The organism is Serratia sp. GW822-FHT06E05 (assembly GCF_058799445.1).
Window position 1 is genome coordinate 57,672 of record NZ_JBXALM010000008.1, and the last position, 170,895, is coordinate 228,566.

General features: G+C 56.3%; 146 protein-coding genes, 2 tRNA genes and 1 pseudogene (1 of these 149 cut by a window edge). 89 read left to right on the plus strand and 60 right to left on the minus strand.

The genetic code is table 11. From position 1 onward, the window contains the following. The 3 genes in view from lspA to ispH are tightly spaced (at most 1 nt apart) and all read left to right on the plus strand, a layout consistent with a single transcriptional unit that may run on beyond the window. A protein-coding gene (lspA, locus tag AC1RKC_RS17770; protein WP_490649766.1) for a signal peptidase II crosses the window boundary here: on the plus strand, positions 1–489 show its 3' portion. The gene continues 21 nt to the left of window position 1, outside the view; 489 of the gene's 510 nt are visible here — the last part of the coding sequence; the start codon falls outside the window, past its left edge; the stop codon is at positions 487–489. 1 nt (position 490) lies between these two features. Beyond that, a complete protein-coding gene (gene fkpB, locus AC1RKC_RS17775; RefSeq protein WP_020825153.1) occupies positions 491–961 on the plus strand; it encodes an FKBP-type peptidyl-prolyl cis-trans isomerase in 471 nt (156 codons plus the stop codon). Next, on the plus strand, positions 942–1,895 hold the full coding sequence (ispH, locus tag AC1RKC_RS17780; protein ID WP_020825154.1) for a 4-hydroxy-3-methylbut-2-enyl diphosphate reductase: 954 nt from the start codon (positions 942–944) through the stop codon (positions 1,893–1,895). The genes fkpB and ispH overlap by 20 nt, the downstream gene beginning before the upstream one ends. Before the next feature lie 306 nt (positions 1,896–2,201). Here ispH and AC1RKC_RS17785 read toward each other — a convergent pair whose 3' ends face one another. Further along, on the minus strand, positions 2,202–3,125 hold the full coding sequence (locus AC1RKC_RS17785) for a LysR family transcriptional regulator (protein ID WP_041414183.1): 924 nt from the start codon (positions 3,123–3,125) through the stop codon (positions 2,202–2,204). A 192-nt stretch (positions 3,126–3,317) separates the two neighbouring features. Here AC1RKC_RS17785 and pvcA point away from each other — a divergent pair, with 192 nt between their 5' ends. The 3 genes from pvcA (at position 3,318) to AC1RKC_RS17800 (ending at position 6,517) form a co-directional block, all read left to right on the plus strand. Next, positions 3,318–4,283 (plus strand): L-tyrosine isonitrile synthase, encoded by a 966-nt coding sequence (gene pvcA / locus AC1RKC_RS17790; protein ID WP_041414184.1) that lies wholly within the window; start codon positions 3,318–3,320, stop codon positions 4,281–4,283. A gap of 90 nt (positions 4,284–4,373) precedes the next feature. Beyond that, positions 4,374–5,237: a TauD/TfdA dioxygenase family protein gene (locus AC1RKC_RS17795; protein ID WP_020825157.1), complete on the plus strand. Its 864-nt coding sequence runs from the start codon at positions 4,374–4,376 to the stop codon at positions 5,235–5,237. Positions 5,238–5,257: 20 nt separating this feature from the next. Beyond that, positions 5,258–6,517, plus strand: a complete 1,260-nt coding sequence (locus AC1RKC_RS17800) for a glycosyltransferase (RefSeq protein WP_493092678.1) — start codon at positions 5,258–5,260, stop codon at positions 6,515–6,517. 80 nt (positions 6,518–6,597) lie between these two features. On the opposite strand, the gene AC1RKC_RS17805 is transcribed toward AC1RKC_RS17800, so the two are convergent. The 6 genes from AC1RKC_RS17805 to AC1RKC_RS17830 form a co-directional block, all read right to left on the minus strand. Next, positions 6,598–7,500: a dihydrodipicolinate synthase family protein gene (locus tag AC1RKC_RS17805; RefSeq protein WP_261139419.1), complete on the minus strand. Its 903-nt coding sequence runs from the start codon at positions 7,498–7,500 to the stop codon at positions 6,598–6,600. Next, on the minus strand, positions 7,500–9,212 hold the full coding sequence (gene ilvD, locus AC1RKC_RS17810; RefSeq protein ID WP_493092652.1) for a dihydroxy-acid dehydratase: 1,713 nt from the start codon (positions 9,210–9,212) through the stop codon (positions 7,500–7,502). The genes AC1RKC_RS17805 and ilvD overlap by 1 nt, the downstream gene beginning before the upstream one ends. Positions 9,213–9,214: 2 nt before the next feature. Further along, positions 9,215–10,615, minus strand: coding sequence for an MFS transporter (locus AC1RKC_RS17815; RefSeq protein WP_493092653.1), 1,401 nt, complete (start codon positions 10,613–10,615; stop codon positions 9,215–9,217). Between the two features lie 104 nt (positions 10,616–10,719). Then, entirely contained in the window at positions 10,720–11,367 is a 648-nt protein-coding gene (locus AC1RKC_RS17820; RefSeq protein ID WP_020825162.1) for a 2-dehydro-3-deoxy-6-phosphogalactonate aldolase, read from the minus strand. After that, positions 11,364–12,266, minus strand: a complete 903-nt coding sequence (locus AC1RKC_RS17825; RefSeq protein WP_493092654.1) for a 2-dehydro-3-deoxygalactonokinase — start codon at positions 12,264–12,266, stop codon at positions 11,364–11,366. The genes AC1RKC_RS17820 and AC1RKC_RS17825 overlap by 4 nt, the downstream gene beginning before the upstream one ends. Before the next feature lie 100 nt (positions 12,267–12,366). Next, complete coding sequence (locus tag AC1RKC_RS17830) at positions 12,367–13,098, minus strand: FadR/GntR family transcriptional regulator (protein WP_493092655.1); 732 nt, start codon at positions 13,096–13,098, stop codon at positions 12,367–12,369. A 433-nt stretch (positions 13,099–13,531) separates the two neighbouring features. On the opposite strand from AC1RKC_RS17830, the gene dapB reads away from it, so the two are divergent. The 5 genes from dapB to kefC all read left to right on the plus strand — a co-directional run bounded on the left by dapB (position 13,532) and on the right by kefC (position 21,801). After that, on the plus strand, positions 13,532–14,353 hold the full coding sequence (gene dapB, locus AC1RKC_RS17835) for a 4-hydroxy-tetrahydrodipicolinate reductase (protein WP_493092656.1): 822 nt from the start codon (positions 13,532–13,534) through the stop codon (positions 14,351–14,353). Between the two features lie 470 nt (positions 14,354–14,823). Next, positions 14,824–15,972 (plus strand): glutamine-hydrolyzing carbamoyl-phosphate synthase small subunit, encoded by a 1,149-nt coding sequence (gene carA, locus AC1RKC_RS17840; RefSeq protein WP_071844605.1) that lies wholly within the window; start codon positions 14,824–14,826, stop codon positions 15,970–15,972. Positions 15,973–15,988: 16 nt separating this feature from the next. After that, complete coding sequence (gene carB, locus AC1RKC_RS17845) at positions 15,989–19,213, plus strand: carbamoyl-phosphate synthase large subunit (protein WP_115060124.1); 3,225 nt, start codon at positions 15,989–15,991, stop codon at positions 19,211–19,213. A gap of 184 nt (positions 19,214–19,397) precedes the next feature. Next, positions 19,398–19,955: a glutathione-regulated potassium-efflux system oxidoreductase KefF gene (kefF, locus tag AC1RKC_RS17850; RefSeq protein WP_020825168.1), complete on the plus strand. Its 558-nt coding sequence runs from the start codon at positions 19,398–19,400 to the stop codon at positions 19,953–19,955. Continuing rightward, on the plus strand, positions 19,948–21,801 hold the full coding sequence (kefC, locus tag AC1RKC_RS17855) for a glutathione-regulated potassium-efflux system protein KefC (RefSeq protein ID WP_493092657.1): 1,854 nt from the start codon (positions 19,948–19,950) through the stop codon (positions 21,799–21,801). The genes kefF and kefC overlap by 8 nt, the downstream gene beginning before the upstream one ends. 43 nt (positions 21,802–21,844) lie before the next feature. Here the strand turns inward: kefC and AC1RKC_RS17860 are convergent, their stop codons facing one another. After that, positions 21,845–22,459 (minus strand): LysE family translocator, encoded by a 615-nt coding sequence (locus tag AC1RKC_RS17860; RefSeq protein WP_493092658.1) that lies wholly within the window; start codon positions 22,457–22,459, stop codon positions 21,845–21,847. A 129-nt stretch (positions 22,460–22,588) separates the two neighbouring features. Between AC1RKC_RS17860 and AC1RKC_RS17865 the strand changes: the two genes are divergently transcribed. From AC1RKC_RS17865 to AC1RKC_RS17880, 4 genes are all read left to right on the plus strand, one after another. Further along, positions 22,589–23,389, plus strand: a complete 801-nt coding sequence (locus AC1RKC_RS17865) for a threonine/serine exporter family protein (RefSeq protein WP_020825171.1) — start codon at positions 22,589–22,591, stop codon at positions 23,387–23,389. After that, entirely contained in the window at positions 23,386–23,850 is a 465-nt protein-coding gene (locus AC1RKC_RS17870; protein ID WP_020825172.1) for a threonine/serine exporter, read from the plus strand. The genes AC1RKC_RS17865 and AC1RKC_RS17870 overlap by 4 nt, the downstream gene beginning before the upstream one ends. 142 nt (positions 23,851–23,992) lie before the next feature. Continuing rightward, entirely contained in the window at positions 23,993–24,475 is a 483-nt protein-coding gene (gene folA, locus AC1RKC_RS17875) for a type 3 dihydrofolate reductase (RefSeq protein ID WP_020825173.1), read from the plus strand. 194 nt (positions 24,476–24,669) lie between these two features. Further along, complete coding sequence (locus tag AC1RKC_RS17880; protein ID WP_493092659.1) at positions 24,670–26,559, plus strand: PhoX family protein; 1,890 nt, start codon at positions 24,670–24,672, stop codon at positions 26,557–26,559. Between the two features lie 39 nt (positions 26,560–26,598). Here AC1RKC_RS17880 and apaH read toward each other — a convergent pair whose 3' ends face one another. The 6 genes from apaH to lptD all read right to left on the minus strand — a co-directional run bounded on the left by apaH (position 26,599) and on the right by lptD (position 33,360). After that, on the minus strand, positions 26,599–27,450 hold the full coding sequence (gene apaH / locus AC1RKC_RS17885; protein ID WP_493092660.1) for a bis(5'-nucleosyl)-tetraphosphatase (symmetrical) ApaH: 852 nt from the start codon (positions 27,448–27,450) through the stop codon (positions 26,599–26,601). 2 nt (positions 27,451–27,452) lie between these two features. Further along, the gene (gene apaG, locus AC1RKC_RS17890; protein ID WP_012005174.1) at positions 27,453–27,830 is read right to left on the minus strand and encodes a Co2+/Mg2+ efflux protein ApaG; all 378 of its coding nucleotides are present in this window, start codon (positions 27,828–27,830) and stop codon (positions 27,453–27,455) included. Positions 27,831–27,842: 12 nt separating this feature from the next. Beyond that, positions 27,843–28,661 carry a 16S rRNA (adenine(1518)-N(6)/adenine(1519)-N(6))-dimethyltransferase RsmA gene (gene rsmA / locus AC1RKC_RS17895; RefSeq protein ID WP_493092661.1) on the minus strand — a complete coding sequence of 273 codons (819 nt, stop codon included), beginning with the start codon at positions 28,659–28,661 and terminating at the stop codon, positions 27,843–27,845. After that, entirely contained in the window at positions 28,654–29,646 is a 993-nt protein-coding gene (pdxA, locus tag AC1RKC_RS17900) for a 4-hydroxythreonine-4-phosphate dehydrogenase PdxA (RefSeq protein ID WP_046374537.1), read from the minus strand. Before pdxA ends, rsmA begins: the two co-directional genes overlap by 8 nt. Continuing rightward, complete coding sequence (gene surA, locus AC1RKC_RS17905) at positions 29,633–30,931, minus strand: peptidylprolyl isomerase SurA (RefSeq protein ID WP_041414190.1); 1,299 nt, start codon at positions 30,929–30,931, stop codon at positions 29,633–29,635. Before surA ends, pdxA begins: the two co-directional genes overlap by 14 nt. 65 nt (positions 30,932–30,996) lie before the next feature. Next, positions 30,997–33,360, minus strand: a complete 2,364-nt coding sequence (gene lptD / locus AC1RKC_RS17910; RefSeq protein ID WP_493092662.1) for an LPS assembly protein LptD — start codon at positions 33,358–33,360, stop codon at positions 30,997–30,999. Positions 33,361–33,588: 228 nt separating this feature from the next. Between lptD and djlA the strand changes: the two genes are divergently transcribed. Then, on the plus strand, positions 33,589–34,410 hold the full coding sequence (djlA, locus tag AC1RKC_RS17915) for a co-chaperone DjlA (protein ID WP_020825180.1): 822 nt from the start codon (positions 33,589–33,591) through the stop codon (positions 34,408–34,410). A gap of 45 nt (positions 34,411–34,455) precedes the next feature. On the opposite strand, the gene rluA is transcribed toward djlA, so the two are convergent. The 3 genes from rluA to AC1RKC_RS17930 all read right to left on the minus strand — a co-directional run bounded on the left by rluA (position 34,456) and on the right by AC1RKC_RS17930 (position 40,701). After that, a complete protein-coding gene (gene rluA / locus AC1RKC_RS17920) occupies positions 34,456–35,106 on the minus strand; it encodes a bifunctional tRNA pseudouridine(32) synthase/23S rRNA pseudouridine(746) synthase RluA (protein WP_046374535.1) in 651 nt (216 codons plus the stop codon). A gap of 56 nt (positions 35,107–35,162) precedes the next feature. Next, positions 35,163–38,069 (minus strand): RNA polymerase-associated protein RapA, encoded by a 2,907-nt coding sequence (gene rapA, locus AC1RKC_RS17925; protein ID WP_129941542.1) that lies wholly within the window; start codon positions 38,067–38,069, stop codon positions 35,163–35,165. Between the two features lie 268 nt (positions 38,070–38,337). After that, positions 38,338–40,701 (minus strand): DNA polymerase II, encoded by a 2,364-nt coding sequence (locus tag AC1RKC_RS17930; RefSeq protein WP_493092679.1) that lies wholly within the window; start codon positions 40,699–40,701, stop codon positions 38,338–38,340. Between the two features lie 332 nt (positions 40,702–41,033). Here AC1RKC_RS17930 and AC1RKC_RS17935 point away from each other — a divergent pair, with 332 nt between their 5' ends. Then, complete coding sequence (locus AC1RKC_RS17935) at positions 41,034–41,804, plus strand: DedA family protein (RefSeq protein ID WP_020825184.1); 771 nt, start codon at positions 41,034–41,036, stop codon at positions 41,802–41,804. A gap of 27 nt (positions 41,805–41,831) precedes the next feature. Here AC1RKC_RS17935 and ilvN (AC1RKC_RS17940) read toward each other — a convergent pair whose 3' ends face one another. The 7 genes from ilvN (AC1RKC_RS17940) to sgrR form a co-directional block, all read right to left on the minus strand. Beyond that, entirely contained in the window at positions 41,832–42,125 is a 294-nt protein-coding gene (gene ilvN, locus AC1RKC_RS17940) for an acetolactate synthase small subunit (protein WP_020825185.1), read from the minus strand. A gap of 3 nt (positions 42,126–42,128) precedes the next feature. Next, positions 42,129–43,823 (minus strand): acetolactate synthase large subunit, encoded by a 1,695-nt coding sequence (gene ilvB / locus AC1RKC_RS17945; RefSeq protein ID WP_020825186.1) that lies wholly within the window; start codon positions 43,821–43,823, stop codon positions 42,129–42,131. Between the two features lie 111 nt (positions 43,824–43,934). Beyond that, the gene (ivbL, locus tag AC1RKC_RS17950; RefSeq protein WP_218167600.1) at positions 43,935–44,048 is read right to left on the minus strand and encodes an ilvB operon leader peptide IvbL; all 114 of its coding nucleotides are present in this window, start codon (positions 44,046–44,048) and stop codon (positions 43,935–43,937) included. An 88-nt stretch (positions 44,049–44,136) separates the two neighbouring features. After that, a complete protein-coding gene (gene thiQ / locus AC1RKC_RS17955) occupies positions 44,137–44,841 on the minus strand; it encodes a thiamine ABC transporter ATP-binding protein ThiQ (protein WP_174573728.1) in 705 nt (234 codons plus the stop codon). Between the two features lie 114 nt (positions 44,842–44,955). Next, positions 44,956–46,560, minus strand: a complete 1,605-nt coding sequence (gene thiP / locus AC1RKC_RS17960; RefSeq protein WP_261135795.1) for a thiamine/thiamine pyrophosphate ABC transporter permease ThiP — start codon at positions 46,558–46,560, stop codon at positions 44,956–44,958. Further along, positions 46,536–47,522, minus strand: coding sequence for a thiamine ABC transporter substrate binding subunit (gene thiB, locus AC1RKC_RS17965; protein WP_261109670.1), 987 nt, complete (start codon positions 47,520–47,522; stop codon positions 46,536–46,538). Before thiB ends, thiP begins: the two co-directional genes overlap by 25 nt. A gap of 394 nt (positions 47,523–47,916) precedes the next feature. After that, positions 47,917–49,578: an HTH-type transcriptional regulator SgrR gene (sgrR, locus tag AC1RKC_RS17970; RefSeq protein ID WP_493092663.1), complete on the minus strand. Its 1,662-nt coding sequence runs from the start codon at positions 49,576–49,578 to the stop codon at positions 47,917–47,919. 90 nt (positions 49,579–49,668) lie between these two features. Between sgrR and sgrT the strand changes: the two genes are divergently transcribed. The 3 genes from sgrT (at position 49,669) to AC1RKC_RS17985 (ending at position 52,821) form a co-directional block, all read left to right on the plus strand. Next, complete coding sequence (sgrT, locus tag AC1RKC_RS17975) at positions 49,669–49,842, plus strand: glucose uptake inhibitor SgrT (protein ID WP_020825191.1); 174 nt, start codon at positions 49,669–49,671, stop codon at positions 49,840–49,842. Positions 49,843–50,001: 159 nt separating this feature from the next. Beyond that, complete coding sequence (locus tag AC1RKC_RS17980; protein ID WP_020825192.1) at positions 50,002–51,207, plus strand: sugar efflux transporter; 1,206 nt, start codon at positions 50,002–50,004, stop codon at positions 51,205–51,207. Between the two features lie 141 nt (positions 51,208–51,348). Beyond that, positions 51,349–52,821, plus strand: a complete 1,473-nt coding sequence (locus AC1RKC_RS17985; RefSeq protein ID WP_020825193.1) for a DASS family sodium-coupled anion symporter — start codon at positions 51,349–51,351, stop codon at positions 52,819–52,821. Between the two features lie 134 nt (positions 52,822–52,955). Here AC1RKC_RS17985 and leuD read toward each other — a convergent pair whose 3' ends face one another. The 5 genes from leuD to leuL all read right to left on the minus strand — a co-directional run bounded on the left by leuD (position 52,956) and on the right by leuL (position 57,811). Then, positions 52,956–53,558: a 3-isopropylmalate dehydratase small subunit gene (gene leuD / locus AC1RKC_RS17990; protein ID WP_020825194.1), complete on the minus strand. Its 603-nt coding sequence runs from the start codon at positions 53,556–53,558 to the stop codon at positions 52,956–52,958. Between the two features lie 9 nt (positions 53,559–53,567). Beyond that, positions 53,568–54,968 carry a 3-isopropylmalate dehydratase large subunit gene (gene leuC, locus AC1RKC_RS17995; protein ID WP_261139401.1) on the minus strand — a complete coding sequence of 467 codons (1,401 nt, stop codon included), beginning with the start codon at positions 54,966–54,968 and terminating at the stop codon, positions 53,568–53,570. A gap of 1 nt (position 54,969) precedes the next feature. Further along, the gene (gene leuB, locus AC1RKC_RS18000; protein WP_041414192.1) at positions 54,970–56,061 is read right to left on the minus strand and encodes a 3-isopropylmalate dehydrogenase; all 1,092 of its coding nucleotides are present in this window, start codon (positions 56,059–56,061) and stop codon (positions 54,970–54,972) included. A gap of 2 nt (positions 56,062–56,063) precedes the next feature. After that, positions 56,064–57,638 carry a 2-isopropylmalate synthase gene (leuA, locus tag AC1RKC_RS18005; protein WP_020825197.1) on the minus strand — a complete coding sequence of 525 codons (1,575 nt, stop codon included), beginning with the start codon at positions 57,636–57,638 and terminating at the stop codon, positions 56,064–56,066. Positions 57,639–57,727: 89 nt separating this feature from the next. Further along, positions 57,728–57,811: a leu operon leader peptide gene (gene leuL / locus AC1RKC_RS18010; protein ID WP_104410921.1), complete on the minus strand. Its 84-nt coding sequence runs from the start codon at positions 57,809–57,811 to the stop codon at positions 57,728–57,730. A 681-nt stretch (positions 57,812–58,492) separates the two neighbouring features. Here leuL and leuO point away from each other — a divergent pair. The 5 genes from leuO (at position 58,493) to cra (ending at position 65,463) form a co-directional block, all read left to right on the plus strand. Continuing rightward, positions 58,493–59,440 (plus strand): transcriptional regulator LeuO, encoded by a 948-nt coding sequence (gene leuO / locus AC1RKC_RS18015; protein ID WP_046374525.1) that lies wholly within the window; start codon positions 58,493–58,495, stop codon positions 59,438–59,440. Between the two features lie 464 nt (positions 59,441–59,904). Beyond that, positions 59,905–61,707 carry an AMP-dependent synthetase/ligase gene (locus AC1RKC_RS18020; protein ID WP_493092664.1) on the plus strand — a complete coding sequence of 601 codons (1,803 nt, stop codon included), beginning with the start codon at positions 59,905–59,907 and terminating at the stop codon, positions 61,705–61,707. Positions 61,708–62,029: 322 nt separating this feature from the next. Beyond that, positions 62,030–63,748 (plus strand): acetolactate synthase 3 large subunit, encoded by a 1,719-nt coding sequence (ilvI, locus tag AC1RKC_RS18025; RefSeq protein WP_041414196.1) that lies wholly within the window; start codon positions 62,030–62,032, stop codon positions 63,746–63,748. Between the two features lie 2 nt (positions 63,749–63,750). Beyond that, positions 63,751–64,242 (plus strand): acetolactate synthase small subunit, encoded by a 492-nt coding sequence (gene ilvN, locus AC1RKC_RS18030; RefSeq protein WP_004932806.1) that lies wholly within the window; start codon positions 63,751–63,753, stop codon positions 64,240–64,242. Between the two features lie 216 nt (positions 64,243–64,458). Further along, entirely contained in the window at positions 64,459–65,463 is a 1,005-nt protein-coding gene (cra, locus tag AC1RKC_RS18035; protein WP_020825201.1) for a catabolite repressor/activator, read from the plus strand. 46 nt (positions 65,464–65,509) lie between these two features. Here the strand turns inward: cra and AC1RKC_RS18040 are convergent, their stop codons facing one another. Then, positions 65,510–65,950, minus strand: coding sequence for an L-alanine exporter AlaE (locus AC1RKC_RS18040; RefSeq protein WP_046374522.1), 441 nt, complete (start codon positions 65,948–65,950; stop codon positions 65,510–65,512). 869 nt (positions 65,951–66,819) lie between these two features. On the opposite strand from AC1RKC_RS18040, the gene mraZ reads away from it, so the two are divergent. From mraZ to lpxC, 16 genes are all read left to right on the plus strand, one after another. After that, positions 66,820–67,278 (plus strand): division/cell wall cluster transcriptional repressor MraZ, encoded by a 459-nt coding sequence (gene mraZ / locus AC1RKC_RS18045; protein WP_041414198.1) that lies wholly within the window; start codon positions 66,820–66,822, stop codon positions 67,276–67,278. Between the two features lie 2 nt (positions 67,279–67,280). Beyond that, a complete protein-coding gene (gene rsmH / locus AC1RKC_RS18050) occupies positions 67,281–68,222 on the plus strand; it encodes a 16S rRNA (cytosine(1402)-N(4))-methyltransferase RsmH (protein ID WP_020825204.1) in 942 nt (313 codons plus the stop codon). Continuing rightward, positions 68,219–68,539: a cell division protein FtsL gene (ftsL, locus tag AC1RKC_RS18055; protein WP_012005204.1), complete on the plus strand. Its 321-nt coding sequence runs from the start codon at positions 68,219–68,221 to the stop codon at positions 68,537–68,539. Before rsmH ends, ftsL begins: the two co-directional genes overlap by 4 nt. A gap of 42 nt (positions 68,540–68,581) precedes the next feature. Then, positions 68,582–70,345 (plus strand): peptidoglycan glycosyltransferase FtsI, encoded by a 1,764-nt coding sequence (locus tag AC1RKC_RS18060; RefSeq protein WP_020825205.1) that lies wholly within the window; start codon positions 68,582–68,584, stop codon positions 70,343–70,345. After that, complete coding sequence (murE, locus tag AC1RKC_RS18065; protein ID WP_020825206.1) at positions 70,332–71,819, plus strand: UDP-N-acetylmuramoyl-L-alanyl-D-glutamate--2,6-diaminopimelate ligase; 1,488 nt, start codon at positions 70,332–70,334, stop codon at positions 71,817–71,819. The genes AC1RKC_RS18060 and murE overlap by 14 nt, the downstream gene beginning before the upstream one ends. Continuing rightward, entirely contained in the window at positions 71,816–73,177 is a 1,362-nt protein-coding gene (gene murF / locus AC1RKC_RS18070) for a UDP-N-acetylmuramoyl-tripeptide--D-alanyl-D-alanine ligase (protein WP_129941536.1), read from the plus strand. The genes murE and murF overlap by 4 nt, the downstream gene beginning before the upstream one ends. Then, positions 73,171–74,253 carry a phospho-N-acetylmuramoyl-pentapeptide-transferase gene (gene mraY / locus AC1RKC_RS18075; protein ID WP_012005208.1) on the plus strand — a complete coding sequence of 361 codons (1,083 nt, stop codon included), beginning with the start codon at positions 73,171–73,173 and terminating at the stop codon, positions 74,251–74,253. The genes murF and mraY overlap by 7 nt, the downstream gene beginning before the upstream one ends. A 2-nt stretch (positions 74,254–74,255) precedes the next feature. Then, positions 74,256–75,575, plus strand: a complete 1,320-nt coding sequence (gene murD, locus AC1RKC_RS18080; RefSeq protein WP_046374520.1) for a UDP-N-acetylmuramoyl-L-alanine--D-glutamate ligase — start codon at positions 74,256–74,258, stop codon at positions 75,573–75,575. Between the two features lie 2 nt (positions 75,576–75,577). Continuing rightward, positions 75,578–76,774, plus strand: coding sequence for a cell division protein FtsW (gene ftsW, locus AC1RKC_RS18085; RefSeq protein WP_104410976.1), 1,197 nt, complete (start codon positions 75,578–75,580; stop codon positions 76,772–76,774). Between the two features lie 3 nt (positions 76,775–76,777). Beyond that, positions 76,778–77,842, plus strand: a complete 1,065-nt coding sequence (gene murG / locus AC1RKC_RS18090) for an undecaprenyldiphospho-muramoylpentapeptide beta-N-acetylglucosaminyltransferase (RefSeq protein WP_046374518.1) — start codon at positions 76,778–76,780, stop codon at positions 77,840–77,842. An 83-nt stretch (positions 77,843–77,925) separates the two neighbouring features. Next, entirely contained in the window at positions 77,926–79,404 is a 1,479-nt protein-coding gene (murC, locus tag AC1RKC_RS18095) for a UDP-N-acetylmuramate--L-alanine ligase (protein WP_020825211.1), read from the plus strand. Beyond that, entirely contained in the window at positions 79,394–80,314 is a 921-nt protein-coding gene (locus AC1RKC_RS18100) for a D-alanine--D-alanine ligase (protein WP_122077185.1), read from the plus strand. The genes murC and AC1RKC_RS18100 overlap by 11 nt, the downstream gene beginning before the upstream one ends. 1 nt (position 80,315) lies before the next feature. Continuing rightward, positions 80,316–81,167 carry a cell division protein FtsQ gene (gene ftsQ, locus AC1RKC_RS18105; RefSeq protein WP_020825213.1) on the plus strand — a complete coding sequence of 284 codons (852 nt, stop codon included), beginning with the start codon at positions 80,316–80,318 and terminating at the stop codon, positions 81,165–81,167. Further along, positions 81,164–82,420, plus strand: a complete 1,257-nt coding sequence (gene ftsA / locus AC1RKC_RS18110; protein WP_004950148.1) for a cell division protein FtsA — start codon at positions 81,164–81,166, stop codon at positions 82,418–82,420. Before ftsQ ends, ftsA begins: the two co-directional genes overlap by 4 nt. A gap of 74 nt (positions 82,421–82,494) precedes the next feature. Then, a complete protein-coding gene (gene ftsZ, locus AC1RKC_RS18115) occupies positions 82,495–83,649 on the plus strand; it encodes a cell division protein FtsZ (RefSeq protein ID WP_004950150.1) in 1,155 nt (384 codons plus the stop codon). A gap of 103 nt (positions 83,650–83,752) precedes the next feature. Next, complete coding sequence (gene lpxC / locus AC1RKC_RS18120) at positions 83,753–84,670, plus strand: UDP-3-O-acyl-N-acetylglucosamine deacetylase (RefSeq protein ID WP_037426060.1); 918 nt, start codon at positions 83,753–83,755, stop codon at positions 84,668–84,670. Between the two features lie 14 nt (positions 84,671–84,684). Here lpxC and AC1RKC_RS18125 read toward each other — a convergent pair whose 3' ends face one another. Then, positions 84,685–85,209, minus strand: a complete 525-nt coding sequence (locus AC1RKC_RS18125; protein ID WP_020825215.1) for a DUF721 domain-containing protein — start codon at positions 85,207–85,209, stop codon at positions 84,685–84,687. A gap of 26 nt (positions 85,210–85,235) precedes the next feature. Between AC1RKC_RS18125 and secM the strand changes: the two genes are divergently transcribed. The 3 genes from secM to mutT all read left to right on the plus strand — a co-directional run bounded on the left by secM (position 85,236) and on the right by mutT (position 89,076). Continuing rightward, positions 85,236–85,769 carry a secA translation cis-regulator SecM gene (secM, locus tag AC1RKC_RS18130; protein ID WP_046374516.1) on the plus strand — a complete coding sequence of 178 codons (534 nt, stop codon included), beginning with the start codon at positions 85,236–85,238 and terminating at the stop codon, positions 85,767–85,769. An 89-nt stretch (positions 85,770–85,858) separates the two neighbouring features. Further along, a complete protein-coding gene (gene secA / locus AC1RKC_RS18135) occupies positions 85,859–88,570 on the plus strand; it encodes a preprotein translocase subunit SecA (RefSeq protein WP_414618526.1) in 2,712 nt (903 codons plus the stop codon). Between the two features lie 101 nt (positions 88,571–88,671). Continuing rightward, positions 88,672–89,076: an 8-oxo-dGTP diphosphatase MutT gene (gene mutT / locus AC1RKC_RS18140; protein ID WP_020825218.1), complete on the plus strand. Its 405-nt coding sequence runs from the start codon at positions 88,672–88,674 to the stop codon at positions 89,074–89,076. Positions 89,077–89,117: 41 nt separating this feature from the next. Here mutT and yacG read toward each other — a convergent pair whose 3' ends face one another. The 3 genes from yacG to coaE are packed head-to-tail and all read right to left on the minus strand — an operon-like array spanning position 89,118 to position 90,732. After that, positions 89,118–89,309, minus strand: coding sequence for a DNA gyrase inhibitor YacG (gene yacG / locus AC1RKC_RS18145; protein ID WP_020825219.1), 192 nt, complete (start codon positions 89,307–89,309; stop codon positions 89,118–89,120). A 50-nt stretch (positions 89,310–89,359) separates the two neighbouring features. Then, complete coding sequence (gene zapD / locus AC1RKC_RS18150; protein WP_020825220.1) at positions 89,360–90,112, minus strand: cell division protein ZapD; 753 nt, start codon at positions 90,110–90,112, stop codon at positions 89,360–89,362. A 5-nt stretch (positions 90,113–90,117) separates the two neighbouring features. Beyond that, the gene (coaE, locus tag AC1RKC_RS18155) at positions 90,118–90,732 is read right to left on the minus strand and encodes a dephospho-CoA kinase (RefSeq protein ID WP_493092666.1); all 615 of its coding nucleotides are present in this window, start codon (positions 90,730–90,732) and stop codon (positions 90,118–90,120) included. A gap of 446 nt (positions 90,733–91,178) precedes the next feature. Between coaE and AC1RKC_RS18160 the strand changes: the two genes are divergently transcribed. Then, complete coding sequence (locus AC1RKC_RS18160) at positions 91,179–92,222, plus strand: GMP reductase (RefSeq protein ID WP_020825222.1); 1,044 nt, start codon at positions 91,179–91,181, stop codon at positions 92,220–92,222. Positions 92,223–92,287: 65 nt separating this feature from the next. Here the strand turns inward: AC1RKC_RS18160 and hofC are convergent, their stop codons facing one another. The 4 genes from hofC to nadC all read right to left on the minus strand — a co-directional run bounded on the left by hofC (position 92,288) and on the right by nadC (position 96,469). Beyond that, positions 92,288–93,487, minus strand: a complete 1,200-nt coding sequence (gene hofC / locus AC1RKC_RS18165; RefSeq protein ID WP_493092667.1) for a protein transport protein HofC — start codon at positions 93,485–93,487, stop codon at positions 92,288–92,290. Further along, entirely contained in the window at positions 93,484–94,932 is a 1,449-nt protein-coding gene (gene gspE, locus AC1RKC_RS18170) for a type II secretion system protein GspE (RefSeq protein ID WP_493092668.1), read from the minus strand. The genes hofC and gspE overlap by 4 nt, the downstream gene beginning before the upstream one ends. Further along, positions 94,929–95,378: a prepilin peptidase-dependent pilin gene (gene ppdD, locus AC1RKC_RS18175; protein WP_261139387.1), complete on the minus strand. Its 450-nt coding sequence runs from the start codon at positions 95,376–95,378 to the stop codon at positions 94,929–94,931. Before ppdD ends, gspE begins: the two co-directional genes overlap by 4 nt. Positions 95,379–95,578: 200 nt before the next feature. Beyond that, complete coding sequence (gene nadC, locus AC1RKC_RS18180; RefSeq protein ID WP_020825226.1) at positions 95,579–96,469, minus strand: carboxylating nicotinate-nucleotide diphosphorylase; 891 nt, start codon at positions 96,467–96,469, stop codon at positions 95,579–95,581. Between the two features lie 85 nt (positions 96,470–96,554). Between nadC and ampD the strand changes: the two genes are divergently transcribed. Both ampD and ampE read left to right on the plus strand, forming a co-directional pair. After that, positions 96,555–97,151 carry a 1,6-anhydro-N-acetylmuramyl-L-alanine amidase AmpD gene (gene ampD, locus AC1RKC_RS18185; RefSeq protein WP_261287277.1) on the plus strand — a complete coding sequence of 199 codons (597 nt, stop codon included), beginning with the start codon at positions 96,555–96,557 and terminating at the stop codon, positions 97,149–97,151. Then, complete coding sequence (gene ampE / locus AC1RKC_RS18190) at positions 97,151–98,005, plus strand: beta-lactamase regulator AmpE (RefSeq protein ID WP_020825228.1); 855 nt, start codon at positions 97,151–97,153, stop codon at positions 98,003–98,005. The genes ampD and ampE overlap by 1 nt, the downstream gene beginning before the upstream one ends. Before the next feature lie 70 nt (positions 98,006–98,075). Here ampE and hemL read toward each other — a convergent pair whose 3' ends face one another. Beyond that, positions 98,076–99,365 (minus strand): glutamate-1-semialdehyde 2,1-aminomutase, encoded by a 1,290-nt coding sequence (gene hemL, locus AC1RKC_RS18195; RefSeq protein WP_116691284.1) that lies wholly within the window; start codon positions 99,363–99,365, stop codon positions 98,076–98,078. 179 nt (positions 99,366–99,544) lie between these two features. On the opposite strand from hemL, the gene clcA reads away from it, so the two are divergent. Both clcA and erpA read left to right on the plus strand, forming a co-directional pair. Further along, the gene (clcA, locus tag AC1RKC_RS18200; protein ID WP_493092669.1) at positions 99,545–100,984 is read left to right on the plus strand and encodes a H(+)/Cl(-) exchange transporter ClcA; all 1,440 of its coding nucleotides are present in this window, start codon (positions 99,545–99,547) and stop codon (positions 100,982–100,984) included. A gap of 89 nt (positions 100,985–101,073) precedes the next feature. After that, positions 101,074–101,418, plus strand: a complete 345-nt coding sequence (gene erpA, locus AC1RKC_RS18205; RefSeq protein WP_004950184.1) for an iron-sulfur cluster insertion protein ErpA — start codon at positions 101,074–101,076, stop codon at positions 101,416–101,418. 58 nt (positions 101,419–101,476) lie between these two features. Here the strand turns inward: erpA and AC1RKC_RS18210 are convergent, their stop codons facing one another. The 4 genes from AC1RKC_RS18210 to mtnN form a co-directional block, all read right to left on the minus strand. Continuing rightward, entirely contained in the window at positions 101,477–101,725 is a 249-nt protein-coding gene (locus AC1RKC_RS18210) for a hypothetical protein (RefSeq protein WP_048762938.1), read from the minus strand. A 226-nt stretch (positions 101,726–101,951) separates the two neighbouring features. Beyond that, positions 101,952–102,566 carry a TRIC cation channel family protein gene (locus AC1RKC_RS18215; protein ID WP_020825232.1) on the minus strand — a complete coding sequence of 205 codons (615 nt, stop codon included), beginning with the start codon at positions 102,564–102,566 and terminating at the stop codon, positions 101,952–101,954. Continuing rightward, a complete protein-coding gene (gene btuF, locus AC1RKC_RS18220) occupies positions 102,566–103,372 on the minus strand; it encodes a vitamin B12 ABC transporter substrate-binding protein BtuF (RefSeq protein WP_176984200.1) in 807 nt (268 codons plus the stop codon). Before btuF ends, AC1RKC_RS18215 begins: the two co-directional genes overlap by 1 nt. Before the next feature lies 1 nt (position 103,373). Beyond that, positions 103,374–104,075: a 5'-methylthioadenosine/S-adenosylhomocysteine nucleosidase gene (gene mtnN / locus AC1RKC_RS18225; RefSeq protein ID WP_020825234.1), complete on the minus strand. Its 702-nt coding sequence runs from the start codon at positions 104,073–104,075 to the stop codon at positions 103,374–103,376. 129 nt (positions 104,076–104,204) lie between these two features. On the opposite strand from mtnN, the gene dgt reads away from it, so the two are divergent. Continuing rightward, positions 104,205–105,722: a dGTPase gene (dgt, locus tag AC1RKC_RS18230; protein WP_020825235.1), complete on the plus strand. Its 1,518-nt coding sequence runs from the start codon at positions 104,205–104,207 to the stop codon at positions 105,720–105,722. A gap of 190 nt (positions 105,723–105,912) precedes the next feature. Next, on the plus strand, positions 105,913–107,352 hold the full coding sequence (gene degP, locus AC1RKC_RS18235) for a serine endoprotease DegP (protein ID WP_020825236.1): 1,440 nt from the start codon (positions 105,913–105,915) through the stop codon (positions 107,350–107,352). A 221-nt stretch (positions 107,353–107,573) separates the two neighbouring features. Here the strand turns inward: degP and barA are convergent, their stop codons facing one another. Continuing rightward, positions 107,574–110,306, minus strand: a complete 2,733-nt coding sequence (barA, locus tag AC1RKC_RS18240; RefSeq protein ID WP_493092670.1) for a two-component sensor histidine kinase BarA — start codon at positions 110,304–110,306, stop codon at positions 107,574–107,576. Between the two features lie 68 nt (positions 110,307–110,374). Between barA and rlmD the strand changes: the two genes are divergently transcribed. The 8 genes from rlmD to AC1RKC_RS18280 all read left to right on the plus strand — a co-directional run bounded on the left by rlmD (position 110,375) and on the right by AC1RKC_RS18280 (position 121,413). Continuing rightward, a complete protein-coding gene (rlmD, locus tag AC1RKC_RS18245; RefSeq protein WP_122077214.1) occupies positions 110,375–111,724 on the plus strand; it encodes a 23S rRNA (uracil(1939)-C(5))-methyltransferase RlmD in 1,350 nt (449 codons plus the stop codon). A gap of 9 nt (positions 111,725–111,733) precedes the next feature. After that, positions 111,734–113,965, plus strand: coding sequence for a GTP diphosphokinase (relA, locus tag AC1RKC_RS18250; protein ID WP_020825239.1), 2,232 nt, complete (start codon positions 111,734–111,736; stop codon positions 113,963–113,965). Between the two features lie 155 nt (positions 113,966–114,120). Then, positions 114,121–114,915, plus strand: coding sequence for a nucleoside triphosphate pyrophosphohydrolase (mazG, locus tag AC1RKC_RS18255; protein ID WP_128864996.1), 795 nt, complete (start codon positions 114,121–114,123; stop codon positions 114,913–114,915). Positions 114,916–115,290: 375 nt separating this feature from the next. Continuing rightward, positions 115,291–116,928: a glutamine hydrolyzing CTP synthase gene (gene pyrG / locus AC1RKC_RS18260; RefSeq protein WP_020825241.1), complete on the plus strand. Its 1,638-nt coding sequence runs from the start codon at positions 115,291–115,293 to the stop codon at positions 116,926–116,928. Positions 116,929–117,009: 81 nt separating this feature from the next. Beyond that, on the plus strand, positions 117,010–118,305 hold the full coding sequence (eno, locus tag AC1RKC_RS18265) for a phosphopyruvate hydratase (RefSeq protein ID WP_020825242.1): 1,296 nt from the start codon (positions 117,010–117,012) through the stop codon (positions 118,303–118,305). A gap of 298 nt (positions 118,306–118,603) precedes the next feature. Continuing rightward, the gene (locus AC1RKC_RS18270; RefSeq protein WP_048762943.1) at positions 118,604–119,794 is read left to right on the plus strand and encodes an NAD(P)/FAD-dependent oxidoreductase; all 1,191 of its coding nucleotides are present in this window, start codon (positions 118,604–118,606) and stop codon (positions 119,792–119,794) included. A 10-nt stretch (positions 119,795–119,804) separates the two neighbouring features. Continuing rightward, entirely contained in the window at positions 119,805–120,176 is a 372-nt protein-coding gene (locus AC1RKC_RS18275; protein ID WP_020825244.1) for a hypothetical protein, read from the plus strand. A gap of 46 nt (positions 120,177–120,222) precedes the next feature. Continuing rightward, a complete protein-coding gene (locus AC1RKC_RS18280) occupies positions 120,223–121,413 on the plus strand; it encodes a methionine gamma-lyase (protein ID WP_493092672.1) in 1,191 nt (396 codons plus the stop codon). 35 nt (positions 121,414–121,448) lie between these two features. On the opposite strand, the pseudogene AC1RKC_RS18285 reads toward AC1RKC_RS18280, so the two are convergent. The 6 genes and pseudogenes from AC1RKC_RS18285 to AC1RKC_RS18310 form a co-directional block, all read right to left on the minus strand. Next, positions 121,449–122,346, minus strand: a pseudogene (locus AC1RKC_RS18285) (aromatic amino acid lyase). After that, positions 122,347–122,820: an ABC transporter permease subunit gene (locus AC1RKC_RS18290; protein WP_235437182.1), complete on the minus strand. Its 474-nt coding sequence runs from the start codon at positions 122,818–122,820 to the stop codon at positions 122,347–122,349. 222 nt (positions 122,821–123,042) lie between these two features. Then, positions 123,043–124,434: an amino acid permease gene (locus AC1RKC_RS18295; RefSeq protein ID WP_048762947.1), complete on the minus strand. Its 1,392-nt coding sequence runs from the start codon at positions 124,432–124,434 to the stop codon at positions 123,043–123,045. A 100-nt stretch (positions 124,435–124,534) separates the two neighbouring features. After that, entirely contained in the window at positions 124,535–126,070 is a 1,536-nt protein-coding gene (gene hutH, locus AC1RKC_RS18300) for a histidine ammonia-lyase (protein ID WP_116691277.1), read from the minus strand. Further along, positions 126,067–127,758 (minus strand): urocanate hydratase, encoded by a 1,692-nt coding sequence (gene hutU / locus AC1RKC_RS18305; protein ID WP_493092673.1) that lies wholly within the window; start codon positions 127,756–127,758, stop codon positions 126,067–126,069. Before hutU ends, hutH begins: the two co-directional genes overlap by 4 nt. Positions 127,759–128,221: 463 nt before the next feature. Continuing rightward, entirely contained in the window at positions 128,222–129,568 is a 1,347-nt protein-coding gene (locus tag AC1RKC_RS18310; RefSeq protein ID WP_046374496.1) for an MFS transporter, read from the minus strand. A gap of 321 nt (positions 129,569–129,889) precedes the next feature. Here AC1RKC_RS18310 and queE point away from each other — a divergent pair, with 321 nt between their 5' ends. Continuing rightward, on the plus strand, positions 129,890–130,561 hold the full coding sequence (gene queE, locus AC1RKC_RS18315) for a 7-carboxy-7-deazaguanine synthase QueE (protein WP_115060067.1): 672 nt from the start codon (positions 129,890–129,892) through the stop codon (positions 130,559–130,561). A gap of 29 nt (positions 130,562–130,590) precedes the next feature. On the opposite strand, the gene queD is transcribed toward queE, so the two are convergent. Next, positions 130,591–130,950, minus strand: coding sequence for a 6-carboxytetrahydropterin synthase QueD (gene queD / locus AC1RKC_RS18320; protein WP_020825254.1), 360 nt, complete (start codon positions 130,948–130,950; stop codon positions 130,591–130,593). Between the two features lie 437 nt (positions 130,951–131,387). Between queD and cysJ the strand changes: the two genes are divergently transcribed. From cysJ to AC1RKC_RS18335, 3 genes are all read left to right on the plus strand, one after another. Beyond that, positions 131,388–133,187, plus strand: a complete 1,800-nt coding sequence (gene cysJ, locus AC1RKC_RS18325) for an NADPH-dependent assimilatory sulfite reductase flavoprotein subunit (RefSeq protein ID WP_493092674.1) — start codon at positions 131,388–131,390, stop codon at positions 133,185–133,187. Beyond that, positions 133,187–134,902, plus strand: a complete 1,716-nt coding sequence (gene cysI / locus AC1RKC_RS18330; RefSeq protein WP_046374493.1) for an assimilatory sulfite reductase (NADPH) hemoprotein subunit — start codon at positions 133,187–133,189, stop codon at positions 134,900–134,902. Before cysJ ends, cysI begins: the two co-directional genes overlap by 1 nt. Before the next feature lie 70 nt (positions 134,903–134,972). Next, positions 134,973–135,707, plus strand: a complete 735-nt coding sequence (locus AC1RKC_RS18335) for a phosphoadenylyl-sulfate reductase (RefSeq protein WP_020825257.1) — start codon at positions 134,973–134,975, stop codon at positions 135,705–135,707. Positions 135,708–135,768: 61 nt separating this feature from the next. Here the strand turns inward: AC1RKC_RS18335 and AC1RKC_RS18340 are convergent, their stop codons facing one another. Then, the gene (locus AC1RKC_RS18340) at positions 135,769–136,845 is read right to left on the minus strand and encodes an aminopeptidase (RefSeq protein WP_493092675.1); all 1,077 of its coding nucleotides are present in this window, start codon (positions 136,843–136,845) and stop codon (positions 135,769–135,771) included. 260 nt (positions 136,846–137,105) lie between these two features. On the opposite strand from AC1RKC_RS18340, the gene cysG reads away from it, so the two are divergent. The 5 genes from cysG to AC1RKC_RS18365 all read left to right on the plus strand — a co-directional run bounded on the left by cysG (position 137,106) and on the right by AC1RKC_RS18365 (position 141,927). Continuing rightward, positions 137,106–138,536, plus strand: coding sequence for a siroheme synthase CysG (gene cysG, locus AC1RKC_RS18345; RefSeq protein ID WP_493092676.1), 1,431 nt, complete (start codon positions 137,106–137,108; stop codon positions 138,534–138,536). A 9-nt stretch (positions 138,537–138,545) separates the two neighbouring features. After that, positions 138,546–139,454 (plus strand): sulfate adenylyltransferase subunit CysD, encoded by a 909-nt coding sequence (gene cysD / locus AC1RKC_RS18350; protein WP_020825260.1) that lies wholly within the window; start codon positions 138,546–138,548, stop codon positions 139,452–139,454. An 11-nt stretch (positions 139,455–139,465) separates the two neighbouring features. Next, positions 139,466–140,893: a sulfate adenylyltransferase subunit CysN gene (gene cysN / locus AC1RKC_RS18355; protein ID WP_392455291.1), complete on the plus strand. Its 1,428-nt coding sequence runs from the start codon at positions 139,466–139,468 to the stop codon at positions 140,891–140,893. Next, positions 140,832–141,524: an adenylyl-sulfate kinase gene (cysC, locus tag AC1RKC_RS18360; protein ID WP_261159022.1), complete on the plus strand. Its 693-nt coding sequence runs from the start codon at positions 140,832–140,834 to the stop codon at positions 141,522–141,524. Before cysN ends, cysC begins: the two co-directional genes overlap by 62 nt. An 85-nt stretch (positions 141,525–141,609) precedes the next feature. Beyond that, positions 141,610–141,927, plus strand: a complete 318-nt coding sequence (locus tag AC1RKC_RS18365; RefSeq protein ID WP_020825263.1) for a DUF3561 family protein — start codon at positions 141,610–141,612, stop codon at positions 141,925–141,927. 52 nt (positions 141,928–141,979) lie between these two features. On the opposite strand, the gene AC1RKC_RS18370 is transcribed toward AC1RKC_RS18365, so the two are convergent. The 3 genes from AC1RKC_RS18370 to AC1RKC_RS18380 all read right to left on the minus strand — a co-directional run bounded on the left by AC1RKC_RS18370 (position 141,980) and on the right by AC1RKC_RS18380 (position 144,275). Next, complete coding sequence (locus AC1RKC_RS18370) at positions 141,980–142,702, minus strand: amino acid ABC transporter ATP-binding protein (protein WP_020825264.1); 723 nt, start codon at positions 142,700–142,702, stop codon at positions 141,980–141,982. After that, positions 142,686–143,405 (minus strand): amino acid ABC transporter permease, encoded by a 720-nt coding sequence (locus AC1RKC_RS18375; protein WP_044554269.1) that lies wholly within the window; start codon positions 143,403–143,405, stop codon positions 142,686–142,688. The genes AC1RKC_RS18370 and AC1RKC_RS18375 overlap by 17 nt, the downstream gene beginning before the upstream one ends. Positions 143,406–143,504: 99 nt before the next feature. Then, positions 143,505–144,275: a basic amino acid ABC transporter substrate-binding protein gene (locus AC1RKC_RS18380; protein WP_048762527.1), complete on the minus strand. Its 771-nt coding sequence runs from the start codon at positions 144,273–144,275 to the stop codon at positions 143,505–143,507. A 405-nt stretch (positions 144,276–144,680) separates the two neighbouring features. Here AC1RKC_RS18380 and ftsB point away from each other — a divergent pair, with 405 nt between their 5' ends. The 8 genes from ftsB (at position 144,681) to rpoS (ending at position 151,224) form a co-directional block, all read left to right on the plus strand. Next, positions 144,681–145,001 (plus strand): cell division protein FtsB, encoded by a 321-nt coding sequence (gene ftsB, locus AC1RKC_RS18385; RefSeq protein ID WP_020825266.1) that lies wholly within the window; start codon positions 144,681–144,683, stop codon positions 144,999–145,001. A 3-nt stretch (positions 145,002–145,004) separates the two neighbouring features. After that, positions 145,005–145,712 (plus strand): 2-C-methyl-D-erythritol 4-phosphate cytidylyltransferase, encoded by a 708-nt coding sequence (gene ispD, locus AC1RKC_RS18390; RefSeq protein ID WP_046374487.1) that lies wholly within the window; start codon positions 145,005–145,007, stop codon positions 145,710–145,712. A 10-nt stretch (positions 145,713–145,722) separates the two neighbouring features. Continuing rightward, positions 145,723–146,196 (plus strand): 2-C-methyl-D-erythritol 2,4-cyclodiphosphate synthase, encoded by a 474-nt coding sequence (ispF, locus tag AC1RKC_RS18395; RefSeq protein WP_261139376.1) that lies wholly within the window; start codon positions 145,723–145,725, stop codon positions 146,194–146,196. A gap of 4 nt (positions 146,197–146,200) precedes the next feature. Beyond that, positions 146,201–147,247, plus strand: a complete 1,047-nt coding sequence (gene truD / locus AC1RKC_RS18400) for a tRNA pseudouridine(13) synthase TruD (RefSeq protein ID WP_261139375.1) — start codon at positions 146,201–146,203, stop codon at positions 147,245–147,247. A 225-nt stretch (positions 147,248–147,472) separates the two neighbouring features. Continuing rightward, on the plus strand, positions 147,473–148,234 hold the full coding sequence (gene surE / locus AC1RKC_RS18405; RefSeq protein ID WP_046374485.1) for a 5'/3'-nucleotidase SurE: 762 nt from the start codon (positions 147,473–147,475) through the stop codon (positions 148,232–148,234). Continuing rightward, positions 148,228–148,854, plus strand: coding sequence for a protein-L-isoaspartate(D-aspartate) O-methyltransferase (locus tag AC1RKC_RS18410; protein WP_020825270.1), 627 nt, complete (start codon positions 148,228–148,230; stop codon positions 148,852–148,854). Before surE ends, AC1RKC_RS18410 begins: the two co-directional genes overlap by 7 nt. Positions 148,855–149,178: 324 nt before the next feature. Further along, on the plus strand, positions 149,179–150,171 hold the full coding sequence (gene nlpD, locus AC1RKC_RS18415) for a murein hydrolase activator NlpD (protein ID WP_262033189.1): 993 nt from the start codon (positions 149,179–149,181) through the stop codon (positions 150,169–150,171). Between the two features lie 54 nt (positions 150,172–150,225). Further along, entirely contained in the window at positions 150,226–151,224 is a 999-nt protein-coding gene (rpoS, locus tag AC1RKC_RS18420; RefSeq protein WP_044554227.1) for an RNA polymerase sigma factor RpoS, read from the plus strand. Between the two features lie 82 nt (positions 151,225–151,306). Here rpoS and mutS read toward each other — a convergent pair whose 3' ends face one another. The 4 genes from mutS to AC1RKC_RS18440 all read right to left on the minus strand — a co-directional run bounded on the left by mutS (position 151,307) and on the right by AC1RKC_RS18440 (position 156,980). Beyond that, a complete protein-coding gene (gene mutS, locus AC1RKC_RS18425) occupies positions 151,307–153,862 on the minus strand; it encodes a DNA mismatch repair protein MutS (protein WP_020825273.1) in 2,556 nt (851 codons plus the stop codon). 311 nt (positions 153,863–154,173) lie between these two features. Further along, positions 154,174–155,166: a Vgb family protein gene (locus tag AC1RKC_RS18430; RefSeq protein ID WP_046374483.1), complete on the minus strand. Its 993-nt coding sequence runs from the start codon at positions 155,164–155,166 to the stop codon at positions 154,174–154,176. Positions 155,167–155,195: 29 nt separating this feature from the next. Continuing rightward, positions 155,196–156,167 carry an aldo/keto reductase gene (locus AC1RKC_RS18435; RefSeq protein WP_046374482.1) on the minus strand — a complete coding sequence of 324 codons (972 nt, stop codon included), beginning with the start codon at positions 156,165–156,167 and terminating at the stop codon, positions 155,196–155,198. Positions 156,168–156,179: 12 nt separating this feature from the next. Then, positions 156,180–156,980, minus strand: a complete 801-nt coding sequence (locus tag AC1RKC_RS18440) for an SDR family NAD(P)-dependent oxidoreductase (RefSeq protein ID WP_046374481.1) — start codon at positions 156,978–156,980, stop codon at positions 156,180–156,182. A 106-nt stretch (positions 156,981–157,086) separates the two neighbouring features. On the opposite strand from AC1RKC_RS18440, the gene AC1RKC_RS18445 reads away from it, so the two are divergent. The 6 genes from AC1RKC_RS18445 to chbG all read left to right on the plus strand — a co-directional run bounded on the left by AC1RKC_RS18445 (position 157,087) and on the right by chbG (position 163,301). After that, positions 157,087–157,980 carry a LysR family transcriptional regulator gene (locus tag AC1RKC_RS18445; protein WP_046374480.1) on the plus strand — a complete coding sequence of 298 codons (894 nt, stop codon included), beginning with the start codon at positions 157,087–157,089 and terminating at the stop codon, positions 157,978–157,980. Positions 157,981–158,398: 418 nt separating this feature from the next. Next, a complete protein-coding gene (locus tag AC1RKC_RS18450; protein ID WP_129983331.1) occupies positions 158,399–158,716 on the plus strand; it encodes a PTS sugar transporter subunit IIB in 318 nt (105 codons plus the stop codon). A gap of 11 nt (positions 158,717–158,727) precedes the next feature. Then, positions 158,728–160,089 (plus strand): PTS N,N'-diacetylchitobiose transporter subunit IIC, encoded by a 1,362-nt coding sequence (gene chbC, locus AC1RKC_RS18455; protein ID WP_048762531.1) that lies wholly within the window; start codon positions 158,728–158,730, stop codon positions 160,087–160,089. A 48-nt stretch (positions 160,090–160,137) separates the two neighbouring features. Next, positions 160,138–161,523: a glycoside hydrolase family 1 protein gene (locus tag AC1RKC_RS18460; RefSeq protein WP_261139374.1), complete on the plus strand. Its 1,386-nt coding sequence runs from the start codon at positions 160,138–160,140 to the stop codon at positions 161,521–161,523. 14 nt (positions 161,524–161,537) lie between these two features. Continuing rightward, positions 161,538–162,386 (plus strand): transcriptional regulator ChbR, encoded by an 849-nt coding sequence (gene chbR / locus AC1RKC_RS18465; protein WP_046374478.1) that lies wholly within the window; start codon positions 161,538–161,540, stop codon positions 162,384–162,386. A 153-nt stretch (positions 162,387–162,539) separates the two neighbouring features. After that, positions 162,540–163,301 (plus strand): chitin disaccharide deacetylase, encoded by a 762-nt coding sequence (chbG, locus tag AC1RKC_RS18470; protein WP_128864982.1) that lies wholly within the window; start codon positions 162,540–162,542, stop codon positions 163,299–163,301. A 28-nt stretch (positions 163,302–163,329) separates the two neighbouring features. Here chbG and AC1RKC_RS18475 read toward each other — a convergent pair whose 3' ends face one another. Next, positions 163,330–164,724 carry an MFS transporter gene (locus AC1RKC_RS18475; RefSeq protein WP_046374476.1) on the minus strand — a complete coding sequence of 465 codons (1,395 nt, stop codon included), beginning with the start codon at positions 164,722–164,724 and terminating at the stop codon, positions 163,330–163,332. A 250-nt stretch (positions 164,725–164,974) separates the two neighbouring features. Here AC1RKC_RS18475 and pncC point away from each other — a divergent pair, with 250 nt between their 5' ends. The 7 genes from pncC to AC1RKC_RS18510 all read left to right on the plus strand — a co-directional run bounded on the left by pncC (position 164,975) and on the right by AC1RKC_RS18510 (position 170,893). Continuing rightward, positions 164,975–165,463: a nicotinamide-nucleotide amidase gene (pncC, locus tag AC1RKC_RS18480; protein WP_020825280.1), complete on the plus strand. Its 489-nt coding sequence runs from the start codon at positions 164,975–164,977 to the stop codon at positions 165,461–165,463. A 112-nt stretch (positions 165,464–165,575) separates the two neighbouring features. Continuing rightward, positions 165,576–166,637 (plus strand): recombinase RecA, encoded by a 1,062-nt coding sequence (gene recA / locus AC1RKC_RS18485; protein ID WP_020825281.1) that lies wholly within the window; start codon positions 165,576–165,578, stop codon positions 166,635–166,637. 64 nt (positions 166,638–166,701) lie between these two features. Then, the gene (recX, locus tag AC1RKC_RS18490; RefSeq protein ID WP_020825282.1) at positions 166,702–167,214 is read left to right on the plus strand and encodes a recombination regulator RecX; all 513 of its coding nucleotides are present in this window, start codon (positions 166,702–166,704) and stop codon (positions 167,212–167,214) included. A 133-nt stretch (positions 167,215–167,347) separates the two neighbouring features. Continuing rightward, positions 167,348–169,975 carry an alanine--tRNA ligase gene (alaS, locus tag AC1RKC_RS18495; protein WP_020825283.1) on the plus strand — a complete coding sequence of 876 codons (2,628 nt, stop codon included), beginning with the start codon at positions 167,348–167,350 and terminating at the stop codon, positions 169,973–169,975. A 252-nt stretch (positions 169,976–170,227) separates the two neighbouring features. Next, positions 170,228–170,413 carry a carbon storage regulator CsrA gene (gene csrA, locus AC1RKC_RS18500; RefSeq protein ID WP_004091602.1) on the plus strand — a complete coding sequence of 62 codons (186 nt, stop codon included), beginning with the start codon at positions 170,228–170,230 and terminating at the stop codon, positions 170,411–170,413. Between the two features lie 310 nt (positions 170,414–170,723). Then, positions 170,724–170,816, plus strand: a tRNA-Ser gene (locus tag AC1RKC_RS18505). Between the two features lie 3 nt (positions 170,817–170,819). Further along, a tRNA-Arg gene (locus tag AC1RKC_RS18510) sits at positions 170,820–170,893 on the plus strand. The last annotated feature ends 2 nt before the right edge of the window (positions 170,894–170,895 follow it).

A 170,895-nucleotide genomic window follows, 5' to 3' on the forward strand; every position in this document is an offset into this window, starting at 1 on the left:
ACCGGTCTGCGCTGGCTGTGGCTGGTGGTGGTGGTGGTGGTACTGGATTTCGCCAGCAAACAGTGGATCCTCGGTAACTTTGTGCTGGGCCAGTCCCAGCCGCTGATCCCGTCGTTCAATCTGTTTTATGCGCGCAATTACGGCGCCGCCTTCAGCTTCCTCGCCGATCACGGCGGCTGGCAGCGCTGGTTCTTTGCCGGCATCGCCGTCGCTATCGTTGCGGTGCTGTTGGTGATGATGTACCGCAGTCAGGCGCAGCAAAAGCTGAATAATATTGCCTATGCTTTTATCATCGGCGGGGCGCTCGGCAACCTGTTCGATCGCCTGTGGCACGGTTTCGTGGTCGATTTCATCGACTTCTACGTAGGCGACTGGCACTACCCGACCTTCAATCTGGCGGATAGCTTTATCTGCGTGGGGGCGGCGATGATCGTGCTTGAAGGCTTCTTGTCGCCGGCGAGCAAAAGCGCAAAGAGTAAAGGTGAGTAATATGACGGTTCAGGTTAACGGTAGCAGCGCAGTGCTGGTTCACTTTACGCTGAAACTGGAAGACGGTTCGACCGCAGAATCTACCCGTAGCAGCGGCAAACCGGCGCTGTTCCGTCTGGGTGACGGCAGCCTCTCAGCACCGCTGGAAGCGGAGTTGATTGGCCTGCGTGCGGGCGACAAGTGCGCCTTTACCTTGCAGCCGGAAGCCGCATTCGGTGCAGAGAACCCGGACCTGGTCCAGTACTTCTCACGTCGCGATTTCGCGGAGACTGGGGTACCGGATGTGGGCACCATCATGCTGTTTACCGCCGTCGACGGCAGTGAAATGCCGGGCGTGGTGCGTGAAGTTGCGGAAGATTCGATTACCGTTGATTTCAACCATCCGCTGGCGGGCCATCCGGTGAGCTTCGATATTGAAGTGCTGGAGATTGATCCCGTGCAGGAGGAGACGCATGCAAATATTGCTGGCTAACCCACGTGGCTTCTGCGCCGGGGTTGATCGTGCGATCAGCATAGTAGAGCGCGCACTGGAAATTTACGGTGCGCCTATCTATGTACGCCACGAAGTGGTGCATAACCGCTATGTGGTGGACAGCCTGCGCGAGCGCGGGGCGGTGTTTATTGAGGAGATCGGTGAAGTGCCGGATGGGTCGATTCTGATCTTTTCGGCGCACGGGGTTTCCCAAGCGGTACGGGCGGAAGCCAAGGCGCGCGATCTGACCATGCTGTTTGACGCAACTTGTCCGCTGGTAACCAAAGTGCATATGGAGGTGGCGCGCGCCAGCCGTCGTGGCACTGAGGCTATCCTGATTGGCCATGCTGGCCATCCGGAGGTGGAAGGCACCATGGGCCAGTACAGCAACCCGAAGGGGGGCATGTATCTGGTTGAGTCGCCGGACGACGTGTGGAAGCTGCAGGTGAAGGATGAAAGCAACCTGTGCTTTATGACGCAAACCACGCTGTCGGTGGATGACACTTCTGACGTGATCGACGCCTTGCGCAAGCGCTTCCCGAGCATCATCGGGCCACGTAAGGACGACATCTGCTATGCCACGACCAACCGCCAGGAAGCGGTACGGAACCTGGCCGGGGATGCGGACGTGGTGTTAGTGGTGGGCTCGAAGAACTCATCCAACTCCAACCGTCTGGCTGAATTGGCTCAGCGCGTTGGCAAGCCGGCCTACCTGATCGATTCCGCCGCGGATATTCAGGAAGCCTGGTTGAAGAACGCGAGTAACATCGGCGTTACCGCCGGTGCTTCCGCCCCTGACGTGCTGGTACAGGACGTGATCGCCCGTCTGAAAGCCTTGGGCGGCCTTAACGTCCATGAAGTCAGCGGCCGTGAAGAGAATATCGTGTTTGAAGTGCCAAAAGAGCTGCGGGTCGATATCCGGCAGGTTGACTAGGCCACAGTGGTAAATAAATGAACGGGGAGCTTAGGCTCCCCGTTTTGCATTTGTGGATCGGGGGACGGGGGGCAATATTAGATCGAGAGGAAGTAATAGGATGTAATTCAAATTTTCTGTTATTTAAAGTCAAATTTGTTCTGACAATTTGAATTAATGAAAAATGAAGCGCTTATATAGGCAATAATAAAGTTATTAAGACTAATATCATTAGTCTGCAATCTAAATAAAGTCTGGTGTTGGTCAGCAAAGGGCTGAGAGGTTAAATAACTAAATTAATTGTCGTTGCAGACACTGTTTATTTAATTAAGTTCGCAACTGGTTTAAAGAATTTTTCTCCTTTTGCTGCAGATGGATTTTCATATGCTCAAGCAAACGGCGAACTTTTAAAGGTTGGCTGTCCCGTCGCGGCATAATTGCATAGCAATTAATCTCTGGTAATCGCCATTCAGGCAGGATTTCCACCAAATCGCCATTGTGTAATTCACGCTCAACATTGACAAAGAAATTACGGATGATCCCTTTGCCCGCCAGCGCCAGTTCTTTCATGGCCATACCGTTATTGGTAAATAGACGCCCGGTCATTCGTAGCCGATGTTCATCGCCGTTGTGGTGGAGCAGGCGAACAAATTGCGGGTTGCCCAAGGGGGTAAAAGTCACCCATTGATGCCGGGTTAACGCTTGTGGGCTCTCGGGAATACCATGTCCCGCAAGGTAGGCTGGTGATGCACATAATACCTCACGAAAGCGCGCAAGGCGGGTTGAAACGTAACTGGAATCAGCCAATACACCGCCACGGATCGCCAGATCAATACGCTGTCCTATCAGGTCGATTTTCTCGTCGTGGATCTCCAGCCTCAGCGTGATGCGCGGGTGTTCATCAAGGAAGCTTTGCAGTGCAGGCACCAAATAGTGAGTGGCGAACTCGGTAGAGGTCGCGACGCGCAATTCACCGCTCAGTTCGCCGCGCAGGGCGGCGATACGTTGTTGCCCCCGCTCGGCGGCATGCAGCATTAAAACGCAATCTTCATAAAAACAGAGCCCGGCTTCGGTCAGGCTCAGTGAGCGAGTAGAACGCAGAAGTAATTGAATGCCGAGCTCGTTTTCCAACAGGCGGATATGCTGGCTGACGGCAGAGGTGGTAATGCCTAATTCCTTGGCTGCCATGCTGAACGCGCCGCAATCGACAACTTTAGAAAAAATGGCCATGCGTTTTAGAATATTACTCATAGTTTGTTAAGTTCAACTTAACCAAGATTGTTAATTATACGGGCTAATAATATAGCACCATCTCTTCTATATTGCCTGAAGCAGATAAATATCAGCAGTGAGTATTATTCCCTGGTGATGCCTCTTTTTTCGAAAAGTCTTATTGCGTTTGTGAATAAATCACCTGCGCCATAATCTGAACAGGAGTTAATTGTGGACAGTGCCCGTATTGAAAAAATATCGTTAAAGATCCTTCATGAGCTATTGCAATATCGGCGCCGATTCCCAGGGATAGAAACATCAAATTCCGACGAGGAGCGACTGGTCACTCAGGTGCAATTGCCGCGCATCCGGGCATTCATTGAACAACAACGGCGGATTGAGTTTGTACTGCCGGCCTTTCCGACAAAATCACCCAATACTAATAAGGTGATCGGTGCGGTACCCGATATGGCGGAACGCTTATCGTTGATATTCCTTAATTCCCTCTGCCAGCGTATTCAGCTTTATTATCCGCCGGGTGCGCATATTGTCATCTGTTCGGATGGTCATGTCTTCGGCGATTTAATCCGCGTCAGTGACGATGCCATCAACCACTATCAGCGCGAAATTGAAACTCTGCTGCATGAGGTTGGGGCCACGCATCTGAGCGTGTTCAACCTGGGGGACGTGGAAGGGCTGGCGGAACACACTGACGACTACGACTTGCTGCGCCAGTTGCTGGTCGACGGTTATGCCGAATCGGAGTCGGCAATCAAACAACAGCTGATGGAAAGCGAGCAGGGGCTGCAACTGTACCGCGCCATTACCCGCTTCCTGTATGAAGACAGTCAACTGCCCGGCTACAGCGGCTCGAATGCCGCGTTGCAGAAAGACGCCAAGCTGCGGGCCTGCGGCGTGATTCAACGCAGCTGGGCCTGGGGTAATCTGCTGGCTCAGCATTTTCCGGCGGCGATCCGCTTGTCGATCCACCCGCAGCCTGCCGACAGTCTGAAAATAGGCATTCATATGATGCCAACCAAGGACGACTGGTTGACACCGTGGCACGGGGTCGCGGCTAACGTCAACGGACAGTTCGTACTGATGAAACGCAAAGACGCTCAGGAGTTAGAGGGCGAATTGGTGGCGATCCGCGGTACGCCAAGCCATTACCTGATTGAACAACCTCAAGTGGTGTAACGCGCCACCTTACGCCCGCTATCTTGGCGAGCGTCTTTTAACGGCACGGTTGCCGTGTGAGCAGCAAATTTGCTTCAAGGAGAGTCACCGATGGACAATCAACAATTGAACTGCCGTATTGAACTCAATAGCCCCTTTGGCGCCGTATTGACCCCTGAACGCCCGGGGCAATCCATCAGCGAGCTGCCGGTAGCGGCGCTGCGGACGCTGGCACAGCAGCATCACCTGTTGGTGCTGCGCGGCTTCGATTCCGGTTTTACCGATCCGCGGGTATTGACCCGTTATGCCGGCAATTGGGGTGAGATCATGATGTGGCCCTTCGGCGCGGTGCTGGATGTGAAAGAACATCCAGACGCCAAGGACCATATTTTCGACAGCAGCTATGTGCCGCTGCACTGGGACGGCATGTATAAACCGACCATCCCGGAATTTCAGCTGTTTCACTGTGTAGCCGCGCCCTCGCAGGATGAAGGGGGTTGCACTACCTTTGTCGATACCACGCGCCTGCTGGCCAATGCCGATGAGTCGCAGCTGGCTCAGTGGCTGACGGTGTCTATCTCATACCGCATCAAGCAGGTGGTGCACTACGGTGGTGAGGTGTGTTCGCCGCTGGTGGTGACGCACCCGAGCGGTAGTGGGCTGATCATGCGCTACAACGAACCGCCGACAGAAGGGAAGAAATTCCTCAACCAGCATGCGCTGGAATATCACGGGGTGCCGGAAGATCAGCAGGAAGCGTTCCATCAGACTCTGCAGCAGCATCTCTACGATCCGCGCCACTATTACGCCCACCAGTGGCAGCAGGGTGATGTGGTGATCGCAGATAACTTCTCGCTGCTGCACGGGCGTGAAGGCTTTACCGCCCGCTCGGCCCGCCATTTACAACGGGTTCATATACAGAGCAACCCGGTGTGCGCCAATCTGGCGCTGAAACCGGCCAACGCAGAGGCTTAAGAGTTATGGCACGTATTCTGATGACCGCCGTGGCAACGCCCGGTCACGTCTACCCGATGCTGGGCATTGCCCGGCACCTGATTGCGCAAGGGCACCAGGTTCGGGTGATGACCGGCGCGTTGTTCCGTGAACGTGCGGAGGCGATAGGGGCGAAGTTTGTTGCCTTCGATCCCAAGGTCGATTTCGACTATCGCTATCTCGAGGAACACTTTCCTGAACGCGCTGCACTGCCGCCGGGCAATGTGCAGATGGCGCTGGCGTTGAAAGACTTTTTCGCCGCTCCAATCCCGTTGCTGAATCAACAGTTGCGTACGGTGATCGCCGCCGAGGCTACCGATCTGCTGATGGTGGAAAACTGTTTCTACGGGGTATTGCCGCTGCTGCAGGCGGAAGATCGCCCTCCGGTTATCGGTATTGGCGTAACGCCGCTGTCATTCTCGTCTGAAGATTCCATCTTCTACGGGCCGCGCATTCCTCCGGCGCTGTTGCCGCGGGAGCTACGTCGCGAACAGCTGGTGGATGACGCCACGCGTGCCTTGATTGATGAGGTGCAGCAGAGTTTTGACGCCGCGATGACGCAATCCGGTGGCAGGCCGCTGCACCAACCCTTTAGCGATGCCTTGATTGGCGGTTGCGATCGTTTCTTGCAACTGGCGACCCCTGCGCTGGAATATCGGCGTGACGATTTGCCGGCCGGCGTGCGATTTATTGGCCCGTTGCGCAGCGCCCCGATGCAACTGCCGAGCGAAGCCCTCTGGGATGAGACGGACCAACGGCCGCTGGTGATTGTCAGCCAGGGCACGTTGGCGAATGTCGATCTGCATCAGTTGATTGTTCCGACGCTGAAGGCGCTGGCACAGTTACCGGTACGGGTGCTGGCGACCACCGGGGGGCGTTCGGTCGACGGGCTGTTGGAGCGGCTGCCGGACAATGCCAGAGTGCGGGAGTTTATCTCTTTCGAACGCTGGCTGCCGCAGGCCGCAGTGCTGATCACCAACGGCGGTTACGGCTCAATCAACTACGCGTTGGATCAGGGCGTGCCGTTGATTATCGCCGGTACCGGCGAGGACAAGCTAGAGGCGGCTGCTCGGGTGGTGGCAGCTGGCTGCGGCATTAATCTGCACACCAGCAATCCGGACGAATCGCAGCTGCGCCATGCCGTGCAGCAGATCCTGACGCAACCAGCCTACCGACAGCATGCGGCATGGGTTCAGGCCGATTATGCTCGCCATGATGCGCTGGCGGCGATTGCCGAAGAGGTGGCGGCGTTAACCGCTTAAGTCGCTTTTATCACGGGGGCTTCGGCCCCCATTTTTTGTATTCGGCAGTCCATCACAATCGCGATGGACTGCCACTGTGGTCACAGGGAAAATTGACTTAAAAATCGGTCGATCATCAGCCGATCTTCTGCAGTCAGTTGCCAACCGGGGTGGCGACAGTAATCGGTGGCGATGATATTGCGTCGTTGCAGGACGGTCTTTTCGATCTGAATGATGTATTCGCAGTGACTCATCCAGCGTTGGATGTAAGGCAACAATGCCTGATGCAGCCTATTCGCTTGTTCCACTTCACCGGCCTGCCAATGGCGATAAATACGCAGGTAAATCTCGCTGAACGAGCAACCCGGCATCACGCCTTTGCCGCCCGCCGCCAACATCTGCAACATATAAAGCCCGGCATAGCCGTTCAGCACGTTGGCTTCAGGGGCCAGTTGCAGAAATTCTTTGGTGTATTCCACCGGCGGATTACATTCAATTTTGAACACCGCATGGGGATAGCGGGCTGCCACGTCGGCCAATTGTTGCGGGGTGATCGGCATACCGGTTTCACTCGGCGCGTATTGCACCATTACCGGGATGTCTACGGCCTCCAGAACGGCGAAAATATGCTGCTGGATCGCCTGTGGGCTGGGTTGAAGGAAAAAGGGGGGCAGCAGCATCAAAGCGTCGGCGCCCAGAGCTTGATAATGACGAGCGCGTTTGACGGCGACTTCGCTGCTGTGATCGGTGACCGAGATAGCGCGATACAGCGGGGCTCCTGCCAGTTCGCTGATAAATATCTCCGCCAGGCGTTCACGCTCAGGCTCCTCGAGCTTCGGGAATTCGCTGGCGATGCCAAACAGCGTCATTCCCTGAACGCCGGTTGCTGCCAGATGCTCCAGCAACTGGGTAAAACTCAGCGGGTCGATTTCGCCATTGGCCTTGAACGGCATGGCGACGATAGGGTTGACCCCTTCAATGTCGATAGCTTGGTAACGGCCCATTATTCCTCCTCCCGATCGGCCAGTACGGCACCCTGCGCAGCAGGTAAAGCCCAGCGACGATATAAACGCAGGAAGCCGCGCGGCACTTCTTTGTCCACGGGGTGCCAGTTTTGGCGCCGCTGCGCCAACATCGTCTCGTCAACGTGCAGTGTAAGAGTACGCGCGGGAATATCGATGGATATTTCGTCACCGTCTTGCACTAATGCCAGCTCGCCGCCGTCCACCGCTTCAGGCGAGATATGGCCGACAAACAGCCCGCGGTTGGAGCCGGAGAAACGGCCGTCGGTGATCAGAGCGCAACTGTCAGCCAGGCCCATGCCTTCCAGCGATTTCATCGGCTTATACATTTCCGGCATGCCGGGGCCACCTTTAGGCCCTTCATAGCGCAAGACCAGGGCGCTACCCGGCTTAATCTGGCCGGACATAATCGCCTCGACGGACTCCTGCTCGCTGTTGAACACCACGGCGGGCCCCCGGAAGCGCATCAAATTTTCCGGCACTGCCGCAGGTTTCACCACGCAGCCCAACGGTGACAAATTACCGTGCAGCACGGCAACGCCAGCTTCATTCCGCACCGGAATGGCCAGGGTATGGATGACTTCCGGGCGGCGGCTTGGCCGGGTTTCCACCAGCAGTTCAGCTTTGGTTTTGCCGGTGACGGTTAACGCATTGAGATCGAGCAGTTTGGCAATCTCAAGCTCTACTGCCGGTACGCCACCCGCTTCCCAAAAATCAATCATGTCATGTTCACTGGCCGGATAGAGCGAGGCAACCAGCGGTACCTGGTGGCTCAACTCATCGAAGACGGACAGCGGCAGATGGCCTAATTCCGCTTCGTAATGAATGGCTTGCAGATGCAGAATGGCATTGGTGGAGCCGCCGGTGGCCAGCAGGTAGATCACCGCATTGCGGATCGACTCGGCGGTGATAATTTGGCGGGCATTGACGCCATTCAATACCAGTTCCACCGCGGTGCGCCCGGTTTCGATAGCGCACTCGCGGCGTTCGGCCGAAACCGCCGGCAGCGTGCTGCTGCCAGGCAGGCTCATACCCAACACTTCACCGATGCAGCACATAGTGTTGGCGGTGCCGTACATGGTGCAGGAACCCGGGCCGGGTTCGGCGATATTTTCGATATGGGCAAATTCCGCCTCATCGATTTCGCCGCGCATCTTCCAACCGATGGCCTCGGTGACGATGTTGCCGTCCCAGTGTTTGCCTTTATATTCAGCCGGGTACATCGGCCCGCCGTTAACCATGATGGCCGGAATATCCAGCCGTGCCGCCGCCATCAGCATGGCGGGGACAATTTTGTCGCAGGAGCCAAGTAACACCATGCCGTCGAAACGATGGGCACGCATCATCACTTCGATGGAGGCGGTGATCACTTCACGAGCGGCCAGAATGTAGCGCATGCCGAGATGCCCTTCGGCGATACCGTCACAGGGAGCGATGGTGCCGAACACCATGCCGACCCCACCGGCTTCTTCAATGCCCTGCAATACCTTGGCCGTCAGCTCATTCAGATTGGCGTGGCCGGCTGTCGCGTTGGTATAGCTGTTGACCACGGCGATCACCGGACGGCGCAGTTGCTCGTCACTGTGCCCCATGGATTTGTATAGCGCACGCTTCAGCGCGCCATCATCGCCTTCCAGAATGGGGTTGAAATGCGAGCCGCAACCGCCGCTGCTACAGGTTCCACATCCGCTCATAATCAAGATCTCTCAGTGATATTTAAAGGATTGTCAGCGTCAGACTGAGCAATATGTTGGTGTTGCAAGTCATGGTTTTTTTTAGGGGAGACCAGTTTGGCCGGCAGCATGAAAATCAACGGGGCGCAGAGCAACAGGAAGCCCGCCAGAATGTACAGGCCGCTGTCGGTTTGTCCGGTTTGATCTTTCAGCCAGCCGAGCACCGTGGGGCCGAAGAAACCCGCGAGGTTGCCGACAGAATTCACCAGAGCAATACCGGCAGCGGCGGCGGTGCCGGAAAGCAGGGTGCCGGGCAGGCTGATGTAGGTAGGGATCAGCGCCAGGGTGCCGGACATTGCTACGCATATCCACGTCATCATCCAGAAGGTGGAGCCGCTGCAGTAAGCGCTCAACGTCAGGCCGATGCAGCCAATCACCGCCGGGATGGCGATATGCCAGCGACGTTCCTGCTTAAGATCGGAATGGCGACTGTTCCAGATCATAAAGACGGCGCCAAACACGTAAGGCAACGCAGCCAGCAGGCCGATTTGGAAATCGTCGCTGATGCCTGAGGTTTTGATAATGGAAGGTAACCAGAAACTGACGCCGTAATAACCGACGTTGAAACTGAAAAAAATCAACGCCAACAGCCAGACATAGCGGTTAGCCAGCATCTCTTTCAGGCTATGGGCTGCTTTGCCATTTGCTGCGCGATCCCGGTTGGCGCGATCCTTGGCCAGATCGGTTTGCACGATCTGTTTTTCTTCGGCGGTGAGCCATTTGGCTTCAGCCGCGTTGTTATCCAGGTAACGCAGCACCACAAAGGCCAGCAAGAAAGAGGGAATGGCCTCGACCAGGAACAACCACTGCCAGTTGTGTAAACCGCCGACATTTTCGAACAGTTTGAGGATCAAACCTGAAAGCGGGCTGCCGATAATCACCGACAGCGGTGTAACCAGAATGAACAGCCCCAGCGTGCGGGCGGAACGCCATGAAGGGAACCACAGCGTTAAATAGAACACGATGCCGGGGAAAAAGCCGGCCTCGGCCACGCCAAGCAGAAAACGCAATACATAGAAGGTGGTTGGCGTGGTGACAAACATCATGGCCGCGGACAGGATCGCCCAGGTGGCCATGATGCGGGCAATCCAAAAGCGCGGCCCGAAGCGTTGCATCAGCAGGTTGCTTGGCAGCTCAAAAATAAAATAGCCGATGAAGAAAATGCCGGCACCGAGACCATAGACGGTATCGCTGAAGCTCAGGGCGTCTTGCATATGCAGCTTGGCGAACCCGACGTTAACGCGGTCCAGATAGGCGAAGAAATAGCACAAAATCAGGAAAGGGATCAGACGGCGAGTAATTTTACCGTACACCCGCGTTTCAGCGGCCTGTTCCGCCGTTGGATTTTCCGTGGTCAGCTTCATGATGGTTTCCTCTGATTTATTTTTATTAGCCGGGTTATGCCGGCGTATTCAAGGAGCGATCGGCAGCCTTGGGCTGCGGCAGTACGGTACTGAGGCGTGAGGTGTTACCCCACCGATTGACGCCAGGCGGCCTGATAGGCCAGCGCGCGTTGACGTAATGCCGCCAGGCTGATGCCGGGTTGATAGAGTCCGCCTCCCAGCCCAAACCCGTTGCTGCCCGCCTGGATATAGGCGCGCATCTGCAGGGGATCCGGTTGGATCCCTCCTACCGGCAAGCAAACCAGTCTTTGGGGAAGCACGACACGCAGCGCCTTGGTTACCGCTGGGGTAATACTTTCTGCCGGGAACAGCTTCAATCCGCTGGCTCCGGCGGCAAGGGCGCAGAAGGCTTCGGAAGGGGTGGCCACGGCGGGCATGCTAATCAGATTCAAATAACGGGAATGGCCGATCACCGCGGCGTCGGTATTGGGGGAAATAATCAGTTGTCCCCCGGCTTTGGCCACCTCTTCAACCTGCTGGACGTTCAGGACGGTGCCGGCGCCGACAAAACCCCTGTCGCCGACGGTTTTCCTGATCACGCGAATAGAGTCGTACGGGGTGGGGCTATTAAGCGGTACCTCCAGAAAACGGAAGCCGCAGTCCAGCAGAATTTCGGCGACGGGCTCAGCCTCCTCAGGCGTGATGCCACGCAAAATAGCGACCAGGGGGAGCGGCTGTTGCTGCCACTGTTGGAGGAAGATCTCTGGGCTCATTGGGCGGTTCCTTGTAGTAGGGGATACAGTTGACTTAATCCGTTGATAAAGCAGCTATCGCCATCCGTGGCGCGCAATGACAGGCCCAGGGGTTCCGCCGCCATTTGGTAGCGCGCAACCAGCGGGGGGCTGGCGACAACCCAGATGGGCTGGTGCGCGGGCAGCGCCTGAAGCTCATTACCGATCAACAAGCCGGAAAGGTAGCTGTGTATATTTTCCGCGGCGATTTCACCGCTGAGGCGGCGGGTACGTGCCGAGAAAATCAGGTGGCTGAGGGGGGCACCGCTGCGTGCCGTATCGGCCCCGAGGATGAACGCCTGCGCGTCCTCCTGTTGTTCCGGCAGGGCGTTGCCCAAAATGGAGTGCCGGCTGAGCAACGAGAACAGTTCGCCGGTCATAAAGGTTGAGAAGTGGCCGATTTCTCCCTGATTCAACTGAACATGCTTGCTGTGGGTTCCGGGTAAAATTGCCAGGCATTGCGCCGCTGGATGTCGTCTGGCCAAACCGAGCAGCTGCACTTCTTCTCCTCGCATCACTTCGGGCTGCTGAGCCAGCCCCAGCCCCTGAACGCCGGGAATGATCCACGCTGGGCTACCCCAGTCAGTGGTGAATTTCATGGCCCCAGCCGCCAAACTTTTCAGGCCGCACGGCTGGGTTATGTAGGCAACCTCATGCCACCCCTGTTGTGATCCCACCATGCCGGCCATGACCACCGGCAAAGCGCCATGTTCGACTAACCAGGGCTGCAATAAGGTATGCAGGGTGTCGGCAAACCGGTTTTTTTCCACGGCCAGCAACCCGCAGGGATGGCTGAGGTTACTTAGGCATTGCTCCCCACACATTAAAAAAGCGCGGAAGTTAGTGGTGCCCCAATCGATACCAATCCAGTTGTTATTCATTAAAGTAATACAAACCATGCAGTCTTGTCATACAAGAATGCTAGAGCGAAAATTGCTCAGGATCTGTGAGGGCGATCGAAATTACAGCAAAGAGGGATTTTTAGAGGATGTGGGCGAACATTTCCGGTTGCTGCTGCCAGTGATTCTTTTTGGCCGCATTGAGCAGAATGACACGCATGCGCTGGCGTGCGGTTTCTACCTGTTTGAAGCGAATGGCCTCCAGCAATTGTTGGTGCTCTTCAACCGCACTTTTGGTCAGCCGGATATCTTCTTCCAGCGTTTGCTGGAAAGAGAGCGCCATGGCCGCAGAAAGTGCGCTCCCCAATGAATACAAAAAAGGATTGTGGCTGGCGCCCAGCAAGGCAAGGTGAAATGCCATATCGCCCTGCTCGAAGAGTTGGCGACAGGCCTGCTGTTGCCCTTGTGACATGAGTTTGCAAGCATCTTCCAGCGCGGCCAGGTCATGACCGGTGGCGTTAACGGCCGCTAATGCCGCGATATTCGGTTCAAAGATCAGACGGGTAACCATCAATTGTTCGACCAGTTGTTGGTCGAGACTGCCTTCCGCCAACCAGCTCAGTACGTCAGGATCCAAAAAGCTCCATTGCTCGCGGGCATTGACGGTGCTGCGCTTCTTGGCCTGAATGGAGACCAACCCCTTCGCCGCCAGCACCTGCAACGCGTTACGTACCGAAGTGCGTGAAACCGAATACTGCAAGGCCAATTCATTCTCCCCCGGCAGCGACAGCCCAGGCGGCAGATCGCCACTGATGATGCGGCGGGCCAAATCTTGCGTCAGGGTTTCCGATATGGTGGTTTGCGCGGTTTTCATCCGTGGTTCTCAGGTAATTAAAGCGGCAGTTGCGCCCTATACTAAGCTAAGCGGCGTGCTGGTGGTACCTGTGCCGGTTTGAATGAAGAAAACGAGCGTTTTTTCATGCAAATTTCACCGGTTCAAATTGCATGTTTATGTACAATCGTCAATGGGCGTTGATCGGCCTGATTGTTAACCCATTGACAGCATTACTGATGAAAAGTGGGGGATATCATAATTTTCTAATTATGAAATGAATCCTCTGGCGATGATAGGACGAGGCAGTTACCCTGAACCGATATACCCGTCATACTTGAAGCTGTATCTGTGTTGACTGCGCTCACTTACCCGAATCACTTACTGAAGTAAGCTCATTGGGATAAGCTCGCTTGCCGCCTTGATACAGCTCCAATTATTTAGGGTAATGAAATCAATCAACAAGAGAGCAAGTATGACTGATTCACCCATCCGCATTGCGATTGCGGGTTCCGGCGGCCGTATGGGCCGCCAATTGATCCAGGCGGTACATCAGGCGCAGGGCGTGGTTTTGGGGGCGGCAGTATCGCGCCCAGGTTCAAGCCTGATTGGGACCGACGCCGGTGAACTGGCGGGCATTGGTGCGCTGGGCATAACCGTCAGCGACAGCCTGGAAAAAGTGGCCGACGATTTCGATATCCTGATCGACTTCACCCGTCCGGAAAGCACCCTGGCGTACCTGGCTTTCTGCGTCGAGCACAAAAAAGCCGTGGTGATTGGCACCACCGGTTTCGATGATGTGGGTAAAGAAGCCATCCGTGCCGCGGCTGGGCAGATTGGCATCGTCTTCGCCGCCAACTTCAGCGTGGGCGTGAACCTGGTGTTAAAGCTGCTGGAAAAAGCTGCGCAGGTGATGGGCGACTATACCGATATTGAGATTGTTGAAGCGCATCATCGTCATAAGGTAGACGCTCCTTCGGGGACGGCTTTGGCGATGGGCGAGGCGATTGCCGGCGCATTGGGGCGCGATCTGAAAGAGTGCGCGGTGTATGCGCGTGAAGGTTATACCGGTGAACGCGATCCGAAGAGCATTGGCTTTGCCACTATTCGCGCTGGCGATATCGTCGGTGAACACACCGCCATGTTCGCCGACATCGGTGAGCGGGTAGAAATCACCCATAAGGCCTCCAGCCGCATGACTTTTGCCAGTGGTGCGGTTAAGGCTGCGATATGGCTTAAAGGCCATGATAAAGGTCTGTTTGATATGCGTGATGTGCTCGGTTTGGACCAGTTATAATTGATTTGTATGCCATCGTGATGTGGCTGTATTAATCATAGTGCTATGATTAACGGGCAATAATTTTATTGTCCTTTTTTTTAACATGATAAATTTGTGTTTGAGGTTGTTTTTATTGTTTGGTTGCTATTTTTTGTAATTAACTTTTAATTTATGATGATTTTTCCCCTCCCAACGTATCTCCTGCCTGGAAAAGTGCCCAGGGAATTGTGATTTTCTGTCTTTAGAGCTCGCAACCGTTTACTCACCCGAGTTTAGACGTGTTTTTATGGCTACTGACCCCATTAAACGCCGAGAAGTGCAAAAATAAGAGAAAAAATGGCGCTTTGGGTAGACAAGCGGAGCACTCATCATTAAAATGCGCCCAATTTGCCAAAAATTGACCTTGAGGGCGGTTTTTGCATTGATTTAGATCGTGATATCTGAATTAATATGCAAATATTGTGATTGATTATTCCTTGGAGGGTGTTTTGATTAAGTCAGCGCTATTGGTTCTCGAAGACGGAACCCAATTCCACGGTCGGGCCATCGGGGCAGAGGGTACGGCAGTGGGGGAAGTGGTCTTCAATACGTCGATGACCGGTTATCAAGAAATCCTCACTGATCCTTCCTACTCCCGCCAGATCGTTACTCTTACTTATCCTCATATCGGCAATGTCGGCACCAATGCTTCCGACGAAGAATCCTCCGCTGTACACGCCCAAGGCCTCGTCATTCGCGACCTCCCACTGATTGCCAGCAACTATCGCAACGAAGAAGGCCTGTCTGACTACCTGAAGCGTCACAACATCGTGGCGATTGCCGATATCGATACCCGCAAGCTGACCCGCCTGCTGCGCGAGAAAGGGGCACAGAACGGCTGCATCATCGCCGCCGACACGCCGGATGCCGCCTTGGCGTTAGCGAAGGCCAAAGCCTTCCCGGGCCTGAAAGGCATGGATCTGGCGAAAGAAGTTACCACCCAGGAAGCCTACAGCTGGCAGCAGGGCAGTTGGACGCTTGAAGGCGACCTGCCGGAAGCCAAACCGGCCTCTGAGCTGCCGTTCCACGTGGTGGCCTATGACTACGGCGCCAAGCGCAACATTCTGCGTATGCTGGTGGATCGCGGCTGCCGCCTGACGGTGGTGCCGGCACAGACCCCGGCGGATGAAGTCTTGAAGATGGATCCGGACGGTATTTTCCTGTCCAACGGCCCGGGTGACCCGGAGCCATGCGATTACGCCATCGCCGCCATCAAGCAGTTCCTGACAACCGATATCCCGGTGTTTGGCATCTGCCTCGGCCATCAGTTGCTGGCTCTGGCCAGCGGTGCAAAAACCGTGAAGATGAAGCTTGGCCACCACGGCGGCAACCACCCGGTAAAAGATCTGGATAACGACTGCGTCATGATCACCGCGCAGAACCATGGTTTTGCGGTAGACGAAAACAACCTGCCGGCCGAACTGCGCGTCACGCACAAATCCTTGTTTGACCACACGGTGCAGGGCATTCACCGCACCGATAAAGCAGCGTTCAGCTTCCAGGGCCACCCTGAAGCCAGCCCGGGCCCACACGACGCCGCGCCGCTGTTCGATCACTTTATCGAACTGATTGAGACTTACCGTTCTAACGCCAAATAATCAGGAGCAGTAAAAAATGCCAAAACGTACAGACATAAAAAGCATCCTGATCCTCGGCGCTGGCCCGATTGTTATCGGCCAGGCGTGTGAGTTCGACTACTCGGGTGCCCAGGCGTGTAAAGCGCTGCGCGAAGAGGGTTACCGCGTTATTCTGGTCAACTCCAACCCGGCCACCATCATGACCGACCCGGAAATGGCGGATGCGACCTACATCGAGCCAATCCACTGGGAAGTGGTGCGTAAAATCATCGAAAAAGAGCGTCCGGATGCCGTGCTGCCGACCATGGGCGGCCAGACCGCACTGAACTGCGCGCTGGAGCTGGAACGTCAGGGCGTGCTGGCCGAGTTCGGCGTGACCATGATTGGCGCTACCGCTGACGCGATCGACAAAGCAGAAGACCGTCGTCGCTTCGACGTGGCGATGAAAAAAATCGGCCTGGACACCGCGCGCTCCGGTATTGCGCACAATATGGAAGAAGCGCTGGCGGTGGCCGCTGACGTCGGCTTCCCGTGCATTATCCGTCCTTCCTTTACCATGGGTGGCACCGGTGGCGGCATCGCTTACAATCGCGAAGAGTTCGAAGAGATCTGCGAGCGTGGTCTGGACCTGTCTCCAACCAAAGAGCTGTTGATTGACGAGTCGCTGATCGGCTGGAAAGAGTACGAGATGGAGGTGGTGCGCGATAAGAACGATAACTGCATCATCGTCTGTTCGATCGAAAACTTCGATGCCATGGGTATCCATACCGGCGACTCCATCACCGTAGCACCGGCGCAAACCCTGACCGACAAAGAATACCAAATCATGCGTAACGCCTCGATGGCGGTACTGCGTGAAATCGGCGTGGAAACCGGTGGTTCCAACGTGCAGTTCTCGGTTAACCCGAAAACCGGCCGTTTGATCGTCATCGAAATGAACCCGCGCGTATCCCGCTCTTCGGCGCTGGCATCTAAAGCCACTGGCTTCCCGATTGCCAAAATCGCCGCCAAACTGGCGGTGGGTTACACCCTCGATGAGCTGATGAACGACATCACCGGTGGCCGTACGCCGGCGTCGTTTGAACCGTCCATCGACTACGTCGTGACCAAGATCCCTCGATTCAACTTCGAGAAATTTGCTGGTGCCAATGACCGTCTGACTACCCAGATGAAATCCGTCGGCGAAGTGATGGCGATTGGCCGTACCCAGCAAGAGTCACTGCAGAAAGCATTGCGCGGGCTGGAAGTGGGCGCCACCGGTTTTGACCCTAAAGTGAGCCTGGATGACCCGGAAGCACTGACCAAAATCCGTCGTGAGCTGAAAGACGCCGGTTCTGACCGCATCTGGTACATCGCTGACGCCTTCCGCGCCGGCCTGTCCGTTGACGGCGTCTTCAACCTGACCAACGTAGACCGCTGGTTCCTGGTGCAGATTGAAGAGCTGGTGCGTCTGGAAGAGCAGGTTGCCGCTACCGGCATCAACGGCCTGACGAAAGAGTTCCTGCGCACCCTGAAGCGCAAAGGCTTCGCCGATGCGCGTCTGGCCACCTTGGCCGGCGTCGCCGAAAGCGAAATCCGCAAGCTGCGTCATGGCTATGGCCTGCACCCGGTTTACAAGCGTGTGGATACCTGCGCGGCGGAATTCGCCACCGACACCGCTTACATGTACTCCACCTATGAGGAAGAGTGCGAGTCCAACCCGACCAACGACCGTCCGAAAGTGATGGTGCTGGGCGGCGGGCCAAACCGTATCGGCCAGGGTATCGAATTCGACTACTGTTGCGTGCACGCCTCGCTGGCGCTGCGCGAAGACGGTTACGAGACCATCATGGTCAACTGTAACCCAGAAACCGTGTCTACTGACTACGACACCTCCGACCGTCTGTACTTCGAGCCGGTAACGTTGGAAGACGTGCTGGAAATCGTGCGCATCGAGAAGCCGAAAGGCGTTATCGTGCAATACGGTGGCCAGACGCCGCTGAAATTGGCGCGCGAGCTGGAAGCCGCAGGCGTACCTATTATCGGCACCAGCCCGGACGCGATTGACCGCGCCGAGGACCGTGAGCGTTTCCAGCAGGCGGTACACCGTCTGGGCCTGAAACAGCCGGCCAACGCCACCGTGGCAACCATTGAGCAGGCGGTAGAGAAAGCGGCCGGGATCGGTTACCCGCTGGTGGTACGTCCTTCTTATGTGCTGGGCGGTCGGGCGATGGAAATCGTTTACGACGAAATCGACCTGCGCCGTTACTTCCAAAACGCAGTCAGCGTCTCCAACGACGCCCCGGTGCTGCTGGACCGCTTCCTGGATGACGCGGTAGAAGTCGACGTCGACGCCATCTGCGACGGCGAACGAGTGCTGATCGGTGGCATCATGGAACACATCGAACAGGCGGGCGTGCACTCCGGTGACTCGGCTTGTTCACTGCCGGCCTACACCCTGAGCAAGGAAATTCAGGACGTGATGCGTCAGCAGGTTGAGAAACTGGCGTTTGAGCTGCAGGTGCGCGGTTTGATGAACGTGCAGTTTGCCGTGAAGAACAATGAAGTTTACCTGATTGAAGTCAACCCACGCGCCGCGCGTACCGTGCCGTTTGTTTCCAAGGCCACCGGCGTCCCGTTGGCCAAAGTGGCTGCGCGCGTGATGGCAGGCAAAACCCTGGCTGAGCAGGGCGTGACGGAAGAAGTCATCCCGCCTTACTACTCGGTAAAAGAAGTGGTGCTGCCGTTCAACAAGTTCCCAGGCGTCGACCCGATTTTAGGGCCGGAAATGCGCTCTACCGGGGAAGTGATGGGCGTGGGCCGTACCTTCGCCGAGGCCTTCTCCAAGGCGATGCTCGGCAGCCAGTCAGGCATGAAAAAACAGGGCCGTGCGCTGCTGTCGGTGCGTGAAGGCGATAAAGCCCGGGTAGTAGATCTGGCGGCAAGCCTGCTGAAACAGGGCTTCGAGCTGGATGCCACTCACGGTACCGCCGTGGTGCTGGGCGAAGCGGGGATTAACCCACGCCTGGTCAACAAGGTGCATGAAGGCCGTCCGCACATTCAGGACCGTATCAAGAATGGCGAATACACCTACATCGTCAACACCACCGCCGGTCGCCAGGCGATTGAGGACTCCAAGCTGATCCGTCGTAGCGCATTGCAGTACAAGGTGCATTACGATACGACCCTGAACGGCGGCTTTGCCACCGCGATGGCGCTAAAAGCGGATCCGACCGAACAGGTGACTTCGGTGCAGGAGTTGCACGCGCGTATCACCAAGTAATTCGATGATGCCGTAAAAGCCAGGGCGCTGCAGTTCATTGCAGCGCCCTTATTTTTTTAACTTGTTCAGTGAATTTGTTGTCGTGAATTAGAAATTTCCGCTATCAATCATTCAGCAAACTGTCACCCTGTGTGATTGGTATATGCTTGATGTATTGGCATGGAACGAAGGAACGACGACAACAATGATTCTGATTATTTACGCCCATCCCTATCCCCGGCATTCGCATGCCAATCACCGCCTGCTGCAGGCCGTGAAGGATATTCCCGAGGTGGAGGTACGCTCGCTGTATGAGCTGTATCCCGACTTCAATATCGATATCAATGCCGAACAGCGGGCACTGGAGCGCGCCGATCTGGTGGTGCTGCAACATCCGATGCAATGGTACAGCCAACCGCCGCTGCTGAAATTGTGGATCGATAAGGTGCTGGAGCACGGCTGGGCCTATGGTCATGAAGGCAATGCCCTGGTGGGCAAAGATGTGCTGTGGGCAGTGACCAGCGGTGGCGATGAACACCATTTCGAGCTGGGCGATTACCCGAACTTCGCGGCTCTCGGGCAGCCGCTGCAAGCGACGGCGCTGTACTGCGGTATGCATTGGCAACCGTATTTTGCCGTGCATAACACCTTTACCTGTAATGAACCGGCGCTGATTGCTGCAGGGGAAGCCTACCGTCAACGGCTGGTAGCCTATCTGATGGAACACGGTGAACCCGCCGAGCAGGGAGTTGAGCATGGATAATCACCAGATGATGATTGAGGGGCTGATCTATTTGGGATCGGCCGCGTTGTTTGTGCCGATTGCGGTGCGGCTCGGGCTGGGCTCGGTGTTGGGCTACCTGATTGCCGGCTGCATTATTGGCCCCTGGGGGCTGAAGCTGGTCTCCGATGCCGAATCGATCCTCACCTTTGCCGAAATCGGCGTGGTGCTGATGCTGTTTATCATCGGCCTGGAGTTGGATCCGAAACGGCTGTGGACGCTGCGCGCCTCGGTATTTGGCGGTGGCATTATTCAGATGGCAGCATGCGGATTGGCGCTGAGCGCCTTTTGCTACTTCCTCGGATTGAACTGGAAGGTGGCGCTGCTGATTGGCCTGACGCTGGCGTTGTCATCCACCGCCATCGCCATGCAGGCCATGAGCGAACGTAACCTGACGCCGTCGCCGATTGGTCGCAGTGCGTTTGCGGCACTGCTGTTCCAGGATATCGCAGCGATCCCCCTGGTAGCGATGATCCCACTGCTGGCCAGCAGCGGTGCTACTACTACGTTAGCGGCGTTTTCCCTGTCAGCGGCCAAAGTGGTGGGTGCGCTGGCAATAGTGGTACTGCTGGGACGCTATGTGACCCGGCCGCTGCTGCATTTTGTCGCGCGATCGGGCATGCGTGAGGTTTTCAGCGCCGTGGCGCTGTTCCTGGTGTTCGGCTTTGGCATTCTGCTGGAAATGGCCGGGCTGTCGATGGCGATGGGCGCCTTCCTCGCCGGGGTGCTGCTGGCGAGCTCTGAATACCGCCATGCGCTGGAAAGCGATATTCAGCCGTTCAAGGGGCTGCTGCTCGGGCTGTTCTTTATCGGCGTTGGCATGTCGATCGACTTCGGTACCTTGTTTCATCACCCGCTGCTGATCGTCTCACTGCTGCTGGGCTTTATGCTGATCAAGGCGGCGCTGCTGTGGCTGATTGGCCCCTGGCTTGGGGTACCGAAGCGTCAACGCGGCATGTTCGCGATCCTGCTGGGTCAGGGCAGTGAGTTTGCCTTCGTGATCTTCGGCGCCGCTCAACTGGCCGGAGTATTGCCGCCAGACTGGGCCAAATCGTTGACGCTGGCGGTTGCCCTGTCGATGGCGGCGACGCCGCTGCTGCTGGTAGTGGCAACACGGCTCGAGAAAAATACGCCGAAAGACGAACGCCCGGCGGATGTGATTGATGAAGAGAACGCCAGCGTGATCATCGCCGGGTTTGGTCGTTTCGGTCAGATAGCCGGCCGTTTACTGCTGGCCAATGGCGTACATACCGTGGTGTTGGATCACGATCCTGACCATATTGAAACGCTGCGCAAGTTCGATACCAAGGTGTTTTATGGTGATGCCACCCGCGCCGATCTGCTGGAGGCCGCTGGTGCCGAGCACGCCAAGGTGTTGATCAACGCCATCGACGACGTGGAGGCTAACCTGCAACTGACCGAGTTGGCCAAACGGCACTTCCCGCACCTAAAAGTGGTAGCACGCGCGCGTGATGTCGATCACTGGTATCAGCTGCGTCAGTTAGGCGTGGAAAAGCCGGAGCGTGAAACTTTTGAAAGTTCGTTGCGCATTGGTCGTGAGACGCTGGAGTTGCTGGGGCTGGACGCCTACGAGGCGCGGGAAAAAGCGGATACTTTCCGCCGCTATAACCTGAAAATGCTGGAAGACACGCTGGATAATTATCAGGATACCGAATTCCGCGTTGCCAGCCTGCAGCGGGCGAAAGAAATGCTCAGCGCGGCCATCGAACAGGATCAGGATCGGTTGGCGCGAGTACCGCAGAGTGGGTGGCGTGGCAGTATTGATGGCAAAGCGCCGGAAGATGAGGTGGTGGAAGCCAAGGGATAAGCCTAATGGGCGCAGCCGTCGGGCTGCGCCCACGATGGCCGAATTAACTCAGCGCCACCTTGATACCCAGAGCAATCAGCATCCCGCCCAGCAGCTTATCCACCACCTTTTGCGTTTTCTCCAGGCCACGACGCACCGGTCCGCTTTGGATCAGGAACACCAGAACCGGCCACCAGAGAGCAGACAGGCCAAGGATAATCCCCGCATACCACAGTTTTTCGCCCAACCCTGAGTCGATTTGCAGCACCTGGGTGAATACCGCCAGGAAGAACAGCGTAGCTTTTGGGTTGAGCAAATTGCACAGATAGCCCTGTACAAAGGCACTTTTCAGGCTTGTTTGCTGTGGCGGCAGGTTACTGACGTTCATCTTGCTGCCGCTGCGCGACAGCAGTGCCTGAATGCCGACCCAAATCAGGTAGACCGCACCGGCGTATTTCAGCACGTTGAACAGCCATGGCGTGGTGGTGATCACGACCGCCAGCCCGGCGACGCAGTAAGACATGTGAGTGGCGACGCCGCAGATCACGCCGAAAGCCGTCATCATCGCGCCCAGACGCGGGTAGCGGGCGGCGTTCTTGATCACCAGGAAAAAGTCCGGGCCGGGTGACAGCATGCCCAAGGTGGCGATACCAGCAACGAACAGCGAAGTTTCAAGCATGATTTGACTCTCTGCACAAAAGGCGTAATGGAGGCGATAATAACGCCACGTCCCCTGATACGCATCAACCAAATGAGGTAATGTTTGGCAATATGATGAATATTCACTCAGGGATCTCGACGGGGCCTCATGTATCAGACAACCCATATAGACCAGCCGGAAGCGCAGCGACAGCAGCGTGAAATTACCCGCCTGTGCATTCAGTGCGCTTTACTGTTGCTGCAGCACGGTGCAGAGAGCACGGTGGTGGAGCAGTTATCAACCCGATTGGGGATAGCGCTGGGGATGGACAGCGTTGAAAGTTCGATCTCGGCCAATGCGGTGGTATTGACCACCATCAGCCACGGTGAGTGTCTGACCACCACTCGCAAGAACGTCGATCGCGGCATCAATATGCAGATGGTGACGGAGGTGCAGCACATCGTTATTTTGGCGGAGCATCGGCTGGCGGATGTGCATGACGTTGCCCGGCGCTTCGACAAGATCCGCCCTTTGCGTTATCCACGCTGGCTGGTGGTATTGATGGTGGCGCTGTCATGCGGTTGTTTCAGCGTGCTGAACGGCGGCGATCAAAAGGCCTTTGCCGTTACCTTTATTGCCAGCGGCCTGGCTATGTCGGTGCGTCAGGTGCTGACCGCGCGCCACATGAATCCCTTGATTAACTTTTGCCTGACGGCCTTTGTCGCGACCTCGGTTTCCGGGCTGTTGCTGCGGCTGCCGCTGTTTAACGAAACCTCCACCGTGGCGATGGCCGCCAGCGTATTGCTGCTGGTGCCCGGTTTCCCGCTGATTAACGCGGTGGCCGACATGTTCAAGGGCCACGTCAATACCGGTTTGGCGCGCTGGGCGATGGCCAGTCTGCTGACGCTGGCTACCTGTATCGGCGTGGTGATGGCGATGTCGCTGTGGGATCTGCGGGGGTGGTCATGAGTCTGCTCTGGGCCTTATTGCAGGATATGCTGCTGGCGGCGGTGCCGGCGTTGGGTTTCGCCATGGTGTTCAACGTGCCGCTGCGCGCATTGCGCTATTGTGCGCTGTTGGGGGCGATTGGCCACGGCTCCCGCATGCTGATGATGCATGTGGGGATGAATATTGAATGGTCATCGCTGCTGGCGGCGATCCTGATTGGCATCATCGGTATTTATTGGTCGCGCTGGCTGCTGGCGCATCCGAAGGTGTTTACCGTGGCGGCAGTGATCCCGATGTTCCCCGGTATCTCGGCCTATACCGCGATGATCAGCGTGGTGGAGATTTCGCATCTGGGTTACAGCGAGGCGCTGATGGCCACCATGATGACTAACTTCCTCAAGGCCTGCTTTATCGTGGGGGCATTATCTATTGGGCTGTCATTGCCTGGGCTGTGGTTATACCGCAAACGTCCCGGCGTTTAAGGATCATGGGCCAAAATTGTTGGGCATTAGATATACTGATAAGAGCTATCTTATATATTCATATTGCTTGATTAGCCTATCGACGACCGTTGGGGCTTTACGTATAGTGTGAGCAATTTTGCTGCCTACACAGGGTTTAACAATGATTATCAGCCTGATCGCTGCCTTGGCGGCGGATCGCGTTATTGGCATGGAAAACGCCATGCCTTGGCACCTGCCGGCGGACCTCGCGTGGTTTAAACGTAACACGCTGAATAAACCGGTTATTATGGGCCGTAAAACTTTCGAGTCTATTGGTCGTCCGTTACCGGGCCGCCATAACATCGTGTTGAGCAGCCGTCCTGGCACTGACGCCGGGGTGACCTGGGCGACTTCGCTGGACGAAGCGCTGGCCGCTGCCGGTGATGTGGAAGAAGTGATGGTGATGGGCGGCGGGCGTATTTATACCCAGTTCCTGGCACGCGCTAACCGTATGTACCTGACGCATATCGATGCCGAAGTCGGCGGTGACACCCATTTCCCAGACTATGAGCCGGACGAATGGGAAACCTCGTTCAGCGAGTTCCACGATGCCGATGAGTTGAATTCTCACAGCTATTGTTTCGAGATCCTGGAACGCCGTTAATGACCGGCGATTAACCCTATCCTTCTGAGGGCGCAAGTGATTGCGCCCTTTGTCTTTTTACCACCCACCTCTCCTTGACTTTTCGTTGTAACATTTTCGTCACACTTCCTGATTAGTATGAAGCCCAACTCTGAGCGCCCCGGCAACTCTGGTGAATCTCGATCGCGGCGCCATATTAAAAAGGAAATAAACCTATGACGACCAAAATTGAGCAATTAGATGCCGATCGCCTGACCGATCCCACTCGCCGTAAACTGTTGCTGGGCAGCGCCGGTGCCGTTGGCCTGGCTGGTTTCCTCGGCGGCGGTATTTGGACGGTTTCCGCTCAGGCTCTGGCGGAAGATTTGCCACCGAACAAGCTGCTGGGCTTTAAAGGGATTGCCGCTTCCACCGCTGATGAGGTGGCGATTGCGCCAGGCTATCGCGCCGAGGTGCTGATCTCCTGGGGTGATCCGCTGGTTGAGGGGGCTGCCGCTTTCGACCCACAGGGCAACAACAGCGCTGCCGATCAGGAAAAGCAGTTCGGCGATAATAATGACGGTATGAGCTTCTTCCCGATTGATGACAATCACGGCGTGATGGCCATCAACAACGAATACGTCAACGAGCAATACCTGTTTGCTCACGGCGGTACCAAAGCCACCAGTCTTGAAGACGTGCGCAAGTCACAGGCTGCCCATGGTGTTTCTATCGTGGCGGTCCGCCGAGTGGGTGATAGCCAACGCTGGGAAGTCGAGCGGCCATCGCGTTATAACCGCCGGATCACCGCCAACACCGAGATGCAATTCAGCGGCCCGGCGGCCGGGCATGTGCTGCTGCAAACGGCGGCGGATCCTGGCGGCCGCAAGGTATTGGGTACCTTCGGTAACTGCGCCAACGGGAAAACCCCTTGGGGCACTTACCTGACCTGCGAAGAGAATTTCGATACCTATTTCGGCACTCACCAGGCCGACTACAAGACCACGGCGGACCAAAAGCGCTATACGTTGAAAGTCAGCGAACCTGAACGTAACTGGCCGGATTACGATGAACGCTTTGACGTGGCGAAGAACCCTAATGAATTCAATCGTCATGGCTGGATCGTCGAAATCGACCCGATGAACCCTGGCTCAACGCCAATCAAACATACCGCGCTGGGCCGTTTCAAACATGAAAATGCGGCGGTGACCGTCGCCAAGGATGGTCGCCTGGTGGTCTACATGGGTGACGATGAGCGTGGTGAGCACATCTATAAATACGTATCCAAAGGCGTGGTTGACGTGGCTAACCCGGCCAACAACCGCAGCCTGCTGGACGAAGGCACTTTATATGTGGCGCAGTTTGACGGGGACGCCAACGGCACACCGCTGAAAGGTACCGGGCGCTGGATAGCGCTGGAGTTCGGTAAAAATGGCCTGACGCCGGAAAATGGTTTCCGCGATGAGGCGGAAGTGTTGATCTTCGCCCGCAAGGCTGCGGCGCAGGTGGGGGCTACCAAAATGGACCGGCCGGAATGGATCGCCGTCAATCCACATGATGGGCGCGCCTATTGCACGCTGACCAACAACAGCAAACGTGGTGAAGAAGGTATGCCGTTGAATGCCGCTAACCCGCGACCGAACAATGTCTACGGCCAAATTATCCGTTGGGATGAAGGCGGTGATGCCACTGCTGCGTCATTCAATTGGGATATTTACGCGCTGTGCGGTAACCCGATTGCCCATCCGGAAGGCGTGAATCGCGGCACACCCAATATCACGGCCGAGAATACTTTCAACAGTCCGGACGGACTGGGCTTTGATAAGACCGGTCGCCTGTGGATCCTCACCGACGGCAAATACAGCAACAAGGGCGACTATGCCGGACAGGGCAACAACCAAATGCTGGTGGGCGATCCGCAAAGTGGCGAAATCCGCCGCTTTATGGTTGGGCCAAAGTCATGCGAACTGACCGGCATTACCTTTACCCCCGATTACAAGACGATGTTCGTCAACGTACAGCACCCGGGTGAAGAAGGTGACTCTCATTTCCCGAACAATAGCCCGCGTCCGCGTTCATCGGTATTGATGATTACGCGTGAAGACGGTGGAGTGATTGGGGCTTAAGAAGAAAACAGCGGGGCGGCATTGGCCGCCCCGACGGGATTATGACGCGGCCTGCTGGTGTACGCTGTCGGACAGATCGCTGCGATGGGCCGGTTGGGTAAAGTACTGCCGGTCTTCCCAACGCAACATGGTCAAATCGCCCCCCCAGCAACAGCCGGTATCCAGGCCAATAATGCCTTCCGGCGTGCCTTTGCCTTCCAGTGATGCCCAGTGACCGAAAACAATGGTGTAATCGGCGTCGACCAATCGTGGCAAATCAAACCAGGGTTTCAGCGGAGCAGGCGCAGTGCCTGGCGCATCTTTGCAGATCATATCGAGTTGGCCGTTCGGGAAGCAGTAACGCATGCGCGTCAGGGCATTGGTGCTGAAACGCAAGCGCGCCAGCCCGCTCAGTTCCGGACTCCAGTTGTTCGGCATGTCACCGTACATGGCGTCGAGGAACAGCGGATAGCTGTCGCTGCTCAGTACGGCTTCCACTTCACGGGCACAGGTTTGCGCAGTTTCAATGTCCCACTGCGGCGTGATGCCGGCATGCGCCATCACCAGCTTGAGTTGCTCATCGACCTGCAGCACCGGTTGGCGGCGCAGCCAGTTGATCAGCTCATCGGCGTCTGGCGCTTCCAGCAACGACGTAATGCGATCTTTGGGTTTATTGCGGCTGATGCCGGCATAAACGGCCAGCAGATGCAGATCGTGATTGCCCAGCACCATGCGTACTGCCGGTCCGAGTGAGCGCACGTAGCGCAGCACGTCTAGTGAACCGGGGCCACGTGCGACCAGATCGCCGGTCAGCCACAGCTGGTCATGTTGGGGATCGAAGGTAACCTGGGCCAATAGCGACTTGAGTTCATCAAAACAGCCATGAACGTCGCCGATAAGATATGTCGACATAATCAGTGAATCAGCGTTGGAATGGCTAAGCGGAACACGGGAATAGCGGTCTGGAACGGCTGACCCTGATGATCAACCATTTCGTAATGGCCTTCCATGGTACCCAGCGGCGTTTCAAGAATGGCGCCACTGGTGTATTGGAATTCGCCCCCGGGCGGAATGAGCGGCTGCTCGCCGACCACGCCTTCGCCCTGAACTTCGGTTTGACGGCCATTGCTGTTGGTGATCAACCAGTAACGGCCGAGCAGCTGCACGTTGAAACGCCCCAAATTGCGAATGGTGATGGTATAAGCGAAGACGTAACGTTCTTCCTCAGGTATCGACTGTGATTCCACATAGACACTTTGTACCTGAATACATACGCGAGGCGAATCAATCATGATCACTACTCCTTATTGCTGCGGCGCGGGATTGGCTGAAAGCCAGTTAGCCAGCTTACAGTATTGCGCCACAGAAATATTTTCTGCTCTAAGTACCGGATCGATACCCAATTCCGTCAGTTGCTCCGGAGTGAACAAATCCCCCAGGCTATTGCGGACAGTTTTCCGGCGCTGGTTGAACGCCTGAGTCGTGATGCGGCTCAGCATGCGCACGTCACCCACCGGATTTGGATTCACCTTGTGCGGTACCAGACGTACCACTGCGGAATCCACTTTCGGCGCCGGAGTGAACGAAGTTGGTGGCACTTCCAGCACCGGAATAACGTTGCAGTAGTACTGCGCCATCACGGTTAAACGCCCGTAGGCTTTGCTGTTAGGGCCAGCAACCAGGCGGTTGACCACCTCTTTTTGCAACATAAAGTGCATGTCACGAATGGCCTGAGTATAGCTGAAAAGGTGGAACATCAGCGGCGTCGAGATGTTGTACGGCAGGTTACCAAATACGCGCAGCGGTTGGCCAGCCTGCTCGGCCATTTCGGCGAAGTTCACCGTCATGGCATCTTGCTGGTGAATGGTCAGCTTGTCTTTCAACTGCGGGTGGTTTGCCAGACGGGCCGCCAGATCGCGGTCCAGCTCAATCACCGTCATGCGGTCCATGCGCGAGCCGACCGGCTCGGTCAGTGCGCCCAGGCCGGGACCGATTTCAACGACCGCTTCGCCCGGCATTGGGTGAATGGCGGAAACAATGCTATCGATGACAAACTGATCGGTTAAAAAGTTCTGTCCAAAGCGTTTGCGGGCAAAGTGCCCTTGGTGGACTTTATTATTCATTACAATTAATTATCATTTTAATGGCGAGATTCAAGGCCGTTTTGAAACTGCCCGCATCGGCGGTGCCGGTGCCGGCCAGTTCCAGAGCGGTACCGTGGTCGACCGAGGTACGGATAAAAGGCAAACCGAGGGTAATGTTTACCGCCCGGCCGAACCCTTGGTATTTTAGCACCGGCAGGCCCTGATCGTGATACATCGCCAGCACCGCATCCGCATGTTGCAGATACTTGGGCTGGAACAGGGTGTCCGCCGGCAGCGGGCCGATCAGATGAATACCTTCAGTCCGCAGCGCGTCTAGCGCCGGGATGATGGTATCTATCTCTTCGCGTCCCATATGGCCGCCTTCTCCCGCATGCGGGTTTAGTCCGCAGACATATATCTGCGGCTGGGCGATGCCAAATTTGGTTTTCAGATCGTTGTCGAGAATGCGGATGACTTCGAACAGGCTTTGGCGAGTGATGGCACCGGGCACTGCCAGCAAAGGCAGGTGGGTGGTTGCCAGCGCTACGCGCAGCTCTTCGGTCGCCAGCATCATTACCACGCGGTCGCAACCGCTGCGATCGGCAAAGAATTCGGTATGGCCGATAAAGGGCACACCGGCGTCGTTGATCACGCCCTTGTTCACCGGACCGGTGATCAGCGCAGCAAACTCGCCGTTCAGGCAACCGTCACAGGCGCGCGCCAGCGTTTCCACCACATAAGCGCTGTTACCGACATTCAGCTCACCAGCCACTACTGGATGAGCAGTCGCAACCGGCAATACCGTCAACGTACCCGCACGCTGTGGCTGAGCGGGGTGCTGTGGCTGATAGGTGCGCAGCTGTAGCGGCAGGTTCAACTGTCGGGCGCGTTCAAGCAACAAGGCCGGATCCGCGCACACCACCAGTTCAACAGGCCAATCCTGTTGCGCCAGCGCTGCCACTAAATCCGGCCCAACCCCGGCAGGCTCGCCGGGGGTGATTACGATACGATTATTGTTGTGCATTACCGTCAAGGATCTTCACGTAAGCCTGAGCACGTTGTTCCTGCATCCAGGTCTGCGCTTCTTCAGCAAACTTGCGGTTGAACAGCATGCGGTAAGCGCGATCTTTTTGCGCCGCATCGGTTTTGTCCACCTGACGCGTATCCAGCAGCTGGATCAGGTGCCAGCCGAAGGAAGAGTGTACCGGTTGGCTGACCTCGCCTTTGCTCAGCTTCATCAACGCGTCGCGGAAGGCCGGATCGTAAATGTCTGGAGAAGCCCAGCCCAGATCGCCGCCCTGCAGTGCAGAACCCGGATCCTGAGAAAGCTGTTTGGCTTCGTCAGCAAACTTGGCGCGACCGCTCTTGATAGCTTCGGCTACCGCCTGCAGCTTGGCACGTGCCTGATCGTCGGTCAGCACCACGGAAGGTTTCAGCAGAATGTGACGAGCATGAACCTCGGTGACAGATACCGACTGGTTGGCGCCACGGATATCATTCACTTTCAGGATGTGGAAGCCGACGCCGGAACGGATTGGCCCAACCACGTCGCCTTTTTTGGCATTAACCAGTCTTTCGGCGAACAGGGTAGGGATCTCCTGCAGCTTGCCCCAGCCCATGTTGCCGCCTTTCAGCGCCTGGGAATCGGCAGAGTAGGAGATGGCCAGCTTGCCGAAGTCGGCGCCGCCGTTGATTTCACCCATCAGCTGTTTAGCCAGGGCTTCAGCATCGTCAACCTGCGCCTGTGTCGGGTTCTCCGGCAGCGGGATCAGGATGTGGCTGATGTTCATTTCGGTATCGCTGCCGTTCTGAGCGCCAACCTGAGTCGCCAGTGAGTCCACTTCCTGAGGCAGGATGGTGACGCGGCGGCGAACTTCGTTGTTACGCACTTCGCTGATCAGCATTTCTTTGCGGATCTGTGAACGGTAAGTGTTGTAGTTCAGACCTTCATACGCCAGACGACTGCGCATCTGATCGATGCTCATTTTGTTCTGTGCGGCGATGTTGCCGATGGCTTTGTCCAGATCGGCATCGGAGACGTTAATCCCCATTTTCTTGGCCATCTGCAGTTGGATGTTATCCATAATCAGACGTTCAAGGATCTGGTGACGCAGGGTCTTGTCATCCGGCAATTGCTGACCGGCCTGCTGCGCATTGAGCTTCACCGACTGCAACAGGGTGTTTACGTCGCTCTCAAGTACCACGCCGTTATCCACGACGGCGGCGACTTTATCCACTTCTTGGGGTGCTGCGAACGCGGTATTGGCACAAACCACCAATCCGAGAATAAGCGTTCTCCAGTTCTTCATACTTTTCCCATTCTGTAATCCGCAAATGCGGGTGAAAGTTCTCGTTTTCAAAGTGTTACAAAGTATCAAAATGCACGCTGGTAAGGCAGTATGCCGGAACGCAACATTTCCGCGGAGCCCAGACTGTGATCGCTGCTCAGGCCACGCAGTTCGATGTTGAATGAAACTTTGTTGTCATAAACGCTGGTATTGTTGCTGTTGTTCCAGTCGGTGATCTTGCGCTCGTAGCCCAAGGTCACTGCCCAGCAGCAGGTGTTGTACTTCAGACCGAGCAACTGATCGGCGGACTGTTGGGCACGGGTGTCGTAGTAATAAGCCCCCACGACGGCCCAGCGATCGGCGATTGGCCAACTGCCGGTGACGCCCACCTGCGAAATACCGTCCTGATAAGCCGGCACCTGTCTGGTGTTCAGTGCCGTCTCAATATACTCCGGCGTAGCGTAACGGTAGTTCAACTGCAATACGCGTTCGGAATCCTGACGGTATTCCACCACGGCGTTACCCAATGAGACGCTATTGAGACGCGTATCATACTGCAGGCCGCCACGCAGGCCCCAATTATCGTCAATCTTCCAATAGGTGTCGCCGGCCCAGGCCAGGCTGCCGGTGTCGTCATTGTTGTCGTAATTCGTCGTTTTGTCGCCGGTACGGGAACGGCTGAAGTAGTAGATTTGACCCACGGAAACGTTAAAACGTTCAACCAGCGCGTCATCATAAATACGCGAGGTCAAACCGGTCGATACGCGGTTCTGTGAGGCAATGCGATCCAGGCCGCTATAGGTGCGGTCGCGGAACAAACCGGAGTAGTCGGTTTGCAGCAGCGTGGTGTCGTAGGTGTAGATGTTACTTTGGTCGCGATAGGGTACATACAGGTACTGTACGCGTGGCTCGAGGGTCTGGGTATAGCCCTCGGACCAGTTCATAGGACGATCGAACACCATCTTGCCGTCAACCTTGAACTGCGGCAACACGCGGTTGGCCGAATCATCAAGATTGGGTGCGTCGCTGCCGGTACGGTTCTTGTAGTTGTTGGCGAAACCGTCAGGAATATCCTGCTGGTAATGGGTCGCCATCAGCTTGGCTTCGGTATTGATACTGCCCCAGCCGTTAGTCAACGGCAGGCTCAGCGTCGGTTCCATATGCAGACGAGTGGCGTCCGGGCTATAGGGGTTGACGCTGATAAACTTGGCGGCCTGACCATAAATGCGGAAATCGAACGGGCCGAGATCCTCTTTATAGTAGTTCAGGTCGAGCTGCGGCTGAACTTTGTAGGAGTCTGAGCTGCTGCGATCGGTATCGTCATAAATCTGGAACTGTTTGGAGCTTAAAGTCGCGTCCCAGTTATCAATGGCGTAGCCGACGCTGAATTTCTGCGTTGCATAACCGTCGGTGGTCGAACCGTATTTGGAATCCAGATCGGTAAAGTATTTGGAGTCGCTGACCTTGGTGTAGTCGACATTGAAACGCCACACCTGATCCATCACGCCGTTGTGGTTCCAGTAGAACAACCAACGCTTACTGTCGTCAGGATTGTCCTTGCTGTATTCCTTGTCGTCCGGCAACCAGTCCAATTCCATCAGGCCCAGACCCGGCTGCACCAGGTAGCGGAATTCGTTCTGTAACTGCAGGCCACGTTTGGACATGTAATGCGGGGTGATAGTGGCGTCGAAGTTCGGCGCAATGTTCCAGTAATACGGCAGCATGAACTCAAAGCCATTGTTGCTGCCATATTTTGCGTTCGGGATCAGGAAGCCGGAACGACGCTTATCACCGACCGGCAATTGCAGGTACGGGCTGTAAAAGACCGGCACGCCGCCAATTTTGAAGCGCGCATTCCAGATTTCAGCGACTTGCTCTTCGCGGTCGTGGATCACTTCGGAACCGACTACGCTCCAGCTGTTATCACCCGGCAAACAGGAGGTAAAGGTCCCGTTTTCCAAAATGGTGTAACGGTTGGCGCCGCGCATCTTCATTTTGTCGGCGTCGCCACGTCCCTGACGACCCACCATTTGGTAGTCGCCTTGATAGACGTCGGTATCTTTATTATTCAGGTTCGACCAGGCTTTCGGGCCTTTCAGCTTGATCTGGTTGTCGCTGTAGTGCACGTCACCCGTAGCGGTCACGGTGCGAACCGGTTCGGCTTGCCCCGCGTCTTGCGTCTGGTTCAGTTCAACCTGTTTGGCGGTCAGGGTGCTGTTACCTTGTTCAATATTCACGTTGCCGGTGAACAGCGCGCTTTTCGGATAGTCCGCGCGTGAATCATCGGCGTGAATGGTGACAGGCAGGCTGTTAGGATCGCCGCTGACCAGCGGTTTGTCATAAACAGGAACGCCAAGCATACATTGCTCGGCCAGGTCAGCCAGCGCGTGCTGACTGTAGAGTGCCGTCCAAATCAGTGTGGCCAGCAGTGTTGGGAAACTTTTTTTCATACGCGGTTTTGGTGTTCCGTCATCAGAGGCGTCATGTCCGGCAAACGGTCAGAGACTATATCACTCATCTGCGTTGCGCTAGTGTTAAATCCGGCCGTTTACTTGCGTCGTCGATAGGCGCAAAGATAAATGACAGGTATGATAATCCAAATCCTGAGAAAAATCGCCTTAACCCTTACCTAAGACGGAAGGGAGCAGTCGGCTTTCGGCATGATAATTGAGGAGTATATGCAGTATTGGGGAAAACTGCTCGGGGTCATCGTGGCCATTTGGGCTGGCGCGGGATTCTGGGGTGTAGTTTTGGGGCTGATTGTCGGTCATATGATCGACTCTGCGCGTAGCAACAAGCGCAGCCGGGGCTTTTTTACCGACCAGCAAACGCGGCAAACGCTGTTTTTCCGCACCACTTTTCAGGTGATGGGTCACCTGACCAAATCAAAAGGGCGCGTTACCGAGGCGGATATTCAGATCGCCAGCCTGTTTATGGATCGTCTGCAACTGCACGGGGAAGCCCGTACCGCGGCGCAGCAGGCGTTTCGTGAAGGCAAACAGAGCCAGTTCCCGCTGAGAGAAACGCTGCAGCAGTTCCGCAGCATCTGCTTTGGCCGTTTTGACCTGATTAGGATGTTTCTGGAAATTCAGATCCAGGCGGCGTTTGCCGACGGGTCACTGCATCCTAACGAACGGCAGGTACTGTATGTGATCGCCGAAGAGCTGGGCATTTCACGTGCGCAGTTCGACCAGTTCCTCAGCATGATGGAGGGCGGACGCCAGTTTGGCGGCGGTCAGCAGGGCGGTTATTCGCAAGGCGGTTACCAACAGGCGCAACGCGGTCCAACGCTGGAGGATGCCTGCAAGGTATTGGGTGTCAGCAGCAGCGACGACGCGACCACCATCAAGCGCGCCTACCGCAAGCTGATGAGCGAGCACCATCCGGATAAGCTGGTAGCGAAAGGTTTGCCGCCGCAAATGATGGAAATGGCCAAGCAGAAAGCGCAGGAAATTCAGGCGGCCTACGACCTGATCAAACGCGAGAAAGGCTTTAAGTAAAAAGAGGTGAGGGCTCGGTATTCTCTGAGCCCCTCTTTATATCGGTCAGAAGTCGGGTTCGACGCGAAAGTGCATCGGCGTCTGGAAAGCCGGATGGGTAATGCGCAACTCCTGTGCATGCAGCTGTAAACGCGGCGCCATGGCTTTGGCTTCTGGCGTGGCGTAGAAACCGTCGCCGAGGATAGGATGCCCCAGCGCCAGCATATGCACGCGCAGCTGGTGCGAGCGGCCAGTGATCGGCATGAGTTTGACCCGCGTGCTGCCGTCGGCGTCGCGTGACAACACCAGATATTCGGTTTGCGCCGCTTTGCCGGTCTCGAAACACACTTTCTGCAGCGGCCGATTCGGCCAGTCGCAAATCAGCGGTAAATCCACCAGACCTTCATCCTGCGCCAGATGCCCCCACACGCGGGCGATGTAGGACTTCTTCGGCTCGCGCTCACGGAACTGGCGCTTGAGTTCACGCTCGGCCGCCTTGTTCAGCGCCACCACAATCACCCCGCTGGTGGCCATATCCAGACGATGCACCGATTCGGCAGCCGGAAAATCCGCCTGAATGCGCGTCATCAGGCTGTCTTTATTTTCCGGCGCGCGGCCCGGGACCGACAGCAGGCCACTTGGCTTGTTGACCACGATAATGTGCTCATCCTGATACAGGATATGCATCGGGCCCTGCGGGGGATTGTAGGGTTCCATTTTGTTGGCTCCGCTGAGAGTAACGGCCAGGGGAACTGCAGTTCCCCTGGTGCGGGTTACTGGTGAGTAACGACCACCAGACGGATTGCATCCAGACGCCATCCTGCTTCATTCAGGTTGAGCAGCACCTGCTTGCGGTTGAACTCCAGCGCTTCTACCTCGTCATCACGAATGTTCGGGTTGACCGCCTTCAGGGCTTCCAGACGTGCTAGCTCGGTGCTCAGCTTGTCATCCGCTTCCTGTTTGGCCTGCTCGATCAGGGCGCGAGCCTGTTCTTCAACCAGGCTTTCCGCCTGTTGCAACATGGCATGCACATCCTGTTGCACCGCATTGACCAGCTTGCTGGAGGTGTGGCGGTTGACCGCGTTCAACTGACGGTTGAAACTTTCGAATTCAACCTGCGCTGCCAGATTGGTACCTTTGCGATCCATCAACATGCGGATTGGCGTTGGCGGCAGGAAGCGAGTCAGCTGCAGATGTTTCGGCGCCTGCGCTTCGACCACATACACCAGCTCGACCAGCAGGGTACCGACCGGCAGAGCCTTGTTTTTCAACAGGGAAACTGCACAGCTGCCGGTGTCGCCGGACAGGATCAAATCCAGGCCGTTGCGGATAATCGGGTGTTCCCAACTGACGAACTGGGCATCCTCACGCGACAGGGCCTGTTCACGATCGAAGGTGACGGTACAGCCGTCCTGCGGCAGACCCGGGAAGTCGGGCACCAGCATGTGGTCGGACGGCGTCAGAACAATCAGGTTGTCGCTGCGATCGTCCTGGTTGATGCCGACGATATCGAACAGGTTCAGCGCGAAGCCCACCAGATTGACGTCGTTGTCCTGATTGGCAATGGCTTCCGCCAGCGCCTGCGCTTTCTCGCCGCCGTTGGAGTGCATTTCCAGCAGGCGGTCACGGCCCTGCTCGAGCTGCATTTTCAGGTGGTCGTGCTGCTGGCGGCAGGCGTGAATGAACTCGTCCAGCCCTTCCTGCTCGGTCGGCGAAGCCAGGAAAGCGATCAGCTGCTCGTAGCCGCTGTCGTAAATGGTACGGCCGGTCGGGCAGGTATGCTCGAAGGCATCGAGCCCTTCGTGGAACCAGCGGCCCAGAACTGCCTGCGCGGTGTTCTCCAGGTACGGCACCATGATTTGAATGTCATGCATCTGGCCGATACGGTCCAGACGGCCAATACGCTGTTCCAGCAGGTCCGGGTTGAACGGCAGGTCGAACATCACCAGGTGGCTGGCGAACTGGAAGTTACGGCCTTCGGAGCCGATCTCGGAACACAACAGCACCTGGGCACCGTCTTCTTCGGAGGCGAAGTAAGCGGCGGCGCGGTCGCGTTCGATAATCGACAGGCCTTCGTGGAACACGGCGGCGCGGATAGCTTCACGTTCCCGTAGCACTTGCTCCAATTGCAGCGCGGTGGCTGCCTTGGCGCAGATCACCAGCACTTTCTCGTGGCGATTGGTCACCAGATAGTTCAGTAACCATTCAACGCGAGGATCGAAGTTCCACCAGGTGGCGTTCTCGCCTTCGAATTCCTGATAGATTTGCTCTGGATAGAGCATGTCGCGTGCGCGCGCCTCAACGGTTTTCTTCGCGCCCATGATGCCGGACACTTTAATGGCGGTCTGGTACTGGGTCGGCAACGGCAGTTTGATCTGGTGCAGGTTGCGGTGTGGGAAGCCTTTGACACCGTTGCGCGTGTTACGGAACAGCACGCGGCTGGTGCCGTGGCGGTCCATCAGCATGGTGACCAGTTCCTGACGCGCCTGCTCGCTGTTTTCACCGTCGCTGTTGGCGGCTTTCAGCAGCGGTTCAATGTCTTGTTCGTCGATCAGCTCGCCGAGCAGGTTCAGCTTGTCGTCGGCCAGGCGCTCACCGCTGAGCAGCAAGGTAACGGCATCGGCCACCGGGCGATATTTTTGCTGTTCGGCAACAAAATCGTGGTAGTCGTGGAAACGGTTCGGATCCAGCAGGCGCAGACGGGCGAAGTGGCTTTGTTGGCCAAGTTGCTCTGGCGTTGCGGTCAGCAGCAGCACGCCGGGAATGTGTTCTGCCAGTTGTTCGATCACCTGGTATTCACGGCTCGGCGCATCTTCGCTCCAGGCCAGATGGTGCGCTTCATCCACCACCAACAGATCCCACTGGGCATCGGCCAGTTCTTCCAGGCGCTGCTTGTTGCGGCGTACGAAGTCCAGCGAGCAGATCACCAGCTGTTCGGTTTCAAACGGGTTGCTGCTGTCGAGTTTGGCCTCTGAGTAACGGCTGTCGTCAAACAGAGAGAAATACAGGTTGAAGCGGCGCATCATTTCGACCAGCCACTGGTGCTGCAGGGTTTCCGGCACCACGATCAATACGCGCTCGGCGCGGCCTGCCAGCAACTGCTGGTGGATAATCATCCCGGCTTCGATGGTTTTACCCAATCCAACTTCGTCCGCCAACAAAACGCGCGGCGCATGACGCTGGCCGACTTCATAGGCGATATGCAACTGGTGCGGGATCAGGCTGGCACGCATGCCACGCAGGCCGGCGAACGGCAGGCGATACTGCTCGCTCTGGTATTTACGCGCGCGGAAACGCAGGGCGAAACGGTCCATACGGTCGATCTGGCCGGCAAACAGGCGGTCCTGCGGCTTGCTGAAGGTCAATTTGCTGTCCAGCAGCACTTCGCGCATCGCCACACCGCTTTCCTGGGTATCCAGGCGGGTGCCGATATAGGTCAGCAGACCGTTATCCTCTTTGACCTCTTCGACCTGCAGCTCCCACCCTTCGTGGTTACTGATGGTGTCGCCCGGGTTGAACATCACGCGGGTGATTGGCGAGTCATTTCTGGCGTAGAGGCGGTTTTCACCGGTTGCGGGGAAAAGCAGGGTAATCATGCGCGCATCCAGCGCCACGACGGTTCCCAGTCCTAATTCGCTTTCCGTATCGCTGATCCAGCGTTGACCAAGTGTAAAAGGCATATATTGTCGGCTCGATTCTTTTAAGTAAGTCTTGTTACCGGGCGGAAAGGGCCGCGGCACCCGTATCAAACGTCTGCTAATCCCGATTTATTTTAATATGGCGGGCAATAGCTATTCATCCCATGCATACATCGTCAGACGACATGGGGGGTGTGTGGGTCCAGAATTTGGGAAGGGCGCTATGGTAATGGAAGGCGGCGCGTTCGTCACCTGCAAAACCCGATGATTTTTCTTAACCCTTCACCAAACCCTGCTGGCGGGCGGAATGTTAAAACAGTCCCATCTGCCCGGTCACCAGCGTGGTAAAATCGTCATGCAAAAATGGCAGTATAGCGTCTGCTACCGGCTGCAGCTGGCGCTCCAGATAATGGGGATAATCAATCGCCGACTGCTGGGTCTCCAGCGGCTCCGGCCCGGCCACGGTCATGACATAGCTGATCCAGCCGCCGTTTTGGTATTGCAACGGTCGTCCCTGCTGACGATTATAGTCGTCGGCGATACGTGCCGCGCGCACATGCGGCGGAACGTTGCGCTGATAGTCGTCCAGCTTCCTGCGCAGACGCTTACGGTAGACCAGCCGATCGTCGAAATCGCCGTTAAGCGTTTGACTAACGTATTCACGCACAAAATCCTGGTAGGGCTGGCGTTTAAAAATGCGTTGATACAGCAGGCGCTGAAACTGCTGTGCCAGCGGTGTCCAGTCGGTGCGCACCGTTTCCAATCCCTTGTAGACCATCTCTTCGCTGCCGTCCGGCTGGGCGATCAGCCCGGCGTAACGTTTTTTACTGCCCTGCTCGGCGCCGCGAATGGTCGGCATCAGGAAACGTGAATAATGGGTTTCAAACTCCAGTTCCAGCGCATTTTCCAGCCCGTACTCTTGCTGCAAATGCTGTTGCCACCATTGGTTCACCTGTTGCACCAGCTTTCGGCCTATTTGCGCCGCTTGCTGCTCGTCATGCGGTTGTTTGAGCCAAACGAAGGTCGAGTCGGTATCGCCGTAGATCACCTGATACCCCTGCGCCTCGATCAGCTCGCGCGTTTGCCGCATGATCTCATGGCCGCGCAGGGTGATCGACGAGGCTAATCGGGGATCGAAAAAACGACAGCCGCTCGATCCTAATACGCCATACAGCGCGTTCATGATGATCTTTAAGGCCTGCGACAAGGCTTTGTTCTGCTGACGTTTCGCCGCTTCACGGCCTTGCCAGATCTGCTCGACGATTGCCGGCAAACAGTGCTTGCTGCGTGAAAAACGCGCGTGGCGAAAACCGGGCACCGAGTCCGCATCGCCTGGGTTTCGCATGCCTTCGACCAAGCCGACCGGGTCGATCAGGAAGGTGCGGATGATTGAGGGATACAGGCTCTTGTAATCCAGCACCAGCACCGAGTCATACAGGCCGGGTTGCGAATCCATCACAAAGCCGCCGGGGCTGTGTTCCTCGGGCTGTTCACCCAGGTTGGGGGCCACAAAGCCCAGCCGGTGCATGCGCGGCATATACAGATTGCTGAAGGCGGCTACCGAACCGCCGCTGCGGTCGGCTGCCAGCCCGGTAACCGTGGCGCGTTCCAGCAGGAAGGTCAGCAATTCGGTTTTGGCAAAAATTCGCGTAACCAGTTCGCAGTCTTTCAGGTTGTAACGCGCCAGCGCGGGCTTGTCTTCGGCAAAGCGCCGGTCGATTTCTGCCATGCGCTGGTAAGGGTTATCGATAGACTTGCCTTCTCCCAGCAGCGTTTGCGACACGTGTTCCAGGCTGAACGAAGGGAAGTTCCAGGTGGCGGATTTCAGCGCTTCAATGCCGTCGATAATCAGGCGACCGGCAGCGGAAGCGAAAAAGTGATTCTGTTTGAAACCGTGTTCGCGCCACTCCAGCAGGTTGCCGCCACGGCCCAGTCGCAGCGGGATCTCATAGCGTTCGGCGTGTTTTTGCAGCACGCGCAAATCGAACTGCACCAGGTTCCAGCCAATAATGGCGTCGGGATCGTGCCGCTCAAGCCATTGGTTCAGCCGTTCCAGCATTTGCGGACGGCTGACGCAATACTCCAACTCAAAATCCAGTGGTTCATTGCCGCCGTTGGCGGGCCCAAGCATGTAAACCTGGCGCTGGCCGCAGCCTTCCAGGGCAATCGAGTACAGCTCGCCGTGGGCGGTGGTTTCAATGTCCAGGGAGACCAGCTTCAAGGTTGGGCGGTATTCCGGCGCCGGTTTCATTTGGCCGCCCTGCAGCGGGCCGTTGCCGTTGGCCTGGCCGCTGAACCACACCGGTGCGGTGATGAAACGCTCCATCAGGTAGCGTTCCGGTGGACGGATATCGGCCTCGTAGACATTGACGCCGCCGTCTTTCAGTAACTTTTCCAGCTTGATCAATTGGCGATGCTGACGGCAGTAAAGCCCCACCACCGGGCGATGGTGAAAGTCAGTCAACGGCAGGGGTTTCAGCTCCAGTTGCCGCTCCTCACGCAGCAGCAGTTCAGCGCGCTGGCGCTGTTCGGCCGGGATAAAGGCTACGGAGATCTGCGGCGCCAGACGAAGTTGCTGCGGCCCATTGTCGGTCGCCAGCCAAAACTCCACCTCGGTGCCGGCAGGCGTATCACGCCAGTGGCGGGTGAGCAGAAAGCCCTGTTGGAGTGACATCATATACCCTTCGTATTTCAAGCTGCGGCGTTGTTGGCTGCGTGCGTTCACCCCAGTCACTTACTTGAGTAAGCTCCTGGGGACTCTCGCTCTTGCCGCCTAGCCGCAACTTGAAATCCATTGGGTATTCCCCTGATGCTCAAGGCGTGGTGTCGTTGGCTGTTTGCGAAAGCTTTGGTTCTGGTAGATAAATTATAGTATGGGTTTTTATACAGTAATTGTCCATGGCCGCACAGTTCTGCCAAAAAAGCATACAATTCACAGGTTGACTCGCTCCCGGCCGCACCGGACAATCCCACGCCCACGCGCTTTGGATAACGAACAGAGGTTTAATGGAAGCCTATTTACAGCACTTGATCACCCAGTCATTGGCTTTCACTCTGATGGTGGTCATGTTTGTCGCGTTTCTGGAATCGCTGGCGCTAGTGGGGCTGTTGCTACCCGGCACGGTCATGATGGCCAGTATCGGTGCGTTGATCGGCAGCGGTCAGGTAGATTTCTATTATGCCTGGGCTGCAGGCATCGTGGGTTGCCTGTTGGGTGACTGGATTTCTTACTTTATCGGCCGCGCCTTCAAGGGGCCGCTGCACCGCTGGTCATTCTTGAAGAAGAACAAAGCGATGCTGGACAAGACCGAGCACGCGTTGCATCAACACAGTATGGCGACCATCCTGATTGGGCGCTTTGTTGGCCCAACGCGCCCGCTGGTGCCGATGGTGGCCGGCATGCTCGATTTGCCGCCGTATAAATTCGCGTTGCCTAACATCATCGGCTGTATTGCCTGGCCACCAGTCTATTTCTTCCCCGGTATTTTGGCCGGCGTAGCCATCGATATCCCTGCCAGCGCCAACAGTGCGTTATTTAAGTGGTTGCTGTTTGCGGTAGTGGTATTGATTTGGCTGGCCGCCTGGCTGAGCTGGCGATGGTGGCGCGAAGGCAAACGCAGCGCCGACCGGCTTGGCAAGTGGCTGTCACCGGTACGTCTGCGGATGGCCTGCGTCCTGAGCTGGGGATTGGCGATCGGCACCTTTTATTATCTGCACCAGCAACCGCTGATGCCAGTTTATCGTCACCTGCTTTGGAAGGTGCTGGCCGGTCAATGACAAGGGGGCGTGACGCCCCTTTGCGCCTTACTGGAAGAAGGCTTCCAGCTGTTCAAACACCCGCACGTCTTCGCTGTGGCGTTTTACCTGCAGCACATCTTCGAGTTTTTCTACCTGGCTGATCATCTGCACCAGCCGCTGATCGTCCGCCACCAATAGCCAGATGCGGCTTTGTTTACCGTCTTTCAGCGGCAGGCACAGAATGCCCTCCACGTTAAAGGCGCGGCGGGCAAACAGGCCGCAGACGTGCGACATCACGCCAGGGTGGTTACGTACCGCCAGTTCCAGGATCACCTGTGGGTTATTGCGTTGTTCTGACATGGCTTATTCTCCAATCATGTCGATGTTGGCAGCGCCCGGCGGCACCATCGGGAAAACTTTTTCATTAATATCAATCAGCGCATGGATCAGGCAAGGCCCTGGACGTTGGATCGCTTCGGCCAGTGCCGCCTGCGGATCTTCTGCGGCATTCAAATCGCAGGTGTCCATCCCGAAACCGGCGGCAATCTTGATAAAGTCGGTGCGCTTGGGATAGGCGGCGGCGAAAATGCGCTGCTGGTAGAACAGCGTTTGCTGCTGGTGCACCAGCCCCAACGCCTGGTTGTTCATCAGGATAATTTTCACGTCCAGGTCATGTTCGACGGCGGTCGCCATTTCCTGAATGTTCATCATCAGGCTGCCGTCACCGGAGAAACACAGCACCTTGCGCTGCGGCTCGGCCAGGGCAGCGCCGATCGCCGCCGGCAGGCCGAAGCCCATGGTGCCCAGCCCGCCGGAGGTCAGCCACTGGCGCGGTCGGCTCAGCGGATAGGCTTGTGCTACCCACATCTGATGCTGGCCAACGTCGGTGGTAATGATGGCGTTTTCGTCCACGCAGCGCGCGGCAGCCAGCACCAGCCCGTAGTGGCTCAGCGGATCTTCGGCGTTAGGCATGCTGAACGGGAACTCGCGCTTGAGATCATTGACGGTACTCAGCCATTCGCTGCGTGGCTGCGCTTCGATTTGAGGCAGCAGTTGTTGCAATACCTGGCCTACGTCGGCGTGAATGGCAATATTGGCCTGCTTTACCTTGCCCAGTTCGGCGCGATCGATATCCACGTGAATGATGCTGGCGTTTGGACAGAATTGCTCGGTCTTGCCAATCGCCCGATCGTCAAAGCGCGCGCCCAGCACGATCAGTAAATCAGCCTCTTGCAGAATAAAGTTGGTACTGCGCGCCGCATGCATACCCAGCATGCCCAGCGACAACGGATGCTGCACCGGCATGGCGCCCAATGCCATCAGCGTCATGGTGGTGGGCAGGTTGGCGCGTTCAGCGAGCTCAATCGCCTGCTGATAGGCGTTGGCGCAGATGATGCCGCCGCCCAGATACAACACCGGGCGTTTGGCCTGATTGATCATCGCGGCGGCCTGCGCCACGGCGGTAGCTTCAAAGGTTGGTGCCGCATCGGGAACGGCGATCGGCGGCAGTTCGTCCAGGCTGATAACCGCCGTTTGAACATCTTTCGGTACGTCGATCCACACTGGGCCAGGGCGGCCGGATTCAGCGATGCGGAATGCGTCACAAATCACCTGTGGCAGTTCGCGGATATCGCGGACCAAATGGTTGTGCTTGGTGATTGGAATCGAGATGCCGTAGGTGTCCACTTCCTGGAAGGCATCGGTGCCAATCATCGAAGAGGGAACCTGGCCGGTGATGCACACCAGCGGGATAGAATCGAGTTTGGCGTCGGCGATGGCGGTGACCAGATTGGTCGCGCCCGGGCCGCTCGAGGCGATACAAACCGCCGCCTTGCCGTTAGCGCGTGCCATACCTTGCGCCATAAAACCCGCCCCCTGTTCGTGGCGAGCCAGTACGTGATGAATACGGGTGCTTTGGCTCAGCGCGTCATACAGCGGCAGTGCCGCACCGCCGGGAATGCCGGCGACGGTGGTGATGCCCTGACGCTCCAGCAGATGAACGATCAACTCAGCGCCGGTGAAGCGGTTACCTTGATGTGGCGTGCCCGAAATTGCCATGTTCCTATCCTTTCTCAAGGCCGGTTTGCTTTTCTGGGCAGGGGGCTAAAACTAAAAACCCCGCCCGGTTTGCGCCGGCGGGGTTTGGGAATCGATGCGTTGATTCGGACCCTACGGCGCATTGCCGACGACCACCACCACACGCACGACGACCACCGCGGCTGGTAGCGCGGTAATTAGTAGGGTCGAAGTCAGCGAGGATGCGATCACAGGGAACCTTATCATCAGTAAAAAAAGTCAGGTTTTTATAAAACCACAGGCGAAAAATTCGCACAACTGGTTTATTTGCACAGCATAAAAAACGGGCGGAAGATCACGGTTTGTGTGAAATGCCCAGCACCTTGGCTTCCGGCGCGCTGCCGTCCAGCAGCGCCTGCGTCGGGCCGTCGTAAAAAATACGGCCGTCCACCACCAGCAGGGTCCGTGGCGCGATGCGTGCGGCGTCATCCAGGTTGTGCGATACCATCAATAGCGTCAGGTTTCGCTGGTCGCAAACTTCCTGCAGCAGTTGCAGCATCTCGTTGCGTAAAGCCGGATCGAGCGCTGAAAAAGGTTCGTCGAGTAACAGGATGGGCCGCTGGCGGATCAGGCAACGCGCCAGGGCGGCACGCTGGCGTTGGCCACCGGAAAGCTGCGACGGCAGGCGAGGCAGATGTTCTTCCAGCCCTACTTGCCGGGCAATTTGCGCCAATTGCCGCTTCTGCTCTTCATTCAGCCGCAGGCCGGGATCCAGGCCTAAACCGATGTTCTGCGCTACCGTCAGGTGGGCGAACAGGTTATTTTCCTGAAACAGCATCGAGACCGGGCGCTTGGCTGGCGGCGTGCCGGTGTGGTTGCTACCGTTGAGCAGCAACCTGCCGCTGGCGGACGGCAGAAAACCGGCGATCAGGCTGAGCAGAGTGCTCTTCCCCGCCCCGCTGGGGCCCAGCACCGCGACGCGTTCGCCCGGTTGAATATGCAGGTCGAAGCGCATTGGCAGGTGTTCATACAGGTAGGTCAGTTTTTCAAGCTTTAGCATATGTCCTTCATCTTTCACGTTGCCGCTGTGTTGGCTTTCTTCACTTATCCCAGTCACTTAGGGAACTAAGCTCCTGGGAATGCGCTCAGTCGCCGCCTTGCTGCAGCTTGAAATCTATCGGTCAGAGCGGCCCGGTAAGCGTTCGATCAGGGTAAACAGCAGGAAGCACAGCAACAGCAACAGCAGCGCGGTGACCGCACCGTCATTGCTGCGGTAGGCGCCGATCTGCTGGTACAGGTAAAAAGGCAGGGTGCGGAAATGTTCGTTGCCAAACAGTGCCACCACGCCGAAATCGCCGATCGACAGTACGCAGGCGAAGGCCAGCGCCTGGGCCAACGGGCGGCGCAGCGCTTTCAGCTCAATCCAGCGTAGCCGCTGCCAGCCCTGAATATCCAGCGACAGGCACAGCGGATTATAACGTTCGGCCAGGTCGCGCATGGGGTTTTCCAACACTTTTAGCGCATAGGGCACGGCCATCAACGCATTGGTGAGGATCACCAGCGCGTACGGCGACTGCGGCAGCCCCACGGTGTCGCTCAACAGCAGGAAGAAACCGGTGGCCAGCACAATGCCCGGCATCGCCAGGATCACCATACCGCTCAACTCCAGCGCGTGCCCCCAACGCAGTCTCTGTTGCAGCTTCAGCTCACGGCTGCTCCACAGCAGCATCATGGTCAGCACGACACAAAGTACGCCCGCCCCCAGAGCGATGCGCAACGAAGTGAACAATGCCTGCCACAACACCTGTTGCTGCAGGACGCTAACCATCGTTTGATTGGCGCCGTCGGCGATCACCGCCAGCAGTGGGGGCAACAGCAGCAGCAACGCGGCGGCAATCAGCAAAAAGTCACTGATGCGTCGCCACAGGCTGTCTTCCGGATTACGCCAGATAGTGGCATGGGTATTGCCGACCGGCAGCGCCTGGCTCAGGCGCTGGCTGAAGATCACCAGCCCCAGGCAGCATGCCAGTTGGATCAGCGCCAGCAGCGCGGCGCGGCTGAGATCGTAGTCGTAACTGAGCGCCTGATAGATGGCCAGTTCGATGGTGGTTGCCTGCGGCCCACCTCCCAGCGACAGTACGGTGGCGAAGCTGGCGAAGCACAGCATAAAGATCAGCGCGCCGCTCGGCAGGATTTGACGGCGCAGCGCCGGCCACTCGACAAAGCGAAACTGCTGCCAACCGCTCATGCCGAGCTGGGCTGCCAATTGGCGCTGTTCAACCGGAATGTTTTCCAGCGCCTGCAGCAACAGACGTGTCGCCAACGGCAGGTTGAAGAACATGTGCGCCAGCAGGATGCCCTGCAGACCATAAGGCGTGAAACTGTAGTTAATGCCCAGCCAGCCACACAGCATTGCCAACCAGCCCTGGCGGCCATATATGCTGAGCAGGCCGAATACCGCCACCAGCACCGGCAGCACCAGCGTCATGGCGCAGAGCCGCAGCAGTAACTGACGACCGGGGAAACGGCGGCGATAGAGCGCCCGAGCCAGCAGGATCGCGGGTAGCACCGAGATCAGCGCGGACAGCAGGGCCTGCCAAAACGTGAAGCGCACTACGTGCCACAGGTAGCTGTCTTGCCATATACCACGCCAGTCGCTGTCCGGCGCGTGCCGCCACAGCGACCCCATCGCCAGCACGGCGATGGTCAGGATCAGGCCGGCGGCCAGCAGCCCGGGCCATAGCCAACGCGGGATCAGTGGCTGACGGCGGTTTGCCATGCCCGGATCCAGTTGCTGCGTTGTTTGGCCACGTCTTCTGCGCTGTACTGCAGCGCGGTCTGCGGGACGGTCATTTGGTCAAATCCGGCCGGCAGTGAGGTCTTGATCACCGGATACATCCAGTTGCCGGTAGGAATGGCGTTTTGGAACGCCGGGGATACCATAAATTGCATAAAGCGTTCCGCCAACTCAGGTTGCTTGCTGGCCTTGAGTTTGCCCGCCACTTCCACCTGCAGATAATGGCCTTCACTGAAGTTGGCAGCGGCATAGCTGTCTTTTTTTTCTTCAATCAGATGGTAGGCCGGGGAGGTGGTGTAGCTAAGCACCAAATCGCCTTCGCCTTTCAGGAACAGGCCATAGGCTTCGCTCCAGCCCTTGGTTACGGTGACGGTTTTCTTTGCCAGCTTCTGCCAGGCTGCCGGTGCCTGATCGCCATACACTTTCTGCATCCATAGCAGCAGACCCAAACCTGGGGTACTGGTACGCGGATCCTCATAGATCACTTTCCAGTTCTGGCTGCTCTCGACCAGCTCATGCAGGCTTTTGGGCGGGTTCTTCAGCTTTTCTTTGTTGTAAACGAAGGCAAAGTAGCCGTAGTCATAGGGGACGAAGGTTTTGTCTTGCCAGCCGCCCGGTACGTTCAATTTGCTGCTGTCGACGTCGCTTGGCGCGAATAGCCCAGTTTGCTGCGCCGCCTGCAGCAGGTTGTTGTCCAGCCCCAGCACCACGTCGGCGGCGCTGTTTTTGCCTTCCATGCGCAGGCGATTAAGCAGTGAGACACCGTCTTCCAGCGCGACAAATTTCAGCTCGCAATCGCACTGGGCCTCAAAGGCTTTTTTGACCGCCGGGCCAGGGCCCCAGTCAGCGGCGAAGGAATCGTAGGTGTAGACCGTCAGCGTGGGCTTGGCGAACACCGGTGCGGCGCACAACAACAGTAACAAGGGCAGGCTTTTTTTGACCACTTTGCACTCCTGAAAATTTAGGGGGGCAAGGGTATCTGAGGGGGCAAGCGGCTGATGCCGGATCGCTGGGCTCAAATCCCTCCGCCGGTATTGACCGGATCAGGTTCGACGGGTTTATCCCCTTCATACTTGAAGTTGCAGCGGTGTTGGCTTCTCTCTCTCACCCCAGTCACATAGGAATTCTATGTTCTTGGGGATTTATGAGCCTCGTCCATGAGGCTCGCCCTTCGGGCCAACGCAAGCGCTGTTCAAATCGGTTCCCGACCGATTTGTCGCTCGGTTGCCGCCTACCTGCAACGTCAATTATTTTGGGTATATCTCAGCAATAAATCGTTTTTCGCACCCCGTTGAGACGGCGCCATTGTAAAGACTAACGGGCGCCGGTGAAAGGTGCTTATGCTTCCGGCGGCGCAAACCAGGCGGATTTGAAATCAAACCAACCCAGAGTGTTCATTCGCACGCCGCGCATGCTGCGCTGGCCATGCAGTTGCAGCCAGTGGTGGAACAGAGGATGCAATTGATGGCCGCTGACCAGACGTTGGCAAAAGTCCGCCAGCGGCAGGGCATTGGCGCGCCACAGCGCCGCATCTTCGGACAAGTCCTCACTCATGCAGTGCTGCATCAGCGGCAGTTCATACAGGGTGGCGAACAGTGAGAACTCCAGCGGCAGGTAAAAGTTGGCGCTGCCGAGCCACAAATCGGTGCTCGCGTCGCCTTTATGCCAGGTAGCGTAATCGACAATCTGAATATTCAGCTTAATGCCGTGCTGCGCCAGCAGCGGCTCGATGGCCTGCTGAATGGCGTGGAACTCCGAGTGTTCGCTGTAGTAGGTCAGGGTCAGTTCGGTCAATCCGGCCGGTTTGGGCTGCAATGCCAGCGCGCGATTGTGGTGCCAGCGCGGCAGAATGCCGTAGGCCGGTGACCAATAGCGTTGATAAACAGGGCCGGCGTTGCTCAGGAGCGAAATAGGGTTGATCAGTTCGCATAACCAGCTGCGGATGACCGGATCGGCCGCCAGCGGAGAGCGCTGATCGAATAGCAGAAAATAGCAGCCTTCTTCCAGTCGGCTTTCCAGCTCGTTTTTCCCGGTATCGTCCGCCTGGAGCTGTACGCCGGAGTGTACCAGTTCTTCGGTTACCTCTGGCAGCACCCAGATATTGACCTCGTCGATCAGTGCGCGATAGCCAAAGTAATCATCAAAGGCGTGAATTTTCATCTGGCTGAGGTGATTGCGCACCACGCTATAGGGGCCGGTACCGACCGGATGGCGCGAGAACTCCGGCAGGCTCTGCCACTCGCGCGGCAATATCATGGCGTGCACGCTGCCCAGCAGCCACGGCAACCAGTAATCGGGGCTGTGCAGATGCACGTCAATCACGTAGGGCGTCGGCGACGTCACGCGTTCGATATGGGAGAACAGCGGTTGTGGCATCAACCGGCTGAGCGAACTGATGACATCTTCCATTTCCAGCTCGCGCCCATGGTGGAAATGAATGGCCGGGCGTAAATAAAAGCGCCAATGCAACGGCGTTAAAGCTTGCCAGTGATGAGAAAGATCGGATTCCAGTTCCCCGTTTTCCTCATTTATCCGCGTCAGGCCGCTGAAAATTTGTCTCGCCAAATGGGTTTCCGAGCGGCGCAGCGCCGAGCCCGGCAACAAATTGTACAGTTGCCGGTAATAGAGCACGCGCAGGATGTGTTTACCCTGACGAAAGCTGCGGCCCAGTTGGGACAGCAGCATCTGCCGCACCACATTTTTATCGCCAACCAGTTGCACCAGCTGATCGATACGATCCTGCTCCAGCAACTCCTCGGCACGCTGTTGCTGCAACGCCAGACCGGTATAGTGAAAGGTCAGTTGCGAACGCTTGCCGCGCCCCGATTCTGCCTGCCAGGTCAGCCAGCCCTGCTGCTGCATGGCGCCCAGTAGTGAACGCACGTGGCGACGCGAGCAACTGAGCACTTCGGCCAGCTCCTGTAACGTGGTTTCGGTCGGTTCGCCATGGCAGCGCTGCCACAGGCGAATGAACTGCTGTTGCAATCTGGAAGTGGACATAAAAGAGGAAGGCTCCGGCGGTAACCCATCAATTTATCTTTCCCTATATTACGCCGATAATTTTCCACAATGAAAGGGGGAGGGCGACGGATGAAAGTTTTCTTGTCAAAACAGTTCTATCAGCGCTACTTCAGCGCAGTACGCCGGCAGCACGCTGACTGGTTGGGACTGGTACCTGAACAGGCGCGGCTGGAGATGTTGGCCCACCTGACCCAATGGGATATCGCGTCAATGACGGACAAGCAATACCGCGAGCACCTCTGAGGCTTCGGTAGCGAAAGTGTTTCTGAGTAATGGTGCTGTTCACCAGCCAGTGGGGTCATACCCACTGGTTTTTTTATTGTGGGCTGCGGGGATATTCTTGCAATTTTTTCCCCTTGGCCTAAGGTTCTGTCTTCCGCATTAAGGGCCTGAGACGAAGATATGAAACGACTGCATTGGCTGCCACGCCGCTTTAATCCCGTCTTTGCCGCTTTCCTGCTGATTGCTTTCCTTTCCGGTATTGCCGGAGCGCTATTGGCGCCGACCCTGAGCCTGTTTTTAACCACCGAGGTTAAGGTCCGGCCGCTGTGGGTGGGTCTGTTCTATACCGTTAACGCCATTGTCGGCATTGCGGTCAGTTTTCTGCTGGCCAAACGTTCGGACACGCGCGGCGATCGACGCAAGCTGATCCTGGTGTGCTGCCTGATGGCGGTCGGCAATTGCCTGCTTTTTGCCTTCAACCGCGACTATTTGACGCTGATTACGGCCGGGGTGCTGCTGTCGGCAATTGCCAACACCGCCATGCCACAGATTTTCGCACTGGCGCGGGAATATGCTGACAGCTCGGCACGTGAAGTGGTGATGTTCAGCTCGGTCATGCGTGCGCAGCTGTCGTTGGCCTGGGTGATTGGCCCGCCGCTTTCGTTTACGCTGGCGTTGAATTACGGCTTTACGGTGATGTTCGTTATTGCCGCGGCGACCTTTGCAATTTGTGCATTACTGGTGTGGTTTACGCTGCCTTCGGTGCCGCGTGTCGCGCCGGTAGAACCTGCCGATACGCTAATCGCAGCGCCTTCGGCACCGATTGCCCCAGTCAGCGCCTGGCGGAACCCGGATGTCAGGCGGTTGTTTATCGCCTCGGTGCTGATGTGGACCTGCAATACCATGTACATCATCGACATGCCGCTGTATATCACCGCCGATCTGGGCCTGCCGGAGAACCTGGCGGGACTGCTGATGGGCACGGCGGCCGGGCTGGAGATCCCGGCGATGCTGCTGGCCGGTTATTACGTCAAGCGCTTCGGCAAACGCAATATGATGCTGTTCGCCGTGGTGGCAGGCATCCTGTTTTATGCCGGGCTGGTGGTGTTTAAATTCAAGCTGGCGCTGATGGTATTACAGCTGTTCAATGCCATCTTTATCGGCATTATCGCCGGTATTGGCATGCTCTATTTCCAGGACCTGATGCCAGGGCGGCCCGGTGCGGCGACAACGCTGTTTACCAACAGTATTTCTACCGGGGTGATCCTGGCCGGGGTGCTGCAGGGCGCGTTGGTGGAAAACCTGGGTCATTACGCGGTGTATTGGCTGGCGGCACTGCTGGCGGTGGCGGCGTTATGGATGAGCGTTCGCGTGCGAGAAGTGTGAGTGTAAACGTCGTCAACATTGACGCATGTCATTGAGAACATTACGCCAACGGCCCAAGCTAAACGAAACCGGAGCCCGATCGCTGTGCTCCCGCCCATCTTGCTGCTGAGATGCCGATCCGTTTAGAAAAGTGGGTATGTTATGGATAAACTAACACCGCTCAAACCTGTCCCTTCCCTGTGTGCCGTCGTCGTCGCTCTGCTTATCTGGTTTGTGATCCCGGTTCCCGAAGGGGTTGCGCCCAATGCCTGGCATCTGCTGGCGCTGTTTATCGGCACTATCATCGCCATCATCGGCAAGGCAATGCCGATTGGTGCGGTTTCGATAGTGGCCATCGCACTGGTGGCCGTAACCGGTGTCACTAACCCCGGCAAACCGGGCGCGGCGCTCAATGATGCACTCAGCGGGTTCTCCAACCAGTTGATTTGGTTGATCGGTTTTTCGATCATGATCTCCCTTAGCCTGAACAAAACCGGGCTGGGCGCGCGCATTGGCTACTACTTTATTTCGTTGTTCGGTAAGAAGACGCTGGGGATCGCCTATGCATTGACGCTGGCGGAAACCACCCTGGCGCCAGTCACCCCAAGCAATACCGCCCGAGGCGGCGGGATTATCCATCCGATCATGAAGTCAATCGCCGACAGCTTCGGCTCGCGGCCCGATCTGAATACCTCAGGCAAAATTGGCCGCTATCTGTCGCTGGTGAATTACAACATCAACCCTATCACGTCGGCGATGTTTATCACCGCGACTGCGCCTAACCCGCTGATCGTCAGCCTGATCGCCAAGGGGACGCACGGCAACTTCGAACTCTCCTGGTCAATGTGGGCAATTGCTGCTCTGGTGCCGGGCGTGTGTTCGTTGATCGTTATGCCGCTGGTCATTTATCTGTTGTATCCGCCGGAGGTGAAAAGTACCCCGGACGCGCCGCGCTTCGCCCGCGACAAGCTACAGGCTTTGGGGCCAATCACCTTGCCGGAGAAAATCACCCTGGCAGTGTTTGCTCTGTTGCTCGTGCTATGGGCCGGCATTCCGGCGATGATCTTCGGCCCGGCGCTGGCGGTTAACCCCACCACGGCCGCGCTGATTGGCCTGGCGGTGCTGTTGGCGACCGGCGTGCTGAGTTGGGAAGACGTTTTGAAGCACAAAGGGGCCTGGGATACGGTGGTGTGGTTCTCTGCGCTGGTGATGATGGCCAGTTTCCTCGGCAAGTTGGGGTTGATTAGTTGGCTGTCGCAGACCGTGGGCAGCGGTATTGATCATATGGGGATGAGCTGGGTGGGCGGCACCGTGCTGTTAACCATCATCTATCTGTATTCGCACTACTTCTTTGCCAGCACCACCGCACACGTCACCGCCATGTTTGCCGCCTTCTTTGCCGCCGGCGTTGCGCTCGGGGCGCCACCGGCGCTGTTGGGCCTGATCCTGGCGTTTTCGTCTTCTCTGATGATGTCACTGACCCACTATGGTACCGGGACGGCGCCGATCATTTTCGGTTCCGGCTATGTGACGCTGGGCGAATGGTGGAAAGCCGGTTTTGTGATGAGCGTGATTAACCTGCTGATTTGGATGTTAATTGGCGGGGCCTGGTGGAAGTGGCTGGGTTATTGGTGATACCCGTCATACTTGAAGCTGCCGCTGTGTTGGCTGCGTAAGCGCACCCCTGTCACTTAGTTCACTAAGCTCCAGGGGATTTACTTACTTGCCGCCTTGCCGCAGCTCCAATTATTTAGGGTATTAGCCGCTGATCAGTTCAGAAACGCGGGCTGCTGCGCCTCGTAGCGTGAAATATCCGCTTCGTGTTGCAGCGTCAGGCCGATGCTGTCCAATCCGTTAATCATGCAGTGGCGGCGGAAGCTGTCGATCTCAAACGGGTAGCTTTTGCCGCCGGCATTGACCGTCTGGTTCTCCAAATCGACCACGAATTCGACCCCTTCGTTGTCTGCGACCAGTTTGAACAGTTCATCAACCTGCTGTTCGCTCAAAGTAACCGGCAGCAGCTGGTTGTTGAACGAGTTGCCGTAGAAGATATCGGCGAAGCTGGGCGCAATCACCACTTTAAAACCGTAATCGGTCAGTGCCCACGGAGCGTGCTCGCGTGAGGAGCCACAGCCAAAGTTTTCGCGCGCCAGCAGGATGCTGGCACCCTTGTAGCGCGGCTTGTTCAGCACGAACTCAGGGTTTGGCTGCTGGCCGGCGTCATCGAGGAAGCGCCAGTCGTTAAACAGGTGCTGGCCGAAGCCGGTACGCGTCACTTTCTGTAAAAACTGTTTTGGAATGATGGCGTCGGTGTCGACGTTAGCCGCGTCCAGAGGCACGACCAAACCAATATGTTGAGTAAATTTAGACACGTTAGCCCCTTAGTGAATATCACGGATATCGGCGAAATGACCGGCAACGGCCGCCGCCGCCGCCATCGCCGGGCTGACCAGGTGAGTACGTCCACCGCGGCCCTGACGCCCTTCGAAGTTACGGTTGCTGGTGGATGCGCAGCGCTCGCCGGGGTTCAGACGATCGTTGTTCATCGCCAGGCACATTGAGCAGCCCGGCAGACGCCATTCGAAACCGGCTTCAATAAAGATTTGATCCAGGCCTTCCGCTTCCGCTTGAGCTTTCACCGGGCCGGAGCCCGGCACCACGATCGCCTGTACGCCATTGGCAACCTTGCGACCTTTGGCGATTGCCGCAGCCGCACGCAAATCTTCGATACGTGAGTTGGTACAAGAGCCGATAAACACTTTGTCGATCGGCACTTCGGTCAGCTTGATGCCCGGTTTGAGGTCCATATAGGCCAACGCTTTTTCTGCCGAGGCACGTTCAACCGGATCGCTGAACGATTCCGGCGCCGGGATTGCCTGATTAACGGCAATAACCTGGCCTGGGTTGGTACCCCAGGTAACCTGTGGCGCGATGTCTTCGGCGCGCAAGGTTACTACGGTATCAAATTTGGCGTCGTCATCTGACTTCATGGTGCGCCAGTAGGCGACGGCCTGCTCCCAGTTGTTGCCGGTTGGGGCAAACTGACGGCCTTTCAGGTATTCAAAGGTGGTGTCGTCCGGAGCCACTAACCCGGCTTTGGCGCCCATCTCGATCGCCATGTTGCACAGGGTCATGCGGCCTTCCATGCTCAGCGTTTCAATCGCTTTGCCACAGAATTCCACGACGTGACCGGTACCGCCGGCGCTGCCGGTTTTGCCGATGATCGCCAGCACGATGTCCTTGGCAGTAATGCCTTCGGCGGCATCACCGGTGACTTCAATCTTCATGGTTTTGGCGCGACCCTGTTTCAGGGTTTGGGTAGCCAGCACATGTTCCACTTCCGAGGTACCGATACCGAAGGCCAGCGAGCCGAAGGCTCCATGCGTCGCGGTATGAGAGTCGCCGCAGACGATGGTCATGCCCGGCAGCGTCATGCCCTGCTCAGGGCCGATGACGTGTACGATGCCCTGGAAAGGGTGGTTCAGGTCATACAGCGAGACGCCGAATTCAGCACAGTTCTTGATCAGCTCCTGCATTTGAATACGCGCCATCTCGCCGCTGGCGTTGATGTCTTTGGTTTGGGTCGAGACGTTGTGGTCCATAGTGGCGAAGGTTTTGCCAGGTTGGCGCACCTTGCGGCCCATGGCGCGCAGACCATCAAATGCCTGTGGCGAAGTGACTTCGTGCACCAGATGGCGGTCGATATACAACAGCGGCGTTTCGTTCGGCGCTTCGTACACCACGTGGGCATCGTACAGCTTCTGATATAAGGTCTTGGCCATGTTATGCCCCCTGAGCTACAAAGCGGGCGATGATGTCACCCATTTCATCGGTGCTGATGGCTTTACCGGTACCTGCCAGATCGGCGGTGCGGTAACCTTGTTCCAGCGCCTGGTTGATTGCGCGTTCTACGGCATCCGCTGCTTCAGTGGCACCCAGGCTGTAACGCAGCAGCAGGGTGGCGGACAGGATCTGGGCGATTGGGTTGGCGATGCCTTTACCCGCGATGTCCGGTGCAGAACCGCCTGCGGGCTCGTATAAACCGAAGCCTTGCTCGTTCAGGCTGGCGGACGGCAGCATGCCCATCGACCCGGTGATCATTGCGCACTCGTCGGACAGGATATCGCCGAACAGGTTGGAACACAGCAGCACGTCGAACTGCGACGGGTCTTTGATCAACTGCATGGTGGCGTTGTCGATATACATATGCGACAGCGACACATCTGGGTAATCCTTGGCGACCTGATTGACCACTTCGCGCCACAGAATCGAGCTCTGCAATACGTTGGCTTTATCAATCGAGGTTACTTTATTGCGGCGCTTGCGGGCAGATTCGAAGGCGATGCGCGCAATGCGTTCGATCTCGAAGCGATGATAGACCTCGGTGTCGAAAGCGCGCTCCTGCATGCCCTGGCCTTCACGACCTTTCGGCTGGCCGAAGTAGATGCCACCGGTCAGTTCACGCACACACAGAATATCGAAACCGCGGGCGGCGATGTCGGCCCGCAGCGGGCAGAACTCTTCCAACCCCTGATACAGGCGAGCAGGGCGCAGGTTGCTGAACAGTTTGAAGTGCTTGCGCAAGGGCAGCAAGGCACCGCGTTCAGGTTGTTCTGCTGGCGGCAAGTGTTCCCATTTCGGGCCACCTACTGAACCGAACAGGATGGCGTCGGCTTGCTCGCAACCGGCGAGGGTTGCCTGTGGCAGCGGACTGCCATGACGATCGATGGCAATACCACCGACGTCGTACTCGGCTTCGGTGATGCGGATATCAAAGCGCTGACGCACTGCGTTCAACACTTTACGCGCTTGGGCCATTACTTCCGGGCCGATTCCGTCTCCGGGCAAGACGGCAATGTGGTAGGTCTTCGTCATGTTCACACCGTTTCCTGATTATTTTGATGTTTGTTTTGCTGCAGACGCTGCTTTTCTTTTTCTACCTGCTGGGAGCGCCAAATATTATTCAGTACGTGAACCATCGCCTTGGCGGAGGATTCCACGATGTCGGTCGCCAGACCTACGCCATGGAAGCGGCGGCCGTTGTAGGACACCACGATATCAACCTGGCCCAGCGCATCGCGCCCCTGACCCTTGGCGGTTAATTGATATTTCACCAGTTCGATCGGGTAACCGGTAATACGGTTGATTGCCTGATAAACCGCATCAACCGGGCCATTGCCGGTGGCCGCTTCGGCTTTCTCTTCTTCGCCGCAGACCAGTTTCACTGAGGCGGTGGCCATAATGCTGCTGCCTGACTGCACGCTGAAGTAATCCAGGCTGAAGTGCTCTGGTTCTTCCTGCTGCTTATTAATGAAGGCCAGCGCTTCCAGGTCGTAATCGAACACCTGGCCTTTTTTGTCGGCCAGCTTCAGGAAGGCGGCGTACAGATTGTCCAGGTTGTAGTCCTGTTCCTTATAGCCCATCTCTTCCATACGGTGTTTCACCGCAGCGCGACCGGAACGGGAAGTCAGGTTCAACTGTACATCCTTCAGACCTATGGTCTGCGGGGACATGATTTCGTAGTTTTCGCGATTTTTCAGCACGCCGTCTTGGTGAATACCGGAGGAGTGGGCGAAAGCATTGGAACCGACGATCGCTTTGTTGGCCGGGATCGGCATGTTGCACAGCTGGCTGACAATCTGGCTGGTACGGAAGATTTCCTGATGATTGATGTTGGTGTGCACGTTCATGATGTCCTGGCGCACTTTGATCGCCATGATCACTTCTTCCAGCGAGGTGTTGCCTGCGCGTTCACCGATACCGTTCAAGGTCCCTTCAACCTGGCGGGCGCCAGCCTGTACTGCGGCGATGGAGTTGCCGACCGCCATGCCCAGATCGTCGTGGCAGTGGACGGAGATAATGGCTTTATCGATATTCGGTACGCGGTCATACAGGGTGGTGATAATACCGCCAAACTGGTTCGGGGTGGTGTAGCCCACGGTGTCCGGGATATTGATGGTGGTCGCGCCGGCATTGATAGCGGCTTCCACCACGCGACACAGGTTATCGATTGGCGTACGGCCGGCGTCTTCACAGGAGAATTCTACGTCGTCAGTGTAGTTACGGGCGCGTTTCACTGAGCGTATTGCCATCTCCAGCACTTCGTCGAACGAGCGCTTCAGTTTTGATTCAATATGCAGGGTCGAGGTGGCCAGGAACACGTGAATGCGGAACGCTTCGGCGACGCGCAATGCTTCGGCCGCGACGTCGATGTCTTTATCTACGCAACGAGCCAGGCCACAGACACGGCTGTTTTTAATCTGGCGAGCGATGGTTTGCACGGATTCGAAATCACCCGGTGAGGAGACAGGGAAGCCTACTTCCATAACGTCGACACCCATTCTCTCCAGCGCCATCGCTATCTGAATCTTCTCTTTCACGCTCAGGCTGGCCTGCAGCGCTTGCTCGCCATCACGCAAAGTTGTATCGAAAATAATGACTTGTTGGCTCATCGGGTGGTTCCTTATCGTGTTTATTTCACGCTAAGCGGGTAAAAAAAAACCCGCGCAGTAGCGCGGGTTTGTTATGAGGGTGGGCTGAATCAGCTCTGAACTCCGTCCACCGGCATACCGCGCAAACAAGATGCGTTAAGTAGTAGGCCTAGTAGACGGTAAGTGTGGTTCATGGCGGTTCAACTCTCTAAAATAATGTCGTTGCCTAATTTGATACGTTATTGGCTTAACTATGTCAACATCTGATTGAAAATGAGGGTACTCCTTTAGAGCTCGATTAGCGCACCCTGAGAAACAGACGATAGTTCGGAGAAAAATGACATTGTCAGAGAAAAGTTGAGGGCGGGTTTGCGGCCCAGTTAGCATAAACGAAATGAATATATATCCTCGCAATTGCTTCTGAGGGACAGTGCGTTAAAATTAAAGATGCAAAACAACGGGAGCCGTGCTAGCCAGAATTGAAGGTGGTGTTTTTGTATTGCTGGTATCAATGCTTTGCAGTGGTTTATGTTTTTTGTGAATTAGCCATAAGACTAAAGTGGCCGGTAAGTAACGGTTGTTTGATTGGGTGATGTGTTTTTAATGCGGTTTATCAGAGGAAGATGGATAATGATTTGTTACTGTAGGTTATTAAAAATAACAATTGCCGGATTTCTACCGGGAGGTGAATGATAAAGCTGTTGCAAACCGGATTTTGGCTTTTAACCATGCTTATAAACAGGACGATGCTTTAGCCCGATTTTAAATGAATGGGGCGAGAGATAACTAATTCTTCTCGGTGTGATTAATACCACAATTTTGTTGTTTTAATTATGCCTGGTGAATTATCTACACAGGACTTAGTGGAGTGGGATATGTCGGAATGTAATTCAGAAATTATTATTGATAAGGATGCCGCTGATATTCATTTGCGCAGTGTCGACCTGAACTTGCTCACCGTATTCGATGCCGTGATGCAGATGCAAAACATTACCCGGGCGGCGGCCTTTTTGGGAATGTCACAACCGGCAGTCAGCAATGCGGTCGCGCGGTTGAAATTGATGTTTAACGACGAGCTGTTCGTGCGCTGTGGACGCGGTATTCAACCGACGGCGCGAGCTCGTCAGCTGTTTGGGCCCGTCAGACAGGCTTTGCAGTTGGTGCAAAATGAGCTGCCGGGCGCGGAGTTCGAACCCTTCACCAGTGAACGCGTTTTCTCCATCGCCATCTCCAGCCCGCTTGATCTGCGACTGGGTGCCGGAATAATCAATCATTTGAAGAAAATTGCCCCGCAAACTCACTTAAAAATCAAATCCTATATAAGCAATAATATCGACAATCAATTACGCTATCAGGAAGTCGAATTTGTGATTGGTTATGCCCGCTTTGATCCAACAGAGTTTAAAAGTGTGGCTATTTTTGACGATGAGTTAGTGTTGGTTACCGCAAGAAAACATCCCAGAATTGAAAAAGATATTACGCCTGAACAGATTATGGCTGAGCAGCATGCTGTAGTTTCGCTGGAGAGTTTTTACTCTTTTAGCCAACCTTACTATATGGAAGAGGCAATGCAGCGCCTCGTGGCTCAGCAATGTACAGATTTATACAGCGTATTGAACATGGTTTCCAATACTCACATGATTGCTATTGTTCCGGCATGGTTGGCACGGCAACAGTCGGAAGCATTACAATTGCAGTTTGTCCCATTGCCATGGAATGAAAACAAAGTTACCTGCTACCTCTCTTGGCATGAATCGGCAGAGCGCGACAAGGGGCATCAATGGATGAAAGCCCAGCTTGGCCAGTCTGATATGCCGGAGTAAATCAGTCTATTATTACCCCCATGGTGGTAATGTCCCATTGGGGGGTAATATGTACTGGCGATTTATTAAGAATTATCTTGGTGTTCTCTAAGGGGTTTCTTTATTTAAGCGTTCTGGATTGGTTCATTTAGAATAAGTTAGATAGTTTCATTAAAAAATATCGATATAAAATTATATACTGAAATGTTATTTATATTTGGTTTTTATCTCTGTTCCAGGGTCGGGCCTTTCGGTCTAGCATTTTGTGGCCTGGATAAAACCTTTTCCTCCCCTTTTTGTCCAACGGTGAGACGCGGTGAAATCAACCTGAGTTTTGGCTCACACTTCTACGCTGAAATCTCTTTTCCCGCCGCTATAGACTAGGTAGACTGCGCGAAAAAAAGTAAACACGTGTAAGCTGAGTTGTGAGGAGAGGTTATCCCACACTACGCTAACTGTTTGATTCATTTCAGGCTTAGAGCGCTATGATCAATAATCTGCTGCAATACCATTTGACTCACCGTATACAGCACCAAATTACTCACCGTGCCGATCGCACTGCTTTTCGCCAATGGTCTCCCCAGGGGGAGACCCAAATGACCTGGAAGCAGGTCGATACGCATATCAATCTCATCGCCAGTGCGCTGTTGGCATTGGGTGCCGACGTGCAGGAACGTATCGCGATTTTTGCCAATAACTGCATGGCCTGGTCGCTGGCGGATTTGGCCATTCTGCAATTACGGGGTGTGAGCGTGCCGCTGTATGCCACCAACACGCCGGCCCAGGCGGCCTTTATCATCAATGACGCCGATATCCGTATTCTGTTTGTCGGCGAGCAGGCTCAATTGGATGCCGCCATCGCGCTGCGTGGTGTATGTCCGCAGTTGAGACACATTATTGTATTTGATGACAGCGTCGACCTGCATGGCTGTGAGATTGCCCAACACCTGAGCACCTTTGAACGTGAAGTCGACGTAGCGGCGTTCTCATCCCAATTGCAGCAACGCATAGCCGATTGCGATCTGCGGGATCTCTTCACGCTGATCTATACCTCCGGTACCACCGGCGAACCCAAGGGTGTGATGCTGGATTATCGCAACCTGGCTGCGCAGCTTTATCTGCATGATGAGCGGTTGACGGTGAATGAAGAGGATGTGTCTCTCAGCTTCCTGCCGATGTCACACGTGTTTGAACGGGCCTGGAGCTTCTTCATCATGCACTCTGGCGCGCAAAACGTGTTCTTGCCGAATACCGATTGGGTGCGCGAAGCCATGGCGGCGGTGCGTCCGACGCTGATGTGCGCGGTGCCGCGCTTTTACGAAAAAATCTTCAGCGCAGTGCATGAAAAGGTCGCGCGTGCGCCTTGGCTGCGTCGGGCATTGTTCCATTGGGCGATTGTCTGCGGTGAGCGCAAGTTCCTGCAGGAGCGCGCCGGTAAGCCATTGGGCAAGCTATTCGATCTTTCTCATCGCTGGGCCGATAAACTGGTGCTGAGCAAGCTGCGCGGTATCCTCGGCGGGCGTGTACGCTTCTTGCCGGCCGCGGGCGCCAAACTGGACGACAATGTCATCCTGTTTTTCCAGGCGATGGGCGTTAACATCAAATACGGTTATGGCATGACCGAAACCTGCGCCACCGTCTCCTGTTGGGAAGAGGGCAATTTCCGCTTTGGCTCGATTGGCAAGCCCTTGCCGGGGGTTGAAGTGCGTATCGGCGAGGAGAATGAAATTCAGGTGCGTGGGCCGGTGGTGATGCGCGGCTATTTCAATAAACCGCTGGAAACCGCCGCCTCCTTTACCGAGGATGGCTGGTTGAAGACCGGCGATGCCGGCGCCATGGATGAAGGCGGCAACCTGTTTATCACCGAACGCCTGAAGGATTTGATGAAAACTTCTGGCGGCAAGTACATAGCTCCGCAGATGTTGGAAGGCACGCTGGCGCAGGATCGCTTTATCGAGCAGGTGGCGATCATCGCCGATGCGCGTAAATTCGTTTCCGCCCTGATCGTGCCCAGCTTTGAATCTCTGGAGGAGTATGCGAAATCCATCAATCTGAAGTATCAGGATCGGATCGAGCTGTTGCGTCACAGCCATATTCTGGAAATGTTTGAAAGCCGCCTGCGTGAGATGCAAAAAGAGCTGGCGCGCTTTGAACAGGTAAAAAGATTTACCTTGTTGCCTGCCGCCTTCTCGATGGAGTTGGGCGAGCTGACGCCAACGTTGAAGCTACGTCGTAAGGTCATTTCACAGCGCTATCAGCGTGAAATTGACTCCATGTACCAGGATTAGATCAGCGATTGTCGCCGGACGGATTGTTCGGCTAAAAAAACAGCATAATTCTTGCCTGATATAGTTCTGTAATTCCTCGCCTGATTGAAACAATGCCTAGCCCGAGCCGCTGGCGGCTAGTGCATTGTTTCTGTAAACCCCAGATCTCCAGCCGCTTGGCAATAACCATTCCATTACCAAGCCTTTTTGCTGTTTGCCTGCCCAATATTCTGACGTTATGTTAATCAGTTAGAACCAATCCACAAAAACTTTGGGGCAATGCCCCACAGCAGGCGCTACGTTCCGGCGCCAGACAAGAATAAGTAAGCCTGGAGGCAAACCCATGGAGATGTTGTCAGGAGCCGAGATGGTCGTCCGATCGTTGATCGATCAGGGCGTTAAGCACGTATTCGGATATCCGGGCGGGGCGGTACTCGATATTTACGATGCCCTGCATACGGTCGGAGGCATCGATCACATATTGGTGCGCCATGAGCAGGGCGCAGTGCATATGGCCGATGGCTATGCGCGCGCCACCGGTGAAGTCGGGGTGGTTCTGGTGACCTCAGGGCCGGGAGCGACCAACGCGATCACCGGCATTGCGACAGCCTATATGGACTCCATCCCGATGGTGGTGCTTTCCGGGCAGGTTCCCAGCTCGCTGATTGGTTACGATGCCTTCCAGGAGTGCGACATGGTCGGGATTTCTCGCCCGGTGGTCAAACACAGTTTCCTGGTGAAGCGCACCGAAGATATTCCCGGTATTTTGAAGAAAGCCTTCTACCTGGCTTCTACCGGCCGCCCAGGCCCGGTGGTGATTGATCTACCGAAAGACATCGTTGGCCCGGCAGTAAGAATGCCTTATGCCTACCCGCAGGAAGTGAGCATGCGCTCTTATAACCCGACGGTGCAGGGCCACCGCGGGCAGATTAAACGCGCATTGCAAACTATCCTTTCGGCCAAGAAGCCCGTTATGTACGTCGGCGGCGGCGCGATTAATTCGGCCTGTGACGGTGAACTGCTGGAGCTGGCGGAAAAACTGAATTTACCGGTTACCTGCACCCTGATGGGATTGGGCGCGTTTCCCGGCACGCACCGCCAGAGCGTCGGCATGCTCGGTATGCACGGGACTTACGAAGCCAACAAAACCATGCATCACTCTGACGTGATCTTTGCCGTCGGCGTGCGCTTTGACGACCGTACCACCAACAACCTGGCGAAATATTGCCCGGATGCCACCGTACTGCATATCGATATCGACCCTACCTCAATCTCCAAGACGGTTGATGCCGATATCCCGATCGTCGGTGATGCCAAGCAGGTGTTGACCCAGATGCTGGAATTGTTGGCGCAGGAAGACAAAACGCAGGATCACGATGCGCTGCGCGATTGGTGGCAGTCTATTGAACAGTGGCGTGCGCGCGACTGCCTGGGCTACGACAAGAACAGCGGCACTATCAAGCCGCAGGCCGTGATTGAAACCCTGCATCGGCTGACCAAGGGCGACGCTTACGTTACCTCCGATGTTGGCCAGCACCAGATGTTCGCTGCACTCTACTACCCGTTCGACAAGCCACGCCGTTGGATCAACTCTGGCGGGCTGGGCACCATGGGCTTTGGTTTGCCTGCCGCGCTGGGCGTCAAGCTGGCATTGCCTGATGAAACCGTGGTGTGCGTGACCGGCGACGGCAGTATCCAGATGAATATCCAGGAGCTTTCCACCGCATTGCAGTACAACCTGCCGGTGATCGTAGTGAACCTTAATAACCGCTATCTGGGGATGGTGAAGCAGTGGCAGGACATGATCTACTCTGGTCGTCACTCCCAGTCTTATATGGATTCCCTACCGGACTTCGTCAAGCTGGCGGAGGCTTACGGTCATGTGGGTATCGCCATTCGTACGCCGGATGAACTGGAAAGCAAACTGGCGCAGGCGCTGGCCGAAAAAGAGCGCCTGGTATTTGTCGATGTGACCGTCGATGAGACCGAACATGTTTACCCAATGCAGATCCGCGGTGGAAGCATGGACGAAATGTGGTTAAGCAAAACGGAGAGGACCTGATCATGCGCCGAATTTTATCTGTCTTGCTGGAAAACGAATCCGGTGCGTTATCGCGTGTGGTGGGTTTGTTCTCTCAGCGCGGTTACAACATCGAAAGCCTGACGGTCGCGCCGACCGACGACCCTACGCTGTCGCGTATGACGATCCAAACCGTCGGCGATGAGAAGGTGCTGGAGCAGATCGAAAAGCAATTGCATAAGCTGGTGGACGTGCTCCGCGTCAGCGAATTGGTGCAGGGCGCACACGTCGAGCGCGAAATTATGTTGGTGAAGCTGCAGGCCAGCGGTTACGGGCGTGAGGAAGTGAAGCGTTGTGCCGATATTTTCCGCGGTCAGATCGTTGACGTTACCGCTACGCTGTACACCGTTCAACTGGCCGGCACCAGCGATAAGCTGGATGCGTTCCTGAGTGCGGTGCGTGAAGTGGCCGAAATTGTTGAAGTGGCGCGTTCCGGCGTGGTCGGCGTATCGCGCGGCGATAAAATCATGCGCTGAGGGGTGAGATTGGCGTAATCTGAGGGCGCGGCCAGGCTGCGCCCTTTGTTTTTCGGCGTTTTTTGCCCGTTTGCTGGCACCTTTCGGCAAAAGCGGTTGCTAGGCAGAGTTTTCTGCTGTTAGATCGCAGAGGCTGGATTGAATAACCGCACAGGATGCGATGGTTAATCCGGGCATGGTTTTCACTTCTATTTTCAGCGTCATTAAGGGGTTAACGTGAAACTGGATGAAATCGCGCGTCTCGCGGGCGTTTCGCGCACTACGGCCAGTTATGTCATCAACGGCAAGGCGAAGCAGTATCGTGTCAGCGATAAAACCGTCGAGAAAGTGATGGCCGTGGTCAGGGAGCACAACTATCACCCAAATGCCGTCGCGGCAGGGCTGCGCGCCGGGCGAACGCGCTCTATCGGTCTGGTGATCCCGGATCTGGAAAACACCAGCTACACCCGGATTGCCAACTATCTGGAGCGTCAGGCGCGCCAACGCGGCTACCAGCTGTTGATTGCCTGTTCGGAAGATCAGCCTGATAACGAAATGCGCTGCATCGAACATCTGCTGCAACGTCAGGTCGATGCGCTGATCGTTTCCACCGCTTTGCCGCCGGAGCATCCGTTCTATCAGCGTTGGGCCAACGATCCGCTGCCGATTATTGCCCTGGACCGTGCGCTGGATCGTGAGCATTTCATCAGCGTGGTGGGTGCCGACCAGGAGGATTCTTTCGCGCTGGCGCAGGAACTGCGTACCTTCCCGGCTGAGTCTGTGCTGTATCTGGGCGCGTTGCCGGAGCTTTCCGTCAGCTTCCTGCGTGAACAGGGCTTCCGTCAGGCCTGGCAGGATGACGAGCGTCATGTCGATTATCTGTATGCCAATAGCTATGAGCGAGAGGCTGCGGGCGTGCTGTTTGCCGAATGGCTGAAAACCCATCCGATGCCACAGGCATTGTTCACTACCTCATTCTCTTTGCTGCAAGGGGTGATGGACGTGACCTTGAAGCAGCGTGGCCGCTTGCCGACCGATCTGGCGATCGCCACCTTCGGCGATCATGAGCTGCTGGACTTCCTTGAGTGCCCGGTGCTGGCGGTTGCGCAGCGTCACCGTGACGTGGCCGAACGCGTATTGGAGCTGGTGCTGGCCAGTCTGGATGAGCCGCGTAAACCTAAACCGGGTCTGACGCGCATTCGCCGCAATCTGTTCCGCCGCGGCAGTCTGAGCCGAAAATAATCCTATAGCAGGGGCGCTTAGCTGCGCTCCTGTTTCAAACTCCCCGTTATACGTAGCCTGTTACCCTGAACAGCCTTCTGCAGTATTCGAGAAAATATCCGTACACCACACCCATCGCCATCGATACCACAGCATTGCTGGCCACGGCCGTTATGATCTGCTGCCCGTTGGCACCGACGCTCCACAGGATCGCGGCATAAACCGGCGATTGGAAACTGACATAGGCCAGCAGATCGGCAAGGTTACGCAATAAAAAGGGGTATCGATCGGCACGCCTGGCGATGCGGATGAACAGGTCCCGATAGCGCCCATAGGGCCAGGCGATCAGGATATTCACCGGAATCGACAGCAAGCGGGACGAGAGCGACTGTTGAAAGCTCATGCCGGAGACCAGAATTTCTATCGCCATACCGGCGATAAAGCAATACACCACCAGAGCAAAGGTATCGGCGGCGGCACTGCGCCAGTGAGTGGCAGGCGAGAGCATGGTGCAATCTCCGGAATATTGGTTAATGTTCTGTTAAGTTTATTTTTTATGGTTGTTAATTCTGGTTTTTTCTTTCATTTGTAGTTTACATTGCCAGTTGGTGTTGGATAAGTAGCTTAATATTTTTATTTGGCGGCGTTGGGTGGTTTTTGTGCTGAGGACAGACGGCAGAATGTGGCGCGAAGGGATTAAAAATGGACTATTCCTAACTATTCAATTAAAACAATGAGTTGCATAATTTTTGGCGATAAAGCTGTTTTCCACAGTAAAAATTGTGGTCATTAAACATGTAAGGAAATGAAACCATAATTGTAAACAGGTATTTTGGGAGTAATCTTACTAAATTGATTTGAATCGAAATTAACTCGCCTCGTAATATCCGAGTAATTTATTTTTCCATCTGGCTTATCAGCGGCACTTTAATTGAAGTAAAATAGCGGCCGACTTGAGGATGAATAACCGTTGTACGTTATTAACTCAATGGCTTACGCCGTATTTCGTTTGTAGGGCGAGTTAACGCCGAGCCTTGTCTGGCGCGGCTCGCGCTCGGTTACTGCGATGTGATTGCCGAGCTGAAAAATGAGACATCGATTGCAGAAGGAAGTATTGACTTAATTAATCGCCAATTTGTCAGGTTTTTAATCAGGTTCTTTCCGCTTAGAAAATTCTCCCCGTTTATCATGATGTTAATTTTTAATCATCTAATAAATAGCGTTCCTTTCGCGAGTCAGCTCCCAAAATGACCGAAGAAATATTGCCAAAGCGCTGGCGCTCTGGCTTGACAAGGTTTTCATACCCTCCGTAAACTCCATTATGTGGGAATTTGTGGGGTAAAGTGGTGAAAACGGTCGTGAAGGGGTAACTCAGGTATGTTCCGTGGAGCAACGATGGTTAACCTCGACAGCAAAGGGCGGCTTGCCGTACCCACCCGATATCGGGATTTGCTGAACGAGCAATCGCAAGGCCAAATGGTTTGCACCATTGACCTCCACCAGCCCTGCCTGCTGCTCTACCCACTGCCCGAATGGGAAGTTATTGAACAAAAGTTATCCCGTCTGTCGAGTATGAATCCCGCCGAGCGTCGCGTTCAGCGCCTGCTGTTGGGTCATGCCAGTGAGTGTCAGATGGACAGCGCCGGCCGTTTGCTGTTAGCCACTACGCTACGTCAACACGCCGGGCTTACCAAAGAAGTGATGCTGGTCGGGCAGTTCAACAAGTTTGAACTGTGGGATGAACAGACCTGGTATCAACAAGTCAAGGATGATATTGACGCAGAACAGTCGACTCAGGAACCGTTGTCTGAGCGGCTACAGGACTTGTCGCTATAAGCATGTTGGAAAACTATAAACACACTACCGTACTGTTGGATGAGGCGGTTAACGGCCTCAACATTCGCAGTAACGGCATCTATATCGACGGTACTTTTGGCCGCGGTGGCCATTCGCGTCTGATTCTGTCCCAGCTTGGGCCGGAAGGACGTTTGTTGGCAATTGACCGCGACCCACAGGCGATTGCAGCCGCCAAGTCTATTGATGACCCTCGTTTTAGCATCGTACACGGCCCATTTTCAGAGTTGTCGCACTATGTGCGGGAACGCGAATTAGTAGGGAAGATTGATGGCATCTTGCTCGATCTGGGGGTTTCTTCACCGCAGTTGGATGACGCGGAACGCGGTTTCTCCTTCATGCGGGACGGTCCACTGGACATGCGCATGGACTCCTCAAGCGGTCAGTCAGCCTCCGAGTGGCTGATGAAAGCGGAAGCAGACGATATCGCCTGGGTGCTGAAAACCTTCGGCGAAGAGCGTTTTGCCAAGCGTATCGCTCGCGCCATCGTAGAAAGAAATCTCGTCGAGCCGATGACCCGTACCAAAGAGCTGGCGGACTTGATCGCTAACGCCAGTCCGTTCCGGGATAAGCACAAGCACCCGGCAACCCGCAGCTTCCAGGCGATCCGTATCTACATCAACAGCGAATTGGAAGAGATCGAACGTGCGCTGGACGGCGCGCTGGAAGTGCTGGCCCCGCAGGGCCGTCTGTCGATCATCAGTTTCCACTCGCTGGAAGACCGCATTGTTAAACGCTTCATGCGTCACCATAGCCGCGGCGCTCAGGTGCCCGCCGGTATCCCGCTGACGGAAGAGCAACTGCGCAGTATGGGCGGACGCACGCTGAAAGCGCTGGGCAAGATGATGCCTGGGGATGCTGAGGTGGCGGAAAACCCACGTGCACGTAGCTCAGTGTTGCGTATTGCCGAGAGGATGCCGGTGTGATTGGCAACGAACGCCACGGTCTGGTCGGCGTGATTGGCGGCGATTTGCTGCGTAACGCCAAGATCCCACTGATTTTGCTGATTGCTTCGTTGGTGTCTGCGGTTTTCGTCGTGACCACCGCGCACCGCACCCGCTTGCTGACTGCCGAGCGCGAGCAGTTGGTTCTTGAGAGAGACGCCCTGGACATTGAGTGGCGCAACCTGATTCTTGAAGAGAATGCCCTTGGGGATCACAGTCGGGTAGAACGCATCGCAACGGAAAAACTGCAGATGCAACATGTTGATCCATCTCAGGAAAATATCATCGTTAAACAATGAATGGTTTAACTGAAATCATTACACGGAGTAGAAAGGGAACGCATGAAAGCAGCACGCCCCGGTAAGTTGAAACGCCAGGAAGATCAGGCCAGCTTTGTAAGCTGGCGTTTTGCGTTGCTGTGCGGCTGTATTTTGCTGGCGTTGGTAGGGTTGATGCTGCGGGTGGCTTATCTGCAGGTGATTAACCCCGACCGGCTGGTGAAAGAAGGCGACATGCGTTCACTGCGCGTGCAGGAAGTACCGACTGCGCGCGGCATGATCAGCGATCGTTCAGGTCGGCCGCTGGCGGTAAGTGTGCCGGTGAATGCAATCTGGGCGGATCCGAAAGAGCTGAATGAGCGCGGTGGTATCACGCTGGATAGCCGCTGGAAAGCGTTATCCGATGCGCTGAATGTTCCGCTGGATCAGCTTTCTACCCGCATCAACGCCAACCCTAAAGGGCGCTTTGTCTATCTGGCGCGCCAGGTGAATCCGGCGATCGGCGACTACATTCGCAAGTTGAAACTGCCGGGTATTTACCTGCGTCAGGAATCCCGTCGCTACTATCCTTCCGGCCAGGTGACTTCGCACATCATTGGCGTGACCAACATTGACGGTCAGGGGATTGAAGGCGTCGAGAAGAGCTTTGACCGCTGGCTGACCGGGCAACCGGGCGAGAGAACCGTGCGTAAAGACCGCTTTGGCCGGGTCATCGAGGATATTTCTTCGGTGGACAGTCAGGCGGCGCATAACCTGGTGCTGAGCGTCGATGAGCGTCTGCAGGCATTGGTTTACCGCGAACTCAACAACGCCGTGGCCTTCAACAAGGCTGAATCCGGTACTGCGGTGCTGGTGGATGTGAATACCGGCGAAGTGTTGGCGATGGCCAACAGCCCGTCTTACAACCCGAACAATATGGCCGGTACGCCGAAAGAAACCATGCGTAACCGTGCTATCACCGATATTTTTGAGCCTGGTTCCACCGTAAAACCTATGGTGGTCATGACGGCATTGCAGCACGGCATTGTGAAAGAAAACAGCGTGCTGAATACCGTCCCTTACCGTATCAACGGCAAGGAAATCAGGGACGTTGCGCGTTACGCGGAACTTTCCCTGACCGGGATCTTGCAGAAGTCGAGTAACGTCGGCGTTTCACGGCTGGCGTTATCGATGCCGTCCTCAGCGTTAGTAGATACTTACTCTCGTTTTGGATTGGGAAAAGCGACCAATTTGGGGCTGGTCGGAGAAAGCAGTGGCATATACCCAAAAAAACAACGGTGGTCTGACATAGAGAGGGCCACCTTCTCTTTCGGCTATGGGCTAATGGTAACCCCGTTACAGTTAGCGCGAGTCTACGCAACGATCGGCAGTCTGGGCGTTTATCGCCCGCTGTCGATTACCAAAGTTGACCCACCGGTTGCCGGTGAGCGCGTCTTCCCCGAACCTGTGGTGCGCACCGTTGTGCACATGATGGAAAGCGTTGCCTTGCCGGGCGGCGGTGGGGTGAAGGCGGCCATCAAGGGCTACCGCATTGCCATCAAAACCGGTACTGCCAAAAAAGTGGGCCCGGACGGCAAATACGTCAACAGATACATCGCTTATACCGCCGGCGTGGCGCCGGCCAGTAATCCTCGTTTTGCTCTGGTGGTGGTAATCAACGACCCGCAGGGTGGGAAATACTACGGTGGTGCGATCTCCGCACCGGTGTTTGGCGCCATCATGGGCGGCGTATTGCGCACCATGAACGTTGAACCGGACGCGTTGCCTACCGTTGAGAAAAGCGATTTTGTAACTAACAGAAAAGAGGGTTCAGGTGGCAGATCGTAATTTGCGCGATTTACTCGCTCCGTGGGTGCCAACGGCTCCCGGGCGCGCGCTGCGGGAAATGACATTAGACAGCCGTATTGCGGCTGCCGGGGATCTGTTTGTCGCCGTTGTCGGCCATCAAACGGATGGACGCCGCTATATTCCGCAGGCCATCGCGCAGGGCGTTGCCGCTGTGATTGCCGAAGCTGAAGGCCAGGCCGAAGACGGCGCTATCACCCAAATGCACGGCGTGCCGGTGATTTACCTGAGCCAGCTCAACCAACGCCTTTCCGCACTGGCCGGGCGTTTTTACCATGAACCTGCGGAACGTCTGCGTCTGGTCGGCGTTACGGGTACCAACGGCAAAACCACCACGACTCAGCTGCTGGCGCAGTGGGGCCAACTGCTGGGTGAAACCAGCGCCGTAATGGGCACCGTCGGCAATGGTTTGCTGGGCCAGGTTTGCCCAACAGAGAATACCACCGGCTCTGCGGTAGATGTTCAACACGTATTAAACGAGCTGGTCGATCGCGGCGCCACCTTCGCTGCGATGGAAGTTTCCTCCCACGGCCTGGTGCAAAACCGCGTGGCGGCGCTGCCGTTTGCCGCTGCGGTGTTTACCAACCTGAGCCGCGATCATCTGGACTACCACGGTGATATGGCCAATTACGAAGCGGCCAAGTGGTCGCTGTTCGCCAGTCACGAAGTGGGCCAGGCGATTATCAATGCCGATGACGAAGTCGGTCAGCGCTGGCTGAGCCAATTGCCGGATGCGGTTGCTGTCACCATGCAGGACAACCTGCAGCCTGGCTGTCACGGTCGCTGGCTGAAAACCACCGCGGTTAACTATCACGATAACGGCGCCACTATTCGCTTCAGCTCAAGCTGGGGCGATGGTGAGATTGAAAGCCGCCTGATGGGGGCGTTTAACGTCAGTAACTTGCTGTTGGCGTTGGCGACCCTGCTATCGTTGGGGTATCCACTGGATGAACTGGTGGCCACCGGTAATCAACTGCAACCCGTGTGTGGCCGCATGGAAGTTTTCAACGCGCCGGGTAAACCGACGGTGGTGGTCGATTACGCCCACACCCCGGATGCGCTGGAAAAAGCTTTGGAAGCCGCGCGCCTGCACTGCCAGGGGCAGTTATGGTGCGTGTTTGGCTGCGGCGGCGATCGCGACAAGGGCAAGCGTCCACTGATGGGCGGCATCGCCGAACAGTTCGCCGATCGCGTCGTTGTTACCGACGATAACCCTCGTACCGAAGAACCGCAGGCGATCATCGCCGATATCCTGACTGGCTTGCTGGATGCCGGACGCGCTCTGGTGATCCACGGTCGTGCGGAAGCCGTAACCAGCGCCATCATGCAGGCAAAAGAACAAGACGTGGTGCTGGTGGCCGGTAAGGGTCACGAGGATTACCAACTGGTGGGGAATCGCCGTCTGGATTACTCCGATCGCACCACCGTCGCGCGTTTGCTGGGGGTAGTAGCATGATCCCTGTCTCCCTTCAGGCACTGGCCGACGTATTGAGTGCTGAACTGATCGGCGCCGATTGCCAAATCGTTGAGGTGACGACAGATACCCGTCAGGTAACCGCTGGTTGCCTGTTTGTGGCATTGAAAGGTGAGCGTTTCGACGCTCACGATTTTGCTGTTGATGCAGTAGCCGCAGGCGCCGGGGCGCTGCTGGTAAGTAAGCGCTTATTGGTGGATGTTCCGCAACTGGTGGTGAAAGACACCCGTCTGGCGTTAGGCCAACTTGCTGCCTGGGTACGCAAGCAGGTACCTGCCCGAGTCGTGGCGTTAACCGGCTCATCGGGCAAGACTTCGGTGAAAGAAATGGCCGCCGCTATCCTGCGTGAGTGCGGCGAAGTGCTTTATACCGCCGGCAATTTCAATAATGACATCGGCGTGCCTTTGACGCTGCTGCGTTTGCAGCCGCAGCACGACTTTGCGGTGATTGAGCTGGGCGCTAACCACATTGGCGAAATCGCTTATACCACCGCATTAACTTGTCCGCAGACCGCCCTGGTAAATAACCTGGCGGCCGCTCACCTGGAAGGCTTTGGTTCTTTGGCCGGTGTTGCCCAGGCGAAGGGCGAAATTTTTACCGGCTTGCCGGCTGACGGCGTGGCGATCATCAACGCCGACAACAACGATTGGCCGCATTGGCAGAGCATGCTGGAGGGGAAAACCGTTTGGCGATTCTCTCCGCAGGCGGCAGAAGGCGTCGATTTCTTCGCCAGCGATGTACAAGTCAACGGTGAAGGCACACAGTTTACGCTGCACAGCCCGTTCGGCACTGCACCTATCGCTCTGCCCCTTCCGGGGCGTCATAACGTCGCCAACGCGTTGGCGGCAACGGCACTGGCAATGTCGGCCGGTGCATCGCTCGAGGCCGTGCGTCAGGGGCTCAAGCAACTGCAGGCGGTACCGGGACGTTTGTTCCCGATTGCCCTGTCTGCCGGCAAGCTGCTGTTGGATGACAGCTACAACGCCAACGTTGGCTCAATGACGGCCGCTGCGCAGGTACTGGCGGAAATGCCGGGCTACCGCGTGATGGTGGTGGGCGACATGGCAGAGCTGGGGGCGGAAGCCGAAGAGTGTCACCGTCAGGTGGGCGAAGCGGCTCGGCTGGCGGGAGTCGATAAGGTGCTGGGCGTGGGGCCATTGAGCCAAACGCTGATTGCCGCCTCCGGTAACGGCGAACATTTTCAGGATAAGGCAGCAGTGATCGCGCGCGTGGCGGAATTACTGTCGGAACATGCGGTAATTACCGTGTTAATCAAGGGTTCACGTAGTGCCGCAATGGAGCAGGTAGTACGCGCGTTACAGGAGAAAGCACCATGTTAGTTTGGCTGGCCGAGCATTTGGTCAAATATTATTCCGGCTTCAACGTCTTTTCCTACCTGACGTTCCGAGCCATTGTCAGCCTGCTGACCGCGCTGTTCCTCTCCTTGTGGATGGGGCCGCGGGTGATCAAACGCCTGCAGGAGATGTCCTTCGGCCAGGTGGTGCGTAACGACGGTCCAGAGTCGCATTTCAGCAAGCGCGGCACGCCGACGATGGGCGGCATCATGATCCTGACCTCCATTACCGTTTCGGTGCTGATGTGGGCCTATCCGTCCAACCCTTATGTTTGGTGCGTACTGTTCGTGCTGGTGGGTTACGGCATCGTCGGTTTCGTTGACGACTACCGCAAGGTGGTGCGCAAAGACACCAAAGGGCTGATCGCCCGCTGGAAATACTTCTGGCAGTCGGTGATTGCGCTGGTGGTTGCTTTCGCCATGTATGCCGTAGGTAAAGATACGCCAGCCACCGAGCTGGTTGTGCCGTTCTTTAAGGACATCATGCCTCAGCTTGGCCTGTTGTACGTGCTGCTGGCTTACTTTGTCATCGTGGGGACCAGCAACGCGGTCAACCTGACCGACGGGCTGGACGGCCTGGCGATTATGCCGACGGTGTTCGTGGCCGCCGGTTTTGCACTGGTAGCCTGGGCGACCGGTAACATGAATTTCGCCAACTACCTGCATATTCCGTATCTGCGTCACGCCGGCGAACTGGTGATCGTCTGTACCGCCATTGTCGGCGCCGGTCTGGGCTTTTTGTGGTTCAACACCTATCCGGCCCAGGTCTTCATGGGCGACGTGGGTTCGTTGGCGCTGGGCGGCGCGTTGGGCACCATTGCGGTGCTGCTGCGCCAAGAGTTTTTACTGTTGATTATGGGCGGCGTGTTCGTGGTTGAAACGCTGTCGGTGATTTTGCAGGTGGGGTCGTTCAAGCTGCGCGGGCAACGTATTTTCCGCATGGCGCCGATTCACCACCACTATGAATTGAAAGGCTGGCCGGAACCACGCGTGATCGTGCGCTTCTGGATTATTTCGCTGATGCTGGTGCTGATTGGCCTGGCGACGCTGAAGGTGCGGTAACTATGGCGGATTATCAGGGTAAGAAAGTGGTCATCATCGGGCTGGGCCTCACCGGCCTGTCCTGTGTTGATTTCTTTATGGCGCGCGGCGTAACGCCACGCGTTATGGATACCCGCATTTCACCTCCAGGGCTGGACAAGCTGCCTGAAAGCGTTGAGCGTCACCTGGGTGATTTGAATCAGGATTGGCTGTTGGCGGCGGATTTGATCGTCGCCAGTCCGGGCATGGCATTGGCGACTCCGGCGTTGAGCGCCGCCGCAGAGGCGGGCGTAGAGATTGTCGGCGATATCGAATTGTTCTGCCGTGAAGCCCAGGCACCGATCGTGGCGATTACCGGTTCCAACGGTAAAAGCACCGTCACCACCCTGGTGGGTGAAATGGCAAAAGCCGCAGGTTGGGCGGTGGGCGTCGGTGGCAATATCGGCCTGCCTGCGTTGAGCCTGCTGCGCCAGGAATGCCAACTGTACGTGCTGGAGCTGTCGAGCTTCCAACTGGAAACCACTTACAGCCTGCACGCGGCTGCGGCGACCATTTTGAACGTCACCGAAGATCATATGGATCGCTATCCGTTTGGGCTGCAGCAATACCGTGCCGCCAAGCTGAAGGTCTATGAAAATGCCAGCCTGTGCGTGGTCAATGCCGACGACGCATTGACGATGCCGATTCGCGGGGCGGATCAGCGTTGCATCAGCTTTGGCGCCGATGTGGGCGACTATCACCTGAACCGCCAACTGGGCGAGACCTGGTTGCGCGTGCGCGGCGAGAAAATCCTGAACACCCGCGAAATGAAGCTGACTGGCCGCCATAACTACACCAATGCGTTGGCGGCGCTGGCACTGGCCGATGCGGTGAACATCCCGCGCGCTTCCAGCCTGAAAGCGTTGACCACCTATACCGGTTTGGCGCACCGCTTCCAATTGGCCTGGGAACATAACGGCGTTCGCTGGATTAACGATTCTAAAGCCACCAACGTTGGCAGTACCGAAGCGGCGTTGAATGGTCTGCAGGTGGACGGCACCTTGCACCTGCTGTTGGGTGGCGACGGCAAATCGGCTGATTTCTCCCCGCTGGCGCGCTATCTGCAAGGCGATAACGTTCGCCTTTACTGCTTCGGCCGTGATGGCGAACAGTTGGCTCAGCTACGGCCGGAGGTCGCTACGCTGACCGAGACCATGGAACAGGCGATGCAGACGATAGCCGGCCGGGTGCAACCTGGCGATATGGTGTTGCTGTCACCCGCCTGTGCCAGCCTGGATCAGTTCCGCAATTTTGAAGTACGCGGCGACGAGTTTACTCGTTTGGCACAGGAGCTTGGCGGATGAGACTGCGCTTGCCGAACTTCGGGCTGACAGAGCTCTTTAAAAACTGGGTGGCGGGATCGCGAGATAACGATTCGGCCAATATGGTGCTGTACGACCGTACCCTGCTGTGGCTGACCTTTGGGTTGGCCATTATCGGTTTTGTGATGGTGACTTCGGCTTCGATGCCGATCGGTCAGCGCCTGGCGGACGATCCGTTCTTGTTCGCCAAGCGTGATGCGTTGTACCTCGGGCTGGCGTTCGGTCTGTCGATGGTGACCTTGCGCATTCCGATGGAAGTCTGGCAGCGCTATAGCAACATCATGCTGCTGTTGTCGATTGTGATGCTGTTGATCGTATTGGTGGTCGGCAGCTCGGTAAACGGGGCATCGCGCTGGATCTCGCTGGGGCCGCTGCGTATTCAGCCGGCAGAGCTGTCCAAGCTGTCGCTGTTCTGTTACCTGGCGAGTTATCTGGTGCGCAAAGTAGAAGAGGTGCGCAGCAACTTCTGGGGCTTCTGCAAGCCGATGGGCGTCATGGTGGTGTTGGCCGTGCTGCTGCTGGCTCAGCCGGACCTCGGTACCGTGGTGGTGCTGTTTATCACCACGCTGGCAATGCTGTTCCTGGCCGGCGCGAAAATGTGGCAATTCCTGGCGATTATCGGATCCGGAGCCTTCGCGGTAGTGCTGTTGATCATCGCCGAACCTTACCGTATGCGCCGTGTGACTTCGTTCTGGAACCCGTGGGCCGATCCGTTCGGCAGCGGCTACCAGTTGACCCAGTCGCTGATGGCCTTTGGCCGTGGTGAGTTCTGGGGACAAGGGCTGGGTAATTCGGTGCAGAAACTCGAGTATTTGCCGGAAGCGCACACCGACTTTATCTTCTCGATTTTAGGCGAAGAGCTGGGCTATATCGGTGTGGTTTTTGCATTGTTAATGGTATTCTGCGTCGCTTTTCGTGCTATGTCGATTGGCCGCCGTGCGCTGGAGATTGATCAGCGCTTTTCTGGCTTCTTGGCCTGCTCAATTGGCGTGTGGTTTAGCTTCCAGGCGCTGGTCAACGTCGGTGCCGCTGCCGGAATGCTTCCCACTAAAGGCTTAACGTTACCGCTGATAAGCTATGGCGGTTCGAGCCTGTTGATTATGTCGACGGCGATCGTGCTGTTGCTGCGTATTGATTATGAAACGCGTCTGGCTAAAGCCCAGGCGTTTGTGAAGAGGTAAGGGATGAGCGGGAAACCTAAGCGTTTAATGGTGATGGCAGGCGGTACCGGCGGACACGTGTTCCCGGGACTGGCAGTCGCACATCATCTGATGGCGCAGGGCTGGCAGGTGCGCTGGCTTGGAACCGCAGACCGAATGGAAGCCGATCTGGTGCCAAAGCACGGGATCGAGATTGATTTCATCCGTATTTCCGGCCTGCGCGGCAAAGGGCTGAAGGCCCAGCTGAGCGCGCCGCTGCGTATCTGGCAAGCCGTACGTCAGGCGAAGGCGATTATGCGCAGCTACCAACCGGACGTGGTGCTGGGAATGGGGGGGTACGTTTCTGGTCCTGGCGGTTTGGCCGCATGGCTGTGCGGCATCCCGGTGGTGCTGCATGAACAAAACGGCATTGCCGGGCTGACCAACCGTTGGTTGGCGCGCATTGCCAAGAAGGTCCTGCAGGCCTTCCCTGGCGCGTTCCCCAATGCGGACGTGGTGGGCAACCCGGTACGCACTGACGTATTGGCGCTGCCGCTGCCAGCAGAGCGATTGACGGGGCGTGAAGGGCCCATTCGCGTACTGGTGATTGGCGGCAGTCAGGGTGCCCGGGTGCTGAATCAGACAGTTCCTGAAGTCGCGGCGAGATTGGGCGATAGAATTACGCTCTGGCATCAGGTAGGCAAAGGTGCGCTGGAAAATGTGTTGCGCGACTACGAGAGGGTAGGGCAGACGCAACACAAAGTGACCGAGTTTATTGATGACATGGCGGCGGCGTACGCTTGGGCTGATGTCGTGGTGTGCCGCTCCGGCGCGCTAACGGTCAGCGAGATCGCCGCTGCGGGCCTTCCTGCGATCTTCGTGCCTTTCATGCACAAAGACCGCCAACAGTATTGGAATGCCCGCCCACTGGAAGAAGCCGGTGCGGCGAAGATTATCGAGCAACCGCAGTTTAACGCCGATGTGGTGGCAGAGCTGCTGGCTGGCTGGGATCGTCCTACGCTGCTGGCTATGGCCGAAAAGGCCCGTGCCGTGGCCATTCCGGATGCTACTGAACGCGTAGCTGCGGAGCTGGTGCGCGTCGCCAAATAATATGCAGGGGTCCGGTTCGCCGGGCCTGAATTAAAGAATGTCATGTAGGGGCCCGGCATGCCGGACCTGGATTAGAGAGAGTGATGAATACACAACAACTGGCGAAACTACGTACTATCGTGCCCGAGATGCGACGCGTCCGGCACATTCACTTTGTCGGCATCGGTGGCGCCGGCATGGGTGGTATCGCCGAAGTGTTGGCCAATGAAGGTTATCAAATCAGCGGTTCTGACCTGGCACCGAATCCGGTAACCCAGCAGCTGAGCGCGCTCGGGGCGACGATTTACTTCCATCACCGCCCGGAGAACGTACTGGATGCCAGCGTAGTCGTGGTTTCTACCGCGATTTCTGCCGACAACCCGGAAATTGTCGCCGCTCGTGAAGCGCGTATTCCGGTAATCCGCCGCGCAGAGATGTTGGCCGAACTGATGCGTTTTCGTCACGGCATCGCCGTTGCCGGTACGCATGGCAAGACCACGACCACGGCAATGGTGTCGAGCATTTATGCCGAAGCCGGTCTGGACCCGACCTTTGTTAACGGCGGGCTGGTGAAAGCGGCAGGAACTCATGCGCGTTTGGGCTCCAGCCGTTACCTGATTGCGGAGGCGGATGAGAGCGATGCTTCTTTCTTGCATCTGCAACCGATGGTGGCGATTGTCACCAATATCGAAGCCGACCATATGGAGACCTACCAGGGCGACTTCGAAAACCTGAAGCAGACGTTTATTAACTTTTTGCACAACCTGCCGTTCTACGGCCGTGCGGTGATGTGTATTGACGATCCGGTGGTGCGTGAATTGCTGCCACGCGTGGGTCGCCATATCACCACTTACGGTTTCAGCGACGATGCCGACGTTCGCATCGAGAGCTACCGTCAGGTTGGAGCCCAGGGCCACTTCACCCTGAGCCGCCAGGACAAGCCGCTGATGACGGTGACGCTGAATGCGCCGGGTCGTCACAACGCGTTGAACGCGGCGGCGGCAGTGGCGGTAGCAACGGAAGAGGGCATTGACGACGCAGATATCCTGCGTGCGTTGGCCAGCTTCCAGGGAACCGGTCGTCGCTTTGATTTCCTCGGTGAATTCCCGCTGGAGCCGGTGAATGGCAAAAGCGGCAGTGCGATGCTGGTGGACGATTATGGCCACCACCCGACCGAGGTCGACGCGACGCTGAAAGCCGCACGTGCAGGCTGGCCGGACAAGCGTCTGGTGATGATTTTCCAGCCGCACCGTTACACGCGTACTCGCGATCTGTATGACGACTTTGCCAATGTGCTGTCGCAGGTGGACGTGCTGCTGATGCTGGACGTTTACTCTGCCGGTGAAACGGCAATTCCAGGGGCGGACAGCCGCTCGCTGTGCCGTACCATCCGCAGCCGCGGCAAGCTGGATCCGATTCTGGTGTCTGATGCGGATACCGTGCCGGAAACCCTGGCAGGGTTGCTGCAAGCGGACGATTTAGTGCTGGTGCAGGGCGCCGGCAACGTGGGGAAAGTCGCACGCAAACTGGCTGAGCTGAAGCTGCAGCCTCAGAAAAAAGAGGAGGAACATCATGGCCGATAAAGTTGCCGTACTGCTGGGTGGCACCTCCGCTGAACGTGAAGTGTCATTGCAATCCGGTGCCGCCGTGCTGGCCGGGCTGCGTGAAGCCGGTATCGACGCTCACGGCATCGATATCCGTGATTTCCCGGTCACCCAGTTGAAAGAACATGGGTTTACCAAAGTATTTATCGCGCTGCATGGCCGAGGCGGTGAAGACGGCACCCTGCAAGGCATGCTGGAGTTCCTCGAACTGCCTTATACAGGCAGTGGCGTGATGGCTTCGGCACTGACCATGGACAAGTGGCGCACCAAAATGGTGTGGCAGTCGATGGGCCTGCCGGTGGCGCCTTATGTTGCGCTGAACCGTCAGCAATATGCCGGTGCAGAAAAAGAGGCGCTGATCGCGCGCATAGAGGCCTTGGGCCTGCCGCTGATCGTCAAGCCGAGCCGTGAAGGCTCCAGCGTTGGTATGAGCAAAGTGACCGAGCGTGGCGCTCTTGAAGCGGCTCTGGAAGAAGGTTTCCGTCATGACGACGACGTGCTGGTCGAGAAGTGGCTGAGCGGTCCGGAATACACGGTAGCGATGCTGGGTGATCGGGTATTGCCTTCCATCCGGATTCAACCGGCCGGCGTGTTTTACGATTACCAGGCCAAGTACATCTCGGACGATACCCAGTATTTCTGTCCGAGCGGCCTGGGTGCGGAACAGGAAGCTGAAATGGCGTCTCTGGCGTTACGCGCCTATCGTGGGCTGGACTGCAGCGGCTGGGGCCGTGTTGATGTGATGCAGGATAGCGATGGCAGCTTCTATCTGCTTGAGGTGAATACCTCGCCGGGCATGACCAGTCATAGCCTGGTGCCGATGGCAGCGCGCCAGTCTGGTTTAAGCTTCTCGCAGCTGGTAGCGAGAATTTTGGAATTGGCCGACTGATATGTCGCAAGCTGCCCTGAATGCGCGTGAACGCGAGGTGGACAACAACCCGCGACGCAGCAATGGAACCCAGTTGGCGGGAATGATTTTCCTGCTGATGGTGTTGGGAACGGTCCTGTGGAGTGGGTGGGCGGTGATTGGCTGGATGAAAGACGCCAGCCGCCTGCCGCTGTCACGACTGGTAGTGACCGGTGAACGTCACTACACCACCAACGACGATATTCGTCAGGCTATCCTGGCGCTGGGATCGCCGGGGACGTTCATGACGCAGGATGTGGATATCATCCAGCAGCAGATTGAACGCCTGCCGTGGATCAAGCAGGCCAGCGTGCGCAAGCAGTGGCCGGATGAGCTGAAGATCCACCTGGTGGAATATGTCCCGGTGGCGCGCTGGAATGATTTGCACATGGTAGATGCCGAAGGCAAATCCTTCAGCGTGCCTGCAGAACGAATTGGCAAACAGAAGTTGCCGTTGCTGTATGGTCCGGAAGGGAGCGAACAGGATGTTCTTGAAGGTTACCGGACCATGAGCAGCATGTTAGCGGCCAGCAAATATACGCTGAAAATGGCGGCCATGAGCGCCCGCCATTCCTGGCAGCTGGCTTTGGATAATGATGTTCGGCTGGAGCTGGGACGCGACGATCGCACCGGACGCCTGCAGCGCTTTATCGAGCTTTACCCGGTATTGCAGCAGCAGGGGCAGGCAGAAAGCAAGCGAGTCAGTTATGTCGACTTACGCTACGAGGCCGGTGCATCGGTAGGTTGGGCCCCCGTGTTTATCGACCCGCAGGCTGCAGGCGATCGGCAGAACAGTAATCAGCAACAGAATCAGGCACAGGCAAAACAACAATGATCAAGTCGACGGACAGAAAACTGGTAGTTGGACTGGAGATCGGTACTGCAAAAGTCTCCGCATTGGTAGGGGAAGTTCTGCCCGATGGCATGGTCAACATTATCGGGGTGGGCAGTTGCCCGTCTCGCGGTATGGATAAGGGTGGCGTTAACGACCTGGAGTCGGTAGTGAAGTGCGTACAGCGCGCTATCGATCAGGCCGAACTGATGGCGGATTGTCAGATTTCTTCGGTTTACCTCGCATTATCGGGTAAACACATCAGCTGCCAGAACGAAATAGGGATGGTTCCTATTTCCGAAGAGGAAGTGACACAGGAAGATGTGGAGAACGTGGTGCATACCGCTAAATCGGTACGCGTCCGTGATGAACACCGCATCCTGCACGTCATCCCTCAGGAATACGCCATCGATTATCAGGAAGGCATCAAAAACCCGGTCGGGTTGTCCGGCGTGCGTATGCAAGCCAAGGTGCACCTGATCACCTGCCATAACGATATGGCTAAGAACATCGTTAAGGCAGTAGAACGTTGTGGTCTGAAAGTTGACCAACTTATTTTCGCCGGTCTGGCCGCCAGCTATGCGGTACTGACCGAAGATGAGCGCGAACTCGGCGTTTGTGTGGTGGATATCGGCGGTGGCACCATGGATATGGCGGTGTACACCGGCGGTGCGCTGCGCCACACCAAAGTGATCCCTTACGCCGGGAACGTGGTCACCAGCGATATCGCTTACGCCTTCGGCACGCCGCCGACAGACGCGGAAGCGATCAAAGTTCGACACGGCTGTGCGCTTGGGTCGATTGTTAGCAAGGATGAAAGTGTAGAGGTGCCAAGCGTTGGAGGACGTCCTCCTCGGAGTCTGCAAAGACAGACACTGGCTGAAGTGATTGAGCCACGCTACACCGAACTGTTGAATCTGGTTAACGATGAAATTTTGCAATTGCAGGAGCAACTGCGTCAGCAAGGGGTGAAGCATCATCTGGCAGCGGGTATTGTGCTGACCGGTGGTGCCGCCCAGATTGATGGCCTGGCAGCCTGTGCGCAACGGGTGTTCCACACCCAGGTACGCATCGGCCAACCCTTGAACATCACGGGTCTGACGGATTATGCGCAGGAGCCTTACTATTCTACGGCGGTAGGTCTGCTGCACTATGGAAAAGAGTCTCACCTGAGCGGTGAGGCAGAAGTAGAAAAACGCGCCTCGGTGGGCAATTGGTTTAAACGTATCAATAGCTGGCTGAGAAAAGAGTTTTAATGTTTCAACAAAGAGATCATGCTGAGTAATCTTTTTATGATCTCGCAGCGACAGGCACAAAACGGAGAGAAACTATGTTTGAACCAATGGAACTAACCAATGACGCGGTGATTAAAGTCATCGGCGTCGGCGGTGGCGGTGGCAACGCCGTTGAACACATGGTGCGCGAGCGCATCGAAGGTGTTGAATTCTTTGCCGTGAATACAGACGCTCAGGCGCTTCGTAAAACGGCAGTTGGCCAAACCATCCAGATCGGTAGCGGTATTACCAAAGGTCTGGGTGCAGGCGCGAACCCTGAAGTGGGTCGCAATTCAGCGGAAGAAGACCGTGAAGCCCTGCGCGCCGCACTGGATGGTGCAGACATGGTCTTCATTGCAGCCGGCATGGGCGGCGGTACCGGTACCGGTGCAGCGCCAGTCGTCGCTGAAGTTGCTAAAGACCTGGGTATTCTGACAGTGGCCGTGGTGACCAAGCCTTTCAATTTTGAAGGCAAGAAACGCATGGCGTTCGCTGAGCAGGGTATCGCAGAATTGTCCAAACATGTGGACTCACTGATCACTATCCCGAACGACAAGCTGTTGAAAGTTCTGGGTCGCGGCATTTCTCTGTTGGACGCGTTTGGTGCGGCTAACGACGTGCTGAAAGGCGCGGTACAGGGTATTGCCGAACTGATCACCCGTCCGGGCCTGATGAACGTCGACTTCGCCGACGTGCGCACCGTAATGTCCGAAATGGGCTACGCGATGATGGGTTCCGGCGTTGCCTGTGGTGAAGACCGTGCTGAAGAAGCTGCGGAAATGGCGATCTCCAGCCCACTGCTGGAAGATATCGATCTGTCCGGCGCTCGCGGCGTGCTGGTCAACATCACCGCCGGTTTCGACCTGCGCTTGGATGAGTTCGAAACCGTGGGTAACACCATTCGTGCTTTCGCTTCCGACAACGCGACCGTGGTAATTGGTACGTCGCTGGATCCGGAAATGAACGACGAACTGCGCGTAACCGTGGTTGCGACCGGTATCGGCATGGACAAACGTCCGGAAATCACTCTGGTCACCAATAAACAGGCCAGCCAGCCAGTGATGGATCATCGCTACCAGCAGCACGGCATGTCGCCGCTGCCGCAGGAAGTGAAACCTGCCGCCAAGGTGGTTAACGATCCGACTGCGCAGCCTAATAAAGAGCCCGACTATCTTGATATTCCAGCCTTCCTGCGCAAGCAGGCAGACTAAGAATATCCTGAGAATTTGGAATCTCCGCTCTTTGTGCTAAACTGTCCCGCCAGCCATGCTGTATGCTTGGCTGGTAGGATTGATAACATTGCGAGATAAAACGATGATCAAACAAAGGACATTAAAACGTATTGTTCAGGCGACTGGTGTCGGTTTACATACCGGCAAGAAAGTCACGCTGACAATGCGACCCGCGGCGGCTAATACCGGGGTCATCTATCGTCGCACTGACTTGAATCCACCGGTTGATTTTCCGGCTGATGCAAAATCCGTGCGTGATACCATGCTCTGTACCTGCCTGGTCAATGAGCATGACGTGCGTATTTCTACCGTTGAGCATCTTAATGCCGCGCTGGCTGGGTTGGGCATCGACAACATCGTTATCGAAGTTGACGCTGCTGAAATCCCTATCATGGACGGCAGTGCCAGTCCGTTCGTCTTCCTGTTGCTGGATGCCGGCATTGAAGAACTGAACTCTGCGAAGAAATTCCTGCGTCTGAAAGACACCGTGCGTGTTGAAGATGGCGACAAGTGGGCCGAGCTGTCCCCGCATAACGGGTTCCGCCTGGACTTCACCATCGACTTCAACCACCCGGCTATCGACGCCAGTACGCAACGCTACCGCCTTGATTTCTCTGCCGACTCGTTCGTGCGTCAAATCAGCCGTGCGCGTACTTTCGGCTTCATGCGTGATATCGAATATTTACAGTCCCGTGGCCTGGCCCTGGGCGGCAGCTTTGACTGCGCTATCGTGGTAGATGATTACCGCGTGCTGAACGAAGACGGTCTGCGCTTCGAAGACGAATTCGTGCGTCACAAAATGCTGGACGCCATCGGCGACCTGTTCATGTGCGGCCATAATATCATTGGCGCGTTTACCGCGTACAAGTCTGGTCATGCGCTGAACAACAAGCTGCTTCAAGCAGTTCTGGCGAAACAGGAAGCGTGGGAATACGTCACCTTCCAGGACGAAGCCGAAATGCCACTGGCATTCAAAGCTCCGTCAACCGTATTGGCATAAGTCGATACCGCTGATTACTTATCACGACTGGTAGCGTTGGCACTCTCTCCGGCCAACGACGCCAGTCGTTCTAATATCTTGCGCAGTTTTTCCGGGCTCCGGCTCGCCAATACCCTTAATTCCCCAGCACTTTCCTGACTCAGATGACGCATAGGCACGCTTGACTGCGTATTTCCTGCCGTTTTTGCGGCGTCCTGCACAAGGTTGTTCCCTTTTGCCATCAAGGCCGGATTAATCCTGATGTCGATCGACGACAATGATGGTAGAATTTGCGCTCGTAGTGCTGATAATAAAGCCGGTTGTTCGTAACGTAGACGCATCATCCAGCTGGCATTTGCCGTTTCTAGCACTAAAATACCCTGTCGGAAATTTGCGACGCGGCACCAAGGATGCAGTTGAACGGGCAACAGGCCTTTCACTGCACGGTTAAGCTTAAGCAACGCGACTGCGCGTTGTTGGACGTTATGCAGTGGCCCTTTGTCTTCTGCAGACGCGTCGTCGAACAGGGAATCTAATAATTGTGGACGGCTATCGCGCATAATGGGCTCCGGCGGATTATAAACTCGTGATCGGTATTCTAAATCGTTGGCGACAATTTGGCAGACGTTATTTCTGGCCCCATCTCCTTTTAGGGATGGTTGCGGCCACGCTTGGCGTACCTACCAATCTGACCGGCAACCCCGATCAAGCGGCTCTGCCGAGCACCTCGTCCAGCCTGAACCGGCAAAACTCTGCCAGTGGCGCCTTCAATAGCCTGGCGTTACTGCAGGAAGCGCATCGTCGTCCGACCTTTAGCGTCGACTACTGGCACCAGCATGCGCTTCGTACCGTCATTCGTCACCTCTCTTTTGCGCTTGCGCCGCAGGCCGTTTACGCGCGGGTGCAGGAAAGCGAAGCGGAAGTGACCGAACCCCCATTGCAGGTGGCGCAACTGGCGCTGCTTTCTACCCTTAATGCGCTGCTGACGCACGAGCCGAAGCCGCCGACCATCATTCGCACCACTCATCACGCCGTGCTACCCGCTGTTGCGCAGCATCAGGCCGGGTTGTGGCTTGCGCAAGTGCAGGGCATTCGCGCCGGACCTGCAGCCTTAAGCTGATTTCTTGCCCCTCGGGCGACAAAAAAACCTAAAAAATAACATCAAGTTGACTGCCTGTGTTGGCCGTCATGACAGAGATATCAAACATCATGTTAGTGAAATTATTGACCAAAGTTTTTGGTAGCCGTAACGATCGTACGCTGCGCCGCATGCGCAAATCGGTTGAGCTGATCAACCAGATGGAACCGGACATGGAAAAACTGTCCGATGACGAACTGAAAGCCAAGACCAACGAGTTCCGCGCGCGCCTGGAAAAGGGGGAAGTGCTGGAAAACCTGCTGCCTGAGGCCTTCGCAGTAGTGCGTGAGGCGAGCAAGCGCGTCTTCGGCATGCGTCACTTCGACGTGCAGCTGCTGGGCGGCATGGTGCTGAATGACCGCTGTATCGCAGAGATGCGCACCGGTGAAGGTAAAACCCTGACCGCAACCCTGCCGGCCTATCTGAACGCCCTGAGCGGTCGTGGTGTGCACGTGGTAACCGTCAACGACTATCTGGCGCAGCGTGACGCCGAGAACAACCGCCCGCTGTTCGAGTTCCTCGGCTTGAGCATCGGCATCAACCTGCCGGGCATGCCCGCACCGGCCAAGCGTGAAGCCTATGCCGCGGACATTACCTACGGCACCAACAACGAATACGGTTTCGACTATCTGCGCGACAACATGGCGTTCAGCCCGGAAGAGCGCGTTCAGCGCAAACTGCACTATGCGCTGGTGGATGAGGTTGACTCCATCCTGATCGATGAAGCGCGTACGCCGTTGATCATCTCTGGCCCGGCTGAAGACAGCTCCGAGATGTATATCAAGGTTAACAAGCTGATCCCTAAACTGATCCGTCAGGAAAAAGAAGATTCGGATTCCTTCCAGGGCGAAGGCCACTTCTCGGTTGACGAAAAGGCGCGCCAGGTGCACCTGACCGAACGCGGCCTGATCCTGATCGAAGAAATGCTGATGGAAGCCGGCATCATGGACGAAGGGGAGTCACTGTACTCACCGACCAACATCATGCTGATGCACCACGTGACTGCGGCTCTGCGTGCCCATGTGCTGTTTACCCGTGACGTTGACTACATCGTAAAAGACGGTGAAGTCATCATCGTCGACGAACACACCGGCCGTACCATGCACGGCCGTCGCTGGTCCGATGGCCTGCACCAGGCGGTGGAAGCCAAAGAAGGCGTGGAAATCCAGAACGAAAACCAGACCCTGGCCTCCATCACCTTCCAGAACTACTTCCGCCTGTACGAGAAGCTGGCTGGGATGACCGGTACCGCCGACACCGAAGCTTTTGAATTCAGCTCGATCTACAAGCTGGATACCATCGTGGTGCCGACCAACCGTCCAATGCTGCGTAAAGACATGCCGGATCTGGTCTACATGACCGAGCATGAGAAGATTGGCGCCATCATTGAAGATATTCGTGAGCGCACCGCTAACGGCCAGCCGGTTCTGGTCGGTACGATTTCAATCGAGAAATCCGAAGTGGTTTCGCGTGAGCTGGAGAAAGCCGGTATCGCCCATAAGGTGTTGAACGCCAAGTTCCACGCCATGGAAGCGGACATCGTTGCTCAGGCCGGCCAGACCTCTGCGGTTACCATCGCTACCAACATGGCCGGTCGTGGTACCGATATCGTGTTGGGCGGCAGCTGGCAGGCAGAGATTGCCCAGTTGGAAGATCCAACCGAAGAGCAAATCGCGGCGATTAAAGAGGCCTGGAAAATCCGTCACGATGCCGTACTGGCAGCCGGTGGCCTGCACATCATTGGTACCGAGCGTCATGAATCTCGCCGTATCGATAACCAGTTGCGCGGCCGTTCCGGTCGTCAGGGTGATGCCGGTTCATCCCGCTTCTACCTGTCGATGGAAGATGCCTTGATGCGTATTTTCGCCTCCGATCGCGTTTCCAACATGATGCGTAAATTGGGGATGAAAGAAGGTGAGGCCATTGAGCACCCATGGGTCACCAAAGCAATTGCCAATGCCCAGCGTAAAGTAGAAAGCCGCAACTTCGACATTCGTAAGCAATTGCTGGAATACGATGACGTGGCCAACGATCAGCGCCGCGCGATCTACAGCCAGCGTAACGAACTGCTGGACGTGTCTGACGTTAGCGAAACCATTGCCAGCATCCGTGAAGACGTGTTCAAAACCACTATCGACGGCTACATTCAACCGCAGTCGCTGGAAGAAGAGTGGGATATTCAGGGGCTGACCGAACGTCTGAAAAACGATTTCGATCTGGATATGCCTATCGCCGAATGGTTGGATAAAGAGCCTGAGCTGCACGAAGAAACGCTGCGTGAGCGTATTCTGGAAAAAGCCAAGGAAGAGTACCAGCGTAAAGAAGAAGTGGTTGGCACCGAGATGATGCGCAACTTCGAGAAAGGCGTGATGCTGCAGACGCTGGATTCCCTGTGGAAAGAGCATCTGGCGGCCATGGACTACCTGCGTCAGGGCATCCATCTGCGTGGTTATGCGCAGAAAGATCCTAAGCAGGAGTACAAGCGCGAGTCCTTCAACATGTTTGCTACCATGCTGGAATCACTGAAGCATGAAGTGATCAGCGTGCTGAGCAAGGTTCAGGTGCGGATGCCGGAAGAGGTTGAAGCCTTGGAACTGCAGCGTCGTGAAGAAGCTGAGCGTCTGGCCAAACAGCAGCAGCTGAGCCACTATGAAGAAAACGCGCTGGTGACTGAAGATCCTAATGCGCTGACCATCGCAGAACGTAAAGTGGGCCGTAACGATCCGTGCCCATGCGGTTCCGGTAAAAAATACAAACAGTGTCACGGTCGTCTGCAGAACTAAGCCGACACTGTTTAACGAATAAAACCCAGGGGTTCAGCGTGCTGAGCCCCTGTTTTTTGGAGCCGCATTCCGCGCTCCAATGACTCAATAAAGAGGATGCGATGAAACATCTGAATATCGCCGTCGGCATCATTCGTAACGCCCAGCAGGAAATCTTCATTACCCGCCGCGCGGCCGATTCGCATATGGCCGGTTTCTGGGAGTTTCCCGGCGGCAAAATTGAACAGGGTGAGACGCCGGAACAGGCGCTTAGCCGTGAATTATTGGAAGAGACCGGCATTGAAGCCCAGCGTGCGGAGTTGTTGGACGTGCTTGAGCATCAGTTTAGCGATCGCATCGTCACGTTGAATTTCTATCTGGTGGAAGCCTGGGCCGGTGAACCCTTCGGTCGCGAAGGCCAGCCTATGCGCTGGGTAAAACAGGCTGACCTGCGGGAAGAAGAGTTCCCTCAGGCCAATATCAGCATTATCAAACTGCTGGTGGAGCAGGCTAACGCCGCGCAGTAATACAACCGGCCTGGCGGCTGCCGGGCCGATCAGAACGACGATCAGCGATCGTCTGCTTCACTCCACTCTTCGCTTTCGGAAAGATCGCTGTTGCTGGGAATGCGCTTCTCTTCATCGGCCCATTCGCCCAGATCAATCAGCTGACAGCGTTTGCTGCAAAACGGACGAAATGGGCTCACCTCTCCCCAAACCACACCTTTGCCACAGGTTGGGCATTTCACTACGGTAGTCATATCTATTCCTTACTCCCTTCCAACGCGTGAAAGGTCTTGATGTCATTGGATCAGCAACAGGCCAACTCAAAGGTTAGTCGTTCCGGTACCACGCCGAGCTCACTGTCCAGCGGCAGAAAGCGAATCGCATAGCGCGTCTTATGGCCGGAAATTTGTGGGTAAAGCTGGTGCGCCAGATTGATGCGTAAGCGCAGCAGATCCGCCCCCTCGGCGTTATCCTGGAAAAAACCGTTCAGGCTGATCTGATTGCGAAATGGCCCGGCCTGACGGATCAGATCCAGCACCATAGTCAGTGCCTGGTTTAATGGTTCCAGCGTTTGCAACCATTCGGCTACGTCGTTATCTCGCTCTTGCTGTGGTGCATGCATCCACATGTGCAGCGTCGGCAAGTCAAAGCTGCAGCACCCACCGGGGATGCTCAGACGTTGCCGCACCAGACTAATCAACCGATCTTCGCGCAGCGCCTGACCCAGTCGCGGCGCAGACATCAGTGCGGCACCACGTTGCTTCAACTGGTTGCGCAACTGATCCACCAGCGACATATCGACGCCCGGAACATCGGCCCACGCCAGCAATTTTTGCTGCTGACGTTCCAGCTCTTTCAGTAGCTCGGTACGTACTTCACCGCGCTCCAGCACGTCCAGCAGATCGGCGATGGTGCGGAAAAATGTCAGGGCGATGGCCGTTTCGCTTAAGGCTCGCTGGCCATGCAGCTGTTGCAGCAAAAATTCCATGCGCAGCCAGGTGCGCATTTTTTCATTCAACGGATGTTCAAAAAGAACGCTTGGGGAAACATCACTCATTCAGTTTAATCCTGTCGGGTCGCTGATGCCGCCAGCTCAAGGTAACGGCAATGCAGTGCGGCAACCAATGGCTCTATCCCCTGAGCGGTGCCGCTATTATCTATGATGTCGTCTGCAGCGGCCAGGCGCTGCTCACGCGTGACCTGTGCGGACAGTATGTTCTGTGCCTGCTGACGGCTGATACCGTCGCGGGCGATGGTTCTGGCCAACTGAGTCTCGCTGTCGACGTCAATCACCAGCACGCGATCGGCGCGCGCCTGCAGGTTGTTCTCGACCAGCAATGGCACCACCCAGAGAGCGTAGGGGCTGGTAACTTGCGCCAGTTGACGTTGAGTTTCCTGATGAATCAGCGGGTGCAGCAGTTGGTTTAGCCAACGCTTTTCATCAGGGTTACTGAAGATACACTGACGTAAGGCGGCACGGTTCAGTGAACCGTCCGGCTGCAACATTTCATTACCAAAACGTTCGGCGATGGCAGCCAGTGCCGGGGTTCCTGGCTCGACAACCTGTCGGGCGATAACGTCAGCATCGACCACCGTCACGCCGTGGCGAGCGAAGGCGTCTGCCACGGTGGACTTACCGCTGCCGATACCCCCTGTCAACGCAACAATGTAGGCCATGGTAGGGAATGCACCTGAGGTTCATAAAAAAATAATAGACGAATCATAAAGCGATCGCACAGAAGTGCAAGTAAGCCGGCGGCGCTTAGGCTGTACGGTGATAAAAAGCGCAGCCGGAAAGGGAAAATGAGCGGGAGGTCACACTGCGGTGTCGCAGGTAAATTTGTCGGATTGTAGCGCAAAAAAAGGAGAATTCGCAGTCTTGTCCGGCGATTATTAGCGCGTATGATAGCGTCACTGGAACTGGCATTAATCTATACCCGTCATTCTTCAAGCTGCAGGTGTGTTGACTGCGAGCGTTCACCCGAATCACTTACATAAGTAAGCTCATCGGGACTCTCGCCCTTGTCGCCTTCCTGCAACTCGAATTATTTAGGGTATACCCCGTCGCTTTTCAAGCCATTGCGTTTTGCGATCCGTCGCCATAAACCAGGAAATCATAAGTCATGCGTATTGAAGAAGATTTGAAGTTAGGCTTTAAAGATGTGCTGATTCGCCCAAAGCGTTCCACGCTGAAAAGCCGCTCAGAAGTTGAACTGGAACGTCAGTTTACCTTCAAACATTCTGGCTGTAGTTGGTCTGGTGTGCCGATCATCGCCGCCAACATGGACTCAGTCGGTACCTTCAGCATGGCAGAGGCCCTGGCTTCCTTCGATGTTCTCACCGCCGTACACAAACACTACACCGTAGAGCAGTGGGCCGCCTTTGTGCAGCGCGTACCGGCATCGGTACTGCGCCACGTGATGGTTTCAACCGGCACGTCCGACGCTGACTTTGTGAAAATGCAACAGATCCTGGCACTATCACCCGAGCTGAAGTTTATCTGTATCGACGTAGCCAATGGGTATTCCGAGCATTTTGTCGCTTTCCTGCAGAAAGCGCGCGAAGCCTGCCCAAAACATGTTATCTGTGCCGGTAACGTCGTCACCGGAGAAATGGTGGAAGAACTTATCCTGTCCGGCGCCGACATTGTTAAAGTCGGTATTGGTCCAGGCTCTGTCTGCACGACCCGCGTGAAAACCGGTGTCGGTTATCCGCAGCTGTCTGCGGTGATCGAATGCGCTGATGCGGCGCATGGCCTCGGCGGCCAAATCGTTAGCGATGGCGGTTGTTCGGTGCCGGGCGACGTAGCGAAAGCCTTTGGCGGCGGTGCTGATTTTGTCATGCTGGGCGGCATGCTGGCCGGCCACGACGAATGTGAAGGCACCATTGTGGAAGAGAACGGTGAGAAATTTATGCTGTTCTACGGCATGAGCTCCGAGTCGGCGATGAAACGCCACGTCGGCGGCGTTGCCCAGTACCGTGCGGCCGAAGGGAAAACTGTCAAACTGCCGTTGCGCGGCGAAGTTGAGTTCACCGTCCGCGACATCCTTGGCGGCCTGCGTTCCGCTTGCACCTACGTCGGCGCGGAACGTCTGAAAGAGCTGACCAAGCGCACCACCTTTATCCGCGTTGCAGAGCAGGAAAACCGCGTCTTCGGCAGCAAGTAAGCGGCGCGTATCGATACCAGCAATTTGTGGGCGCAGTTCAATGCTGCGCCCAATCACTGACGGACTTACCCCAAAACATTCCCCAACTGAAAGATCGGCAGATACATGGCGATCACCAATGTGCCGACAATCCCGCCCACCACCAGCATCAATAGGGGCTCCAGCGTTTGCGCCAGGGTATCGGCCAGCTCAAAGGTTTGCTGTTCATGCCACGCGGCCAGTTTGCCCAATAGGGTATCTAACGAACCGGATTCTTCGCCCACGCGCACCAGTTGCTGGCACAGCGTTGGGAAAAGCGCCTGCTGTTCCAGGGCGCGATGAAAAGTCTGCCCTTGCGAAATCTGTTGCCTGATGTTGTCAATTGCCTGGCGATAAAACAGGTTATCCACCGACAGCGCCGCCGCAGCCAACCCGTCAACCAGGCTGAGCCCAGCCTGCTGGGTCATGGCCAGAATACGGAATATTTGGCTCAGGCAGCCGCCTTTAATCAAGTGCGCAATCAGTGGCAGACGCAACAGCGCCGCCTGTTCGCGCCTGCGCCATTGAGGCTGCGGATGCAGACGACGAAGATAGGCGTATGCCATACAGACCAGAATCGCCGCCAGCCAGGGACCGCTGTCGATCAGCAGGGTGGAAAGGTTCAGCAATCCTTGGGTAAACCACGGCAGCGGCGCATTGAATGACTGATAGACGCCGGCAAATTCCGGCAACACCATCACCAGCATCAAAATGCTTACCAACAGCGCCACCGCGCAGATAAACAAAGGGTAACGCAGTGCCTTGATGACTTTCTTTTGCAGTTTTTGCTGTGCTTCCTGTTGTTGGGCCAGTTGCAGGCAGCATTCGTCCAGGTGACCGGTCAGCTCGCCAATGGCGATTAGCTGGCGGTAGATCAGAGGAAACACGGCATGTTGCTCAGCGATAACTTCAGAAAATGGCTGGCCCTGGCGTACCTGTTCACTCACTTCCCGCAGCAGGCAGCGCCAGGCTGCGGACGGATGCTCCGCAGCTAATAACTGTAAACCGCTGACCAGCGGCAATCCGGCCTGCAGCAGGGTGGCTAACTGACGGGTGAACTGGATCAGGGGTTCACCGCGCCATTGACCCGGTGAAATACGTTTTCCGCTGTTGATCTGGCAGGGTTGCAGCCCTTGTTCGATCAACCACTGGCTGACCTCATTCTTCTTACCGCTCATCAGCTCACCCTCACGCAACTGTCCGTGTGGGTCAATTGCCTGCCAGAGGAAAAGGCGGAGTGTTTTCACTGAGCGCCTCCGCCGTCGGCAATCACACCGACAATGCGGTATACCTCCTCCAGCGAGGTGACGCCCTGGGCGACCAGCGTTAGTCCGGCTTGCAGCAGCGTGGTCTGCCCCTGCTGCCGGGCGATTTCAGCCAACATGCTGGGGGCGGCCCCCTCCAGCAGGCCGGCTTGCACCTCTGGGGTAATGGTCAACAGTTCATATACCCCGGTGCGGCCATAGTAGCCGTTGAAGCAGTGCTCGCAGCCATCGGCCTTCCAGGGCAGCAGAGGTGTTGCCCAAATGGCCGCGGGAAAACGTACGGGCTGGCTTTGTTGATAGCGGCAGTGGCTGCATAACTTACGCACCAGACGTTGTGCGATCACCAGCTTCAGACAGGCGGCAATCAGGTAGCCCGGAATGCCCATATGGGTCAGGCGCGTCAGGGTTTCGCTGGTGGAATTGGTGTGCAAGGTGGAAAGCACCAGGTGGCCGGTTTGAGCGGCTTTTACTGCGATCTCCGCCGTTTCCCGATCGCGGATCTCACCGATCATGATGACGTCCGGATCCTGTCGCAGCAAGGCGCGTAATACGCGGGAGAAATCCAGTTCCGTTTTGGCGTTGGTCTGCGTCTGATTGATACCGAACAGGGGAATCTCAATCGGATCCTCGACGCTGCATAAATTACTCTGCGCGTCATTCAACTGACGCAGACCGCTGTATAGCGTGACGGTTTTGCCGCTGCCGGTGGGGCCGGTGACCAGGATCATGCCCTGCGGGCAGGATAAGGCAGAGGAAAACTGCACCAGTGCTGTCGGATCCATACCCAACCGATCCAACGGTAGCTCCTGGCGTTCAGTTTGCAAAATTCGCAGCACCACTTTTTCGCCGTGCAGGGTGGGCAGGGTGGCGATACGCATGGAGTAGCTAGCGTTATCCAACCGCACGCTGAGCTGACCATCCTGCGGCAGGCGGCGCTCGGCGATGTCCAACTGCCCCATGATTTTCAGTCGAGCCGTGAGGCGAGCCGCGAGCGTGAATGGCGGTGAGGTTATCACCTGCAACACGCCGTCGATGCGTAGCCGGATACGGAGAGTCTGCTGGTAAGGTTCGAAATGAATGTCCGAGGCTCGTCGCTGAATGGCGATGCGGAGCGTCTGATTGATAAATTGCACCACGGGTGCGTCACTGTCGTCGTTTAATGATGCCGCGTCGAATTGCTCCTCCGAAGTGGGCTGCTCGCGCCTATCGCCCTGCATTTGCCGCCTGTTCAGTTCCAATTCCAGCCTGGCTGCCGGCCACTGTTCCAGATGAATGCGTTTGCCGGTGGCAAAACGCAGGGCTGATAATAGCGCTTGTGGTGCCTCCGTCGTCAGGGCCACGTTCAGGCACTGGTCATCTTCACTGAGAGCCAGTGCCTGATAGCGTTGGCACAGGGTATGGATTTCTTCGCTGATTGCCGTACTCATGATGTCGGCGCCGCAGCGGTAGTGTCAAAACGGAAAACTTCCTGACAGGTTTCCTGCAGATTGCTGTTTTCGCTGGTGCACAGGCGTGTCCAGCGCGTCAGGCCGCTGGCATTTTGGGTTGGCGTCAGTGCGACCGTCAATCCCTGCAGCGTTTGCGAGCCGGTCAGCGAGATCACGCCCTGGCTGACCTGAACCGCGCTGACGTAGCGTGAGGCGTCGCCGGTAGGGATGCCTTTGCTACCGGCGTTACAGCCGGTCGGTGTGCCGCTGTCGAGCACGCACAGTTCAACGGCCAGCTTATACGGCGTCATGGCTTGCAGCATGTCGGTTATCGCTGCCTTTTGGATATAGCGCTGATAGGCAGGAATACCTATGGCGCTCAGTATGGCGATAATGGCGATCACCACCATCAGTTCTATCAGGGTAAAACCGCGCTGCGTTTCCATCCGTTGCTTCCTCCATGTCAATGTGGAGGCCAGAGTAATCAGGCCAGCGGGGCGCTTCGAGCGGGTGATGGCTGTTTTTAGGCGCAGTTCCACAGCATTCGATCGAGGTTGCAGCAGAGGGGAAAAGAGATGGGGCGAGCTTCGCAGTTTTGATGAAAGAACACCTCCCCGGTAGTTCAGGGAGGTGTGGAGAGGGGGGGTTATTTGAAGCGCATGGACAGATCGAGGGCGGTCACATGTTTGGTCAGCGCGCCCACAGAAATATAGTCCACGCCGGTTTCGGCGAAGGTACGCAGGGTTTCGCTGGTCACGTTGCCGGACACTTCCAGTTGTGCACGGCCCTGAGTTTGCGTCACGGCGGCGCGCATCATGTCGACGCTGAAATTGTCCAGCATGATAATGTCTGCACCGGCGTCCAGCGCCTGCTGCAGTTCATCCAGCGATTCGACTTCCACTTCGACCGGCACCTCGGCATGCAGCCAGAATGCTTTTTCGACCGCTTTTTTAATCGAGCCGGAGGCAATGATGTGGTTTTCCTTGATCAGGAAGGCGTCGGACAGCCCGAGACGGTGGTTGCTGCCGCCGCCGCACAATACGGCATATTTCAGCGCGGTGCGCAGCCCTGGCAGGGTCTTGCGGGTATCGAGCAGGCGGGTTTTCGTCCCCTGCAACAGTGCCACATAGCGGCTGACTTCGGTTGCTACGCCGGAAAGCGTCTGCACAAAGTTCAGCGCAGTGCGCTCACCGGTAAGCAGCACCCGTGCCGGGCCGGTCAGTTTGCAAAGCGCTTGGTCTGGCACCAGGCTATCACCGTCCGCCACCAGCCAATCCACTTTCACCTGGTTGCCCAACTGGATAAAGACTTCATTCAGCCAGCGTTTTCCGCAAAAAATACCGGGTTCGCGGGTGATGATCGTGGCTTCGGCCTGGGTATCGGCCGGCAACAATTGCGCGGTAATATCGCGTTCGGCATCGACTTCGCCTCCCAGGTCTTCACGCAGCGCCTGGGCAACGGCATAGGGGATATCGCTTTCAATTCGTTCAAGAAGCTCGGTGCGGCGAGTGTCGGCACTGTAGCGGCGTGTCGGCATAGAAAACTCCGAAATGGACGGTAAGATCGTAGGGGGAACATGCTACTCTGTTGCCGTGACAAGTACCACCGCCCAGAGGTGTCTGATGCAGTTAGAACAAGGCTGGATTGTCGGGGTAACCCGGGTTGTCTCGCCGCATTGCGATCTTCGCCCGAATGAGGAGGCGCCTTCGCTGCTGGTGATCCACAATATCAGCCTGCCACCCGGCGAGTTCGGGGGCCCCTATATCGATCGGCTGTTTACCGGTACTCTTGATCCTGCGGATCACCCCTATTTTTCTGATATTCATCAACTACGCGTTTCGGCGCACTGCCTGATCCGTCGCGACGGTGAAATCATTCAGTATGTGCCCTTTGACCGACGAGCCTGGCACGCGGGCGTATCGTCGTATCAGGGACGAGAGCGCTGTAACGATTTTTCGATCGGCATTGAACTGGAAGGTACCGATCATGTGGCGTTCACGCCGCAGCAATACCAAAGTCTGAACGCGGTGACCGCGCTGCTGATCCGGCATTATCCGACGTTGGCGGCGCATATCACCGGGCACAGTGACATTGCCCCAGGCCGTAAAACCGATCCCGGCCCGGCGTTTGATTGGAATTTATATCTGGCATCTCTGGAACAACCTGGCGGGCCAGATGACGCTATGCTTGGAACAATGGAAAGGGAGAGGAGTCGCTAATGACGCTGTTTACGCTGTTACTGGTTCTGGCGTGGGAACGTTTATTCAAGCTGGGTGAGCATTGGCAGTTGGATCATCGCCTTGAGGTGGTATTTCAACGGCTGCATCGGTTTTCACTGGCGCAAACGCTGCTGATGACGCTGGCCTGGATGGTGGTGGTGGCAGGGATTTTGTGGCTGTCCCAGGGACTGTTTTTCGGCGTAGTGACGCTGTTGCTGTGGATCGTCATTGATTTGCTGTGTGTCGGCGCAGGGATCAAGCGTAAACACTATCGGGCCTATCTGAAGGCCGCTCGGCAGGGGGATGCCCATGCCAGCGATCAAATGGCGGAAGAACTGGCGTTGATCCACGGTTTGCCGGTGGATTGCAGCGAAGAGTTGCGCTTGCGTGAACTGCAAAATGCGCTGCTGTGGATTAACTTCCGTTATTATCTGGCGCCGCTGTTTTGGTTTGTGGTCTGCGGGCCTTACGGGCCGATTGCGCTGGCAGGCTACTCTTTCCTGCGCGCTTACCAGACCTGGTTGGCACGCCATAACACGCCGCTGGAGCGTTCGCAGTCAGGCATCGATCATCTGCTGAACTGGCTGGACTGGATCCCGGTGCGTCTGGCCGGCGTGGCTTACGCGTTGTTTGGTCACGGTGAAAGAGCGTTACCGGCGTGGTTTGCGTCTCTGGGCGATCGTCACTCTTCGTCGTATCAGGTGCTGACGCGGTTGGCGCAGTTTTCACTGGCGCGCGATCCCCATATGGATCCGGTGCAGACGCCAAGGGCAGCGGTCAGCCTGGCGCGTAAGGTGACGATGATTATCGTGGTGGTGGTGGCGCTACTGACCATTTACGGAGCCTTGCTCTAAAGCCAGAGCGGGGGGCACGATGGAAATAAAAACGGGCGCCTGGCGCCCGTTTTTATTGGCTTGATGCGTCTTACAGTTTGGCGAAGCAGCGACGCGCGGCATCGATGGTACGCTGAATGTCTTCCTTGCTGTGCGCAACGGACATAAAGCCGGCCTCAAAGGCGGAAGGCGCCAGATACACCCCTTCCTCCAGCATCAGGTGGAAGAAGCGCTTAAAGCGTTCTACGTCGCACTGCATCACGTCCTGGTAGCAGGTCACTGCCGGTGCATCGGTAAAGAACAGGCCAAACATCCCGCCAACGTGGTTAACCACCAGCGCGATGTTTTCTTCTTCAGCCGCGTGCAGCAGGCCAGCCGCCAGCATATCGGTCAGCTCGGTCAGGGTCTGGTGGATACCGACCTGAGAGACTTCGGTCAGACAGGCGTAGCCGGCCGCCATCGCAATCGGGTTGCCGGACAGGGTGCCCGCCTGATAGACCGGCCCGGTTGGCGCCAGCGCGTCCATCACTTCACGACGGCCCCCAAAGGCACCGACAGGCATGCCGCCGCCGATGATTTTACCCAAACAGGTCAGGTCCGGCACCACGCCATAATGAGCCTGAGCCCCGGCCAGCGCCACGCGGAAGCCGGTCATGACTTCGTCAATAATCAACAATGCACCGTACTTGTCGCACAGTGCACGCAGGCCCGGCAGGAACTCCGGCAGTGGCGGCACGCAGTTCATGTTGCCGGCGACCGGCTCGACGATGATGCAGGCGATCTCGGAAGGATATTGTTCAAATGCGGCCTGCACCGAATCCAGATCGTTAAAGGTACAGGTCAGGGTATGCTTGGCGAAATCGGCCGGTACGCCCGGGGAGTTAGGCTGGCCCAGGGTCAGCGCGCCGGAGCCGGCTTTGACCAGCAGGCAGTCGGCGTGGCCGTGGTAGCAGCCTTCAAATTTGATGATTTTGTCGCGGTTGGTGTAACCGCGTGCCAGACGGATGGCGCTCATGGTGGCTTCGGTTCCCGAGTTCACCATCCGCACCATGTCCATGGTCGGCACCAGTTCGGTAACCAGCTCCGCCATTTTAACTTCCATCTCGGTTGGCGCGCCAAAGCTCAGGCCGCGCTGCGCCGCTTCAATGACCGCATTGCGGATCGCCGGGTGGTTGTGTCCCAGCACCATCGGGCCCCAGGAACCGACGTAGTCGATATAACCTTTGCCGTCGACGTCGAACAGGTAAGCCCCGTCCGCCCGTTCGATAAACAGCGGCACACCGCCAACGCCGTTGAATGCACGCACCGGAGAGTTAACCCCGCCTGGGATTACCTGTTTTGCCTCGGCATACAGACTTTCGGACTTGCTGTTTAAGCTCATAGAACGGCTCCTGGATTCTCTTTTGAATGATTTGACCGCGCTATTCTAGTGAAGTGTTCGTCGATATGAAACGATCACAGTCAGATACCTATTTAGAGGGGCGATCGATTAGCGGGTGGGTTAGAATAATCAACTAGCCTATTTGTATTACATTTAATTCCATTAATGAATAACCCATTATGACTGAATTACAGCAACAGCCGCGGGTGGCGCAGGCCCCACGTCTAAAACGCAGTGACGCAGTGCGCCAGCTTTTACGTCGGGATAAAACGCCGGTGGCGATCCTGTTTATGGCGGCGCTGGTGGGCACCCTGGCGGGGCTGCTCGGGGTGGCCTTTGATAAGGCGGTAGATTGGGTGCAGCAGCAGCGCTTTTCCGCGCTGGCGCAGGTCGCCGATTATTGGATCCTGGTTTGGCCGCTAGCCTTTATTCTTTCCGCCGCGCTGGCGATGTTGGGATATTACCTGGTACGTCGCTTTGCTCCTGAGGCTGGGGGATCGGGCATACCGGAGATCGAAGGGGCATTGGAAGAGCTGCGTCCGGTGCGCTGGTGGCGGGTGATCCCGGTAAAATTTATCGGCGGTATGGGCACCTTGGGCGCGGGTATGGTGCTGGGCCGCGAAGGGCCTACGGTGCAGATGGGCGGCAACGTCGGGCGCATGGTGCTGGATATCTTCCGCATGCGCGGTGCTGAAGCGCGCCATTCTTTGTTGGCAACCGGTGCAGCCGCCGGCCTGTCTGCGGCCTTTAACGCCCCGCTGGCGGGCATTTTGTTTATCATTGAAGAGATGCGGCCGCAGTTCCGCTACAACCTGATTTCGATTAAAGCGGTGTTTATCGGCGTCATCATGTCGAGCGTGGTGTTCCAGCTGTTCAACGGGGAAGGTTCGGTGATTGCGGTGGGCAAGCTTTCCTCGGCGCCTATCAATACCCTTTGGCTGTATTTGGTGCTGGGGGCAATATTTGGTGCGGTGGGGGTGATGTTCAACGCGTTGGTCTTCCGCACTCAGGATATGTTCGCTCGCCTGCACGGCGGAAAAATGCGCAAAATTTTGTTGATGGGCGGTTTGCTCGGCGGTATTTGCGGCATTCTGGGGCTGATCCAGCCCGAAGCCGCTGGCGGCGGTTTTGGCCTGATCCCGATCGCCGCAGCGGGCAACTATAGCGTCGGCATGCTGATGTTTATTTTTATCACCCGAGTGATCACCACGCTGTTGTGTTTCGGTTCCGGGGCACCGGGCGGCATTTTTGCGCCAATGCTGGCGTTGGGCACGCTGTTTGGCACCGCTTTTGGCCTGGCCGGCGGGCATTTGTTCCCCGAGTACGGCATCGAAGCTGGCACCTTCGCTATTGCCGGCATGGGCGCCCTGTTTGCTGCCACGGTGCGTGCGCCGTTGACCGGGATCGTGCTGGTGCTGGAGATGACCGACAATTACCAGCTCATCCTGCCAATGATAATTACCTGTCTGGGTGCTACGCTGGTGGCGCAGTTCCTCGGGGGCAAGCCGTTGTATTCCTCCATATTAGCCCGCACCTTACAACGGCAGGAAGCGTCGCAGGCCAGCGAGGCGGCCGATAAAACACGTAAAGAAAATACAACAAATGCGGTGAATACTTGAACGCAACACTCAGGTATTGGATAATCATTAACATTAATCCGGCCGCCATTGTAGCGACCTGATGCAGAACAATGTTGGGAGTAAAGAGTATGAGTGATGAAACAGCACTGCCCCTGCAATTTACCGAGGCAGCAGCAAGCAAGGTTAAAGTCCTGATTGCTGATGAAGAAAATCCGAATCTGAAGTTGCGGGTTTACATTACCGGTGGCGGTTGCAGCGGATTCCAATACGGCTTCACTTTTGACGACAAGGTCAACGATGGTGATATGACTATCGAGAAGCAGGGCGTCGCGCTGGTGGTTGACCCGATGAGCCTGCAGTATCTTGTGGGCGGCTCGGTCGACTATACCGAAGGCCTGGAAGGCTCGCGCTTCGTGGTGACTAACCCGAACGCCAAAACCACCTGCGGCTGTGGATCTTCCTTCAGCGTCTGATCCTGCGTGCAGCAGTACTAAACCCGCCAACCTCACCGGTTTGCGGGTTTTTTTATGGCTACCATTCTACGGTGACCAATTCTCGGTAGGTTTCACTGCCGCTTTCGTTTTGTAACCTGCTACGGGTTACCTTAGGTTGGGTGTCGGTCGCATTGCCGCATTTCACCTGAGGGACTGTGTCGCTGACATCTACGCTGCACATAGGCATTAAGGTCAGGCTGACGCCGATTTTGCCGCTGGTGGTACCGGCGTAAGAGAGAGAGATGCACAGCAGTACGCTGAACAATAAGATAATATTTTTCATCATTAGGACAAAGCCATCCGTAAGCAATCACATAATGGCTTATCGGCAAAAAGTTAATAAAATTTAACAGGACGGGAGAATGGTTAACTTGAACTTAAAAAGTTTATTACATTGTTTTCCCTGATTTTTTCAGACGCAAATAATAACATTTGTTTATTAATTGGTCGAATATTCTGCTATAGGGAGTGGGGGCGTGATAAGACTCCGCCCGGGATCGGGCGGAGTGGGATTAGCGCTCGAGGATAAATGCGGGCAGTTTCAGGTGCCAGCGAATGGCCGCCAGCCTGATGGCTAGCGTGATGACCATGCCAAGCATCATCGCCTGCTGCAGCGGCATACCGAAAGTGGCGAAGGCCGTGGCATGTACGATGCCGCCGATAATGCAGGCAGTAGCGTAAATTTCGGTTCGCAGGATCATGGGGATTTCACGCGCCAGCACATCGCGGATAATGCCGCCGCCAACGCCGGTGATCACGCCCATACAGATTGCCACTAATGGGCTGGCATCGGCGGCAAAGGCTTTATTTACCCCGATGCCGACGAACACCGCCAGCCCGACGGCATCCAGCACCGGCAAGATCCACTTAGGCAGGCGGCGCGGCTGGCGCACCAGCAGCAGCGTCAGTACGCAGGTGATCATCGCCACCACCAGATCGGTCGGATCCTTTACCCAAAATACCGGCCCGTTAGCCAATGCCATGTCGCGAATGGTGCCGCCCCCGACCGCAGTGACCACGCCAAGCACCAGCACGCCAAAGGGATCCATCCGCAGCTTGCCCGCCAGCAATACGCCGGAAATGGCGAAAACTGCCGTGCCCAGGATATCCAGCCAAAACACCAGCATTAATGGATCTCCGCCAGTTGGCTGCACAGCTGTTGCGCAGCCAGCATGATGCGGGGACCGGCGCGGTTGAACCAGTCGCCATTGAGCGCAATCACCGGTACCTGCAGTTGCGGCGCCCAGAAGGCTTTTACGCTGGCAATCTCTTTTTGGTCACCGGTAATAACGATGGCCTGGGGTTGACGCGCCAACACCTGCTCACGACTGATTTGCGGCCACGGCATGCGGCTGTCGGCAAAGATGTTTTCCGCACCGCACAGCGACAACACCTGGCTTTGCAGGGTAGCACCGGAAGTGGTGAACAGGGGCTGGGTGCCGAATTGCAGCAGGACCCGTCTTGGCTGAGTGTGAGGATATTTGTTTTTCAGGTCGGCAATTTGCTGACGAAGAGCGTCTGCGGCCAGATGCGCCTGTTCAGGATGCGGGCTGTATTGGGCCAGTTGATCCAGCGAGCGGGGGATATCATCCAGAGTCGTGGCGTCGGCATAGAAAATCGGAATGCCGAATGCGGCGAGCTGATCCAGCACTCGCTGCGGATTGCCACCGCGCCAGGCGAGGATCAGATCCGGCTTTAGCGCCAGTACCCGCTCCAGATTGATGCCTTGCCAGGAGGCGACCTGCTCGAGTTTCTTGGCTGCTGGCGGATAATCTGAATAGGCGCTCACCGCCAGCAGCGTGTCGCCCATGCCGGCGGCATAGGCAAGTTCGGTGGTATTGGGTGCCAGGCTGATCACGCGCTGGGCAGCGCCGACAGGCAGCGCCACCCATAATGCCAGCAGCCACAACAGGGCTGAAAAGCGTCGCGTCACATTAACCGCGCTTAGCCAGGGTCTGCAGCATGGCGTTAACCATCAGCGTGGATTGCTGAGCGGCCACCACCAGGAACTCGTCGAAGCTCATGTGCGATTCACTGTCGGCAACGTCAGAGATTGCGCGTACCACGACAAACGGGGTGCCGAACAGGTGGCAAACGTGGCCCACGGCCGCCGCTTCCATTTCTACTGCCGCCACGCTCGGGAAAGTCGCGCGAATGCGGGCCAAAGGCTCTGCGCCGTTAATGAAGGCATCGCCGCTGCAGATCAGGCCGCGTACGGCGTTCAGATCCAGTTGCTTGATGCAGCTTTCCGCCAGGGCAATCAGCGCGTCGTCCGCGACAAACGCCGCCGGGCAGCCGGCCATTTGGCCTGGTTCGTAACCGAAAGCGGTCACGTCGGCATCGTGATAACGCACTTCTTCGGACACCACGATATCGCCGACCTTCAGCGTGCTGGCCAGGCCACCGGCAGAACCGGTGTTGATCACCACGTCCGGCTTGCAGTGTTCCAGCAGCAGGGTGGTCCCCATGGCCGCAGAAACCTTACCGATGCCGGACTTCAGCAACGCCACGTCAACGCCGCCGATCTGGCCGGTATAGATTTCACAGCCCGCGCGTTGAATGGTCTGACGGTTTTCGATTTGATCGCGCAGCAGGGTGACTTCCTGCTCCATTGCGCCGATGATGCCTACTTTCATAAATAACACTCGCTGATTGGGTGTGGGAATTGCGCCATAGTCTATCATGGCTCTCATAGAGAGATAATGCGTTGCATATGCCGTCGGGAATTGTTATCACGGGGGCTGGGCGCAACGGCGGAGAAACAGATGTCCGGGATCGACTTTAAGCAGAAAATCAGCTTCCAACGGCCCTTCAGCAACCCCATTGAAGCCGAAGAAGAATACGACATAGTGCGGCAGTTCGAGAGCGATCGCGGGCGTATTGTCAATTCCGCCGCCATTCGCCGTCTGCAGCAAAAAACCCAGGTGTTCCCGCTCGAACGTAATGCCGCGGTGCGCAGCCGCCTGACGCACTCCATGGAAGTGCAACAGGTAGGACGGCATATCGCCAAAGAGATCCTTAATCGTTTCAAACAGGCAGGGCGGATCGACGAGCTCGGCCTGACCAAACTGCTCGATCCTTTTGAAAGCATTGTCGAAATGGCCTGCCTGATGCATGACATCGGTAATCCGCCTTTTGGCCATTTTGGCGAGTCGGCAATTAACGACTGGTTTGCGCAAAGGCTGGATCCTGCCAGCTGCGGCAGTGAGCCCGCCAGTAACGATCGCTGCCAGGTCAGCGTATTGCGTCTGCACGAAGGTGAGAGCGATCTTAACCGCCTGCGCAGCCGCATTCGTCACGATCTCAGCCACTTCGAAGGGAATGCCCAGGCCATCCGGCTGGTGTATACCCTGCTGAAGCTTAACCTGACCTATGCACAGGTGGGCTGTATCCTGAAATATACCCGCCCGGCCTACTGGGCCAGCGATATTCCAGCCAGCCACAACTACCTGATGAAAAAACCGGGCTTTTATCTGGCGGAAGAGGCATTTGTCGATCGGTTGCGGCGTGAGTTGAATATGGGTGAGTTCGACCGTTTCCCTCTGACCTATATTATGGAAGCCGCTGATGATATTTCGTACTGCGTGGCGGATTTGGAAGACGCGGTGGAAAAAAACATTTTCACCGTCGAACAGCTTTACCAGCATTTAACTCAGGAGTGGGGTGAGGTAACGCCGGGCGATCTGTTTGATAAAACCGTGGCCAGTGCTTTTCGCAAGATCGATCGCGGGGGCGCACGTCGCAGCACCGAAGATCAATTCTTCATGTATTTACGCGTTTTCACCGTGGCGCGTTTGGTCCCGCATGCGGCGCAGCGTTTTATTGATAATCTGGATGCGGTTTTCCAGGGAAACTTTAATCAGGCGCTGTTGGAAGATTCCAGCCCGGCTTACCAACTGCTGAAAATATTCAAGAATGTGGCCTTCAAACACGTCTTCAACCATCCTGAAGTCGAACAGTTGGAGCTGCAGGGCTACCGGGTGATCAGCGGCCTGCTGGATATCTACAGCCCGTTGCTGGCAATGTCTTTGGCGGATTTTACCCGGCTGGTGCAGGAAGACAGTCATCGTGCTTATCCGATAGAAACCCGCCTGTTTCACAAGCTTTCGACTAAACATCGCCTGGCGTATATCGAAGCGATTGAAGGTTTGCAGCACCTGTCGCCCGAGCAATTGGCGATCCGGGAGTATTATTTCCGTGCGCGTTTGCTGCAGGATTATATCAGCGGCATGACCGATCTTTATGCCTATGACGAATACCGCAGATTAATGGCAGCGGAATAATTCAATCCGCTAATAAATATTATTTTAAGCAGTGTGCTTGGCGCCGAGAGCTTATTTGGAGTTTTGTAAAGACGGACAATATTTGTTTACTATTACCAATAATCTGCGCCGGAACTTCGGGTTATTAATAGGCTCTCACTATGCACAAAGACCCTAATACTTTCTGATCGACTTTAGAAGAGACACACAGATGAAAAAAACCGCATTAGTTCTGAGCGCATTGGCATTCAGTATTGGTATGGCGATGGGCCCGATGACGGCCGTCGCCGCAGAAACCGCGTCTTCCAGCACCCAGCAATTGCCAAGCCTGGCACCGATGCTGGAAAAAGTGATGCCTTCCGTGGTGAGTATTAATGTTGAAGGCAGCACCACGGTCAATACGCCGAAAATGCCGCAGCAGTTCCAACAGTTCTTTGGTGAGGATTCACCGTTCTGCCAGGATGGTTCGCCGTTCCAGGGCTCGCCGATGTGCCAGGGCGGCGCTGGTGCTGAACCGGGGGCGCCTGATCAGGGCACGCAGCAAAAATTCCAGGCGCTGGGCGCCGGGGTAGTGATTGACGCGGCCAAGGGCTACGTCGTCACCAACAACCACGTGGTGGATAACGCCAACAAAATCCAGGTTCAACTGAGCGACGGTCGCAAATTTGACGCCAAGGTGATCGGCAAGGATCCGCGTTCCGATATTGCGTTGATCCAACTGAAAGACTTTAAGAACCTGACGGCGATCAAGATGGCGGACTCCGAGCAACTGCGAGTCGGTGATTACACCGTCGCGATCGGCAACCCCTATGGACTGGGTGAAACAGCCACTTCCGGTATCGTTTCTGCACTGGGCCGCAGTGGGTTGAATATCGAAAACTACGAGAACTTTATCCAGACCGATGCGGCGATTAACCGCGGTAACTCTGGTGGCGCCTTGGTGAACCTTAACGGCGAACTGATCGGCATTAACACCGCGATCCTGGCGCCGGACGGCGGCAACATCGGTATCGGTTTTGCTATCCCGAGCAACATGGTGAAAAACCTGACCGCGCAAATGGTCGAGTACGGTCAGGTCAAACGCGGTGAATTGGGCATTATGGGTACCGAACTGAACTCTGAACTGGCGAAAGCGATGAAGGTGGACGCGCAGCGCGGGGCATTCGTCAGCCAGGTGATGCCGAAGTCTTCTGCCGCCAAAGCGGGTATCAAGGCCGGTGACGTGATTGTCACCATGAACGGTAAAGCGATTTCCAGCTTTGCGTCCTTCCGCGCGGAGATCGGCACTCTGCCGGTGGGCAGCAAAATGTCGTTGGGCATTCTGCGCGACGGCAAGCCTGTTACCGTGGACGTTACGCTGGAACAAAGCGCCCAGACTCAGGTTGAGTCCGGCAATATTTACACCGGTATTGAAGGTGCCGAACTGAGCAATGGCCAGGTCGGCAACCAGAAAGGCGTGAAGGTAGATAGCGTTAAAGCCGGCAGCGCTGCCGCCCGTATTGGGCTGAAAAAAGGTGACGTGATCCTGGGCGTTAACCAACAGCCGATCCAGAACCTGGGTGAACTGCGCAAGATCCTCGACAGCAAACCTTCGGTGCTGGCGCTGAATATCCTGCGTGGCGACACCAGCCTGTACCTGTTGATGCAGTAATGACCCCCAGGTTTTTACCAAAAAGGCACGCTATGGCGTGCCAGAGTTTGGTGACAAAGTGCTCTGTTGTTTAAAGGTAGGGGCGCTGCATGCTGCGCCTAATAGCATAATCAATGGGTTAAATCGGGTCGAACATGTTCGACCCCTACCGGTTTAGCCCTTATGCGGCTAAGTCAGCAGTCTGAGGCACGCTACGGCGTGCCTTTTTATTGCCTGTTACTTCAGGCCAAATGAGCGCGCGCGGCTTGGCAGACCAGCTCAATCTCATCCAGCAGCTCCAGCCATTCCGGCTCCAAATCATCGCTGCTTACACCCCGACGCAACTGCTGTTCAATGTAGAAACACAGCTGTTTCAGACGCGGTACGCCGCTGTAGCTGCAACTGCCGTGCAGTTTGTGGATCAAATCCAGAATGTCGGCGTCCGGCGTGCCGTCGAGCATCGCTTGCACGCGTTCGCTAACCTGTGGCAGGAAGTCGAGCAGCATCTGCAACAGGTCACGGGCCAAATCGGGCTTGTTGGCCGCCTGACGCAGCGCCAGGGCCCAGTCGAGCGACAACGGCGGTTCATTAACGGAAACGGGTGCCGGCGTTACCGGGTCGGGTTCGCCGCTGTGATAGCGGGCCAACACGCGGGTCAGCATGGCTTCGTCAATCGGTTTGGCCAGATAGTCGTCCATGCCTGCCTGCAGCAAATGTTCGCGTTCGCCGCTGACCGCATGGGCGGTGACGGCGACGATCGGCGTTGAATTGTGGTGCGGCAGTTGGCGGATCAGCTCGCTGGTTCGAATACCGTCAATATTGGGCATCTGGATATCCATCAGGATCAAATCCAGCACGTTATCGCGCGCCAGCAGCAGCGCTTCTTCCCCGCTTTCACACAGCAGGGTTTTTTCCACCTGCTCGGCCAGCAGGGTGCCGATCAGTTTCAGGTTGGCCGGGTTATCGTCAACCGCCAGCACCGTTAGCGGCAGGCGTTTACGTTCCGGCAGCGCAGTGATGCGCGGCGGCGTTTCCATGCGCAGCAGCGGGAACAGGCGATTACTGATGATTGGCTTGATCAGGCAACCGGCGGCGCCCTGTTGTTTAAGCATTTCGGCGTTGATTTGCGACTGGCAAGGCAGCGCCAGAATCACCCGGTCGGCGACTTTCAAAGCCGCCAGCAGCTTGCTTTCGTGCTGGGCCATATTGTCGCGGAAGGGGATTGGCACGCCCACCAGCAGGAAATCGTAATGTTTCTTCGGCAGTTGGGCCAGCGTAGGTGAATGGGTAATCACCAGTTGGGTGACGTTCAGCATATTGAGCGTCGCCTGTGCTGCCATCGGGTTGGCTTCGATATACCCCAACGTCTTGCCTTGCAGATCCGGCAGACTTGGCGGCAGCGACAGCATGCCTTCGTGCAGATCGAGCGTGATGTGGAACCAGAAGGTCGAGCCGCGATTCAACTGGCTGTGGAAGCAGATATCGCCGCCCATTTCTTTCACCAGCTTCTGGGTGATCACCAGCCCCAGGCCGGTGCCGCCGTGACGGCGTGAAATACTGGCGTCCGCCTGACGAAACGCCTGGAACAGCTGTGATTGCTGTCGTTCGGAGATGCCGATGCCGGTGTCGTGGATTTGTACTTCCAGCTCAATCTGGCGGTCTTGCAGGCCGCGCAGTTCGACACGGATATCGATGTTGCCGGTTTCGGTAAACTTGATCGCGTTGCCCAGCAGGTTGGTAATGATCTGCTGTAGCCGCAGTGAATCGCCGATCACCTGCTCTGGAACGTCGTTGTGCACGTCCAGCGTCAGCTCCAGCCCTTTTTCGTGGGCGCTCGGTGCCAACAGCACAATGACCTCGTCGAGGGTTTCACGCAGCGAGAACGGAATATGCTCCAGCACCAGCTTGCCGGCCTCCAGTTTGGAGAAGTCCAGCACGTCGTTGATGATGGTCAGCAAGTTGTTGGCCGAGCGCTCGATGGTTTGCAGGTAGTCGGTTTGGGTGACGCTCATTTCGGTTTTCAGCATCTGACGGGTAAAGCCAATCACGCCGTTGAGCGGAGTACGCAGCTCGTGCGACATGTTCGCCAGGAATTCGGATTTGATGCGGGCCGCTTCCTGGGCGCGTTTTTTCGCCAGATCCAGCTCGACGTTCTGGATCTCCATTTGCTCCAGGGTTTCGCGCAGGTCGGAGGTCGCCTGATCGATGTTCTGCTGCATCTCTTCATGGTAGGCCGTGAGCGACATCGCCATTGAGTTGATGCCGTTCTTCAGCATATGCAGTTCGCCCAGCATAAAGCCTTCGACGCGGCTGTCGAGCTGACCGCGGCGGATGCGATCGACGGTATTGACCATATTGCGGATCGGGCCGGTGACGTCGCGCATCAGACGGTAAGCGAACAGAATGGCGATACACATGCACAACAGCAGCAGCAGGGTGGAAACGAAGACCTCTTTGTATTGCTGCAGGCGAACCGACTGCAGATCCAGCTCGATTGCCACATAACCCAGGCGGTTGTCCTGCTGGAGATCGCTGCTGGCAGCCTGGTCCGGGTACTGGCTCTCCGCCAGGATCGGGGTGCGCAGGATCAGCGAGTCACCGCGCCGGGTCAGCATCAGATCCGTGGGGATCGGAACCCCCTTCGGCAACTGCAATTGGGTAAAGTTGTGATGGTAATTGGAGGTGACAAACAGATTATTCTGCGCATCAAATACCGTAATTGAACGCACAATATCTGAATGACGGCGGTGTAACAGACTGACCAACTGCCTGACCGACTCGCGGCTGCGGAACGTCATGCCGTACTCGCTGGCCACTGCCAACGGTTCGATAATGCTGGCGCCGGCGTCAACCAGTTGTTCTTGCAATTCATTGTAGCGATGCACTACGAAGAAAGTGCTGAGCAACAGACCAATCAACAGCGTTGGGGCCAGAATCAGGATCATCATGCGCGCCCGCAGGCTGTATTTGGTCATGGGTTTCCAATGTGGGAGAATTGCCGGACAATCTCTACTTTAAATGAACCAGCACTCAATCGACAAATATGGCGCAATTCTACTCTCCGAAACGTCGCGTGACGACCCGGCAAAATTCTCCCGTGCTAACACTGACGGTAGACAACCTCGATCCCTTTGGTCAGGGCGTGGCGCACCACAACGGCAAAGCGATTTTCGTCCCCGGGGTATTGCCGGGCGAGCAGGCGGAAGTCCAACTCACGGAAGAAAAAAACAAGTTTGCCAAAGGCAGGTTAAAGCGCCTGCTCAGCCGCAGCCCGCAACGTGTCGAACCGCGCTGCCCACACTTTGGCGTGTGCGGCGGTTGCCAGCAGCAACACGCGGATGAAAGCCTGCAGCAGCAGAGCAAGGCGGCGGCCCTGGTGCGAATGATCGCTCGCGAAACCGGCGTTACGCCGCAGCAGGAGCCGGTGATCGCGGGTCCACAATACGGCTATCGCCGTCGCGCCCGTCTCGGGCTGTTGTGGCAGCCCAAACAGCAGCGTCTGGTGATGGGCTTTCGCCAGGCGGCGTCCAGCGATCTGGTGCCGGTGACGCAATGCCCGGTGCTGCATCCTGAACTGGAACAATTACTGACGCCGTTGCGATCTTGCCTGAGCGCATTGCAGGTCGCCAGACGACTCGGGCATGTCGAACTGGTGCTGGCAGATAATGGCCCGGTACTGGTTCTGCGCCATCTCGACGCCTTGAAAGAGGATGACCGCCAGGCCTTGCAGGCTTTTGCGCGGACAAAAAACGTAACCATTTATTTGGCGCCGGACAGCGATAGCCTCGAAAAACTGTGCGGTGAAACGCCGTATTATCAGGTCGACGGGCTACGCTTAGACTTCAGCCCGCGTGACTTTATTCAGGTAAATGACCACGTAAATCAGCAAATGGTGGCCCAGGCCCTTGAATGGCTCAGTATTCAACCCAATGATCGGGTATTGGATCTGTTCTGCGGCATGGGCAATTTTACCCTGCCGTTGGCGCGACGCGCCGCTGCGGTGGTAGGCATAGAAGGTGTTGCCACACTGGTAGCGAATGGGCAATATAATGCACATAAGAATAGGCTGAATAACGCCAGCTTCTTCCATGAAAATCTGGAAGAGGACGTTGAGCAACAACCTTGGGCAGCACAAGGATTTGATAAAGTGATGCTGGACCCTGCCCGTGCGGGCGCGGCCGGAGTGATGTCACATATTGTTAAACTGGCGCCAGAGCGGGTGGTTTATGTTTCCTGTAACCCGACCACGCTGGCACGCGACAGCAAAGTGCTGCTGAGCGCCGGTTATCGTCTTGCACGTGTGCGGATGTTGGATATGTTTCCGCATACGGGGCATCTTGAGTCAATGGCGCTGTTTATTAACGGTTCTGCGCCAGAGGTCGCTGCAAAGTAGGGAGAGGGTATGGTTGCGGTAAGAAGTGCACATCTGAACACGGCTGGTGAATTTGCTCTCGACGAGTGGATTGCCAGCTTGGGGCTACCTAACCCGCAGTCATGTGAGCGATTAGCCGCAACCTGGCGTTACTGTGAGCAGCAGACCCAGAACCATCCTAATGCGCCGCTGTTGCTGTGGCGCGGGCTGGAAATGGTCGAGATCCTCTCTACTCTGAGCATGGATAACGACAGCATGCGCGCCGCGCTGCTGTTCCCGCTGGTGGACGCCGGCATCGTGCAAGAAGAAACCCTGACTGAAGAGTTCGGCAAGGGCATCACCTATCTGGTGCATGGCGTACGCGATATGGACGCCATCCGCCAACTGAAAGCCACTCAAAACGATTCGATGGCCTCCGAACAGGTCGACAACGTGCGCCGCATGCTGTTGGCGATGGTGGAGGATTTCCGCTGCGTGGTCATCAAGCTGGCGGAGCGTATCGCTCACCTGCGCGAAGTGAAAGATGCGCCGGAAGACGAGCGCGTGCTGGCGGCAAAAGAGTGTTCGAATATCTATGCGCCGCTGGCTAACCGTCTGGGTATCGGGCAGCTCAAATGGGAGCTGGAGGATTTCTGCTTCCGCTACCTGCATCCGGACGAGTACAAACGCATCGCCAAGCTGCTGCACGAACGCCGCATCGATCGCGAACAGTTTATTGACGATTTCGTCGCCTCGCTGCGTAATGCGATGGTCGATGAAGGCGTCAAGGCGGACATCTACGGTCGTCCAAAACACATTTACAGCATCTGGCGCAAGATGCAGAAGAAGGCGTTGGCGTTTGATGAGCTGTTTGACGTGCGCGCGGTACGCGTGGTGGTCGAACGCTTGCAGGACTGCTATGCCGCGCTGGGGATTGTGCATACCCACTTCCGCCATCTGCCGGATGAGTTCGACGACTACGTCGCCAACCCGAAACCCAACGGTTATCAGTCGATCCACACCGTAGTACTGGGGCCGCGCGGGAAAACGCTGGAAATTCAGATCCGCACCCGGCAGATGCATGAAGATGCAGAACTGGGTGTCGCCGCGCACTGGAAATACAAAGAGGGTGCGGTTGCGACGGTTCGCTCAGGCTACGAGGAACGTATCGCCTGGCTGCGCAAACTGATCGCCTGGCAGGAAGAGATGGCGGACTCCGGCGAGATGCTCGACGAGGTTCGCAGCCAAGTGTTCGACGATCGGGTTTATGTATTTACCCCGAAAGGCGACGTGGTGGATCTGCCAGCAGGCTCTACGCCGCTCGACTTCGCTTATCATATTCACAGCGACGTCGGCCACCGTTGCATCGGTGCCAAAATTGGCGGCCGCATCGTGCCCTTTACCTACCAGCTGCGGATGGGTGACCAGATTGAAATCATCACCCAGAAGCAGCCGAACCCAAGCCGCGACTGGCTGAACCCGAACCTCGGTTATATCACCACCAGCCGTGGACGCTCCAAGATCCACAACTGGTTCCGCAAGCAGGATCGCGATAAAAATATCCTTGCCGGTCGCCAGATGCTGGACAGCGAGCTGGAACACCTCGGTATCAGCCTGAAAGAGGCCGAGAAGCTGCTGATCCCGCGTTACAACATGAATTCGCTGGATGAAATACTGGCGGCGATTGGCGGCGGTGATATTCGCCTGAATCAGATGGTGAATTTCCTGCAGGGCAAGTTCAACAAACCGAGCGCCGAAGAGCAGGATCGCGAAGCGCTGCGGCAGTTGGTGCAGCAGAAAGCGCCGCCGGCAACCCGCAGTAAGGACAACGGCCGGGTGGTGGTGGAAGGGGTAGGCAACCTGATGCACCACATTGCCCGTTGCTGCCAGCCGATCCCGGGCGACGATATTATCGGTTTTATCACCCAGGGGCGCGGCATCTCCATTCACCGTGCGGACTGTGACCAACTGGTGGATCTGCAATCGCACGCGCCGGAACGTATCGTGGATGCGGTGTGGGGCGAAAGCTATTCCAGCGGTTACTCGCTGGTGGTGCGCGTGATGGCCAACGATCGCAGCGGCCTGCTGCGTGACATCACCACCATTTTGGCCAACGAAAAGGTCAACGTGCTGGGCGTCGCCAGCCGCAGCGACACCAAAAAACAGCTGGCAACCATCGATATGGACATTGAAATCTACAACCAACAGGTACTGGGCCGGGTGTTAGCCAAGCTCAATCAACTGCCGGACGTGATAGACGCCAAACGCCTGCACGGCAGCTAAATCAGCTGCGTCTTTCGGGCCACATCATTGTTGGCCAGGCTCCGTGGCTTCAGTTATCGTAGGGGGCGAACCTATTCGCCCCGATTGACCCGGGCGCAGCACGCTGCGCCGCTACATTAATGACCGGCGCCGATTCTTTTGTCAGAGACTTTCTTATGACCCAATCTTCTCCACTGCACCGCTTGCTGAACATCATGAAAACACTGCGCGATCCGCAGGTCGGTTGCCCATGGGACCGCAAACAAACCTTCGCCACCATCGCCCCTTACACGCTGGAAGAAACCTACGAGGTACTGGACGCTATCGAACGTCAGGACTACGGCGATCTGCGTGACGAACTGGGGGACCTGCTGTTCCAGGTGGTGTTCTACGCCCAGATGGGCCAGGAGCAGGGGCTGTTTGACTTCGACGAGGTGTGTAACGCCATCAGCGACAAGCTGGAACGCCGTCATCCGCACATTTTCGGGGAAGCCGATGCCGCGGACAGCGAGGCCGTTGCGGCCCGCTGGGAGCAGTTGAAGGCCGGTGAGCGTGCAGAGAAAGCGCTGCATTCTGCGCTGGATGACATTCCTCAGGCGCTGCCGGCGCTGATGAAGGCGCACAAGATTCAGAAACGCTGCGCTTCGGTCGGTTTTGACTGGCATACGTTGGGCCCGGTGCTGGACAAGGTGTACGAAGAGATCGACGAAGTGATGCATGAAGCGCAGCAGGCGGTAGTCGACGAACAGAAACTGGAAGAGGAAATCGGCGATCTGCTGTTCGCCACGGTGAATTTATCGCGCCATCTTGGCCATAAGGCAGAAAATGCGTTGCAGGCAGCCAACCGCAAGTTCGAGCGCCGTTTCCGTCAGGTAGAAGAGATTATCCAACAGCGTGGGCTGCAGATGGGCGAAGCAACGCTGGAGCAGATGGAAGAGGCGTGGCAGCAGGTTAAGCGCCAGGAAAACTAATCTGCCGCTCGGGTGTCCTAGGATTGTCGCAGTAGCTTAATCTTGATCGGCGACAAGGTTCACCCAAGCTGAAACGGTTAAGCTCAGAGTCATAGTTTGCTGAACCGTGGCTTACCGACAGCAAAACGCCAACAAACTGAAATCTAAGGCGTTTTATTGTCTCGAAAGGGCGGAAAAATAAATTTTTCTATGCTAACTCCTTGTTTTAAAAAGACAGGATCTGGCAGGCCGATAGAGTAAACCCTGATGAACCCTTGATGGTGACAGAGATGATGGACAGTAAAACGATCGTTTGTAGGTCTGGAGAGGTTCGGGTATACTACTTTCCCGTCTTGGTTCTTCCATCGTCTTTAAACCTAAACTCTCAGGTTCAGCATGACAACTAATTATATTTTTGTGACCGGCGGGGTCGTATCCTCTCTGGGTAAAGGCATTGCCGCAGCCTCTCTGGCGGCTATTCTTGAAGCCCGTGGCCTCAACGTTACCATCATGAAACTGGACCCGTACATCAACGTGGATCCGGGCACCATGAGCCCGATTCAGCATGGGGAAGTTTTCGTCACCGAAGACGGCGCAGAAACCGATCTGGATTTGGGTCACTACGAGCGCTACATCCGCACCAAAATGTCGCGCCGCAACAACTTCACCACCGGTCGCATTTACTCCGACGTTCTGCGTAAAGAACGCCGTGGCGACTATCTGGGCGCAACCGTACAGGTCATCCCGCACATCACCAACGCGATCAAAGAGCGCATCCTCGAAGGCGGCGAAGGCCACGACGTGGTGTTGGTTGAGATCGGCGGTACCGTCGGCGATATCGAATCGCTGCCGTTCCTGGAAGCCATCCGCCAGATGGCCGTGGAAGTGGGCCGTGAGCACACCCTGTACATGCACCTGACTCTGGTGCCGTACATGGCCGCTGCCGGTGAAGTGAAAACCAAACCTACTCAGCATTCCGTAAAAGAACTGCTTTCCATCGGTATTCAGCCAGATGTGCTGATTTGCCGTTCCGATCGCACAGTTCCTGCTAACGAACGCGCGAAAATCGCACTTTTCTGTAACGTGCCGGAAAAAGCCGTTATCTCCCTGAAAGACGTTGATTCTATTTATAAAATCCCAGGCCTATTGAAATCTCAGGGGCTTGATGATTATATTTGTAAACGATTCAGCCTCAACGCGCCGGAAGCCAACCTGGCCGAGTGGGAGCAGGTTATTTACGAAGAAGCCAATCCGGGCGGCGAAGTGACTATCGGTATGGTCGGCAAATATGTCGAACTGCCGGATGCTTATAAGTCGGTGATTGAAGCGCTGAAACACGGCGGCCTGAAAAATCGTCTGACCGTGAACATCAAGCTGATCGACTCGCAGGATGTTGAAACCCGCGGCGTAGAAGTGCTGAAAGGTCTGGATGCGATCCTGATCCCAGGCGGCTTCGGCTACCGTGGCGTAGAAGGCAAGGTGATGACCGCGCGTTATGCGCGTGAAAACAACATCCCTTATCTGGGCATCTGCCTGGGTATGCAGGTGGCGCTGATGGAGTTCGCCCGCAACGTTGTGGGTATGGAGAACGCCAACTCAACCGAGTTTGTGCCAGACTGTAAGTACCCGGTGGTGGCATTGATCACCGAATGGCGTGACGAAGACGGCAACGTCGAAGTCCGTACCGAAGAAAGCGATTTGGGTGGCACGATGCGTGTCGGTGGCCAGCAATGTCACCTGACCGACAATAGCCTTGTGCGTCAGATGTACGGCGAACCGACCATTGTTGAACGTCATCGTCACCGTTATGAAGTTAACAACATGCTGTTGAAGCAAATTGAAGCCGCCGGGCTGTTGGTTGCCGGCCGTTCCGCAGACAACAAGCTGGTTGAGATTATCGAACTGCCGAATCACCCGTGGTTTGTAGCTTGTCAGTTCCACCCGGAATTTACTTCGACGCCGCGTGATGGTCATCCGTTGTTCGCCGGCTTTGTGAAGGCCGCTGGTGAGTATCAGAAGCGCCAGGTGAAATAAAATATTTGGTAGGCGGCGCGCGGTGAGAACCGCGCGCTGTTTGTCTGGAGTTTTAGTTTAACTTGTACTGAGGAAAACCTAATGTCCAAAATCGTTAAAGTCATCGGTCGTGAAATCATCGACTCCCGCGGTAACCCGACTGTTGAAGCCGAAGTGCATCTGGAAGGCGGTTTCGTAGGTCTGGCTGCTGCGCCGTCAGGTGCTTCTACCGGTTCCCGTGAAGCACTGGAACTGCGTGACGGTGACAAGTCTCGTTTCCTGGGTAAAGGCGTACTGAAAGCCGTTGCTGCAGTAAACGGCCCGATCGCTCAGGCAGTATTGGGCAAAGATGCCAAAGACCAGGCTAACATCGACAAGATCATGATCGACCTGGACGGTACTGAGAACAAATCCCAGTTCGGCGCTAACGCCATTCTGGCGGTTTCCCTGGCAGCGGCTAAAGCGGCTGCAGCTTCCAAAGGTATGCCGCTGTATGAGCACATCGCTGAGCTGAACGGCACTCCAGGCAAATTCTCTATGCCACTGCCTATGATGAACATCATCAACGGCGGCGAGCACGCTGACAACAACGTCGACATTCAGGAATTCATGATTCAGCCGGTTGGCGCGAAAACCCTGAAAGAAGCCGTTCGCATCGGTTCTGAAGTTTTCCATCACCTGGCGAAAGTGCTGAAGGCCAAAGGCCTGAATACCGCTGTAGGTGACGAAGGCGGCTACGCACCAAACCTGGGTTCCAACGCCGAAGCCCTGGCTGTTATCGCTGAAGCGGTAAAAGCAGCAGGCTACGAGCTGGGCAAAGACGTGACCCTGGCGATGGACTGTGCGGCTTCCGAGTTCTACAAAGACGGTAAATACGTCCTGGCCGGCGAAGGCAACAAAGCCTTCACTTCCGAAGAGTTCACTCACTTCCTGGAAGAGCTGACCAAACAATATCCAATCGTGTCTATCGAAGACGGCCTGGACGAATCTGACTGGGATGGTTTCGCATACCAGACCAAAGTGCTGGGCGACAAAATCCAGCTGGTGGGCGACGACCTGTTCGTTACCAACACCAAGATCCTGAAAGAAGGTATCGAGAAAGGCATCGCTAACTCCATCCTGATCAAATTCAACCAGATCGGTTCTCTGACCGAAACTCTGGCTGCTATCAAGATGGCGAAAGACGCAGGCTACACCGCGGTGATCTCTCACCGTTCAGGTGAAACCGAAGACGCAACCATCGCCGACCTGGCTGTGGGTACTGCGGCTGGCCAGATCAAAACCGGTTCTATGAGCCGTTCTGACCGCGTTGCTAAATACAACCAACTGATCCGTATCGAAGAAGCGCTGGGTGCACGCGCTCCGTTCAATGGCCTGAAAGAAGTTAAAGGTCAGTAATAACGGTTTGGTTCGTTGCTAAATGAAACCCGCTCCGGCGGGTTTTTTTATCACTGGTTATTTACATAAGTGATAGTGAGTTATTTATTATTATTGAACTAATATCGTATTATCTGTTTTTTTAACTTGATGTATTAATTATAATAATAAAATTCCTATTTTATATATTCTCTTTTCTATTGCTTTATATTTTTTCGTTACTAGACTGCCAGTAAGGCAGAAGAATTAAGCCTGTATTCCTGCCTCCATTCGTTTCCCTAAAAATTGCCGAGCCGTGACTCGGCTGGGTGAGGGTTTGATGCGAAACAGGATTGTGATAGTCGGTGGGGGTACCGGAGGGACCATATTGGCCAATTTACTGGCCACGAAATTACATCGGGAAATATTGAATAATAAAGTTGAGTTATTGATGATTTCGGATTCTCCGATTCATTATTATAAACCCGCTTTTATGTACGTTGCCTTTAACGCTTTTTTCAAACAGGAATTAACCCGCTCACAGCAAAGTCTGCTGCGTCCGGAAATTCAGTTTATTGTCGATAAAGCGGAGCGCTTTGATTTAACTCAGCGAGTGATCCATACCCGCAGTGGCAAACAGTACCCGTATGATTTTCTGGTGTTTGCCACCGGCTGCGTGCCCTGGCCGGAGCGTATCGAAGGGTTGGCGCAGGCAGGCGATCATTTTTACCAATATCAGGCCGCCCGCCAGCTGGCACAAAAGCTGTCGAGCATCGAAAAAGGCCGAATTTTTATCACCGTCTCCTTCCCCGAAACGCCCAATGTGCCGCACCAGTGCGGTATTGCCCCGATAGAAACCACCCTGATGCTCGATGATTACCTGCGTCGACGCGGAGTGCGTAAAGCGGTTGAAATTGTTTATACCTACCCCAGTGTTTCGCAGTTGCTGCGTAACTGCCTGTTTTTACAGCGTCCAACCGCAGAGGCCTTGCCCGGTATTTTCGCCGCGCGGGATATTCGCCATCAGCGCGGGTTTACTCTCAGCCGGGTGGATGAGCAGCAGAAAATCGCTTTTTCCGCCGAAGGTGAGCAGCAGCCGTTCGATATTTTGATGGCTACCCCACCTATCCGTGCGGTAGAGGCAGTGCGGAACACGGGGCTGAGCGAGGGGCATAACGGCGAAGGCTGGTTGCCGACCGACCATCAGACGCTGCAGGTCTACGGCCAACAAGGGGTCTATGTCATCGGCGATACGGTGGATTTGCCGGTCAGCAAGGCCGGTGGCTCCTGCCACAATCAGGCGCCGGTGATTGCCGACAATATCGTGGCGGAACTGAGGCTGGGCCAGACCGTTAGCCACTACGACGGCAAGGTGCAGGCCATTGCTCAAATGGGGCTGCAAGCCGGGATGCCGCTGGTTTACGACTACCGCAACGATGTGCTGCCGACACCTTCAACCAAAGTCGGCGGCATGCTGCGCAACGGTTTTAATCGCGGACTCTACTGGGCGACGGTACGCGGGCTGATTTAACGGAGGGCCTATGAACGCATCTGAACATGAACCCCTGGCGGCTTTGCTGGAGAAGCTACAGCCGCTGCTGGCCGGCGGTCGGCTCGATAACGTGGTCGATCTGTTGTCGCTGCTGTCTGACCTGGTGGATATCGCCGATAACGCGCTGGTGGAAAAACTCTCCGGCGTCTTTGAAGGCCTGGTGGCTGCGGGATGGGAGGGCGGAATGGCGCTGAAAATGGCGCATACCGAGTTGCAGTTGGATCCCTCACCCGTCAATTTTCGTGCGCTGTACGCCTTGTTGCGGCAGCCGGATACCTTACTGGGCCTGATGCTGGTGCTGCGTACTTTGCAAATCGTTGGTCAGCGTATGCGCAGCAGCGCACTGCCCACGGATGTTTGAACGAACTAAGCATCATTGTTTTCACTCACTCAGTTAAGGAGTTGTCATGTCTGCCATCTTCAGGCAAGCCTTTGCAACACGCGCGATCCATCACGGTTACGATCCCCAGCAGTATCTGGGAGCGCTCTGTCCCCCGGTGTTTATGAGCTCGACCTTTACGTTCCCGACGGCGGAATATGGCGGTGCCTGCTTTGAAGGCACTGAGCCGGGGTATTTTTATTCACGCATTGCCAACCCGACCCTCAACCTGCTGGAACAGCGGATAGCCAATCTGGAGGGGGGCGAAGCTGCGGTGGCGTTTTCCTCCGGTATGGGCGCGATTACAGCCTGCTGCTGGACACTGCTCAATCCGGGCGACGAGCTGATCGTTGACGAGACGATTTACGGCTGCACCTTCAGTTATTTTCATCACGGATTGGCGCGCTACGGTGTGAAAATCACTCACGTAGACCTGACCCGCCCGGAGCGTCTGGCGGCGGCGATCGGCCCCCGGACCCGCATGGTGTATTGCGAAACGCCGGCCAACCCGAATATGCGTTTGGTCGATATTGACGCAGTCGCCGAAATTGCTCATCGCCAACAGGCGCTGTTGCTGGTGGATAACACCTATTGCACCCCGTATCTGCAACGGCCGCTGGAACAGGGGGCCGATATAGTGGTGCACTCTGCCACCAAATACATCGGGGGGCATGGCGATCTGTTGGCTGGACTGGTGGTGACGCGGCAGGATTTGGCGCAGGACATCCGTTTAGTTGGGCTGAAAGACATGAACGGTGCGGTGCTGTCGGCTCAGGATGCGGCATTGCTGCTGCGCGGGCTGAAAACCCTACCGTTGCGTATGGAACGCCATTGCGACAACGCCCAGCGTTTGGCGGAAATGCTGGCTCAGCATTCGGCGGTAGAACGTGTCTATTATCCCGGACTGGAGGATTTTCCCCAGTATGAGTTGGCGCAGCGGCAAATGGCGCGGCCAGGCGGCATGCTGGCGTTTGAACTCAAAGGCGGTATGGCGGCGGGCATTCGCTTCCTCAATGCGCTGCGTTTGATCTTGCGCGCGGTCAGCCTGGGGGATTGCGAATCGCTGGCGCAGCATCCCGCCAGCATGACCCACTCGGCCTACAGCCCCGAAGAGCGGCAGCGTCACCATATCAGCGACGGGCTGATACGCTTGTCCGCCGGTCTGGAAGATCTTGGCGACCTGCAGGCCGATATCCGCCAGGCCTTGGCGCAAAGCTAGCCTTGATGCCCCCACCCAGCGGGGAGGGGCAAGCGTTAATCTAGCGCAGGGGCAATTTCCACCAGCGCCTGTTCGTCCTGCAATAGCGCGGCGCTGCTGGCAATGTCGGGCGCCAACCAGCGATCCTGATGGTAAGGTTCTACCCTTTGACGCAGCAGTCGCCAGGCGCGCCCGGTACCTTCGCCGACGCGTTGCGGTTGCAAAAACTCGAAGGCCTGCGCCGCCAACAGATATTCAATCGCCAGGATCTGGTTAACGTTGGCCAACAGCTTATGCAGCCGCAATGCCGCACCGGTCCCTAGACTGAGGTGATCTTCCTGCAGCGCCGAAGTGACATAGTTATCCACTACGCAAGGCTGGGCCAGCTGGCGGTTCTCTGCGCACAGCGATGCCGCCACGTATTGAGCGATCATCATGCCGGAGTTGACGCCCGGCTCACTGACCAAAAATGGCGGCAAACCGCTGACCAGCGGGTTAATCAGACGATCGATGCGCCGTTCCGCAATACCGCCGAGTTCGGCGATAGCGATCGCCAACACATCGGCGGCCATCGCGACCGATTCGCCGTGCGGGTTGGCCTGTGACATGACGCGGAAATTATCCGGCGTGCCAAGCAGCAACGGGTTATCGGTGGTGCCGTTCAGCTCGGTTTCAATCTGTCGTTCGGCATGAGCCATCTGATCGCGGCAGGCACCGTGCACCTGTGGAATCGAGCGGATGCTCAGCGCATCCTGAGTGCGAATACCTTTGCTGGCGGCAATCACCTCGCTGCCGTGCAGTAGCGCCCACCCGTTGCATGCCAGGGTGCGGTTTCAACGCCAGTATTTCCTCGTCGAAGGCGGCAATTTGTCCACGCAGGGCTTCAAAGCTCATGGCACCCAATACGTCTTCGTCCAGCCCACTAGCGCCGATCATTGACGCGTCCACTACCATCTATAACGACATCATGGTGGTCTGGTTGATACCGGCCATGATGCTCGGCAGCGCCAGCGGCAACTGGACGCCGAACAGCTTCTGCCAGCGGTTGGCGTCAAAGGCGGTGACGGACTCCATCACTTCCTTGTCCATTTGGCGGATGCCCAAATTGGTCAGGCGGATCAGCGGTGGCGTGGCATAGAGCACCGTCGCCAGAATGGCCGGCACCTTGCTCAGGCCGAACAGCATCAATACCGCCCGTACGCGATCGCAACGCGCCGCCAATATGCCTTGCAGAATGCCGATAATCACCGCCAGCAGCGTGGCGACCAGCTCCAGCTTCTGGGAGCTGATGCGTTCCTTGCTCATGCGCGCCAGATTCTGGTTAATCAGACTGAGCGGCAGATTCACTTTTGACAACACCTGCACCAGCTCAGGCGCCAGCGGTTTCAACTTACGCTTGGCATCGCCTTCAATTACATAACGTGGCACCTACCAGCCTTCAACTGCGCCGACAATGGGGGCACCAACGCTGACCGCCTTGCCCGCTTTCTTGACCGACTTGTGCCGGATTTGCACCAGCCTGCTGCGCGTGCGGAGAGGTTGCCTGTCATCAGCCCGAGCGCGATCAGCGGTATCCATAATTTGTGTCGTGTTTGCATGGTGATACTCCACGTTAATGACGAAGAGCCCGGGAACGGCGGGCTCGTGAGACTAATACTGTGGTGAGGACGTGACGGGTGAACCCCCGCCTTTTTTACGTACCCACAACCAGTAAGCCAGGGTAAGGAAGGCTACCCACACCAACCCTACGTACAGGGCAATGCGGCTGTCTTCGAAGTAACCGAGCAGGCCGATGACGAACAGCATAAATATCGTCGCCAGTGCCGGTGCGACCGGCCACCAGGGAACCGGGAAGCTCAGTTTGCTGACCTCTTGCGGCGTCAGCGTGCGGCGCATGGCAATTTGTGATAGCAGGATCATCAGCCATACCCAAACGGTGGCGAAGGTGGCGATGGAGGCGATGATCATAAACACCTGTTTTGGGATCAGGTAATTGAGCACCACCCCCAACAGCAGGGCAATGGACATCACCAGCACCGTCATCCAGGGCACGCCGTTACCGGTCAGGCGAGTGAAGCTTTTGGGTGCCTGACCTTCCTGCGCCATACCGTACATCATGCGGCCGGCACCGAAGATATCGCTGTTGATGGCGGAAATGGCGGCGGTGATCACCACCACATTCAGCACGTTGGCGGCGGAACTGATGCCCAGATTGCTGAAGATCTCAACAAACGGGCTGCCGTTTTGGCCGATGCTGTTCCAGGGATAGATTGCCATCAACACCAGCAGCGTCAGCACGTAGAACAGCAGAATGCGAATCGGTACCGCATTGATCGCTTTCGGCAGCACCTTCGCGGGGTCTTTTGCCTCGCTGGCGGTAATGCCGATGATCTCAATGCCGCCGAAGGCGAACATCACCACCGCCAGCGAAGCAACCACGCCGCCGATGCCGTTAGGCATAAAGCCACCGTGCTGCCACAGGTTGCTGAGGCCGGTGGCGTGCTGAGCCTGACCGAAGCCAAACAGCATCACCGCCGCGCCGCCGATAATCATCGCGACGATTGCCGCCACCTTGATCAACGACAGCCAGAACTCCATTTCGCCGAACACTTTCACGCTGCACAGGTTGAGCGCGCCGATGAACATGATGATGCTGAGTACCCACACCCATTGGGCAACGTCCGGGAACCACAGCCCCATATAGATGCCGAAGGCGGTAACGTCCGCCAGGGCAACAATCACCATTTCGAAGGTATAGGTCCAGCCGGTGAGGAAACCGGCCAAGGGGCCAAGGTAGTGGCTGGCATAATGACCGAAGGAGCCGGAGACCGGCTGATGCACCGCCATTTCACCCAGCGCGCGCATTACCATAAAGACCGCCGCGCCTCCGACCAGATAAGCCAGCAGCACCGCAGGGCCAGCCAATTGGATGGCTCCCGCGGAGCCGTAGAACAGACCGGTGCCGATGGCTGAGCCAAGCGCCATAAAGCGGATATGTCGCGCGTTTAGTCCGCGTCTGAGTTGTGTCGTTTCGTTACGCATGTTGCTTCCCGTCGAGTTTTTACGGCAGAACAGGCACGCGCTATCCGCACCGGGTGGAACGCACCCGGTGGGACAGAACAAACTGCGTGGTAGGTTTTATTTATGCCTGACTAGGCAGCAGCGCCGAAGGCATCAGCGAGTTCAGATGACCGGCCGCCAACAGCAGGCTGGCAGCTTCAATGTCGGGGGCGAAGAAACGATCCTTGTCGTAATAACTGACTTGCTCGCGCAGTATGCGGCGTGCCTGCTCCAGACTTTCGGTGGTTTTCAGGCCCTTGCGCAAATCCAACCCCTGGCAGGCCGCCAGCCATTCGACGGCCAGAATACCGCGCACGTTATCCGCCATTTCCCACAGACGGCGTCCTGCAGCCGGTGCCATGGAAACATGGTCTTCCTGGTTGGCGGAGGTCGGGATGCTGTCGACGCTGGCCGGATGCGCCAGCGCTTTGTTTTCGCTGGTCAGTGCCGCGGCGGTAACCTGGGCAATCATAAAGCCGGAGTTCACGCCGCCGTTGTCCACCAGGAATGGCGGCAACTGCGACATGTGTTTATCCATCATCAGCGAGATACGACGCTCGGACAGCGAGCCGATTTCAGCAAATGCCAGCGCCAGATTGTCGGCGGCCATTGCGACCGGTTCGGCGTGGAAGTTACCGCCGGACAGGACATCGCCCTGTTCTGCGAATACCAATGGGTTGTCGGATACCGCATTGGCTTCGACCTCCAGCACTTCGCTGGCCTGGCGGATCTGCGTCAGGCAGGCACCCATCACCTGCGGTTGGCAGCGCAGGGAGTAGGGATCTTGTACCTTTTCGCAGTTGCGATGCGAGTCGGACACTTCGCTGCGTTCGCCCAGCAGATGGCGGTAAGCGGCGGCGGCGTCGATCTGGCCACGTTGGCCGCGTACGGCGTGAATACGTGCGTCAAACGGGCTGCGAGAACCCAGAGCGGCTTCCACCGTCAGGCTGCCGGTGACCGTGGCTGCGGCGTACAGGTCTTCTGCGTCAAACAGGCCGCGCAGCGCGAAGGCGGCGGAAACCTGGGTGCCGTTCAGCAGCGCCAGGCCTTCTTTGGCCGCCAGCGTGAGCGGCTTCAGGCCTGCTTTGGCCAGTGCCTCGGTGGCAGGCAGCCATTCGCCTTGATAGCGGGCCTTGCCTTCGCCCAGCAGCACCAGACTCATGTGTGCCAGCGGAGCCAAATCGCCGGAGGCGCCCACGGAGCCCTTCAGCGGGATGTGCGGATAGACTTCGGCGTTGACCAAGGCCATCAGCGCCTGGATCACTTCCAGACGGATGCCGGAGAAACCGCGCGACAGGCTGTTGATCTTCAACACCATAATCAGGCGAACCAGGTTGTCGTCGGTCGGTGCGCCAACGCCAGCAGCATGTGACAACACGATCGAACGTTGCAGATTTTCCAGGTCTTCAGGTGCAATGCGGGTAGACGCCAGCAGGCCGAAACCGGTATTGATGCCGTAGGTGGTGCGGTTTTCTTCGACAATGCGTTCAACGCAGGCCACGCTCTGCTGGATAGCGGCGTAGGCATTGTCGTCCAACGTCAGGGTCACCGGGTGTTGATAAACGTCGCGCAGTTGCGTCAGAGTCAGTTGGCCTGGGCGGATAGTCAGCGCTTTCATGCTTTGTCTCCTTGAGTCGCGGCCACCATCGGCAGGTTCAAACCTTGCTCACGGGCGCATTCAATCGCAATGTCGTAACCGGCATCGGCATGACGCATCACGCCAGTGGCAGGGTCATTATGCAACACGCGGGCGATACGTTCGGCGGCTTCGTCGGTGCCGTCACAAACGATAACCATGCCGGAATGCTGCGAGAAGCCCATGCCGACGCCACCGCCGTGGTGCAGGGAAACCCAGGTCGCACCGCTGGCGGTATTGAGCAGGGCGTTAAGCAGCGGCCAGTCGGAAACGGCGTCCGAACCGTCCTGCATAGATTCGGTTTCGCGGTTCGGGCTGGCGACCGAGCCGGAGTCCAGATGGTCACGGCCGATAACGATCGGTGCGGACAGTTCGCCACTGCGTACCATTTCGTTGAAAGCCAGGCCCAGCTTGGCGCGCTGGCCCAGACCGACCCAACAGATACGTGCCGGCAGGCCCTGGAAGCTGATGCGTTCGTGTGCCATATCCAGCCAGCGATGCAGATGCTCATCATCCGGGATCAGCTCTTTAACCATGGCGTCGGTTTTGTAGATGTCTTGCGGATCGCCGGACAGTGCAGCCCAGCGGAACGGGCCGATGCCGCGACAGAACAGCGGACGGATATAGGCAGGCACGAAGCCTGGGAAATCGAAGGCGTTGTTGACGCCCATTTCTTTCGCCATCTGACGAATGTTGTTGCCGTAGTCGAAGGTCGGTACGCCCATCTTCTGGAAGGCCAGCATGGCTTCTACGTGTTCAGCCATCGACTGCTTGGCGGCGGTCACCACCTGAGCAGGTTCGGTCTGTGCACGTTCGCGGTACTCTTCCCAGCTCCAGCCTTTTGGCAGATAGCCGTTCAGCGGATCGTGGGCACTGGTCTGGTCGGTGACCATGTCCGGGCGCACGCCACGGCGCACCAGTTCTGGCAGAATGTCTGCCGCATTGGCGCACAGGGCGATGGAGATGGCTTTGCCTTCGGCAGTGTATTTTTTAATGCGGGCCAGCGCGTCGTCCAGATCCGTCGCTTGTTCATCGACGTAACGGGTCTTCAGACGGAAATCGATACGGCTTTGTTGGCATTCGATGTTCAGTGAACAGGCGCCTGCCAGCGTAGCGGCCAGCGGTTGCGCGCCGCCCATACCGCCCAAACCGGCGGTCAGCACCCAGCGGCCCTGCAGGCTGCCGTCGTAATGCTGGCGGCCCGCTTCCACGAAGGTCTCGTAGGTGCCCTGGACGATGCCCTGGCTGCCGATGTAGATCCAGCTGCCGGCGGTCATCTGGCCGTACATGGCCAGGCCTTTGGCGTCCAGTTCGTTAAAGTGTTCCCAGGTGGCCCAATGTGGCACCAGGTTAGAGTTGGCAATCAGTACGCGTGGCGCGTTGCTGTGGGTTTTGAATACCCCGACCGGTTTGCCGGACTGAACCAGCAGCGTTTCGTCTTCTTCCAACGTTTTCAGGGTGGCGACAATTTTGTCGTAGCAGTCCCAGTCACGCGCGGCGCGGCCAATACCGCCGTACACCACCAGCTCATGCGGGTTTTCCGCCACTTCCGGATCGAGGTTGTTCATCAGCATGCGCAACGGCGCTTCGGTCAGCCAGCTTTTTGCATTTAATTTTGTGCCGCGTGGCGCGCGTACATCTACATTGCGAACTTTGTTATTTGCAGTCACAGCATTTTCCTCAAACAGTATCGGTGCAGATCCCATGGTGCGGTGGGGTGAATCACCACGCCATAACAATGCGTAGGGTTTATTAACATATACTTGTATGTACAAGCATATGCAACACCGACCAGTGGGCGGTTAAAAAGGCATAAGAGAAAGTTATTTTTGTTTTTAATCAATTGGATGGTTTCTATTTTGACGTCTGAGCTATTAGGCTCGCACTGAAGAACAGTGAGCTATTCAACAAAAATGAATTAAAAATGGGTCATTTTTGAGCGGCAAATCACAATAAATTTACATACCCATTACAAGTTAGGGCGAGCGATAAAAAAGTCCTATCGCTGGAGGGGGGGAAGCCGTTGACAGAGTGCTGTGTTGTTTTGTGGTAGGGGCGCCGCATGCTGCGCCCAATAGCATAATCAATGGGTTAAATCGGGTCGAACATGTTCGACCCCTACCGGTTTAGCCCTTATACGGGTTTGTCAGCCGGTTGCAGCGTCGCTCTTCGGGTCATTTTGAAAACTGTAGCGATGGCGGCGATCAGCGCCGGCACGCACAGGAACATCAAAATGCTCTGCACTTCCCATTGCATGGCCAGCAACTGTGCCCCCATCATGGTGCCCGCCACGCCGCCAAAGCGGCCGATGCCCTGCATCCAGGCTATGCCGGTTGCGCGACTGTGGGTCGGGTAGAAAGTGGCCGCCAGCGTTTGCAGACCGGATTGCGCACCGTTCATGGTGATGCCCATCAGGAAGATAAACGTACCCAGCAGCACGATATGGCTGTCCTCGGTCGCCATTGCCACAATCAGCAGAGCGGTAATGACAAAGCCGCTCGACACCACTTTATGGGCGTTCCAGCGGTCCATCAGCCAGCCGGCCACCAGAATGCCAAGCGTGCCGCCGAAGGTGAACAGCGAGGTCAAAATGGCCGACTGCTCCAGTTGATAGCCCAGACCCTGCATCAGGATCGGCATCCAGCTCAACAGCACGTAATAAATTACCAGGCCCATAAAGTACGTCAGCCACAGCATCAGCGTGCCGGTCAGATAAGGGCGGGTGAACAACAGGCCGACGCTGGTTTTGGACTGTGCCAATTTCTCTTCATACAGATAAAAGCGCGTCACGTTATCGAGATTCTGGCTAACAAAACGCTGGGCGATACGTTTGATTTTTGCCGCATCTTTGCCGCGGTTTACCATGTATTTCACCGATTCCGGCAGGAACAGGATCAACAAAACCGTCAGCGCCAACGGAGCGATCGCGCCCAGCAACAGCACGCTATGCCAGCCATACGCCGGGATCAGCCAAGACGAAATCGCACCACCGCCGGCCGCACCCAGCGGGAAGCCGCAGTACATGGTGTTAATAGCCAACGAACGACAGCGTTGTGGCGCATATTCGGAAATCAGCGTGATGGCATTCGGCATCGCCGCCCCTAATCCCAGGCCGGTGAGGAAGCGCCACAGTGTCAGGCTATTGAGCGAGCCGGCGTAGGCGGTAGCCAGGCTCGACAGGCCGAAGAACAGACAAGAAAACACCAGCACCCGTTTGCGGCCGATACGATCGGAAATCGGTCCGGCGACCAGAGCGCCAAGGGACAGGCCCAGCAGCGCGGCGCTCAGCACCGGGCCCAGATCCTGTTTAACAATGCCCCAGTCTTTGGCGACCGAAGGAGCGATGTACCCCATGGCCGCCGTGTCAAAGCCATCAATGGCCAGGATCAGGAATCCCAAAATGATCAAGGTCCAGTGAAACAGCGAAAATTTGCTGTCATCGATGGCCTGCTGAATATTCAACTCGGTGGAATGAGCCATGGCAACCTCTAACGCAGATGTGATTGTGTGGATAAATCGCCGGAACTGATGCCCGGCTTGTGCTTGCCTGTATATACATCTGCGCGCAGGCGCTTTATGTCAAATATATTTATCTTATGCGTTAAATAAATGTTGTTTTTGCGAAGCAGATTACATCGTAAACACAAGGAGATTGCTCAGTAAGCAAATAAAATGAAGCGGATAGCCGGTGAGATACGCTGGCGAAGGCGGGTAGGATAAAATTTAATACAATTTCGCCCGTTTGGTCGCCGGGCTGGAATCTGCGATAATCCCTTTTTACCTTTCCAGATTGAGAAACCGATGCAGTACCCGATTAATGAAATGTTCCAAACCTTGCAGGGCGAAGGCTTTTTCACCGGCGTTCCAGCCATCTTTATTCGCTTGCAGGGCTGCCCGGTAGGATGCAGCTGGTGCGACACCAAACATACCTGGGAAAAGGAAGCCAATCGGGAAGTCGATATGCAGCGGATCCTGGTGAAAACCGAAGAGAGCGACGCCTGGGGCAGCGCCAACGCCGAGCAGCTGTTGGCGGTAATGCGTCAACAGGGTTATACCGCACGCCACGTGGTAATCACCGGCGGCGAGCCCTGCATCTATGATCTGACTCCGCTGACCCAATTGCTGGAAGACAACGGGTACGGCTGCCAGATTGAGACCAGCGGCACCCACGAAATCCGGTGTTCGGCGAAAACCTGGGTGACGGTATCCCCCAAGGTGAATATGCGCGGCGGTATGAAGGTGTTGGATCAGGCTTTGCAGCGCGCTGATGAAGTGAAGCACCCGGTTGGGCGTGAGCGCGATATCGAAGCATTGGATGCGCTGCTGGCGACGCTGCATGATGAGAAGCCGCGTATTATCGCGCTGCAGCCGATCAGCCAGAAGGAAGAGGCGACTCGCCTGTGCATCGAAACCTGCATTGCGCGCAACTGGCGCCTGTCGATGCAGACCCATAAATATCTGAACATCGCATAAAATTCAGGGCGCCATTGGGCGCCCTTTCTTTAACCTTTATACACGCATCCCGCGGTACAGGTTTCTTTCACCATCACCGCAGTCAGCTCCGGCAACTGGGGTTTGAGCTGTTGCCAGATCCAGGCGGCAAGCACTTCGCTGGTGGGATTTTCCAATCCTGGAATATCGTTCAGATAATGGTGATCCAGGCGCTCCCAAATAGGGGAGAACACGGCTTTAAGCTCGGCGAAATCCATCACCCAACCGGTATGTGCATCCACTTCACCGGTTACTTCCAGACGCACCATAAACGAATGCCCGTGCAGACGGCCACATTTATGGCCCTCAGGTACGTGCGGCAAACGGTGTGCGGCTTCAAACTGAAAATCTTTAAACAGCGTGGTTGCCATTATTACGGCCTCGTTGACTCAAAAACCGCCGAAGTTTACCGGAAACGGAGCCTGCTTGCCATTTATACCGCTATGGTCTACCGCTGCTGTGGTCAATGCACGGTTAACACTTTTTTTGTTTGGTACCGACTGGACCTATCGGTTGGGGTAATGAGTGGTAAATGCGATTCATTCAAATAACGTTAAAAAAACAGCTTTATTTTCATGGTGATAAAAATCTCTGCTTAGCGCTTTAAGCACTATCCGTTACCAGAAAAACAGCTTAGTCATTTTGGTTATTAATTATTGCTATCCCTTATTTAATCGTTGCTATTGTGCTCGGTAACCTTACAAACTCTCCTGATCTTTTCAGGACCGCAGACTGAACGAAAAGACAGCGACTGACACTGGCGAGCACCTGGCTGGATAGGTGCCAAGTATAGGAAATAAGTACTGCAATGACGACTCAGGCTCCTCCAACATCGATGCTCCCGCTGACACCCGAACAGCTGGCGCGCCTGCAGGCGGCGATTGGTGAATATTCACCGACGCAGCTGGCGTGGCTGTCAGGTTATTTCTGGGGAATGGTTAATCAACAGCCTGGTGCGGTAGCCATTGCGCCGCCTGCAGCCGCTGCCGCCAGCATCACGCTGATTTCCGCCTCGCAGACCGGTAATGCTCGCCGCCTGGCGGAACAATTGCGCGACGATCTGTTGGCCGCCAAGCTGAGCGTCACGCTGGTTAATGCCGGCGACTACAAATTCAAGCAAATTGCCCAGGAACGTCTGCTGGTGATCGTCGCCTCCACCCAAGGGGAAGGTGAGCCGGCGGAAGAGGCGGTTGCCCTGCATAAATTCCTGTTCTCCAAGAAAGCGCCGAAGCTTAACGAAACCGCGTTTGCGGTCTTTGGCCTGGGGGACACTTCCTACGAAAACTTCTGTCAGTCGGGTAAAGATTTCGACGGCAAACTGGCCGAACTGGGCGCTGAGCGTCTGGTCGAGCGGGTAGATGCCGACGTGGAATATCAGGAGCTGGCTACCGCCTGGCGTAAACAGGTGGTGGAGGTGTTGAAAGCGCGTGCCCCGGCTGAAAATGCCGCACCGGGCGTGCTGGCCAGCGGCGCGATTGACCTGATCGACAGCAGCCCGTACAGCAAAGAACAGCCGCTGAGCGCACAACTGGCAGTGAAGCAAAAAATTACCGGCCGGGCCTCAGACAAAGACGTGCGCCATATTGAAATCGACCTGGGTGATTCTGGTCTGCGTTACCAACCGGGCGATGCGCTGGGCGTGTGGTTCGATAACGACCCGGCGCTGGTGGATGAACTGGTGCAACTGCTGTGGCTGAAGGGCGACGAACCGGTGGAAGTGGAAGGAAAAACCTTGCCGCTTTCGCAAGCGTTACGCAGCCATTTTGAACTGACGCAGAACACCGCGCTAATCGTCGATAAATACGCGGCTCTGTCGCGCGACGAGAAGCTGATTGGTTTGTTAGCGGATAAAGCCGCGCTGCAGCATTACGCGCACAACACGCCGATTGTCGACATGGTGCGACAGGCGCCAGCCGATCTTAACGCCGAGCAGTTGATTGGCCTGCTGCGTCCGTTGACGCCGCGCCTGTATTCCATCGCCTCGTCGCAAGCCGAGACTGAAAACGAAGTGCACGTGACCGTCGGCGTGGTGCGTTACGACATCGAAGGGCGCGCCCGCGCAGGCGGTGCCTCCAGTTTCCTGGCCGATCGGCTGGAAGAAGATGGTGACGTGCGGGTGTTCATCGAACATAACGACAATTTCCGCCTGCCGGCCAACCCGGAAACTCCGGTGATCATGATTGGGCCAGGCACGGGCATTGCGCCGTTCCGCGCCTTTATGCAACAGCGTGATGCTGACGGTGCCGGCGGCAAGAACTGGTTGTTCTTCGGCAACCCGCACTTTACTGAAGACTTTTTGTATCAGGTCGAATGGCAGCGCTATGTGAAAGATGGCCTGCTGACCCGCATCGATCTGGCCTGGTCACGTGACCAGCAGCATAAAGTCTATGTCCAGGACAAATTGCGCGAACAGGGCGCGGAAGTGTGGCGTTGGATCCAGGAAGGCGCGCACATTTACGTCTGTGGCGATGCGAACCGCATGGCAAAAGACGTGGAAAACACATTACTGGAACTGGTGGCCGAGCACGGTGGCATGGATACCGAGCTGGCGGATGAATTTTTAAGTGAGCTGCGCCTTGAGCGCCGTTATCAGCGAGATGTCTACTGATGAGTGATAAACACCCGGGGCCTCTGGTGGTCGAAGGCAAATTGGCCGATGCCGAGCGTTTGAAGAAAGAAAGCAACTTCCTGCGCGGCACCATCGCCGAAGACTTGAAGGACGGCCTGACCGGCGGTTTTAACGGTGACAACTTCCTGCTGATCCGCTTCCACGGAATGTACCAGCAGGACGACCGTGATATCCGCGCCGAACGCGCCGAACAGAAGCTGGAACCGCGCCACGCCATGATGCTGCGTTGCCGTCTGCCGGGGGGAATTATCTCCCCACAGCAGTGGCTGGGCATTGATAAGTTCGCGCAGGAAAGCACGCTGTACGGCAGCATCCGCATCACCAACCGTCAGACTTTCCAGTTCCATGGCATTGTGAAGGGCAACGTTAAGCCGGTTCACCAGCTGTTGGGTCGTCTGGGATTGGACGCGCTGGCTACGGCTAACGACGTCAACCGCAACGTGCTTTGCACCTCTAACCCGGTGGAGTCCGAGCTGCACCAGGAAGCCTACGAGTGGGCGAAAAAGATCTCCGAACATCTGCTGCCGCGTACCCGCGCCTATGCTGAAGTGTGGCTGGATCAGGAAAAAGTGGCGACCACCGACGAAGAACCGATCCTCGGGGCGACTTATCTGCCGCGCAAGTTCAAAACCACGGTGGTGATCCCACCGCAAAACGACGTCGATCTGCACGCCAACGACATGAACTTTGTCGCTATTGCCAAAAACGGCAAGCTGGTGGGCTTTAACCTGCTGGTAGGCGGGGGCCTGTCGATTGAACACGGCAACAAGAAAACCTATGCGCGCAAGGCCAGCGAATTTGGCTATATCCCGCTGGAGCATACGCTGGCGGTCGCGGAAGCGGTGGTAACCACCCAGCGCGACTGGGGTAACCGTACCGATCGCAAGAACGCCAAAACCAAATACACGCTGGAACGCGTTGGGGTTGATACCTTCCGTGCCGAAGTGGAAAAACGGGCCGGTATCACCTTTGAACCGATCCGCCCGTACGAATTTACCGGCCGCGGCGATCGCATTGGCTGGGTTAAAGGCATTGATAACCAGTGGCACCTGACGCTGTTTATCGAGAATGGCCGTCTTCTGGACTATCCGGGACGCCCGTTGAAAACCGGCGTTGCCGAGATCGCCAGGATCCATAAAGGGGATTTCCGTCTGACGGCCAACCAGAACCTGATCGTTGCCGGCGTACCGGAAAGCGAGAAGGCGAAGATCGAAGCGATCGCTCGTGAACACGGATTGATCGACGACGGGGTCAGCGTGCAGCGTCAAAACTCGATGGCCTGCGTATCCTTCCCGACCTGCCCATTGGCGATGGCGGAAGCCGAGCGTTTTCTGCCGGCGTTCGTCACTAAAGTGGAAGGGATCCTGCATAGCCACGGTGTGGGTGACGAGCACATCGTATTGCGCATTACTGGCTGTCCGAACGGCTGTGGCCGCGCGCTGTTGGCGGAGATTGGCCTGGTCGGTAAAGCGGTTGGCCGCTATAACCTGCATTTGGGTGGCAACCGGGAAGGTACGCGTATTCCGCGCATGTACCGTGAAAATATCAACGAAGAAGAAATTCTGCGAGAGATTGACCAACTGGTGGGCCGCTGGGCCACAGAGCGTAACGCGGGCGAAGGCTTTGGTGATTTCACTATTCGCGCCGGGGTGGTCAAGCCGGTAATTGATTCGGCGCAGGATTTCTGGGACTGACGCCGTTTGGCCCCGCTTTCACCGGGGGCCGATCCGCGCGGTATGATTCAAGCATCAGGAGGCTGGCAACATGGCTGAATTCGATCTGGCGGCGCTGAATGCGCTGCCCAAGTCTGGGCAGGCGTTGGCACTGGCGGTAGTTAATGGCCAGTTGGAAACGCTTTCCGCCGAGCAACGCGTGGAATGGGCGCTGGAACATCTGCCCGGCGAGTTTGTGCTCTCTTCAAGTTTCGGCATTCAGGCAGCGGTATGCCTGCATTTGGTTACGCGGATCAAACCGGACATTCCGGTGATCCTCACCGATACCGGCTATCTGTTTCCGGAAACCTATCAGTTTATCGATCAGCTGGTCGACAAACTGAAGCTGAACCTGCAGGTGTTTCGTGCCGAGCAGTCGCCCGCCTGGCAGGAGGCTCGCTACGGGAAACTGTGGGAGCAGGGCGTTGAAGGTATCGAAAAATATAACCTGATCAACAAGGTTGAGCCGATGAACCGCGCATTGGAAACTCTGGGCGGGCAAACCTGGTTCGCTGGCCTGCGCCGCGAACAATCCGGCAGCCGCGCCAATCTGCCGGTACTGGCGGTGCAACGTGGGGTGTTCAAGATCCTGCCGATTATCGACTGGGACAACCGCAAGATTTATCAATACCTGACCGAGCACGGCCTCAGTTATCACCCGCTGTGGGAACAAGGCTATCTGTCAGTGGGGGACACTCACACCACGCAGAAGTGGGAACCAGGCATGAGTGAAGAAGAAACCCGTTTCTTTGGCCTGAAGCGTGAGTGTGGCCTGCACGAAGGCTAATCACGTATCAACATCGTCAAAGGGCTCAGCATTCGCTGGGCCCTTGGCGTTTTCAGAGAGACTACTTTTTCTGTTTTTGTGCTTTGGGTGGGTGCGCCTGAGCCAGTTCTTTCATCAGCGGCAGCAAAATCTGCACGCTCTCGCGGCTGCGCTTGTCGATGCGCCCTGGCAGATTGCGTTCCAGATATTGCAGGTTATCGTACTGCGGGCGATGCCAGGTGATGCCCTGCGGGAAGTGCGGGCTCACGGCGCGTTGCTGATAACCGTCTTTATCGCCCAGTGACCAGTTGGTGGCTTCGACCGACAGCACCGGGATACCGGCTTTATCAAACACTTCCTGATCGGAACAGCAGCCGGTGCCTTTCGGGTGTGCTTTGCTGCCCGGGTTGGTGGCGGCAGCGATGCCGTAGCGGTGGGCAATATCCAGTGCGCGATCGCGGCTCTGTTTCGCCAGCTTTGGCGGCGTATTGAGACCGGCGTTGAAATACAGGCGATCGCCGGTAATCAGGCTGTCGAGGTTAACCACCAGTAGGGTATTGCGTTTCTCTTCGTCGCTCATGCGTTGCAGGTAGTTCTGCGCGCCCAGCGAACCCAGTTCTTCGGCGCTGGTGGCGACAAAGCGCAGGCCGTAAGCGGTGGGGATGTTCTTAAGACGCTCCGCCAGTTCCAGCATCACGCCGACGCCAGAGGCATTGTCGTCGACGCCCTGCAGCGTCAAGCCGCCGAGATTGTTGTCCAGATCGGCGTCGCTTCGCGGCGTGTAGGTATCGAAATGCGCCACGATCAGAATCTGCTGAGGAAGGCTGCCATTTTTAGCGGCGATCACCGAGCTGGCGGTGATGTTATTCCAGTTCTTCTTGCCGTCTTTACTGGTGTACAGATAGCGGGTGTTGAAACTGCGGATATCGCTCTGATACCCCATCTTGCTGAACTGCTGTTTCAGATAGTCTGCGGTGAGCAATTCTGCCGGGCTACCGGCCATGCGGCCAGGAAAATAAGTGGCGATGTGGCGAGTCTGCTCGGCGGCGAATTTGCCCATCGGGGCCTCTTTTGCGGGCTGAGTGGCGGCCGAAACGCTGAAAACACCGCCGAGCGCTGCCACCAGCAGGCCGGTCTTCAGGTAAAAACGGGAAAACATACCGAAAAATCCTTCTTTGATATCGACAAGACCGATTATTTTTGCGGTGTCCAGTATGAGACGGTCGGCAAGATTAAACAATTTCTCCCGCTCTTAAATTTGGCGTAAATGCGCAAACCTTAGTCGCAATTATCGCCGGTTAAGCCGTGTGCTGCGGCCTATATTCCATAAAGTAACTAGTCATTCCTTTTCGTCATTTCAGAGGCCAAATCTCAGCCCGTATAGTCACACTATCATTCTGCATATATGAAAAGGCTGTTGTGGACTATCTACCTATATTTGCCGACCTGAAACAACGCCCGGTGTTGGTCGTTGGCGGCGGCGAAGTGGCTGCGCGCAAAGTGGATCTTCTCCTGCGCGCCGGGGCTGAAATACGGATAGTTGCGCAGTCACTCTCACCCATACTCGAAGAACTGCATCAGCAGGGGCGCATCCGCTGGCAGGGGCAGGCTTTTGCCGCTCAGCAACTGGATGAGGTGTTCCTGGTGATTGCCGCAACCGACGACAGCGCGCTGAATGCCGAGGTATTTGCCGAAGCGGATAAACGCCGGGTGCTGGCTAACGTGGTCGACGATCAGCCGCGCTGCTCGTTCATCTTTCCGTCGATTATCGATCGTTCACCGCTGGTGGTTGCCGTCTCTTCCAGCGGCCAGGCGCCGGTGCTGGCACGTATGCTGCGTGAAAAACTCGAAGCTTTGTTGCCCGCCAGTCTGGGGCAGATGGCGGAGGTGGCCGGGCGTTGGCGCGGCCAGGTAAAACAGCGACTGAATGCGATCGGCGAACGTCGTCGCTTCTGGGAAAAAACATTCGGCGGACGTTTTGCCACGCTGGTGGCCAATGGCCAGTCCGCACAGGCCGAGCGGCAGTTGGAGCAGGATTTACAGCAGTTTGCCCAGGGCGGCGAAGGCACCCAGGGCGAAATTGCGCTGGTGGGCGCAGGGCCGGGCGACGTGGGGTTATTGACCCTGCGCGGGCTGCAGGTGATGCAGCAGGCCGATGTGGTGCTCTACGACCATCTGGTCAGCGATGAGATTCTGGATCTGGTGCGTCGCGATGCCGAGCGCATCTGCGTGGGCAAACGTGCCGGAGCACACTCGGTGATCCAGGAAGAAACCAACCGCCTGTTGGTGGAACTGGCGCAGCAGGGCAAGCGCGTGGTGCGATTGAAAGGCGGAGATCCCTTTATCTTTGGCCGCGGCGGCGAAGAGCTGCAGGTGGCCGCCGCTGCGGGCATTCCGTTCCAGGTAGTGCCGGGCGTTACCGCGGCGGCCGGCGCAACGGCCTATGCCGGCATTCCGCTGACGCACCGCGATCATGCGCAGAGCGTGACTTTTATTACCGGCCACTGTCGTCCCGACGGTGACGGGCTGGATTGGGCAGACTTGGCGCGAGCGCGTCAGACTCTGGCTATCTACATGGGCACCATGAAGGCGGCGGACATCAGCCAGCGCCTGATAGCCCACGGCCGCGCGGCCACCACGCCGGTGGCGGTGATCAGCCGCGGCACGCGTGCGGATCAGCTGGTGCAAACCGGCACGCTGCAACAGCTTGAAAAATTGGCTCAACAGGCACCTTTGCCGGCGCTGCTGGTGATCGGCGAAGTGGTAGAGCTGCATCATCAAATTGCCTGGTTTGGGCATCAACCGCAGACGGAAGGGGCATCGTGGCCCGCCGTCGTGAATTTGGCTTAAGGATCTGTTATGGACGAAAAACGACTCACTCATTTGCGGCAATTGGAGGCGGAGAGTATCCATATCATCCGTGAAGTCGCCGCTGAATTCGGCAACCCGGTGATGCTCTACTCCATCGGTAAAGACTCTTCCGTGATGCTGCATCTGGCGCGTAAAGCCTTTTTCCCGGGTACGCTGCCGTTCCCGTTGCTGCATGTGGATACCGGTTGGAAATTCCGTGAAATGTACGAATTCCGCGATCGCACGGCGAAAGAGTACGGTTTTGAACTGCTGATCCACAAGAACCCGGAAGGCGTGGCGATGGGCATCAACCCGTTCGTTCACGGCAGCGCCAAGCATACCGATATCATGAAAACCGAAGGCCTGAAGCAGGCGCTTAACAAATACGGTTTTGATGCCGCCTTTGGCGGTGCCCGCCGTGACGAAGAGAAGTCACGCGCCAAAGAGCGTATCTATTCATTCCGTGACCGCTTCCACCGTTGGGACCCCAAAAACCAGCGTCCGGAGCTGTGGCACAACTACAACGGCCAAATCAACAAGGGCGAGAGCATTCGCGTGTTCCCGCTGTCGAACTGGACCGAGCTGGATATCTGGCAATACATTTTCCTGGAAAAAATCGACATCGTGCCGCTGTATCTGGCAAAACCGCGCCCGGTGGTAGAGCGCGACGGCATGTTGCTGATGGTGGACGACGATCGTATCGATCTGCAGCCTGGCGAAGTGATCAGCCAGCGCATGGTGCGTTTCCGCACGCTGGGCTGCTGGCCGCTGACCGGTGCGGTGGATTCCGAAGCGGAGACGCTGCCGGAGATCATCGAAGAGATGTTGGTGTCCACCACCAGTGAGCGCCAGGGGCGGATGATCGACCGCGATCAGTCCGGCTCGATGGAGCTGAAAAAGCGTCAAGGGTATTTCTAAGGAGCCGCCGGATGAACAACGCAATTGCACAACAAATCGCTGAGCAGGGTGGGGTCGAATCTTACCTGCATGCGCAGCAACACAAAAGCCTGTTACGGTTCCTGACCTGCGGCAGCGTCGATGACGGCAAAAGCACCCTGATCGGCCGCTTGCTGCACGATACCCGTCAGATCTACGAAGATCAGCTGTCTACGCTGCACAGCGACAGCAAACGCATCGGCACCCAGGGCGAGAAACTGGATTTGGCGCTGCTGGTCGATGGCCTGCAGGCCGAGCGCGAGCAGGGCATTACCATCGACGTAGCCTATCGCTATTTCTCGACCGAAAAGCGCAAATTTATTATTGCCGATACGCCGGGGCATGAGCAGTACACCCGCAATATGGCGACCGGGGCCTCGACCTGCGATCTGGCGATCCTGTTGATCGACGCACGCAAAGGGGTGCTGGATCAAACCCGCAGGCACAGTTTTATCGCCACGCTGTTGGGCATTCGCCATCTGGTGGTGGCGGTCAATAAAATGGACCTGGTGGATTACCAAGAGTCGGTGTTCGAACAGTTTAAACAGGATTATCTGACCTTCGCCCAACAGTTGCCGAACGATCTGGACATCAAGTTTGTGCCTTTGTCGGCGCTGGATGGCGACAACGTGGCCAGTGAAAGCGCCCAGATGCCTTGGTACAGCGGCCCGACGCTGCTGCAGGTGCTGGAGAGCGTGGATGTGATCAGCGAACGCGAGACGCAACCGCTGCGTTTCCCGGTGCAGTATGTCAACCGTCCTAACCTGGATTTCCGGGGCTATGCGGGCACGCTGTCCGCGGGTGTAGTGCGCGTCGGACAACGCGTGAAGGTATTGCCTTCCGGCGTGGAATCTTCCGTAGCGCGTATTGTGACCTTTGATGGCGATCTGCAGGAAGCGGTGCCGGGCGAGGCGATCACGCTGGTGCTGGCAGATGAAGTGGATATTAGCCGCGGCGATCTGCTGGTCGATGCTGGGGAAACCCTGAAAGCGGCGCAAAGCGCGCTGGTGGACGTGGTGTGGATGGCTGAAAAACCACTGTTGCCGGGCCAAAGCTATGACATCAAAGTGGCCGGCAAAAAGACCCGTGCGCGGGTAGAAGGCATACGCCACCAGGTGGAAATCAACTCGCTGGCGCAGCATCAGGCGGACACTTTACCGCTCAATGGTATCGGTCTGGTCGAACTGACCTTCGATGAACCGCTAGTGCTGGACAGCTATCAACGCAACCACGATACCGGTGGGCTGATCTTTATCGATCGCCTGAGCAACGTCACCGTGGGGGCTGGCTTGATCCGCGAAACCTTGCAGGACGCTCAGGCATCAGCCGGCGACTTCAGCGCATTTGAAATGGAACTGAATGCTCTGGTGCGTAAACACTTCCCACATTGGGGCGCGCGCGACCTGCTTGGGGGAAAATAACGTGACCGACGCTCAACTGCGGCCGACCGGGCCGGATGATGACAACGTGGTCTGGCATCCGCATGCGGTAACGCGTGCGGATCGCGAAGTCCGCAACGGCCACAAAGGCGTGGTGCTGTGGTTTACCGGGCTGTCCGGCTCGGGCAAATCTACCGTCGCCGGCGCGCTGGAACAGGCACTGCACGCCCATGGTGTCAGCACCTATCTGCTGGATGGCGACAACGTGCGTCACGGTCTGTGCCGCGACCTCGGTTTTTCCGACGACGACCGGCGCGAAAATATTCGTCGCGTGGGCGAAGTGGCGAAACTGATGGTGGACGCCGGCCTGGTGGTGTTGACCGCTTTCATTTCCCCACATCGCGCCGAACGGCAGATGGTGCGTGAACTGCTGGATGAAGATCGTTTCATCGAGGTGTTTGTCGACACGCCTTTGGCGGTTTGTGAAGTGCGCGATCCGAAAGGATTGTACAAAAAAGCCCGTGCCGGCGAGCTGCGTAATTTCACCGGTATCGACTCGGTTTACGAGGCGCCACAACGGCCGGATATTCACCTTGATGGCCAACAATTGGTAACAAATTTGATTGCGCAATTGTTAGACGTGCTGCGTGGTCGGGCTATTATCAAACCCTGAATTCAGAAAAGCGTGTGGCGTTTTTGCGCCATACGCTTTTTACGCTAAGCCCGCCGGAGAGCGCGCCGAATAACCAGGGATCGCTATGCAAAATGTCTCGCCTATCTTGATTGACGCAAACCAGGAGAAAGAGGAGCCCTCTTACTCGTTCCTGGGCGGTGTCTGTGGCTTTGTTTTCTACTGGCTGGCCTTCGCAGTGCCGTTTTTGGTTTACGGCTCCAACACCCTTTTCTTCCTGCTCTACACCTGGCCGTTCTTCCTGGCGCTGATGCCGGTTTCGGTGCTGATTGGCATCACGCTCAGCATGCTGCTGCGTGGTCGGTTGATTTTTACGCTGTTGCTGACCGGGACCATCGTTCTGTGCCTGTTCTGGCTGGTGTTCAGCTTTTTGACCGGTTGGTGAGGGAAAGGGCGCAGTCGCCTGCGCCCGAAGCATTGCAAAGCCGTGCCGAAGGTTACAAAACTTTGCTCAGAAAAGCCTGAGTGCGCGGATTGGCCGGGTGGCTGAAAATCTGCTGTGGCGAACCTTCTTCCTGAATGATCCCTTGATCGATAAACAGCACCCGATCGGCCACCTCACGGGCAAAGCCCATCTCATGCGTCACCACCACCATCGTCATGCCTTCGTGCGCCAATGACTTCATCACCGCCAGCACTTCGCCGACCAGCTCGGGATCCAGTGCGGAGGTCGGTTCGTCGAACAGCATGATTTTCGGTTCCATCGCCAGCGCGCGAGCAATGGCGACCCGCTGTTGCTGACCGCCGGACAGGCTGTTGGGATAAGCGTCGATTTTGTCCAGCAGGCCCACCTTTTGCAGCAGCGCCTCTGCCCGCAGTATGGCCTCTGCGCGCGACAGCTTTTTCACGCCCATCGGCGCCATGATGATGTTTTCCAGCACCGTCATGTGCGGGAACAGGTTAAAGCGTTGAAACACCATGCCGACGCTCTCACGCATTTTATTGAGATCGGTTTTCTGGCTGTGTATGGCAAAACCGTTCACCAGGATCTCACCGCCGGACAGCGTTTCCAGCGCATTGATACAGCGCAGGAAGGTACTTTTACCGGAGCCGGACGGGCCGATGACGCAGACCACTTCGTTGGCTGCGATTTCGCAGGAAATACCACGCAGCACGTGGCTTTCGCCGAATTGTTTTTGCAGGTTATGTACGCGAATCACTTTTCCCGAACCTCTTTTCCATGTGTTGCACCATCAGCGAAAGCAGGAAGGTGAGGACCCAATAGACCAGCGAAATGGTCAGGTAGGGCTCCCAATAGGTGGCATAGGCGCCGGAAACCGTGCGGGCGGCATAGGCCAGATCGGCAAGACCGATGGCGGAGGCCAGCGAAGAGTCTTTGACGATGGCAATGGCATTGTTGCCCAGCGGCGGCAGCATGCGGCGAAACGCCTGCGGCAGGATCACTTTGCGCATGGTTTTGCCGTAGCTCATGCCCAGCGAACGTGAAGCTTCCATCTGACCGCGATCGATAGACTGAATGCCGGCGCGGAAAATTTCCGAGACGTAAGCACCCGCGTTCAGCGTAATCGCCACCACGCAGGAGAGAAATGCGCCGTAATCGGAGCGCAACGCGCGGGCGAAATCGGTGCTCATTAGGCCGCTGGTGACCAGCAGACCGTCACGTGGGTTGATAAACAGCGGTACCAGCGCGAAATGTACCACCATAATCTGGACAAACAGCGGCGTACCGCGGAAGGCGCTGATGTAGATGCGCACCGGCCACTGAACGCCGTAATGCAGTATCGGTTTCCAGATGCCGTGTGGTGCCTGCGCCAGACGGCCGAGCCCGAGGAGCAGCCCCCAGGTGGTGCCCAGTATCACGCAGATAATGGTGCATTTGATGGTCATCCAGGCGCCTTCCATAAACAGCGGGGCGTACTCCTGGATTATCTCCCAACGGAAATTCAAGGTCGGATCCTTCTTAAAAGTCTTTAGACTGCTGTGTTGACGAACGACGATCGATTATTCGGCGGGCAGCGTGGGGACGTTGCTGTCAAACCAGGTCTGGTAGATTTTGGCGTAGGTGCCGTCGGCGATGATTTTCTTCAGGCCAGCGTTGATTTTGCCGCGCAGTTCGTCATTGCCTTTGGCCACGGCGATACCGAAATACTGACGTTCGAATTTGGCATCGGACACCAGTTTGAACTCTTTTTCCGGATGGGTTTTGATATAGAACTTGGCCACGCCGACGTCGCCCACGGCCGCGCCGATACCGTCTTCATACAGCTCTTGCAGCATTAACGGGGTATTGTCGAAACGTTTGATGGCGGTGTTGTTTTTGCCTAACACGTCGGACACCACGATGTCGCCGGTGCTGGAGTTGACTACGCCGACCTTCAGCGCTTTCAAGGCGGCAATCGAGTCTACACCAGAGTCTTTGGGGACCACGATAGCCTGCTCTGCCGGGAAGTAAGGTGCAGAGAAATCAACCATTTGTTTGCGTTTATCGGTAATGGTGATGCCGGAAATAATGATGTCGCGATCGCCGGAGTTCAGCGTGGCGAAAATACCTTCCCACGGCGTATTCACCAGTTTGACCTGAAAGTTCTCGGCCTTGGCTACCGCCTTGATGATATCGATATCAAAGCCTTCCAGCTGTTTGCTGCTGTTTTCGAATTCGAACGGACGGTAGGTGCCGCCAGAGCCGACGACGTAGGTAGGTTCAGCCGCCAGGACGGAGGCCGACAGGGTGGCAGCCAGACAGGCGCCAATCACAACTAAAGATTTAAACATCGCTATCCCCGGTAATTAAAAATGATCCATTGGATTTATTTATGCACTATGAGTGCATAAAAATAATCTTTAATGAATAAAAACACAACTCCTACCTGATGATGAAATTTTTAATGGTGTTAAATATGCAGTTTGTGCTTGTCGCTGGCGAATGCTTTGGTGAAATCAGCGGATAGCCAGTTTTTCTTACTGCATAACCGTAAAAAACGTTGAAGGGGAAAATGTTGCGGCCCAGGGTGGTTTTTCTGTGATGAAAGTGGTTTTTTTTGCCGCTTTCGAAGTGAATTTAGGTTATAAACTCAGGAAATTCTCATCCTACTCTGAATTTGGCGGCGAAATGCCGTTCTCTGTGTGGAGTCCAACGAAAAGTTGTGGGATGATTGGTCGGTTTTTCAGGGGGCGGAGATGGGAAAACTTACGCTGCTATTGCTGGCATTGCTCGGTTGGTTACAGTATTCACTGTGGCTGGGCAAAAATGGTATTCACGATTACGTGCGGGTCAATGAGGATGTTGCGCTCCAACAGGGCAGCAATGCTAAATTGAAAGCGCGTAACGATCAGCTGTTCGCCGAAATCGACGATTTGAACGGCGGTCAGGAAGCGATCGAAGAGCGTGCGCGCAATGAGCTGAGCATGATTAAGCCCGGTGAGACTTTCTATCGTCTGGTTCCTGACCAATCCAGACGCAACGCGGCGTCCGCCTCGCAAAATAACTTACAAAAGTAACGCATGAATCACTCCGCAGGAACCTTTCCATCGGTGATCGCCGTCCTGCCCGCTGCCGGTATTGGCAGCCGCATGCAGGCTGATTGCCCAAAGCAATATCTAACCATCGGCCATCAAACCATTCTCGAACACGCGATCCACGCGCTGTTGCGCCATCCGCGTATTTCGCAGGTGATTGTGGCGATAGGCCCCGACGATCAGCAGTTCCACCAGTTGCCGATAGCGCAGGATCCCCGCGTGCAGGCTACCATTGGCGGGCAGCAACGCGCCGACTCGGTAATGGCCGGCTTGCAGCTGGCCGGCGAGGCAAAATGGGTGCTGGTGCACGACGCGGCGCGCCCCTGTCTGCATGCCGACGATCTCGACCGCCTGTTGGCGATTACCGAACATAGCGACGTGGGGGGGATTCTGGCGGCGCCGGTGCGTGACACCATGAAGCGCGCAGAGCCTGGCCACGGGGCCATTTCTCATACGGTAGAACGTCAGGACCTTTGGCATGCGTTAACGCCGCAGCTGTTCCCACTGGCATTGCTCAAGCAGTGCCTGCAGCGCGCGCTGGATGACGGGGCGACGGTGACCGACGAGGCGTCGGCCCTGGAGCACTGCGGCTATCATCCGCTGCTGGTCAATGGGCGTTCGGACAATATTAAGGTCACGCGGCCGGAAGATTTGGCGCTGGCGGCATTCTATTTAACTCAGTTAGACAATTAAGGAGCGCATCATGCGTATCGGCCACGGTTTTGACGTACACAAATTTGGCGGCGAAGGCCCGTTGGTGATCGGTGGCGTTCGTATTCCTTATGAAAAAGGTTTGCTGGCCCACTCCGATGGCGACGTAGCACTGCACGCCGCGACCGATGCCCTGCTGGGCGCGGCGGCGCTGGGGGATATCGGCAAGCTGTTCCCGGATACTGACCCGGCCTTCAAAGGTGCCGATAGCCGCGAGTTGCTGCGCGAAGCCTGGAAACGCATCCGCGCCAAGGGCTATCGTCTGGGCAACCTGGACATCACTATTATTGCCCAGGCCCCTAAGATGGCACCGCATATCCCGCAGATGCGCATTTTCCTGGCGGAAGACCTGCAATGCCATATGGACGACGTTAACATTAAGGCTACCACCACCGAACAACTCGGTTTCACCGGGCGTGGCGAGGGTATTGCCTGCGAAGCGGTTGCCTTGTTGATCAAGGAATAAGCGCATGGATATGGCTAACCTGACCTGGCTGCATGGCCAGCCGCAAAGCACCGGCGTGCTGAAGGCCAACCCGGAAGATTTCGTGGTGGTGGAAGATCTGGGCTTTGAGCCGGATGGCGAAGGCGAACACGTGCTGGTGAACATCCGCAAAAACGGTTGTAACACCCAGTTTGTCGCCGATTATCTGGCGCGCTTTGCCGGTATTCATGCCCGCTCCGTCAGCTACGCGGGCTTAAAAGATCGTCATGCGGTAACCGAACAGTGGTTCTGTTTGCATCTGCCAGGAAAAGAGACGCCGGACTTTACCCAGTTCTCACTGGAAGGCTGTGAAGTGCTGGCCAGCGCCCGCCACCTGCGCAAAATGCGAATTGGCACCTTGAAAGGCAATGCCTTTACTCTGGTGCTGCGTCATATCTCCGATCGTCAGGATGTAGAACAACGTCTGCAGGCGATTGAGGCCGGCGGCGTACCGAATTACTTCGGCAGTCAGCGCTTTGGGCGCGGCGGTAACAACCTGGTGATGGCGCGCCGTTGGGCGAATGACGAGATCTGGGTGAAAGAACGCAGCAAGCGTAGCTTTTATCTTTCTGCCAGCCGCAGCGCGCTGTTTAACCTGATCGCCAGCCGGCGATTGGCCAACCAGCAGCAACATACCGTGCTAGAAGGGGATGCCCTTCAGCTTAGCGGTCGTGGCAGTTGGTTTGTTGCCAAACCGGAAGAGCTGGATGCGTTGCAGCAACGCCTGGAAGCCGGTGAGCTGATGATCACCGCTCCTTTACCCGGTGATGGCGAACCGGGCACCGCCGGGGAAGCGTTGAGCTTTGAACAGCAGTGTCTGCTGGAACAGCCGGAGCTGATGTCGCTTTTAAAGCGCGAACGCGTAGATCCGGCCCGCCGAGCCTTGCTGTTACAGCCGAAAGATATGCAGTGGGACTGGTGGGACGATGCCACCGTCGAACTGCGTTTCTGGCTGCCGGCCGGCAGTTTCGCCACCAGCGTGGTGCGCGAAATTATGCGGCAGGACAGTAGCGATGCGGATATTAGCGAGTAATAATCAAGAAACCTGCGCAAGCAGGTTTTTTTTCGCCAGAAGAATGACTCGTGGCGGTTCAGCCTTGAGTTCCCTGCCTTTTCCCATGGTCACTGGACATGGCGGGGGCAGTAAACATAATATCTGCTGATTAAGCGCCTCCTTTTGGGCGGTCATACCGAGTAGTTAAATCCCAGGCTGCGTTGAGCGGTGCCTGGTTGAGAGATAAAAAGAAGACAACCTCTTATGCGGATATTGCTGAGTAATGACGACGGTGTTACCGCCCCAGGCATTCAGGTGCTGGCGGCAGCGCTGCGAGAGTTTGCTGAGGTGCAGGTTGTGGCACCCGATCGTAACCGCAGCGGTTCTTCCAATGCGCTGACGTTGGAATCCCCATTGCGCACCCTGACGATGCCCAATGGGGATATCGCCGTACAGCAAGGAACACCGACCGATTGCGTATACCTGGGAGTGAATGCCCTGATGCAACCTGCGCCGGATATCGTGGTTTCCGGTATCAATGCCGGCCCCAATCTGGGCGATGACGTGATCTACTCCGGCACCGTGGCTGCCGCCATGGAAGGGCGCCATTTGGGCTTGCCTGCGCTGGCCGTGTCGTTGAACGGCCATCAGCATTATGCTACCGCGGCGGCGATCACCTGCCGGGTGCTGCGGGCCCTGTTGCGTGAACCGTTACGCACCGGAAAAATTCTGAATATCAACGTGCCGGATTTGCCGTTGGACGAGATCAAAGGCATTCGCGTGACCCGCTGCGGCAGTCGCCATCCGGCCGACAAAGTGTTCTGCCAACAGGATCCACGTGGGCAAAACCTTTACTGGATTGGGCCTCCGGGTGATAAGTTTGATGTCGGGCCGGACACGGATTTCGCTGCGGTAGAACAGGGTTATGTCGCGATTACACCCTTGCAGGTGGATTTGACCGCTTATGCGGCCCAGGATGTAGTAAAAACGTGGTTAACCAAAGCAGGGGTTGGCGGGGAATGGTGAACAAGCGTATGCAAACATTGCTGACGCAACTGCGTCAACAAGGGATCCAGGACGAACGATTACTGCGGGCCATTGAGGCAGTGCCGCGTGAACGCTTTGTTGATGAAGCGCTTGAACACAAAGCTTATGAAAATACGGCGCTGCCTATCGGTTCAGGTCAAACGATCTCCCAGCCTTATATGGTGGCACGGATGACCGAACTCTTAAACCTGACGCCCACATCCAGGGTATTGGAGATCGGCACGGGTTCTGGTTATCAAACCGCCATACTGGCGCACCTGGTGCAGCATGTGTGCTCCGTTGAGCGTATCAAGGGATTGCAATGGCAGGCGAAACGTCGCCTGAAGCAACTCGACCTTCACAATGTTTCTACTCGTCACGGCGACGGTTGGCAGGGGTGGGCTTCGCGGGGGCCGTTCGATGCCATTATTGTCACCGCCGCACCGCCGGAGATCCCCCCGGCGTTGATGGAACAGCTAGACGACGGCGGTATTTTGGTTTTGCCGGTCGGTGAGCAGGCTCAGATCCTCAAGCGTATTCAGCGCCAGGGGAATGAATTTACTATCGATATCGTCGAAGCGGTGCGCTTTGTACCACTGGTGAAAGGCGAACTGGCCTAGCGATTGTCTGAATTTTCGACAGGATATGAAATCTGTTGCACTTTCATCACCTCCGGTTAAGGTTTTAGCGTTTCAATAAAACTAATTTTCAATACAATTGCCTTTCTGCGCAGTTGTCTTATGGTGCAGCAGCGCTAATGTGGTTAGCATGGCGCGCTGTTTTGAGGCTCCGGTATGAGGTTTTCTGACGTTCAGAAATCGGCCGCGGGCACCTTTCATTGTAGGAACGTAGAGAATGTTAAAAGCTCAGCTACGATGTAAAGGGTATTTTGGATATATCGCTGATATTGCTGTCATGGGGGAAGCATGAGCACGGGAAGCCCAATGATTACATTACGCCGGGTTGCGGTGTGTACGATGGTAAGTTTGTGGTTGGCGGGTTGTTCGAACAATGCGTCGACATCGGCCCCTATCAGTAGCGTGGACGGCGGTGGTGCCGGCGCCGCTGCATCCAGCAATGCTGGGGCGCAGATGGGCTCTGAGGGACACATTGTTTACAACCGCAGTTATACTTCGATCCCCAAAGGGAGCTACAGCGGTAATACCTATACGGTTAAGCGCGGAGACACGCTGTTTTACATCGCCTGGATCACCGGAAATGATTACCGTGACCTGGCTCAGCGTAACAATATTCCTGAACCCTACAGTCTGAATGTGGGTCAAAACATTCAGCTTGGTAATGGTTCGGCTACCGGAAATGGCGGCATGCTGGCGGCGACAGACGCAACCAGCGGCGGCGTACCTAAGCCACCATCGACCTCCCAGATACAAACTGCAACGGTTGATTCTCAATCAACTAACGCGTATTCTGATAATTCGGGTAAACAGAATGTAGGTAAGATGTTACCTGCAGCAGGCGCAGTGGCGGCAACTACCGCAACAGCCCCTGTTACCGCACCGGTCGTTGCTCCACCAGTGAGCAGCACCGTCAGCAACAGCGCTCCGGTAAGTACCTGGAGATGGCCGACTGACGGTAAGATTATTGATAACTTTTCCTCATCAGAAGGTGGGAATAAAGGTGTCGATATCGCCGGTTCCCGTGGGCAGCCTATCTTCGCTACCGCCGATGGTCGTGTAGTGTACGCAGGCAACGCTTTACGGGGTTACGGTAATCTAATCATCATCAAACACAATGATGATTACCTGAGCGCCTACGCTCACAACGACACAATGCTGGTCCGGGAACAACAAGAAGTGAAGGCGGGTCAAAAAATAGCCACCATGGGTAGCACCGGAACCAGTTCAGTACGTTTGCATTTTGAAATTCGTTACAAGGGGAAATCCGTAAACCCGCTGCGTTATCTTCCGCAGCGATAGATTGGGCAGAATACGCTGTTATTCTGCTCGCGGTATCACGGGTAGGAGCAGCATATGAGCCAAAATACGCTGAAAGTTAACGAGTTACATGATGATGCGGATTTCGACGAGAACGCAACGGAAGCGGAATCATTCGACGAAAAAGCACTGGTAGAAGAAGAGGCCAGTGAGAATGATCTAGCGGAAGAAGAGTTGTTGTCACAAGGCGTGACCCAACGCGTATTGGATGCGACGCAGCTCTATCTGGGCGAAATCGGTTATTCTCCGCTGCTTACCGCAGAGGAAGAAGTTTATTTTGCGCGGCGTGCACTGCGCGGTGACGTGCCGTCCCGCCGCCGAATGATTGAAAGCAACCTGCGGTTGGTGGTGAAAATCGCCCGCCGCTACAGCAACCGCGGCCTGGCGCTGCTGGATCTGATTGAAGAGGGTAACCTCGGGCTGATCCGCGCAGTGGAAAAGTTTGACCCAGAGCGCGGTTTCCGTTTCTCGACCTACGCTACCTGGTGGATCCGGCAGACGATTGAACGGGCGATCATGAACCAAACCCGTACCATTCGCTTGCCAATCCACATAGTTAAAGAACTGAATGTCTATTTGCGCACCGCGCGCGAGCTTTCTCATAAACTGGATCATGAACCGAGCGCTGAAGAGATTGCAGAGCAACTCGACAAGCCGGTGGATGACGTCAGCCGCATGCTGCGCCTGAACGAACGTATCACTTCTGTGGATACGCCGTTGGGTGGGGATTCGGAGAAAGCGTTGCTGGACATTCTGGCAGACGAGAAAGACAACGGACCGGAAGACACCACGCAAGACGATGACATGAAACAGAGCATCGTGAAATGGCTGTTCGAACTGAACGCCAAACAGCGTGAAGTGCTGGCGCGTCGCTTTGGCCTGTTGGGCTACGAAGCGGCGACGCTCGAAGATGTAGGCCGCGAAATTGGCCTGACTCGCGAGCGAGTACGTCAGATCCAGGTTGAAGGTTTGCGTCGCCTGCGTGAAATACTGCAGATGCAGGGCCTGAGTATCGAGGCACTGTTCCGCGAGTAACGTCGGCAGTTGAACCGCATCAAAATAAAAACGGTGAGCATCATGCTCACCGTTTTTTTATGCCAGTTACTTATACGTCGAGCTAGACCATATTCTTCAGGCGATAAATCCATTCCAGTGCCTGGCGCGGAGACAATGAATCCGGATCCAGAGCCTCAAGTGCTTCAACCGCCGGTGAGGTTTCCTCATTCAGCAGCGTCATCTGAGTGGCGTCAACGGTACCGCTGGCGGTATGGTTGGAGATAGCCTCCAGTTCACGCAACTTCTGACGCGCGCGTTTGATCACTTCACGCGGTACGCCGGCCAGCGCAGCAACCGCCAGCCCGTAACTTTTGCTGGCGGCACCGTCCTGCACGCTGTGCATAAAGGCGATGGTGTCACCGTGCTCAAGCGCATCCAAATGCACGTTAACCACGCCTTCCATTTTTTCCGGCAGGGTGGTCAGCTCAAAGTAATGAGTGGCGAACAAGGTCATGGCCTTGATGCGGCTGGCCAGATTTTCGGCGCAGGCCCAGGCCAGGGATAAACCATCATAGGTCGAGGTGCCGCGGCCAATCTCGTCCATCAGCACCAGACTATGTTCGGTGGCGTTATGCAGGATATTGGCCGTTTCGGTCATCTCAACCATAAAGGTGGAGCGGCCGGAAGCCAGATCGTCCGCTGCACCTACGCGGGTAAATATGCGATCGACCGGGCCAATGACTGCCTTGCTTGCCGGCACGTAGCTGCCGATATGGGCCATCAGTACGATCAGCGCCGTTTGGCGCATATAGGTACTTTTACCGCCCATGTTAGGGCCGGTAATGATCAACATTCGGCGTTGGGGCGACAGTGACAGCGGGTTGGAAATAAAGGGTTCGCTCAACACCTGCTCCACCACCGGGTGGCGACCTTCGGTGATGCGCACGCCAGGCTGCTCGCTCATGGTCGGGCAGGCGTAGTTCAGCGTTTCGGCGCGTTCTGCCAGGTTGGCCAGTACGTCCAGTTCTGCCAATGCCGCCGCGCTTTGTTGCAATTCACCCAGATGCGGCAACAGCAAATCGAACAGTTCTTCGTACAGACCTTTCTCGATGGCCAGCGCTTTCCCTTTAGAGGTCAGCACCTTGTCTTCGTACTCTTTCAGTTCGGGAATGATGTAGCGTTCGGCGTTTTTCAGCGTCTGACGGCGTACGTAATGGATCGGTACCAGGTGGCTTTGCCCGCGACTGACCTGAATGTAATAGCCATGAACACCATTGAAACCGACCTTCAGCGTATCCAGCCCCAGTTTTTCGCGCTCGCGGATCTCGAGACGGTCGAGATAGTCGCTGGCACCATCGGCCAAGGCTCGCCATTCGTCCAGCTCACTGTTGTAGCCGGGGGCGATAACGCCACCGTCGCGAACCAGCACCGGCGGGGCTTCCACCACGGCGCGTTCCAGCAAGTCCTGCAGTTCATCAAACTGACCCACCTGGGACAGCAGGTGCTGCACATGCGGAGTATTGACGCCTTTTAACAGCGCATGGATATCCGGTAGCTGCTGGAAGGCATGACGCATGCGTGCCAGATCGCGCGGACGTGCGCTGCGCAACGCCAGACGGGCGAGGATACGTTCCAGATCGCCGACCTGACGCAAAGAAGGTTGCAGTTCAGCATACAGATCCTGCAGTGCGCCTATGGCTTGCTGACGATCATTCAGTACCTTGATGTCACGAGTAGGCATATGCAGCCAGCGCTTAAGCATGCGGCTGCCCATGGCCGTGACGCTGTGATCGAGGATCGCCGCGAGGGTGTTTTCAGTGCCGCCGGACAGGCTCTGGGTCAGCTCGAGATTACGCCGGGTAGCGGCGTCCATGATGATGCCGTCCTGTTGACGCTCCATGGTGATGCCACGGATATGCGGCAATGAGGTGCGCTGGGTATCTTTTACGTATTGCAGCAGGCAGCCGGCGGCACGCAGTGCCTGATGGGCCTGTTCAACGCCGAAGCCGGTAAGATCGCGGGTGCCGAACTGCAGGTTAAGCTGCTGACGGGCGGTCTCCGGTTCGAATTCCCACAGCGGGCGACGACGCAGACCATGGCGCTGTTCAATCAGCGACATCTGTTCAAAGGTTTCGGGATAAAGCAGCTCGGCGGGGTTGGTGCGTTGCAGCTCGGCCGCCATGGTCTCAATATCTGCTGGTTCGGCAACGCGGAAACGGCCGGAGCTGATATCCAGCGTCGCGTAACCAAAGCCACGTGCGTCTTGCCAGATGGCGGCCAGCAGGTTGTCCTGACGCTCCTGTAACAAGGCTTCGTCGGTGATGGTGCCAGGCGTGACGATACGCACTACTTTGCGCTCAACCGGACCTTTACTGGTGGCTGGATCGCCGATTTGTTCGCACAGGGCAACGGATTCACCTAGCTGCACCAGTTTGGCTAAATAGTTTTCCACCGCATGATGGGGAACGCCGGCCATGGGAATAGGCTCCCCTGCTGAGGCACCGCGTTTGGTCAGCGAGATATCCAGCAGTTGGGACGCGCGCTTGGCATCATCATAGAACAGCTCGTAAAAGTCGCCCATGCGGTAGAACAGCAGGATCTCGGGATGCTGAGCCTTGAGGCGCAGGTACTGCTGCATCATTGGCGTGTGTGAATCGAGCTTGTCGGTGCTATTCATAAGATTATTTTTCCAATCCATTGAATGTAAAGTGAACTGTGATTTTCATTGTCGTCATTCGCTATCACATTGTTTCATCAGACGCCGCCCCATTCAGCGCTTGCCGGGCGGCGCAAATCAAATCATCAAAACGCCAGACGGCGCGCTCAAACCTGAGGTTTGCACAGACGCTTATACTAGCCCAGCGGGCAATCGGCTGTCACAGGTAAAAATGGGAAGCGCTGCGCAAGGCCGGTTTGTAACGCAGCGAGATTGTTGTTCGCCTGCGGGCAACAACGCAAGTGTCGCCGCCCGCAGTGGTGGTGGAAAGGTTATTGCGCAGCGGTGAGAGGTAAAGGCAGTTGATAGAGGCGGAAGCTGTCAGGCACTTCGGTTTCATGGCCGGGCAGCAGACGGTGGCGGATGCGCGATTCGCTGACGAAGGCGCAGCCTTGTGGCGTGATAGCCAGGTTGACCGGCGACTCCATGCCTTCGCGCAAGATTTCAATGCGGTGCATGCCTGCCGCCTTGGGTGACGGGATCCGCAGGATCCGCCCTTGGCCGCTCTGGATCCCGTTTTCCAGCACGATCAGCGCGCCGTCCGGTGCCAACCCCATCCCGTCCGGGTTTTCGATGAGGCGCGGCAGCTGTATTTCCGTCAGCTGCGGCTTTGGATCGTTATAGCTGAGGGTGTAGAGCTTACCGGTGCCGAAATTGGCGACTGCCATCAGCTGATGGTCGAGCAGCACGATCCCGGCGGCCCCCAACCCGCTGGGAGCCGCTAATTGCGGATCCTGATACAGCGTACTGAAGGCCGCTTCGCCCGGCCGCAGGCGCAGGATGCCGCCGCCGCGGGTTTCCGTCACGTACACCGTACCGTCTGCGCCGAGCACGATATCGTTGCCCATTTCTCCCGCCGGCAGCGCCAGGCTGCGGTTGAGGGTGCCATCCGCGACATTCAGCGCATAGATGCGGTTGGCGCGTGTTTTGCCGCCGGAGAGAAAGTCTGGCGAATTGCCCCACAGCAGCCCGCGCCGTTCGTCCAGCCGCAGCGCATTTGAGGCGAACACCGTGTCAGCGCCGGGGAAGAAGGTTTCCCACGCCTGACCCGGCCGTTTGCGCAGCACGTTGCCGCTGGTGATCAGCCCGACATACAGTGTACCGTCCGCTGCGCGGGCGATGCCGTTAGGGTAAAGCGCGCCGGGCGGCAGCGTTATGCTGCTTTCTGTGCAATCTGCGCTGACGGCGGCCTGCGCCGGCGTGCTAAGGGTGAATGCGGCAGCGAGGGTGAACAACGCCGCTCGAGCGGTAACAGCGTATGACATGTTTCTCTCCGGGAATGGGGGAAAAGGGGCTACCAGCGTTCGGGGCGGGCAGCGTGTGCCATTGGCGCCTCCAGCGCGGCCACGTCTTCCGGCGATAGCCTGAGGTCGAGCGCCGCCAGCGCATCCTGCAAATGGTGTGGCTTGGACATGCCCACCAGCGGCGACGCCACGCCGGGTTTGGCCAACAGCCAGGCCAGCGAGATCTGAGCCGGTGGAACGCCGCGCGCGGCGGCCACCTCCGCTACCGTAGCGATGGTGCATTCCACCTCGTTTCTGCCGCCGTACCAACGGGGCGCCTGTTCGTCGGTGGCGGCGCGCAGCGTGCCGCCACTGCCGGAGCCGGCCAGCACGCCGCGGGCCAGCGGCGACCAGGGCGTCAGGCCAAGACCTTCCTCCAGGCACAACGGGATCAATTCTTCTTCGTCTTCACGCGTCACCAGGTTGTATTGGCTTTGCAACGAAATAAACGGCGCCAGGCGGTGCTGACGTTGAAAGGCCAGCATTTTCATCAGGCGCCAGGCGTGCAGTGAAGACGCGCCGAGATAGCGGATCTTGCCCGCCCGCACCAGGCCGTCGAGGGTGTCGGCAGTTTCTTCGATCGGCGTTTCGGTGTCGAAGCGGTGCAGCACGAACAGATCGAGGTAATCCGTTCCCAGCCGCTGCAAGGAGGCGTCGACGCTGTGCAGCAAATGCTTGCGCGACAGCCCGCAGCTGTTCGGCTGTGCGTCCATCGGAAAGTAAGCTTTGGTGGCGATCACCACGTCTTCACGACGGGCGAACGCCTTCAGCGCACGGCCGAGAATGCGCTCGCTTTCTCCGCCGGAGTAAATGTTGGCGGTATCGAAAAAATTGATGCCGGCCTCCAGCGCCTCGCGGATAAATGGGAACGCTTCGTCTTCCTTCAACACCCAGGGCCGCCAGGCCGGATCGCCGTAAGTCATGCAGCCCAGACAAAGGCGGGACACCTTCAGGCCGCTGTCGCCAAGCCGAACGTAGTTCATGGCGTCGTCTCCTCAGCGCATGCCGGCGATGGTGTAACCGCCGTCCACCAGCAGGCTTTGGCCGGTGATGAAGCGGGCTTCGTCCGTCGCCAGCCACAGCGCCACATCGCCGATGTCTTCCGATTCGCCCAAACGGCCGGCGGGCGTGTGGGCGATAAAGGGCGCGAACGCCACGCTGTCGGCCACGCTGCCGCGCGCCATCGGCGTGTCGATGATGCCGGGGTTGATGTTGTTGACGCGGATGCCTTGGCCGCTGTATTCGAGCGCTACCGCGCGGATCATCGCATCGAGCGCGCCTTTGCTGGCGGAATAGCTGGATGAGCCGGCGAGCGCGCCGTGGGTCAGCCAGGAGGAGGTGTTCACGATCACGCCGCCTGAATGCTGCTCCAGGAAGGTTTCAATTTCGTATTTCATCGCCAGCCAGACGCCACGGAGGTTAATGGCGATCACGCGGTCAAAATCCTCGCTGCTCTGTTCGGTGATGGGGGCGAAGTTGCCGATGATGCCGGCGTTGTTGAAGGCGACGTCGAGCCGGCCGTAGTGGGCGGTCACCGTGGCGAGCAGCCTGCGGATGTCGTTTTCCTGGGAGACGTCGGCCACGATGGGCAGGGCGTCGCCGCCGGTGAGCGCGATGTCGCGCGCCGTGGCTTCGATTTCCGCCGCACGCCGGCCGGCCAGCGCCACTTTTGCGCCTTCGCGGGCATAGGCCAGCGCGGCTGCGCGGCCGATACCGGTACCGCCGCCGCTTACCAGCACGACCTTGTCAGCCAGACGGCGCGGCGTTTCATGAGTTGGGGCTTTAACATTAATCATCGCATCAATACCTGGTAATGGGTTCGAACGCAATGCTATATTGTTAGATTAAGGATAACTATCCGTTAAAAATTAATCTAACTATTAGATAATTTATATTAATAGCATGAAGAAACCCGAATTGTCCGGCCTGGCAGCCTTCGTGGCTATCGCCAGTGAACGCAGCTTCCGTCGCGCCGCCGCCCGATTGGGCGTGACGCCGCCGACGCTGACCCACACCCTGCGCGAACTGGAATCGCAGGTGGGCATTCGCCTGCTGAACCGCACCACCCGCAACGTCTCGCCGACGGAGGCCGGTGAGCATCTGTTGGCACAGCTGGTGCCGGCCTTTACCGACATTGACGCCGCGCTGGAGAGCCTGAATGCGTTTCGCGAAGGGCCACGCGGCCTGGTGCGCATCAACGCGCCGCGTTCGGCGATCGATCTCGCCATCGTGCCGCATCTGGGGCAGTTGGCCAGCGAGTACCCCGGCATTACGCTGGAGGTGGTGGCGGATGAAGGGTTTGCCAACATCGTCGAGCAAGGCTTTGACGCCGGTATTCGGCTCGGCGAGGATCTTCACAACGATATGCGTGCGGTGCGCCTGACGCCGGATCTGCGTTTTGCCATCGTCGCCACGCCGGACTATTTTCAACGGCACGGCGAACCGATGCATCCACATGATTTGCTGCAGCACCGCTGCATCGGTTGGCGCAAGGCCTCTTCGGGCGAGCGTTACAAATGGGCATTTCAGCAGGGCGAGCAGCGATTTTCCGTGGCTGTCAACAGCCCGCTTATCGTGGATGACGCCAGGCTGTTGCTGCAGGCGGCGTTGGCGCACGTCGGCATCGCTTTCGCCATCGAACAGGAGGTGGAAGAACACCTCACGAGCGGACGGCTGCGGCGGGTGTTGGCCGACTGGTGCGCGCCGTTTCCCGGTTTTTACCTCTATTATCCCAACCGCAGGAATCATTCCGTGGCGCTGACCACGGTGATCGAGTTGTTGCGTCTGCCCACCTAGTCTTCTTTACCGGCCATCGCGTTCGGTTGGCAAGTAAGAAAATCAAGCTTGAACTACTTTATTCCCCCTTCGTTTGTTCGGGCGCAAATAATCTCTTAAATTACCAGTGAGTTTATAACTGGCTGTTTATAATTGTTATTTTATAGTTTATCGCGAATATTCCGATTTTTTATAGGTTGTTTGTGAGCCCGGTCACACTAATTTTTTATGCAAAATGTGAAGAGGGTCAATCGGGAAGGTCAAGGAGAGACGGTTCTTTATGCCGATGGCTTACCGGTCAGCTCCGATGCCTCCGTATACTGTTCGCAACCAGGGCAGAGCAACGGAAATTTTCATAAGGAATGTGCGCGAGGCAATCGCTATTGCATCTGGCAAACAAATGACACGGGGCTTTTTTGATTATCTTGAGGGATTGGGTATGGAAAAGAAAAAAATCTATCTGTTTTGTTCTGCCGGTATGTCGACTTCTCTGCTGGTTTCAAAAATGAAGGCGCAGGCCGAGAAGTACGAAGTGCCAGTGATCATTGCCGCTTATCCCGAAGCGCTGGCTGCGGAAAAGGGCGCAGAGGCAGATCTGATCCTGCTGGGGCCGCAGATTGCCTATACGTTAGCCGAAGTACAAAAACAGCTGCCCAATAAGCCCGTCGAAGTGATCGATTCCACTTTATACGGCAAGCTTGATGGCCTTGGGGTGTTGAAGGCCGCGGTCGCCACCATAAAAAAAGCTAACCAATAAAGGGGTCTGCCGTGAATACGTTAATTGCCTCGTTGGAAAAGGTCATACTGCCCTTTGCCGTGAAAATTGGTAAACAGCCCCATGTTAATGCCATCAAAAACGGGTTCATTCGATTAATGCCGCTGACGTTGACCGGGGCGATGTTCGTTCTGATCAACAACGTATTCCTCAGTTTCGGCGAAGGCTCGTTCTTCTTTTCATTGGGGGTACGGCTGGATGCGTCCACCATTGAAACGCTAAACAGCCTGAAGACCATCGGTGGCAGCGTTTATAACGGCACCCTGGGGATTATGTCCCTGATGACGCCCTTCTTTATCAGTATGGCTTTAGCGGAGGAGCGTAAGGTTGACCCGCTAGCGGCCGCGCTACTGGCGGTTGCCGCCTTTATGACGGTGACGCCGTTCAGCGTCGGTGAGGCTTATGCCGTCGGTGCTAACTGGCTTGGCGGCGCCAACATCATTTCCGGCATGGTGATCGGCCTGGTGGTGGCGGAGATGTTTACCTTTGTGGTGCGCCGCAACTGGGTCATCAGCCTGCCCGACAGCGTACCTTCTTCCGTGTCTCGCTCGTTCTCCGCACTGATCCCCGGATTCCTGATCCTGTCGATCATGGGCGTGATTGCCTATTGCCTGACGCTGTGGGGAACCAACTTCCACCAAATCATCATGGACACCATCTCGGCTCCGCTGGCGAAAATGGGCAGCGTTGTCGGCTGGGTGTATGTGATGTTCTCCTCGCTGCTGTGGTTCTTCGGGGTGCATGGCTCGATGGCGCTGGCCGCGCTGGACAGCGGCATCATGACGCCATTCGCGCTGGAAAACGTAGAGCTTTACAACAAGTATGGTTCGGTCGAAGCCGCCGTTGCCGCCGGCAAAGAGTTCCATATGTGGGCGAAACCTTTCGTCGACTCTTATATCTATCTGGGCGGCACCGGCTCTACGCTGGGGCTGATTATCGCCATCTTTATCGCCTCGCGCCGTGAAGACTATCGCCAGGTCGCCAAGCTGGCTACCCCGTCGGGCATCTTCCAGATTAACGAACCTATCCTGTTCGGCCTGCCGGTGATCATGAACCCGGTGATGTTTATCCCGTTCATTCTGGTTCAACCGGTATTGACGATCATCACCACGGTGGCCTATTACACCGGAATGATCCCGCCTATCACCAACATTGCCCCCTGGACCATGCCGGTAGGTCTGGGGGCGTTCTTCAATACTAACGGCAGTATCGTCGCCATGTTGCTGAGCTTCTTCAACCTGGGCGTGGCGACCTTGATTTACCTGCCGTTTGTGATGATATCCAACAAGGCGCAGAGCCAGATCGATCAGGCTACCGAAAGCGAAGAAGACATCGCCAAGGCGCTGAAATTCTAACTGTCAGTCTGGGGCAGCACTTGCTGCCCCGGTTTTAGGGGCGTTTGGATGAAATATCAATTTGCTGACGATTTCTGGTGGGGAAGCGCGACCTCTGCGCCGCAGTCGGAAGGGGCCTCTGCACGGGATGGCAAAAGTCAGAACATCTTCGATTACTGGTATGACATTGCGCCAGAACGCTTTCATCATCAGGTCGGTCCGTCCGAGGCATCCACCTTTTATGACCATTTCCAGCAAGACATCCTGCTGTTAAAAAAGCTTGGGCATAACACCTTCAGAACCTCTATTTCCTGGTCACGACTGATCCCGGACGGGGAGGGCGAGGTGAACCCGAAAGCCGTCGCTTTTTATAACGCGCTTATCGATGGCCTGCTGGCTGAGGGCATTACGCCATTTATCAACCTTTACCATTTCGACATGCCGATGTGCATGCAGCGAAAAGGCGGCTGGGAAAGCCGGGCGGTGGTGGAAGCCTATGCCCGCTACGCCAAAACCTGTTTCAGCCTGTTCGGCGATCGGGTCACTCATTGGTTTACTTTTAACGAGCCGATTGTGCCGGTCGAAGCGGGCTATCTGAACGACCTGCACTATCCTTGCGTGGTTGATTTTAAAAGGGCAGTCGCGGTGGCTTACCACAGCGTGCTGGCCCATGCCAAAGCGGTGAAGGAGTTCAGGGCGTTGGGCCACCAAGGCGCGATAGGCATTATTTTGAACCTGAGCCCGACCTATCCGCGTTCGAACAGCCAGGAAGATGGCGTGGCCGCCCATCATGCGGATCTGTTGCTGAACAAAAGCTTCCTTGATCCTGTGACCAAAGGGCGTTATCCGCAAGATTTGGTTGATTTACTGCGCGCCAATGATTTGTTGCCACAAACGGCACCGGAGGACGCACAGCTGATTGCCGACGGCGTGGTGGATATTCTGGGCGTCAATTACTATCAACCGCGCAGGGTTAAAGCGAAAGAAGACTACCGGGCCGACGCATCCGTGACGATGCCGGAAGATCTGTTCAGCTATTACGACATGCCTGGCCGCAAGATCAATCCGCATCGGGGCTGGGAGATCTATGAAAAAGGGCTGTATGACATCCTGATGGATCTGAAGGAAAACTACGGCAACATTCCCTGCTATATTTCAGAAAATGGCATGGGCGTAGAGGGTGAAGAGGCCTTTATCGGCCCTACTGGACGGGTGGAGGATGATTATCGAATCGACTTTATCCGCGATCATCTGAAATGGCTGCATCAGGCGCTGTCGGAGGGTTCCAACTGCAAAGGCTATCATTTGTGGACCTTTATCGACTGCTGGTCCTGGCTTAATGCCTACAAGAATCGCTACGGGTTAGTTCGGCTCGAGCGGGAGAGCCAACAGCGCACGTTGAAGAAGAGTGGCTATTGGTTTGCCGAGACGGCCCGGCAGAACGGCTTTGATTAACGGGAGCGCATGCGATGTCTGAGAACCTGGTTTCGCTGAATGCGAACGACGTTAAGCTGATTCGGGAGCAGGATTTCTTTAACTGCAAAGATTTCCATTTGTTCATTTATAACAAGGTGGAAAGCGCCACTGGGCTGCATCAGCATGACTACTATGAATTCACCATCGTCCTGAGCGGCAAATGTTATCAGGAGATCAACGGCAAGCGCGTGCTGCTGGAACGGGGCGATTTTGTCTTCATCCCCATTGGTTCGCGCCATCAGAGCTTTTATGAGTTCGGTGCCGCGAAAATCTTCAACGTGGCGGTTGGCAAGGTGTTCTTCGAAGAGAACTATTTGCAGCAGTTGCCACGCTGTTTTGTCGCCTCCCAGGCCTACAGCCTGAAGAATGAATTCCTGGCTTATATCGAGTCGGTGGTGGGTTCCCCGCAGTTTCGCGAGGATGATTTTGCCGAATTCCTGGAAACGCTGACCTTTTATATCATCAGCCGCATTCGTCACTATAAGGAAGAGAGCGGCGAGGGGGACGATATCCCGCAGTGGCTGAAAAACACCCTGGCCGGCATGCATGATAAAGCCATGTTTGGTGAAAAGGCACTGCTCAATATGGTGGAGTTGTCGGGAAAAACGCAGGAGTACCTGACCCGGGCGATGCGGCGGTATTACCATAAAACACCGATGCAGGTGATCAATGAAATCCGCATCAACTTTGCCAAAACGCAGCTTGAAGTCACCAACTATTCGGTTTCGGATATTGCCTTCGACTCTGGCTATGGCGACGTGAGCCTGTTTATTAAAAACTTTAAGAGACTCACCGAAGTGACGCCGGGTAATTACCGAAAAAAGTTCTACGGCCCTGTTTAGGGCCGCTCCCGATAAGCATTAACGCCGATATTCCGAATGCCTTTCAGGCCGCCAATAGCCTGATGAAATAAATTTCTTTGCGTAAGCGAAGGGGAATTGCCGTACCTGACGGACGGTATTCCCTTGCCAAAAATTTGTTAAATGGATGCCAAAATGGAAAAGTTACTGATAGTGAATGCCGACGATTTTGGTCTGAGCAAGGGACAGAACTATGGGGTGATTGAGGCGTTTCACTATGGGGTGGTCACTTCAACCACGGCAATGGTGAATAGCCCGGACGTACAGCATGCCGCCAGCCTCAGCCGGCTTTATCCTGGGCTGAAGATCGGCCTGCATTTTGTGCTGACTCACGGGCATCCATTGACGGCCATGCCTTCGCTGGTTAACGAACGCGGAGAGCTGGGCAAGTGGTTATGGGAAAGGGCAGAGTCTGGGCTGCTGAGTATGGACGAAATCCACGATGAGTTGGTGAGCCAATACGACAGGTTCATGGCGGTGTTTGGCAAAGCGCCGACGCATATCGACAGCCATCATCACGTGCATATGCTGCCGCAGATTTACCCGCTGGTCGAGGCATTTGCTCAGTCCCGTGCCATCCCGCTGCGTATTGGGCGTCAGGAGGTTGAACGGCAAGATATCCCATTGCGTTATGACCGCAGTACCGAGTGGTTTGATGCGGGTTTCTATGGCGAATCGATATCCGAAACGCTGTTTTTACAGGTGCTCGATCGTGCCGATCAACGTGGTGCCAAGTCGGTGGAGATGATGTGCCACCCGGCGTTCCTGGATAACACTATTTTGGCGAGTAAATATTGCTACCCGCGGCTTGCCGAAGTGGACGTTCTGACTTCGCCAGGCATGAAAAACGCCATCGCGGAACGCGGTTACCGTCTGGGATCTTTCCTCGATCTGTGACCAGCCCATCGGATACAGCGATGGCCGCTTAAAGCATGGAGTGGGCCTTTTTCAATCCGGTATCTTCATCAGGATCGGCTCCCTGCGGAACAGGGGGCTCCGCTTCTTCCTCGCCCGACGCTTCGCTGGCCTGCGGCTCTATCGGATCGGGGGCCGCCTCCGGTGGCGGCATGGTGTCGTGGATAATCTGTTCATCAAAGGTTGGGTTCAGCGCCGGAGAGAGCGGCGAACTGGTCAGGCTGTCCGGCAGGGGAATGTGCGGTAATGGCGCATCCTGCACAAACTGCGATTCGTCTTGTTTTACCGTCCGGCTGAAGGCCACCAGCAGCACACCACACAGTGCAAAGAAGGCATACAGCGTATTCCCACCCAGCGGCTCTATCAGCGCGCCGACCGCCAGGGGACCGACACTGGCGCCCACGCCGAAGGCCATCAGCAAACAGGCGGCTAACGAGACGCGCCGCTCCGGCTCTATCAAATCGTTTGCCAGGGCAACCACCAAGGGATACAGCGTGAACTGCAGCATGCTGACGATAAAGCCCACCACTAATAACACTGGGAAATCAATGTGCGGCACCAATGCCAGCGGCAGCGCGGCTACGATCAATAAAATGGCGTTGATGCGCATCAACAGCGTACGGTTATAGCGATCCGACAGCCAGCTAAGCGGGAATTGCGCCACCAGCCCGGCGAAGATCGATATCGCCATAAACAAGCCGGTCTGCTGGGTGGTCAGTGCCTGCATGCTGGCATAGACCGGGGCCAGCCCGTAGAAAGATCCCACTACCATGCCGATGACCAGCGTGGTCGCCAGCACCTTGGGGATGGCGCCGATAAAATAGCGTAGCTCCATCGGTGCCGGTGACATATGGCGTGCATTGGTGCGGGTAGTCAGGGCGATAGGCACCAGACAGAGCGCAAAACATAGGGCGATCACCAGCAAAGTGGTAATACCGAGGTTGGCCTGCAGCATCAGCACCACCTGGCCTAACGACATGCCTAAATAGGTAGCTGCCATATAGAAGCCGAACACCATCCCGCGCTGATTGGATTCCGACTGATCGTTAAGCCAGCTTTCCAGCACCATGAACTGACACATCATGCACAGGCCGATAATCAGCCGCAGCACCACCCACACGGGGATGTATTCCGTCAGGCCATGTCCCAGCACCGCTGCGGTAATAATGCCGGCGCAGGAAACGTAAGCGCGGATATGGCCGACGCGAGCAATCAGAAAATGGCCGACCTTGCCGCCGATCACCAAACCGATGTAGTTGGCGGCAATAATCGCGCCGATCAACGCACCGGTCACGTGAATAGACGTTAAACGCAGGGAGATGTAGGTGGTGAGTAACCCTGAACCCAGCAGCATCAGCAGGGTGGTGGTATACAACGGAAAGAAGACGCCTAACGTTTTTTTCACTCTATCATCCTAATCTTTTATCCTGGTTTGCCATGGGCTGGCCATGCCGGCGGCAAAAACAACCCTGTGAGATCCCTCGTGAGAAAACGCCGCTCATTAACCCGAACGTTACATTCGATACTAGCAGTTTGGGTTAAGGCTTAACACCGCATCGCCTGCGAAGCGTCGCGCATTTCTGTCATCGCCGCGTCAGATAAGCTTGATAAATGCTACTATCGGGCGCATATACCTGATTCGCTAAGGAGAGGTTATGAGTGAACAGCAACTGCGTAAACTCAGCGTTGCAGTAGGGGAAAAACTGAAGGCTAATGGCCAGTGGATCACCTGTGCAGAATCTTGCACCGGGGGGGCTATCGCCAAGGCCATCACCGATATTGCCGGCAGTTCCGCTTATTTCGACCGTGGTTTTGTCACCTACAGCAATACGGCGAAGCATGAGCTTCTAGGCGTGGCGGAAGCGACCCTGAATGCCCATGGCGCCGTAAGCGAAGAGGTGGTGCGCGAGATGGCTCAGGGGGCTCTGCACGCGGCTCGGGCCAACCTGGCGCTGTCGGTTAGCGGCATTGCCGGACCGGACGGTGGCAGCGTGGAAAAACCGGTGGGTACGGTCTGGTTTGGTTTTGCCGAATCCTCAGGACGCGTGCTGGCGCAAAAGATGCAATTTTCCGGCGATCGTGATGCAGTGCGGCTTCAGGCGACAATTTTCGCGCTGCAAACCGCCCTTGACGAATTTTTGTGAAATTAGGCTTGATACTGTATGACCATACAGTATAATTAGTGACATTTCCTGCACAACATACATTCAGTGGCAGTGTGGGGTAACACCGACATTGCGTAACGAAGGAGCAACAATGGCTATTGATGAGAACAAGCAAAAGGCGCTAGCTGCGGCACTGGGCCAGATTGAGAAACAGTTCGGCAAAGGCTCCATCATGCGTCTGGGTGAAGACCGTTCTATGGACGTAGAAACGATCTCTACCGGCTCGCTGTCACTTGATATCGCACTGGGTGCAGGCGGCCTGCCAATGGGCCGTATCGTTGAAATTTATGGTCCGGAATCTTCTGGTAAAACCACCCTGACGCTGCAGGTTATCGCTGCGGCGCAGCGCGAAGGTAAAACCTGTGCCTTTATCGATGCAGAGCACGCGCTGGATCCGATTTATGCGAAGAAGCTGGGTGTTGATATCGACAACCTGCTGTGTTCTCAGCCGGACACCGGTGAGCAGGCGTTGGAAATCTGTGATGCCTTAACCCGTTCTGGCGCGGTTGACGTGATTATCGTTGACTCCGTGGCGGCCTTGACGCCGAAAGCGGAAATCGAAGGTGAAATCGGTGACTCACACATGGGTCTGGCGGCACGTATGATGAGCCAGGCGATGCGTAAGCTGGCCGGTAACCTGAAAAACGCCAACACCCTGCTGATCTTCATCAACCAGATCCGTATGAAAATCGGTGTGATGTTCGGTAACCCTGAAACCACCACTGGCGGTAACGCACTGAAGTTCTACGCATCAGTCCGTCTGGATATCCGCCGTATCGGCGCGGTGAAAGAAGGCGATGAAGTCGTCGGCAGTGAAACCCGCGTGAAAGTCGTCAAAAACAAAATTGCTGCGCCGTTCAAACAGGCCGAATTCCAAATCCTGTACGGCGAAGGTATCAACAGCCGCGGCGAACTGGTCGATCTGGGCGTGAAGCACAAGATGATCGAGAAAGCCGGTGCCTGGTACAGCTACAACGGCGATAAAATCGGTCAGGGTAAGGCAAATGCCTGTAACTTCCTGAAAGAAAACCCGGCGGTTGCCGCTGAGTTGGACAAGAAACTGCGTGACCTGCTGCTGCACAGCAACGGTGAACTGGTTGCGGCAACTGACGAAGGCTTCGATGACGAAGCTGAAACCAGCGAAGAGTTTTAATCGCTGCTGACGCCTGTGAATGCCGTTATGGGTTTACGGGCGTCGACTACATCAGGCTTGAATAATGAATGATTTGCTAAGCCGCGCCATGCGCCTGCTGTCGCAACGCGATCATAGTGAAGCTGAACTGCGCCGCAAGCTTGCGGCGCAGCCATTTATGGCGAAAGCCAGATTTGGCACCAAAACGCCCACCTCCTCCACACCTGCTCCGTCTTCCGAAGAACCGATTGATCCTGCCGTTATCGAACAGGTGATTGCCTATTGCTATCAGCATAATTGGTTGGACGATCAACGCTTTGCCCGCAGCTATATCGGTAGCCGCAGTCGTAAAGGTTACGGTGCGCAGCGCATCCGCTCGGAACTGATGCAAAAGGGCGTAGACAAAGAGCTGACGCAAACTGCCCTGGCAGACTGTGATATCGACTGGTGTGAGCAGGCTAAACAGGTTGCGCAGCGTAAATTTGGCGACAAACTGCCAACTGACTGGAAAGAGAAAGCCAAAGTTCAGCGTTATCTGCTCTATCGTGGCTTCTTCCAGGAAGAAATTCAGTCAATTTACCGTGATTTTGCGCAATGAACGCACACGGGGTTTTACTTCCCCTTGAAGAAAATTTATCTTATCCCCACTTTTTGTTCGTGAGTTAGATGCCATCGTCAGGATGTCGCGTATCTTGCTCACGTGTCGTTATTCTAGCCTTTCCGGGAAAATTATGAGCAAGAGCACCGCTGAGATCCGTCAAGCGTTTCTCGATTTCTTTCATAGTAAGGGCCACCAGGTTGTAGCAAGCAGCTCCCTGGTGCCTAACAATGATCCGACATTGCTGTTTACCAATGCCGGCATGAACCAATTTAAAGATGTTTTCCTGGGGCTGGACAAGCGCGCCTATTCCCGAGCCACCACCTCACAACGTTGCGTACGTGCAGGCGGTAAGCATAACGATCTGGAGAACGTCGGTTATACCGCACGTCACCATACCTTCTTCGAAATGCTGGGCAACTTCAGTTTCGGCGACTATTTCAAACATGACGCTATCAGCTTCGCCTGGGAACTGTTGACCGGTGAAAACTGGTTTAACCTGCCTAAAGAAAGGCTGTGGGTGACCGTCTATGAAACCGATGACGAAGCTTTCGACATCTGGCAGAAGCAGATTGGTGTGCCGGCAGAGCGCATTATCCGTATTGGCGACAATAAAGGCGCGGCTTTTGCCTCTGACAACTTCTGGCAGATGGGCGATACCGGTCCGTGCGGTCCGTGCACCGAGATTTTCTACGATCATGGCGATCATATCTGGGGTGGCCCTCCGGGCAGTCCGGAAGAAGACGGCGATCGTTACATTGAGATCTGGAACATCGTTTTCATGCAGTTTAACCGTCAATCCGACGGCACCATGCTGCCGCTGCCAAAACCTTCGGTAGATACCGGTATGGGTCTGGAGCGTATTGCGGCAGTCCTGCAACACGTGAACTCCAACTATGAAATCGACTTGTTCAGCACGCTGATCGCTGCAGTGGCCAAGGTGACAGGCGCGGCAGATTTGAATAACAAATCTTTGCGCGTTATCGCTGACCACATCCGCTCCTGTGCTTTCCTGGTGTCCGATGGCGTGACGCCGTCAAACGAAGGCCGTGGTTACGTGTTGCGCCGCATCATTCGCCGCGCTGTTCGCCACGGCAATATGCTGGGCGCGAAAGACAGCTTCTTCTACAAGCTGGTTGCTCCGTTGATCGAAGTGATGGGGCCGGCCGCTGACGAACTGAAGCGTCAACAGTCTTTGGTTGAACAGGTACTGAAAACTGAAGAAGATCAGTTTGCTCGCACCCTGGAGCGTGGTTTGACGCTGCTGGACGAAGAACTGGCTAACCTGCAGGGCGATACCCTGGATGGCGAAACAGCCTTCCGTCTTTACGACACCTACGGTTTCCCGGTCGATCTGACGGCGGACGTGTGCCGTGAACGTGGCCTGAAAGTGGATGAAGCCGGTTTTGAACTGGCGATGGAAGCGCAGCGTCGTCGTGCACGTGAGTCCAGCGGTTTCGGCGCAGACTACAACAGCATGATCCGCGTTGATGGCGCCAGCCAGTTCTGTGGCTATGACCACGAGCAGCAGCAATCAACCGTGATCGCGCTGTTCCGCGACGGTCAGTCGGTCAATGAGATCCACGCCGGTGAAGAAGCCGTAGTGGTACTGGATGAAACTCCGTTCTACGGTGAATCCGGTGGTCAGGTTGGCGATAAAGGCGTGCTGAAAGCCGCTGGTGCCGATTTTGAAGTGAGCGATACCCAGAAATACGGCCAGGCCATCGGTCATCAGGGCAAGCTGTCTCAAGGTTCCTTGAAAGTGAACGATCGCGTTGATGCGCAGATCGATACCGTTCGCCGCAATCGCATCCGTCTGAATCACTCCGCTACCCACCTGCTGCACGCTGCACTGCGTCAGACGCTGGGTGAGCATGTGGCGCAGAAGGGATCGTTGGTTAACGATAAATACCTGCGTTTCGATTTCTCGCATTTCGAAGCGATGAAGCCGGAGCAGATCCGCATAGTAGAAGACTTGGTGAACCAGCAGATACGTCGCAACCTGCCGGTACAAACCGAAGTCATGGCGCTGGATGATGCCAAAGAGAAGGGCGCTATGGCGCTGTTCGGTGAGAAGTACGACGATAACGTGCGGGTACTGACCATGGGCGACTTCTCGACCGAACTGTGCGGCGGCACCCATGCCAGCCGTACCGGTGACATCGGTCTGTTCCGCATTCTGAGCGAGTCAGGTACCGCTGCGGGTATTCGTCGTATTGAAGCCGTCACCGGCGAAGGTGCGATTGCTACCCTGCATCAGCAAAATGATTTGTTGCAGGACGTTGCGCACCTGGTGAAAGGGGATAGCAACAACCTGACGGACAAAGTGCGTGCGGTACTCGATCGCACTCGCGCGTTGGAAAAAGAACTGCAACAGTTGAAGGATCAGCAGGCGGCGCAGGAGAGCGCTTCATTGTCCAGCAAGGCCAAAATGGTTAACGGCGTCCCGCTGTTGGTCAGCAAGCTTGATAACGTCGAGCCAAAAATGTTGCGTACCATGGTTGATGATTTGAAAAATCAACTGGGTTCCGCAATTATCGTGCTGGCTACCACGGCCGATGATAAGGTGAGCCTGATTGCCGGCGTGACCAAAGATCTGACCGACCGGGTTAAAGCCGGCGAGTTGATCGGCAACGTGGCGCAGCAGGTTGGCGGCAAAGGGGGCGGACGCCCTGATATGGCGCAGGCAGGCGGGACAGACGTCAGTGCCCTGCCGGCGGCATTAGACAGCGTAGAAGCCTGGGTGGCCTCGAAACTGTGAATATAAATAAATAGCACTTACAAACGCCATAACTCATTGTTGATTATGGCGTTTTTAAACTGTGCTAACACAATTTGGTTACAATTACGGGAACAAAGTTTTTCAGGTCGGCTAAACTTATCATTATCTGAGGTGAGACCAAGTCTGCTTACACTTATTGTGGGTTACATGACTTACGTTTTCACAGCATATGATGGATAATGACGGGGAAACTGAGAGACCCGACTCTTTTAATCTTTCAAGGAGCAAAGAATGTTAATTCTGACTCGTCGAGTTGGTGAAACCCTCATGATTGGCGATGAGGTCACGGTCACAGTGCTAGGGGTCAAGGGCAACCAGGTTCGTATTGGTGTGAATGCCCCCAAAGAGGTGTCAGTTCACCGCGAAGAAATCTATCAGCGCATTCAGGCAGAGAAGTCTCAACAGACGACTTACTGATTTCGAAGCAGCGTCTCGTTGCTCAGCGAGACGCTACTGCGCTTTTTTGTGCCTATCATCGTTCCTTTCCTGACTTCTCCGATTAAATCTTTTTGCTGCCTCCCTGACTTTGTTTGCTATTTCGCTATGGTTGCCTGTTGATAAAACACTCTTTTTGCCGTGAAATCGCCCATGTTGAGTGTGAATTGTGCAAACGCGCATGAGTTGGGAAAAATTGTTTGACTTAAAAGTCGGAGAAAGTAATATGTGCGCCACGCAGTGCCGATGAGCTTCTCCAAAGCAAGTTAGGCACAATTCGAAAGAAGCGTATGGTGAGGTGGCCGAGAGGCTGAAGGCGCTCCCCTGCTAAGGGAGTATGCGGTCAAAAGCTGCATCCGGGGTTCGAATCCCCGCCTCACCGCCATTTGCATCCATAGCTCAGCTGGATAGAGTACTCGGCTACGAACCGAGCGGTCGGAGGTTCGAATCCTCCTGGATGCACC

Coding starts and splice junctions, on each gene's coding strand:
- fkpB (WP_020825153.1), top strand. CDS start 491: ATGACGGTTCAGGTTAACGGTAGCAGCGCAGTGCTGGTTCACTTTACG.
- ispH (WP_020825154.1), top strand. CDS start 942: ATGCAAATATTGCTGGCTAACCCACGTGGCTTCTGCGCCGGGGTTGAT.
- AC1RKC_RS17785 (WP_041414183.1), bottom strand. CDS start 3,125: ATGAGTAATATTCTAAAACGCATGGCCATTTTTTCTAAAGTTGTCGAT.
- AC1RKC_RS17795 (WP_020825157.1), top strand. CDS start 4,374: ATGGACAATCAACAATTGAACTGCCGTATTGAACTCAATAGCCCCTTT.
- AC1RKC_RS17800 (WP_493092678.1), top strand. CDS start 5,258: ATGACCGCCGTGGCAACGCCCGGTCACGTCTACCCGATGCTGGGCATT.
- AC1RKC_RS17805 (WP_261139419.1), bottom strand. CDS start 7,500: ATGGGCCGTTACCAAGCTATCGACATTGAAGGGGTCAACCCTATCGTC.
- ilvD (WP_493092652.1), bottom strand. CDS start 9,212: ATGAGCGGATGTGGAACCTGTAGCAGCGGCGGTTGCGGCTCGCATTTC.
- AC1RKC_RS17815 (WP_493092653.1), bottom strand. CDS start 10,615: ATGAAGCTGACCACGGAAAATCCAACGGCGGAACAGGCCGCTGAAACG.
- AC1RKC_RS17820 (WP_020825162.1), bottom strand. CDS start 11,367: ATGAGCCCAGAGATCTTCCTCCAACAGTGGCAGCAACAGCCGCTCCCC.
- AC1RKC_RS17825 (WP_493092654.1), bottom strand. CDS start 12,266: ATGAATAACAACTGGATTGGTATCGATTGGGGCACCACTAACTTCCGC.
- AC1RKC_RS17830 (WP_493092655.1), bottom strand. CDS start 13,098: ATGAAAACCGCGCAAACCACCATATCGGAAACCCTGACGCAAGATTTG.
- dapB (WP_493092656.1), top strand. CDS start 13,532: ATGACTGATTCACCCATCCGCATTGCGATTGCGGGTTCCGGCGGCCGT.
- carB (WP_115060124.1), top strand. CDS start 15,989: ATGCCAAAACGTACAGACATAAAAAGCATCCTGATCCTCGGCGCTGGC.
- kefF (WP_020825168.1), top strand. CDS start 19,398: ATGATTCTGATTATTTACGCCCATCCCTATCCCCGGCATTCGCATGCC.
- kefC (WP_493092657.1), top strand. CDS start 19,948: ATGGATAATCACCAGATGATGATTGAGGGGCTGATCTATTTGGGATCG.
- AC1RKC_RS17860 (WP_493092658.1), bottom strand. CDS start 22,459: ATGCTTGAAACTTCGCTGTTCGTTGCTGGTATCGCCACCTTGGGCATG.
- AC1RKC_RS17865 (WP_020825171.1), top strand. CDS start 22,589: ATGTATCAGACAACCCATATAGACCAGCCGGAAGCGCAGCGACAGCAG.
- AC1RKC_RS17870 (WP_020825172.1), top strand. CDS start 23,386: ATGAGTCTGCTCTGGGCCTTATTGCAGGATATGCTGCTGGCGGCGGTG.
- folA (WP_020825173.1), top strand. CDS start 23,993: ATGATTATCAGCCTGATCGCTGCCTTGGCGGCGGATCGCGTTATTGGC.
- AC1RKC_RS17880 (WP_493092659.1), top strand. CDS start 24,670: ATGACGACCAAAATTGAGCAATTAGATGCCGATCGCCTGACCGATCCC.
- apaH (WP_493092660.1), bottom strand. CDS start 27,450: ATGTCGACATATCTTATCGGCGACGTTCATGGCTGTTTTGATGAACTC.
- apaG (WP_012005174.1), bottom strand. CDS start 27,830: ATGATTGATTCGCCTCGCGTATGTATTCAGGTACAAAGTGTCTATGTG.
- rsmA (WP_493092661.1), bottom strand. CDS start 28,661: ATGAATAATAAAGTCCACCAAGGGCACTTTGCCCGCAAACGCTTTGGA.
- pdxA (WP_046374537.1), bottom strand. CDS start 29,646: ATGCACAACAATAATCGTATCGTAATCACCCCCGGCGAGCCTGCCGGG.
- surA (WP_041414190.1), bottom strand. CDS start 30,931: ATGAAGAACTGGAGAACGCTTATTCTCGGATTGGTGGTTTGTGCCAAT.
- lptD (WP_493092662.1), bottom strand. CDS start 33,360: ATGAAAAAAAGTTTCCCAACACTGCTGGCCACACTGATTTGGACGGCA.
- djlA (WP_020825180.1), top strand. CDS start 33,589: ATGCAGTATTGGGGAAAACTGCTCGGGGTCATCGTGGCCATTTGGGCT.
- rluA (WP_046374535.1), bottom strand. CDS start 35,106: ATGGAACCCTACAATCCCCCGCAGGGCCCGATGCATATCCTGTATCAG.
- rapA (WP_129941542.1), bottom strand. CDS start 38,069: ATGCCTTTTACACTTGGTCAACGCTGGATCAGCGATACGGAAAGCGAA.
- AC1RKC_RS17930 (WP_493092679.1), bottom strand. CDS start 40,701: ATGTCACTCCAACAGGGCTTTCTGCTCACCCGCCACTGGCGTGATACG.
- AC1RKC_RS17935 (WP_020825184.1), top strand. CDS start 41,034: ATGGAAGCCTATTTACAGCACTTGATCACCCAGTCATTGGCTTTCACT.
- ilvN (WP_020825185.1), bottom strand. CDS start 42,125: ATGTCAGAACAACGCAATAACCCACAGGTGATCCTGGAACTGGCGGTA.
- ilvB (WP_020825186.1), bottom strand. CDS start 43,823: ATGGCAATTTCGGGCACGCCACATCAAGGTAACCGCTTCACCGGCGCT.
- ivbL (WP_218167600.1), bottom strand. CDS start 44,048: ATGATAAGGTTCCCTGTGATCGCATCCTCGCTGACTTCGACCCTACTA.
- thiQ (WP_174573728.1), bottom strand. CDS start 44,841: ATGCTAAAGCTTGAAAAACTGACCTACCTGTATGAACACCTGCCAATG.
- thiP (WP_261135795.1), bottom strand. CDS start 46,560: ATGGCAAACCGCCGTCAGCCACTGATCCCGCGTTGGCTATGGCCCGGG.
- sgrR (WP_493092663.1), bottom strand. CDS start 49,578: ATGTCCACTTCCAGATTGCAACAGCAGTTCATTCGCCTGTGGCAGCGC.
- sgrT (WP_020825191.1), top strand. CDS start 49,669: ATGAAAGTTTTCTTGTCAAAACAGTTCTATCAGCGCTACTTCAGCGCA.
- AC1RKC_RS17980 (WP_020825192.1), top strand. CDS start 50,002: ATGAAACGACTGCATTGGCTGCCACGCCGCTTTAATCCCGTCTTTGCC.
- AC1RKC_RS17985 (WP_020825193.1), top strand. CDS start 51,349: ATGGATAAACTAACACCGCTCAAACCTGTCCCTTCCCTGTGTGCCGTC.
- leuC (WP_261139401.1), bottom strand. CDS start 54,968: ATGGCCAAGACCTTATATCAGAAGCTGTACGATGCCCACGTGGTGTAC.
- leuB (WP_041414192.1), bottom strand. CDS start 56,061: ATGACGAAGACCTACCACATTGCCGTCTTGCCCGGAGACGGAATCGGC.
- leuA (WP_020825197.1), bottom strand. CDS start 57,638: ATGAGCCAACAAGTCATTATTTTCGATACAACTTTGCGTGATGGCGAG.
- leuL (WP_104410921.1), bottom strand. CDS start 57,811: ATGAACCACACTTACCGTCTACTAGGCCTACTACTTAACGCATCTTGT.
- leuO (WP_046374525.1), top strand. CDS start 58,493: ATGTCGGAATGTAATTCAGAAATTATTATTGATAAGGATGCCGCTGAT.
- AC1RKC_RS18020 (WP_493092664.1), top strand. CDS start 59,905: ATGATCAATAATCTGCTGCAATACCATTTGACTCACCGTATACAGCAC.
- ilvI (WP_041414196.1), top strand. CDS start 62,030: ATGGAGATGTTGTCAGGAGCCGAGATGGTCGTCCGATCGTTGATCGAT.
- ilvN (WP_004932806.1), top strand. CDS start 63,751: ATGCGCCGAATTTTATCTGTCTTGCTGGAAAACGAATCCGGTGCGTTA.
- AC1RKC_RS18040 (WP_046374522.1), bottom strand. CDS start 65,950: ATGCTCTCGCCTGCCACTCACTGGCGCAGTGCCGCCGCCGATACCTTT.
- mraZ (WP_041414198.1), top strand. CDS start 66,820: ATGTTCCGTGGAGCAACGATGGTTAACCTCGACAGCAAAGGGCGGCTT.
- rsmH (WP_020825204.1), top strand. CDS start 67,281: ATGTTGGAAAACTATAAACACACTACCGTACTGTTGGATGAGGCGGTT.
- AC1RKC_RS18060 (WP_020825205.1), top strand. CDS start 68,582: ATGAAAGCAGCACGCCCCGGTAAGTTGAAACGCCAGGAAGATCAGGCC.
- murF (WP_129941536.1), top strand. CDS start 71,816: ATGATCCCTGTCTCCCTTCAGGCACTGGCCGACGTATTGAGTGCTGAA.
- mraY (WP_012005208.1), top strand. CDS start 73,171: ATGTTAGTTTGGCTGGCCGAGCATTTGGTCAAATATTATTCCGGCTTC.
- murD (WP_046374520.1), top strand. CDS start 74,256: ATGGCGGATTATCAGGGTAAGAAAGTGGTCATCATCGGGCTGGGCCTC.
- murG (WP_046374518.1), top strand. CDS start 76,778: ATGAGCGGGAAACCTAAGCGTTTAATGGTGATGGCAGGCGGTACCGGC.
- murC (WP_020825211.1), top strand. CDS start 77,926: ATGAATACACAACAACTGGCGAAACTACGTACTATCGTGCCCGAGATG.
- AC1RKC_RS18100 (WP_122077185.1), top strand. CDS start 79,394: ATGGCCGATAAAGTTGCCGTACTGCTGGGTGGCACCTCCGCTGAACGT.
- ftsQ (WP_020825213.1), top strand. CDS start 80,316: ATGTCGCAAGCTGCCCTGAATGCGCGTGAACGCGAGGTGGACAACAAC.
- ftsA (WP_004950148.1), top strand. CDS start 81,164: ATGATCAAGTCGACGGACAGAAAACTGGTAGTTGGACTGGAGATCGGT.
- ftsZ (WP_004950150.1), top strand. CDS start 82,495: ATGTTTGAACCAATGGAACTAACCAATGACGCGGTGATTAAAGTCATC.
- lpxC (WP_037426060.1), top strand. CDS start 83,753: ATGATCAAACAAAGGACATTAAAACGTATTGTTCAGGCGACTGGTGTC.
- AC1RKC_RS18125 (WP_020825215.1), bottom strand. CDS start 85,209: ATGCGCGATAGCCGTCCACAATTATTAGATTCCCTGTTCGACGACGCG.
- secA (WP_414618526.1), top strand. CDS start 85,859: ATGTTAGTGAAATTATTGACCAAAGTTTTTGGTAGCCGTAACGATCGT.
- mutT (WP_020825218.1), top strand. CDS start 88,672: ATGAAACATCTGAATATCGCCGTCGGCATCATTCGTAACGCCCAGCAG.
- yacG (WP_020825219.1), bottom strand. CDS start 89,309: ATGACTACCGTAGTGAAATGCCCAACCTGTGGCAAAGGTGTGGTTTGG.
- zapD (WP_020825220.1), bottom strand. CDS start 90,112: ATGAGTGATGTTTCCCCAAGCGTTCTTTTTGAACATCCGTTGAATGAA.
- coaE (WP_493092666.1), bottom strand. CDS start 90,732: ATGGCCTACATTGTTGCGTTGACAGGGGGTATCGGCAGCGGTAAGTCC.
- AC1RKC_RS18160 (WP_020825222.1), top strand. CDS start 91,179: ATGCGTATTGAAGAAGATTTGAAGTTAGGCTTTAAAGATGTGCTGATT.
- gspE (WP_493092668.1), bottom strand. CDS start 94,932: ATGAGTACGGCAATCAGCGAAGAAATCCATACCCTGTGCCAACGCTAT.
- ppdD (WP_261139387.1), bottom strand. CDS start 95,378: ATGGAAACGCAGCGCGGTTTTACCCTGATAGAACTGATGGTGGTGATC.
- nadC (WP_020825226.1), bottom strand. CDS start 96,469: ATGCCGACACGCCGCTACAGTGCCGACACTCGCCGCACCGAGCTTCTT.
- ampD (WP_261287277.1), top strand. CDS start 96,555: ATGCAGTTAGAACAAGGCTGGATTGTCGGGGTAACCCGGGTTGTCTCG.
- ampE (WP_020825228.1), top strand. CDS start 97,151: ATGACGCTGTTTACGCTGTTACTGGTTCTGGCGTGGGAACGTTTATTC.
- hemL (WP_116691284.1), bottom strand. CDS start 99,365: ATGAGCTTAAACAGCAAGTCCGAAAGTCTGTATGCCGAGGCAAAACAG.
- clcA (WP_493092669.1), top strand. CDS start 99,545: ATGACTGAATTACAGCAACAGCCGCGGGTGGCGCAGGCCCCACGTCTA.
- erpA (WP_004950184.1), top strand. CDS start 101,074: ATGAGTGATGAAACAGCACTGCCCCTGCAATTTACCGAGGCAGCAGCA.
- AC1RKC_RS18210 (WP_048762938.1), bottom strand. CDS start 101,725: ATGATGAAAAATATTATCTTATTGTTCAGCGTACTGCTGTGCATCTCT.
- AC1RKC_RS18215 (WP_020825232.1), bottom strand. CDS start 102,566: ATGCTGGTGTTTTGGCTGGATATCCTGGGCACGGCAGTTTTCGCCATT.
- mtnN (WP_020825234.1), bottom strand. CDS start 104,075: ATGAAAGTAGGCATCATCGGCGCAATGGAGCAGGAAGTCACCCTGCTG.
- dgt (WP_020825235.1), top strand. CDS start 104,205: ATGTCCGGGATCGACTTTAAGCAGAAAATCAGCTTCCAACGGCCCTTC.
- degP (WP_020825236.1), top strand. CDS start 105,913: ATGAAAAAAACCGCATTAGTTCTGAGCGCATTGGCATTCAGTATTGGT.
- barA (WP_493092670.1), bottom strand. CDS start 110,306: ATGACCAAATACAGCCTGCGGGCGCGCATGATGATCCTGATTCTGGCC.
- rlmD (WP_122077214.1), top strand. CDS start 110,375: ATGGCGCAATTCTACTCTCCGAAACGTCGCGTGACGACCCGGCAAAAT.
- relA (WP_020825239.1), top strand. CDS start 111,734: ATGGTTGCGGTAAGAAGTGCACATCTGAACACGGCTGGTGAATTTGCT.
- mazG (WP_128864996.1), top strand. CDS start 114,121: ATGACCCAATCTTCTCCACTGCACCGCTTGCTGAACATCATGAAAACA.
- pyrG (WP_020825241.1), top strand. CDS start 115,291: ATGACAACTAATTATATTTTTGTGACCGGCGGGGTCGTATCCTCTCTG.
- eno (WP_020825242.1), top strand. CDS start 117,010: ATGTCCAAAATCGTTAAAGTCATCGGTCGTGAAATCATCGACTCCCGC.
- AC1RKC_RS18270 (WP_048762943.1), top strand. CDS start 118,604: ATGCGAAACAGGATTGTGATAGTCGGTGGGGGTACCGGAGGGACCATA.
- AC1RKC_RS18275 (WP_020825244.1), top strand. CDS start 119,805: ATGAACGCATCTGAACATGAACCCCTGGCGGCTTTGCTGGAGAAGCTA.
- AC1RKC_RS18280 (WP_493092672.1), top strand. CDS start 120,223: ATGTCTGCCATCTTCAGGCAAGCCTTTGCAACACGCGCGATCCATCAC.
- AC1RKC_RS18295 (WP_048762947.1), bottom strand. CDS start 124,434: ATGCGTAACGAAACGACACAACTCAGACGCGGACTAAACGCGCGACAT.
- hutH (WP_116691277.1), bottom strand. CDS start 126,070: ATGAAAGCGCTGACTATCCGCCCAGGCCAACTGACTCTGACGCAACTG.
- AC1RKC_RS18310 (WP_046374496.1), bottom strand. CDS start 129,568: ATGGCTCATTCCACCGAGTTGAATATTCAGCAGGCCATCGATGACAGC.
- queE (WP_115060067.1), top strand. CDS start 129,890: ATGCAGTACCCGATTAATGAAATGTTCCAAACCTTGCAGGGCGAAGGC.
- queD (WP_020825254.1), bottom strand. CDS start 130,950: ATGGCAACCACGCTGTTTAAAGATTTTCAGTTTGAAGCCGCACACCGT.
- cysJ (WP_493092674.1), top strand. CDS start 131,388: ATGACGACTCAGGCTCCTCCAACATCGATGCTCCCGCTGACACCCGAA.
- cysI (WP_046374493.1), top strand. CDS start 133,187: ATGAGTGATAAACACCCGGGGCCTCTGGTGGTCGAAGGCAAATTGGCC.
- AC1RKC_RS18335 (WP_020825257.1), top strand. CDS start 134,973: ATGGCTGAATTCGATCTGGCGGCGCTGAATGCGCTGCCCAAGTCTGGG.
- AC1RKC_RS18340 (WP_493092675.1), bottom strand. CDS start 136,845: ATGTTTTCCCGTTTTTACCTGAAGACCGGCCTGCTGGTGGCAGCGCTC.
- cysD (WP_020825260.1), top strand. CDS start 138,546: ATGGACGAAAAACGACTCACTCATTTGCGGCAATTGGAGGCGGAGAGT.
- cysN (WP_392455291.1), top strand. CDS start 139,466: ATGAACAACGCAATTGCACAACAAATCGCTGAGCAGGGTGGGGTCGAA.
- cysC (WP_261159022.1), top strand. CDS start 140,832: ATGCTCTGGTGCGTAAACACTTCCCACATTGGGGCGCGCGCGACCTGC.
- AC1RKC_RS18365 (WP_020825263.1), top strand. CDS start 141,610: ATGCAAAATGTCTCGCCTATCTTGATTGACGCAAACCAGGAGAAAGAG.
- AC1RKC_RS18375 (WP_044554269.1), bottom strand. CDS start 143,405: ATGGAAGGCGCCTGGATGACCATCAAATGCACCATTATCTGCGTGATA.
- AC1RKC_RS18380 (WP_048762527.1), bottom strand. CDS start 144,275: ATGTTTAAATCTTTAGTTGTGATTGGCGCCTGTCTGGCTGCCACCCTG.
- ftsB (WP_020825266.1), top strand. CDS start 144,681: ATGGGAAAACTTACGCTGCTATTGCTGGCATTGCTCGGTTGGTTACAG.
- ispD (WP_046374487.1), top strand. CDS start 145,005: ATGAATCACTCCGCAGGAACCTTTCCATCGGTGATCGCCGTCCTGCCC.
- ispF (WP_261139376.1), top strand. CDS start 145,723: ATGCGTATCGGCCACGGTTTTGACGTACACAAATTTGGCGGCGAAGGC.
- truD (WP_261139375.1), top strand. CDS start 146,201: ATGGATATGGCTAACCTGACCTGGCTGCATGGCCAGCCGCAAAGCACC.
- surE (WP_046374485.1), top strand. CDS start 147,473: ATGCGGATATTGCTGAGTAATGACGACGGTGTTACCGCCCCAGGCATT.
- AC1RKC_RS18410 (WP_020825270.1), top strand. CDS start 148,228: ATGGTGAACAAGCGTATGCAAACATTGCTGACGCAACTGCGTCAACAA.
- nlpD (WP_262033189.1), top strand. CDS start 149,179: ATGATTACATTACGCCGGGTTGCGGTGTGTACGATGGTAAGTTTGTGG.
- rpoS (WP_044554227.1), top strand. CDS start 150,226: ATGAGCCAAAATACGCTGAAAGTTAACGAGTTACATGATGATGCGGAT.
- mutS (WP_020825273.1), bottom strand. CDS start 153,862: ATGAATAGCACCGACAAGCTCGATTCACACACGCCAATGATGCAGCAG.
- AC1RKC_RS18430 (WP_046374483.1), bottom strand. CDS start 155,166: ATGTCATACGCTGTTACCGCTCGAGCGGCGTTGTTCACCCTCGCTGCC.
- AC1RKC_RS18435 (WP_046374482.1), bottom strand. CDS start 156,167: ATGAACTACGTTCGGCTTGGCGACAGCGGCCTGAAGGTGTCCCGCCTT.
- AC1RKC_RS18440 (WP_046374481.1), bottom strand. CDS start 156,980: ATGATTAATGTTAAAGCCCCAACTCATGAAACGCCGCGCCGTCTGGCT.
- AC1RKC_RS18445 (WP_046374480.1), top strand. CDS start 157,087: ATGAAGAAACCCGAATTGTCCGGCCTGGCAGCCTTCGTGGCTATCGCC.
- AC1RKC_RS18450 (WP_129983331.1), top strand. CDS start 158,399: ATGGAAAAGAAAAAAATCTATCTGTTTTGTTCTGCCGGTATGTCGACT.
- AC1RKC_RS18460 (WP_261139374.1), top strand. CDS start 160,138: ATGAAATATCAATTTGCTGACGATTTCTGGTGGGGAAGCGCGACCTCT.
- chbR (WP_046374478.1), top strand. CDS start 161,538: ATGTCTGAGAACCTGGTTTCGCTGAATGCGAACGACGTTAAGCTGATT.
- chbG (WP_128864982.1), top strand. CDS start 162,540: ATGGAAAAGTTACTGATAGTGAATGCCGACGATTTTGGTCTGAGCAAG.
- pncC (WP_020825280.1), top strand. CDS start 164,975: ATGAGTGAACAGCAACTGCGTAAACTCAGCGTTGCAGTAGGGGAAAAA.
- recA (WP_020825281.1), top strand. CDS start 165,576: ATGGCTATTGATGAGAACAAGCAAAAGGCGCTAGCTGCGGCACTGGGC.
- recX (WP_020825282.1), top strand. CDS start 166,702: ATGAATGATTTGCTAAGCCGCGCCATGCGCCTGCTGTCGCAACGCGAT.
- alaS (WP_020825283.1), top strand. CDS start 167,348: ATGAGCAAGAGCACCGCTGAGATCCGTCAAGCGTTTCTCGATTTCTTT.
- csrA (WP_004091602.1), top strand. CDS start 170,228: ATGTTAATTCTGACTCGTCGAGTTGGTGAAACCCTCATGATTGGCGAT.